The organism is Niallia yueguangensis, from assembly GCF_052663115.1.
Genome location: NZ_JBQTCX010000005.1, coordinates 1 through 225,422, shown reverse-complemented (window position 1 = coordinate 225,422; position 225,422 = coordinate 1). Strand labels below are relative to the sequence as shown.

Annotated in this window: 191 protein-coding genes, 15 pseudogenes and 5 riboswitches; of the genes and pseudogenes, 73 read left to right on the top strand and 133 right to left on the bottom strand. The window is 35.4% G+C overall.

The features are described from left to right. Window positions 1-215: 215 nt before the first annotated feature. The 12 genes from ilvD to ACTYA4_RS07160 all read right to left on the bottom strand — a co-directional run bounded on the left by ilvD (window position 216) and on the right by ACTYA4_RS07160 (window position 13,091). Window positions 216-1,892 carry a dihydroxy-acid dehydratase gene (ilvD, locus tag ACTYA4_RS07215; RefSeq protein WP_443480613.1) on the bottom strand — a complete coding sequence of 559 codons (1,677 nt, stop codon included), beginning with the start codon at window positions 1,890-1,892 and terminating at the stop codon, window positions 216-218. A 305-nt stretch (window positions 1,893-2,197) separates the two neighbouring features. Next, window positions 2,198-3,331 carry an alpha-hydroxy acid oxidase gene (locus ACTYA4_RS07210; protein WP_443480612.1) on the bottom strand — a complete coding sequence of 378 codons (1,134 nt, stop codon included), beginning with the start codon at window positions 3,329-3,331 and terminating at the stop codon, window positions 2,198-2,200. Between the two features lie 89 nt (window positions 3,332-3,420). Then, window positions 3,421-4,779, bottom strand: coding sequence for an MmgE/PrpD family protein (locus ACTYA4_RS07205; RefSeq protein ID WP_443480611.1), 1,359 nt, complete (start codon window positions 4,777-4,779; stop codon window positions 3,421-3,423). After that, on the bottom strand, window positions 4,770-5,921 hold the full coding sequence (locus ACTYA4_RS07200) for a M20 peptidase aminoacylase family protein (protein WP_443480610.1): 1,152 nt from the start codon (window positions 5,919-5,921) through the stop codon (window positions 4,770-4,772). Before ACTYA4_RS07200 ends, ACTYA4_RS07205 begins: the two co-directional genes overlap by 10 nt. Beyond that, window positions 5,902-6,687: an amino acid ABC transporter ATP-binding protein gene (locus tag ACTYA4_RS07195; RefSeq protein ID WP_443480609.1), complete on the bottom strand. Its 786-nt coding sequence runs from the start codon at window positions 6,685-6,687 to the stop codon at window positions 5,902-5,904. The genes ACTYA4_RS07200 and ACTYA4_RS07195 overlap by 20 nt, the downstream gene beginning before the upstream one ends. 12 nt (window positions 6,688-6,699) lie before the next feature. Further along, window positions 6,700-7,365: an amino acid ABC transporter permease gene (locus ACTYA4_RS07190; protein ID WP_443480608.1), complete on the bottom strand. Its 666-nt coding sequence runs from the start codon at window positions 7,363-7,365 to the stop codon at window positions 6,700-6,702. Between the two features lie 22 nt (window positions 7,366-7,387). After that, entirely contained in the window at window positions 7,388-8,173 is a 786-nt protein-coding gene (locus ACTYA4_RS07185) for an amino acid ABC transporter substrate-binding protein (RefSeq protein ID WP_443480607.1), read from the bottom strand. A 252-nt stretch (window positions 8,174-8,425) separates the two neighbouring features. Beyond that, window positions 8,426-8,911 (bottom strand): GNAT family N-acetyltransferase, encoded by a 486-nt coding sequence (locus tag ACTYA4_RS07180; RefSeq protein ID WP_443480606.1) that lies wholly within the window; start codon window positions 8,909-8,911, stop codon window positions 8,426-8,428. Window positions 8,912-8,935: 24 nt separating this feature from the next. Further along, window positions 8,936-10,297, bottom strand: coding sequence for an N-acetyl-S-(2-succino)cysteine lyase (locus ACTYA4_RS07175; RefSeq protein ID WP_443480605.1), 1,362 nt, complete (start codon window positions 10,295-10,297; stop codon window positions 8,936-8,938). An 87-nt stretch (window positions 10,298-10,384) separates the two neighbouring features. Beyond that, window positions 10,385-10,490: riboswitch (SAM riboswitch) on the bottom strand. 237 nt (window positions 10,491-10,727) lie between these two features. Continuing rightward, window positions 10,728-11,204: a molybdopterin-guanine dinucleotide biosynthesis protein B gene (gene mobB / locus ACTYA4_RS07170; protein WP_443480604.1), complete on the bottom strand. Its 477-nt coding sequence runs from the start codon at window positions 11,202-11,204 to the stop codon at window positions 10,728-10,730. Next, window positions 11,201-12,463, bottom strand: a complete 1,263-nt coding sequence (locus tag ACTYA4_RS07165; RefSeq protein WP_443480603.1) for a molybdopterin molybdotransferase MoeA — start codon at window positions 12,461-12,463, stop codon at window positions 11,201-11,203. Before ACTYA4_RS07165 ends, mobB begins: the two co-directional genes overlap by 4 nt. A gap of 43 nt (window positions 12,464-12,506) precedes the next feature. Beyond that, on the bottom strand, window positions 12,507-13,091 hold the full coding sequence (locus ACTYA4_RS07160) for a molybdenum cofactor guanylyltransferase (protein WP_443480602.1): 585 nt from the start codon (window positions 13,089-13,091) through the stop codon (window positions 12,507-12,509). A 610-nt stretch (window positions 13,092-13,701) separates the two neighbouring features. Between ACTYA4_RS07160 and ACTYA4_RS07155 the strand changes: the two genes are divergently transcribed. The 3 genes from ACTYA4_RS07155 (at window position 13,702) to ACTYA4_RS07145 (ending at window position 17,289) form a co-directional block, all read left to right on the top strand. Further along, a complete protein-coding gene (locus ACTYA4_RS07155; protein ID WP_443480601.1) occupies window positions 13,702-14,325 on the top strand; it encodes a VanZ family protein in 624 nt (207 codons plus the stop codon). 287 nt (window positions 14,326-14,612) lie between these two features. Further along, window positions 14,613-15,806: a glycosyltransferase gene (locus ACTYA4_RS07150; RefSeq protein WP_443480600.1), complete on the top strand. Its 1,194-nt coding sequence runs from the start codon at window positions 14,613-14,615 to the stop codon at window positions 15,804-15,806. A 49-nt stretch (window positions 15,807-15,855) separates the two neighbouring features. Then, window positions 15,856-17,289, top strand: a complete 1,434-nt coding sequence (locus tag ACTYA4_RS07145; RefSeq protein WP_443480599.1) for an oligosaccharide flippase family protein — start codon at window positions 15,856-15,858, stop codon at window positions 17,287-17,289. A 138-nt stretch (window positions 17,290-17,427) separates the two neighbouring features. Here the strand turns inward: ACTYA4_RS07145 and murB are convergent, their stop codons facing one another. The 16 genes and pseudogenes from murB to ACTYA4_RS07065 form a co-directional block, all read right to left on the bottom strand. Continuing rightward, window positions 17,428-18,339: a UDP-N-acetylmuramate dehydrogenase gene (murB, locus tag ACTYA4_RS07140; protein WP_443480626.1), complete on the bottom strand. Its 912-nt coding sequence runs from the start codon at window positions 18,337-18,339 to the stop codon at window positions 17,428-17,430. A gap of 1,017 nt (window positions 18,340-19,356) precedes the next feature. Further along, a pseudogene (locus ACTYA4_RS07135) lies at window positions 19,357-20,210 on the bottom strand (ABC transporter ATP-binding protein). A 68-nt stretch (window positions 20,211-20,278) separates the two neighbouring features. After that, a pseudogene (locus tag ACTYA4_RS07130) lies at window positions 20,279-20,905 on the bottom strand (LysE family translocator). Window positions 20,906-21,006: 101 nt separating this feature from the next. After that, complete coding sequence (locus tag ACTYA4_RS07125; protein ID WP_443480625.1) at window positions 21,007-21,357, bottom strand: histidine kinase N-terminal 7TM domain-containing protein; 351 nt, start codon at window positions 21,355-21,357, stop codon at window positions 21,007-21,009. A gap of 65 nt (window positions 21,358-21,422) precedes the next feature. Further along, window positions 21,423-22,820, bottom strand: coding sequence for a protoporphyrinogen oxidase (locus tag ACTYA4_RS07120; RefSeq protein WP_443480598.1), 1,398 nt, complete (start codon window positions 22,818-22,820; stop codon window positions 21,423-21,425). A 181-nt stretch (window positions 22,821-23,001) separates the two neighbouring features. Then, the gene (gene tuaH / locus ACTYA4_RS07115; protein ID WP_443480597.1) at window positions 23,002-24,165 is read right to left on the bottom strand and encodes a teichuronic acid biosynthesis protein TuaH; all 1,164 of its coding nucleotides are present in this window, start codon (window positions 24,163-24,165) and stop codon (window positions 23,002-23,004) included. Between the two features lie 22 nt (window positions 24,166-24,187). Beyond that, on the bottom strand, window positions 24,188-24,946 hold the full coding sequence (gene tuaG / locus ACTYA4_RS07110) for a teichuronic acid biosynthesis protein TuaG (protein WP_443480596.1): 759 nt from the start codon (window positions 24,944-24,946) through the stop codon (window positions 24,188-24,190). Between the two features lie 84 nt (window positions 24,947-25,030). Then, window positions 25,031-25,717 (bottom strand): hypothetical protein, encoded by a 687-nt coding sequence (locus ACTYA4_RS07105; protein WP_443480595.1) that lies wholly within the window; start codon window positions 25,715-25,717, stop codon window positions 25,031-25,033. Continuing rightward, the gene (gene tuaE, locus ACTYA4_RS07100; protein ID WP_443480594.1) at window positions 25,714-27,174 is read right to left on the bottom strand and encodes a teichuronic acid biosynthesis protein TuaE; all 1,461 of its coding nucleotides are present in this window, start codon (window positions 27,172-27,174) and stop codon (window positions 25,714-25,716) included. Before tuaE ends, ACTYA4_RS07105 begins: the two co-directional genes overlap by 4 nt. Window positions 27,175-27,197: 23 nt before the next feature. Further along, window positions 27,198-28,136 (bottom strand): NAD-dependent epimerase/dehydratase family protein, encoded by a 939-nt coding sequence (locus ACTYA4_RS07095; protein ID WP_443480593.1) that lies wholly within the window; start codon window positions 28,134-28,136, stop codon window positions 27,198-27,200. Between the two features lie 186 nt (window positions 28,137-28,322). Next, window positions 28,323-28,469 (bottom strand): annotated as a pseudogene (locus ACTYA4_RS07090) (glycosyltransferase); the annotation flags it as partial. 185 nt (window positions 28,470-28,654) lie between these two features. Next, window positions 28,655-29,095, bottom strand: coding sequence for an oligosaccharide flippase family protein (locus ACTYA4_RS07085; RefSeq protein WP_443480624.1), 441 nt, complete (start codon window positions 29,093-29,095; stop codon window positions 28,655-28,657). Window positions 29,096-29,116: 21 nt separating this feature from the next. After that, a complete protein-coding gene (locus ACTYA4_RS07080) occupies window positions 29,117-29,776 on the bottom strand; it encodes a sugar transferase (RefSeq protein ID WP_443480592.1) in 660 nt (219 codons plus the stop codon). A 468-nt stretch (window positions 29,777-30,244) separates the two neighbouring features. Further along, window positions 30,245-31,048 (bottom strand): DUF4097 family beta strand repeat-containing protein, encoded by an 804-nt coding sequence (locus ACTYA4_RS07075; protein WP_443480591.1) that lies wholly within the window; start codon window positions 31,046-31,048, stop codon window positions 30,245-30,247. Continuing rightward, window positions 31,045-31,602 carry an HAAS signaling domain-containing protein gene (locus ACTYA4_RS07070; protein ID WP_443480590.1) on the bottom strand — a complete coding sequence of 186 codons (558 nt, stop codon included), beginning with the start codon at window positions 31,600-31,602 and terminating at the stop codon, window positions 31,045-31,047. Before ACTYA4_RS07070 ends, ACTYA4_RS07075 begins: the two co-directional genes overlap by 4 nt. After that, entirely contained in the window at window positions 31,595-31,918 is a 324-nt protein-coding gene (locus tag ACTYA4_RS07065; RefSeq protein ID WP_443480589.1) for a PadR family transcriptional regulator, read from the bottom strand. Before ACTYA4_RS07065 ends, ACTYA4_RS07070 begins: the two co-directional genes overlap by 8 nt. A 563-nt stretch (window positions 31,919-32,481) precedes the next feature. Here ACTYA4_RS07065 and ACTYA4_RS07060 point away from each other — a divergent pair. The 3 genes from ACTYA4_RS07060 (at window position 32,482) to ACTYA4_RS07050 (ending at window position 34,583) form a co-directional block, all read left to right on the top strand. After that, window positions 32,482-33,363 carry a dihydrodipicolinate synthase family protein gene (locus tag ACTYA4_RS07060; protein ID WP_443480588.1) on the top strand — a complete coding sequence of 294 codons (882 nt, stop codon included), beginning with the start codon at window positions 32,482-32,484 and terminating at the stop codon, window positions 33,361-33,363. 149 nt (window positions 33,364-33,512) lie between these two features. Further along, complete coding sequence (locus ACTYA4_RS07055) at window positions 33,513-34,202, top strand: metal-dependent hydrolase (protein WP_443480587.1); 690 nt, start codon at window positions 33,513-33,515, stop codon at window positions 34,200-34,202. 135 nt (window positions 34,203-34,337) lie between these two features. Continuing rightward, window positions 34,338-34,583, top strand: coding sequence for a YkuS family protein (locus tag ACTYA4_RS07050; protein WP_443480586.1), 246 nt, complete (start codon window positions 34,338-34,340; stop codon window positions 34,581-34,583). 140 nt (window positions 34,584-34,723) lie between these two features. On the opposite strand, the gene ACTYA4_RS07045 is transcribed toward ACTYA4_RS07050, so the two are convergent. Next, window positions 34,724-35,395, bottom strand: a complete 672-nt coding sequence (locus tag ACTYA4_RS07045; protein ID WP_443480585.1) for a DUF975 family protein — start codon at window positions 35,393-35,395, stop codon at window positions 34,724-34,726. 227 nt (window positions 35,396-35,622) lie between these two features. Beyond that, window positions 35,623-36,549 carry a DMT family transporter gene (locus tag ACTYA4_RS07040; protein WP_443480584.1) on the bottom strand — a complete coding sequence of 309 codons (927 nt, stop codon included), beginning with the start codon at window positions 36,547-36,549 and terminating at the stop codon, window positions 35,623-35,625. A gap of 387 nt (window positions 36,550-36,936) precedes the next feature. Between ACTYA4_RS07040 and brnQ the strand changes: the two genes are divergently transcribed. Both brnQ and ACTYA4_RS07030 read left to right on the top strand, forming a co-directional pair. Beyond that, window positions 36,937-38,328: a branched-chain amino acid transport system II carrier protein gene (brnQ, locus tag ACTYA4_RS07035; protein ID WP_443480583.1), complete on the top strand. Its 1,392-nt coding sequence runs from the start codon at window positions 36,937-36,939 to the stop codon at window positions 38,326-38,328. 246 nt (window positions 38,329-38,574) lie between these two features. Beyond that, on the top strand, window positions 38,575-40,026 hold the full coding sequence (locus ACTYA4_RS07030; RefSeq protein WP_443480623.1) for a SulP family inorganic anion transporter: 1,452 nt from the start codon (window positions 38,575-38,577) through the stop codon (window positions 40,024-40,026). Window positions 40,027-40,188: 162 nt separating this feature from the next. On the opposite strand, the gene nifV is transcribed toward ACTYA4_RS07030, so the two are convergent. The 14 genes from nifV to modA all read right to left on the bottom strand — a co-directional run bounded on the left by nifV (window position 40,189) and on the right by modA (window position 54,160). After that, window positions 40,189-41,313: a homocitrate synthase gene (gene nifV, locus ACTYA4_RS07025; RefSeq protein WP_443480582.1), complete on the bottom strand. Its 1,125-nt coding sequence runs from the start codon at window positions 41,311-41,313 to the stop codon at window positions 40,189-40,191. Between the two features lie 32 nt (window positions 41,314-41,345). Further along, window positions 41,346-41,657, bottom strand: coding sequence for an iron-sulfur cluster biosynthesis family protein (locus ACTYA4_RS07020; RefSeq protein WP_443480581.1), 312 nt, complete (start codon window positions 41,655-41,657; stop codon window positions 41,346-41,348). After that, window positions 41,648-41,977 carry a nitrogenase-stabilizing/protective protein NifW gene (locus ACTYA4_RS07015; RefSeq protein ID WP_443480580.1) on the bottom strand — a complete coding sequence of 110 codons (330 nt, stop codon included), beginning with the start codon at window positions 41,975-41,977 and terminating at the stop codon, window positions 41,648-41,650. Before ACTYA4_RS07015 ends, ACTYA4_RS07020 begins: the two co-directional genes overlap by 10 nt. Next, window positions 41,974-42,747, bottom strand: coding sequence for a HesA/MoeB/ThiF family protein (locus tag ACTYA4_RS07010; RefSeq protein ID WP_443480579.1), 774 nt, complete (start codon window positions 42,745-42,747; stop codon window positions 41,974-41,976). Before ACTYA4_RS07010 ends, ACTYA4_RS07015 begins: the two co-directional genes overlap by 4 nt. A gap of 26 nt (window positions 42,748-42,773) precedes the next feature. Next, window positions 42,774-43,163, bottom strand: a complete 390-nt coding sequence (gene nifX / locus ACTYA4_RS07005) for a nitrogen fixation protein NifX (protein ID WP_443480578.1) — start codon at window positions 43,161-43,163, stop codon at window positions 42,774-42,776. 17 nt (window positions 43,164-43,180) lie between these two features. Continuing rightward, window positions 43,181-44,467: a nitrogenase iron-molybdenum cofactor biosynthesis protein NifN gene (gene nifN, locus ACTYA4_RS07000; protein ID WP_443480577.1), complete on the bottom strand. Its 1,287-nt coding sequence runs from the start codon at window positions 44,465-44,467 to the stop codon at window positions 43,181-43,183. 4 nt (window positions 44,468-44,471) lie between these two features. Next, entirely contained in the window at window positions 44,472-45,827 is a 1,356-nt protein-coding gene (nifE, locus tag ACTYA4_RS06995) for a nitrogenase iron-molybdenum cofactor biosynthesis protein NifE (protein WP_443480576.1), read from the bottom strand. Between the two features lie 105 nt (window positions 45,828-45,932). After that, entirely contained in the window at window positions 45,933-47,462 is a 1,530-nt protein-coding gene (gene nifK, locus ACTYA4_RS06990) for a nitrogenase molybdenum-iron protein subunit beta (protein ID WP_443480575.1), read from the bottom strand. Between the two features lie 20 nt (window positions 47,463-47,482). Beyond that, a complete protein-coding gene (gene nifD / locus ACTYA4_RS06985; RefSeq protein ID WP_443480574.1) occupies window positions 47,483-48,916 on the bottom strand; it encodes a nitrogenase molybdenum-iron protein alpha chain in 1,434 nt (477 codons plus the stop codon). Between the two features lie 31 nt (window positions 48,917-48,947). After that, window positions 48,948-49,823, bottom strand: a complete 876-nt coding sequence (nifH, locus tag ACTYA4_RS06980; protein ID WP_443480573.1) for a nitrogenase iron protein — start codon at window positions 49,821-49,823, stop codon at window positions 48,948-48,950. Window positions 49,824-49,863: 40 nt separating this feature from the next. Next, on the bottom strand, window positions 49,864-51,240 hold the full coding sequence (gene nifB / locus ACTYA4_RS06975; RefSeq protein ID WP_443480572.1) for a nitrogenase cofactor biosynthesis protein NifB: 1,377 nt from the start codon (window positions 51,238-51,240) through the stop codon (window positions 49,864-49,866). A 684-nt stretch (window positions 51,241-51,924) separates the two neighbouring features. Then, on the bottom strand, window positions 51,925-52,563 hold the full coding sequence (locus ACTYA4_RS06970; protein ID WP_443480571.1) for an ATP-binding cassette domain-containing protein: 639 nt from the start codon (window positions 52,561-52,563) through the stop codon (window positions 51,925-51,927). Window positions 52,564-52,583: 20 nt separating this feature from the next. After that, complete coding sequence (gene modB, locus ACTYA4_RS06965; protein ID WP_443480570.1) at window positions 52,584-53,261, bottom strand: molybdate ABC transporter permease subunit; 678 nt, start codon at window positions 53,259-53,261, stop codon at window positions 52,584-52,586. A 95-nt stretch (window positions 53,262-53,356) separates the two neighbouring features. Then, a complete protein-coding gene (gene modA, locus ACTYA4_RS06960) occupies window positions 53,357-54,160 on the bottom strand; it encodes a molybdate ABC transporter substrate-binding protein (protein ID WP_443480569.1) in 804 nt (267 codons plus the stop codon). Between the two features lie 194 nt (window positions 54,161-54,354). Here modA and ACTYA4_RS06955 point away from each other — a divergent pair, with 194 nt between their 5' ends. The 5 genes from ACTYA4_RS06955 (at window position 54,355) to ACTYA4_RS06935 (ending at window position 62,625) form a co-directional block, all read left to right on the top strand. Continuing rightward, window positions 54,355-55,308, top strand: coding sequence for a substrate-binding domain-containing protein (locus tag ACTYA4_RS06955; protein WP_443480568.1), 954 nt, complete (start codon window positions 54,355-54,357; stop codon window positions 55,306-55,308). 298 nt (window positions 55,309-55,606) lie between these two features. Further along, window positions 55,607-56,623, top strand: coding sequence for a 2-oxoacid:acceptor oxidoreductase family protein (locus ACTYA4_RS06950; RefSeq protein WP_443480567.1), 1,017 nt, complete (start codon window positions 55,607-55,609; stop codon window positions 56,621-56,623). Then, complete coding sequence (locus tag ACTYA4_RS06945) at window positions 56,624-58,918, top strand: thiamine pyrophosphate-dependent enzyme (RefSeq protein WP_443480566.1); 2,295 nt, start codon at window positions 56,624-56,626, stop codon at window positions 58,916-58,918. A gap of 271 nt (window positions 58,919-59,189) precedes the next feature. Beyond that, the gene (gene shc / locus ACTYA4_RS06940; protein ID WP_443480565.1) at window positions 59,190-61,073 is read left to right on the top strand and encodes a squalene--hopene cyclase; all 1,884 of its coding nucleotides are present in this window, start codon (window positions 59,190-59,192) and stop codon (window positions 61,071-61,073) included. A gap of 370 nt (window positions 61,074-61,443) precedes the next feature. Continuing rightward, window positions 61,444-62,625 carry a DHH family phosphoesterase gene (locus tag ACTYA4_RS06935; protein WP_443480564.1) on the top strand — a complete coding sequence of 394 codons (1,182 nt, stop codon included), beginning with the start codon at window positions 61,444-61,446 and terminating at the stop codon, window positions 62,623-62,625. A 78-nt stretch (window positions 62,626-62,703) separates the two neighbouring features. On the opposite strand, the gene ACTYA4_RS06930 is transcribed toward ACTYA4_RS06935, so the two are convergent. From ACTYA4_RS06930 to ACTYA4_RS06870, 13 genes are all read right to left on the bottom strand, one after another. Next, window positions 62,704-63,648, bottom strand: a complete 945-nt coding sequence (locus ACTYA4_RS06930; protein ID WP_443480563.1) for a sugar ABC transporter substrate-binding protein — start codon at window positions 63,646-63,648, stop codon at window positions 62,704-62,706. Between the two features lie 33 nt (window positions 63,649-63,681). Next, window positions 63,682-65,721, bottom strand: a complete 2,040-nt coding sequence (locus ACTYA4_RS06925) for a PAS domain S-box protein (RefSeq protein WP_445505584.1) — start codon at window positions 65,719-65,721, stop codon at window positions 63,682-63,684. Further along, window positions 65,684-66,547: a CheR family methyltransferase gene (locus ACTYA4_RS06920; RefSeq protein WP_443480561.1), complete on the bottom strand. Its 864-nt coding sequence runs from the start codon at window positions 66,545-66,547 to the stop codon at window positions 65,684-65,686. Before ACTYA4_RS06920 ends, ACTYA4_RS06925 begins: the two co-directional genes overlap by 38 nt. After that, complete coding sequence (locus ACTYA4_RS06915; RefSeq protein ID WP_443480560.1) at window positions 66,548-69,286, bottom strand: response regulator; 2,739 nt, start codon at window positions 69,284-69,286, stop codon at window positions 66,548-66,550. It abuts the gene before it with no gap. Window positions 69,287-69,828: 542 nt separating this feature from the next. Further along, window positions 69,829-70,434 carry an NAD(P)-binding protein gene (locus ACTYA4_RS06910; protein ID WP_443480559.1) on the bottom strand — a complete coding sequence of 202 codons (606 nt, stop codon included), beginning with the start codon at window positions 70,432-70,434 and terminating at the stop codon, window positions 69,829-69,831. Continuing rightward, on the bottom strand, window positions 70,415-71,173 hold the full coding sequence (locus tag ACTYA4_RS06905) for a sirohydrochlorin chelatase (protein ID WP_443480558.1): 759 nt from the start codon (window positions 71,171-71,173) through the stop codon (window positions 70,415-70,417). The genes ACTYA4_RS06910 and ACTYA4_RS06905 overlap by 20 nt, the downstream gene beginning before the upstream one ends. Further along, entirely contained in the window at window positions 71,173-71,949 is a 777-nt protein-coding gene (gene cobA / locus ACTYA4_RS06900) for a uroporphyrinogen-III C-methyltransferase (protein WP_443480622.1), read from the bottom strand. The genes ACTYA4_RS06905 and cobA overlap by 1 nt, the downstream gene beginning before the upstream one ends. A gap of 141 nt (window positions 71,950-72,090) precedes the next feature. Next, the gene (gene cysC, locus ACTYA4_RS06895) at window positions 72,091-72,693 is read right to left on the bottom strand and encodes an adenylyl-sulfate kinase (protein ID WP_443480557.1); all 603 of its coding nucleotides are present in this window, start codon (window positions 72,691-72,693) and stop codon (window positions 72,091-72,093) included. Window positions 72,694-72,711: 18 nt separating this feature from the next. Then, window positions 72,712-73,860 (bottom strand): sulfate adenylyltransferase, encoded by a 1,149-nt coding sequence (gene sat, locus ACTYA4_RS06890; protein ID WP_443480556.1) that lies wholly within the window; start codon window positions 73,858-73,860, stop codon window positions 72,712-72,714. Window positions 73,861-74,027: 167 nt separating this feature from the next. Next, complete coding sequence (gene cysP / locus ACTYA4_RS06885; RefSeq protein ID WP_443480555.1) at window positions 74,028-75,104, bottom strand: sulfate permease; 1,077 nt, start codon at window positions 75,102-75,104, stop codon at window positions 74,028-74,030. Between the two features lie 19 nt (window positions 75,105-75,123). Next, window positions 75,124-75,813 carry a phosphoadenylyl-sulfate reductase gene (locus tag ACTYA4_RS06880; RefSeq protein ID WP_443480621.1) on the bottom strand — a complete coding sequence of 230 codons (690 nt, stop codon included), beginning with the start codon at window positions 75,811-75,813 and terminating at the stop codon, window positions 75,124-75,126. A 118-nt stretch (window positions 75,814-75,931) separates the two neighbouring features. Beyond that, the gene (locus tag ACTYA4_RS06875; RefSeq protein WP_443480554.1) at window positions 75,932-76,078 is read right to left on the bottom strand and encodes a YezD family protein; all 147 of its coding nucleotides are present in this window, start codon (window positions 76,076-76,078) and stop codon (window positions 75,932-75,934) included. 90 nt (window positions 76,079-76,168) lie between these two features. Further along, a riboswitch (SAM riboswitch) is annotated at window positions 76,169-76,275 on the bottom strand. 252 nt (window positions 76,276-76,527) lie between these two features. Beyond that, entirely contained in the window at window positions 76,528-77,427 is a 900-nt protein-coding gene (locus ACTYA4_RS06870; RefSeq protein WP_443480553.1) for a LysR family transcriptional regulator, read from the bottom strand. Between the two features lie 295 nt (window positions 77,428-77,722). On the opposite strand from ACTYA4_RS06870, the gene ACTYA4_RS06865 reads away from it, so the two are divergent. Continuing rightward, window positions 77,723-79,525 carry an assimilatory sulfite reductase (NADPH) flavoprotein subunit gene (locus tag ACTYA4_RS06865; protein WP_443480620.1) on the top strand — a complete coding sequence of 601 codons (1,803 nt, stop codon included), beginning with the start codon at window positions 77,723-77,725 and terminating at the stop codon, window positions 79,523-79,525. Window positions 79,526-79,640: 115 nt separating this feature from the next. Next, entirely contained in the window at window positions 79,641-81,359 is a 1,719-nt protein-coding gene (cysI, locus tag ACTYA4_RS06860; RefSeq protein ID WP_443480552.1) for an assimilatory sulfite reductase (NADPH) hemoprotein subunit, read from the top strand. Window positions 81,360-81,659: 300 nt separating this feature from the next. Here the strand turns inward: cysI and mmuM are convergent, their stop codons facing one another. The 4 genes from mmuM to ACTYA4_RS06840 all read right to left on the bottom strand — a co-directional run bounded on the left by mmuM (window position 81,660) and on the right by ACTYA4_RS06840 (window position 85,552). After that, the gene (mmuM, locus tag ACTYA4_RS06855) at window positions 81,660-82,607 is read right to left on the bottom strand and encodes a homocysteine S-methyltransferase (RefSeq protein WP_443480551.1); all 948 of its coding nucleotides are present in this window, start codon (window positions 82,605-82,607) and stop codon (window positions 81,660-81,662) included. A gap of 37 nt (window positions 82,608-82,644) precedes the next feature. After that, window positions 82,645-83,286 (bottom strand): GntR family transcriptional regulator, encoded by a 642-nt coding sequence (locus ACTYA4_RS06850; RefSeq protein WP_443480619.1) that lies wholly within the window; start codon window positions 83,284-83,286, stop codon window positions 82,645-82,647. A gap of 105 nt (window positions 83,287-83,391) precedes the next feature. Further along, window positions 83,392-84,294 carry a DMT family transporter gene (locus tag ACTYA4_RS06845; protein ID WP_443480550.1) on the bottom strand — a complete coding sequence of 301 codons (903 nt, stop codon included), beginning with the start codon at window positions 84,292-84,294 and terminating at the stop codon, window positions 83,392-83,394. Between the two features lie 82 nt (window positions 84,295-84,376). Then, window positions 84,377-85,552 (bottom strand): trans-sulfuration enzyme family protein, encoded by a 1,176-nt coding sequence (locus tag ACTYA4_RS06840; protein ID WP_443480549.1) that lies wholly within the window; start codon window positions 85,550-85,552, stop codon window positions 84,377-84,379. Window positions 85,553-86,004: 452 nt separating this feature from the next. Between ACTYA4_RS06840 and ACTYA4_RS06835 the strand changes: the two genes are divergently transcribed. After that, on the top strand, window positions 86,005-87,426 hold the full coding sequence (locus ACTYA4_RS06835; protein ID WP_443480548.1) for an amino acid permease: 1,422 nt from the start codon (window positions 86,005-86,007) through the stop codon (window positions 87,424-87,426). Window positions 87,427-87,491: 65 nt separating this feature from the next. Here the strand turns inward: ACTYA4_RS06835 and ACTYA4_RS06830 are convergent, their stop codons facing one another. The 3 genes and pseudogenes from ACTYA4_RS06830 to ACTYA4_RS06820 form a co-directional block, all read right to left on the bottom strand. After that, on the bottom strand, window positions 87,492-88,337 hold the full coding sequence (locus tag ACTYA4_RS06830; RefSeq protein WP_443480547.1) for an Ig-like domain-containing protein: 846 nt from the start codon (window positions 88,335-88,337) through the stop codon (window positions 87,492-87,494). 86 nt (window positions 88,338-88,423) lie between these two features. Further along, window positions 88,424-91,355 (bottom strand): annotated as a pseudogene (locus ACTYA4_RS06825) (Tn3 family transposase). A 2-nt stretch (window positions 91,356-91,357) separates the two neighbouring features. Next, the gene (locus ACTYA4_RS06820) at window positions 91,358-91,915 is read right to left on the bottom strand and encodes a recombinase family protein (RefSeq protein WP_443480546.1); all 558 of its coding nucleotides are present in this window, start codon (window positions 91,913-91,915) and stop codon (window positions 91,358-91,360) included. A 239-nt stretch (window positions 91,916-92,154) separates the two neighbouring features. Here ACTYA4_RS06820 and ACTYA4_RS06815 point away from each other — a divergent pair, with 239 nt between their 5' ends. The 4 genes and pseudogenes from ACTYA4_RS06815 to ACTYA4_RS06800 form a co-directional block, all read left to right on the top strand. Continuing rightward, the gene (locus tag ACTYA4_RS06815; RefSeq protein ID WP_443480545.1) at window positions 92,155-92,727 is read left to right on the top strand and encodes a TetR/AcrR family transcriptional regulator; all 573 of its coding nucleotides are present in this window, start codon (window positions 92,155-92,157) and stop codon (window positions 92,725-92,727) included. Window positions 92,728-92,897: 170 nt separating this feature from the next. Then, window positions 92,898-94,031 (top strand): NADH-dependent flavin oxidoreductase, encoded by a 1,134-nt coding sequence (locus ACTYA4_RS06810; RefSeq protein ID WP_443480544.1) that lies wholly within the window; start codon window positions 92,898-92,900, stop codon window positions 94,029-94,031. Between the two features lie 84 nt (window positions 94,032-94,115). Further along, a complete protein-coding gene (locus ACTYA4_RS06805) occupies window positions 94,116-94,958 on the top strand; it encodes an SDR family NAD(P)-dependent oxidoreductase (protein WP_443480543.1) in 843 nt (280 codons plus the stop codon). A 30-nt stretch (window positions 94,959-94,988) separates the two neighbouring features. Next, window positions 94,989-95,135 (top strand): annotated as a pseudogene (locus tag ACTYA4_RS06800) (alcohol dehydrogenase); the annotation flags it as partial. On the opposite strand, the gene ACTYA4_RS06795 reads toward ACTYA4_RS06800, so the two are convergent. The 3 genes from ACTYA4_RS06795 to ACTYA4_RS06785 are packed head-to-tail and all read right to left on the bottom strand — an operon-like array spanning window position 95,124 to window position 97,463. Then, window positions 95,124-95,888, bottom strand: coding sequence for a hypothetical protein (locus ACTYA4_RS06795; RefSeq protein ID WP_445505583.1), 765 nt, complete (start codon window positions 95,886-95,888; stop codon window positions 95,124-95,126). The pseudogene ACTYA4_RS06800 and the gene ACTYA4_RS06795 overlap by 12 nt on opposite strands. After that, window positions 95,782-96,327: a transposase gene (locus tag ACTYA4_RS06790; protein WP_443480541.1), complete on the bottom strand. Its 546-nt coding sequence runs from the start codon at window positions 96,325-96,327 to the stop codon at window positions 95,782-95,784. Before ACTYA4_RS06790 ends, ACTYA4_RS06795 begins: the two co-directional genes overlap by 107 nt. After that, window positions 96,324-97,463: a tyrosine-type recombinase/integrase gene (locus tag ACTYA4_RS06785; protein WP_443480540.1), complete on the bottom strand. Its 1,140-nt coding sequence runs from the start codon at window positions 97,461-97,463 to the stop codon at window positions 96,324-96,326. Before ACTYA4_RS06785 ends, ACTYA4_RS06790 begins: the two co-directional genes overlap by 4 nt. Window positions 97,464-98,304: 841 nt before the next feature. Here ACTYA4_RS06785 and ACTYA4_RS06780 point away from each other — a divergent pair. The 4 genes from ACTYA4_RS06780 to ACTYA4_RS06765 all read left to right on the top strand — a co-directional run bounded on the left by ACTYA4_RS06780 (window position 98,305) and on the right by ACTYA4_RS06765 (window position 102,024). Further along, the gene (locus ACTYA4_RS06780) at window positions 98,305-98,751 is read left to right on the top strand and encodes a MarR family winged helix-turn-helix transcriptional regulator (RefSeq protein ID WP_258535796.1); all 447 of its coding nucleotides are present in this window, start codon (window positions 98,305-98,307) and stop codon (window positions 98,749-98,751) included. A 98-nt stretch (window positions 98,752-98,849) separates the two neighbouring features. Then, complete coding sequence (locus ACTYA4_RS06775) at window positions 98,850-99,896, top strand: saccharopine dehydrogenase family protein (RefSeq protein ID WP_443480539.1); 1,047 nt, start codon at window positions 98,850-98,852, stop codon at window positions 99,894-99,896. 4 nt (window positions 99,897-99,900) lie between these two features. After that, a complete protein-coding gene (locus ACTYA4_RS06770; protein ID WP_252204368.1) occupies window positions 99,901-101,283 on the top strand; it encodes a cytochrome P450 in 1,383 nt (460 codons plus the stop codon). A 375-nt stretch (window positions 101,284-101,658) separates the two neighbouring features. Then, a complete protein-coding gene (locus ACTYA4_RS06765) occupies window positions 101,659-102,024 on the top strand; it encodes a cupin domain-containing protein (protein ID WP_249598936.1) in 366 nt (121 codons plus the stop codon). Window positions 102,025-102,241: 217 nt separating this feature from the next. Here ACTYA4_RS06765 and ACTYA4_RS06760 read toward each other — a convergent pair whose 3' ends face one another. Further along, window positions 102,242-103,702, bottom strand: coding sequence for a glycoside hydrolase family 31 protein (locus ACTYA4_RS06760; protein ID WP_443480538.1), 1,461 nt, complete (start codon window positions 103,700-103,702; stop codon window positions 102,242-102,244). A 196-nt stretch (window positions 103,703-103,898) separates the two neighbouring features. Next, complete coding sequence (locus tag ACTYA4_RS06755) at window positions 103,899-106,934, bottom strand: TIM-barrel domain-containing protein (protein WP_443480537.1); 3,036 nt, start codon at window positions 106,932-106,934, stop codon at window positions 103,899-103,901. Between the two features lie 503 nt (window positions 106,935-107,437). Here ACTYA4_RS06755 and ACTYA4_RS06750 point away from each other — a divergent pair. Together ACTYA4_RS06750 and ACTYA4_RS06745 are read left to right on the top strand one after the other, a co-directional pair. Next, entirely contained in the window at window positions 107,438-108,760 is a 1,323-nt protein-coding gene (locus tag ACTYA4_RS06750) for an Ig-like domain-containing protein (RefSeq protein ID WP_443480536.1), read from the top strand. A 494-nt stretch (window positions 108,761-109,254) separates the two neighbouring features. After that, window positions 109,255-111,357, top strand: coding sequence for a glycoside hydrolase family 32 protein (locus tag ACTYA4_RS06745; protein ID WP_443480535.1), 2,103 nt, complete (start codon window positions 109,255-109,257; stop codon window positions 111,355-111,357). Between the two features lie 113 nt (window positions 111,358-111,470). On the opposite strand, the gene ACTYA4_RS06740 is transcribed toward ACTYA4_RS06745, so the two are convergent. After that, on the bottom strand, window positions 111,471-112,823 hold the full coding sequence (locus tag ACTYA4_RS06740) for a glycoside hydrolase family 68 protein (RefSeq protein WP_443480534.1): 1,353 nt from the start codon (window positions 112,821-112,823) through the stop codon (window positions 111,471-111,473). Window positions 112,824-113,393: 570 nt separating this feature from the next. Here ACTYA4_RS06740 and ACTYA4_RS06735 point away from each other — a divergent pair. Beyond that, complete coding sequence (locus ACTYA4_RS06735; RefSeq protein WP_443480533.1) at window positions 113,394-115,310, top strand: glycoside hydrolase family 68 protein; 1,917 nt, start codon at window positions 113,394-113,396, stop codon at window positions 115,308-115,310. Between the two features lie 482 nt (window positions 115,311-115,792). Here the strand turns inward: ACTYA4_RS06735 and ACTYA4_RS06730 are convergent, their stop codons facing one another. Both ACTYA4_RS06730 and sacB read right to left on the bottom strand, forming a co-directional pair. Then, window positions 115,793-117,550 (bottom strand): glycoside hydrolase family 68 protein, encoded by a 1,758-nt coding sequence (locus tag ACTYA4_RS06730; protein ID WP_443480532.1) that lies wholly within the window; start codon window positions 117,548-117,550, stop codon window positions 115,793-115,795. A 339-nt stretch (window positions 117,551-117,889) separates the two neighbouring features. Then, the gene (sacB, locus tag ACTYA4_RS06725) at window positions 117,890-119,392 is read right to left on the bottom strand and encodes a levansucrase (RefSeq protein WP_510186487.1); all 1,503 of its coding nucleotides are present in this window, start codon (window positions 119,390-119,392) and stop codon (window positions 117,890-117,892) included. A 1,226-nt stretch (window positions 119,393-120,618) separates the two neighbouring features. Here sacB and ACTYA4_RS06720 point away from each other — a divergent pair. From ACTYA4_RS06720 to ACTYA4_RS06710, 3 genes are read left to right on the top strand one after another with little or no spacing between them, the layout of a single operon-like run. Continuing rightward, window positions 120,619-121,401, top strand: coding sequence for an ABC transporter ATP-binding protein (locus tag ACTYA4_RS06720; RefSeq protein ID WP_443480531.1), 783 nt, complete (start codon window positions 120,619-120,621; stop codon window positions 121,399-121,401). A gap of 8 nt (window positions 121,402-121,409) precedes the next feature. Further along, complete coding sequence (locus ACTYA4_RS06715; RefSeq protein WP_443480530.1) at window positions 121,410-123,059, top strand: hypothetical protein; 1,650 nt, start codon at window positions 121,410-121,412, stop codon at window positions 123,057-123,059. 42 nt (window positions 123,060-123,101) lie between these two features. Further along, window positions 123,102-123,704, top strand: coding sequence for a DNA-3-methyladenine glycosylase (locus tag ACTYA4_RS06710; RefSeq protein WP_443480617.1), 603 nt, complete (start codon window positions 123,102-123,104; stop codon window positions 123,702-123,704). Window positions 123,705-124,077: 373 nt separating this feature from the next. Here ACTYA4_RS06710 and ACTYA4_RS06705 read toward each other — a convergent pair whose 3' ends face one another. Then, window positions 124,078-124,410, bottom strand: coding sequence for a zinc ribbon domain-containing protein YjdM (locus ACTYA4_RS06705; protein WP_443480529.1), 333 nt, complete (start codon window positions 124,408-124,410; stop codon window positions 124,078-124,080). Between the two features lie 169 nt (window positions 124,411-124,579). Here ACTYA4_RS06705 and ACTYA4_RS06700 point away from each other — a divergent pair, with 169 nt between their 5' ends. Next, the gene (locus tag ACTYA4_RS06700; RefSeq protein WP_443480528.1) at window positions 124,580-125,050 is read left to right on the top strand and encodes a GNAT family N-acetyltransferase; all 471 of its coding nucleotides are present in this window, start codon (window positions 124,580-124,582) and stop codon (window positions 125,048-125,050) included. 98 nt (window positions 125,051-125,148) lie between these two features. On the opposite strand, the gene ACTYA4_RS06695 is transcribed toward ACTYA4_RS06700, so the two are convergent. Then, window positions 125,149-126,360, bottom strand: coding sequence for a Bcr/CflA family multidrug efflux MFS transporter (locus ACTYA4_RS06695; protein WP_443480527.1), 1,212 nt, complete (start codon window positions 126,358-126,360; stop codon window positions 125,149-125,151). Between the two features lie 233 nt (window positions 126,361-126,593). On the opposite strand from ACTYA4_RS06695, the gene ACTYA4_RS06690 reads away from it, so the two are divergent. The 4 genes from ACTYA4_RS06690 to ACTYA4_RS06675 all read left to right on the top strand — a co-directional run bounded on the left by ACTYA4_RS06690 (window position 126,594) and on the right by ACTYA4_RS06675 (window position 129,165). Further along, window positions 126,594-126,998 carry a GNAT family N-acetyltransferase gene (locus tag ACTYA4_RS06690; protein WP_443480526.1) on the top strand — a complete coding sequence of 135 codons (405 nt, stop codon included), beginning with the start codon at window positions 126,594-126,596 and terminating at the stop codon, window positions 126,996-126,998. 99 nt (window positions 126,999-127,097) lie between these two features. Beyond that, window positions 127,098-127,436, top strand: coding sequence for a hypothetical protein (locus ACTYA4_RS06685; protein ID WP_445505582.1), 339 nt, complete (start codon window positions 127,098-127,100; stop codon window positions 127,434-127,436). Between the two features lie 114 nt (window positions 127,437-127,550). Beyond that, complete coding sequence (locus ACTYA4_RS06680; RefSeq protein WP_443480524.1) at window positions 127,551-127,847, top strand: hypothetical protein; 297 nt, start codon at window positions 127,551-127,553, stop codon at window positions 127,845-127,847. 226 nt (window positions 127,848-128,073) lie between these two features. Next, window positions 128,074-129,165: a M42 family metallopeptidase gene (locus tag ACTYA4_RS06675; RefSeq protein ID WP_443480523.1), complete on the top strand. Its 1,092-nt coding sequence runs from the start codon at window positions 128,074-128,076 to the stop codon at window positions 129,163-129,165. 184 nt (window positions 129,166-129,349) lie between these two features. On the opposite strand, the gene ACTYA4_RS06670 is transcribed toward ACTYA4_RS06675, so the two are convergent. Beyond that, window positions 129,350-129,724, bottom strand: coding sequence for a YmaF family protein (locus ACTYA4_RS06670; RefSeq protein WP_443480522.1), 375 nt, complete (start codon window positions 129,722-129,724; stop codon window positions 129,350-129,352). A gap of 201 nt (window positions 129,725-129,925) precedes the next feature. Between ACTYA4_RS06670 and ACTYA4_RS06665 the strand changes: the two genes are divergently transcribed. Beyond that, complete coding sequence (locus ACTYA4_RS06665) at window positions 129,926-130,822, top strand: DUF2935 domain-containing protein (RefSeq protein WP_443480521.1); 897 nt, start codon at window positions 129,926-129,928, stop codon at window positions 130,820-130,822. A gap of 86 nt (window positions 130,823-130,908) precedes the next feature. Here the strand turns inward: ACTYA4_RS06665 and kimA are convergent. The 7 genes and pseudogenes from kimA to ACTYA4_RS06630 form a co-directional block, all read right to left on the bottom strand. Next, window positions 130,909-132,722 (bottom strand): annotated as a pseudogene (kimA, locus tag ACTYA4_RS06660) (potassium transporter KimA). Window positions 132,723-133,021: 299 nt separating this feature from the next. Beyond that, a complete protein-coding gene (locus tag ACTYA4_RS06655; protein WP_443480520.1) occupies window positions 133,022-133,435 on the bottom strand; it encodes a CBS domain-containing protein in 414 nt (137 codons plus the stop codon). 207 nt (window positions 133,436-133,642) lie between these two features. Further along, window positions 133,643-133,795: riboswitch (cyclic di-AMP (ydaO/yuaA leader) on the bottom strand. Between the two features lie 274 nt (window positions 133,796-134,069). Continuing rightward, window positions 134,070-134,873, bottom strand: coding sequence for an undecaprenyl-diphosphate phosphatase (gene bacA / locus ACTYA4_RS06650; protein WP_443480519.1), 804 nt, complete (start codon window positions 134,871-134,873; stop codon window positions 134,070-134,072). Between the two features lie 216 nt (window positions 134,874-135,089). Further along, window positions 135,090-135,383: a putative quinol monooxygenase gene (locus ACTYA4_RS06645; protein ID WP_443480518.1), complete on the bottom strand. Its 294-nt coding sequence runs from the start codon at window positions 135,381-135,383 to the stop codon at window positions 135,090-135,092. Window positions 135,384-135,594: 211 nt separating this feature from the next. Further along, window positions 135,595-136,110: a tRNA (N6-threonylcarbamoyladenosine(37)-N6)-methyltransferase TrmO gene (tsaA, locus tag ACTYA4_RS06640; protein WP_443480517.1), complete on the bottom strand. Its 516-nt coding sequence runs from the start codon at window positions 136,108-136,110 to the stop codon at window positions 135,595-135,597. Window positions 136,111-136,176: 66 nt separating this feature from the next. Continuing rightward, window positions 136,177-137,523: an MFS transporter gene (locus tag ACTYA4_RS06635; protein WP_445505581.1), complete on the bottom strand. Its 1,347-nt coding sequence runs from the start codon at window positions 137,521-137,523 to the stop codon at window positions 136,177-136,179. Between the two features lie 170 nt (window positions 137,524-137,693). Further along, the gene (locus tag ACTYA4_RS06630) at window positions 137,694-138,536 is read right to left on the bottom strand and encodes a LysR family transcriptional regulator (RefSeq protein WP_443480515.1); all 843 of its coding nucleotides are present in this window, start codon (window positions 138,534-138,536) and stop codon (window positions 137,694-137,696) included. A gap of 121 nt (window positions 138,537-138,657) precedes the next feature. Here ACTYA4_RS06630 and ACTYA4_RS06625 point away from each other — a divergent pair, with 121 nt between their 5' ends. Both ACTYA4_RS06625 and ACTYA4_RS06620 read left to right on the top strand, forming a co-directional pair. After that, window positions 138,658-139,398 carry an SDR family NAD(P)-dependent oxidoreductase gene (locus ACTYA4_RS06625; protein WP_443480514.1) on the top strand — a complete coding sequence of 247 codons (741 nt, stop codon included), beginning with the start codon at window positions 138,658-138,660 and terminating at the stop codon, window positions 139,396-139,398. 299 nt (window positions 139,399-139,697) lie between these two features. After that, the gene (locus ACTYA4_RS06620; protein WP_443480513.1) at window positions 139,698-140,462 is read left to right on the top strand and encodes a SurA N-terminal domain-containing protein; all 765 of its coding nucleotides are present in this window, start codon (window positions 139,698-139,700) and stop codon (window positions 140,460-140,462) included. Window positions 140,463-140,857: 395 nt separating this feature from the next. Here ACTYA4_RS06620 and ACTYA4_RS06615 read toward each other — a convergent pair whose 3' ends face one another. From ACTYA4_RS06615 to ACTYA4_RS06605, 3 genes are all read right to left on the bottom strand, one after another. Beyond that, on the bottom strand, window positions 140,858-142,234 hold the full coding sequence (locus tag ACTYA4_RS06615) for an amino acid permease (protein ID WP_443480616.1): 1,377 nt from the start codon (window positions 142,232-142,234) through the stop codon (window positions 140,858-140,860). Between the two features lie 611 nt (window positions 142,235-142,845). Beyond that, window positions 142,846-143,778: a DMT family transporter gene (locus ACTYA4_RS06610; RefSeq protein ID WP_443480512.1), complete on the bottom strand. Its 933-nt coding sequence runs from the start codon at window positions 143,776-143,778 to the stop codon at window positions 142,846-142,848. A 74-nt stretch (window positions 143,779-143,852) separates the two neighbouring features. Beyond that, window positions 143,853-144,173, bottom strand: coding sequence for an ArsR/SmtB family transcription factor (locus tag ACTYA4_RS06605; protein WP_443480511.1), 321 nt, complete (start codon window positions 144,171-144,173; stop codon window positions 143,853-143,855). Window positions 144,174-144,588: 415 nt separating this feature from the next. Here ACTYA4_RS06605 and ACTYA4_RS06600 point away from each other — a divergent pair, with 415 nt between their 5' ends. Continuing rightward, window positions 144,589-145,344 (top strand): glycosyltransferase family 2 protein, encoded by a 756-nt coding sequence (locus tag ACTYA4_RS06600; RefSeq protein WP_443480510.1) that lies wholly within the window; start codon window positions 144,589-144,591, stop codon window positions 145,342-145,344. A gap of 176 nt (window positions 145,345-145,520) precedes the next feature. On the opposite strand, the gene ACTYA4_RS06595 is transcribed toward ACTYA4_RS06600, so the two are convergent. Continuing rightward, window positions 145,521-146,039 carry a YfiT family bacillithiol transferase gene (locus ACTYA4_RS06595; RefSeq protein WP_443480509.1) on the bottom strand — a complete coding sequence of 173 codons (519 nt, stop codon included), beginning with the start codon at window positions 146,037-146,039 and terminating at the stop codon, window positions 145,521-145,523. A gap of 227 nt (window positions 146,040-146,266) precedes the next feature. Here ACTYA4_RS06595 and ACTYA4_RS06590 point away from each other — a divergent pair, with 227 nt between their 5' ends. Next, window positions 146,267-147,535, top strand: a complete 1,269-nt coding sequence (locus ACTYA4_RS06590) for an MFS transporter (protein WP_443480508.1) — start codon at window positions 146,267-146,269, stop codon at window positions 147,533-147,535. Window positions 147,536-148,202: 667 nt separating this feature from the next. Here the strand turns inward: ACTYA4_RS06590 and ACTYA4_RS06585 are convergent. Further along, entirely contained in the window at window positions 148,203-148,718 is a 516-nt protein-coding gene (locus ACTYA4_RS06585) for a hypothetical protein (RefSeq protein WP_443480507.1), read from the bottom strand. Window positions 148,719-148,921: 203 nt separating this feature from the next. Continuing rightward, on the bottom strand, window positions 148,922-149,374 hold the full coding sequence (locus ACTYA4_RS06580; protein ID WP_443480506.1) for a MarR family winged helix-turn-helix transcriptional regulator: 453 nt from the start codon (window positions 149,372-149,374) through the stop codon (window positions 148,922-148,924). Between the two features lie 116 nt (window positions 149,375-149,490). Here ACTYA4_RS06580 and ACTYA4_RS06575 point away from each other — a divergent pair, with 116 nt between their 5' ends. Next, the gene (locus ACTYA4_RS06575; protein ID WP_443480505.1) at window positions 149,491-149,931 is read left to right on the top strand and encodes a GNAT family N-acetyltransferase; all 441 of its coding nucleotides are present in this window, start codon (window positions 149,491-149,493) and stop codon (window positions 149,929-149,931) included. Between the two features lie 294 nt (window positions 149,932-150,225). On the opposite strand, the gene ACTYA4_RS06570 is transcribed toward ACTYA4_RS06575, so the two are convergent. The 4 genes from ACTYA4_RS06570 to ACTYA4_RS06555 form a co-directional block, all read right to left on the bottom strand. After that, the gene (locus ACTYA4_RS06570) at window positions 150,226-150,924 is read right to left on the bottom strand and encodes an ABC transporter permease (protein ID WP_443480504.1); all 699 of its coding nucleotides are present in this window, start codon (window positions 150,922-150,924) and stop codon (window positions 150,226-150,228) included. A gap of 32 nt (window positions 150,925-150,956) precedes the next feature. Beyond that, window positions 150,957-151,880: an ABC transporter ATP-binding protein gene (locus ACTYA4_RS06565; RefSeq protein ID WP_443480503.1), complete on the bottom strand. Its 924-nt coding sequence runs from the start codon at window positions 151,878-151,880 to the stop codon at window positions 150,957-150,959. Between the two features lie 81 nt (window positions 151,881-151,961). Then, window positions 151,962-152,900: a sensor histidine kinase gene (locus ACTYA4_RS06560; RefSeq protein ID WP_443480502.1), complete on the bottom strand. Its 939-nt coding sequence runs from the start codon at window positions 152,898-152,900 to the stop codon at window positions 151,962-151,964. Further along, the gene (locus tag ACTYA4_RS06555) at window positions 152,897-153,595 is read right to left on the bottom strand and encodes a response regulator transcription factor (RefSeq protein ID WP_443480501.1); all 699 of its coding nucleotides are present in this window, start codon (window positions 153,593-153,595) and stop codon (window positions 152,897-152,899) included. Before ACTYA4_RS06555 ends, ACTYA4_RS06560 begins: the two co-directional genes overlap by 4 nt. A gap of 452 nt (window positions 153,596-154,047) precedes the next feature. On the opposite strand from ACTYA4_RS06555, the gene ACTYA4_RS06550 reads away from it, so the two are divergent. Continuing rightward, window positions 154,048-155,373: an NAD-dependent malic enzyme gene (locus tag ACTYA4_RS06550; protein ID WP_443480500.1), complete on the top strand. Its 1,326-nt coding sequence runs from the start codon at window positions 154,048-154,050 to the stop codon at window positions 155,371-155,373. Between the two features lie 256 nt (window positions 155,374-155,629). Here the strand turns inward: ACTYA4_RS06550 and ACTYA4_RS06545 are convergent, their stop codons facing one another. Continuing rightward, a complete protein-coding gene (locus ACTYA4_RS06545; RefSeq protein ID WP_443480499.1) occupies window positions 155,630-156,106 on the bottom strand; it encodes a DUF421 domain-containing protein in 477 nt (158 codons plus the stop codon). Window positions 156,107-156,317: 211 nt separating this feature from the next. On the opposite strand from ACTYA4_RS06545, the gene ACTYA4_RS06540 reads away from it, so the two are divergent. Next, window positions 156,318-157,409: a low temperature requirement protein A gene (locus tag ACTYA4_RS06540; RefSeq protein ID WP_443480498.1), complete on the top strand. Its 1,092-nt coding sequence runs from the start codon at window positions 156,318-156,320 to the stop codon at window positions 157,407-157,409. A gap of 437 nt (window positions 157,410-157,846) precedes the next feature. Here ACTYA4_RS06540 and ACTYA4_RS06535 read toward each other — a convergent pair whose 3' ends face one another. Beyond that, a complete protein-coding gene (locus tag ACTYA4_RS06535; RefSeq protein ID WP_443480497.1) occupies window positions 157,847-158,872 on the bottom strand; it encodes an aldo/keto reductase in 1,026 nt (341 codons plus the stop codon). Between the two features lie 199 nt (window positions 158,873-159,071). On the opposite strand from ACTYA4_RS06535, the gene sigZ reads away from it, so the two are divergent. Beyond that, on the top strand, window positions 159,072-159,596 hold the full coding sequence (sigZ, locus tag ACTYA4_RS06530) for an RNA polymerase sigma factor SigZ (protein ID WP_443480496.1): 525 nt from the start codon (window positions 159,072-159,074) through the stop codon (window positions 159,594-159,596). A 107-nt stretch (window positions 159,597-159,703) separates the two neighbouring features. Next, complete coding sequence (locus ACTYA4_RS06525; RefSeq protein WP_443480495.1) at window positions 159,704-160,369, top strand: fumarylacetoacetate hydrolase family protein; 666 nt, start codon at window positions 159,704-159,706, stop codon at window positions 160,367-160,369. 151 nt (window positions 160,370-160,520) lie between these two features. On the opposite strand, the gene ACTYA4_RS06520 is transcribed toward ACTYA4_RS06525, so the two are convergent. The 7 genes from ACTYA4_RS06520 to ACTYA4_RS06490 all read right to left on the bottom strand — a co-directional run bounded on the left by ACTYA4_RS06520 (window position 160,521) and on the right by ACTYA4_RS06490 (window position 170,324). Next, complete coding sequence (locus tag ACTYA4_RS06520) at window positions 160,521-161,687, bottom strand: MalY/PatB family protein (RefSeq protein ID WP_443480494.1); 1,167 nt, start codon at window positions 161,685-161,687, stop codon at window positions 160,521-160,523. A gap of 382 nt (window positions 161,688-162,069) precedes the next feature. Next, on the bottom strand, window positions 162,070-162,570 hold the full coding sequence (locus tag ACTYA4_RS06515; RefSeq protein ID WP_443480493.1) for a carbonic anhydrase: 501 nt from the start codon (window positions 162,568-162,570) through the stop codon (window positions 162,070-162,072). Window positions 162,571-162,685: 115 nt separating this feature from the next. Further along, window positions 162,686-163,051 carry a Na-translocating system protein MpsC family protein gene (locus ACTYA4_RS06510; RefSeq protein WP_443480492.1) on the bottom strand — a complete coding sequence of 122 codons (366 nt, stop codon included), beginning with the start codon at window positions 163,049-163,051 and terminating at the stop codon, window positions 162,686-162,688. 112 nt (window positions 163,052-163,163) lie between these two features. Further along, window positions 163,164-165,767, bottom strand: coding sequence for a DUF2309 domain-containing protein (locus ACTYA4_RS06505; protein ID WP_443480491.1), 2,604 nt, complete (start codon window positions 165,765-165,767; stop codon window positions 163,164-163,166). A 6-nt stretch (window positions 165,768-165,773) separates the two neighbouring features. After that, window positions 165,774-167,300, bottom strand: a complete 1,527-nt coding sequence (locus ACTYA4_RS06500) for an NADH dehydrogenase subunit 5 (protein ID WP_443480490.1) — start codon at window positions 167,298-167,300, stop codon at window positions 165,774-165,776. A gap of 663 nt (window positions 167,301-167,963) precedes the next feature. Continuing rightward, window positions 167,964-169,421: an alpha/beta hydrolase gene (locus ACTYA4_RS06495; RefSeq protein ID WP_443480489.1), complete on the bottom strand. Its 1,458-nt coding sequence runs from the start codon at window positions 169,419-169,421 to the stop codon at window positions 167,964-167,966. Window positions 169,422-169,889: 468 nt separating this feature from the next. Then, window positions 169,890-170,324: an Lrp/AsnC family transcriptional regulator gene (locus tag ACTYA4_RS06490; RefSeq protein WP_443480488.1), complete on the bottom strand. Its 435-nt coding sequence runs from the start codon at window positions 170,322-170,324 to the stop codon at window positions 169,890-169,892. 376 nt (window positions 170,325-170,700) lie between these two features. Here ACTYA4_RS06490 and ACTYA4_RS06485 point away from each other — a divergent pair, with 376 nt between their 5' ends. Beyond that, the gene (locus ACTYA4_RS06485) at window positions 170,701-171,174 is read left to right on the top strand and encodes a VOC family protein (RefSeq protein WP_443480487.1); all 474 of its coding nucleotides are present in this window, start codon (window positions 170,701-170,703) and stop codon (window positions 171,172-171,174) included. 26 nt (window positions 171,175-171,200) lie between these two features. Here ACTYA4_RS06485 and ACTYA4_RS06480 read toward each other — a convergent pair whose 3' ends face one another. From ACTYA4_RS06480 to ACTYA4_RS06460, 5 genes are all read right to left on the bottom strand, one after another. Beyond that, the gene (locus ACTYA4_RS06480) at window positions 171,201-171,578 is read right to left on the bottom strand and encodes a peptide-methionine (S)-S-oxide reductase (protein ID WP_443480486.1); all 378 of its coding nucleotides are present in this window, start codon (window positions 171,576-171,578) and stop codon (window positions 171,201-171,203) included. Window positions 171,579-171,667: 89 nt separating this feature from the next. Continuing rightward, window positions 171,668-171,783: riboswitch (SAM riboswitch) on the bottom strand. Between the two features lie 504 nt (window positions 171,784-172,287). Beyond that, a complete protein-coding gene (locus tag ACTYA4_RS06475; protein WP_443480485.1) occupies window positions 172,288-173,052 on the bottom strand; it encodes an SDR family oxidoreductase in 765 nt (254 codons plus the stop codon). Window positions 173,053-173,181: 129 nt separating this feature from the next. Further along, window positions 173,182-174,003 (bottom strand): MerR family transcriptional regulator, encoded by an 822-nt coding sequence (locus tag ACTYA4_RS06470; RefSeq protein WP_443480484.1) that lies wholly within the window; start codon window positions 174,001-174,003, stop codon window positions 173,182-173,184. A 215-nt stretch (window positions 174,004-174,218) separates the two neighbouring features. Then, window positions 174,219-174,533 (bottom strand): carboxymuconolactone decarboxylase family protein, encoded by a 315-nt coding sequence (locus ACTYA4_RS06465; RefSeq protein ID WP_443480483.1) that lies wholly within the window; start codon window positions 174,531-174,533, stop codon window positions 174,219-174,221. Further along, window positions 174,533-174,946 (bottom strand): tautomerase family protein, encoded by a 414-nt coding sequence (locus tag ACTYA4_RS06460; protein ID WP_443480482.1) that lies wholly within the window; start codon window positions 174,944-174,946, stop codon window positions 174,533-174,535. The genes ACTYA4_RS06465 and ACTYA4_RS06460 overlap by 1 nt, the downstream gene beginning before the upstream one ends. 109 nt (window positions 174,947-175,055) lie before the next feature. On the opposite strand from ACTYA4_RS06460, the gene ACTYA4_RS06455 reads away from it, so the two are divergent. Next, window positions 175,056-175,928 (top strand): LysR family transcriptional regulator, encoded by an 873-nt coding sequence (locus ACTYA4_RS06455; protein ID WP_443480481.1) that lies wholly within the window; start codon window positions 175,056-175,058, stop codon window positions 175,926-175,928. 430 nt (window positions 175,929-176,358) lie between these two features. On the opposite strand, the gene ACTYA4_RS06450 is transcribed toward ACTYA4_RS06455, so the two are convergent. The 3 genes from ACTYA4_RS06450 to ACTYA4_RS06440 are packed head-to-tail and all read right to left on the bottom strand — an operon-like array spanning window position 176,359 to window position 178,495. After that, window positions 176,359-176,769: a hypothetical protein gene (locus ACTYA4_RS06450; protein ID WP_443480480.1), complete on the bottom strand. Its 411-nt coding sequence runs from the start codon at window positions 176,767-176,769 to the stop codon at window positions 176,359-176,361. Window positions 176,770-176,810: 41 nt separating this feature from the next. Next, a complete protein-coding gene (locus tag ACTYA4_RS06445; RefSeq protein ID WP_443480479.1) occupies window positions 176,811-177,776 on the bottom strand; it encodes an FAD:protein FMN transferase in 966 nt (321 codons plus the stop codon). A 2-nt stretch (window positions 177,777-177,778) separates the two neighbouring features. Beyond that, complete coding sequence (locus ACTYA4_RS06440) at window positions 177,779-178,495, bottom strand: DUF2271 domain-containing protein (protein ID WP_443480478.1); 717 nt, start codon at window positions 178,493-178,495, stop codon at window positions 177,779-177,781. 154 nt (window positions 178,496-178,649) lie between these two features. Between ACTYA4_RS06440 and ACTYA4_RS06435 the strand changes: the two genes are divergently transcribed. Next, entirely contained in the window at window positions 178,650-178,778 is a 129-nt protein-coding gene (locus ACTYA4_RS06435) for a hypothetical protein (protein ID WP_443480477.1), read from the top strand. Window positions 178,779-178,907: 129 nt separating this feature from the next. Then, complete coding sequence (locus ACTYA4_RS06430; protein WP_443480476.1) at window positions 178,908-179,441, top strand: type 1 glutamine amidotransferase domain-containing protein; 534 nt, start codon at window positions 178,908-178,910, stop codon at window positions 179,439-179,441. A 413-nt stretch (window positions 179,442-179,854) separates the two neighbouring features. Here the strand turns inward: ACTYA4_RS06430 and ACTYA4_RS06425 are convergent, their stop codons facing one another. Continuing rightward, entirely contained in the window at window positions 179,855-181,783 is a 1,929-nt protein-coding gene (locus ACTYA4_RS06425; RefSeq protein WP_443480475.1) for a hypothetical protein, read from the bottom strand. A gap of 929 nt (window positions 181,784-182,712) precedes the next feature. Between ACTYA4_RS06425 and ACTYA4_RS06420 the strand changes: the two genes are divergently transcribed. Next, window positions 182,713-183,051 (top strand): winged helix-turn-helix transcriptional regulator, encoded by a 339-nt coding sequence (locus tag ACTYA4_RS06420; RefSeq protein WP_443480474.1) that lies wholly within the window; start codon window positions 182,713-182,715, stop codon window positions 183,049-183,051. A 238-nt stretch (window positions 183,052-183,289) separates the two neighbouring features. On the opposite strand, the gene ACTYA4_RS06415 is transcribed toward ACTYA4_RS06420, so the two are convergent. Continuing rightward, window positions 183,290-183,643: a winged helix-turn-helix transcriptional regulator gene (locus tag ACTYA4_RS06415; protein ID WP_443480473.1), complete on the bottom strand. Its 354-nt coding sequence runs from the start codon at window positions 183,641-183,643 to the stop codon at window positions 183,290-183,292. Window positions 183,644-183,792: 149 nt separating this feature from the next. Between ACTYA4_RS06415 and ACTYA4_RS06410 the strand changes: the two genes are divergently transcribed. Both ACTYA4_RS06410 and ACTYA4_RS06405 read left to right on the top strand, forming a co-directional pair. Further along, complete coding sequence (locus tag ACTYA4_RS06410) at window positions 183,793-184,812, top strand: zinc-binding alcohol dehydrogenase family protein (protein ID WP_443480472.1); 1,020 nt, start codon at window positions 183,793-183,795, stop codon at window positions 184,810-184,812. A gap of 307 nt (window positions 184,813-185,119) precedes the next feature. After that, the gene (locus ACTYA4_RS06405) at window positions 185,120-186,088 is read left to right on the top strand and encodes a DMT family transporter (protein ID WP_443480471.1); all 969 of its coding nucleotides are present in this window, start codon (window positions 185,120-185,122) and stop codon (window positions 186,086-186,088) included. Window positions 186,089-186,217: 129 nt separating this feature from the next. Here the strand turns inward: ACTYA4_RS06405 and ACTYA4_RS06400 are convergent, their stop codons facing one another. The 3 genes from ACTYA4_RS06400 to ACTYA4_RS06390 form a co-directional block, all read right to left on the bottom strand. Then, window positions 186,218-186,724 (bottom strand): dihydrofolate reductase family protein, encoded by a 507-nt coding sequence (locus ACTYA4_RS06400; RefSeq protein ID WP_443480470.1) that lies wholly within the window; start codon window positions 186,722-186,724, stop codon window positions 186,218-186,220. Window positions 186,725-186,811: 87 nt separating this feature from the next. Beyond that, window positions 186,812-187,693: an alpha/beta fold hydrolase gene (locus ACTYA4_RS06395; RefSeq protein WP_443480469.1), complete on the bottom strand. Its 882-nt coding sequence runs from the start codon at window positions 187,691-187,693 to the stop codon at window positions 186,812-186,814. Between the two features lie 155 nt (window positions 187,694-187,848). Next, window positions 187,849-188,325, bottom strand: coding sequence for a MarR family winged helix-turn-helix transcriptional regulator (locus tag ACTYA4_RS06390; protein WP_443480468.1), 477 nt, complete (start codon window positions 188,323-188,325; stop codon window positions 187,849-187,851). Between the two features lie 162 nt (window positions 188,326-188,487). Between ACTYA4_RS06390 and ACTYA4_RS06385 the strand changes: the two genes are divergently transcribed. Together ACTYA4_RS06385 and ACTYA4_RS06380 are read left to right on the top strand one after the other, a co-directional pair. Continuing rightward, window positions 188,488-188,937 (top strand): AraC family transcriptional regulator, encoded by a 450-nt coding sequence (locus ACTYA4_RS06385; protein ID WP_443480467.1) that lies wholly within the window; start codon window positions 188,488-188,490, stop codon window positions 188,935-188,937. 134 nt (window positions 188,938-189,071) lie between these two features. After that, window positions 189,072-189,638: an RBBP9/YdeN family alpha/beta hydrolase gene (locus ACTYA4_RS06380; protein WP_443480466.1), complete on the top strand. Its 567-nt coding sequence runs from the start codon at window positions 189,072-189,074 to the stop codon at window positions 189,636-189,638. A gap of 200 nt (window positions 189,639-189,838) precedes the next feature. On the opposite strand, the gene ACTYA4_RS06375 is transcribed toward ACTYA4_RS06380, so the two are convergent. From ACTYA4_RS06375 to ACTYA4_RS06325, 11 genes and pseudogenes are all read right to left on the bottom strand, one after another. After that, window positions 189,839-190,093 carry a hypothetical protein gene (locus ACTYA4_RS06375; RefSeq protein WP_443480465.1) on the bottom strand — a complete coding sequence of 85 codons (255 nt, stop codon included), beginning with the start codon at window positions 190,091-190,093 and terminating at the stop codon, window positions 189,839-189,841. 36 nt (window positions 190,094-190,129) lie between these two features. Beyond that, a complete protein-coding gene (locus ACTYA4_RS06370; RefSeq protein WP_445505580.1) occupies window positions 190,130-190,375 on the bottom strand; it encodes a hypothetical protein in 246 nt (81 codons plus the stop codon). Between the two features lie 347 nt (window positions 190,376-190,722). After that, window positions 190,723-191,632, bottom strand: a pseudogene (locus ACTYA4_RS06365) (alpha/beta fold hydrolase). A gap of 761 nt (window positions 191,633-192,393) precedes the next feature. Beyond that, window positions 192,394-192,897: a DinB family protein gene (locus ACTYA4_RS06360; RefSeq protein WP_443480463.1), complete on the bottom strand. Its 504-nt coding sequence runs from the start codon at window positions 192,895-192,897 to the stop codon at window positions 192,394-192,396. Window positions 192,898-193,389: 492 nt separating this feature from the next. Beyond that, complete coding sequence (locus ACTYA4_RS06355; protein ID WP_443480462.1) at window positions 193,390-194,556, bottom strand: phosphoribosylaminoimidazolecarboxamide formyltransferase; 1,167 nt, start codon at window positions 194,554-194,556, stop codon at window positions 193,390-193,392. A gap of 50 nt (window positions 194,557-194,606) precedes the next feature. Beyond that, window positions 194,607-194,688, bottom strand: a riboswitch (ZMP/ZTP riboswitch). Between the two features lie 1,091 nt (window positions 194,689-195,779). Further along, on the bottom strand, window positions 195,780-196,556 hold the full coding sequence (locus ACTYA4_RS06350) for an alpha/beta fold hydrolase (RefSeq protein WP_443480461.1): 777 nt from the start codon (window positions 196,554-196,556) through the stop codon (window positions 195,780-195,782). Window positions 196,557-196,647: 91 nt separating this feature from the next. Then, window positions 196,648-197,649: an NADP-dependent oxidoreductase gene (locus ACTYA4_RS06345; RefSeq protein ID WP_443480460.1), complete on the bottom strand. Its 1,002-nt coding sequence runs from the start codon at window positions 197,647-197,649 to the stop codon at window positions 196,648-196,650. 158 nt (window positions 197,650-197,807) lie between these two features. Further along, on the bottom strand, window positions 197,808-198,869 hold the full coding sequence (locus tag ACTYA4_RS06340) for an alkene reductase (RefSeq protein WP_443480459.1): 1,062 nt from the start codon (window positions 198,867-198,869) through the stop codon (window positions 197,808-197,810). Between the two features lie 33 nt (window positions 198,870-198,902). Then, window positions 198,903-199,751 carry an alpha/beta fold hydrolase gene (locus ACTYA4_RS06335; RefSeq protein WP_443480458.1) on the bottom strand — a complete coding sequence of 283 codons (849 nt, stop codon included), beginning with the start codon at window positions 199,749-199,751 and terminating at the stop codon, window positions 198,903-198,905. Between the two features lie 394 nt (window positions 199,752-200,145). After that, complete coding sequence (locus tag ACTYA4_RS06330; protein WP_443480457.1) at window positions 200,146-200,895, bottom strand: SDR family NAD(P)-dependent oxidoreductase; 750 nt, start codon at window positions 200,893-200,895, stop codon at window positions 200,146-200,148. Window positions 200,896-201,066: 171 nt separating this feature from the next. Next, window positions 201,067-201,642: a TetR/AcrR family transcriptional regulator gene (locus ACTYA4_RS06325; RefSeq protein WP_443480456.1), complete on the bottom strand. Its 576-nt coding sequence runs from the start codon at window positions 201,640-201,642 to the stop codon at window positions 201,067-201,069. Between the two features lie 1,147 nt (window positions 201,643-202,789). On the opposite strand from ACTYA4_RS06325, the gene ACTYA4_RS06320 reads away from it, so the two are divergent. The 10 genes and pseudogenes from ACTYA4_RS06320 to ACTYA4_RS06275 form a co-directional block, all read left to right on the top strand. Then, window positions 202,790-203,098, top strand: coding sequence for a winged helix-turn-helix transcriptional regulator (locus ACTYA4_RS06320; protein WP_443480615.1), 309 nt, complete (start codon window positions 202,790-202,792; stop codon window positions 203,096-203,098). A 67-nt stretch (window positions 203,099-203,165) separates the two neighbouring features. Then, a pseudogene (locus ACTYA4_RS06315) lies at window positions 203,166-203,429 on the top strand (transposase domain-containing protein); the annotation flags it as partial. A 177-nt stretch (window positions 203,430-203,606) separates the two neighbouring features. Then, a pseudogene (locus ACTYA4_RS06310) lies at window positions 203,607-204,232 on the top strand (GntR family transcriptional regulator). Further along, entirely contained in the window at window positions 204,219-205,211 is a 993-nt protein-coding gene (locus tag ACTYA4_RS06305) for a DMT family transporter (RefSeq protein WP_443480455.1), read from the top strand. The pseudogene ACTYA4_RS06310 and the gene ACTYA4_RS06305 overlap by 14 nt, the downstream one beginning before the upstream one ends. Window positions 205,212-205,669: 458 nt before the next feature. Continuing rightward, window positions 205,670-205,795, top strand: coding sequence for a hypothetical protein (locus ACTYA4_RS06300; RefSeq protein WP_443480454.1), 126 nt, complete (start codon window positions 205,670-205,672; stop codon window positions 205,793-205,795). Window positions 205,796-205,800: 5 nt separating this feature from the next. Beyond that, on the top strand, window positions 205,801-207,375 hold the full coding sequence (locus ACTYA4_RS06295) for a spore germination protein (RefSeq protein ID WP_443480614.1): 1,575 nt from the start codon (window positions 205,801-205,803) through the stop codon (window positions 207,373-207,375). Window positions 207,376-207,406: 31 nt separating this feature from the next. Then, a pseudogene (locus ACTYA4_RS06290) lies at window positions 207,407-208,491 on the top strand (spore germination protein). Next, window positions 208,481-209,674: a Ger(x)C family spore germination protein gene (locus tag ACTYA4_RS06285; RefSeq protein WP_443480453.1), complete on the top strand. Its 1,194-nt coding sequence runs from the start codon at window positions 208,481-208,483 to the stop codon at window positions 209,672-209,674. Before ACTYA4_RS06290 ends, ACTYA4_RS06285 begins: the two are co-directional and overlap by 11 nt. 69 nt (window positions 209,675-209,743) lie before the next feature. Further along, window positions 209,744-210,847, top strand: coding sequence for a spore germination protein (locus tag ACTYA4_RS06280; protein WP_443480452.1), 1,104 nt, complete (start codon window positions 209,744-209,746; stop codon window positions 210,845-210,847). A gap of 98 nt (window positions 210,848-210,945) precedes the next feature. Beyond that, a pseudogene (locus ACTYA4_RS06275) lies at window positions 210,946-211,128 on the top strand (IS3 family transposase); the annotation flags it as partial. 485 nt (window positions 211,129-211,613) lie between these two features. Here ACTYA4_RS06275 and glyA read toward each other — a convergent pair. Continuing rightward, window positions 211,614-212,957: a serine hydroxymethyltransferase gene (glyA, locus tag ACTYA4_RS06270; RefSeq protein WP_443480451.1), complete on the bottom strand. Its 1,344-nt coding sequence runs from the start codon at window positions 212,955-212,957 to the stop codon at window positions 211,614-211,616. Between the two features lie 167 nt (window positions 212,958-213,124). Next, window positions 213,125-213,775, bottom strand: a complete 651-nt coding sequence (locus ACTYA4_RS06265) for a GntR family transcriptional regulator (RefSeq protein WP_443480450.1) — start codon at window positions 213,773-213,775, stop codon at window positions 213,125-213,127. A gap of 471 nt (window positions 213,776-214,246) precedes the next feature. Between ACTYA4_RS06265 and pdxS the strand changes: the two genes are divergently transcribed. From pdxS to ACTYA4_RS06245, 4 genes and pseudogenes are all read left to right on the top strand, one after another. Beyond that, window positions 214,247-215,128, top strand: a complete 882-nt coding sequence (gene pdxS, locus ACTYA4_RS06260; RefSeq protein ID WP_443480449.1) for a pyridoxal 5'-phosphate synthase lyase subunit PdxS — start codon at window positions 214,247-214,249, stop codon at window positions 215,126-215,128. 156 nt (window positions 215,129-215,284) lie between these two features. Continuing rightward, window positions 215,285-215,964: pseudogene (locus tag ACTYA4_RS06255) on the top strand (Glu/Leu/Phe/Val dehydrogenase family protein); the annotation flags it as partial. A 287-nt stretch (window positions 215,965-216,251) separates the two neighbouring features. After that, complete coding sequence (gene bcaP / locus ACTYA4_RS06250; protein ID WP_443480448.1) at window positions 216,252-217,664, top strand: branched-chain amino acid transporter BcaP; 1,413 nt, start codon at window positions 216,252-216,254, stop codon at window positions 217,662-217,664. Window positions 217,665-217,711: 47 nt separating this feature from the next. Continuing rightward, window positions 217,712-217,905, top strand: a pseudogene (locus ACTYA4_RS06245) (DUF2268 domain-containing putative Zn-dependent protease); the annotation flags it as partial. A 174-nt stretch (window positions 217,906-218,079) separates the two neighbouring features. Here ACTYA4_RS06245 and ACTYA4_RS06240 read toward each other — a convergent pair. Continuing rightward, window positions 218,080-218,370: pseudogene (locus ACTYA4_RS06240) on the bottom strand (AraC family transcriptional regulator); the annotation flags it as partial. Window positions 218,371-218,433: 63 nt separating this feature from the next. Between ACTYA4_RS06240 and ACTYA4_RS06235 the strand changes: the two are divergent. Next, window positions 218,434-218,864: pseudogene (locus tag ACTYA4_RS06235) on the top strand (recombinase family protein); the annotation flags it as partial. Between the two features lie 34 nt (window positions 218,865-218,898). Beyond that, window positions 218,899-219,123, top strand: a complete 225-nt coding sequence (locus ACTYA4_RS06230) for a hypothetical protein (RefSeq protein WP_443480447.1) — start codon at window positions 218,899-218,901, stop codon at window positions 219,121-219,123. On the opposite strand, the gene ACTYA4_RS06225 is transcribed toward ACTYA4_RS06230, so the two are convergent. The 5 genes from ACTYA4_RS06225 to ACTYA4_RS06205 all read right to left on the bottom strand — a co-directional run bounded on the left by ACTYA4_RS06225 (window position 219,090) and on the right by ACTYA4_RS06205 (window position 221,723). Next, a complete protein-coding gene (locus ACTYA4_RS06225) occupies window positions 219,090-219,824 on the bottom strand; it encodes a Mu transposase C-terminal domain-containing protein (protein WP_443480446.1) in 735 nt (244 codons plus the stop codon). The genes ACTYA4_RS06230 and ACTYA4_RS06225 overlap by 34 nt on opposite strands. A gap of 188 nt (window positions 219,825-220,012) precedes the next feature. Next, window positions 220,013-220,198: a TnsA endonuclease N-terminal domain-containing protein gene (locus ACTYA4_RS06220; protein ID WP_443480445.1), complete on the bottom strand. Its 186-nt coding sequence runs from the start codon at window positions 220,196-220,198 to the stop codon at window positions 220,013-220,015. A 20-nt stretch (window positions 220,199-220,218) separates the two neighbouring features. Continuing rightward, window positions 220,219-220,395 carry a hypothetical protein gene (locus ACTYA4_RS06215; protein WP_443480444.1) on the bottom strand — a complete coding sequence of 59 codons (177 nt, stop codon included), beginning with the start codon at window positions 220,393-220,395 and terminating at the stop codon, window positions 220,219-220,221. Window positions 220,396-220,807: 412 nt separating this feature from the next. Continuing rightward, window positions 220,808-221,050: a hypothetical protein gene (locus ACTYA4_RS06210; RefSeq protein ID WP_443480443.1), complete on the bottom strand. Its 243-nt coding sequence runs from the start codon at window positions 221,048-221,050 to the stop codon at window positions 220,808-220,810. A 289-nt stretch (window positions 221,051-221,339) separates the two neighbouring features. Continuing rightward, window positions 221,340-221,723, bottom strand: a complete 384-nt coding sequence (locus ACTYA4_RS06205) for a hypothetical protein (protein ID WP_443480442.1) — start codon at window positions 221,721-221,723, stop codon at window positions 221,340-221,342. Between the two features lie 147 nt (window positions 221,724-221,870). Between ACTYA4_RS06205 and ACTYA4_RS06200 the strand changes: the two genes are divergently transcribed. From ACTYA4_RS06200 to ACTYA4_RS06190, 3 genes are read left to right on the top strand one after another with little or no spacing between them, the layout of a single operon-like run. Continuing rightward, complete coding sequence (locus tag ACTYA4_RS06200) at window positions 221,871-223,913, top strand: hypothetical protein (protein ID WP_443480441.1); 2,043 nt, start codon at window positions 221,871-221,873, stop codon at window positions 223,911-223,913. Continuing rightward, window positions 223,906-224,775, top strand: coding sequence for an ABC transporter ATP-binding protein (locus ACTYA4_RS06195; protein ID WP_445505579.1), 870 nt, complete (start codon window positions 223,906-223,908; stop codon window positions 224,773-224,775). The genes ACTYA4_RS06200 and ACTYA4_RS06195 overlap by 8 nt, the downstream gene beginning before the upstream one ends. Next, the gene (locus tag ACTYA4_RS06190; protein WP_443480439.1) at window positions 224,769-225,422 is read left to right on the top strand and encodes a hypothetical protein; all 654 of its coding nucleotides are present in this window, start codon (window positions 224,769-224,771) and stop codon (window positions 225,420-225,422) included. The genes ACTYA4_RS06195 and ACTYA4_RS06190 overlap by 7 nt, the downstream gene beginning before the upstream one ends.

The following is a 225,422-nucleotide window of genomic DNA, read 5'->3' as shown; positions in this document are numbered from 1 at the left end:
TCCAGAGTATACCCTTTTTTATTTATATGACTCTGTTAAACTTGCCTGTTGATTGCAGCTTTCCGCGGGCGGTCCGGGAGCCTCCTCGGCGCTGTGCGCCTGTGGGGTTCCCTCTGACTCGCTTTTCCCGCAGGAGTCTCTCGCTTGGAACGAAAATCAACATGGTGCCAAAATCAACAATTAGCTTTAACATTGCCATTTATATAAAAAACTTGTTAGATTTTCATTATTCCACCAGTGCTTGCAGATGTTACAAGTTTAGAATAACGAGCTAAATAGCCTGTTTTTACTTTTGGCTCAAAGCCTTTCCATTCTGCTTTTCTTTGTTCCCATTCTTCTTCTGGAACGATAGCATCCATTGTACGGTTTTCAATATCGATTACAATCTGATCGCCATCTTTTACAAATGCTAGCGGGCCGCCTTCTGCTGCTTCTGGAGATGTATGGCCAATGGATAAACCTCTTGATGCCCCGGAAAAACGACCGTCTGTTACTAAAGCAACCTTCGCTCCAAGACCCATTCCAACGATTTGAGAAGTTGGTGCTAACATTTCCGGCATTCCTGGTCCACCCTTTGGTCCTTCATAACGGATGATTACAACATGGCCTTCTTTTACTTTTCCTTTTGAAATTCCTTCTAATGCTTCTTCTTGCGATTCAAAAACAATAGCAGAACCTTCATGGCGTGTAATACCTTTCTGTACTCCACCCGTTTTAATAATAGCACCATCTGGAGCCAAGTTTCCGAATAATACCGCTAATCCGCCTTTTTCCGAATGAGGATCCGTAATTGGACGGATAACATTATGATCTTTCACTTCACAACCTGCAATATTTTCTCCTAATGTTTTAGCTGATACTGTTAATGTATCAAGATGCAAAGCGCCTTCTTTTTTCGATAATTCATTTAGGGCTGCTGATACTCCTCCTGCCTCATGCAAATCTTCAATATGCACATCAGATGCAGGTGCTAATTTTGAGATATGGGGTACTCTAGCAGCAACCTCGTTAATTCTTTCAAGTGGATATTCAACCCCAGCTTCGTTTGCTAAAGCAAGCGTATGAAGCACTGTATTTGTTGATCCACCTAACGCCATATCCAACGCAAATGCATTGTCAATTGCTTTTTCTGTTACAATGTCTCTTGGTTTAATATCCGCTTTGATTAAATTCATCAGCTGTTTAGCAGATTTTTTTACAAATTCTTTACGCTCAGGAGCAACAGCTAAGATTGTCCCATTTCCTGGCAAAGCAAGTCCAAGCGCTTCTGCCAAACAGTTCATAGAATTGGCTGTGAACATACCTGAACAAGATCCACAAGTCGGACAGCCAAATTGCTCTAATTCTTTCAGCCCTTTTTCATCAATTTTTCCGGATTGGTATGCTCCAACCCCTTCAAATACAGATGATAACGAGATTTTTTTGCCATCACTTGTTACGCCGGCTTTCATTGGTCCACCACTGACAAAGATAGTCGGAATATTTAAGCGCATCGATGCCATCATCATTCCTGGCGTGATTTTGTCACAGTTCGGAATACAAACCATTCCATCAAACCAATGTGCTGCTACAACCGTTTCAATGGAATCTGCAATAATTTCGCGGCTTGGCAATGAATAGCGCATTCCAATATGCCCCATTGCAATCCCGTCATCAACGCCGATTGTATTCATTTCGAACGGTACTCCGCCAGCTTCACGAATTGCTTCTTTGACAATTTTTCCGAACTCTTGTAAATGTACATGTCCTGGCACAATATCTATATATGAATTTACAACTGCAATAAATGGTTTTCCAAAGTCTTCTTCTTTTACCCCTGCTGCACGCAATAAGCTTCGATGCGGTGCACGGTCAAACCCCTTTTTTATCATGTCACTTCTTAATCCTGTCACTTCTACCCCTCCATATATGCAATAAAAACAAAAAATCAGTATATTTAAACTTTTGTATATTGTAACATTATTACTTCAAAAATGGTAATATTGTTTTTATTTTTTTCTCTTGGAGAATAATTTTTAGATGAATTTACAAAAAATTTTTTTGTCACATTTCCTAACATATCACATTAGAACAAACTTGTTAAGTGTAAGATTTTTCCCTAAATCATACATACTACTTTGTAATTATTCGATATTAATCTTTATACCATAAATTATTTTAATATAACTTTATTACGGAAAACCGATGAAAGTCAGTGTTACTTTATCCGATATAAATTATCCTTTGATAAATCACGCACCGATACCTCACCAGATAGTGCCAAAGCTAATTCAAATTCTTTTTTCAAATTTTCAATAATAGAGGTTACGCCTAATTCACCAGAAACACATAATCCATACATAAATGGACGTCCAATTGCAACCGCATCCGCTCCAAGGGCAATCGCTTTAAACATGTCGGCTCCATTGCGTATTCCGCCATCAACCATTATTGGTATTTGTTTATTTACTGCCTTCGCAACAAGTCGCAATGCATCTAAACTAGAGATTGCTCCATCAAGCTGACGTCCACCATGATTGGAAACAATGATACCATCAAACCCTAGTTTAACTGCTTTTTTTGCATCTTTTGGATGAAGAATTCCTTTTAAAATGATTGGTAATTTTGTATGTTTTCTTAAAAAAAGGACATCTTCCCAGTTTAAGTCTGGATGCAGAATATTTTTTAAGATAGTCTCCACTATATTTTCATTACTCCAGTTTGGTACACTTTTTTGAAATGCTGGATCATTCCGATAATTCGCGTCCCCTAAAGACTCCAGCAACGGAACAAAACCATTTTTATAATCACTTTTTCTCCATCCAAGTAAACCTGTATCCACTGTAACAACTATTGCCTGAAAACCAGCCTTTTCTGCTCTTTTCACCATGCTGGCAGACACTTCTTTATTCCGTGACCAGTATAACTGAAACCAATTGTTTCCGTTTGGAGCAGCTTCAGCTATTTCTTCTAGTGAATAAGTAGAAACAGTGCTTGCTATATAAGGTATCCCAGCACGGGCTGCTGCTCTTGCAGCCGCTTTCTCTCCTTCTTCATCTGCAAGCCCTTGATAGCCTACTGGCGATAATATTAACGGAAACGATAAGTCTTTTCCGAAAAGAGTGGTTGTTACAGCACTTAACGATACATCTCTCAAAACTCTTGGTAGTATCGACCATTTTTGAAAGGCGAGCCGATTTGCATTTAACGTCTCTTCATCACCAGACCCACTTCTTATATAATCAAAAGGGCCTTTTTCCAGTTTCGCTTTTGCTTTTTCTTCCCATTCTTCAATGAATATTGGCAAGTCTTTTGTTTCTTTATTAATCGTTGTAAATGATTGAGTACTCATCTTATCCCCCCTCAAGTTCATACCTTTAAGATTACTTTATTTTTACAAAAAAAGCACTTCTGGAAAAATAGAACAGAAGTGCTTTTTCATTATAAAATCGATAAAAATGTAGAAGCTTTATCTTTTGGAAGGTTATCTATTATCTGTTTTAAACAATAAGAAAGAGCTTGATCCTCTATACTGTTATCTAGTTTTTCCTTCAACTTATCAAGGGTTAATGGATTATTCGGAGATCCTTTCGGAGCATCCACCCGCTTACTTATAATCTCATTACTATTTGTTACAATCTGGACAATGGTAAATCTGCCTTTTGGCATACTATCAACCGCTGGATGAATACTTTCATCGTATTCTCTCTTGATTATTTTCATTAATTTTTTTATCTCAGCCTTAATTTCCACTGGCTGAAAATGTTCCAATGTTAAAGGAAACTGAAGCAATATCGAAGCGACAATATACTCAGCACTAAACCGCCCCTGTTCACCAGTGCGCGGGTTTTGCTCGACTAGTGCAGCATCTCCTCCAGGAGGATAAATAATGGTGATTTCTTTCATTTCTTCTATTTTAACGCTTGTTTCATTCATGAGCTCAAGTGCCGCATCTGCTGCATGGCAAGCTGCTGAACAAAACGGATATAATTTAAACCATAAACCCTCAATTTTCCACGATTTATTCCAATCGTTTAATAAAAAGGGGCTTGCAAAATCTGCTCCTTCTCCATACACAGAAAAAAATCCAACTCGGCCATCTAAACCTGTTAAAGAACCACTTAAACCGATCTCTATAAAATCAATTGACTGAAGCGCTGCCTGTGCAGCTAAACCAGCATGCAATGGTTTCGTTTCTGTGCCAAACTGGAAACGGAGACCACTTGCCTGAGTTGCTGCAAAACCAATGACTTTACATAACTCTTCTTCGTTAAATCCTAGCAAATAACCGCCTGAGACTGCTGCAGCTATTATCCCTAAAGTACCTGTATTATGCCAGCCTTTCACATAGTGATCCTTCCCAACAGCCTGACCAAATCGCGCCATTACTTCTACACCGATTATATAAGCAGCCAACAGTCTTGCTCCTTCTATTTTCGGGTTTTTTCCAGCTAAAGAAAAGAGCACAGGTAATATTACTGTACTCGGATGACCACGTACTTCAGCATGCACATCGTCATAATCCAGCGCATGACCAATAAAGCCATTGATAAGCGCTGCTTGTATAGGAGAGGCTTTTTTCGATTGACCAATAATCGGAGCTCCTCTTTTTTCATCTTCTAAATCTATTAATCTGCAAAGCTTCTTTACACTATAATCCTCTTTAGCTGCATAGCTGGAAGCAAGGTAATCAATAATGCCCATTTTTGCATATTGAATGACTCTTTTAGAAGCAAGTGGATCACTATTTAATATAGATTGAACAAACTTTGCTGTTAACGTTTCTTTATTTACTGCCATTCGTCCAACACTTTTACAGCAAGATGAGAGAAATAATTAGCTGCCACAATAAGCGCATCTTCATTTAATGAATATTCTGGATGATGCCATTCCTTCGGTCCATCTACACCAACCCATACAAAATGACCAGGGATGCTTTCTTGATAAAATGCAAAATCTTCTCCACCAGGGCTTTGAACAGCATCCACTACTTTATACCCTAAATCTTCCGCAGCATCTTGAACAACCTTCGTATATTTACTGCTGTTATTGACAACAGGCAAATACTCATTCCAGCGGAAATCAATGGTTGCCCCAAAACCTGCCGCTATTCCTTCTGCTGTACGCTTCATTAATTTAGGAATTTCTTTGCGTGCTTCGTCTTGAAACGTTCGGACAGTTCCTTCCATCTCTGCCTTCTCCGGTATAACATTCCACGTATTCCCTGATTGAAAACGTGTGACACTGATTACTGCGTTGTGGAATGGACTTAAACTTCTGCTCACAATCGATTGTAAACTAGAAACAATTTGTCCGCCTACAACAATTGGATCAATGCTGTTATTCGGAATGCCCGCATGACCGCCAACACCAATTACATCTAATTCAAACCGGTCTACACTTGCCATTAACGGACCTTCTTTAACGCCGATGGTCCCTACTGGAAGATCTGGTTTATTATGCATTCCAAAAATAGCTTGCACTCCTTCAAGAGCACCGGATTCTCCTATTACCTTTGCACCTTGGGCTATTTCTTCCGCTGGTTGAAAAATAAACCGCACAGCACCTCTTAATTCTGCTTTTTTTTCTTTTAAAAGAATGGCAGCACCAATAATGGATGATGTATGAAAATCATGTCCGCAAGCGTGCATGACACCATCTTTTTTCGATACAAAATCAACCTTTGTTTCTTCCTTAATCGGTAGCGCATCAATATCTGCACGTATTGCAATCGTCGGACCTGGCAGATCTCCTTTTATTTCAGCAATCACTCCTACTTCCAATGAATAGTCTAAAATAGTGATATCCGCTTCTGATAACCATTTTTTAATTCTATTCGTTGTCTCTACTTCTTGGAATGACAACTCTGGATTTTCATGCAGTTCACGTCGATATGCAATTAATTTCTGCTGTAATGTTGCTTCAACTTGAGATAGTGCCATTTAATAGTGCCTCCTCAGTGGAATCCCCATTTTCTCTGCTTGTTTGTTTCAGGAATTGTTTTGTTCTTGGATTAGTCGAGTTTACAAATACGTCTTGAGGTGTACCTTGCTCGACAATATTGCCATCTGCCATAAAAATAACTTTATCTGCCACTTCTTTCGCAAAGGCCATTTCGTGTGTCACAATAATCATTGTCGTATTCTTTTTGGCGATTGTGCGAATGACTTGCAGCACTTCTGATACAAGCTCCGGATCCAACGCCGATGTTGGCTCATCAAATAAAATCGCATGAGGATCAACAGCTAAAGCCCGGGCAATTCCAACGCGCTGCTGCTGTCCACCTGATAACGTAATCGGGTAGCTATCTTTCTTCTCAAAAAGACCCACTGAACGTAGAAGCTCAAACGCTTTTTCGTTTGCCTCTTGCTTCTTCATTTTTTTCGTTATTAGTAAAGATTCAGTAATATTTTGCAACACTGTTTTATTTTTAAATAAGTTGTAGTTCTGAAAAACCATGGCTGTTTGTTGTCTTAACTGATACGCTTCTTTTCTGGAAAACTTTTCTGCATTAATTTTCGCACTCCCTATTTCAATTTCTCCTTGATCAGGGGTTTCCAATAAGTTTAAACAACGCAAGAATGTAGATTTACCAGACCCAGAAGGACCAATAATTGCTACAACCTCACCTTGTTTCACTTCCATATCAATACCATTTAGGACAACTAAATCTCCAAATCGTTTATGCAAATTTTTAACGGAAATCATTTTGTCATCCTCCTACTGTTGATACGCTCTATTTAATCTTTTTTCTAATAATTTTTGCAAGAATGATACAACGATGACAATTCCCCAGTAAGTAAGCCCGATAGCTAAGTATGTTTCAAAAAATATAAAACTTTCCGCTGCCATCATTTTTGCTTGCGCAAACATTTCTACAACACCTAACGTAAAAGCAAGGGCTGTTTCTTTAATAAGGGTAATAAATGTGTTTCCAGATCCAGGAAGAGCATTTTTTGCCGCTTGTGGCAATATTACTCTTCGATAAGCTTGAAACTTTGTCATCCCGACAGATAAACATGCTTCCAACTGCCCTTTTTCAACAGAATTTAACGCTGCACGGAAAATTTCTGCTAAAAAGGCGGATTCTTTTAAGCTTAACCCAATAATAGCTGCGGTTACTGGCGACATATCATTTAATCCCGGAATAATCTGTGGAATTCCATAATAAAAAAGAAATAATTGCACTAGCATTGGAATGGCACGGAAAAAAGAAATATAAACAGCCGCTAGTTGTGTCAGTACAGGAAGGCGGCTTTTTCTAATTAATGCTAATATTAATCCAAATATACAAGCTATCATCATAGCAGAAACTGCCATGATGATCGTTTGTGGTGCGTATTTTATCACATTGGGAAAAACGGATAAAAAATATTCAATATTCATTCAGGTATACACCTCAAGTCTTTTATTCTATAGTTATATCTTCTCCATAATATTTTTCAGAGAGTTTTTTCAACGTGCCGTCTTCACGTAATTTTTTTAGTTCTTCATTAAACGCTTTTAAAAGCTTGTCGCCTTCTTCGTTTTTAGCAAATGGAAATGCTGTTACATCGTGGGAAATTGGCTCCCCAACTAATTTAAGTGGAAGCTTGCTCTTTTTAATTTCGGCTTTTAAAATCGCAGAACTGTTCACATATCCGTCTACTTTGCCTGTTACTGCTTCATGCATTGCACTTTCACGTGTTTCATATGGTTTTAATGTTGCTATTTTATTTTTATCCCATGCTTCAAAGTTCTTTCCTTGGTTAGAACCAATAACGGAAGAGATTGTTTTTCCTTTTAAATCATCCAATGTATTAATTTCATCGTTGTCTTCTCTTACAGCAACCTGTGTACCAGAAAATGTGTATCCATCTGTAAAATTATATTTTGCTTTTCTTTCTTCTGTTACTGCAACATTGTTTGCAACTGTATCAAGTTTACCAGCTTCTAACTGCCCCATTAAACCAGCAAAGTCCGTTAATGTCCACTTCACTTCATAGCCTAAATTTTTCGCAATTGCTTCTGTAAGCTCAACATCAAAGCCAGTTAATTTTTCTCCATCTTTAAAGGTATTTGGAAAACTTTGACCTGTTGCTCCGATTTTAATTACTTTTTCTTCTTTATCTGCACCAGATTTATTGCCATTGCCGCAAGCTGCTAATGCAACTACTAATAATCCAATTAATAATAAACTTAAAAACTTTTTCATTATTTGTTCTTCCTATCTGTATAATTATTTTTTCTTTTGGCTGTTTTCATATAGAATGTTGCTTTTAAACTCGCAGCCTGAATACACTTCGTCCGTTTAGCGAGCGTCGAGCCTCCTCGTCGCATTACGCTCCTGTGGGGTCTCGTCTTTCTCGCATTCCCACAGGAGTCTACGTGTATTCAGTCTGCTGAGTACTGCTTCTCCCATTTTTTTACGTAAAAAACAACTAACTTTGAGAAAACAGCCTTTCTTTTAGACAAGGTCTTTTTTATAAAAGACCGTTGTATGACCTCGTCCGAGATTTGTTGTTCCTATTTGATAATATCCTTTTTTCTCATACATTTGCGATAGCCACGGATGATTTTCCGCTGTGCCCAATGTTACAGCAGGACTTCTTAACTCTTTGGCTATCTTGTCTTCTATTAAGGACAATACTTTAGAGCCGATTCCTTTTTGTCCAATCGTAGGATCGACTGCAAACCAGCCAATATGCGGAAAACCAGCCGGACCTGGCTGCGCTCCCCAAGGAAGGCGAATGCCAATGGTAGCAATAATAGATTCATCTTGCTCAAGTACGTAGCATAAATTATTCGTAATATGCTTTTTCACCATTTCTATATCTGCATGTGCTGCCGCAAAATTTATTCCTAAATCTCTAATCGACTGATATGCTTTTAACGTAACATCTAATACCTTTTCAGCATCTTCCAGAACCGCCAGACGGAAATTTTCTTTCATGACTAACCCCCCGCTTTACTTTGATTAATCAAGCAACCCTGTTTTTTGTATGCTGTTAAGCACTTGCTCTACCTTTTCAACAGCAGATCCTAAATAGGTTTCTGGGTTTAAAAGATCCTTTATCTCGTCAGCAGTCAACACATTCGATACTTGCTCGTTTTCTAGCAAGACATGTTGAAAAGCTTGTCCTTCTTCAATAGCTTTCATGGATAGTTCATAAACTAATTCATGAGCCGTTTGTTTACCGTACTTTTCAGCAAGAGCAAACATAATGCGTTCTGATAAAAGTAAACCGCCTTGTAAGTTTAAGTTTCTTAACATATTTTCCGGTTTTACAATTAATCCTTTTAAAATATTTTTTGTAGAAGCAAGCTGTGCAGATAAATAGATGCAAATTTCCGGAAGGGCAATCCACTCCCCTCTCCACGACATAGCATCTCGTTCATGCTCTACAATTTGAGAATCTTGAATAAGGGAAACACTATGTAAAATAGGACGTGTTAAACTTACAACACCTTCCAACGCTGCCGGATTGCGCTTATGCGGCATGGTTGTACTTCCAATTTTCCCTTTGCTGAACGGCTCTTCCACCTCATCAATTTCAGAGCGCATCAAATTGTAAAATTCATTTGCCAGCTTACCTAAAGTTCCACTTATTAAACCAATGACACTTGCATATTCTGCCACTCTATCCCTTGAAGAATGCCAACAAATTTCTGGAACCAATAATCCGAGCTTTTCTAATGTTTTCGCTTCTATTTCCGGTCCTTTTTCTCCAAAAGAAGCATACGTACCGACAGCACCTGCCATTACTCCGGTAAAAGTGCGAGATTCTAATGACTTTAAACGTTCCAAATGTCTTGCTGCTTCACTTAACACAACAGATAGCTTAAACCCAAAGGTTGTTGGCAATCCTTGCATTCCGTGCGTTCGGCCTGAAATCGGTGTAGTTTTATATTCTGAAGCGAGTCGTGCAAGCTCTCTCGCTACTTCTTTTAACTCCGACACAATCAATTCATGTGCTTCTTTTAATTGCAGCATCGTTCCTGTATCAACAACATCTTGTGTTGTCGCCCCGAAATGCACAAATTCTCCGTCTTCTCCTGCAAGAGACTGCAGAGCTTTTATCGTAGCATTTAATGAATGTTTGGCTTTTGCTGATTCTTCGGCAATTTCATTAAAATCAACTAAATCTGCTTTTGCTTTACTTGCGATTGTTTCCGCTGCTTTTTTAGGAATAACACCTAATTCCCCCTCTGCCAAAGCAAGGGCAGCCTCTACATCAAAGTGTTTTTGTAATCGATTTTGCTCTGACCAAACTTGACGCATTTGTGGTGTTCCAAAATTATTTTGCAGCAATATCATATCAATAACATGAGATCCCATTTGTTTCGTCCTCTCTTGTCGTACTATTCGTTACTAAGCGTTCTAGCAAATTAAAAAACTCTTCTTGCTCATCCAGAAGAGTTTGAATACTCATCTTCCGAAACAATGTATGTTTCAGTGGAATTAGCACAGTGCTGTTAAGCCTGTTGCTGAAGCTTCATCGGGCCAATCCCTCCACTTCTCTGGATAAGTTTTATTTATACATTATTTATCATTTAATTCCAACTTAGCTTATAAGAATTATAATAACTGGTTACTAATATACCTTCCGTGATATTTAATGTCAATATTAATATTCGACAAATTTTTTATTATTTACTATCTCTTTTTTCATCACTAATATTCGTTTATTTTAACCATTGACATCAATTACACACAAGCGGGCTGTCTCATATACATATCTTTGAGCCGCTCTTTTTTAGGGAAGAATCTAGTTGTTTTTATTTATTTCATCCTCTATCCACTGTACAATTTTATGTAAATATCCTTGTTTTTCATCGAGTGTTTCACAATATGGAACGATATACTGAATATTTGCAAGTGAAGCAAACTCTTTTTTCTCTTCCTCTGAACGTAAAAAAACAACTTTAGGAAACCGCTCTTTTTTATATCCCTCCACCAACAGAACATCATAATCTAAAAAGGAAAGCAATTGTTGTACCTTTTCAAAGCTCCATTCCTGTTTAGCCATCTCTAATTGTAGAATACCTTCTCCTTCGACGACACTGGCAAGAGCTCCTGCCTTTCTATGCTTTGTCGAATCTTTTAAATACGAACTGGGTGTTCCACCATGCCCGTGGTGCTTTAGAGCAACTACTCGAATTCCTTTTTCTGTTAATGCCTGAATCGTCCACTCCATCGCAGTCGTTTTTCCGCTATTTTGATAACCTACGAATTGAACAATCAATAATTTTCCCTGCCTTCTTGATCTTCTAATAAAAGCACATCGACTTCCATTCCTTTTTGATAACCTCTTGTTCCTCCCGGCAAAACGAGCAAACAATCTGCAAACGCAAGAGAGTAGATCACACTTGATTTATCCCTCCCTACTGGTGTTACAAATATTCTAGCATCTTGAAAATGAAGTTTACTACGGACAAATCGAGGAAATGGATTCGCTTTTGGAAAATCGCTTGCCAAAATAGCTCTTACTCTTTTCGCAAATGGCTTCTTGCTTCCCAGCATATCTCGGATAATAGGGCGTACATAAAGCTCAAAACCAACATAACATGCTGAAGGATTTCCTGATAATCCATACAATAATTTACCATCTAATGCAGCGATAGTTGTTACACTTCCTGGCCTCATTCCAATTTTATTACAAAGAACTTCTGCTTCAAGCTTCTCGTATACTAAGGGCATGTAATCAAAATCACCAACAGAGACCCCTCCAGTAGTTATAAACACATCCACCTCATCTATTGATTTTTTAATGAATTCACAGATATCTTCAAATGAATCAGGAAATTTCCCATAATATTTAGCCACAGCCCCGCTTCGTTCAATCTGAGCACAAAGCATGTAGCTATTGCTGTCGCGGATCTTCCCTGAGACAAGAGGTTCATCCACATCCAGCAATTCATTGCCAGTAGCAAATACTCCGATAACAGGTTGACGCATAACTTTCACTTCACTATAACCAAAGGTTGCTAATAGAGACTGCACCCCAGGATTTATCTTCACTCCCTTTTCTAGTAATCTTGTACCTTTCTGAATATCTTCTCCTTGAAAAGAGATATTATCGCCTTTTTTCAGGCTTCTTTTTATTTGAATATATGGCTTCCCATTTTTCTTTATTTCCTTTACTAGCTCAAGCATCATGACAGCATCACAGCCTTCTGGTATTTGTGCACCTGTCATAATTCGCACTGCCTGAGATCGCTGAATCTTTTTAGCGCTTACCATCCCTGCTCCTATATAATCCACTACCTCCAGCTCTACAATATTTTCAGAAGTAGCCTCAAATGTATCCTCTGTCCGCAAGGCAAATCCATCATAAGGTGATTTATCAAACCTTGGTATATCTGTAGTAGCTATAATTGTTTCTCCTAAAAAATGCCCCATCGCTTTTTTAAGTTTAACTGTTTGCGTAGTCCCCCGCTGGCGGTACTTCCATACTTTTTCTATAGCTTCCTCCACTTGAATCGGTTTACGAAAAAGTGTCATCGACTCTTCCTCCCTACATTCATTACGTTATCGCTTTAATTCCTCACAATATATATTTTGTATAATCGCTTCGGTTATTAATATTAACGAATATCTCCTCGTTAAAGTCTTCTACAAACTTAACAGAAATATGTTCTAATAAACCGTTCACCGACAAAGCATTTTTTCTTAATGCTTGATGTATTTGTTCTTTCACCTTTCGATGGTAGACAGCAATCAGCGGCTGAGCTTTACCGTTTACTAAGGGAACCACAGCTTCCACTCCCTCTTGAATAGAATTTAGTAGTTTCTCAATCGTCTGTTTCGTAATAAACGGACTATCTATTGGTAAAACGAAATACCATTCTGCTTCTATTTCATCCATTACTGAGTAGATTCCTGCCAATGGACCATACCCTTGAAATGGTTTAAGATCTTCTATCACTTCCACTCCCTTATTACACTTAAATCGATTTTTGATATTCGGGTGGGCTACAAGATAGATTCTAGCCGCAACTGATACCAAAGCCTCTATGGAATATTGATAAAAAAATTTCCCCTCTCTTTTAGCAAACGCTTTTGGTTCACCATACCTTTTTGATTGCCCGCCAGCTAATATAATGCCAATTAATTCATCTACTTTAGCCATCTATACTATTCCTTTCTACAACAACGTTTTATTTAATTATCAAATAGATAGAATTAAAAATTATTTTGGCTGTTTTCTCAAAGTTTGTTGTTATTCACGTAAAAAAAAATGGGAGAAGAAGTACTCAGCAGACTGAATACACGTAGACTCCTGTGGGAATGCGAGAAAGACGAGACCCCACAGGAGCGTATGCGACGAGGAGGCTCGACGCTCGCCCACGGAAAGCGAAGTGTATTCGGGCTGCGGGGTTAAAAGCAACAATCTATACAAAAACAGCCATTTTTTTATGATGATAAAGCCTTAATACAAATATGATAAATACATCTTTTAGAAAGTATTTTACCACATTAGCCAGGATCTTATTATGAGAAAATTTCGACAATGTAGAGAAGAGACAGTGCTGTGTATGTTCAATTTTTCCAACAACGTAGAAATGTTTGACATTGATTAAGCCATCTTGATAGTATGGGCTCTGCAAGTACTTCTTTTCCAACAGAGGTTGTGAAGAGAACCTTATGATTATTTCCCAATAACAATTACTCTTCTACTTTTAAAACAACCTCCATATATATATAATAAAGATACTACTTGAAAGGATTTTAGATCAAAAGTGAACCTATTTAATAAGTTTTTTCTCCCAATATTAATTATATTCATCTTTTTCCTTATTTGGATTAAAAGCGATATACAGCTGTCTCTCAACTTTCCAATTATCCTATTTATGATTGTTCCCTTTTGGATTTATTATCGTTTTCATAGATATAAGCAGCATCGGAATTTTATATTCACGAGAGAAATATTAAAAAATATTTTCTTTCTTTACTTATTAATTGTTTTGTATGTTACGTTAAACCCATTTCACTTTTCGCCGCCAGGAAATCAAGGAAACTTAAACTTAGTTCCTTATGTACAAATTCTTTATCAGTATAAATATAAACCACCTATGTTCTGGATGCTCTATACGCTTGGCAATATTATTATGTTTGTTCCTTTCGGATTCCTTTTTCCAGCCATCTATAGAAGACGTTTTAAACTGATTGTTACTATTATGGTGGCTGCTTTATCTTCGTTAACAATTGAATTAACACAGTACTTCTTTACCATCGATCGTGCAGCAGATATAGATGACCTTATCTTGAATATGGCAGGAGCAATTATTGGGTATCTATTCTTCAGCTTAACAAAAAAAATAGTAGATAAAAGCAAAACGATTATTTTTTATTTTAATCAGTAAATAGGTAATCTGAAGAATATCAAAAACGATTTTCTTCCTGACCCCCCAATGCCTAAAAGCGTCTTCTTGTAGGAAGACGTTTCTTCTTTATTCATCTAGGGGAGTTTTGTAAAAAAGGTGCGAATTAGGTAAAGTTTATGTTAATTTTTTGGTCTTTCGTTGAAAATTGCTGATTATTTTATGGATAATATGTTTAGTCCTAGACTTCATTCAAGCTGATTTGAGAAAAGTTCATACAATATAGCATCACAAGTATAATACTAAATGTTAAATAAAAGAGGTCGCTAATGAAAATTTTATTTGTAGTTAATCGGTTTCCTAATCTTTCTCAAACCTTTGTTAGTAAACAGGTGGACGGCATGATTGCCCAGGGTCATGAAGTTAGTGTATTAGCTGGTTCGAGTGATGAAAAAACTGGATTTTCTTTTCTCCAACAAAATATCAAAAATATGATTTATTATAAAAATCCTAGCAAACATCTTTCAAAGATAACTAGATTTATGGCGCTGTTGCCAAAATGTTTTTTTAGAAGACCAATTCTTACATTAAAAGCTTTAAAGTATGGAAGTTTATCTTTTAAACTACTGTTTGCAATAGACGCTCTTAGTAAACAGAGTGGAAAATATGATATTCTTTATGCACATTTTGGGCCAAGTGGAAATTTTGCGTCTGCTCTTAAAAATTTAGGAGTATTGAATGGAAAATTAGTGACTGTTTTTCATGGATACGATATGTCAACTTACATTGATAAAGCAGGAAGCGATATTTATCGTGATTTATTTATATACGGAGACTTATTTTTGCCGATCAGCCATTATTGGAAAGGAAAGCTGGTGGGAATGGGATGTAGTGAAAATAAAATAAAGGTTCACTATATGGGAATCAATGTAGATGATTTTCAATTCAATCCAATCGTCCCGACAAAGCGGATAAAACTTTTAACAGTGGCAAGATTAACGGAAAAAAAAGGGACAATTTATGCAATTGAAGCTGTTCAAAAGCTGATAGAAAAAGGATATGATATCGAATTAAATATAATCGGAGATGGACCATTAAAGAGCCAACTTGCAGAAATAATTGGTAATCAGGATAACATTCATTTATTAGGGCCAAAACCGAATGAAGAAGTCAAAGCCTATTTACAAGACTGCACCATTTTTTTACTGCCAAGTGTGGTTGCTCAAAATGGCGATATGGAGGGAATTCCAGTTGCTTTAATGGAAGCCATGGCAATCGGGAAATTAGTCATTTCAACCTATCATAGTGGAATACCAGAGTTGATCCAAGATAATGAAAACGGCTGGTTAGTACCTGAAAGAGATAGTGCTGCATTGGCGGAAAAAATCGAGGAAGTTCTTTCCAATAAAGAAAAATGGGGCACTATTCAGCAAAATGCCAGAGCAAAGATTGTCCAAGATCATAATTTGCAGCCTTTAAATAAACAATTAGAAGACTATTTTTATGCTATTTTGGAAGAATAATACAAACAAAAAGGAGTAGACAATAGATACCGATCTATTGCAAAATTGTATGAACCAAGTTATAAAAAAATTCATTGGTTTTTCTGTGGGACCTGTTTTGGGTGCGTTTATTGCATTTATCACGATACCATTAACGACTCATTTTGTTCATCCGGATGAATATGGAAAAGCAAGTATGTTTTTATTGCTTCAAATGGTTTTAGCGTCCTTCTTGTACCTAGGATTAGATCAATCGTATACAAGGGAGTATCATTCATCCAAAAATAAATTGCACTTATTTCAACAGGCAATACTTATCCCATTGGCAATAGCCGTTTTAATACTTTTGATTTCCATTATATTTTCCAGACAAATATCCGTTTGGCTATTCAGCAGTCCAAATCATATCATCCCAGTGATACTTATTGGTGTCATGGTCGTATTTATGGTAATCGAAAGGTTTATTTTGCTATCTATTCGGATGGAAGAAAAAGCGTTAGAATATTCCTTGCTTAATATTTTTGTTAAACTTTTTATGTTGATATTGACTTTAATTTTTGTCTTGTTTATTAGAAGAGATTTTCTGGCTGTCGTCTACTCTACTATTTTTGGACAAATTTTAGGCGACTTGTATTTAGTAATTAGGTACAGATATCTCTTTTCATTCAACCATTTTTCCGTTGATAAAGATATGCTGCGAAAAATGGTGATATTTGGGCTGCCGCTCGTTGTGGCTACTTCTTTAACAGGCTTATTAAACTCGCTTGATAGAATCTTTTTAAGAATTTGGAGTGACTATTATAATATCGGGATATTTACGGCAACGCTGAAAATAGCGGGAACATTGGCCATTATTAAAACTAGTTTTACTAGTTATTGGGTTCCGATGGCGTATAGATGGCATGAAGAAGGAAAAGAGCTGAAATATTATAAATTAATGAGTGATTCCATTTTATTGTTCATGTCTATTGTGTTTTTTGGTATTTTAATTTTTAAGGATTTTATAGCAGCTATTCTTTCAAGCGGCTATTCAGATTCGAAGTATCTTATTGCGTTTTTATGTCTGCAGCCTATTATGTATACAGTAAGTGAAACTACTTGTTTAGGGATTGTATTCTCTAGAAAAAGCTATCTGAATATTTGGGTTAGTGTCGTTTCGGTCATCCCGAATTTAATACTTAATATTCTATTAGTCCCTAAATTCGGGGCAACAGGGGCAGCTATCGCGACATCTGTATCCTATCTGTGTTTCTTTATTGCCAGAACTTATTTTTCCAATAAAAATGGCATGAAATTTTCAACGGTTAAACATCATCTTGTATTCTGCATCTTGTTAGTAAGTGCTGTTTTAAATGTATTTCATCTAAATTATATTATTCTATTTACGATATTACTAATGGTGATTGCCTTGCTGATTCAAGCATCTACTATTAAAGAGTTATTAAAAGTAAAGAGTGGAGTAAGGGAGGCTGACCCAATAGCCATCAAGTTAGAGAAAAAATGACCAGAGAGGCGGATAGTCTCTCGGTCATTTTTTGTTATCCTTATCGTAATTTAAGAAATCTTCATTCGCATTTAAATCATTGTATAACATTAAAAAAGCCTACCTTCCTATAAAATGCAATAGAAAGAACGCTGAAACTTATTCTTCCCCAATAATTCTTACTTCCGTTTCTAAGTCTACATCAAAATTCTTTTTTACTGTTTTTTGGACATGCTGAATTAAAGAGAGGTAGTCATTTGCTGTTGCATTTTCAACATTTACGATAAAACCAGCATGCTTCGTTGATACTTGTGCACCGCCGATTTTTGTCCCCTGCAGCCCACTGTCTTGTATTAATTTTCCTGCAAAGTGATTTGGCGGTCTTTTAAAGACACTTCCACAAGAAGGATATTCAAGCGGCTGCTTGGATTCACGCAAAAAAGTCAACTCATCCATCTTTGCTTTAATCGCTGCATGAGTTCCTTCCGTTAAGCAAAATGTGGCTTCTAATACAATAAAACCATTTTTTTGAATGCTGCTCGTTCTATATCCTAATTCTAAATCGTCTTTTGTCAACACCATCACTTCACCGGATTTTGTCAACACCTTTGCACTTTCTAAAACATCAGCTACTTCTCCGCCATACGCACCAGCGTTCATATATAAAGCACCACCAACAGAACCGGGAATTCCACAAGCAAACTCTAATCCTGTTAACCTTTGCTCTAAAGCAAATCTTGATGTTTCAATAATTGCTGCACCACACTGTGCAATTATTTTATTATCCTCTAATGTAATATCTGTTAACTTAGTTAAATTAAAGACAACCCCTCTTATTCCCCCATCTCTAATTAACACATTGGATCCGTTTCCTAATATCGTGATAGGAAGACCTTGTTTTAATGCATATTGATACGCATCTTGTATTTGCTCATATGTTGTAGGGAATAACAGAAAATCAGCTTTTCCGCCAATTTTAGTGTACGTATATTTATTTAAAGGTTCATCTATTTTAACATTCTCTACCGATAAAATTTCCATAAAGTCAGTAATTATTTTATTTTTTTCCATCATATCAACCTTTACCTTCTCTACATATTTGCTTCTATTGTATACCATTATGATAAAAGCGTACGACAAATGTAATCAAATTTATCTGACACTCCCATCGCTTAAGCAATGGGGTTCTGAAAAACTCTTGCTTCTCTTAATTCATACATGTACAAGTACATTCACACACTCCACACTCTTACTAGTGGACGGCTTGGGAATTAAGCACTGACATTAATAAACATTATGTTTAAAGGTTTATTCAGAACTTTCACAGCCAAAGCAACCTCTGTTACCATTTGCGACTGCATCTATGGTCCTCACAGACTCGGTAGGTCACACCGCCATTTTTGTTTTTTAAACTACTGCTGCAGCTTTCTTGTTTTTTAATTGAATGCCGGAATTTAACACTATTATACCTTGTTTCTCTATTCGTTCTACTTCTTTATCATGTAAAGATTAAACATTTCAAACGTCTTTTCACAACGCTTTCACGTTTTAATAGTTCTCCAAGACACGACTTACTTCTAAATCACTCTCTATATCTTTTATAATAGAAGGATTTGTCCATAATTCCATCGTTAATACGTAGGAAGGCGTTGTCTCCTTTACCATTACAAAACCCCATATCGAACATTTGTTTGCACAATAATTATAACATATAAAACAGGACAATTGTATCTTTTAACAAAATGTTCAAAAAAGAAAATTACTCCCACACCTGAAGGAATGGGCTTCCTTTGCCTAAAATTCTGTGAACTTTTTATATATCTTACATAAGAAAAGCGCAGGCGCCTTGCTCAGCCCCGAAGAAAAATGTTCTCTTGACTCAAAAAGTAAAATACACTTTTTGAGTCAAGAGGTTATCTTTCACAGGAGCTAGGCGCTGGCCGGCTAAATACGCAAAAAAGGAAAATCGACTAAGTACGCCACGTCCTGTACGTCGAAGCTAGACAGTTATCTAAGTTAAAACTCTTATGCTTTCTTATCTTTAAATATATGTTTTCGAATCTATTTCATGTTAAAAATTTCTATTTTTCACACACTAGCTGTAGCTTGTTTCAAAGTCTTATCTGCATGTGCTTCTATTAAGTCATAAGACAAACATACCGGTTTATTTGTTTTCGGATCTTTTACAATAACTGCTTCGATATGAAAAACATCTTTTAATACTTCAGACGTCATCACTTCATCTGCAGTTCCTTCTTTCATTAATGTCCCTTTATTCATGGCCACCATTCGATCAGAAAAACGAGCAGCATGATTTAAATCATGGATAACCATTACAATCGTTCTATTTTCCTCTTTATTTAGTTTTTTTAACAGCTGCAATACCTCTAATTGATGAGCCATATCTAAATACGTTGTCGGTTCATCTAAAATTAATAAATCTGTTTCTTGAGCAATGGCCATCGCTATCCACGCTCTTTGTCTTTGTCCGCCAGACAATTTATCGACATCTTGGTCCATTAAATCTTTTAAACCTGTTACTTGCAGTGACCATTCAATCACTTCTTTATCTTTTTCACTTAAGCGAGCAAAACCTCGTTGATGAGGTGAACGACCGTATGAAACCAAATCAAAAACAGTCAAACCAGCAGGTGCATCTGGTGATTGCGGCAGAACGGCCATCTTTTGGGCAATTTGCTTTGTAGGAATTTTATGTATTTGTTTCCCATCTAAATACACAAATCCTGACTTCGCTTTATGTATTCTTGCCAATGTTTTTAATTATGTATTCTTGCCAATGTTTTTAAAATAGTCGATTTCCCACATCCGTTAGGGCCAATAATCGTTGTTATTTTTCCGGCTTGAATGTCAAAGCTTAAATCTTTCACAATGATTTTTTCTTCATAACCAATTTTTAAATGTTCAGTTGAAAGTATATTCAAGGTGATTGCTCCTTTATTACGTTTTCGACATTTAAAAAACAGGAACAGCAAATACTGCTCCTGCCTTTTTATAAATTCCGTTTTGCTAATGCTAATTTTAATCCAAATCCTATTAATACGACACCTGTAATTCTATCCATCGCTTTTTGCACCTTAGCGGATAATAGCCATTCCCGCATAAAATGAATAAAAAAAACATATACAAAAAACCAGCTGATGGATAATAGTGTATAAACGATGCCCATTGTTATAAGCTGCCATGTAGTGCTTGTTCCAGGCTGGACAAATTGTGGTAAAAATGTGATGAAAAACATCGCCACTTTTGGGTTAAGGATATTGGATAATGCCCCTTGTTTAAAAGCAGACACTTTAGAATAGGACTGTTTTTTCTGCTCCACCCCTGTATTTTTTTTACTTTTATGTGTTAAAAAAGAGGATACCCCCAAATAAATTAAATAAATAGCACCAACATATTTAACAATTTCAAAAGCAAGTGCAGACTGCATTAGAATAGCCGATAAACCAAATGCCGCAGCAAATGTATGAACTAATGATCCTGTTGTAATTTCTTATGCAATTTTAAATCCATCTTTTTTGCCGCCCGAAATGGTTCGTTTTGTAATAAGCGCTGTATCTACACCAGGACTCATCACAACAAATAGTGATAATACAATAAAAGTAAAAAAGTTATCCATCTTCCTCACTCCTTAACTATTCGTTCCATCTAAATATTGGCTATATTCTAACATATTGAAATAGTATTTAATACCTTTTCTTAACAATTATCATTATTTCATTAGAAATCACACTTGCTAGCGGCTACGATAACCCCATCCCTCATACTCTCAAAAATATAATCCTTTGCAATCGGATTAATTACTAGCCAATGAGTTGAAATGATTGCCCATAAATACATGCAGGAAGTAAAAAACATCACAAAGGGGACAGGATCTATTCCTTTTGGTGTGATGCCAATTAAATAAGAAAAGGAAGCTAATACTTGTAAGATGATCCCTAATAATAATATTAATATTTGTTTCCACTGCTTTGTCCTCGTTTTTATCCAATGCCGGATAAGAAGAAGACCCCAATCACATAAGTTCCAAACGTATAACTGCCGTGGACAACATGGAAAATAATTTTTCATCAACAAACAAAAAACTGGTGATAAAAGATTACAGCATCTTCTATCACCAGTTTTTTATTCATGGATTAAACCTTTTGCAATAAAGCGTTGGCAACTTTTTCAGCAGTAGCTTCTCCATTCGCAATACACGCCGCTATTCCTACTCCATAATAAGAGCATCCTGCCAATAATACATCAGGATAAAGGCTCGCCAATTTAGATGTTAAATTGTCGATTGCTTCTTTATGATGTAAAGAATAAACCGGCATCAAGTTATTCCATTTTGTAATCTCATAACTTGTTGGTTTTACTTTAATGCTAAGGCTTTTTTCAATATCCTTTACTGCTACGTTTACTAGTTCTTCCTCTGTTAATTCATTCAAATACTCATAAGCTGGATTAGATTTTTTATAAAATACTCTAAGGAGCAATTGATTGTTTTTCGATGTATGTTTCCATTTTCTGCTCGTCCAAGTGCATGCATTACATGTTAATTCGCTATCCTCTGCGACAATAAAACCCGTCCCATCTTTAGGAAGAACATCGTCTGAAACATTATATGCTAAATACATGGTAATATTAGATGAATTTTCCAACTTGTTAAAATCTGTATCCAATTCTTTATTCGCCAACAGCTGTTGAGACACATCTTGTGGTGTTGTTAATATAACGGAGTCTGCTTCTATGTCTTCGTGATTAGAAAAAGATAATCGATAGTTGCGATTATTTTTATTAATTTTCGTAGTTTGTACCCCTTTTAAAATCGTTACATCAGTTAGTACTTCTTCTAATCGATTAATAATGGTGGATAACCCATTTTTAAAGGAAATAAATTTTTTATTGGCAGCAGATTGAAAGCTATTTTTATTTTTTGCTAACCCTTGAATAATGCTTCCGTATTCATTTTTATAATCTAATAAATACGGAAGAGTAGACGCCATCGTTAAAGAATCTAAATTTCCAGAATAAACACCTGCCAACACAGGAGCGATTTGTTTCTCTACTAATTCTTTTCCAAAAAAATACTCTAAAAATTCGCCAATCGACGTTTCTTTTGTAAAATGTTTATTCCGTTTAAATAGATCTTTTAACGCTTCTAATTTTCCTCTTGCAGAAACAAGTTCACTTGAAAATAATGAATCCAAACTCATAGGAATGCCAAAAATAGAGTCTTTAGGTATTTCTAAAAGCTTATCTTTTGTGTGGATATACGAGATTCCTGTCGCATTATAAACAAGCTCGTCTTCTAATTGAAGCTCCTTTACAAAGGGGAGCACATTTTTATTTCTGGCAACAATCGAATCCGCTCCCGTCTCCATAATAAAATTATCTTTTTCGATAGAATGTATTTTTCCGCCCAACGTCTCTTTTTCTTCTACTAAAAGAAGCTGCACATTTAAATTATTTTTTTGTTTTATTTTTTGCAAATAATACATCGTAGATAATCCAGTTATGCCTCCACCTACAACGACGATTTTTTTCAAACGATTCACTCCTAATTCCATTTAGTTATACGGTCATTATCCCATGTTTTATATCGATGAACAGCTAATCTTTTGTGTCTATTTGTTAACAATTATCTGTGGTTATTATAACGTAATCCAGTTTAAAGACAAAAAGCATCACCTCATCCGTAAGATGAAGTGATGCCTCTTTCAAAAACCTCTATTTGCTCGAAGCTATCTTTAGCATTTCGGCAAAGATATTATTCCAGTCTTTCGTCTTTGCTAATTGAATTCTTCTGTTAATTAAGCCTTTATTGTCCAATTCCTTCTCCAGCTCTTCACAAGCCTCAATAAAAACTTGGCTGCTTGATGTGTCAATAGAACTGTAAACTCCAGCCTCTTTGTATTGGTTGGTGGATGGTAAATGGACGCCAACTGCCGCTTTTCCTGCTGCCAAGAATTCAAACAGCTTCAGTGGAAAAATAGCTTTATTATAAAGAGATTGTTTATATGGCATCATCCCTATATCAATTAGATTCATATATAACGGAACGGTTTGCGGCGGAACACTCCCTGTCCACACTACATTTTCCTCCGTTAATAATTGCTGAAAATCATGGCTATTATTGGTGCCGTCTGGGCCAACAAATAAGAAAAACCAGTCTTTTTTTTGTTGAGCGACTTTTTTTATTAAAGCAAAATCTAGTTTAGGTTTAATTCCACCAATATAACCAAACACCGTTCCAGTCGCACTTTCAGGAAGAACGTTCTCCGCTTTTTCAGCCATTTGGAAAGAAGAAAATTCTACGCCGTTCTCATATATAGAGACATTTTTGCTCACTGGCACTCGTTCTAGTATTTTATTGTATAAATAGATAGACGTACAGGTGATATGATCTGCCTTTTTAATTATCTTTTCTTCGCTGCGATAAATCAGTTTTTGCCGAACAGCTGATAAAAACGACGATGTTCCATTGATTGGCTGTGACCACAAATCACTGCAATCATATAGGATTTTATCCCATGGAAATAGATCAGAAAGGGCAGAGAATGCTGGATACGTATACCAAAGCGTTAGTTTACATTCCTTCTTCCTTTTATTTAAATAAGCTAAGAGAGACTCTAGTTTTTTTTGATAAAAAAAAGAAAGAAAACGACTGAAACGAAAAAGTTTATTTTCACCTGCATCTGCTATAGGCCATTGTGTAATACCATTTTGCAGCTTTATTTGAGACGATTTATTGTTAGAAGCAGGGCATAGCCAAATAACTTCCTCTGAATCTTCCTGTTGCTGCAAGTATTCTGCAAGACGATGCCTACGATAACGCAATAAGTCTCCTGTCCATTCTCCAGTTGCAACAACTACATGGATGTTTTTTATCATTATTCCCTACTGCTCCTTATCGTTATAGTCTTTTGCGGACGGCATGAAATGCATAGTGAGAAAAACACCAAGTTGCTTGTAAGAAATTCAACTTTTCGATCTGACGGTAGACATACCATGTTTTTTGAGCTGCCTTCCACTTGTTCCCGGAGATAGATAAATTCCCTACTCTGTATTCTGCCAGCACTTCATTGATTCCGTATGCTTTATGCCCTTTTTTTAATATGCTTAACCATGTTGCCAAGTCTTGCCGAGTTCGAATATTTGGCATTTGGATAGAACCCGTTTTCATACGGTCAATAACAACTGTTAAACAGCCGACAATTGTATTTTTTAACATATCATGATATGAGACTTCTTTTGGTGCCGATATTATTTTTCCTAAAAGAACGGCATCTTCCGACATATACTCATATGCTGTGAAAGTAAATGCATATTGATGCTGTTTCATAAATCCCAGCTGCACAGATAATTTATTTGGTTTCCACTTGTCATCACTATCTAAAAAAGCAACAAATCTTCCTTTTGCATGCTCGAGTGCTTTATTTCTTGCTACTGCTGCTCCCCCGTTTTCCTTCTCGTAAAAGACATGTATTCTTTCATCTTCTTTTTCTACCTTCCGCAGCAAGCTTTGCGTTCCATCTGTTGAACAGTCATCGACAATGATCAATTCCCAATTTTTATACGTTTGTTTTAAAACAGATTGAACACTTGCTTGAATATACTTCTTGCAATTGTATGAAGGCATAATAATAGAAACTAGTTCTTTTTCATACTTCATCTGAAGACACCTTTCTTTTAGAGGTTGTTCAAAAAGCCACTAAATGATAGCTGCTAATCTCTTCGTTTGCTTTCTTCTTATTTGTTACCTTTTTGAACTCTCGCTTTTCGGATATCTTGTCTGCCTTTCCGGTATGAGCACCCAAAAGAAACTGAAAGTGATTCCTAATAAAGCACCTAAAATCCCTCTATCTTTTGCCGATAATTGTCTACCTTTCTCTAGTAGCACAACATCTTTAACTATCGAAGCAGGCATCGTATCTAGCTCGCTCATCTGTAAATCATATAAAAAACGCTGTTTATCAACAGCCGTTTCCGGACTGGCTTTGATTTTTTCTAAAGCTGTAATATTTTCATCAATTATCGACTTTTTTACAGCATAATGTTCATTATCTACCTTTAAAAATGCGTTAATGATGCTTGTTAAGTGTGCTGTCGAATCTGCTTCGGAGTCGCTTGTATACGTAAAATGAAGGGTATTATTGGTAGAAGCAGTTACACTCAAAGATTGATCGAGAGTTTCATACCAACTTTTATCAATATATTGATCGTAAAACCCTTTATTCGTTATCATCTGTATTACTTGTACGGTATTATTAAAGGCAGGGTTATCATAGCTTCCTAACTTTACATCCGCTTCCGTTGTAAAGGTTTGCTTTTCCTTTCCAAAGGGTATCAGTGCACCAATCAGGCTGCACATAATAATCACGCCTAAACATAACCATATATATTTTTTCAAACGTTGAGCTACTCTAACAATAATTTCTTTCATTTCAAAACATACTCCCTCGTTCTTTTTTGTTTCCGCTTTTTTAAAACTGATATGGCAGCAAGAACAAATCCTAAAAACACCCAATGGAAATAAAGATTGCTAACCGAGCTTGGGCTGATGCTTGAAACAAGAAAAGCGATTTGAGCTGTTAAACATGCTTCTAATAACATCTTGTATGTTGGACTGTTAGATAACTCATATAGTTTATATAAAGAGAAACAGAGGTAGAAAATAATACTGATATAGCCTAACAAGATGAATATTCCGAAATTCCCAATAATCTCTGCTAACCAGTTATGAACTTGCCACACATTCCCAGTAGGGAAAATGGGGTATTTTTCTAAATAATAGGGTAGATTACCTGCACCTACGCCTATTCCATATGAATCGAGCACATAATAAAAAGTGTTTTTTAATAAATTAATTCTTGCTAAATTAGAAGGAAGCGGCTCTGTCCCCCCATAACTTGCTGAAAGCATCGTCCATTCTTCCATTTTATTGATGACTTTAGGAACAGCGATTAACATACCAGCTATAGCACCAAAAACGGCGGCACTGCCGATTATTTTTTTTATCTTTTTATTTAACAATAAAAAGAAATAAACACAAAGGCCAACGATAATCGCTAATAAACTAGCACGGGATTCTGTTAAGTAAATAACATAAGCCGAAACACATCCTAAAATTAAAGAAACGTTTCTGATCCATACACTGCTGCTGTTTCTTGCAGCAGCTATATAAAAAAAGAAAGAAATAGATAAAAAGGTGGCAAAATCGTTTTGATTAAAAAATACGGCCGTTGGGTAGGAAAGCTTATAGCTTGGTCCACCATAAAGACTAGAACTTGGGAGCTGAATTTGCATAAAATGATTGATTAACCCAAGTACCAACAGAACGGCCGTCATGCCCATCCATATTCCGTAAAAAACAAGCACTTGAGAAATTCTTGTAAATAGTATGTTGACTAAATACATAAACAAGATGCCGATTGTCAGCAGCATCATATATTTGACTGCATCCATTACAGATTTTGACCAAAGAATAGAAATGCTGCCGTAACAAAACCATATACATAAAAACAACCAGACACCCTTTAATGGGAGCTTCTCAAAATCTTTTACAAGCCGTTTTTCCTTGATGCTATATAAAAGATACATAACAACTGCTACAATCAACATAAATCGATAAAAAAACAAATTAAAAAAACCAATATTTATACTAAAAACTGACTGATTAAGAAAGGTGGCAGCAACTAATATATACATGACACCTCTCAACTGTTGCCCTGTTGTAAAAACTGAATGCATATAGGTAATTACTACAAATGCGATCCATACTGCTGAAAAAACAAACAGCCATTTTATTTCCAACTGAAAGAAGGTAACGAAAAAAGATACAATGACAAACAGAAGGATGGATGCACCTATTGTCTGGCGAACCGTTTGATTACTTTCCATGTACTTCATATCCTTCCATTTAATCACTTTAATTGCTGCAATAGTTGTTTAGAATACAACAATGTTTCTCTTAAACCAATATCCATGCTTGTTTTTGGAGCCCAGTCCAATACCTTTTTCGTTTCATTGTTACATAATAAGCTATGGCGAATATCCCCTGCTCTTTCTTGTTCATACTTTACTTGAACCTCTTCTACAAACGCAGCCTCTTTCATTTTTGTCCATAGTTCATTTACAGAAATGGCCGTATTGGAAGAAACATTCACACAAATGTTTCCAATTGTATTTAATGCTTTAACATTTGCAGCGGCCACATCTTTTACATAAATAAAATCCCTCGTTTGCTCTCCATCTCCGTATACGATCAGATCTTTGTTTTCGCTTAGTCTTTCTGCAAAAATGGAAACAACGCCGCCTTCCCCTTTGGCGTCCTGCCTTGGGCCATAGACATTGCTGTATCGAAGTATGCTGTATGGCAGTTGATAAAATTTATAAGCCATCTTTAAATATTTTTCTACTGTCAGTTTCGTTAACCCATATGGTGATTCTGGCACGGTCGGATGTTCTGTTGTTACTGGCAAATATAGCGGATTTCCATAAACCGCAGCTGATGATGCAAATACTAATTTTTGAACAGAAGCCTTTACAGCTGCTTTCATTACATGAAGAGATCCTTTAACATTCACGTTTTCATCATGTAATATATTGTGCACGGAATCTGCAACACTCACTTGTGCTGCTTGATGAATAATATAATTAGGTTCTAATGATGCAATAAAATCAATAATTTTCGGATTAGTAATATCATATTGGTAAATTTCAACAGGAAGATGTGCAATATTACTGTATGAACCTGTAGAAAAATTATCGATGACGATTACTTTATATCCCTTTTCCAGCAGTTCTTCTGCAATATGTGATCCTATAAAACCTGCTCCACCCGTTACAACCACTTTATTCATCCTTCATCCTCCTAAAATCTCCTGTTATGATTTCTTATCACACTTGTGAAATGAGTGTTCAGGCTGTCGACAAACGCTTTCGATCAGTCTGAACGTTTTGCAAATTGTAAATTGTCTACACTCTGACCACTTGTGAAATGAGTGTTCTATAGTAATACATGTTCAAACTGTCCAAAATTAATCAGGAACTCCTCCAACAAGTGTACAAACAACGGGTATTTTTAACGAAAGTGCCTCTATGACAACAGTTGGCATTCCTTCTGTATAGGAAGGCAAAGCAAAAATATCACTAGCAGACAAATACTCTGCTACCCTATCATTTTGAAGCTCTCCCAGGCTGTTGTTAATTAGGATACACACTTGTAATCCATAAAACTTTTATAACCATCTTCCCATCACAAAATTAATAAAGCTTATCGCGGTATAGGTTCACGCAACAACTTCTAATTGATTCGTTAATACAACTGCAAATAAGGTGATGCCGTATAAAAACATAACGGCAGTATCCCAATAAAACGCTATATTTTAGCAGTTTCTATTTTTCCTATTTTTTGAAAAAATAGGTCCTTCTGCAATAAATATAGTGCCTGCTGGCCAATTGGCGCCAATAAAAATAGAAGAGCAATTAGCCTGACATCAGGAGTTAATGCCTCTTCGTCAAAAAAGTTTACTAGAATTGGACTGCTCAGCTGCAAGCCTAAAAATAGAAAAATGCCGAGCACAATATTCAACCAAAACAACGTGGACAGCTGCTTGTGGGATGCTTGTTCTTTTTGAATAATGGCAGATCCTAGGCCAAGGTCCAATATTATTTGTGAAAACATAATAATCGTCGTAAGCATGCCGACCGTGCCAAATTCATGAACAGTTAAGGTATTTCCAAGCAGCCAAAATTGCATTATTTGTATTACTGTAATAATAATGGTGGAAAAACTAGTCCACTTCGCACCATTTGTTATTTATTTTTTTACAGAGAACAATTAACGAGCACCTTCTCCTGTTAAAATAACCTTTATTGTTTTAACTAAAATTTTCAGTTCTAATTTAAAGGTTAAATTACCTATATATTCCATATCATATTTTAGTTTTTCTTTTGGTGTGATATCGTAACCACCATTTACTTGCGCTAATCCGGTTAATCCAGGCTTTACAATAAGACGATTGGAAAACCCAGCAATTTCACTGTCGAACTTCGCTGTAAAATAAGGTCTCTCAGGCCTTGGGCCAATAAGGGACATATCTCCTTTTAATACAGATAGTAGTTGGGGCAATTCATCGATTCGCGTTTTTCGGATAAAAGCACCCACTTTTGTCACCCTTGGATCATTGGCTTCTGCCCATTTAGCGCCATCTTTCTCAGCATCATTTCTCATCGAACGAAGCTTGATTAAATTAAAATATTTGCCTCCTTTTCCTACTCTTTGCTGTACATAAAAAGGAGATCCTGGCGTTTCTATTACAATTAATACAGCAAATAACAGCAAGATTGGTAAGGAAACAACAATACCAATTGTGGCTAAAACGAAATCCAACGCTCTTTTCACATACAAATAATATTCCACTTGTTTAGGCAAGGATATTTTAGAAGCTTGGACGAACGAATAATCGTGAAAGACATTGAAACTCTTTTCTTCACGCATAATGCTTCACCTCATAGATTCAATTGATGTAATGGCAAACCTTTCTGTTAAGTATAGGCGGTGATTATGTAGGAATCGTTTAGGAAACATAAAAGAATGGTAAATGTTTGTAAACTTTTTTGAAGAATGTTACAGGCAGGTAACTTCCTTTCGATTTAAGGGGATAATAAAAAAAAGGCTGTTTTCGTATAGATTGTTGCTTTTAAACGCGCAGCCTGAATACACTTCGCTTTCCGTGGGCGAGCGTCGAGCCTCCTCGTCGCATACGCTCCTGTGGGGTCTCGTCTTTCTCGCATTCCCACAGGAGTCTACGTGTATTCAGTCTGCTGGATACTTTTCTCTCATTTTTTCACGTAAAAAACAACAAACATTTAGAAAACAGCCTAAAAAAAAGAGGCTTCTATTAGAGAAGACCCCGAGTGTACATATTGCTTATTTTTCATGTAGATAAAAAATACTTGTCAAAATCTATTCATGTGTTACTTCAATACTTCCATTACTTGTTTTTAACTTAATTAAATATTCTCCTTTTCCAACTACAGTATGATCATCATTCTTTCCAAAAACATCAACACTTCCATTATTTGTATCTATATCAAAAGTTGCATTTTTAGGCTCTTTTTCTGATTCAATTGTAATGCTTCCATTATAACTTCTGAGATTAACATCCCGGTCTAAATGATCTGTCAGCAATTCAATTCTTCCATTACTAGTTTCTCCGTTAACAGTTCCTGTCACATCATTTAATAAGATTCGTCCATTATTTGTTGTTGCTTCTACATCACTTGCTGCTATCTTTTTTAATTCTATTCTGCCGTTAGATGTATGAATATCTGCCTTGGTCACGCTAACATCCTCAACATCTACTCTTCCGTTTAAATTGGTAATATTCAGCTTATCGTATTGCTTTGTAGGAAGATATACTTTCATCTCCAATGTTTTATAGAAGAAATTAAACATAACTAGCTGCGGTTGACTATGCCTTAACTTGATGTTTAATCTTTTCCCTTCTATATTTGCAGTAAAGTTCAGCTTGCTGCTTTCTTGTTTTATTCCGTTCAGTTCTACCGTCGCTTTCATATCTTGTGTAGGGATAACCTCAACTTTTGCATCATCGGAATCTATATAGATTTCATTAAAATCAGTACGTTCTATTACTTTTGTTTCTGCTACTGTTTGTTTTGCCTTTTGCTGTTTAAAGGTACTTGCAGCACCTACTAAACCAACTATTAATAAACAAGCAGCAAAAAGACTTAATTTTTTTCTATTCATTTTCTCAACCCACCTTTTACTAGTGATGCATTAAACTTTAAATAACGGACAAATACTCGAATCAACACTTTTGTAATGATTTGCATTCCCATAAATAGAAATATTCCTAGACCACAATAGGCTAATGAAAGAAAAAATGAAAACCACTGAAGGGAAACGGAACTGACTATAATATTGACAAAAATAAGCAACGGTGCAAAAATTCCTATAATACTAACAAGCCACCCTGATAAAATAACAGAAACAAGTGCAATAAAAGGAGCCAATACAATCATCAAATTAAAGAAGCCTAAACCAATCACTGCCCATAATGCGCGCATAATATTTCCTAGTGATGCGGCATTTCCTACTTTTTCAATATGATAGTTCGCTAAAATTTCTTTTGCAATTGTTTTTGGCGACCCTAAAGTGGCGGCTATTTCTTCTTCTGTTTTCCCCTCTTCTTCTCCAAAACGAAAATGTTCTTCATAATCTTGTAAAATATCTTCTCGCTCCAATTTTTTCAAATTCTTTAACTGAGAAGATAATTCGTTTAGAAATTGTACTTTATTCATAATTAACTCCTTCTTTTATTAATGTATTAACCCCTTTTGAAAATTGGTTCCACTCTTCAAGAAGTTGATGCAGATACTTTCTGCCTTTATCTGTTAATGCATAATACTTTCGCGACGGACCTTCTGTTGATTCTTGTAAATAGGTTGTAAAATACTCTTCTTTTGTCAACCTTCTAAGAAGGGGATAAACGGAACCTTCTGATATCTCAATTTGATCAGAAATTTTTTGTACCAGTTCATACCCATAACGATCCTGTTTATCTAAAAGAACCAGTACGCATAACTCTAAAACACCTTTTTTAAATTGAACGTTCAAGAAACAGCCTCCTTCCTTGCTTTTATTTCGGTACTATATAATGTGTAGTACTGGTTTATACTAAATATTTCCTAATTTCAATATAACACCTACTATTGTTCAATGCAAGGTACTGAATAAAAAATAATTAATATATGGCATTAGCAGCTCCACCAAATCTCAAAAGAAGTCTCCTCTTTTTAATAAAAATTCCTTTCATTCTATCGTTCATTTTGTTCCATTAATAGCTGGGGTTTCAGCGTCCTCTTTTATTTTGGCTGTTTTCGTAAAGAATGTCGCTTTTAAACGCGCAGCCTGAATACACTTCGCTTTCCGTGGGCGAGCGTCGAGCCTTCTCGTCGCATACGCTCCTGTGGCGCCAGAGTCTTTCTCGCATTCCCACAGGAGTCTACGTGTATTCAGTCTGCTGAGTACTGCTTCTCCCATTTTTTTCCGTGAAAAACAACAAACTTTGAGAAAACAGCCTTTATTTTCAATCATTCAAATATCTAAATTATTTTATATCGATTTAAGAAATGTATTAATATAGGTACTATATACTTTTTTTGCAAGGAGGAAAAACCATGAAACATCCATTTATCCCTTTTAGCGTAGCAATGGTTACCCCGTTTTCTTCTAAAGGCGAACTTGATTTTGAAGGAATTTCATCGTTAATTGACTATTATAAAAAACAGGAAGTTCCAGCTTTGCTTATCAGCGGCTCAACAGGTGAACAACATTCGATGACGATCCAAGAACGATGCGATTTCTTTTCAGCAGTAAAACAAGAAGCAAAACAAGATTTGCTTCTGTACGGTGGAGTGGCAGCTGTGCAAACAAAAGATGCTGTCACACTTGCTCGTGCTGCTGATAAAGCCGAACTAGATGCGATTATGCTAGGTTTTCCGCCATATGTAAGAATCAGTCAGCAGGAAGCATTTCACTATGTAAAAGCTATTTGTGCCGCTACCTCCTTACCTATCATGCTTTATAATAACCCACCGCGAACAGGCTTTCATTTAGAAACAAATACAGTATTTAAGTTAGTAGAAGCATTTCCGCAAATTAAGGCATTAAAAGAAGCAGGTGATCCCACTACAGTAAAAACAGTAAAGAAGCAACTTGGCGAAGACTTTATGATCCTATCGGGAACTGATTTAGCACTAATAGAAAATGCTGAATTCGGATATGATGGCATCACCAGCATTATTGGCAATATTTTTCCGAAAGAAGTGCAACCAATAATTACAGCATTGCAAAAAAAAGATAAAGCAGAGGCGACTAAATTATTTACACCTATAAAACAAGCAGCATCTGATATTATCGATCTTGGAGCATTGCGCACCATTAAGTATTTATTAACCTTAAAAGGAGTACACGCAGGAATCTGCCGAGAGCCTTTATCTACTTTAAATGCAGAAGAAAAAGAATTAGCCGCTGCTAATTTGCAAAAAATAACAACATAAGAAGATGCAGACTAATATTATCTATTTAAGGGCATATCAATAAAGATGATACGTTTATACAATAAGCTGAGGGATATATTCGATTTTTTTCGATTCAATGCTAGTTGATTTTTAACATTCTAATTTCTGTATGAAGGAGATGTTCGTTTATGAAAATCACGTTTCATGGCCAGTCGACAATCGAAATTTTTACAAATGGAAAGTCCCTTATCATTGATCCATTTATAAGCGGGAACCCATCAGCAAAAACAAAAGTTGAAGACATCAAAACAAACGCCGTTCTTTTAACACATGCACATAAGGATCATATATTAGATGCTGCACCAATTGCTAAAGCAAATAATGCACCTGTTATTGCCAATCCTGAACTTGCTGCCTATATGTCATGGAAAGGTGTCAAAACGATCGGCATGAATATTGGTGGTACGTTTGATTTAGGATTTGCAACAGCAAAAATGACACATGCTTTTCATAGCTCTGGAATAGTTGATGAAGAAAATCACAACATTTTATACGGAGGTATGCCTAGTGGGTATATTATTAAAGCAGAAGGTTATACCATCCTTCATGCAGGTGATACCGGCCTTTTTAGGGATATGAAAACTATCGGGGATAGACATCCTATTGATATCGCCTTCCTCCCGATAGGTGATCACTACACAATGGGACCAGAAGACGCAATTCAAGCTGCTGAATGGTATAACGCAAAACTTGTTGTTCCTATTCATTACAATACGTTTCCTGTTATAAAACAAGATGGCGAAGCATTTGTGAAAAAACTAAAAGAACGCGGCTTAACAGGAAAAGTATTAAATATTGGAGAATCGATTGAATTATAAGCTTACGTTAATTTTCCGTTAAATTGAATAAAAAAACTAGGATTGTATCTAATTCTACATGTTCTCTTCTTCAGATTTTTTTAAGAATAATTTTCTTTCCAAATGGAAAAGTTAAATTTGGAGGAGGTGTTACATATGGCAAAAGTTGGAGTGGAGCAATCTCTATCGAATATTTCAGAAGCACTAAAGAATAAAGGCTATGATGTAGTAGAACTAAAACAGGAATCTGATGCAAATGGATGTGACTGCTGTGTCGTTTCAGGCGGTGATTCTAACGTGATGGGCATGCAGGATACCGAAATGCAAGGATCTGTTATTGAAGCAAGCGGGCTTTCTGCAGAAGAAGTTTGCTCACAGGTTGATCAAAGAATTGGTAAATAATCTTATTATGTTCGCAATCAAAAAGGGACTTCTAGGCAGTCGAAATAACCGGCTTAGAAAGTCCTTTTTCTATTTTTTCCTAAATATTTAAGGAAATGCAGCTTAAAACATCTGAGCGTATACTTAAGATATATCTAACATCATATTAATTCTGAATCTAGATTTTCTTTATCTGCTATTACCTCATCGTAAAAAGCTGCTAATGATGCACTAATATATGGAGCTAACCATAAAAAACCAATACCAATTGTTATTAAACATAATATCGCCCATCCGATAAAACTAAGATTTAAAAGAAAATATTTCCATTTATATCCTTTCATTCTTTTTCTGCTCTCTGTAATGGCCTGGGTAACTGTATATTCCGGATGATCTTTTAGCAGGAAAAACGTTTGAGAATACGCGAAACTTTTTATAATTCCAGGGATAATAAATAATAAGAACCATAAGAACAGAAATATTCCTTGTACGATAGATGCCCATATTAGTTTTAACGAGGTTTTTACATCTTTATAAACAATAAATACATCCGCTATTTGGGCAAAATCCTCTCTCATTATCCTTAAATAAAACCAAGTATAAGCTATGCCTAATGGAATTAGGATAATACTAATGACCGTACTAGCAATGCTTGCTCCAATTGGGATATCCTTTTGCAAAATCCAATTAGAAAAACCTCCACTTAACGGAGCCTCCACAATTGATGGCAATATGGCATTTATTAAAAAAACAATAACGGTTAATAAAACCCCTTTCCCCCAGTTTCCACTTAACGATGCTCTAGCTGTTCTTTTTAATTCTGAAATACTCAATCTTTAACTCCTCCTTTAAAGTTAATTCATACCATAACATAAAGGATTTTGTTTCTTAACGCAAAAAAATTCTCTTGTTAGGGTATGTCAAGATTGTCTCTGTTTTATTTTATTTTTATACCTCTATAATTATTCTAAAAATTAGGAAGTTACAATTTTGAAAAGAAGGTCCTGAAAAGGTTAAAAATATTCTTTTGAATACAATAAAAGCAGCGAACTAATGGCGTTCACTGCTCCAATGTATTACGTATTAACTTTTCAGGTTGACTACTTGCTGATTTTTTCCACTGTGTACCTTTCTTAAAAAAGGCAAATAAATAACATCCAGCTATAACAACGATGCTTCCAGCTCCTTGTATCCAAATCATTTTTTCTCCTAAAATTAAATAAGCAAGCATTGCTGTAAAGATTGGATTAAAATTCAAAAATAGTCCGCTTGTTGTAGCGCCAATTTTCTGTACCCCGATATTCCATAAAACCATACATATTACAGTAGACAAACCTGTAAACAACATGGCTAAAATAAAAGAACTATTTATGTTCTTTACAGTAAAAGTTAGTATATTAAATGGTAAAATAACGATTACACCAAATAAGCCTGAATAAAAGGTAGACATTAACGGACTAATATTTTTTGTCATTGCCCATTTGCTGCAAACAGAGTAAATTCCCCAAATACAAACCGCACAAATCATATACAGATCTCCTGTATTTAATTGAAAACTCACTAATAACTTCATATTTCCTTTTGTCAGCACTAAAATCACGCCTAAAAAAGACAATAACATCGCAAATATTTGCAAAATATTTATTTTTTCTTTTAAAAATAAAAAAGAACAAACGGCAATCGTCATCGTATTTAATGTAGAAATTAACCCAACATTTGTTGCTGAAGTTTTATGCAATGCCACAAATTGTAGTAAATTAAAAATGACAACACCTGTTAATCCCATCAAAAACAAAGGAAAAATAGCTCCTTTTGGAGGCAGTAGCCTTTTTTCTTTCCACCATACTAATGGCAACAGGCACAAAACGGCAATAATCCACCTTAAGCTAGTTAATGTCATCGGCGATGCGTGACCAACAAGTAACTTTCCAATTACAAAATTCCCTCCAAACAATAAACTCGTTATAAGCAAAAATAAATATGCCATATCCTTGTTCTCCTTTTTTCATACCTTATCAATGACATACATAATCACGAAATCATTACTAATATCTTACCACTTTCATCTACTAAACTATATAAAGTTTTATCTGTAAAATATGAAATTCAACAAACTAACAATATATTAGAAAAGTAAGAAAAAACACAATAAACTTTTAAATTGACGTGTATTTAAGAGCTTGTTACTATTTCTCCTAATAGATCGGTAAATAAAACGGATCGGTTAAAACTTTCAAAACACACATTAAAAATTCCTTAACTTTACTTTTTCGGAATAATTTCCATAAAAGTCTTTTGAATTGTTATACACCATAATTTCGCCGTTTATCAACGATAAGGGTGTACAGAATATCATCATATGTGGAGGTCAGCTATGAAAAAGAACTTATCCTTTTCATCGTATTTAGTTATCGGAACCATGTTATTCGGTTTATTTTTCGGTGCAGGAAACCTAATTTTCCCTGCGCAATTAGGTCAAGAGGCCGGAAGTCACGTTTGGATTGCCATTCTAGGATTTTTAGTTACTGGAATCGGACTTCCTTTTTTAGGAATTTTTGCGATGGGGATTTCAGGAAGCAACAAATTACAAGATTTAGCAAGTCGTGTTCATCCAGTGTATGGTCTTGTTTTTACGATAGCCTTATATTTAACCATTGGACCATTTTTCGCATTGCCGCGAACAGGGACCGTTTCTTATGAAATAGGGATTTCCCCATTTCTTGATCCGTCACATTACCAGATTGGATTAGCGGTTTTTACAACGCTTTACTTTTTAGCAGTACTTTGGTTTTCATTAAACCCAGCTAAAATAATCGTTTGGGTCGGAAAAGTTTTAACACCTGTTTTCTTAGTGTTTCTTGGTGCTTTAATCGTTACAGCAATTGCAAATCCTGTCGGTACAATCGGAGAACCGCATGGCGTTTATGCCCATCAAGCATTTTTTAAAGGATTTACAGAAGGCTACAATACAATGGATGCCCTAGCTTCACTAGCTTTTGGAATTATTGTCGTACAAGCTGTCAAAGGCTTCGGCGTAACAAAACCCGCACAGATTGTAGCTGCTACTGCTAAAGCAGGGTTAATCGGTGTACTGCTCATGGCTGTAATTTATGTAAGTGTGGCTTATATGGGAGCAACTACAACAGAAACTTTTGGATTATTTGATAATGGCGGACAAGTATTTTCTCAGTTATCGAAGCATTTCTTTGGCCCATTTGGCAGTATATTACTTGCAATCATCATTATTCTTGCATGTTTGAAAACAGGGATCGGTTTAACAACAGCTTGTGCTGAATGCTTTCATCAATTATTCCCTCGTATTTCTTATAAAATGTTTGTCATTTTATTCTGTGTCTTTTCAGGTGTGGTTGCCAACGTTGGATTAACAAATATAATTAAATTCGCTGTTCCTGTGTTGGTGATGCTCTATCCACTAGCCATTACATTAATGTTTCTCACCTTTTTATCGCCGCTGTTTAAACATCGTCGTGTCGTATATGTTATAACGACATTATTTACAGCTGTAATAAGTATCGTTGATGGCTTAAATGCAGCAGCTGTTAAATTAGAAACAGATGCATTGTCCTTAATTGACCCAATCACAGCTTTTTTTGCAAATAACTTGCCATTATACAGCGAGGGACTTGGCTGGGTAATGCTTAGCATGACAGGACTTGTACTTGGTTGGATTGTGAGTCTCATTACAAAAAGAAAAGCCAGTATACAGAGTAATAGTAATTTTTCACGAAAAGCGTCTACCAATTAAAGAGGTAGATGCTTTTTTGGAATAAAAAGAGTCGAAGTAATTATAGAAGCATTATCGTCCGTCACTCCTATTTCTCTTACTCATTGCGTCGCTACCAAAGTATACCACTTGTTTATTTTAATTGGTTACTATCCCCTGGCCAAAGATATTCCTTTTTAGAAAGATTCATGATAAACTTTTTTAATATTCATTGAACGTCTATTATTAGGTGTAAGATCTACACTACTTGTTTATGGGGTGACTAAATTGTTAGAAAAGATTAAAAAAGATTGGTTTTCCAACACCCGAGTAGATATTCTCGCGGGAATGGTCGTGTCACTTGCATTAATTCCCGAGGTTATCGCATTCTCCATTATTGCAGGGGTGGACCCAATCGTTGGTTTGTATACATCCTTTTGCATTGCGGTTATTATTTCATTTGCTGGCGGAAGGTCTGCCATGATTTCTGCTGCTGCTGGAGCAATGGCTTTAGTTCTAGGACCATTAGTCAAAGAGTATGGACTGCAATATTTATTTGCGGCAACAATTTTAACTGGAATTATTCAAGTTATTTTTGGTGTATGTAAAATTGCTAAATTAATGAAGTTTATTCCACGTCCTGTAATGATGGGATTTGTTAATGCACTTGCAATCCTAATATTTGCAGCACAAATTCCTAGCTTTTGGGGCATTTCCAATATTACCTACATATTTGTTGTTCTTACTCTATTAATCGTATATATATTGCCAAAATTTATAAAATCCGTTCCAGCACCATTAATTGCGATTATTATTTTAACAGCCGCAAGTATCTTTGGTGATATTAATATTGGTACAGTTGGAGATTTAGGAGCAATCACTCAAACATTGCCAACTTTTCTAATTCCCAACATCCCTTTTTCTCTTGAAACGCTTGCTATTATCTTTCCATACTCAATTGCACTTGCCCTTGTTGGCTTATTAGAGTCATTACTAACAGCAACGATTGTGGATGATGCAACAGGAACAGACAGCAATAAAAACAGAGAAGCACGTGGGCAAGGAATTGCCAATATCATTACTGGTTTCTTTGGCGGTATGGCTGGATGTGCGATGATCGGTCAAACTGCTATCAATATCAAGTCGGGGGGACGAACAAGACTCTCTACTTTGGTTTCCGGGCTATTTTTATTACTTTTAATCCTTGTATTAGGAGAATTAGTCGCGCAAATTCCAATGCCTGTACTTGCTGGAATTATGATTGTGGTTTCCATTAGTACATTTGATTGGTCTTCTTTTTCTTATTTAAAAAAAGCGCCCAAAACGGATGTACTTGTCATGTTAACAACTGTATGCATTATTGTTGCAACACACGATTTATCAAAGGGAGTTATTGCAGGTGTTATTTTAAGCGCTATATTCTTTGTAGCAAAAATCTCTAAAGTTCGAGTAAAGAAACAAAACAATCATACTTATGCTGTTGAAGGTCAGCTGTTTTTTGCATCAGTGGAAGATTTTATCTCTGCTTTTAACTTTCAAGTAGAACATAAAACGATTACCGTTGATTTTTCCAACGCACGCCTTTGGGATGATTCTGCGGTTGGAGCACTTGATAAGGTAGTGCTAAAATATCGAGAAAATCATAATAAAGTAAAGATACTCGGCCTTGATGCCGCAAGTCAAAAAATTGTTGATAAACTCGCAGTTTTTGATGATCCAAATTCTAAATTATCCTCTTAAAAGATTTATAAATAATAGAAGAAAAAAGATGAATCTTAGAGCTGATTCTTCTTTTTTCTTTCTCCAACTTCCCATTTGATGAAAATTAATTTTGCTTTTTTAAGCGATAACAAGCAAAAAAGGAATGATATCAGATCATTCCTTTCAATAATTTACTCTTCTCTATGTATTTAATTGATTAAAAAAAGTTTTTAGATCTGATACCTCAATCGCTTTTTTTGTTTCACTTGTCAGCATTCGAACATAATCTATTATATCTTGCCCTTGTTGTTTGTTAATATGAATTCCTTCTTTTTGTAAAAAGTAAACAATCGACGCCAAACCAGAATGCTTTCCTAAAATAAAATGATGTGTACGGCCTACCTCCATTGGATCAAATGTTTGATACGTATCGCTATGTTTTAACAGTCCATCCACATGTATTCCTGATTCATGAGTAAAAACCTTCGAACCAATAATTGGCTTATCATCAGATATCTCCCTGCCAGATGCTCGGCTTACTACTTCTGCCATTTTATGAAAATGAGTAGTATTTACATTTAATTTTCCATTATAAAGATGTCGCCAACCCATTGCCACCTCTTCTATAGGAGCATTCCCTGCCCGTTCTCCAATTCCGCAAATAGTAGTACTTGCCCACTTTGCACCTGCAAAAAGAGCAGAAAGAGTATTGGCAGTTGCTAAACCAAAATCATTATGACAGTGAATTTCCAGTTCGATATCAGCCCGACATTCCTTCATTATTTTTTGCACATTTATTTGGGTTGTGATTGGATTTAAAACCGATACTGTATCTGCATAACGGAATCTTGTTACCCCATCCTTATATAAGGTGTTTATTAGCTCAATTAAAAAAGAAAGACTTGCCCGTGAAGCATCTTCAAATCCGACTGACACACACAAATCAAAGGACTTTGCATAATCAACAGCACGTTGAATGAGCAGCGATATTTCCTGCCGGTTTAACCTTAATTTGTGATACATTTGAATATCAGAAGTTGGGATAGAAATATGAACCCAATTTACACCTGCTTGTCTAGAGGCATCAATATCTTGTTTCACTGCACGATTCCATGTGATTAATTGAATCGGCAAATTCATATCAACAATGGAATGGATAACCTCTTGCTCTTCTTTCCCCATCGCAGGTATTCCAACCTCTGCCTGCTCTACCCCAGATTCAGATAATAATTTTGCTATTTGTCTCTTTTCTTCAGCAGTAAAAACAACACCTGCCGCTTGCTCTCCATCTCTTAATGTTGTATCGCAAAATTGAATATACTCCACTTCTATTCCCCCTCTCTTTTTTATAATCGTTTTTAAAAACAAACGGTAGAACAACTAGAACAGTCTGAAATTGCATTCATGATAAACAACCCTTCTTTTCCATCCTGTACCGTATAAAAGATTGTCATTTCTTCTAATAGTTTACTAGAATCATCATCTAAAAATATTTTCAATCCTTCTTGTTGGATAATCTTATCAGAAGGCAATTCTTCACTTTCCCAATATAGTTGAAAATCTACTTTATCTTCTGCAGGCATCGCTTTAATACGCAGACCCATTTCCCTATTATCTTGCTGCTCCATCAGATCCAGTACTTTTTTTACTGCATCTTCCGTTATTTGCATGATTGATCAGCTCCTATTTTTTTTATTTGATCAAATGCATAAAATGTTCCGTTTTTTTGATAAAAAGTTGGGAAAAACTTCTGTCTCATCGGAGTTGGTTTTACAAATTCATTATAAGCTCTAATGAGTAGAGCCCTTTGTACATTCCAAACTTCTTTATCTGTGGAATCAGCCTCAAGATACCCTTCTTCCTGCAAATAATTTCGGAAAGTTTTAAGGATATGCATGCGAGATACATTTAGAATTTCCAGATGATATGGTACACGATAAAAATCAAAAAAATCTTCTGCATCATATAGTTCTTTTAATGGGTTTTTCATGCATTTACTTCCTCCTTTTTTGTAGCACAATGTTTACATGAAGGATTCCGTTTTAACGAAAAAATACTGGATTGAAACTGCAATGAGTCCAATCGAAATAGTTTATTATAATATGGCTCTCCAATCCCTGTTACTATTTTTGTTACCTCTATCGCAGCTAAACATCCTGCAATTCCAGACGTTGCACCTAATACTGGAAACCCCAACGGCTCCCAACTTTTATCTCTTTCTGGAAAAATACAAGCTAAGCAAGCTGTTTCATTCGGTTTAATTGTTGTAAGTGAGATTTCAAAACCAGACATTGCCGCTTCTACCATTGGTTTACCTATATCTACACACAACTGGTTTAAAGCATATCTTTCAGGAGGATCATAACGTGCATCCACAACAACATCTGCCGCCTCTACTAGTGAATAGGATGATTCATAGGTAATTTTATGAGAATACGCTTCAATTTCCACCTCTGGATTAATTCGTTTTAAGCTCTCGATTGCACATGGAATTCGTTCGGTTCCTAGCTTTTCACTGTCCATTAATATTTGTCGGTTTAAATCAGGCAGCACGATATTTCCTTCATGTGCGATTATTAGCTTTCCAACCCCTGCGGCTGCTAAATAAATGGCTGTTGTTCCTCCTAAACCACCGATTCCCGCTATAAATACTGTTGTATTTTTTAGTTTCTGCTGGCCTTCTTTTCCTAAGAGCTTTAATTGTCTGCTATAGCGATTTGATACATCCTGACTCCCACTTTGATAAAGCACCGAATTCATATCCACTCACCCCATTCTAATAACTATTAAAATGTACGTTCTTTTTCAACTTTACTATTCATTGCTTTTACTAACCATAATGGAGGATTTGTTTGTAACATTGTAAGTAACCGATCTAATTGTTCTTGGATAGATGTTCCTTCTTTTACTTTCACTGGCATAATTTTATTTCTTGTAACACGTGCCGCAGCTGTTGGACCTATTTGATTAATAAATAACAAAGTACAATCCATCACAATGTTTAGCCGTTCTTCGATTCGGTCACTTTCATTATTATCTTCCTTATACTTTATGACTCTTGTTGCCAACTTCTCGTATTTGTCTTTTGTCACTTCATAAACATCAAAGGCTTCAGAGTATCCGAAATGCGTATTCACATATATTCCATCTTCTGTAGCAAATGCCACTTTAATCATCTCTTTCACTTCCATTCCTATTTGATTAAATTCCCCAACTTAATAATTGTTTCTGTCGTCCCCCGATATCCGACACTTGTGATTAACGAACTGCCTATTTGGTGGAAAATTGGAAATCCCATTGGCATAAACGGAATATTCATTCGACTTGCTCCTTGCTCCCCATGAGAATTACTAATCCACAAGTCTGCTCCTATCGCCATTTTTTCTAAATCGTCCAAATCCCCTATTGTGATTTGCTCCTCTAGTTTAGACAACGAGTCTGTAGGAAATGTTGTCACTAATCCGGATAATGTTATTCCTAACTCCTTACATACGCTTATTACGGAATAAAGATGATCTGGCTCCAATGCAGCAACTATTTTTTTCCCTAAAAAATTAAAATGAGCATCTAATAAACAATCTACTAGATTATCTCTTTCCCACCGATAAAAGGGGGAAACAGGCTTTTCACTAAGTGTTTGTAAAAAGGAAAAAAATGCATCATTCGCTTCAAGTCCAGATAAACTAGTAAATACTCGATATGGAATACTAGCAGACTCTTCTAAAATCTGAGCAGCATTTTCCATACTTGCTCCAACTGCAATGGTAAATTCTGAAGAAAGCATTTGCTGTAGTTCTTTTACAGATATACCTCCTTGAGATAGAGGGGAATATCCTTTTGTAAGAGTTCCTGCAAGTGAAGTGGATAAATCCGGTGCTGTTATGACACTTAATCCAAAAGATGCAAGAATCCTTTTAATTTCCATCACATCTCCTGGCGTCAAATGTGCTCCAGGAATAAAGTTTATTTGATTTTTTATCTTTTTTACTGGATGACTATCTTTTGTATATATAATTAACTCCTTTAGCATTGCTTCTACCGTTAATCGATAACCGGACTCTAGTGATCCTTCAAAATCCGGCAAAGCAACTGGGAATACAAAGCAATTTGACGGATTGGTCTCTTTTACATAGTTTTTTATGTTTCCCTTTATGTCATCACCAGCGGTTTCCGTTAAACCTGTACTTAAAACCGCTATAATGGATGGTTGATGTTTTTCCATCACCACATCCAGTGCTTCTATCATGCTTTGTTCAGCGCCAAAAATAATGTTCATTTCTTGCAAAGCTGTTGTTTGTACAGAGATAGGTTCTCGATAATGCTGCGTCATTAATGCTTTAATAAAAGCCGCACAACCTTGTGACCCATGTACAATTGGAATTGCTCGGAAGAATCCTTGTAAAGCCAATACTCCACCTAAGGTTTGACTGACTTTTAAAGGGTTGATGGCTAATTTTTTTTCCTTTTTTAAAATAACCATACCTCTAAAGCTCCTTCCATGGCGGCTGAATTTGTATTTTCTCCCAAATCGGATTTTCTAGAGTATAAACAAGCTGTTCCGCTAACCTTTTTAATCCTACATATCCAGCATAGGCATGATGCCTTTCTTGATTGATATCGATAAATGGAATATGTTCCTTTAAAGCAACATACATATTACGTCCGCCCGCAATAATGATATCCGCATTCTCTTTACGGAATGTTTGCAATATTCTTTTCGCCCCACCGGACTCTATTAATTCCACATGATTTTCAACACGTTTTCTTATTCTTGCAATATCTTCTTTCGTACTTTTATTTGTACCAACACCTACTACGTCAATGCCAAGCTCTTGCAAAGCAGTAATAATAGACCAGCTCTTTACACCACCTGTATAAAGAATGGCTCGTTTCCCTTTTAATTTCTTTCTATAAAACAGCAGCTCTTTATCTAATTTTTCTTCTTCCTCTTTTGTAAAGTGATGCACACGAGTTATTAGATCTCTATCGTTTAATAAATAGGCAATCGTTTTTAATGACAATGTTGTTTCTGTTGCTCCATAAAAGGATCCTTCAAAATAAGGAATTTCATATTTTTCTTCCATTTTTCTTGCCATATTTATTAATGCCCGGCTGCATACCACCATATTAACCTTTGCTCTATGTGCCCAACGAATTTCATTAAACCTTCCGTCCCCTGTAATTCTTGATAAAATTTTAATGCCAACTTGATCAAATAAAGCTTTTATATCCCACATCTCACCGGCAATGTTGTATTCACCGATTAGATTAATATCCCATTTCGATTCCACAGGAGGCAACCCTGTCCCTATTACATAATCCAATAAAGCCTCACCCGCTAGTCTGTTTCCAAGATTTTTACTGCCGACAAATCCTGGACTATTAACGGGAATGACGGAAACGCCTAATTTTTCTGTTTCACTGCGGCAAATAGCATCTAAGTCGACTCCAATTAAAGCTGTAATACACGTTGAATAGACAAAAACAGCAGGAGGATTAAATCTTTTTACAATCTCTTGGATAGAGTCTCTTAATTTTTGTTCTCCTCCAAAAATAATATGTTGCTCATTTAAATCAGTCGTTAATCCGTATTGATAAAGATGAGAACCTGAGCTTAAGCTTCCTCTCGCTTCCCAGCTATTACCCCCACACGCAATCGGACCATGAACGAGATGCGCTGCATCAACAATCGGCAAAAGGGTAATTTGCGCTCCATCAAAAGAACATCCTCCAGCAGCTTCCCCTGGCTTAGGTCTTGCGCAGCCTTTATTACGATCGGTTTTAGACGCATTGTGTTCACATGCTGGTTCTTGTAATGCATCTACCACATAATTTTTCACATCTCCACCGCCCTTTGTAAACTAATAGTCAGTGAAGAGCTGCAACTCCCCACTGACTAACTATTTTTCTTTATTTCCTATAGAATTTGATAACGACAATCCCCATTATCTAACAGTATCAAAACTATGACCAGGTGCATTATCATCTAATTGCTGTAATAGAGTATTAACGATTAACGTTAGTAAATTTAATGTACCTTGGTATCCAATAATCGGATAACGGTGCATATGATGACGGTCAAAAATAGGGAAACCTACACGAACCAATGGAATGTCAGCATCTTTTGCACAATATTTCATATGTGTACTTCCAATCGCAAAGTCAACTGGTTCTGTTAATAATAAAGAACGCATATGCCATAAGTCTTTGCCGATATGAACTTTCCCTTCTATTCCATAAGGGCTTGCTTTTAAAAGGGCCTCTGCTTCTTCTAAAAATTTCTTATCTCCATTTGTACAAACAATATGCACTGGTTCAATTCCTACTTCTAAACAGAAGGAAATTAAACCTAATAATAAGTCAGGATCTCCAGCCATTGCCACTCGTTTTCCATGTAGATATGGATGAGAATCCGTTAAAGCATCTACTACACGTCCTCGTTCAATCTTCAATTCTTCTGGAATATCCTTTCCAGTTGCTTCTTTAATATTTTTTAGCAGCTGATCTGTATTTTTAATCCCAATTGGAGTAGACATTTCAACTGTATCCTGCTTCCACTTTTTACCAATATATTTAGCAACTTTTTTCGTAGAATATTTTTGCATAAGGAGAGTAGCATTAGCATTATGCGCTTGTGCCACATCTTCTAATTTTGTACCACCGTAATAATAGCTGTATTCTCCATTTGCAGGAGAATCTAAATTGCCACTATGATCTCCTAAAATGGTATAATCAACATCCATTAGACTAAGGATTCTTTTTAATTCTTCAAAGTTTCCTGTGTAAGTATCAAACCCTGGAATAATATTTAATTTTTCATTTGGTGCTTTATATGATAAATCCCCTTTTTTCTCTGAAAGATACTCTAATATAGAACGCATCATGGCATCATATCCAGTTAAATGTGATCCAACAAAACTTGGCGTATTTGCATATGGAACAGGAAACTCCTGATCAATTGCTCCTTCAATGCGAGCATTTTCAATAAAGGCGCCTAAGTCATCTCCAATAACTTCTGCCATACAAGTCGTACTCACCGCTACCATTTTTGGTTTGTACAACGTAGTACTATTTTGTAGTCCTTCTATTAAGTTTCTCATTCCTCCAAAAACTGCTCCATCTTCCGTCATAGATGATGATACAGCAGGTACCGGTTCTTTAAAGTGACGAGCAAAATGACTGCGGAAATATGCAACACACCCTTGTGAACCATGCACAAATGGAAGAGTTCCTTCAAAACCTAATCCAGCAAGTACAGCCCCTAACGGTTGGCATGCTTTAGCAGGATTTATCGTAGCTGCTTCCCGTCCGAAATTCTTTTCTTTATATTCTTCTGTTTTTAGAAAATCAATCGTTTCTTCTACCTCTTGTGCAGAACAGGCCGCCTCAAATACTTTTTTATTTTCTGCCTGCTTTACATATTTTTCTGATTGAAACAATGTATTATGGTCTTTAATTTCAATTTTTTTTGTCATCTTTTCCCCCCCTTTTCTGCTTAAAATGGTGCCTTTACTAAATCCCAAACTGGACTGTTAATAGCCGTATCCATATCTTGTGCAAAGACTTTAAAGCCATCAAAACCATGATATGGACCACTATAATCCCATGAATGCATTTGTCTAAATGGAACACCTAATTTATGGTACACATATTTCTCTTTAACACCTGCACCCATTAAATCAATATCCAATTTATCAGATAAAAATTCTACATCATATGCACCTGGATCATCATAAAGAATCGTACCTTCTTTTAACTCAGTAATTGTTTTTTCATAATCATCTTTATGAGCGAATTCATATCCAGTTGCCACAATTTCCATTCCAAGATCTTCATATGCGCCAATCGTATGTCTTGAACGTAATCCCCCAATGATGAGCATTACTTTTTTACCTTCTAAACGAGGGCGGTATTTCTGAATAATTTCTTCCGTCTCTGCTTGATATGCTGCGATTACTCTTTCAGCATTAGCCTGTATTGTTTCATCAAAATGAGCAGCAATAGCACGTAAGCTTTCAATTGTTTTAGTTGGTCCAAAGAAATTATATTCCATCCAAGGAATACCATATTCTTTTTCCATTGTTTTCGCCATATAGTTCATAGAACGATAACAGTGGATTAAATTCAGTTTGGACTTATGCGTAATTCCCAATTCATTAATGGAACCATCCCCGGACCATTGAGCAATTACTCTTAAACCAATTTCTTCTAACAAGATACGAGATGCCCATGCGTCTCCACCTATGTTATAGTCACCAATTATTGCTACATCATATGGTCCAGCTTCTTCAAGCTCACGAGTTCCCATAACATGGTCACGTATGGTATCATTAGCAATATGATGACCTAAAGACTGGCTCACTCCCCGGAATCCTTCGCAACGAACCGGTATAACAGGAATGTCAAGTTCTTTGGTCATTTTTTTGCCGACCGCTTCAATATCATCTCCAATTAGTCCTACAGGACATTCGGATTGAATGGAAATGCCTTTTGCTAATGGGAACATTTCTTTTACTTCTTTACATAATGCTTCTAGCTTTTTATCCCCACCGAAGACAATATCGCGCTCTTGGAAATCAGTTGTCACTTGCATAACAGTGAAATTATTAACGCCTAATGTGCCATTCGCATAGTTTCTTCTAGTTCCCCAACTATATTGTCCGCATCCTACCGGACCATGGCTTATGTGAATCATATCTTTAATTGGGCCCCAAACCACCCCTTTGGATCCTGCATAAGCACAACCACGAATAGTCATAACACCTGGGCGTGATTTAATATTAGACTTAACGGAACATTTTCCACTTTCAATACTTTCTTCATCTACTACTTGAAAATGTTTCTTTTTAAATTTCTTCGTTCTTTCCGGATAGACCTCAAGCAATTCCTCAATGATTTGCTGTTTATCAGTAATTTCTTTTGTACTCAATTCATATCACCTCCATTTTGGATAATATAATTTATTTTGCTGAAGCCTCTTTTTCTTCTAATTTTTTAATTTGAGTTTCGTCATCCTCGATAACACCATACTCCATTAATAATTCTTCTAATTCTTCCATTTCAATTGGAGTTGGGATATTTAACATTTTATTATCAAGAATTTTTTGTGCTAATATTTCATATTCTTTTGCTTGTGGATCTTCTGGTTTATATTGCGCAACCGTCTGTTTACGCAATTCAGCATGCTGTACTACGTTATTTCTTGGAACAAAGTGAATCATTTGTGTATTTAATCGGCGAGCAAGTTCTGAGATAAGCTCCGCTTCACGGTCTGTATTACGGCTGTTACAAATTAAGCCACCTAAACGTACTCCACCGCTATTTGCATATTTTAAAATTCCTCGGGCGATATTATTAGCAGCATACATTGCCATCATTTCTCCGGAACAGACAATGTAGATTTCTTGTGCTTTATTTTCACGAATCGGCATTGCAAATCCACCACATACAACATCCCCTAAAACGTCATACGATACAAAATCTAACCCTTCATATGCTCCTTCTTCTTCTAGGAAATTGATAGAAGTGATAATTCCACGACCAGCGCAACCAACACCTGGCTCTGGACCACCCGATTCTACGCATAAAATATCTCCAAATCCTGTATCTAATACATCATCTAATTCTAAATCTTCCACTGTACCCATCTGAGCAGCAAGCTCTAATACTGTACTTTGTGCTTTCGTATTTAAAATTAAACGAGTTGAATCCGCTTTTGGGTCACAACCTACAATCATAATTTTTTGACCGAATTTTGTAGCTAATTGAGCCAAAGTATTTTGAGAAGTTGTTGATTTTCCAATTCCACCTTTACCATAAAAAGCTATTTGACGCATTTGATTTTCCCCCTCAAGTTTTTTGAATTTTGAGATTTTTTTAACTAAAAATTGGTTCAGAACTATTCATATAGCGGTAAAATTTGCTGCTTTCATAAAGCAGTTCCTCTATATCACCAGATTTTACAAAAGGAACAATTCCTCTATCTAACAAATATTTTTTTGGTGTTTCACCAATCCCAGAACTTAATAACATCTGACAATCTTTTAAAATTTCTGCCGTTTCTGCTAAAATTGGACCTTTATTCGTCCCACAGTTCACTTTACCGACACAGTAAGATTGAACTTTTCTTACACCTACAAACTTTATGGAATCATTTTGAACATCAAATATTAAAAACTCTTTTGCGTGGCCAAAATGCAAGTTTACTCTTGCATTCCCACGAGTAGTGGCTGCAATTCTTACAGCAGGAGAAGGAGATGCTATTTCTTCTCTTATTTTAGCTGCTCTTTCCTGTTTCTTTTGTTTGTTTTGCTTTACTTTCATTTCAAGCTCATCTTGAAATTGCTTTCTAGCTTCAAGATCATAACGGACAGGATAGTCCATAATATTTTCCTTTGAAAACTCAGCACTTCTGTCTTCCCCTAGTAGACCAATAGCATCAGCACGACATTGTCTACAATGTTTCATCATTTTTAAACTTCCTGAACACTTTTCCTGAATTTGCTGTACTTCTTTAGCAGTCGGATTTCTAACTCCATTTTTTTCAAAAACAGTATCTGGAGTAACAATTAAAGGCATAATGTTATGAACAAAGGCACCTCTGTCCTTAACCGCCTTCGAAATTTCTTCCATATGATGGTCGTTTACACCTGGTATTAAAACAGAATTAACTTTACATAAGATTCCACGCTCTGTTAATGCTTCCAGTCCTTTTAACTGGTTATTAATTAAAATTTCTGCTGCCTCTAATCCTTTATATCGTTTACCTTCATAGAATATCCATGAATAAACATGCTGCCCGATTAATGGATTTACTGCATTAATTGTTATCGTTACATGATCGATATTCAATTCATGTATTGTATCCACAAATTCCAATAGCCGTAATCCATTTGTACTTAAACATAACTTTAAATCCGGAGCTTGTTCTGCAATGCCACGAAAAGTATCAAACGTTTTTTGTGGATTTGCTAAAGGATCTCCAGGACCAGCAATACCAATAACGGAAGTTTGCTGAATTTCACCTGCAACTATTAAAGCTTTTTTTACTGCCTCTTCTGGTTTTAATACTTCACTTACTACACCCGGTCTACTTTCGTTTGCACAATCAAATTTGCGGCTGCAATAATTGCATTGAATATTGCATGCCGGTGCTACAGGTACATGCATACGTGCAAAATAGTGATGAGCATCCTCACTATAGCAAGGGTGACGGGCAATTCGATCTTCTAGTTCTTGATTAATCGTCTTCACACTCTCTCCCTCCCTGAAAATATGTTTTTTTCTAAACACGAATGCACCTTTTAATGCTTTGCCACTATTTTCTTTTATCAATCACTCTCCCACTTTTAGGTTTTACTAGGAGGTTTCCAACATGCCAGTGTTATAAATGACATTAATTGGAATTCTCTGTTGTTATTTCGATAATATTTTTTGTGCATTTTTAAATCAATATAATTGTCAGATAATATGACACCCTTTTTTGTAAAAACGTTTCCATTATGCTGTTTTATTCAATAAATCGTAACAATTACAGATTTCTATAGGAAAATATATCCGTTTTTCACAAAAATTCAAAATGAAATATCGTTTATCGTCTACTTCTTCAGAAATTTTTTATTAAATTTGGCTGTGTTAAAGCTAATTGTTGATTTTGATACTTTGTTGATTAAAGCGGAAGGCGTGAGACTCCTGCGGGAAATGCGAGTCAAAAGGAGACCCCACAGGAGCATAGCGACGAGGAGGCCCGGCACTCGTCCGCGGAAAGCGAAGTGTATTCAGGCTACGGGTTACATAACAACAATCTATACGAAAAGAGCCTTATAAAAAAAGGGGATAAAATTCATAAGAATTGCCATTAGCTATATTCTGCTAATGGCAATCGATAAACAATTTCTATACTAATTATTCAGCTTGTCCAACCAATTATTACACGCATCAACTTACTGATAATTGCTCACTATCGACAATTTGTCCCTGTCTCATATGCAATATACGGCTTCCTAATTTTTTTGCTTCTTCATAATCATGTGTAACCATGATTATTGGTATTTTCCAAATATCATGAAGTCTTAAAAGTTCTAAATGACATTCATTTTTTGTTTGCTGATCCAGGCTTGAGAACGGTTCATCAAGCAACAGTATTTTTGGTTCCGTCGATAGCGCACGAGCTAATGCAACACGTTGTTTTTCGCCGCCTGAAATTTGTTTTGGATATTTTTTCAACAAATGTTCAATGCCAATTACATGAACTAGGCGATCCATAAGCTCTTGACTTTTCATGCCATATTGAATGTTTTTTTCCACCGTCATATGGGGAAATAACGCAAAATCCTGAAATAAATAACCAATATTTCGTTTTTGTATTTTTAAAGGCTTTTCATTTGTCTGATAAAAAACGCAATCGTTTAGTCGGATGATGCCTTCATCTGGATGATCCAAGCCGGCAATACAGTTTAACACCGTTGTTTTTCCGGAACCTGACTTGCCAAAAAGAATAATAATATTATTTTCTGCTACTAATTCCATATCCAAAGTAAAATGCGGAAGATGTTTTTTTATTTGTATGGCAAGCATGTGCTTATTCTCCTTTCTTCTCACTTTTCACTTTTATATTTCAACATATTGCGTTTACTCCACCAGTTCAGCCAAATAATAGCACAAAACCCAAGTATGATAAGGATTACTACCCAATAGTTTGCCATGTCTGCATTACCTGATTGAACAGCAAAATATATGGTAAGTGGAATAGTGTCGGTTTTACCAGGAATAAAGCCAGCAATCATTAATGTTGCTCCAAACTCACCTAATGATCTGGCAAAAGTTAACACAAGTCCTGCCAGAAGTCCTGGCCATGCTAGCGGAAAAGAAACAGTCCAAAACACTCTCCATCTAGTAGCCCCCATCGTTAATGCTGCATTTTCTAAGTTTTTTTCATAGTTTTGAAAAGCTGCTGAAGCACTTTGATACATTAAAGGAAACGCAACTACTATCGATGCAATAACGGCTCCAATCCATGTAAATACAATCTGAAAATCAAACCATTGCAGAAGTAGTTTCCCAACCAGTCCGTTTTTACCGAAAAAATAAAGAATCGAAAACCCAACTACGGTTGGCGGCAGTACCATTGGCAATAATATCACCGCTTCTACTACACTTTTCCCAAAAAAATCTCTACGCGCTATGAGTTTTGCTAAAACAACGCCTAATATAAAAACAATACAGGTAGCAATACTCGCAACTTTCAATGACAAAAATAGAGGTGTATAATCCATATATGTTAATAACTCCCTACTTGAAGTAAACTAAAAACTTTTTTAATATTCAGATTTCAAAAGGCGTTTGAATACTGAATCCTTATAAAGAAAAACTATTTTTTAAATCCGTATTTGCTTAAAATTTCTTGCGCCTCATCTGTTAATAAAAAGTTTACAAACTCTGTTGCTTCATCAGGATTTTTCGATTCATTTAAAACAGCTGCCGGATAAATAATTGGTTTATGCCATGCCGAATCTGCTTCTGCAAGGACTTTTACTTTATCTGATGTACTAGCATCACTAGAATACACAAAGCCAATATCTGTATTTCCTGATTCTACGTATGTTAAAGTTTGTACTACATCACTGCCAAACACAAAATGTTTTTCTAATTCTTTCCATTTGTTGATTTTTTCAAGGGCTTCTTTCGTATAAGTTCCTGCAGGTACGCTTTTTGGATCACCGATTGCAACTTGACCAATTGCATCTGCTTTTATATCGTTAAAGGACTTAATAGCAAGATCGCTATCTTTTTCAGTGATTAGAACAATTTTATTTCCTGAAAAGTCTTTTCTTGTATCATCTTTAATTAATTTGCCATCAGCCAACGTATTCATCCATTTTTGATCTGCTGACAGAAAAACATCCGCCGGTGCACCTTGTTGAATTTGTTGAGCTAAAGTTCCTGAGCTCCCAAAGTTATTGACAAACTTTACTTCTGAATGAGATTTTTGAAATGCTTTTTGCAAGTCTGCCATTGCACCTTTTAAACTAGCAGCAGCTGAAATATTTAATTCTACTGTTTCTTTTTGTGTTTCTTTTGGTGTGTCTTTGGTTGTTTTTTCATTTGCCCCACATGCTGCTAAAAGTAAAAGGGCAAAACTGAAAAAAAATGCTAATACGTGTTTTCTTTTCATCTCTTGTTTCCTCCTTATAATTATTAACTATAATTAAATATAACTAAACATCACAATAAATAAAAAACAATATTTCGATAAATATATTTAGTTATGTTTAAATATAATTAGTTATTTGTGATTATAAGTGTGATTTAAAAGTTAGTAAATGGTAAAATGAAAAAAATTTCAAAAAAATTTTTGGGGGATTAATGATGAATCATAATGAATCCTTTACAACTGAAGAGATTGCCGATATTTTAAAGGTTTCCAAATTAACTGTTTATGACCTTATAAAAAAAGGGAAAATTAAAGCCTATAGAGTTGGCAGGCAAATGCGAGTAGATGCTGAAGACTTAGAAATTTTTAAAAATAATGCGAAGGAGACACTGGTAGACCGCAAAGAGAAAGATACATCGCAAACAACTGTTGATATTGATCATTATTTTAATAATCCGTTGACAAACCATCGCTCCATTATTATTAGTGGACAAGATAGTTCTTTGGATATTTTAGCAAAACATTTTGAATTAAGGGGAAAAGCATATAGGCCTCTTCGCTCTTATATTGGCAGTTTAAATGGATTACTAGCCTTGTATAACGGAGAAGCGGATATTGTAAGTACACACTTATATGACGGGGAAACTAGTTCTTATAATATTCCTTATTTAAAAAAACTGCTTGTCAGTCATTCCTTTATCGTTATGAGGTATATTACAAGGAAAGCTGGCTTGTATATTGAACTTGGAAATCCAAAAAATATTAAAGGCTGGACCGATTTAAAACGTAATGATATTAAGATCCTTAATAGAGAAATAGGTTCGGGAGCCCGAATACTACTGGATGAACAATTAAAACTGCATCATATAAAAAAAGAAGAGGTAAATGGTTATCATCATGAATGTATGAGCCACTATAGTGTAGCCGCAGGCATTAACCAAGGAAAAGCAGACATCGGAATAGGAATTGAAAAAGCATCCTACACAGCAGGGATTGATTTTATCCCACTTATTACAGAAAGCTACGATTTAGTGATTCTTAAATCAGAAAAAAATAGAGAGCTCATTCAACTAATAAAAGAATTATTAACGTCAAAAGAGTTCAAAAACGAATTAAAAGCTGTTGGATATGATGCCGTGGAAACAGGAAAAATCATTTATGAACAATAAGAACTGGCTAGCGTCTTTACTAATGGCTCTGTTAAAAAAACAAGATGCCTCACTAATTTACATCGAAAATTAGTGAGGCATCTTGTTTTTGTTCAATTTTTCGTCACTTTTAAACGGAATTTTTAAGAACTCATCATATAGAATCTAGAAAGTTACGATAATTGTCACAGCTTAACAAAGATTTATCTATTAGAATAAAAGCTATACTCATTTTTTAAATTTTCTGTTTTTTTCTGAATATTTCTACTTTTCAACGCAGTTCAACGTATTCAAAATTATGCTATGAGGGGGGAGTTCAATGTCTATATTACCGACTAAAAATGAACTCGGTTTTTTTGAAATTCGATTAGAATCAATTGGTGGATTAGGTGCAAACCTTGCAGGAAAGATGCTAGCTGAATCTGGTGTACTTGGCCTCGGTTTAAACGGCGCAAATTTTTCCTCCTATGGATCCGAAAAAAAAGGATCTCCAGTAAAAAGTTTTATTCGTTTCTGTGATCCAGATACAGAAATCCGGGCACACAGCCCTATTGAAGAGCCTCATGTTATCGGTATATTCCATGAGGCATTATACAAATCTGTCAATGTTACAAGTGGTTTTAATCCAAATGGAATCATCTTGGTTAACTCAGCTAGAGACTTTGATGATGTAAAAAGAGATCTCAATCTGGAATATGGAAAACTTGCAATTGTTGATGCTCTTCAAATTGCTGTAAAAGAAAAAACAAGAGTTAACACTGCTATGCTTGGAGCCCTATTTCGCATTTGTGATTTTCTTGACCCTGATGCGATGCGAAATGTAATAAGAAAAACATTTGAAAAAAAATATCCTCATCTTGTGGAATCCAACATTCGAACATTTGATAGAGGGTATAACGAAGTAACTTTTAAAACTTATGAAACTCCTCAAGATGCTCACATAAAACCATTTTCACGACCACGTTCATCACTAGGATATGATAACCAGCTAATTGGTGGTGTTATTACTGCACAAGGAAATAGCCTTGTAAAAGATTTAGGTGGATCTCGCCAAGGGTTCTTACCGAAATTCGACAAAGAAAGCTGCATAAGCTGTGCTTCTTGTGATGCCGTTTGTCCAGACCTTTGCTTTGTTTGGGATAAAAAAGTAAACAAAAAAGGACGTACGATTATGTCTTTACAAGGAATTGATTACCAATATTGCAAAGGATGTTTAAAATGTCTTGAAGCATGCCCGACTAGTGCACTTAGCTCTGTTCGAGAAACAGAAGGATTTACGGAAACACATCAAGTAAAACAAGAGTTTCCTTATGTAACTACAGGGGGGAGTTTATAAATGTCAGTATTAGAGAATGATTTAATTATTCAAAATGCTCCGGTGCAAGTAACAACATTTGAATCTGGGAATGAAATGGCTGCAATGGCCGCTGCACAAATCAATTATCATGTTATGGGTTATTTCCCAATCACCCCATCAACAGAGGTAGCTCAATATTTGGACCAAATGAAAACTCGTGGAGAACATGATATTCAATTGATTCCAGCTGATGGAGAACATGGCTCTGCTGGAATATGCTACGGAGCTGCAGCTACAGGAGCTCGTGTTGTGAATGCAACAAGTGCTAATGGGTTTATGTATATGCTAGAACAAATGCCTGTTCAATCGGGAACACGCTTTCCGATGGTATTAAACCTTGTTACTCGTGCTATCAGCGGACCACTGGATATCCGCGGAGATCATTCTGATTTATATTTTGCTTTAAATACCGGTTGGGTTATTATAACTGCAAGAACACCACAAGCGGTTTATGACTTAAATATTATGGCCTTAAAAATTGCCGAACACGCAAAAGTTCGTTTGCCAGTAATTGTTGCTTACGACGGGTTCTTTACTTCCCATCAAAAAAGAAAAGTACAGTATTTTAAAGATAAAAAAGTAGTACAAGATTTTGTTGGTCCTTGTCCAACTGACTATCCAGCTATTCGAGATCCGAAGAAGCCAGTAACCATAGGAGCTCATATGAACGGAGATGATTTGCTGAATAACCATTATCAGCAGTCAGAAGCTATGTATCAGGCAAAAGATGTATTTGCTGAAATCTCCAAAGAATTTGAAAAAATGTCTGGCCGATCTTATCCAATTATAGACGTTTATATGATGGAAGATGCGGAAGTTGCTTTATTCCTTCTTAATTCAGCGGCTGAAACAGCTAAAGATGTAGTCGATCAGTTACGTAAAAAAGGAATTAAAGCAGGTGTTATTAGTCCAAATATTATCCGTCCATTCCCTGCAGCAGAAATTAGAGAAGCTTTAAAAAATGTAAAAGCTTTATTAGTCGGGGAACGTGCTGATTCATATGGTGGAAATGGACCAAACTTAACCCATGAAGTAAAATCTGCTATTCAAGAAGATAAAAACAATGAAACAATCGTTTTAAGCAGAGTGTTCGGATTAGGCGGAAAAGATTTTTATGCAGATGACGCAGAGCAATTTTTTCAAATGACACTTGATGCATTAGATAAGGGATATGCAGAGAAGCCATTTGATTATTACGGACATTATATTGGTAAACCGGAAAACGACTTAACTCCTGTCATTGAACCTCAGTATGGAGAAGCTTATAATACTGGATTAATACAAGTTACTCCGGACGAAGATAATAACCGCTTAAATGTAAAAGTACCGCCTTTACGCTCTCTTGCAGTTAAGCCAAAAAGATTGGCACCAGGACATGGTGCATGTCCTGGCTGTGGAATTTTATCTGGCTTAGAATTATTTTTTAAAGGAATTGAAGGAGATGTGGTTGTTCTATTTCATACAGGCTGTGCTTATGTTGTCACAACTGCATATCCACACACTTCACATAAACAAACAATGATGCATAACTTATTCCAAAATGGACCAGCTACCCTTTCCGGAACAGTGGAAGCCTTTTTAGAATTGCAGCGACGAGGAGAAATTGAAGTTCAAGAGAACACCACTTTTGTCATGATCACAGGCGATGGCGGAATGGATATTGGGATGGGTTCTGCAATTGGAACCGCTTTAAGAAATCATAACTTAATCATGCTAGAGTATGATAATGAAGGCTATATGAATACTGGCTCACAATTGTCTTATTCTACACCTATTGGTCATATGACCAGTACAAGTGGCGTAGGGCGTGCACAAAAAGGAAAATCATTTCACCATAAGGACACTGCTCAAATTATGGCTGCAACCAATATTCCTTATGTGTTTACCGCTTCGGAAGCTTTCCCACAAGATTTAATTAAAAAAGCTGCTAAAGCGCAATGGTATGCTCAAAATGTTGGAACCGTATATGGAAAACTACTTGTATCCTGTCCTTTAAATTGGAAAGCAGAAGATCAATTCGGAACAAAAATAGTAGAAGCTGCTGTAAATTCCTGCTTCTTTCCACTATATGAAGTGGAAAATGGAATTACTACAATTACTTATGATCCTGAAGCTAAGGATAAAAAAGTTCCTTTAACAGAGTGGTTAAAATTTATGGGAAAAACTAAACACTTGTTAAAAGAAGAGAATAAAGAAATGTTAAATGATTTTAATAAAGAGGTTGAAAAAAGATGGAGTAAGTTAAAAGTAAAACACGAAAATGCTTTATTATAAATTCTAACCATTCCATGTAAGGCAAGGGCTATCATCCCTTGCCTTTTCTCCTTTCATATTCTTCATAAAATTTGCATATATACATATATAATAGAAGAAACTCGGATTATTTTATAAATCATCAGTTACTATATTCCATTTTTCTCCTACATCATTGAAAGACTAAACCCATTTTTTCTATTCATGAATATACCGCCTATTTGCGTACGTATATAAAGAGGATCTTCATTCAGCCGGATGGTTTACTTAGGATTGTGAGGTGACAGTATGAATGCTAATGAAAAAAATAGAGAAAGAAATAGGGAAAAGAATCAATGAATTAACGGAACTACAACATATAGATGGTTCCTGGAGGTTTCGATTTCAAGGCAGCTTAATAACAGATGCCTTTTTTATTATTACTTGTCGAGCATTGGATTTCACGGACGAAGAAAAAAATATTCAATTGCTGGTTAAAAGTTTAAAAGCATCCCAACACGATAAAGGATTTTGGCAGGCTTATAATGACGAACATAACGGCAATTTGTCTGCGACTGTTATTGCCTATACAGCTCTTTTATATTCCGGATATGTTGATAAAAATGATGAAAAAATGCAAAATGCAAAAACTTTTATTCTTGCAAACAGGGGGTTGGCAAAAACCCACTTTATGATTCGCTGGATGTTATCGGTTAATGGCATGTATCCATGGTCCAATATGATTTACATACCAATGACATTTTTACTTCTTCCTACCTACCAACCGATTAATTTTTTTCAATTTAGCTCATATGCCCGAATACATTTTATTCCTATGTTAATTGCATCAAATAAAAAGTTTGCTGTTCTTTCTAAACATACACCTAATATGGATGATCTATTTGACAGAAATATACCACTCTACCCTTCCTATTCAGAATTAAACGATACACGTTCACCATTATCACCTATTTGGAAAGAAATAAAGAAAATAGGCAAGCTTCCTATCTATATGCATAATCTTGGATATATGTATGCTGAGAAATATATACTCGACCGTTTGGAGGAAGATGGAACACTTTATAGCTACGCAACTGCTACTTTTTTTATGATCTATGGGTTGCTTGCTCTAGGTTATAAAAAAGATTCCATTGTAATCCAAAAAGCAATGAAAGGCCTTTCTTCCCTTATACATAAAAAAGGAAAATATATTCATTTGGAAAATTCATCTTCAACTGTTTGGGATACTGGTTTAATTAGTTATTCTTTACAACAAGCTGGTCTATCGATCGATACACCAGCTATTCAACGGTCTATATCCTATCTATTAAAAAAGCAGCATTCAAAAAAAGGAGACTGGGCCATTCATAATCCACGCATCAAACCTGGGGGATGGGGGTTTTCTAATATTAATACAAATAATCCAGATAATGATGATACTGCCGTTGTATTGCGTGCCTTAACAAAAATAGCCACTGTTGATAATAGAAGCTATCAAGCTTATCAAAGGGGGTTAACGTTTTTATTATCCATGCAGAATAGGGATGGAGGATGGGGTGCTTTTGAGAAAAATACAAACTGGGAGCTACTACAACATATCCCCATTGAAAATGCAAGAGATGCAGCTGTTGATCCTTCCACAGCAGATTTAACAGGGCGGGTATTAGAATACTTAGGCAATTTTGCTGGTCTAAACAAATCACACACTCCTATCCAAACAAGCATCAATTGGCTGCTTGACCATCAGCAAAAAAATGGCTCATGGTATGGCCGTTGGGGCGTATGTTATATCTATGGCACTTGGGCAGCAATAACTGGACTTATTGCAGTTGGTGTACAAAAGACAGATCCTAGCATTGTAAGAGCTGTAAAGTGGTTAAAAAGGATACAAAGACAAGACGGCGGATGGGGAGAGTCTTGCCAAAGCTGTGAGAAAATGTACTATGTCCCTTTACCCTTTAGTACAGAATCGCAAACGGCATGGGCAATCGATGCTTTAATTGCTGCAGGAGAAGCAAAAAGTGAAACTGTTTCAAAAGGAATACCCTTTCTTTTACAAGAAGTCAAAAATTCTAATAGCGTCGATTATCCAACAGGCATTGGCCTACCTCGTCAATTTTATATTCACTATCAAAGCTACAATAAAATATTTCCTTTACTTGCCCTTGCACATTATGCAAAAGAGTTTCGTAAATAAACCTATCATCTATTTAAAAAGCTCATTCTGGGGACTATTCACAGTAGTTCCCTTTCTTTTAAAGTAAGTATAAAAATAAGGCTGTTTTCGTATAGACTGTTGCTTTTAAACTCGCAGCCTGAATACACTTCGCTTTCCGTGAACGAGCGTCGAGCGCCTCCTCGTCGCATACGCTCCTGTGGGGTCTCGTCTTTCTTGCATTCCCACAGGAGTCTACGTGTATGCAGGCTGCTGAGTACTTCTTCTCCTATTGTTTTACGTAAAAAACAACAAACTTTAAGAAAACAGCCAAAAATAATAAAAGAAAAATGTAACAAACGGTTCTATTTTTTCCATATTAGATTATACTATTGGGCAGAGGTGAAAAAAAATGTACAAATTGTTATCACATAATGATTTAGATGGTATCGGCTGTGGAATTTTAGCAAAGCTTGCTTTTGGAGAAAAGGTGGAAGTACGTTATAATTCTGTTTCCAGTTTAAATCAAGAAGTAGAGAAATTCCTGCAACAGGAAGAGAATCATCCTTTTCTATTCATAACCGATCTTTCTGTTAATGAAGAAAATACGAAAAGATTAGATGCATTTTATAAAAAAGGAGGAAAGGTGCAATTAATTGATCATCATAAAACAGCTTTACATTTAAATGATCATGAATGGGGATATGTATCAGTTGAAGATGCTGACGGAAATTTAACATCGGCTACTTCTTTATTATACGAATATCTTGTTCAGCATGATTATCTTACTCCATCCGATTGTATTACTGAGTTTGTTGAGCTTGTAAGACAATACGATACTTGGGATTGGGAGAAGAATGACAACCAGCAAGCGAAAAGATTAAATGCCCTGTTTTTCCTGATTTCAATGGGAGAATTCGAAGACAAAATGATGGCAAAACTTCAAGAAAGCGATCATTTCTTTTTTGATGATCTCGAAGAAAAGATTTTAGAGATGGAAGACAGTAAGATTGAACGATATATTCGCCGCAAAAGACGGGAGCTTGTTCAGACAGAAATAGACGGATACTTTGCTGGTGTTGTGTATGCAGAATCGTATCATTCAGAGCTTGGGAATGAACTCGGCAAAGAATATCCACATTTAGATTACATCGCCATTCTGAATATTGGCGGTAAAAGAATGGGTTTCCGAACGATTCATGATCATGTGGATGTTTCTAAAATCGCAGGACAATACGGTGGCGGTGGCCACGCAAAAGCTTCTGGCTGCACCTTAACAACAGACGCATACAAAAACTTTGTGACAGATACATTCCCGCTTGAACCGTTAAGAGAAGATGTCAGAAAAAATACCTTTAATATAAAAGAGTCTCCATTAGGCACGTTATACGAAAATAAGGCAGAAGAAACATTTTTTCTTTATCCTTTAACGAATAAAGAATGGGCCATTGACTATAAAAAACAACAGCTTCCAGAAAGATTTTCTTCCTTTATAGAAGGAGAAAGCTTTATTAAAAGAAATCATGCAGCATGGCTGGCAAAAGACTATAAATTTACAAGCTATTTAATCGCCTATGTAAAAAATAAAAAGTAAGCATACCAAAAAATAATGTGGCTGTCTAAAATCATTTAAGTACAGCCACATTACCTCTATTTCCTTAAAACCCCTGCATTATTCATTTTGAGTTATTTTTTCAATAAATGACATTTTACTTTTTGCATTATCTCTCGTAATGATATCGACATTACTATCTATTTCCTTATTCACTTTCTTCCCATCAATTGCCTTAAGAGCATTTTCTACACTAATATAACCCATATCATATGGATTTTGGGCAATAGTAGATTTTAAGGTGCCCTTTTCAATTAATTCAACCATTTTTATAATGCCATCCGCACCTACAACAGGAATCTCTAATTTTTTTTCTTGTAAAATCTTCATTACTTTAAGGGCTGTAATGTCATCTCCGGCAAATATTCCTTTTAGCTTAGGATTCGTTTGAAGAACTCTGGTAAGTATCTGTTCAATTTTTTCTCCATGTTCCGATTGATCCTCAATAATTGTATGAATGCCAGCATTATTTAAGGTTTCATTTGCTCCTTCAATCCGATCTCCAATGACAATATCATTAGATTTCCAACCCATAAGTAATATTTTATCATTCGGCTGGGCCATAGATGACAGTAGTTCACCTGCTTTTTTACCTAATGCAATATTATTTGTTCCGATAAATGAAGTTTTATCCAACCATTCTAAATTTGTATCAACAAGTAAAACGGGAATGTTATTTTTCTTATATTCCTTTAATATCGGTATAAAAGCCTTCGGATGATCAGGAGAAAATATTAATGCATCTGGTTTTTCCTCTAACACTTGTTTTAGGATGACTAGCTGCGTTTCGTTCGTATTGTCCATTGCCAGCACTTTTCCCTCTACTTCATAATTAGTAAAGGCATTTTCTAGACCAGCAATCATCATCCTCCAATAATCTGTTTTTGTTTCTTTTAAAACTACTACTATCTTAGGTTTTTTTTGATTCATTTCTTTTATTATATAACTTAATAATCCACCAAAAAAAACGATACATACTAATATGATAAACCATTTTTTTCGCAACTATTATTCTCCTATCTTAAGTTATAATTATGATCATACTGCTCTAAAATAAATGGAAAATGTAGTTCCTTTATTACTTGTATTAATTTTAATATTTGCATGATGACGATCTGCGATACTATAGCAAACAGCTAGTCCTAACCCTGTGCCATTTTCTTTTGTTGTGAAAAAAGGTGTTCCTAACTTATCTAGAATTTCTTCTTTTATTCCTTCGCCACTATCTATGACTTGTAAAACAACATGTTCTTTTTCAACAAATGTTTTAATCGTAAGAATTCCACCATAAGACATTGATTCAAGTCCATTTAATGCTAAATTCAACAAAAGCTGACGAATTTCTTTTTCATCCAGGTAAAGCATTGGACTTGTTTCTAAATGAAGCAATACCCTTTTCCCCGATAAGAGAGCTTCTGCATTTAGAAGTGGATAAATTATTTCAATAATGTCATTAAGCGATTGATATTTTTTATCACTTGTTTTATTTTTGGCTAAGGTTAAAAATTCTTTAATAATTTTATTTGCCCTGTCTAATTCATCTATCATTAAATCCATATGCTCTACCGATAATTGCTGATTATCTAGTTTTCCCATTTGTAAAAAACCATGAACAGTAGTCATTGGATTTCGAATTTCATGAGCAATCCCCGCAGCCATTTCCCCTACCAAATTCAATTGATCCAATTTATACATTTCTTTTTCCATTAATGTTCTTTCTGTAATATCATTTAATACGATTAAGACACAATTCCTATTTTCAATCATAATTGTTTCTGTTGACAATAAGGCTTCCCTTTTCATGCCAGATTTCGTATTATATGTAACTTTCCTATTGTTCATTGGTGTATTCCATTCACATTCAGAAATGCTTACATAATTCCCCTCTTCTTCTTCGAAAACTCCCCAATCACTATTATTGCTTTTCCATTCATCGGCATCGTAACCCGTATTGTTTATCCAGTTATTATTTACAGCAATAAATTTTCCTTCTTGTATAGAGCGTATCGCCATTAAGCAAGGGCTTGCCTCAAAAATCTGCTGAAAGCGTCCTTCTGATAATAAAAGGTCTTCAGCTACCTTATTTCTTTCCTCAATTTCTTGGATTAACTTTTGATTAACCAATAACAAATCTAACGTTCTCTCTTTCACTACTTGTTCTAATTTATCTATTTGTTCTTTCCTCATTTTTTCTATTTCTTTCCGCTCTGTAATATCACGAACAGTGCATACAAAGATATGGTCATTCTCTAACATTGCCTCACCAATTTGTATATCTGCCGGAAATGTACTTTTATCTTTTCTCTTTGCAACACCTTCAATAATCTTACCTATAGAATCAAACAAACAAGTTATCAAAGAGGAAGTTTTATCTTCTTCCTTTATTCCAATTGAACAAAGGAGAATAGATATATGTTTTCCAATTAATTCTGCAGGCTGGTAACCAAACATCTTTCCGCCTATTGGATTAACGGATAATATGAAGCCTTCTTCATTAAATGTAATGATTGTATCAAGCATTGTTTCTTGTATAACCTTTGATAAAGCCTCCTGTTTATGTAAATCTAATTTAGTAAGGTTTAGCTCTAAGTTTATCCTTTCCCTTTCAAGAGAGCGTTCGAGTTCCATTTCTCTTAAATTCTCCGTATGATGCTCATATATATTTACAAGTTGTTCAACCTTACTCTTTAATACATCAGGATTAAAAGGTTTTACAATATAATCAATCGCTCCTACTTCGTATCCTTTAATGATATGGTCTATCTCATTACTAATAGCTGTAATAAAAATAATGGGAATATCCATTGACCTTTTTCTCTTTTTTATTAAATTTGCTGTCTCAAAACCGTTTAGCCCGGGCATTTGTACATCAAGAAGGATTACCGCAAAGTCGTATTGCAAAATATATTTTAATGCCTCTACACCTGATTTCGCACTGACTAAATGATAATTAGGGGAGCTTAATACCGCTTCTAATGCAAGCAAGTTTTCCGAAAGGTCATCTACCATTAAAATGTTGACAGGTTCTGTTCTTTTCGGTTCATTTAATTTTACGGTATATTTTTTCTTCGGAAGCATATTCTTCGTAATGTCCTGCATAATCTGTAAACCGAACCTCCTCTCTTTTGCCTAATCCAAGAAAACCTGATGGAATGAGGCTATTATATAATAATTGATGTACTCGGTTCTGCAGCTTTTTATTGAAATAAATCATTACATTGCGGCATATAATGATATGAAAATCATTAAAAGATTGATCTGTAGCTAAATTATGTTGAGAAAATATAAAATTTTCTTTTAAAAAAGGATGAAATGCTGCTGCATTGCTTCTCACGGAGTAGTACTCTGAAAAAGCATTTTTCCCTCCTGCTTTCATATAATTTTTTGTGTATATTTGCATTTTTTCTAAAGGGAAATTTCCTCTTTTTGCTTTTTCTAAATTATTGTTATTCATATCCGTGGCATAGATCCTCGTTTTATTTAGCAGCCCTTCTTCGCTCAACATAATTGCCATCGAATACACTTCCTCACCGGAAGCACATCCAACATGCCATATACGAATAAAAGGAGCATCTCTTATTATTGGAATAACTTTTTTCCTTAACATCAAAAAAAAGAGAGGGTCACGAAACATTTCTGTTACAGAAATAGAAAAATCCAAAAGCAATTTCTTCATTATTAATGGGTTATGAAAAACCATATTTTGCAATTCTGATATACTAGTTAAATTTTCTGCTCCTACTCGATATAACACTCTTCTTTTGAGAAATGGGAAAGCATAATTTCGAAAATCATATCCATAATACCGATATATTCCTTCTAATAATAATTCGATTTCAATGTTCTCCAACTCACTATCTTTCAACTTTTTATTATTAAGATATCCGGAAATGATGATTCCCACCTAACTTCTATACAACCATACCTGAATTAATGAGTATAGTTGTTCTAAATTTATTGGTTTACTTATATAATCAGATGCACCAGCGTTTATACATTGTTCTCGATTATGTTTCATTGCTTTTGCGGTCAAAGCAATAATTGGCAGACTTTGAAACTTCGGCATACTTCTAATTTTAGACATGGCCTCAAATCCGTCCATTTCTGGCATCATTATATCCATTAAAATAAGATCGATATCCTTATTTTCTATTAAAACAGCAATTCCTTCTTTTCCATTTTCCGCAAAAAGCACTTCCATGTCATACTCTTCTAATACAGCAGCAAGTGAAAAAATGTTTCTCATATCGTCATCCACAATTAATATTTTCTTTCCTTTAAGTGAGGATTCACCTTTCACTTCCTTATTAAAAATAGCAGACTTGTTCTCTCCATTCATCATAGCTTCTATTTTCTCAATATCAGCTGCTGCTTCTTTTTCTATTAAGCTTGATTTTTGATTTTTTGTTCTTGGTTTATATGGTAAATAAAAAGTAAACGAACTTCCTATTCCTTCTTTGCTTCTCACCGTAAGTACGCCTCCAAGCAAACTAGATATTTCCTTACTTATAGAAAGGCCTAATCCAGTCCCCCCATATGTACGGCTAGTAGTTCCATCTGCTTGATGAAAGGCTTCAAATATAAGATTTTGTTTATCTTTTGCAATACCCACTCCTGTATCACTAACTGTAAATGTTATCGCCGAACCTGTTAGAGGTAGATCATTTACTTTAAATTTAGATTCTGAAACATGTTGTATGTATAATGTCACACTTCCTTTATTAGTAAATTTAAAGGCATTGGATAATAAATTTGTGAGAATTTGTTTTAAACGATGTTCATCCGTATAGATTGATACTGGTAGGTCTTCACTTGCAATCACTTTAAAATCTAATCCTTTTTTTTCAGCTAAGTGATAAAATTGTTTTTCCGCAAATACTTTAATATTTTCAAGCATCACATCCTCTTCAATGATGTCCATTTTCCCAGTTTCTATCTTAGCTAAATCTAGAATATCATTTATTAAATGCAGCAGGTCATTACCAGAAGAATTGATTGTCTGTAAATATTCTACTTGTCTCGATGATAAATTATCATTGTTTTTTTCCAATAACATTTGGGCAAGTATTAACATACTGTTAAGCGGTGTACGAAGTTCATGAGACATATTAGCGAGAAATTCTGATTTATACTGAGAACTAAGCACAAGCTGCTGTGCCTTTTCCTCTAAAATCACACTGAGCTTTTCCAGCTCCTCATTTTTTTGCTCAGAATATTTATATTGTGCTTCCAGTTCCTCATTTATTGCTATTAATTCTTGCTGCTGTGCTTGTAGTTCTTCTGATTGGTTCTGTAATTCTTCCGTTAAAGCTTGTGAATCTTCTAACAGTCTTTTAACCTGCATTCGGTTCTTAATACTATTAATTGTTACACCTAAATGCTCTATTACCTTCTTTAATAATTTTTGTTGCATAGGACTAAATAGTTTAACGGAAGCAAACTCAATTACTGCCAGTACTTCACCTTTATATTCGATAGGGAGAATAAGAATATGTTTAGGCGCCGCTTTTCCTATTCCAGATTCAATTTCTATATAATCATTTGGAATTTGCGTAATATTTATTGGTCTATTCTCTAAGGCACATTGCCCCACCAGCTTTTCTCCTAAAAGAAAGCTTTGTTTACCTTCATTGTTATTCACAAACCCGTAAGTTGCAATTATGTCTAAACACTGTCGTTCTCCTAATCCTTCTTTAATGTAGAATACCCCGTATTGAGCTTCTATCGCTGGTGTAATCTGGGAAATAAATAAATTGGCTAAAAATTTAAAGTCCTCAGCACGTGGATAAGTAGCCGTAATAGATGCAATTTGCGAATCAAGCCAGCTTTGTTCTTCTGCTTTTTTCTTTAGTTCTGTTTCATGTTTTGAGTGCTCTTCTAATGATGATGCCATTTCATTATAGGCTTCTGCAATTTTCCCCATCTCATCTTTTGTACTTACTTTAATTCGAGGGAATTGAGTTCCGTGATAATATGCAACACTAGACATGACAGAAGAAACACGATTAAGATTTTTAGTCATCCCTTTTATCATCCAAATCGCTAATGCTACACTAATGAAAACACCTATAAAAGCATAAATATAAATCATTTTAACGGCTAAATTATATGTTTCTTTTGTGCGAAAAAGTTCATCTTTCATTTCTTGTTCTTGCAAGGTATATAGTAAATTAACAATTTGGAGAAGGCGTTCCTTTTCTTGATTCGGGAATATCTCTGAAGAATCTGACTCACTATTCCTATCCCTTTGGTGTTTCATAATAATTTCTTGTCCACTTTCTTCATATGTCTTATAAATGGTAGAAAACTTCATAATCAATTCCTGAGACTGTTCCCTTTTATCCATTTCCTTTAATGTTGCAACGGATGTGTTAATATTTGTTTTAGAGTCTTCCCAATCATTCCCTATCTTTATTAGCGTTTCTTCCGAAGGGTTGGTTGAAATTTCAATGACTTCCCTGCTCATGTTATTTAATTCATTTTGAATAATAGCGGTACTTTTAATTCTCTCAGACAATTCATTAACAATAATATGCATGTTAACATTTTGTTGTTTTAGCATATTCAAAAGTACTGCTATAAGAATCGTTATTAAAATAATAATAATTCCAAGACCTCCATAAAGCTTTGTACTAAAATTCATTTAACCCCTTCCTTCCACTTTATTAAGATACTATTTAAGGAAGAATTAGCATCAATAAGTATTGTAATAGGTTAATAATGTACTTGATTCAAGACTCTAATTTTTCTAAAATTACCAATTGCAGGTTTCTTACCGAAATTATATTACAGGAAATATAAATCATTCAATATAATGTTAATGAACTTTTCAGGAATATTCTGTATTTTTTATTTAAAATATAAGTCACCTTAATTATAATATGTGTTGAAAAAGGGAACAAATTAGAAGCAATAAGAACGAGGCAGCGCAGCCCCCTGCAACTTGCTTCTACAGGATGTAGCGAGCACAGGCTTTAAACGTTTTTAGTTGAAGATTCTCTATCATTTAGAAACAGGAAGAGCGGATAAAGCTTTAGATTGGTGACTGCTTGAACATCCTATTAAAAGAAGATTCTTTTACTAACGCTCTTTTCGTATAAATTGTTGTGTTTATTATTTTATTCAAAAACAACAAACTTTTAGAAAACAGCCTTTACTAACAAAAAACTTCTAACTCAAAACGAATTAGAAGTTTTTCAGAAGGGTGTAAAAAGATTTTCGAAGGGTTGCCGAATTTTTATATTGTTCGTCAATAATTTCTTGCAACAGCTCTCTTTTATGTTGAGCTGACAAATGCAGCTGTTTTATTATTTCTCTTGCTTCATATAAAAAGTCAAGATATTGTTCAAAATTATCATCATAAACGGAGGACCATTCATCCCTAATTTTTTTGGCTAGCATGGGACTGGCACCACTAGTTGAAACAGTAAGAATTAGCTTTCCTTTTTGGAAGCTTGCAGGGACTTGGCAGTTGCCATCTAAAGTTGAAGAAGCAATATTAACGAGCTTTGTTTTCTCCAACTTCTTGGCTATTTGTTTGTTTACTTGTTCATCATTTGTTGCTGCCACCACATAAAAGGCAAACGTGAAGTCATCATCCACCGCTTGCCTTTTAATGATGGTAAGTTTCCCATCCGCTTCTAAATCCTCTAATTCTGGACAAACTTCAGGACTTATAATCGTTATATTTGCTTTCTCTTTTAAAAGGGTGGTAGTTTTTCGAAGTGCTACTTTCCCTCCACCTACAATGATGCATTCTTTGTTTTCCATCTTAACCATTAATGGATACATGTTTATTTTCCTCGGTTATTTCTGCTAGTCTTTCTTTTAAAATATCTGCAATATAAGGATGATAGCCTAAATAAGATGCAAGTTCATATTTTTTGCTTGCATCGGCGTATTCCTTAATTGCTTTTTTCATTGAATTCATTAATATTCCGGTAAACAACAAATAAGGAAGGACTAATACATTAGAATGAGAAGATGCATTAGCAATACCTAGACCATCGATAAAACTCGGGTTGGCAGCAGTTAAATAACAATCTTGTACACGGATGCCTGAAAGTTTACTTTCTATTAAAGCAGCTATCTCTCCTAAATCCTGTTTTACATCTGGATCACTGCTTCCTCTGCCTACAAGCAATACTAGTAAGTCCTTCGAATTGTACACAGAAGATTGCTTTATTTTTTCCACGACAATTTCAACCATTTTGTCATGAACTCCTATTGGACTGCCGTAGCGGATTTCCGTGTTGGGATATTCCTTTGCAAGCTTTTCTAATACTTCTGGAATATCTTTTTTTGCATGGGCAGCGGTTAATAATAAAACAGGCACTGCATGAATAGTGGTCGCTCCTTTTTCGATGCATCTTTGAAAGGCTTGTTCAATTGTTGGTTCAGCCAGTTCTAAAAATGAATATTCCTGTATGGGAAAGGATTGATTATCCATGCATTTTTTTATAAAGGAAACAGCCTGATCGCATGCCTCTTTTATTCTGCTTCCATGGCATATATATAAAACAGCTTGCATTATAAAACCACTCCTTCCGGTAATCTTTCAAGAAAAGCATCTTCAAACCAGCTGATTTTTTCTCTCATTTTCACTACCTCTCCTACTACAATCATACAAGGGTTTTCTATTTTTCCGTCTGCTGCGTCTTTTACTACATCTGCAAGATTTGTCACAACGGTTTTTTGTAAACTTGTTGTACCCCAATTAATTAATGCAATAGGTGTGGATTCTTTTTTACCGTGGAAAAGCAGTTTTTCTCGAATAGAAGGCAGGTTTTTTACGCCCATATAAATGGCGAGGGTATCAATCTGGCATAAAGCTTCCCATTTAATATGATCTTCTTGTCCATTTTTGATATGTCCTGTGACAAATGCAAAAGAAGAACCATAATCTCGGTGTGTAACAGGAATTCCTGCATAACTTGGTGCTGCAATTCCTGCTGTGATGCCAGGGACGATTTCAAAAGGAATATGGTTCTTTGCTAATTCTTCTGCTTCCTCTCCGCCTCGGCCAAACACAAATGGATCGCCGCCTTTTAATCTTGTAACAACCTTCCCTTTTTGAGCATGCTTCACAAGTAAATGATTAATCATTTCTTGTTTCATAATATGATGATTTGGAAACTTTCCACAAAAAATAAGCTCTGCCTTCGGTTTGGCATACTCTAATAATTCCTTGTTTACAAGGCGATCATATACTATAACATCCGCATTTTTTATACACTTTATACCTTTGACTGTTATTAAATCTGGATCTCCGGGACCGGCTCCAACCAAATAGACAATTCCCACTATTTTCACCTTCTCTCTTTCTCCTATTAAAGAAAGAGCTGTTTACTAGAGCAGACGTATTCCTCTCTCTATTGCCTTTGTAAACAGCTCTTTTTGTTCTCCTCTAATCAAAAAACAATCATCTTTACTGTTTTTGATTATTACCTATATATAATATTGTTGTCCTTGTAAATATTGAACAATCTGCTCTACACACTCTTTAATCGAGTATTTTTCTGTATCAATCGTTAATTCTGGATTTTTTGGCTCCTCGTAAGGAGAACTAATTCCAGTAAAATCTTTAATAATTCCTTGACGCGCTTTTTCATAAAGTCCTTTTGGATCTCTTTTTTCGCAAGCTTCAAGAGAGCATTTTACATATATTTCAATAAATTCATTATCTTCAAGTAATTTTCTTACATTATCTCTATCTTCTTGAAAAGGAGAGATAAATGCTGTTAAAACAACTTGTCCACTGTCTACAAACAGCTTGCTGACTTCTCCAATTCTTCTAATATTTTCTGTTCGATCTTCTTCAGAAAAGCCTAAATCTTTATTTATTCCGAAACGAATATTATCCCCATCCAAAACATAGCTACTTACTTGATCATCAAATAAACGTTTCGCCACCGCATTCGCAACCGTTGATTTGCCGGATCCAGACAAGCCTGTAAACCAAAGAACATAGCTGTGATGCTTATTCTTTTCTCTTCTTTGCTGCTTAGTCACTGCCTGGTCATGCCATGTAATATTTGTACTCTGACTCACTATTTTATCCCCCATTACTTAAGAATGAATCTGTTGTTTTTTTAGTCCGTTAATCAATACCTCAACCACTTCTTTTCTGCTGAATGTGCTTGGCGGTATTTCCCCGTCTCTTAGTAATTGGCGAACCTTCGTACCCGATAAAATTTCATGATGCTCTTTGCCATGCGGGCAAGTTTTTGTGGAAGCCATATTTTCACATTTTTTGCAGTAGAAGCTATGTTCAAAGAACAATAAATTGATACCTAATTCTTCTGCTGTAAAGTTCTCAAATATTTTTTGTGCATCGTATGTGCCATAATAGTCGCCTACTCCTGCATGGTCACGTCCAACAATAAAATGCGTACATCCATAGTTTTTTCTTACCATTGCATGGAAAATGGCTTCTCTTGGACCTGCATAACGCATTGCTGCAGGAAATACAGCTAAGAATACTCGATCTTCTGGATAATAATTTTTTAATAATACTTGATAACTTTCCATCCGTACATCTGCTGGAATATCATCGGATTTCGTTTCGCCCACAAGCGGGTTCAGAAATAATCCATCTACAATTTCCAATGCAGTTTTTTGGATGTATTCATGGGCTCTGTGAACAGGATTTCTAGTTTGGAAGCCTACTACTGTTTTCCAGCCTTTTTCTTGGAAAACAGCTCTTGTTTCTTGTGGATCTAAATAGAAATCAGTAAAGTCCGTCTTCTCGATTTTCTTTACAAGCTTAACAGCTCCCCCTAAATAAACATTTCCCCTTTCGTACATTTTTTTCACACCAGGATGTGCATCATCATCTGTACGATATACAGATTTCGCTTCGGTAATTTTATCTGGTACATAAATGTCTTCTACTTGCAATACACCGTATGTTTCACCATTAAAAATAAGCTTTACTGTATCTTTTACTCCAATGCCTTGAGCTTGTTCCTCTTTTATCGGCAATGTAATTGGAATACTCCAAACTGTTCCATTTGCTAAGCGCATATTTTCAACAACAGATTCATAATCTTTTCGTGTTAAAAATCCTGTTAATGGACTGTATGCACCATTTCCAATTAGCTCTAAATCACTAAGAGCAATTACGTCTATATCTAGTTCTTTTTCTGTTCCATCAAATTTGTAGTTAGGTTCCCATAAATTAATTAGTGTTCCGCCATGTGGTATACTTAAAGCCATTTTTTTGCACCTCATTATAATATTTTAAATATTTTTATTATTTTACTAATAATTATACAACTATCTTTCCCAAGTTTTAAGATATGATAGTATAAATTTTTTCAACTTAGATGAGTGTCTACGACGTAAAGAATGTACTAGTGCCGGTATCGACACTTGTGCTTTTCTTATATACCGCCACCATCTTCATATATTGTTCGGTTGTCTTCTCTAATTGTTTTTACTAAACTGATTAACCCAACTGTGGCAATACAAACACTTAGCAGAATAAGCACAGTATATAAATCAGACTCAATGAAAAGCTGCACTAATCCGTAAGAGATAACAAGTGACAGAACAGGAGACACAATCCAAACCTTTACAATCCGGTGAATAACTTGTTTCTTTAATATGCCAAATCCAGTTTTAGAAGCACCAATTCCAATAATAGCAGTACTCGTAACTTGTGTTAAAGGAACTGGCAATCCAAATATAGATGCAATAATAACAATTGTTGAACCGGTTCCTGAAATAAGACCGCCTTCTAATTTGCTAAAACGGACAATTTTTTTCCCATTTGTCTGCAGTACTCTTCCTCCTAGAAGAAAAGCACCTGCTGCTATAAAAAACCCTCCAACAATGATTCCTGTCTTAATAGAAATCAGCTGGGCTCCCACTAACGGCCCTATTGCATTGGCAACATTGTTCATTCCAGCAGAAAAAGCTTCCAAGAAACCAACAATAATTACAAAAATTGATAAATAACGCTGATTTTTTTCTTCTTGCAGCCAAGTATATTTCGGCTCTAGTTTTTGAATAAGCTTTCCTGCATAAAAAGCGATTGCAAAAGCAACAAACGGCACTAATATCCAGAAGAAAACAATCCATAAAATATGACCAACAAAAAGACTTTTATAAGCAACGCCTACTCCTACCACGCTTCCAACGGTTATTTCACTTGTTGAAAGAGGGATTCCCATTAAATTAGCAATAAATAAAGAAATAGCAGCAGAAGACAAGATAATCAACACAATTTTTGCATTTAGAATAGAGCTTGGAATAAGACCTTCTCCAATTGTTTTGACTACTTCGCTTCCTCCTATTATTGATCCTAAAAGGATAGCGACCGCACAAACAGACAACGCTATTCTTTTACTTTTAATGGCACCAGATCCGTACGCTACTCCAAGACTTGCTGCCGCCCCGCTTGCACCGATATTCATTGCAAAAAACAGGGACATAATACATGCTAGAATTAAAATCATTTTTCATTTCCTCGAATCATTATTGTAAGTGTAGTCCGCATTCTGTTTTCCCTTTCCCTGTCCATCTTCCTGATCGTAAGTCGTCCATATTAATGGCAGGCTGTGTACATGTTTTACATCCGATGCTTGGATATCCTCTATCATGCAAGACATTATAGTCTAATTGTTGTTTATGTGCATATCTCCATACATCTTTCCATGTCCAGTGAATAAGCGGACAAATTTTAACAGATTTAAACCGGTTATCTTTGTTGATAAATTCTGTGTTCTTTCTTGTTTCTGACTGCTCTCTTCTTAAACCGGAGATCCATGCAATTGAACCAGAAAGCACTTCATTTAACGGAATAATTTTACGGATTTCACAGCATTTATTCGGAGCTGTTTTCCAAAGCTCATCTCCATACTGTTCTGCTTGTTCTTCCAAGGTTAATGCAGGCTTCTTCATCTCAATTTGCAGTTCAGGATATTTCTTTTTTACTTTGTCAATTAACTCATATGTTTCCTGAAAATGAACATCTGTATCCAAGAAAACGATTTTTGCATTCTTTTTCACTTTAGAGATTAAATCGATCAGTATAATTCCTTCAATTCCAAAGCTGCAGGCATAAACAATGTCCTCACCATACGTTTCGTATGCCCACTTTAATACTTCTAATGCTCCTTTTGTGTCATTATCAATAGAAAAATCAATTCCTTGAAAACCATCTATATTTTCATAGGTTACTAAGTTTCTCAAACCATTACCTCTCCCATCTTTTTACGCTCATACAAAAAGGCAGCTTTAACTAACGTTGTTAAAACTGTCTCTTAGTTTTTTAGTCAGCGTTTTATTTTCCTAATCGAATTTTTTCATTTTTTTCTATTTGAATCACTTTACCATCTTGTACAACTAAGGTAACGGAGCCGAATTTCATTTTATTTAAAATTTGCTCTAGCTGGTCTCTTACTTTCTCAAGCTGATTTGCTTCCCCCATAAACAAATCCCTCCTTAAAAAGGAAACTTTTAACATTCATATTCGATAAAAAAATCCTTCCACACGGAAAGATAACAGGCAATTCGTATTACCTTATCTTCCAAAATGGAAACCATTTTGTTGGAGTTAGCACCTTGCTTTTTAAGCAGGTTGCCGGACATCTTTGGGCCAATTCCCTCCGTCTCTCTTGATAAGCGACGCATTTTTCTAAATTTTATCATAATTGATATTATTGTCAACTAGTTTTTCTAGTTGTTTAGTCGGATTAAAAATCATCAGCAATAAGGGCAAGAAAAACCTGCGATGGATAACTGCCTTATTTTTTATAGCTTATGAAACTTTTATAAAATTGTTCATTAGCTAGGGTTCAAACTGTGCAGCAGTTTTCCTGCTGCTCGAAAACTGCTGCTAACTTATCTGGTTTAAACAATTTATCTTCTAATTTGTTATCATCCATCAATTTGCTTAGAAAACTTTTTCGTTAAGGCATTCATAAAAATCTTCACATTTTTTTTATCACCCATGATAGGTGAATAAACATATGACAGTGTTCGAATAAAAGTTTGATTTTTCAATGGTATAATAGAAAGATTACCGTTTTTTACATCTCTTTCAATAACACTTTGAGATAAAAGCGACAGCCCGATTCCTCTAATTAATGTTTCTTTAATTCCTTGGTTGCTGCTAATGGTTAGAAATGATTTAGCTTTTAATCCATTAGAACGGATTACATGATTTAAATATTCCCTTGTACCAGAACCAACTTCTCTTGTAATCCACGTTTCGTTTTGCAAGTCAGTTATTGTGGCTTCTTCTAATGATGCCAGTTTGTGAGAATTAGAAGAAACAATAAACAATTCATCTTCCATAAAAGCATGTACAGCTACATCTTTTTCATTCGTTTGTCCCTCAATTAAGCCGATATCTACTTGGTAACGTCGAACGGATTGGACAATTTCCTCGGTATTGCCGATAATTACTTCCAGTTCAAGACTCGGATATTCTTTTTGCAAATCCAATAAAAGCGCAGGGAGAATATATTCACCGATTGTAAAACTTGCTCCGATTTTTAATTCCCCTTTTATCGCATGGTGGTGTTCTAATATATTTTGTCGAGTCTGCTCATAAATGGATATCATTTGTACAGCACAATCGTATAATATTTCACCGGTTGGTGTGATTTTTAAATATTTTGGGGAACGTTCGAATAATTTTGTTTGAAACTCTTTTTCTAAATTTTTTATATGCAAACTGACACTTGGTTGAGACATAAGCAGTAATTCTGCTGTTTTTGTAAAATTTTTCACTTCTACAAGGGTAACGAATGTTTTTAATGCATCATAATGCAAGCTAATCTCCCCTTTAATTATTAAAAATCCTAATAGTTATTATAAGTTATATGTATTTTACTAATTCTATAACTTCCAGTAAAGTACAACTATAAGACTAATTGTGGAATGGGAAGTACTCATTCTTTAGAGAAAAAAATTCGCGTCTAATTCCGATTTGTCTGATTGGATTAATAAAAAAAGTGTCAACATGATAAAAAATTGGACAATTCTCCTTTGTAATGCTTCCTATTATGCAGCATTACTGGTTAATATTATGTAGTACATGTTAAAATTTCTTAGTGAGGTGATTATGTTGCAACTAAAAGTAATAAACAGTCCGTTTAATCAAGAACAGGCAGATCTTCTTAACCAGCTTTTGCCTAGTTTAACGGAAACACAAAAAATTTGGTTAAGTGGTTATTTATTAGCAACTCAAACTAAAGATAATGCTGAACCTTCAGCACAACAGGAAAGCAGCCAAAGCTTAGTGTCTAAAGAAATTACAATCCTTTTTGGATCACAGACTGGAACTGCAGAAGGGCTGGCCAAAGGTAAAGGAAAGCAACTAACAGATCTAGGCTTTGATGTTACGGTTTCTTCTATGAATGATTTTAAACCGAATCAATTAAAAAAGGTTAAAAATCTACTAATTATCGTTAGCACACATGGCGAAGGCGAGCCGCCTGACAATGCTCTTTCTTTCCATGAGTTTCTTTATGGAAGACGAGCTCCGAAACTTGATGGTTTACATTTTTCTGTTTTATCTCTTGGCGACAGTTCATATGAATTTTTCTGTCAAACAGGAAAAGAATTCGATCAGCGTCTAGCAGAATTAGGAGGCACAAGATTATATCCTCGAGTTGATTGTGATCTTGATTATGAGAAACCAGCAGAAGAATGGCTTGCAGGCGTTTTATCACAACTAAATGAAGCAAAAAGCGAAACAGTGGTAGCTGCGTCAGCACCTTCAGCACCAGTTGCTGAAACAGAATATTCTCGAAAAAACCCATTCCATGCAGAAATTCTTGATGTCTTCAATTTAAATGGTCGAGGATCAAATAAAGAAACGATGCATATAGAATTTTCATTGGAAGGTTCTGGCCTTACATACGAACCAGGAGACTGCGTTGGTATTTACCCAACTAATGATCCTGTTCTTGTCGATATGCTTCTTGATGAAATGAAATGGAATCCAGAAGAAACTGTAACGGTTAATGATGAAGGGGATGTTCTGACACTAAAAGAAGCGTTAACTTCCTATTTTGAAATTACCGTTCTTACAAAAAAGCTCCTTGAACAAGCTGTTCAGTTTACAGGAAACGCTGCCTTGCAAGAGCTTTTAAATCCAGATAACAAAGAAAAATTAAAAGATTACACAAACGGACGAGATCTTTTGGATTTATGTCGTGATTTTGGACCGTGGGCTGCTTCGGCACAAACATTCGTTAGTATTTTACGAAAACTGCCTCCTCGTCTTTATTCGATTGCAAGCAGCTATAATGCTAATCCAGATGAAGTTCATTTAACGATAGGTGCGGTTCGATACGAGTCTCACGGAAGAGAAAGAAATGGCGTTTGTTCGATTCTTTGTGCAGAGCGTCTGAACCCAGGAGATACTTTGCCAATTTATATTCAGAAGAATAAACACTTTAAGTTGCCTGAAAATCCAGAAACACCAATTATTATGGTTGGACCAGGGACTGGCATCGCACCATTCCGCTCTTTTATGCAAGAAAGAGAAGAGGCAGGAGCTAGCGGTAAATCATGGCTATTCTTCGGAGATCAGCATTTTGTCACAGATTTCCTTTATCAAACAGAATGGCAAAATGTATTAAAAAATGGCGTCTTAACAAAAATGGATGTAGCTTTTTCTCGTGACAGCGAACAAAAAGTATATGTTCAACACCGTATGCTGGAGCAGAGCAAAGAGTTATTCAGCTGGATAAATGAAGGTGCTGTTATTTACATTTGCGGTGATAAAAAACATATGGCACATGATGTTCACCAAACTTTAATTGAGATTATTGAAAAAGAAGGCAACTTAAGCAAAGAGAAAGCAGAAGAATATCTTGCTACTATGAAGAAAGAAAAACGTTACTTGCGTGATGTTTATTAATATATGATGTTCAAAAAGGCATCAAATGATAAGCGGCGAATCTCTTCGTTGGCTTGCTTCTAATGTGTTACCTTTTTGAACACACACTATATACTTTCGAAAGGAGTTTTAAAAAATGGTTAACCCAATATTAAAAGCACCAGATGGACCGGCAAGTGATGTAGAACGTATTAAAGAAGAAAGCAATTATTTGCGCGGCACATTAAAAGAATCTATGCTTGAACCCATTAGCTCCGGTATTTCTGATGATGACAACCGTTTGATGAAATTCCACGGCAGCTATTTGCAGGATGATAGAGATTTACGAAACGAACGCCATAAACAAAAATTAGAGCCTGCCTATCAATTTATGCTGCGCGTTCGTACGCCAGGCGGTGTCGCAACACCAGAACAATGGCTCGTAATGGATGAACTTGCAGATAAATACGGCAATCATACATTAAAACTGACTACACGTCAGGCATTTCAAATGCACGGTATTCTGAAATGGAATATGAAAAAAACGATTCAAGAAATTCACGCTAGCCTTTTAGATACTATTGCTGCATGTGGTGATGTGAACCGGAACGTGATGTGCAATCCTAACCCATATCAATCAGAAGTACATGCAGAAGTATTTGAGTGGTCAAAGAAATTAAGCGACTATTTATTGCCGCGTACAAGAGCTTATCATGAATTATGGCTGGATGAAGAAAAGGTTGCGAGCACTCCAGAAATAGAAGAAGTAGAACCTATGTATGGCGCACTTTATTTGCCAAGGAAATTTAAGATCGGCATCGCTGTTCCTCCATCTAATGATATTGATGTCTATTCACAAGATTTAGGGTTTATTGCTATTATCGAAGAGGACAAACTTATTGGTTTTAATGTCGCTATCGGCGGCGGCATGGGAATGACTCATGGCGATAAGGCCACTTATCCGCAGCTTGCAAAAGTAATTGGCTTCTGTACACCTGACAAAATTCTTGATCTTGCAGAAAAAGTGATCACGATACAACGTGACTACGGAAACCGTTCAGTACGTAAAAATGCACGTTTTAAATATACGGTAGACCGCCTTGGATTAGAAAATGTCGTAGAAGAATTAGAAAACCGTCTCAGCTGGAAGCTGGAAGAAGCAAAATCATTCCATTTTGATCATAACTCAGACCGCTACGGCTGGGTAAAAGGCATCAACGGAAAATGGCATTTTACTTTATTTGTTGAAGGCGGACGTATAGCAGACTTTAAAGATTATAAACTAAAAACAGGTTTGCAAGAAATCGCTAAAATTCATACTGGTGATTTCCGTTTAACTGCGAATCAAAATTTAGTTATTGCGAATGTATCTAGTCAGAAAAAGAAAAAAGTACAAGCATTAATTGACCAATATGAATTACAGGATGGCAAACATCACTCTGCACTTCGCCGCAGTTCTATTGCTTGTGTGTCCCTGCCAACATGTGGTCTAGCAATGGCAGAAGCAGAAAGATATTTGCCAACATTAATCGATAAAATTGAAACAATCGTCAACGAAAACGGCTTGCGGGACGAAGAAATCACGATTCGTATGACAGGCTGTCCAAACGGCTGTGCTCGTCATGCGCTTGGCGAAATTGCTTTTATCGGCAAAGGACCTGGCAAGTACAATATGTATCTTGGGGCAGCTTTTGACGGCAGCCGCTTAAGCAAACTATACCGTGAAAATGTTGGAGAAGAAGACATACTGAACGAATTAGGTATACTCCTTCCGCGCTATGCTAAAGAACGAAACGATGGCGAGCATTTTGGCGACTTCGTTGTACGTAAAGAAGTCGTTAAAGCAGTAACAGATGGTACTAATTTCCACGATTAATATAGTAATAATTAAAGGAGCAGAATCATTCATTCTGCTCCTTACAGTGTCGAAAAAGTAAGACTACAAACTTTCAGGCTGATTGAAAACGTTTGTCTATCGAGGAACGACCCTTTTTGAGGAGCGGCGGGCAACAGGACGTTGGTCAGAACGACGTTGTCACAGGACGTGACGTACTTAGTCGTTCATCCTTTTTACCTAGTAATGAGCACCGCAAAAAACGGGGAGTGACGAAGAGAGCGAACGTTTTTCAACAGCCTGAGGAGCAGAATCATTCATTCTGCTCCTTAACTATTACTATTAACTACGTACCCAATCATTAATTTGTTGAATATGCTGCGGTGTTGTTCGGCAGCATCCGCCGATTAATCCCGCCCCATCATGATGCCATTTTTTTGTTATTTGACCGTAATGATCATCATCTTGTTCTGCAGTCCATGTTTTTGTTACTGCATCATAAGATCCACCTGCATTTGGATAAATGACAATCGGTTTAGATGTTGCTTCTTTTAGCGTCTTGATGACATCTGGAATATGTAACATAGATGTACAATTAACACCGATCGCACAAATATTGTCATACGAATTAAAATAAGAAACAGCTTCCTTTAAAGGGGTGCCATCACTTACATGCTTTTCATCTGCAATGCTAAAAGAGAGCCATGCATAATCATTTGGAAAATAAGACGTTAACATCTTGGCGAGCGCTTTGCTTTCTTTAAAATTCGGAATCGTTTCAAAGGCAAATAAATCAGCTTTGGCCTCTTTTATTAGCTGCATACGAGGCAAATGAAATTGCTCAAACTCTTCATCTGTTAAAGTATAGTCTCCTGTATATTCTGCCCCATTTGCCAAATAAGCTCCATAAGGGCCGATGCTGCCAGCAACAAGCGGAAATGATCTTGCCACTTTATCTTGTTCTAATGCATTCTCCCAAAAATCATCTCGTGCTTCTTTGGCTATGGAGACCGTTTTTTTGATTAGTTTTTCTGCCTCTTCCTTTGTCCAGCCATTCTTCCTAAATCCGTCAATACTTGCTTGATACGTATTTGTTGTCGCAATATCTGCTCCAGCTTTAAAATAATCCATATGCACTTGTTTAATGCTGTCAGGATTATCAATAACAGCTTTCGTAGACCATAATTCATTTTGAATATTAACGCCCTTTTTTTCTATTTCCGTTGCTATTGCGCCGTCTAAAATAACTACATTAAATTGGTCTAGTATTTTTTGAATTTGGTTATCCACACTGCGTTTCTCCTCTTGTCCAATGGATGTATTAAATCTAAATCATATCCGTATGTTCAATAATCCAATGTTTTTTAATAAGTTGTTCTAGTCTATCTTTCTCTTTATTTTTAAAACACTTTATTATTTCTTTATGATCTTCATTCATTTTTGTGGACGCATTAAAAAGCTTATCTATGTCATTGCTTAAATAAACTTGTCTTACAAAACTATTTTGCAGCGTCTTCAAAATACCTGTTAAAGTAGAGTTGTTGCACTTATCCATATAAACATCATGAAATTTCTTTTGATATTTTTGATAATCTTCATAGTTTTTTTCCAAAATCGAAAGATCAATTATCTTCACGTATTCTTCCATTTTTTCTATATCATCTTCTGTTATGTCTTCCAATGCCAGGGTGGCTGCTAATGCGTCCAGTACACTTACTACTTTAAACACATCAAGTTTTTTCTTCGTATCAACTTCTTTTACGATAAATCCTCTTCTTGGCAAATACTCCAAAAGATTCTCTGAAGCCAGCTGAATCAATGCCTCTCTAACAGGAGTTCTGCTTACTTCTAATTGCTTACTGAGCGCCACTTCATTGATTTTATGATTAGGCAACAGTATTCCCTTTTGAATTTCATTGGCTATATAATCATATACATGGTCTTTTAATGATTGATATCTCTTGCTAATAATGATTCCTCCTAAATTATATAAAATGATTGTTTATATTATACAATATATTATATTAAGGAACCAAACCATCCTAGCAAATAGATTCAACCTGCAAAGCAATTTTTACCCTACAACCTCCACATCCTTCTTCACTAAAGACTCCCCTTTTTTATTCGATAAATAAACGCCTATAAAAACAAATAAGCCGCCAACCATTTGAATCATCGAAATCGGGTTTCCTAAAAAAGCACTTATTATTGCTGTAAATACGGTAATTAAATTCAAATAAATGCCAGCTTTACTTGCATTCATTTTACTAATTGCCATATTCCAAAAAACAAAGGACCATACGGATGGAAAAAACCCAATATAAAGGAGGCCTATAACCGCATTCTTACTTTGCGGCAGACTAATTCCCGTATATAAGATAAATGGAAGCAATAGAATCAGTCCTAATAACACGGAGATTGCTGTTGCAGAAATCGGAGGAACTCCTTTCATTTTTCTGCTAAAAATAGAGTACAACGTCCATAATAGGATAACAAATAACATGATAAGTTCGCCCTTGTTATAATGAATCGAAAAAACTTGTTCTAAATGTCCTTTCGTTAATATAAGTAATACACCTACTAGCGAGATAAATATCCCACCTATACTTACTACCCCAAGACGTTCCTTCAAAAAAACAACCGAAAATAAAACGATTAACACTGGATTTAATGAATTGATAAGCGCAGCATCAATAGGCGTTGTATATTGTAATGCTGTATATAAGAAAAAGTTATATCCGATTACGCCAGTTGCAGCCATAGCTAATAAAATCTTCCAGTGTTTCCATACTTCTTTCCACTTTGGACGTTCAATTAATTGCGCAATCGGAAATAAAAAAATAACAGCTATTATCCATCTGGAAAATGTAATTTGCAGCGGATCCATATCAGCAACAACAAATTTCCCAAATACATAATGTCCTCCCCAAAATAAATTAGCTAAAATTAACAATATAATGACCCAATACTTTTTCATCTTTAAACAGGCTCCTTCATGTTAATATTATGAAACAGAATAGGGATTTCCTCTATCCACTTATGATTTTCTCTGGCATTATTTAGATCAACTCTAAAACCTTATTAAATTCATTCATTAAATCATCAATATTTTCCAGACCTGTAGATATACGAATAAAACCTTTAGATATACCTGATTCCTCCAATTCCGCATCATTTAAATTCCGATGAGAAGTAATCGCAGGTGCACAAACAGATGTCTTCACACCAGCTAAACTAGGCACAAACTTAATTCCTTCTAAATTATCTATAAAAATACGATAACTTTCTTCATCCCCTTTTAAATCAATCGTCAGCATCCCGCCAAACAATCCATTGTTAAAATGAGAACTTGCAATATGAAAATATGGAGAAGATTCCAAGCCAGGATAAAATACCTTATTGATTTTTGGATGCTTTTCAAAGAAGGCTGCTAATTTATATGCATTATTAGAATGTTCTTTCATGCGCAGTTCTAATGTTTTTAAGCTGCGGATTAAAATCCAAGCATCAAACGGGCTCATACAACCGCCATAAAGCGTTCCAACCTTGTCGATTGCTTTGATCGGTTCTTTATTAGACACAATTATGCCCCCTGTAACATCTCCGTGTCCGCATATATATTTAGTTGCACTATATATCACGATATCTGCTCCAAATTTTAATGGCTGGCAAACAATTGGGGTGGCAAATGTATTATCAATGACTAATTTCGCCTTATGCTTATGTGTGATGTTTGCTAATTCTTCTATATTCTCCACACCCATCAGTGGATTTGAAATTGTTTCTGTATAAACAAGTTTTGTATTCGGTCGAAAATACTGTTCAAAATCATCCTGAAGATCAATAAAAGAAACATCGATATTAAATTTTTTCAACTGATATTTTAAAAACTCATACGTTTCCCCATATAAAACTTGTGATGCGATAACATGATCCCCTGCTTCTAGGTATGTCATAAAGGTTGAAGTAATCGCAGACATCCCAGAAGAAAACACAAGTGCATCCTCTCCACCGTCAATAGAAAGCATCACCTCTTTTAACGCTTCATGAACAGGGTTTGTCATACGTGAATAAATAAAACCTTCCGCCTCGCCATTGTAAACTTTATTTAAAGTATCTACATCATCAAAAGCAAATACCGAACTCATCGTAAGCGGTATAGTTTCCGGAGTAGATAATGATTTAGGATTATGACTGCCTAATCTAGATAATAATGTATTAAAATTTTGATTCATGACGAATTCCTCCAATCTATCATTCAATAGGGTTATATAAAAATGCATTTATTGCATATTGTATATTGTATTATATAAATAATCAAACTTAATTTTTATTTTCCCCTTTCCCCTCAACAATAAAAATCGACTATAAATGGTAAAGGTTTTAGCTTTTTCATTATATATCTTCTTCTTAAAACAAAATAACACGTCATAATTTCTGACAATATAGTTGTATATTCTACAAATGAATGATACATTCTTAAAAAAATACAATATGCAATATACACACTTTCATCATACTATCCAGTTTAAAAAGGAGGTTAAAAAGGAGCTCCTTATCATTTCAGTAGATATTTTTAATTCAGAAAATTTAATCTTCTATTAATTTTTCTGAAAAGCTTGTATTTTATATATTTTTCAATAAAACTGTAATCTATAAGTAGATTGCTAATAAAGGAGACATTCATATGTTAGACACGAAAAACACAAAGGAAAATTCCTTGCACCGATCGATGAAAAGCAGGCATTTATTTATGATTTCGCTTGGCGGCGTTATTGGGACAGGTCTTTTTCTAAGCTCAGGCTACACTATTAACCAAGCTGGACCAATAGGAACCATTCTTGCTTATCTACTAGGATCCGTTATCGTCTATTTAGTCATGCTTTGTTTAGGAGAATTAACGGTTAAAATGCCTGTAACCGGTTCTTTCCATACTTATGCGACAAAATTTATTGGCCCTGGAACTGGATTTACGATGGCATGGCTCTATTGGTTAACTTGGACAGTCGCGCTCGGTTCTGAATTTACAGCTGCAGGTTTAATCATGGAAAGGTGGTTTCCTTCTATCCATGTTTCGATTTGGAGTGCATTCTTTATTGTATTGCTTTTTGCCATTAATGCTTTTTCTGTCCGCTTTTTTGCAGAAACAGAATTTTGGTTCTCTAGTATAAAAGTAATTGCTATCGTTTTGTTTATCCTTATTGGCGGGTTAGCGATATTTGGAGTCATTCCAATGGAAGGATATAATGAAGCCCCATTGTTCTCCAACCTTGTAAATGATGGTCTTTTTCCAAACGGATTTAGCGCTGTGTTTTTAACGATGTTGGCAGTTAACTTTGCTTTTTCCGGTACAGAACTAATTGGTGTTGCAGCTGGAGAAACAACTGAACCTGAAAAGGTTATTCCAAAAACAATTCACACTACACTTATAAGACTTATTATCTTTTTCATAGGGAGCATTACCGTTATTTCCGCTTTAATCCCTTGGAAGGAAGCTGGCGTAGATAAAAGTCCCTTTGTATTAGTTTTTGAAAGCATCGGTATTCCTTATGCCGGAACAATTATGAACTTTGTCGTTTTAACCGCTATTTTATCTTGTGCAAATTCTGGTTTATATGCAGCAACTCGTATGCTTTGGTCTTTATCAAATGAAAAAATGATTTCGAAATCCTTTAGTAAAGTGACTAAAAAAGGCGTTCCGATGAATGCTTTAATTCTGACTATGCTTGGTGGAATTTTATCACTTATCTCGAGTATCATCGAAGCTAAAACCGTTTATATTGTATTAGTATCCATTTCTGGATTAGCAGTGGTCATTGTGTGGATGGGAATCGCAGCTTCTCAATTTATGTTCCGTCGTTCCTATATAAAGGAAGGAAATGATATCAAGGATTTAAAATTCAAAACACCTTTGTATCCCATTGTCCCTATCGTAACATTTATTTTATGCTTACTATCTTGTGTTATGGTTGTATTTGACCCATCACAAAGAGTCGCATTATTTTACACCATTCCTTTTGTAGCTTTCTGTTATATTTTTTATTATGCAAAAGAGAGTATTCGGAAGAAGAAAATGTTGAAACAGCAGACAGGAGTAACAGAGTCGTAAATTTCTTTTGAAAAAGCAGGTGGGATGCCCCTCCTGCTTTTTTATTTTCATATAAATACATTCAACTAGTTAGATACTGTCAGTACTTTTGTTGCACTTGTTTTATTTTCTGAATCTGTTGCAGATACATAAATTTTCGTTCCAGCTTTTTGCTTAGGAATATTCACTTTAAATTTCCCTTTAGAATCTACAGTACCTTTATATAATTGTTTACCTATTTTAATGGTAATTTTAGCTTTTTTCTCTGCTGAACCAGTTACACTTGTGTTTGTTTTTTTCACTTTATTAACACTTGGCACATTTGGAGCAACACGTGTTACAGTGATTTCATTTGTAAGACTCTTGATTCCATTTTTATCATGGCTATATACAGAGATTTTTTTACCTGTATTTTGAACAGGCATGTTGATTTTGAAAGAACCATTTGAACTTGCTTTCGCCTTATAGCTTTTACCTGAGATAGTCGCTGTAACAGTAGAACCACCTTCAGTTTTTCCTGATATTGATGTTGAGTTATTATTAACGCCGTTTAATGTTAAAGGATTAGCCTCTTTAATCGTTACTTTTGAAGCTGTAGTTGGAATATGAACATATAAAGTTTGACTGCTGCTATCAAAATAGTACGAACGATTCGTTTTGTTCATATCATCCATTGTGTTGACTCTTGCATATTGACGAGTAGATTCAACTACTTCAGATGGTTCTTTTGCATTATTTATTTTTAAATTATACGCTTTGATTGTTGATTTGTACTTTGAAACTGCGCTGCTCTTAGTAAATTCAATTTTCTTGCCATTACGCTTCAAATTAAAGTTTGTTAAGTTATATTGGCCTTTTTTGTGATTTAGTGAATGTCCATCATCTTCATAAAAACTATAGCTTGCTTGATTATCAAGATACGTATCAAGCACTAAGGGGGCACGTCACGAAACGGAAAAAATCGTACGTTAAGCAGATACAGCCGACCTATCGTGTTTTTGGCCGACTGTATTTTTTATTAATAGTTATTATCTGAACGAAGGGGTCTGAATGCGCCACGTTCCACATAGGTGTTCTGTTGCCACGTGTAGTCACCTGTCAGATTGATGTGTCCCCAACCAAGTGGAGAAAGGTGCTGTAATAGATTGTCGTCAATCAATTGACCGCGTGATCTCAACTCTTGTACAGCTCGTTCCAAGTAGACCGTATTCCACAATATGATGGCTGCTACTACTAGATTAAGACCGGAAGCTCGATAGAGCTGATTTTCAAAGCTACGGTCACGTAATTCTCCCAGGCGGTTGAAGAATACAGCACGAGCTAGTGCATTTTTAGCCTCCCCTTTGTTCAATCCAACCTGTACTCTACGACGCAGCTCAACATTCTGTAGCCAGTCCAGCGTAAATAACGTACGTTCGATACGCCCTAATTCCCGAAGTGCCATAGCCAGCCCGTTCTGACGTGGATAGCTCCCTAATTTTCTCAACATAAGGGAGGCAGTTACGGTACCTTGTTTGATTGATGCTGCTAGTCGAAGAATTTCGTCCCACTCTTTTCGAATGTGTTTTAATTTGATGTTGCCACCGATCAAACTCGATAGTGTTGGATATGGCTTCGTATCACTTGTCACATAGAGTTTCTTGTCTTTGAGATCGCGTATGCGTGGTGCAAACCGAAAACCCAGTAAGTGCATTAAACCAAATAAATGGTCAGTAAAACCTGCCGTATCGGTGTAATGCTCCTTAATTTGTAACTCCGACTCATGGTACAGCAAACCGTCCAATACATGAGTTGCATCTCGTACGGCAGCATTGATGACCTTGGTATGAAAGGGTGCATACTGATCTGATATATGGATGTAGAATGTAACGCCTGGATCTTTCCCATATTTTGAGTTTAAGTGACCAATGGATTGACCGGTTCCACCAACTACGAACCACTGACCATCTGACGATGAAGTTGTTCCGTCCCCCCACCATGCGCTAAATGACTGTCGGGACTGTGCGTTTACTAGTTCAGCTAGTGCTGCCGAATAAGTTTCATCGCGAATATACCAAGCCTGTAACCAGGACAACTTTGCATATGTTGTCTCAGTGTAGGAAGAGGACTCCGCCATTTTAGTTAGTCCTAAATTAATTGCATCAGCTAAGATCACAGTCAGAAGGAGATTCTTGTCGGTGATCTGATCGTTGGTTTTAAGATGAGTAAAATGACTGGTAAAATTGGTCCAGCTATCCACTTCCAGCAGTAGATCGGTAATTTTCAGGCGAGGTAGTAAAGAATATGCTTGGCGCATCAGAAAGTCCGCTTCTTTTGGAACCGTATTGGAAAGTGGGGTGATTTTAAGTCCACTTTCTGTTATGATCGCATCCGGCAATTCGTTTTGCGAAGCAAGCCGTTCCGTTTTATCTAATTCGCATTCTAATACTGTCATCCGTTCTTCCAGGAATCGGTCACAGTCGGTTTCTACAGCCAGGCCAAGCTCTTGTCGATTATGCTGATCTATAAATCGCGATACAGGCAATAAATATTCCTCAAAGTCTTTAAACTGACGTGAACCTTGCACCCAGATGTCGCCGGAGCGAAGGGAGTTCTTCAGTTCTGATAACACACAGAGTTCATAAAAGCGCCGATCAAGTCCGTCCTCGTTCCGGACAACTGTTTCCCATCGTTTGCGAATAAAACTTGTCGGTGCATCCTCCGGTACTTTACGCGCCTGTCGTTGATTCATACCTTTAATCGTGTTTACTCCTTTTAAAATGTCTTCTGCTACTGGCGCTGCCTTCAGTTGAAGTGATTCTAGTAGCGAAGGGGTGTATCGACGAAGCTGTGGGAACCCGTCGCCGATTAGCGGAAGAAAGTCGAAATTGGCCGGTTGAGCCAACTTCTCCGTCTCTGTGACGCTTTCTGCGAATATCTCCCATGGCAAAATGGATTCGATGGCTATGTATGGATCACTTCCATTTTGTTTTGCTTCGACCAATGCACGACCAATACGGGAGTACAAGCGCAATTTATCGTTTATTGCTTTTCCCGACTGCTGAAAGCGATCAGAATGATGTCGCTTGGCTCGGTTATATAGCTTTCCAAGCATACGGTCATGCATATCAATGGTTTCGTCAATTAGCGTAGCGCGTGTATTGAGTACAACAGCCACCAGGGTGGCGTAGCGGCGAAATGATTCCAAATCGCGTAGATGCTGTGCAGTCATCTGCCCACCCTCACGGGCTATTTTTAATAGTCGGCTTTGGTGAACAGAACGTTCTAGTCCCTCCGGTAATGCCAAGTTTTCAATTGTACGTAGTCGCTCGATATGAGCAATAATATTCTTGGCATTTGGTACACCAGGTGACTGACGTAGCCAAGATAACCAACTTATCATGGTTCCTTCACGAATCGAAAGCAAGTCATCAAGCTTTTGCCGATGGTACTCTGACAAAGGCGCAATCAGTGCCTCATACAACTTTCGAGTTCCTCGGGTGAGAGCTTCTGTACACACTCGCTCAATCACATCGATTGAAGGAACAATAATATGCTGTTGTCGTAACATTCCCAGCAGAGCTGTTGCTAACGCTACTCCTCTGTCGGTCTGTTGTGCTAGTTCAGATAGATGGTGGACGAAATGGCGAGCATGAGACGTACCAAACGGTGTTAAACCAAGCCAAGTTTGTAACTCCAAGAAATGTTCTCGTCGTGTTTCAGGCCGTTTCGCGTACTGAGACCAGAGAGTGGGATCTAGATCTAATTGTCGTGCAACCATGGATAAAAGGGTCTCCGGAGGTTGAGCATCTGTTGGCAAAGCCAAGACGATTATGGCCACCCCTGTGCTGACGAATGACGGATAAGTCTTGTTCATTGAATGTGTAATGTTGAATGAGTTCTTCTTCAGCAGTTGGAAACTCTAAAAGAGAGGTTCGTTCAGTTGTGGTAAGGATGCTTCGGCGCGGCATATTCAGTCTCCCCGTAGGTATTGGTACACTGTTTCGCGACTGATGCCGTACTCACGGGCTAAATCAGATTTCTTTTCTCCAGCAATTGCACGTTGGCGTAATTGTGCCACTTGCTCAGGAAGCAATGATTTTTTTCGCCCCCGGTATACGCCACGTTGTTTAGCCAGGGCAATGCCTTCACGCTGTCGTTCACGAATCAAGGCCCGTTCAAATTCTGCAAAGGCCCCCATAACTGACAGCATTAAATTTGCCATTGGTGAATCCTCGCCAGTAAAGGTTAGATGTTCCTTAACAAATTCAATCCGTATGCCTCTTTTGGTCAAATCTTGAACAATTTTCCGAAGATCATCTAAATTGCGAGCGAGACGATCCATACTATGTACAACTACGGTATCTCCCTCGCGTACAAACGCAAGTAGTGATTCTAATTGCGGCCGTTGCGTATCTTTACCAGATGCTTTGTCCGTGAATAGTCGATCTACTTGAACATGTTCTAATTGGCGTTCTGGATTCTGATCGAAGCTACTTACACGGATATAACCAATGCGTTGACCGTGCATAAACTATTCCCCTTCCTTATTGTGTCAGGAATAAGTCTATGACCCTTCATTGAATATGTCAATAAATTAATTTCACAACCCTAAACTGACGATATTTGGAGCATCTCCCTGACGTCAGTTTAGGGTATAGTTTATTATGACAAACAGAAAGACTCAGATGGGGATTAAGCTACCGGGAAGATAGTTTATCCTTGAAGGATCTACTTGACTTTAATCGAACGGTCGTTTAACTTTGAACTATGAGACATAAAGATGAAAATAAAAGTGAGAGCATTTTTAAGGCAGCGATCCAGCTGATCAATGAAATTGGTTTATCGGATGCTTCAATGTCCAAGATTGCGAAGAAAGCAGGCGTATCTGCTTCGACGATTTACGTTTACTTTGAAAACAAGGAGGATATGCTGAATAAATTGTATTTGAGCATCAAAAAGAAGATGAGTCTAGAAGTGTTTTATAATTACGATGACTCCATCTCCATCCGAGCAGCATTTGATCATACCTTGAGACAGTTTATTAACTTTATTTTGACCAACAAAGATGAATTTTTATTTGTTGAGCAATTTTCAAACTCGCCTCTCCTTCATAAGCTATCCCTCAAAGAAGGAATAGATTTATTTGAGCCTATCTTTAACTTATTTGATAAAGGTAAGAGTCAGAAAGTTTTCAAACAGGTTGATACGAGTCTGCTCCATATGTTCATGTTTAATCCAGCCATGCAATATGCTAAAGGATATTTTGGTGGACAAATGGAGTTGAAAGAGGAAAGCGTGACCGAATTGATTCAAATGTGCTGGGATGCTGTAAAAGCATAGTTCGATACTTTCAGAGGGGCAAGTCCCTCTGATTAAAAACCATTTGATTTTAATCGAATGATCGTTTATTATAAAATAGATCAACCGGGAGATCATAAGGTAAGCCAGAATTTTTTTGTTTTGACAATAAACGAACGTTCGATCAATATGTTATGAAAAGAGGACAAAAAGTGAATACTAAATATAATCAACTGTTCCAACCTTTCACCTTCAATAACGGCATCACGATCAAGAATCGCGTCGTTATGGCACCAATGACAACCTGGGCAAGCAACGATGATCTAACCATCTCCGACGAGGAAGTCAGCTATTACCGCAAAAGAGTAAAAGGGGTTGGACTTGTTATAACCGGCTGTACGCATGTGCAACCAAACGGTATAGGTTTTACTAATGAATTCGCAGCTTATGACGATTCCTTTACTCCAAGCCTACGTAAATTAGCTGATGCTGCGAAAAGCGGTGGAGCTACTGCGTTACTTCAGATTTTTCATGCAGGTAACAAAGCCCTACCGGCTTTAACTCCAAATGGTGAAGTGGTTAGTTCCAGTGCTGTAGAGACTGAAGCTACTGCATTTGCTCCGTCAGTATTACCTAGAGAACTTTCACATGATGAAATAATAGAAGTGATTCATGCGTTTGGAGAAACCACAAGACGAGCCATTGAAGCTGGTTTTGATGGTGTTGAAGTTCATGGTGCACACGGATTTTTACTTCAAAACTTCTTCTCTCCTTTCTTCAATAGACGTGACGATAAATGGGGGGGCTCTCTAGAAAATCGCTTACGTTTCCCATTGGCAGTCGTTCAGGAAATGAAAAAAGTGATTAAGAAGCATGCAACAAAACCGTTTATTTTAGGGTACAGAATTTCTCCTGAAGAATCAGAAGAAGGTGGTCTGAGAATGAGGGATACCTATGCATTGATTGAACGTCTGATTGAAGAGGACGTTGATTATGTGCATGCTTCATTGGCTGATGCTCTTTCTTCAAAGCCAGTCGACAGTCAAGATGAAAAAACGTATCTTGAGTTACTTGTTGAACATGTACAAGGCAGAGTTCCTGTGTTGGCTGCCGGTTCTATGACTACTGCTGATGATGTGGCAAAAGGAATAGATAAAGGTCTTACCCTAGCTGCGATTGGCCACGCGTTAGTCATGAATCCAGACTGGGTTGAAAAGGTACAAAATGGACAAGAGTCTGAAATCCAAACAGTGATTAAGACTTCACAGGTTAGTGAGCTTGAGCTTCCGGAAAAACTTTGGGGCGTAATTCAAGCTTCAGCCCCATGGTTTAAAATCGAAGAATAACAGCGTAATAGAGAGAAGTTAACTGTTTTGTATCGCATAGTAATCCTTTCATCAATAATGAAACCACATTTAGGGGGAAACAAGATGTCTGAGAATAAAGTTTGGTTGATCACGGGCGCAGGACGCGGTATGGGCGCGGACATCGTGCGGGCCGCGCTGGCTTCCGGTCACAAGGTTGTCGCTACGGGAAGAAATCCAGACGCAGTAGCTAAAGCGATCGGCGCAGCGGAGAACCTGTTCGTCGTTAAACTGGACGTAACCAACCCAGAAGATGCAGAGGCTGCGGTTAAGGCTGCGGTGGAGCGATTCGGAACGATCGACGTACTGGTCAATAACGCCGCCAGCTGCTATGTCGGTTTCTTCGAGGAGCTGACCCAAGAGCAGATCGAACGTCAAATCGCGACCAATCTCTATGGTCCGATGAACGTCACCCGTGCCGTGTTGCCTGTGATGCGAAAGGCTCGTTCCGGTCACATTATTTCGATTTCTTCCCTGGCAGGCCTCGCCGGATTTGAATTTAACGCCGCTTACGCTGCTTCGAAGTTTGGTCTTGAGGGTTGGATGGAATCGTTGCGTTATGATGTTTCTCCATTCGGCATCAAAACAACCATCGTCGAACCGGGCTTCTTCCGTACCGAACTTTTAGAACCGGAATCAACTTTCTGGGCCGAGCGATCTATCGATGACTACGCTGCGCGTAATCCTCAATTCCGGGCGTTCTTTAAAGAAAAGAATGGCAAACAGGAAGGCGACCCGGCAAAGCTTGCGAAGGCGTTAATCACCATCGCGAATCAGGAGGAACCACCGTTTCGCTGGATCGCGGGTAGCGATGCGATCGCTGGTGCAGAGCAGAAAGTCGCTGAACTTGAACAACAGATCAACGCCTACCGTTCCCTTTCGACCTCCCTTGCTTACGAGGATGCTTAAGCTATTTCTTGTCCCACAAAACCAATAATTCTAGCTGTGAAGTCCACTTGGGCCATGGGGGCGGAGGTTGCTGTTCTTTCGCAATCATTCGACAAGAAAGAAGACGGATTGCGAATGGGTGCGGAACATTATCATGCCACAAGCGATCCAGACACGTTTAAGAAACTACCGGATTCCCTTTAAGGGTCCGGTTTTTTTCATGCAACGCGTGCTTAGCGTACGATTATTTCCGTTTCGTGAGGTGACCCCAAGATAATTAATTTTTTGAAACAGTTGCTCCAGCACATAATCCGGAATATAGTCAACATGATCGTAACTCTTTTTTCGTCGTTTCGGAATGTCCTCAGAGAAAATAAGCACCCTTGCACTCTTTTTAGGGGCAATACTATATTCATAGGTTTGAAGATCTTCTAAAAAGTTCCGAATGATAACCAAGGTGGTTCCTATATGATGTTCTGGGTGCGAGTTCTTTCCTTTTAAATTTACCTTCGCATGGTAATGCACTTGTTCTATATATCTCAATACGTGTTCTCTAGATAATTCAGTTAAGTCGTTCCATTCAGGTTCAAGACTGCAAATAAAATTGATAAACTTTGGAATGAATCCCATGTAGTTCATTGCTGTTGCCCATGAAAAACCCCGATGTCCTAATAGGCGCTGCTTAAAATATCCTTTCACTTCATCGCGAATATATACATTTTCTATTTTTAAGAAGTTGATATAATGTCTAGGAACAGATTGGTTAAATTCAATGCCGTACAATTGATTTAACACTCTCACATCCCATCTTTCCTTATCCCACTCATCGCGTGAATCCGCCAACTTACATACGAAAAGAATATATGATTCTAAGAAAGTTAACTTCAGCTGTATAAACAATAGACTCCCCGTATAGCTTTTTATTTGTTTTTTTTGTTGTCTTAATCCCATTTTCATTCAGCCACCAAAACCATCTCTTTTGAGCTTTTTCTAAATTTAATTCTAAAAGTGAGTCCATATTAGGATAAACTTCATTTAAAAATTGGGCCAACCTCTTTAACAAAGTTCTTTGACCACCAAATATGCTTGTCAGTGCCCATTCTTGACTAAATAATTTTTTGTAAAAAACGTATTTTAATTCTAAGTTAATAGAGAAATTATGTGCTAAAAAATATAAACTCTTGCTTCTAAAGTTTTTCTGTTTATACCGAACGAAATCTTCCATTTCAATTATAATATCTAGGTTCCAGACATCATTTACTAAAAAATAAGAGTTAGGAACGGAGCTGTAATGCCCAACCTTTGATGCTATACTAGTAGCGAGCTCATTCTGAATTTTTTGGTGAAACTTTTGCTGTTCCAAAATAGACTTAACATCTGGTTTAATCATTTTTTTACTCCCTTATTACAATCTTTGCTAACCTGGAAAGCTGATTGTGCCTTCTCCCAATTCTCACGAATTTCTTCACCGGAAGGATGGACGTACATGTTCATTGTGGTCTGAATATTGGCATGGCCTAGACGTTCTTGAACCTGTTTAATATCTTTTGTTTCACGATAGAACAGGGTGGCGTGAGTATGACGCAATAGATGGGGATGTACCTCTACTCCTGTTTTTTCTCGTAGACGTTTGAAGAGTGCATGAACATCCCAATCTGTCATTGGAAACCCTTTATTTTGACCATGTAGTTTTACAAATAGAAAGTTTGTATCAATTTCCATCTCATCAATAACCTCGTAGAGGTAGTCATCAAACAAATCCATAAGCCCTTGTGACACGTAAATTTCTCGTTCTCCTGTTTTCAACTTAGCACCGTTGGATAATTCCCCCCGATCACGTAATCGTATGCGATGTCCATGCTTATGATCAAAGATGAAATCTTCTATAAATAGTGCCAAAGCCTCACCAATCCTCAGCCCCGTCTCAAAGAGAAGGGAAAGAAGAAAGCGATCCCGTATATTACTAGTTGATGCATATAATACTTCTACTTCTTCTTTTTCTAAAACTTTCACCTTGCGACGAGGCTCTTTCAGTTTCAGAATGTTTTTGTTTACAGGCTTACCTGCATTTACATGGTGGAGGAAGCTCTTGTACCGTCTCCATCCCCCAGTAAATACTTCTTTTATAAGCCTGTCACGAACGTCCTGTTCTAACTCTCCATTACGGTACAGGTAATCATAAAAAGCTGTAACTACTGTAACCGTAAGGTTAACTGTTCTCTCTGTCTTCTTTGACCTCATCTCTTTAAAAGGAGTAACTTTATGGCTGCTATATGGATTCCGCAACCATCCGATAAACTCTGCTAGGTCCTGTAAGATGATCTCCATATAATCCTTGTCAATTTCCCCTAAGTAATCAAAATACTGTTTCAAAGCATAACAGTACGTCTTTTGAGTATTGCTACTCTTTCCAGTATTATCTAAATATTTGAGGTATTTTGCCACTGGCATCACAGGAATACCATCCGAGTCGAGTAATAAATATCTCCTTTTGTTTCCATCCAACTTCACTTCTTGAACCTTCATTTGTCCTCCTCCAATAGCTTAAACATATGATTATATTAAACTTATTAAATAAGATTTAAAAGGTCTTGTTTATCTTTCTGATTTATAGAAAAAGAGAGGATATTCGCTCATATATTGAACGAATTATCCTCTCTTTATGATAGTCTAATTAACGTATGTTTTCCGCGTTTTGTTGGTAGGACCCCTTATAGAAAGTGGTAAAGTTCATAAACCAACGATAGAATCGATTTATGGATGATCGATGTTGATTAATGGTAGAGTGGCTTATCCTTTTTGACCAGGTAGTCATAACTCCTTCATTTTCCATTCATTTGATTATGACTAGAATTCCATGAGTTAATCACCCAAAATACCATAATTCATCATAATCTTTAATAGAATACGACAAGTCCATTTAAAATCGTTGGTAACTATTTTTAACTTGACTCCAGAAAGTTTATTATCTAAACTAAAAATGCGCTTAGACGAATGACAGGGCTAAATTTTTTTGGTTATTTAGTTTAGTTATTAAACAAAATGGAGATGGGGAAATGAAGATACCATCTAGAAATTTGACCAGAATGATTCTGTATTCCGTTATGTAAATGATTCTATCAGCTATTCATCATTACTGTGCGCCCACTATTTATCAATCACCTTGGAGACTTCATGTTGTTCAAGTGAGTATCGTCGTGATTATTTATAGCTTGTGGTACTTGTTGTTTGCCGCAAATGGCAAAATACTTTATTTACAAAAATTGATTTCCATCTTTTTGGTCGTTAGTTTCAGGATTGGCATTTTTGAAGGTGGTTACAATTATTTTGTCAAAAACATTGTTTTTTTGATTGGAGTGTCCGAAATATGAAACAGAAAAAAGTAGATCGTACAAAGTCAGGTAGCCAGCATCTAGGCCAATTAATTATGCTGCTCCAACGTTTAGAAAAACATCCACATACGTTTGGAGAGGCGGGTCCTTTGACACCGACTGAGATTCATACTATTGATGCGATTGGCGTGGAAAGAGGTGTGCTAATGAGTGAACTCGCCAATCGCCTTCAGGTAACCAAGGGAGCCGTTACGCAAATTATTATCCGTTTGGAAGACAAGAACTTAGTGGAACGAACTCCAAATCCAACCGATTCAAGAAGTGTGATTGTATCTTTGACCAAAAAAGGCAAAAGTGCCTTTCGAGCCCATGAAGAGGTGCACTTACATTTCTATCGAGAGTTACGTTCGCAATTAAATGATCAGGAGATTGAGATTTTTGAGAAGTGCATAGAGAAGCTGTGTACCCATTTACGAAAGTAATTTTTTTACCTTTTTAGTTTAGTTTCTAAATAAATTAGCGATGTAAAGATAGGTACTAATAGAAGTTAGGTGGGATTTGATTGAGAGAAAAAATCATTGTGGTCGGTGGGTATGGTCAGGTTGGCAAAGTGATCTGCGATGAATTAGGAAAGATTTATCCATATAAGGTGTACGCTGCTGGACGTAACTTCCAGAAGGCAGAACAGTTCTCGATTCATACAGGGAGGAAAGTTTTACCTCTACAACTTGACGTGAATGAACCGATAGCTGGCGATTTTTTCCGTGATGTTTCCATGGTTGTCATGTGCTTGGACTTACAAAATACCAACTTTGTTCAAGCGTGTGTTAAGCATCAGGTTGATTATATTGATATTACGGCTGATTATTCTGTGATGTCAAAAATTCAAGAGATTCGTCCTACGGAATCGACAGTTGTCCTAAGTGTCGGGTTGGCACCTGGAATAACCAACATGCTAGTGAAACAAGGAAAGAATCAATTGGATCAGGTCGATTCTGCAGATATTTATATTTTGTTAGGTTTAGGGGAGGTACATGGACGTGCAGCGATTGAATGGACAGTGGATAATCTGAGTGCTGATTATTCTGTCATCCACCAAGGAAGCAGAAAACAAGTGACCAGTTTCTCTGATGGAAAGAAGATGAATTTTCCAGCGAGATTAGGACAAAAAACAGCTTATCGGTTCAACTTTTCTGACCAACACGTTTTACCTCAGACGTTGGGTATTCCCTCTGTTTCCACTCGTCTATGTTTTGATTCAGCGATGATGACAAGTTTAATAGTGAGTTTAAAACGTACAGGGATTGTACGGTGGCTAGAGCAGCCCTTGATCCGAGAAAAGGTAGTGGATCTCTTTGAAAAATCGCAATGGGGATCACAAGTATATGTAGCAAAGGTAGATGTTACAGGGCAGTTGAACGGTCAGAATGTACGCTATCAAGGTTCGATTCACGGAGAAAATGAGTTTGTTGCAACAGGAAAAGTTGCGGTCTATGTGGCGAAAAATATCTATGCAGGGCAACATCCACCTGGTGTATTTCATATGGAAGAGCTGTTCCAACCTACTGATTTATTTACTGATTTAAGAGACATGGTCACATTGGATGAAAAAATACTGGAGGTATAGACAAATGGAGATGAGAAAAATGGGGAAAACAGTCCCTGGACCTAAAGAGATCCCTTTTATCGGTAATCTGCTGGAAGTAGGTTCAAAGCCGCATGAATTTTTTAAAACTTGTGTAGAAAAGTATGGTCCGGTTGTTCGCGTACGGTTGGAAAAAGACCGCGATACGTATCTGTTAAGTCGTCCACAGGATATTCAGTATGTCCTTAAAAATTCACAGAAGTTATTTGCAAAAGGGTATCACCGGGATCGGATTCTTAGTATGGTGCTAGGCAATGGTCTGGTCACGAGCGAAGGAGATTTCTGGCTCAGACAACGGAGATTATCGCAGCCAGCGTTTCATAAACATCGTATTGAGAAATATGCGGACACTATGACTCACTATGCTAGCCGAATGCTTCGTAACTGGGAAAATGGCCAAATGCTTGATCTTCATAAAGAGATGATGCAATGTACCATGGAAATTGTTGCTAAAACACTTTTTGATATAGATCTGCAAGAAGCCGAGCATCAGGGGTCAAATCAAGTTGGTAAAGCGCTTGATCAAGTTTTTCACGAATATGTTAATCAGTATACAAGCATTACTCGTATGTTGCTTGAAATGCTCCCTTTTTCTCTGCCTACTCCTGGAAATAAACGACTGAAGGAAGGTATTCGCCAATTGGATCAGGTAATCTATGAGATCATTGAGCACCGAAAAAAAGAGAATCGGGATCGGGGTGATCTTCTTTCTATGCTGATTGCAGCACAAGATGATGATGGAAAAGGGATGACTTCTACACAATTAAGGGATGAAGTGATGACGTTATTTCTTGCTGGTCATGAAACAACGGCTAATGTTTTATCGTGGACTATCTATCTACTTGCTCAACATGCAGATGCGGAAGAAAAGTTAGTTACAGAGTTAAAAAATGTGCTACAAGGAAGACTTCCTTCTTTATCCGATATTCCACATCTCCCCTATACGCAAGCAATCATCAATGAATCGATGCGTCTCTATCCGCCCGTTTGGTTTATTTCTCGTGAACCACTTGAGGATATATGGATCGATGAATATTGTTTACCAGCAGGATGTGAAGTTGCCGTTAGTCAGTGGGTGATGCATCGGCACCCGGATTATTTTTCAAAACCCGATTCTTTTGTTCCCGAACGTTGGTTCCGTGAATTTGAAAAAAGCTTACCTTCCTATGTCTATTTTCCGTTTGGCGCAGGGCCACGTGTCTGTATTGGAAATAATTTCGCGATCATGGAGGCCACTTTATTGCTCGCTTCGATTATGCAAATGATTCATATGGAACTCGATCATCAACATGATGTGGTTCCAGAACCTTCGATCACGCTACGACCAAAAAATGGGATTCGGGTACGTGTCGAAAAGAGAAACAACTAATAGTTTAACCTTACTACCCGGTTTCTTAGTTTCATGATCGAGCAAAACGGTGCAACTTTATTAAAACGGTATAACTTTATTTTAAACGGTACGACTTTATTTCAAATCCACAATGGAAACAAAGAAAGTAAATAAAGAGATAACAATATACCCCCAAAATCCTTTTTTGTCTTTTTAAAGTTCGGCTAATCCTGTCACCAACATAAGTGCCCCCAAGAACAACATAGAATATGGCATCAACTCAAAATTTTCAGTAATTAGCTGATAGGCTGATAAAGTAAGAACAATTATTTCCTAGGTTGGTTACTTTTGCTTTTTTTATTCACAATGCTTATAATGATAATTTAGAACGTTACTAGTTTGGGAGGGATAACAGTGATTGAAAAAGTAAATCTTATGTCTAAGTTTGAATTGATTCATGAGTATTATCAGCCCAAAAGTATTGCAAATGTAAATGATTCAGCGTTTAAAATAGTAAAATTGAAAGGTGATTTCATATGGCATCACCATGATAAATCTGATGAATTATTCTTGGTTATTAAAGGACAAATGAAAATAAAAGTAAAGGATCAAGATGATATACATTTGAATGAGGGCGAATTAGTTGTTATCCCTAAGGGTGTAGAACATATGCCGGTAGTTGAAGAAGAAGCTTATGTTGCTCTGATTGAACCTTATGAGTTGATTAATACAGGAAACGTACAAAGTGAACGTACTGTACACAATGTTGAAAAAATATAAAATGCTATCTGATTCCAACTTGTGTGGATTCTATGTCCCGTCAGTACTTAGTTTAAGATAAAGGATAGTTAAGCCTTATTTCAATTAGAAATAGGGCTCTTCATTTTTTATTTCTCAAACGGTGTTAATTGTACTTTTAACACCAAAATTTAACAACTACTTTATTTGTTTTTAAACGAATTTATTGTAAATGGGGTAGCGTCAGGAAAATGCGGATTTACAACGATTCATTCGAATTGTTTATTCTCCAAGCATTGTACGTTGCTTCATTTTCCAAATGGCCATAAATATTATGGAACTCTTTAGAAAGAACAGTATTATCGTTATCGTCTTTCCCATAAGCATCTAATGGAAGCGTAAAATAAGTTTCTGCAGCACCTAACAGCGAAGGTTCATTCATATCATTCCATATCCCATCAGCACCATCATTAAGAATAGGTCCTAAACTGGTTGCCCACCAGTTTCTCACGTCACTTTTTAAAAAGTTAGGAAAAGCCGAATCACCAGGCCAAACAGGGCCAATAAAATCACTTCCATCAGCATTTTTCACCCAATATCCTTTTGCTGTTCCTTCTTGATAAATCAAATAGTTTTCATCTTGTTTAACACCAGGATCATTAATTAAAACCGCATGAAAACCACCTAATGCTTTTAATTGTTGTAAGGCTTGTTTATATTGTTCATTCCATGTAAATATACGGTAACCGTTCATATAGTCAATATCAAAGTGCATCGTATCAAGTGGTATTTGCTTTTCGCGATAGGTTTTAGCTATATCAATGATCTCAGTTGGTGAGTATCCAAATTTGCTTTGATTTAATCCTAGAGACCATTCAGGTGGAAGATCCATCTTTCCAGTTAAGTCAGTGTATTGCTCAAGTACATGAGAAATCTCAGGTCCGTACATAAAATAATATGTTAGTGGTCCACCGTTGGCATAAAAATAGTAATAATTATCCGAATCACTTGCCATATTGTAGTAAGATCGGTATGTATTATCAAACAAAAGCCCATAAGCTTTTCCGTTTTTTAAACCGATAAAGAATGGAATGGAGGCATAAAGATATTTTGCCTCTGGTCCATATGCGTATGCATCTGTGTTCCACATACCCATGTTTTTTCCACGCTTATTAAGCGTTAAACCGGATTGTTCACCAAATCCGTAAAAATTTTCATTGCTGTCCGTTTTTTTGAAAACATATGGTTTACTATTTTCATAACCAGATGATGTACCATTTTTCATATAATCTTCATTAATAACATGCCCTTTTTTATCTAGAATTTTAATTCCAAATGGCTTTTCTTTAACAATGATATTAAGCTCACTAGTCTTAATCAAATATTGATTATTCATTTGTTTTGTAGTAAACGATGGTGTTTCCCAGTTTTTCTTTTGTATAGCAGGAGAATCCTGTTCTGTTTTATCTTTAGGAAGTATTGAGATTTTTACCATATCCTTGGATAAAAGATGTATGTTACCGTTATAATCACCTAAATCAAATGAAACACTATCATTTGTTTTATTTTTACTTTGAACAGAAAGTTTTTGTAGGTTGTTAGTATCTAATAACGTATCTGGATCAGGTTCAACTGCTAAAACAGTTTGAAATGTAGTTGAAAATAGAATGACTATAGTAACAAAAAAAATACTAATACCTTTTAGCCTAAAAATAGACATTTTTCCACCTCAAGAGTAATTATTTTAACGCAGGAAGAATATTCCGAAAATATCAGCTCCTAATAAGAAAAGCGCAGGCGTCGGAGCTAGACACTCATCTAAGTTGAAATTTTTATACTTTCTTATCTAATAAAAAGAAACCCCAAAGAAAGATCTTAAGCATCTTTTTTAGGGGTATAGAAAGGAAATTATTTAATTAATTAGATACTGTCACTACTTTTGTTACACTTGTTTTATTTTCTGAATCTGTTGCAAATACATAAATTTTCGTTCCAGTTTTTTGCTTAGGAATTTTCACTTTGAATTTTCCTTTAGAATCTACAGTACCTTTATATGATTTTTTGCCGATTTTAATGGTAATTTTCGCTTTTTTCTCTGCTGAACCAGTTACACTAGTGCTTGTTTTTTTCACTTTACTAACACTTGGCATATTTGGAGCGTAACGTGCTACAGTGATTGTTTGTGTAAGACTCTTGATTCCGTTTTTATCTTGGCTGTATACAGAGATTTTTTTACCTGTATTTTGAACAGGAATGTTGATTTTAAAAGAACCATCTGAACTTGCTTTCGTTTTATAGCTTTTACCTGAAATAGTTGCTGTAACAGTAGAACCACCTTCAGTTTTTCCTGATATTGATGTTGATTTATTATGGACACCGTTTGCTGTTAATGGGTTAGCATCGTTAATCGTTACTTTTGAAGCAGAAGTTGGAAAATGAACATATAAAGTTTGACTGCTGCTATCAAAATAGTACGAACGATTCGTTTTGTTCATATCATCCATTGTGTTGACTCTTGCATATTGACGAGTAGATTCAACTACTTCAGATGGTTCTTTTACATTATTTATTTTTAAAGTATACGCTTTGATTGTTGATTTGTATTTTGAAACTGCGCTGCTCTTAGTAAATTCAATTTTCTTGCCATTACGCTTCAAATTAAAGTTTGTTAAGTTATATTGGCCTTTTTTGTGATTTAGTGAATGTCCATCATCTTCATAAAAACTATAGCTTGCTTGATTATCAAGATACGTATCAAGCACTAAGTTCGTTAATGGCTTTTCTCCAGTATGTTGTTGGACATCACGAGTAGGAATAATTGAATTCTTTTTCACGAATAGCGGCAAATAGTCTAATGGTGCATCGACCGTAATCGTTTGTCCACCTTTGTATTCCTTTTTATCCCAATAATTCACCCATGTATTTCCTTCAGGTAAATAAACTTCACGCGTTGTTTGTCCTGGATTAACGATTGGAGCAAGCATCAATGAATCTCCGAACATATATTGATCACTGATATTATATGTTTTTGCATCTTTTTGATATTGATAAACAAGTGGCTGCTGTACAGGTTTTCCTGTTTTAGCTGCATCGTTAAATGCGTTATATATATAAGGAAGAAGTTGATAGCGCATTTCAATATACTTTTTACTGATTGCTTCTACTTCTGGGCCAAATGACCAAGGCTCTTGATGATATTGTGAATCACTCCACCCATCATAATGAATACGTGCGTAAGGCAAGAATGCCCCTACTTGAATCCAACGGGCAAATAGTTCTGGTGTCGCTTGACCACCAAATCCACCAATATCATTTCCAACAAATGGTGCACCGGATAAACCAAGATTCATATTTAATGGAAGAGACATTTGCAGATGTTCCCAAGTGCTTAGACTATCCCCTGTCCAAACTGCTGCATAACGCTGCGTCCCAGCAAACATGTCCCGTGTTAAAATAAAAGGTCTTTCATTTGAGTTAATCTTTTTCCAAGCATCATAGGTCGCCTCATTTTCTAAGTGACCAAAGATATTATGAAATTCTTCATGTGTAACTTTATTATTATTGTCATCTTCTCCGTATGCATCTAGCGGCAAGGTATGATTATATCCAGGACCATCAATAAATACTGCCGGTTCATTCATATCATTCCAAATGCCATCGAAGCCAGCATTAAGAAGTGTAGATCCAGTACTTTCTGCCCACCAGTTACGTACATCTTTCTTTAAAAAATTAGGGAAAGCAGAATTTCCTGCCCAAACAGGACCATGAAAGATATTACCGTCCGCTTGTTTAAACCAGTAGTCCTTAGCGGTTCCTTCTTTGTAAACGGAATAATTATCATCTTGTTTAACGCCAGGATCATTAATTACGACAGAGTGGAATCCACCCATTCCTTTTAATGTTTGTAGTGCTTGCTTAAATTTATCGTTGAAAGTAAATACTCTGTACCCATCCATATAATCAATATCAAAATGCAATGTATCAAGTGGAATTTGTTTCTCTCGATACGTACGTGCAACACTTGTAATAGAATGGTCTGTACTATCTTCTTCTGTTGCTTTATAACCCCAGCTGCTTTGGTGAAGCCCTAATGTCCATTCAGGCGGCAAATCAATTTTCCCAGTCAATTGGGTATATTGATCAAGAACATGTTGAATATCCGGTCCATACATGAAATAGTACGATAATGGCCCACCATTAGCATAAAAGTAGTAATAATTATCCGATTCACTTGCCATTTCGTAATAGGAACGATAAGTATTATCAAATAAGATACCATATGCCTTTCCGTTATTTAATCCAATAAAGAACGGAACTGCGGTATAAACATACTTTGTATTGCTATCATAACCATAGGCATCGGTATTCCACATACCTAGACTTTTACCGCGTTTGTTTAACTGCAGTCCAGCTTGTTCTCCGAAACCATAAAAATTTTCACTGCTGGATGTTTTTTTGAATACATATGGTTTTCCGTCTTCATAGCCAGAAGATACACCGTTTTTCATATAATCTTCATTAATGACACGACCTTTTTTATCAAGGACTTTAATCCCAAACAATTTTTTGTTGACAACTACACTAATTTCACTAGTTTTTAAAATATATTGGTCGTTCACTTCTTTTGTGATAAACGAAGGCGCTGACCATTTTGTTTGAGCAATGGCTGGCGAATTCTTCTCTTGTTGACCATTTGGAAGAATAGATACTTTGATCATATCTTTAGATAACAAATGGATATATCCTGTATATTCACCTAAATCAAATTTAGCACCGTCAGCTGTTTTTATTACTTTATTAACGGATAGTTTTTGCAATTGGTTTTTATTTAAAGGCGTATCGGCCTCAGGTTGAGTTGCAGCAAATGCAGAAGAAATAGCTGTTGAAAAAAACATGACAAAAGCAATTGCTAAAATACTAATAACTTTAAATCTTTGCTTATATATAGACATATTACACCTCAATCAAGTTTTGAAAACTAATTTATTCCATTTGAACAATGGTAAATATTCGGATGTTTCACCTCCTTTATAATGTAAGCGCTTTCTAATGATCGCATTTTCCAAAAGAATACGTAGATTAATAGAATAAAAACATAAATAATCATTACGCATTTATGTCAAAATAGTGAAGTTCACTTATAAATTTGCATATATTTAACATTTTAAAAGTTTGGGCAAAATATGTCTACCGTATTTTTTTTATATAAAACCTTAAAAAAATACGGTTGATTAGTCGACTTTCTATTCGTTATCATAAATAGAAGGATTGAAAATAATTCCTATTTTCGCTAAAAAAAACATTTCCAAAGCTAACTTTCTATTATTCACTAACAAAACATTAGCAATTTTCTAAAAAATTATAAATATATCATTAAAATGATAATAGAGTTTATTTAGAGTTCTATTTGAAAGGTTATTTTAATGGTAATGAATACCAGGGAGGAACAAATGTTTTGAAGAAGTTATTATCAATTGCAATATGTTCACTTATTGCTATAAGTTTATTTAATGGTGCAAATCAAGCATTCGCAGAACCATTAACTACTGATAAGGATGTGACAGCACCTGCGCCACCACAAGTCAATAAAACGACTAATAAGTCAACTGAAGTTACAGGACAGACTGAGGCTGGTTCTACTATCGTTATAAAAAATGACCAAAACGAACAATTAGGTACAGATACAGCAAAAAATACAGGTGAATTTTCAGTAGCTATTCCAAAGCTTAAACCAGGTACAAAAATTATCGTTACAGCAACAGATTCAGCTAACAATACGAGTTATCCAACAATAAGCTACATTTTTCCTACTACATTGAATTTCAATACAATAACGGATCAAACGACAATAATGCAAGGAACAACAACTCCTAATACGTTTGTGATAGTAAGCAGTGATGACAATCAATGGATAGGAAGATCAAAAGATGATGGTTCTTATATCGTAACATTACCTCTTTTTAAAGCAGATACAAAACTCAATATCTCGTCTCTAGATATTGATAGTGGATTAAGAAGTGATGTTATATCAGTTACGGTACAAGATGTGACACCTCCAGAAATGCCAAAGGTAGACGCAGTAACAGATCATTCAAAAGTAATAAAAGGTAAAACAGAACCTGGGGCACAGGTTTATCTCGTAACTGCAGATGACTTTTTTAGTGTAACTGCTGGGCACGATGGTAAGTTCAGTGTTGACATTCCTGTTCAAAAATTAGGTAGTTTTATTTATGTAAATGCAACGGATACAGTTGGCAATCAATCTGACAGCATTGAGGTAAAAGTTACAGAAGCAGTTCCAGTGAAAATAAACAGCGTAACAAATAAAGAAACATCTCTAACAGGAAAAACAGTCAAAGGTGCTACAGTAACTGTTTCTATCTCAGGTAAGAATTATACTGCTAAAGCGAATCCAAAAGATGGTTCATTTAGTGTTAAAATACCTGTACAAAACGCTGGTAAAAAAATCTCTGTATACGCTAAAGATAAAGCAAACATTAAAAGTCTTACTAAAACAACAACTGTAAAACGTACAGCTCCTAATATGCCAAGTGTTAATAAAGTAAAAAACACATCAACAAGTGTAAGTGGAGCAGCTGAGAAAAAAGCCAAAATTACCATTAAAATTGGTAAAAAGTCATATAAAGGTACTGTCGATTCGAAAGGGAAATTCAAAGTGAAGATTCCTAAGCAAAAAACTGGAACAAAAATTTATGTTTCAGCAGCAGATTCAAAAAACAAAACAAGTGTTGCCAAAACGGTGACTGTTGTTAAATAAATCTATTAATCAAATGCAAGTGATAATTATTTCAAGGGGCTGTTCAATAAGTCGATTTTTCGACTTTTGGAAGCCCCTTTTCATATTCGAGAATGTTGATATACCAACATTCTTAAATTTTGAATTTATCGGATTTGCTCTGTTCGGACAGCCTCTCTTAATTGCATAAAAAATGAGATTAACCCAGGTGAATAACTTTGTGGAGTCAGCTTTTATCTTTTCCTTCACTCTATTATTTATGCTTAAAAATAATTCTATTAGATTATTGACTTTATACACCTTCTTCTAATATAAATATATTGGAATTTCATACAAAAAACATTAACATAGTATTATAATAGTTACTTTGTATTTATGAATAAAAAACACCAAAAGTCTTTTCATTTTATCACACACTGGATTATGATAAAATGAGGTTTTAAGAATCAGGATGATAGGAATAATGTATCATTCCTATCATCCTGATTCTTTAAATACAATTATAAGGAGAAAAGATGACAAAAAAAAGAAAACTACTTACCACTATAATTACTTTTTGTATTTTTATTGCAGGGTTTTTCACTCTTTATTTTTACATAAAAGAAAAGCCAGCATCCAATGAACACCACGCAAATAACAAAACATCATCACCTGCTACCACCATGAATTCTGATGGATATTACGACGAACCATTTCGACCACAATTTCATTATTCACCTGAAGCTAATTGGATGAACGATCCAAATGGAATGGTTTATTATAAAGGAAAATATCATTTGTTCTATCAATATTATCCTTATGGTACTCAATGGGGGCCTATGCACTGGGGGCATGCTACAAGCAAAGATTTAGTTCACTGGGAGCATCTTCCGGTTGCTTTAGCACCTGATAGCAACGGTCAAATTTTTTCAGGCAGCATTGTGGTTGATTATGATAATACTAGTGGTTTTGGAGTTGAAAATAATCCACCACTAGTAGCAATCTATACACAAAATAACAATGGTCAACAAAACCAAAGCATCGCCTATAGTATAGATGAAGGAAACACCTGGACAAAGTATGAAGGTAATCCTATTATGAAAGATTTTCCTAAACCGGACTGGCGTGATCCAAAAGTATTCTGGCATGAAGAAACCAATTCATGGATTATGCCTTTGGCTGCAAAAGACCAGATTATGTTCTATACCTCACCCAACCTTAAAGATTGGGAGTTTGCTAGTGAGTTTAAGCCTCAAAATGCAACAGATCAAACATTATTCGAATGTCCTGAAATATTCCCATTGCCTGTAGATGGTAATAAAAACAATCAAAAATGGGTATTAGCAACGAGTCTAGGTGATGGGGCAATTGCAGGAGGATCTGGTATGGAATACTATATTGGATCATTTGATGGAAAAAAATTTACACCAGATACTCCAGATGCTTATTGGCTTGACTACGGTCCAGATTTTTATGCAGGGGTAACTTGGGAGAATGCGCCGAATAATGATGAATACCGTACAATGATTGCCTGGATGAGTAATTGGAAATATGCAAACAACACGCCAACTTCTACTTGGCGCAGTGCAAATACCATTCCAAGAAAGCTAGAACTAAAAACGGTAGATAACGGTGAAATTAAATTAATCCAAACTCCAGTTAGCCAATTAGAAAATTTACGTCATAACAGCAAATCTTATAAACAGCAAACAATTAGCGAAAATAATAATTTACTTTCTAATATTAGCAGTGATACGCTTGAATTAGTAGCTGATTTTAAGGTGGATAACACAACTTCTGCGAGCACTTTTGGATTCAAGGTTAGAAAAGGAAATAGCCAATTTACAACGATAGGCTATGACAAGAACAAGAAAACCATTTATGTTGATCGCACGAATTCTGGAGACTCCGGATTTTATGACCAATTTGCAAAATTACATGAAGCACCTCTAGCAACTACCAACGGTCATATTAAAATGCATATCTTTATTGATCGATCATCTGTTGAATTATTTGCAAATGACGGACAAGTTACCATCACAGACCAAATATTTCCAGATCCTTCAAGCAATTCTATTGAGTTATTTGCAAATGATGGTGAAGTTACACTTGATTCCCTGCAAGTATATTCACTTAACGATATTTGGGGCAAAAGCCCGCTCCATTCAGATATTACCGATTGGCATAATATTAATGGTCTATGGGCCGATACATACGCTGGCAAACAAGGAAGCGATATGGAGGATGCCTTTACACTCGGTAAACAAATGAGCAAAGACTTTCACTATGAGGCTAATATTAAAATCGGCAACCAAGGAGCTGGTGGATTAGTTTTCCGCTCCGATGACAATGCAGATAATGCGTATATTGCCAATTTAGATTTAAATGGACAATTAGTAAAGTTATGGAAAAGAGAAAGCGGACAAGCTATCATTCTAGCTACCGTTCCGTATAAAATAGATCCGGAAACCATTTACCATATGAAAATTGAAGCACATGATAATCAAATAAAGTTGTCCATTAATAATGAATTGCTACTAACGGAACAAGACGACTCCTTTACTGAAGGTAAATTAGGATTAAATGTATGGAATGGCACATCCTCCTTCCAAAATGTAAAGCTTAAAAATATAGATTAATAGTAAGAAAGGGCATGCCAAGCAATTCTTTTGGCACGCCCTTTCTTCTTTATAAGCTATCAAAATAATGGTTATAGCTTTTATTTGTAATTGTGCACTCTTTACAATTCTATTTAACGAATAGCACCGTAAGGAAGGACACCAGTAATTTTTGATGTATCTTTATCTAAAGAAATATTCAAAGTAGGAGCAAAAGTACCTCCTAAAATTGTATTATCATTATTTTCATGATCTTTTACTTCATTAATAAAACTTAATACGGTCAAATTATCCATTACCAGCCATGAATATGTTTGAACATCATTATCTTTAGGATTTGCAATTACTAAACCATTTTTATTCAATGGTTTATAATTTTTTTGTAAAGACGAGCTCACAAACCCATACAAACCATCTGGTCCTTGTAACCTAGGTGCATATGTAAATGCATGGCTTATTGTAAATAAATAGTACTTACTATTTTTCACAACAATATGAGGTCGCTCTAGCTGTTGATTAACACCAGTTGCATCAAGCAATGGTGGTAAAAGTTTTAAATCTGTATAACTTTTACCCTTTAATTCCGCAATCCCTATATTTCCATTATACTTTTCCGCACCTTCTGGAACAGGGTTGTTTTTTCGATACTCCCAATTACCAATATTCTGTTTCTGAACTACTGGATTATCTCCTCCTGTATTCCCTTCAAAGATAATGTATTTCTTCCCTGTTTTCGGATCTTTAAAGAAAGATGGATCGCGGAAAGAATAAACAATTGGGGCATTTAATGCTAGGGATTGTTCTTTCGTTTGATAATACTTTCCATCTGGCTGTAATATAACTTTATGTTTCGACCAATTAGATAACTTTAAGCTCTTTTTCTTCTTATCTTCTTTTATATCAAAACTTGTTTCTACAATCCTCTGCTCTAAATTGTAATAATTCTCAGGTCTAGGGTCATTCTTTGCACCTGATCGCCCAGTAGCCGTATAGTATAGATGAACCTTATTATCTTTCGTAATAATCGAAGATCCAGCCCATTGCATTTGACCTAGCGCATCTTCATTTTTATATGCTAATCCACCCATTTTCCAAGATACTCCATCCTTTGAATAAAAATAGCGAATAGCTGCCTCAAAGTGACGATCATTCCACCCGATAGATCTAGGTGCAGTAAGGGCAAAAATAACTTTATAACCATTTACTTTAGCAATTTTTCCTTCTTCAGTTGTAAGAGGCCAAGTATCCCAAATCCAAAGGTTGTTAACAGCTAAAGGAAAATACTTGTCTATCTCTGGAGAAGTATTTTTACTAGATAGTTTAAAGTTTTGTGCTTGTTGGCGAGTCCAATATGAAACTTTAGGTTCTTCATTAACAGTAGTAGTTTTAGCTTCAGCTACTTGTGGTAGATTAAAAGCAAATAATATACTAGCCAGCATTCCTCCTATAACTGTATATTTAATAGCTTTTAATAACTGTTTTTTCAAAAAATTTCCTCCGTTCATTATTCTATTATCCTAGTAAAAAACCCTTTATTACACTAGTCGAAATGTATAGAATAGCTTTAATTGTTTACTTTTGTAAAATCCTTGTATATAGTATCATATTTTGTTATAATTTCCAACACTAAATTCCTATTACAATATACATGACCTTATTTCTTAATTTTATATGGTATAGTGAGTGGGAAAATTGATTTAAGTAGTTGTTTCGATACATATTTTCCCTTTACCATATTTTTTATTTTTATTAAAATAACGGAAATTTATTAGTAAAAAAGATTGACTAATAATATTTTTCGTGTAATCTTTTCCATAAGTATGATTATTTTTAGTAGAAGAATAAAATTAGGCTGCCACACACCTATCTCTTTTCCTTAAAATCAATAGGTTATTTAAAAATGGACAACAATTGCCCTCCATTTCTTATTCAGAGCCCTACTACTCTCACTTAAGAATTCTATTAAAAATATAAAATAATACTTATTTAAGTATTAAACTGAATCATTCCTTTTCCACCTACTATTTTAATTAATTTTTTATTAAGGAGATGTTTTAATGCCAAAACCAAGTAAACTTTTAGTAACACTAATTTTTGTTTTGGGCTTATTTCTTCTAACGCCTAAAACTCTAATACTAGCAAATGAAATAAAACGTTCTAATACTAATGCAAACTTTGCAACGAAAAATTTAATAACAGTATATACATCCCGAAATACAAACTTAAAAAGTGATCCAAGAATAAATTCAAAAACAATAAAGAAATTAAATAAACAAACTACTTTAAAGCTAGTATCTAATAAGTCAAGTAAAGGTTTTAAAGAAGTAGTCTATAATAATACGAAAGGTTATATAGAAAGCAAACATATAAGCGACTATAAAGTTGAAAAAGTTACTAAGAATCAGCCTATAAAATATAAATCAATTATTAAATATGACTCACAGATGCCAACAACCTATAAAGAGAACACACAAAAAGGTTCCAATGGAATAAAAGAAATTACATATGAAAATAAGTATAAAAATGGCAAAGAATTATATAAATTAAAATATATAAGTGAAAAGACGATAAGACAAAAAATTAACAAAATAACAGTCGTTGGTAAGAAACCGGTTCCTCTATATGTGAACAACTTGCAAAGTTATATAACAAGAGATCATGTTGCTAACTATAAATATAATACTGATAATATAGTGCCTTCACATAATGGTAGTGATTTAAAAAATTTCCCGAAGGATAATAACGGTGTTGCTTTACATGTATGGGATAGTTGGCCGTTAATGACTGAAGATGGAAAAGTTGCTTCAATCGGTAAATCTAAATGGAAAGTCATATTTGGTTTAACAACACCGTATAATGACCGAACTGGAGCTTCTAAAATTGCTTATTATTATACTAATTCTGATAGTGACTTTAGTACTTGGAAGTTTGGTGGGTATGTTATTCCAGAAGATAAAAGAATTATTGATTCAACTAAAGGAATTGGTTCTGGCAGTAGGGAATGGTCTGGTTCATCTATAATTGACCAAAAAGGTAATTTACATTTATTCTATACGGTTTCGGATAGAGGACAAGATATAGCTACTGCTATTATGCCTATAAAAGATACTGGAGACAAATTAGTTATTGCCCCTCCAACTTTTAATGAAATAATCATGTCCCCTGACGGATATTATTATCAAACTCAAGAACAAGCAAATGAAAGAGCATCGGAAACAAATGCACCACAAAATTTCACGTTTAGGGATCCTCACTTCTTTCAAGATCCAAAGACAAAGAAAAATTATTTGGTTTTCGAAGGTAATACAGGAAATGGAAATGATGATAGAGAAGGACTTGTGTTTAGAGATTATTATGGTGAACAAAAGTTATACGAAAAAGATTATAAACAATTATCTAACATGGAAAAAAACACAAACGGTGCTCTAGGGATTGTAGAATTAACAAATAAAGAATATACAAAAGTTAAATACATGGAGCCATTATTAACCTCTAATCTAATTACCGATGAAATTGAAAGAGCAAATATTATTTACAATAATGGACGATATTATCTTTTTACAACAACCCATGGAGCTAATATGTTCATTGGTACTGGAAGAGATGGCGATTTAATTAACGATACCTTGTTTAATAATGAATTTAAATCAAAAATGGATTTGTCTGGCCGTGAGTTTATGTTAGGATATACAGCTACATCTCTTTTCGGAGAATATGAACCTTTAAATGGAAATGGGCTTGTGTTGACTACCAAAGTTAACGACTCAATTAACTATTCTTATTCATGGCTTGTTTTACCAAACTTAAATGTAATTTCATATGCAAGATTTTCAGTACCAACTGATGACCCAAACAGCCCTCATTTGGCTACTGCTGCACCATCGCTCAAACTCCATATTAATGGAAAAAGAACTAAAGTAGATCCTAAATTACTAGACCAATCTCAACTTATTGATGATACTATAAAAAAATAAATTATTATAGACTATTAGGTGATCAATCAAGATTCACATAATAGTCTATTTTTTTACAAGGCTGTTTTCTAAAAGTTTGTTGTTTTTGAATAAAACAATAAACATGGTTGAAGCACTGAGCAGCCTGAATACACGTAGACTCCTGCGGGAAAAGCGAGAAAGACGAGACCCCACAGGAGCATAGCATTGATGCGGCTCGGCACTCGTCCGCGGAAAGCGAAGTGTATTTGTATTCAGGCTGCGGGGTAAATAACAACACTCTATACGCAAAGAGCCTTTTACAAAAAGTGCAAAAAAATAAGAAGCTATTGCTTCAAAATTAATTCTCCTTCATTAGAGTTAATAAATCTTCACTACATTAGTGAAATTTAATCATATATTTATAAATGAAAGAACCCTTTAGCACCTCCAAAATAAAATACATGGATGGATAAAAGGTCCTTTATGTTACATGATATACTTTTTACTCATCATACTTACGTCTATTCAACTACTTGTGCAGGCTTTAATTTAGTCTTCATCAATGTTACACTATCTTCGTTAAACTTTAACTTTAAAGAAGGTGCAGCATCTCTTTTTGCAACAATTTGATTATCAATTGTTGAATTATCAGCAAAACTTAATACAAGCCCATTTTTTTGTACTCCCCATGCATAAGTATAATTTAAATCTCCACCAGTACTAGTCCCAGCTAGTACTACACCATCATCATTTACTGGAGAATATGGACCAAATAAATTTTGAGATGTGAAGCCATGCAAAGAATCATAACTATGCATATTATTGTTAAAATCTTGATTAAGCCACCCGTGTGAAGTAGTAAATAAATAGTATCTTCCATTTTTATATACCATACTTGGTCTTTCTGTTTCATCAGTAACCAAATTAGATGCTAACAATGGTGGGAGTAATTTTGCTTTAGTAAAATCATCATTCAACTCCAAAATACCTATACTTGCGTTAGCAGATTCAGCATTATTTGGTAAAATATCATGCTTATGGTTTTCATAATAGAACTTATTTCCAAAATATTTCTGCTGTACTAATTCCCCAGCACTTTCTCCAGTATTCCCCTCAAAAATTAAATATTTTTTACCTGTTTTAGGATCCGAAAAGAAAAACGGATCACGAAAAGCATACTTTTGTGGGATTCCATGTGTGTTTTGGTAATCTAGAGATTGGTATACCGTTTCATATAGCTTGCCATCCGCTTTAGCCAAAAGAGTCTGCTTAGCTTTTCCATCGCTATTAAATTTCACACCACTGCCATTAACTTCAATATTCATTACAGTTGTTACAATATTTTGATCATATAAACCTGGATATACAAAACTTGATGATGTATAAAATAAATGTAGTTTATTATCAGAACCTACAATTGCACTTCCTGACCATTCTTGTTTAGTATGATCAAAAGTTTCTGGGGTTACAGTTCCGCCTTCTATCCAATTATCTTTTCCGTTTTTAGAATAAAAATAATAAATTCTAGCAGATTCACCAGGTCCGTCATTTCTTTCTCCTAGTACAAAATATACGTACCAGCCACCTACTTTTGCTACATCTCCACTTTCTGTAAGCAATGACCAGTTATCCCATAGTCTATATTTGCTAGATAAAGCTTTCCCATTACTAAAATCTGGCTTAGGAACTAACCTATTAGGGTTATTATAAGTAATCCTAGCAGCTTGCTCTCTTGTCCAATTAGTTGTTTGATCATAATTATAATTCACAATGTTTTGATTTTGATTCGGAACCTTCACCTTTGAATTACTAAGGTTTTTCGCAGCTATATAGCCTGTGATTCTTTTTTTATTTTTATCTGTATATGTTACTAAAAAATATGTATCTGATTGAGGACTAATTGTACTAACCTTTGTATTTACTGGTACATTTATATTTAACGGCTTATCATTCAACCTTGGATACAGTATCGTATTCTCTTTTGTATATTTCGTTACTTGAACAGGATTTTTTGATACTCTTGAAGCATATATATAGCCTTCTTGTCCCTTGTAACTAACTTTAAACATTTTTTTAGACTTATTAGTTGAACTTTGTAACTTAGTATTAATTGGAATAGATACCAATTTCTTTTTGCTACTTGTCGAATCACTATATAAAATAGAAGTTTGCTGTACATAGTAGGTATTTTTAGTACTAGCTTGAACATTCAAACTTAAACTATTTATTAGCACTAAAAATACCACTGACATTACTGTAAATATACTTATCCTTTTCAATATTTTACCTCCTGTATAGTTATAATTACCCTTAACATAATACTATATTAATAGTCAATTGTCTATTTGCTCTTCCATTAGTGGAATTATCATCTATTAAAAAGTAATATTATCCACTAATCATCGAACTAAATTCATATATTATAAATGTAGAATCCTTGTCTGAATGTGAAGAAAGAAAGGTATCCTTTCCAAATAATTTCGCCTTTAATTGTTTTAACATATGGATACTAAATAAAAGGAAATCCTTCTACTTTACAACTTTTAAGTAAAGCTATTATAAAAAACGACTAGAAAGTTTATCCCTTCTAGTCGTTTTTACTTATTACTTAATATATTTTACTTTGTATAAGAAGAAGTACCTTCTTCCAATGTTATTTGCCCCTGTTCAAGAATATTGTTTTTCACAACAGAAGATGTAGATCCTTGTATGTTGACTAAAAAGCTTGGAGCAAATGTAGAACGGCGATTTATAAATTGTCCTCTATTTGTCATATAACTTGTAATTACGACATTATTGCCTTCTTTTTGCGGAATAGCATAATGAGCGTATGTGAACGTAACATCATCTTTTGGAAGATTCATATAAAGAACAAGTCCAGTTCCATTTAATGGTTTAAATTCTCCAGTTAATGAATCTGATACATACCCTAGCATATAAATATCGTTATTGGTTACACCATCAACTGCCATTTTAGAGCCCCTTGAACTTGTAAACAAATACCATTTCCCATTTAATTCAAAAACATTAGCACGTTCAATTTCATCTGTTACCGTGTTAGATGCAATTAATGGCTGCATCACTTTTTTTAACGTATAATCGTCATTTATCTCAATAATGCCTATTGCACCGTTTGCTAAAGAAGCTATTTTTTTCTTGCCATTATTAAATAGTTTAGCTTGAGTTTCTATATAGTAGTTATCATCTCCACCATAATAAGCCTTATTATAGAGAGAGTTATCTCCATGATAGCCGGTTTCTGTTCCCGTATTCCCTTCAAACACAAGGAACTTACGACCATTTTCTTCTATATAATGAGGATCTCTTAACGTATGGTTATCCTTTGTGCTAAATGCACCCTCATTAATAAACTGTTGTACATTTTGATAGATTTTTCCATCTCCATCAAAAATAGATTTATGATCTTCTACACCTTCTATTTTAATTGTTTCATTATCTGGTTGTGAAACATTAATTTGGGCTGTAGTTAAAGTTTGCTTGCTATATCCAGTTCCCCCATCCTCAGGTGATCCAGAGAAATCTGTATAGAATAAGCGAATTTTCCCATCAGATGTTAAGGTAGCAGACCCTGACCATTCTTGCGTTTGATACTTTAGATAAGGGTCATTTGGTACAAATTTATCACTATCTCCAAACACTCTCCCAGCGTTTTTCCAGCTGTCAAGTGATGTCTCACCTGCTTTTTGATAGAACATATAAACGAAGGTATCCTCACTGTCAATCGGATTCCCAGCTAAGCCAAAAACAATATTGTATCCATTATACGTTGCTACTTGTCCGTTTCCATCTTGCAATGGCCAAGTATCCCACACGTCTAAATTAATTAAGTTGCCAAACTTATCATACCCTTTTGCAGAAGGGATGTTTCTTATTTTAGTTCCATCAAATGCTGGAACTTTAAATTCTTCACTGTTTTGTTGTTGTACAATTTGCTCCATCTGATATTGAGTAATATGGGAGATGCCATAACTATTATTATTAGAATAAGGTTTTGCAGACGTATCCGAAGAACGTACATATGCTATTTGACCATTGTAAAGAACTTCATATGTTTTTTCTGATAAAACACTAGTTGTTACTAGCTTAGTATTAGTAGGCACTTGTGCAAGCAACACATTGTTCTTACCATAAACCGGCACAGAAACAGGTGCTTTTGAAGAATCCAACTTAGATGCATACACAGTAAATTGTTTGCCTTTTGTTGCTAAACGGTTTGTATAAACATAACCTTTTTTGCCATTGTATGTTACTTCTACCATTTTATCTGATAGTAAACTTGCTGTTGTCACTTTTGCATTAATTTCTAAGTTTGCGATTTTTTTCTTTTTGCTGCTGTCATATAAATTAGTTTTTTCTGTAATAAAGTAAGTTACTGGTACTGGCTTGCTTGAAAGACGGCTTATATAGATATAGCCTTTTTTCCCTTTGTATGTTACCTCTACCATTTTATCTGATAGCGGGCTTGTTGTTGTCACTTTTGTATTAATTTCGAGTGTTGCGATTTTTTTCTTTTTTGTTTTGTCGTATAAATTTGACTTTTCGTCGACATATTTCGTTACTGTTACTGGTTTTGTTGAAAGACGACTTGCATATACATAGCCTTTTTTCCCTTTGTATGTTACTTCGTACATTTTACTATATTTAGATGTTTTAGTCGTCAATTTATTATTAATATCCACTACGTCAATTTGTTTCTTTTTACTTGATGTACCATTATAAAGATTTGCTGTTTTTGCAACATAATATGTTGTACTTTTACTGCTTGCTTGAACATCTTGCTGAAAATTTCCGATTACGAAAAAACTTAATATGATCATGCAAGCAACTTTAAACCAATGTCTCATTATTCTCCTCCTTACAATTATTACATAAACAATATAACTTAAATCGACAAATTACACTAGATTTATATTATTTCATTTTATTTACAACTTTATTAAATATATTATACTTGTATTAATAATCATTGAAATAATAGGCTTTCTTTTTACTATTAAGATCGCCTAGAGTACATTTGGTGTTTTACTGGAAATTCAGGAAACGATAAAAATATCGTGGATTTGTCGAATTATGAAAAGCAAAAAAATCAGTCCATCATACCTTCTATAAAACGATAATCGGGGTGATTTTCGACAGTGTATAAAATTTTTAAGCTTCTTTCCTCAAAACTTCTTCCATTTTCTCATAAAGATTCTTTACTTCGCTAAATGGTTTCTTCGTTACTATACTTTATAAAAATACCAAAATGTTCAATAAAACTACCTTCTGCAATTCCCATAATATGTTAACATAGAATAAGCACATAACATGGGAGATGATATAAAAAATGTTTAACGAAACCATTTTATCTATTCAAGATTTACGAAAGAATTATGGATCAAAAGAAGTGTTAAAAGGCGTTTCACTCGAAGTAAAAAAAGGAGAAATTATAGGTTATATCGGTCCAAACGGGGCTGGAAAAAGCACGACCGTGAAAATACTGCTTGGCCTGGAAGAGGAATTTGCTGGTGAAGTGAAGATCTTTGGAAAGGACATTGCAGACGGTGACATAGCATACAAACAAAGAATTGGCTATGTTCCAGAAATAGCGGAGGTATATGATAACTTAACTGCTTATGAATATTTAACCTTCATCGGCGAGCTATATGGATTATCCTTTGATCTTGTCGAATATAAAGCAAAAACATTAATGGAATTATTCGGAATTGGCGAAGTTTTTCATACTAGAATCTCTTCTTATTCAAAAGGAATGAGGCAAAAATTGCTCATTATTTCTAGTTTATTGCATAATCCTGAATTATTGTTTTTTGATGAACCTATTAATGGGCTGGATGCAAATAGTGTGATGATTTTTAAAGAAATACTTACGCAAATGGCTTCTAATGGAAAAACCATATTCTACTCATCTCATATTATGGATGTTGTCGAGAAAATCAGCAGCAGAATCATCCTTCTTTATGATGGAAAAATTGCTGCAGATGGAACGTTTGAACAATTAAAGCAGCAAAACACAGAGGGATCGCTCGAATCCATTTTTAATCAATTAACAGGCTTTAGCGAGCATAAGGAAATCGGTGCTAGATTCATTTCCGTTATGGAAGAGGTGTAAAAATAGAGATGAAAGATTTTTTTACCCTTAAACTATTAGATCGATTCGAGCCTTTATTTAACCGCTTCGGAGTAAATTACGAGTTAATGAGAAAGATTCTGCAAATTAAGCTTACAATGGATCAACGCAGAGTGCCGACTATTTTTAATCAACAAAGATCAAAACAGAAAAATAAAAAAGACAGTAATGGCTACATAAAATCTTTATGGATTTACATACTTTTCGGGCTTTTTATCATTCCATTCATCATCATAGGAGATAATTATCTTTTTCAAATGAGCATTGCATTCGGCATCCTCATGTTTTTAGTGATGACCTCAATGATTTCCGATTTTTCATCCGTCCTTTTGGATATTAGAGACCAAAATATTTTATTCACAAAACCAATTAATAAAAAAACGATCCACGCTGCAAAAGCAGTTCATATTTTTATCTATTTAACCTTGCTCACGCTCTCCATCATTGGCATTCCGTTAATAGTTGGATTAGTAAAAGTCGGTGTTCTCTTTTTCCTCACCATGATTGTTTGTGTTATTTTAATTAATATATTTATTGTCGTGATAACGGCATTATTGTATTTATTCGTTTTACAATTTTTTGATGGCGAAAAGCTGAAAGACATCATTAATTATGTGCAAATTGCATTATCCTTATCTGTAATGATTGGCTACCAAGTGCTTGTTCGATCTTTTGAATTAGTTCATATACAATATGTTTTCGATCCACAATGGTGGCATGTGTTTATTTCTCCTATTTGGTTTGCAGCAATAATTGAACTAGCGATGAAAGGGGAGTTTACACCGTTTTATGCTGTTTTGGCACTTTGCGGCATCGTTATTCCGATCCTTGCATTTGCTGTTTATATTCGCCTCATGCCGTTATTTGAAAAAAACTTGCAAAAGCTTGCAAAAACAATAGCGGGTAAACAAAAAAGACGCAGCAAAGTAAGAGAGTTGCTGTTAAAATGTATTTGTTTTACAAAAGAAGAACGAACATTCTTTCGATTTGCTGGCTTGATGATGAAAAACGAACGTGATTTCAAACTGAAAGTATATCCATCATTAGGGTTTTCCCTTGTCATCCCTTTTATCTTTTTACTAACCAACTTTCAATCAGACGAAGGGATTCATTTTTCCACCAGTAAATCCTACTTTACGATTTACTTTAGTTTAATTATCATTCCAACGGTTCTTTATATGGTAAGATTTTCGGGAAAATACCGTGGTGCCTGGATTTATTCTATCACGCCTTTAAAAGGGCTCTACCCTGTCTTCAGCGGGACAATAAAAGCTTTTATCGTGAAACTTTTTTTACCATTGTATTTGCTTCTAAGTGTTATTTTTGCCCTTTTATTCGGGATACGAATATGGCCTGATCTTCTTGCTGTCTTCGTTAATGGCTGCATCTATGCTGTTATTTGTTTTTTATGTATGGAAAAAGCACTGCCGTTCTCAGAATCATTTGATTCGATAAACCAAAACAACAATTGGCAGATCTTTGTCTTAATATTAATTGTTCCGCTGCTGGCCGGCTTGCATTATTTTATTAGTAAAATATTGTTTGGCACCTATATTTACTTAGCTGTGGTAATACTTGCATTAGCTGTTTTATGGAAAATAGCCTTTTCTGTTTCCTGGAGAAAAATGAGGGAAGCTTAAGAAAAGCGGTTATAAGGAAGAAATGGAGAATAACTTAGCATGATTGATTTTATAAACCTTTCTACGGAAGAAATTGCCCAGCAGCTTTTAGGCAAGTTGCTAATTCATAAAACGCCGTCTTGTTTATTTAGTGGCTTTATCGTGGAAACGGAAGCTTATGTTGGAGAAATAGATATTGCTTGCCACAGTTATGCTGGAAAACGTACTGCTAGGCTTGAATCTATGTATCAACAAGGTGGAACGATTTATATTTATATGATGCACACACATCATATGTTAAACATCGTCACAAAAAAGGCCGGCGACCCTCAAGCCGTGCTTATTCGGGCTATAGAGCCTGTTGCAGGGATAGAACAGATGGAGTTAAACCGGAATAATACTGGAATTCTCGTCAGCAATGGGCCTGGAAAATTAACAAAAGCAATGGCGATTACAAAAGCTTTAGATGGCAGCACCTTAAATGAAAAGCATTTATTTATTGACGAAGCCAACAGCAAAATCCCGAAAGAGATGATCACAACACCTCGCATCGGAATACCTAATAAAGAAGAATGGACATTAGCACCGTTACGTTATTATGTAAAAGGAAACCCTTATGTTTCGGGTATTCGTAAAAAAGATTGGGTATTGGATTGTTGGAATTAAGCATAATTAAGTGTTTATTAGACAAAACTAAGGAAAAGCTCCTCTTTTTGTCTAATAGACACCTTATCAAAGACAAAACTACCAAAAAAGCTCCTCATTTTGTCTAATAGACGCATTATCAAAGACAAAACTACCAAAAAAACTCCTCATTTTGTCTAATAGACGCATTATCAAAGACAAAACTACCAAAAAAACTCCTCATTTTGTCTAATAAACACCTTATCAAAGACAAAACTACCAAAAAAGCTCCTCATTTTGTCTAATAGACGTATTATCAAAGACAAAACTACCAAAAAACTCCTCATTTTGTCTAATAGACGCCTCATTCAACTATAGATTATCTTTAGTGTGGAGACTTACTGTATAAAAGGGATTAGATCTTTTTAACAAATTCTGACTTTAGCTTCATAGCACCGAATCCATCAATTTTACATTCAATATCATGATCCCCATCAACCAAACGGATATTTTTTACTTTTGTTCCTATTTTCAAAACGGATGAGCTGCCTTTTACTTTAAGATCTTTAATAATGGATATAGAATCACCATCGTTTAAGACATTCCCATTTGCATCTTTAATTACTTTCACATCGTCGGCTTCTGTTTCTAACGTCCACTCATGTGCACACTCTGGACAAACGAATAGACTTCCATCTTCATACGTATATTCTGAACTACATTTTGGACAATTTGGCAAATCAAGCATTAATTGTTTTCCTCCATACATTATTATTCATTTCAACTTCTTATTTTATCGTAAAAATAGCAATTATGTACTTAAAATTTTCAAAGCATAAAGAACATCTTTTGTAATAAAAACCAAGGTATGATAAAAGTAGTTCAATATAGATAAGACAACAAAGGGGAAATTTATTATGCAAATTATTAACGTTAGAGAACATCCAGAATATAAAGCAAAAGCGATTAAATATTTTCAAAGCAAGTGGGCAAACGAAAACAATATGAAAGTTTATGAGGACTGTATTACACACAGCATAACAACAGATAGTCCCCTCCCTATTTGGTATTTGATGGTGGATTCAGGTAACATTATTGGCTGTGCAGGGCTTATCAGCAATGATTTTATTAGTCGTATGGATTTATGGCCTTGGTTCTGTTCACTTTATATTGAAAAAAGCTATCGTGGTAGATCTTTAGGTAAAGAGCTGCTTTTACGTGCTAAAGCTGATGCCTATAAAGCAGGATTCAATAAAGTTTTCCTCTGTACTGACCATATTGGATACTATGAAAAATATGGATTCACTTATATAGGTGACGGATACCACTCTTGGGGAGGTAGTTCAAGAATTTATGAGAGCAATAGCCAAGAATCATTTTTCAGTTAGCGATTTCTTATTCAAGAAATGACCATTTAATTTAATAAAAGGAGAATACATATTAGTCATGACAATATGTATTCTCCTTTTGAACCGCTCACTAATAACTATTTTAAAGTTTGTACCGCACTATGACCTTTTCTAACAAGTCCATAATAGGATAGCAAGGCTATAAAGCTAGCTGAAAAAATAATAATCCCCATAGGGACAGCTGTATTTTCTCCGCTTATTCCAACAAGGGGTGCCGTTAATGAGCCAAGAATAAAAGGCAATAAACCTAAAAGTGCAGAGGCGCTTCCTGCAATATGGCCTTGTGACTCCATTGCTAAGGAAAAGGAAGTTGTTGCAATAATTCCAATGGAAGAGACAATAAAGAAAATCGGAATGACGACTGCCAATAGTGGTGCATGCAATAGAATAGCCACAAGCAACACAGCACCCGATAAAGTAGACAAAAATAAACCTATTTGCAAGAAAGTTTTCTCTGAAATAACATCGGTAAATCGACCGACTAGCTGGCTTCCAATCATTAAAGCAATTCCATTCATGCCAAATAATAAACTGAATACTTGAGGAGATACCCCATACACATTTTGATAAACAAAAGGTGTACCAGATACATATGCAAATACTCCAGCAATGATAAATCCTTGTGTTAGAACATAACCTGCAAACTGGCGATCTTTTAACAAAGAAATAAAATTCTTTAACACTTGTGAAAAGTTGCTTGACACACGGTTTTCTTCAGGCAAGGTTTCTTCTAGTTTCCATGAGACGGTTAAAAATAATACTATGCCAACACAAGCCAACATAATAAAAACCCCAGTCCAATTTGTAAAAGTGAGGATACTCCCTCCAGTTACAGGAGCAATAATTGGACCAAGATTGTTTACGAGCATCAATAAGGCAAAAAATTTGGTCAGTTCTTTCCCGCTATAAACATCACGAACAATCGCCCTAGAAATAACGAGGCCACTAGCTGCTGCAAACCCTTGAATAAAACGAGCACCGATAAAAAAATAAATATTCGGTGAAAACGCACATGCAAGAGAAGATAATAAATACAAAATTAGGAAGGTTAGCAATGGTTTGCGGCGGCCTTGAACATCACTCATTGGACCAATGATCAACTGCCCAATACCTAAACCTAAAAGACATGTTGTTAAACTAATTTGTACTAAAGATGCATTTGTCTTATAATCTTCCACGATAGTTGGGAATGAGGGCAAATACATATCGATTGAAAAAGGACCTAAAAGTGCAAGTGATCCAAGTAATAAAGCAAGCCGTAATCGTTTATTTTCTTTTAATTTGTTCAAGTTTTTCACACCTTTCCTCACGTCCATTTTATACTATAATATAGAACAATTCAGCTTCATCTACAAAATGTATGCACACGCATATAAACTAGCATGGAATAATCACTTCGTCAAGTTTCAAATCTTCTTGAAAAGAAATGAATTTATCTACAACTTAATTGACCATTTCGACATATTTTACTAGATTTAATTCATAAAGATTAGAAGAGTACTAAACAATCGGAGGATAAAAAATGGAAATCAAACGCATCAGTAAAGAACAAACTTGGGAACTGAGACATAAAGTAATGTGGCCAAATAAAGATATAGAATATATTAAATTAGCTAATGACGAGGAAAGCGTTCATTTTGGCTTGTTCCAAAGTGATAGACTGGTATCTATTATTACCCTATTTATCGAGCAGGATCATGCTCAATTTAGAAAGTTTGCAACTCTAGAAGAAGAGCAAGGAAAAGGGATTGGCAGCAAATTGCTGAATCATGTCATTACAGAAGCAAAAAAGCTAGGAGTTAAAAGACTTTGGTGCAACGCCCGCCAAAATAAAACCAGCTTCTATCAAAAGTTCGGCTTAAAAGAGACAGATCAAGTATTTGAAAAAGGTGGGATTAGTTATGTGATTATGGAAATGTATTTGTAGAGTGATTTATATTTCAAATAAACGGAGGGTCCTCCTATGCTAAAACCAGCCACAAATTTCAAAATTATAAAGGTTTCAAGAGATGAGCTAGGGAGTTTTATGAAGGTTACATTACCTCTAATTGAAGGTGATTTTATCATTCGTTGGGCATTAGATGAATTTACATATCTTCAAATGAAACAAATAGTCTCTACTAAATATTTTGATTCTCTTGCAAAAGGATACCAATTTGAGCTCGTTCCACATTATAGCCACCATCTCGAAAAAGCAGATGATGAAACAATTTACAAATGTTCTATACGCTGTGTCCTGCCTGATCGAGGAAAAAATATACCATTTGTCTGCTCACCACAATTTGCTGGGAATATGAAATGGTTAACTCATGTAGTGAAAAGCCGTCATGAAATAGAGCACTTAGATTGGGAAAATTTCAAGTAAAGAGAGTCATTGATTATCTGGTAATAAATATCCTACTAGGCATCTGTCTAGTCCATGGGACATTCATGGAGCATATTATATTACGAAATAATCGCAATAAGAAAGGAGAAAAAAATGAATCATTCATATCCTTATCATCAACCGCAACACGTTAGACAGTTTCCGCAATACCCACAATCTGAAATATGGGCACAGCAACAAATAAAACAGCCTTTATCCCCTCATTTAAAAGCACAAACATTAAACAGCATTGACCCTTTTGTTCAATATGGCTTAAAAGAATCAAAAGCAACTTCATATAAACATGCATTACAAGAAGTTGCAGCAATGGCTTATTTGCTGGGTAAAGGCATGGATGCGCATACTGCCTATTTAACTGTTGAATCTTGGGAAAAGAATGAAACTTTTTAAATAATTTTAAGGAACACCTCTCAGACATCAGTCAATTGTAGTCGAAAAGAGGTGTTTGTGTATATTTCCAGTAATTAAAAATTTCTATTAATCTTATTTTCAATGTCATTGACTTCCAAAGTTTTAAAAATCTATAATAAACAATATACAAAATAGATAGAATTTTCAAACAATAATACATAATACGTTATCCAATTTTATTCTTTACAACATTGGGAGGGTCTTTATGAAAGAAAACATAAAAAAATATTTTAAGGAATTATCTGGAATGGTTGGGGTTTCTGGTTTTGAGCAAGAAGTAGTAAGCTATTTGAAAGAATATTTGTCCTTAGTAGCAGATGAAGTAAATGTAGATAATAACGGAAACATTATAGCTGTGAAACATGGTAAAGCCAGTGGACCAAAGCTAATGTTCTCTGCCCACTCTGATGAAATAGGTTTTTGTGTAAAGAATATCTCAGATGATGGCTTCATTTCGTTTGATAAGATAGGAGGCGCTTCTGATCAATTGCTTCTCGGAAGAAAAGTATGGATAACTAGCAGAAAAATCCCTGGCATCATCGGGATAAAAGCTGGTCATTTACAAACACCTGAAGAAAGTAGAAAGGTAAAGACGGTACGTGAATGTTATATTGATTTAGGGCTGACTTCAAAAGAAAAAGTAGAAAGTATAGGAATCGAGATTGGAGACCCTATCGTATTCCAAAGTGATTTTACAGAAATGTGTGATCCAGATTTAATCTCTACAAAGTCTGTAGATAATAGAATTCATTGTGCCATCCTAATTGAATTACTCCATCAACTAAAAGACAAAGATTTTGCAGGAACTTTATATATTGCGATTAATGTTCAAGAAGAAGTTAGTCTTCGTGGCATCTCTGCGGTCGTAGATAAGATAAAACCTGATTATGCCATTGTTTTAGATACCATTCCATCTGGGGACACACCAGATATCGACACAAAGAATGTACTTCCAGTGTACCTCGGCAACGGTCCTGTCTGTCCTATTTCGTACGGTTCTAGAGAAAGAAGTTTACACTCTGTTATTCACCCGAAAGTAAAAGAATTAATTAAAGAGCAATCTGAAAAAGTAAATGTACCGATACAATATATTACATTAGTAGGGGAAAACTATCTGACAGATGCAGCAAATCCATCTTTTATAAGTAATGGAGTTGCGGTTGCAACATTGGCTACTCCGCGTAGATACTCTCACTCACCTGTAGAGTTAGTTAATTTAAACGATGCAGAAGGTTTACTAAAAATTATAAAAAGCATCGTTATGGACAATGGAAATAAAGATTTAAGTTTCATTTAAAAAGATGACAAGCCTCCCTCGCTTGTACCTCACTGGGGGTCTTGCCAGCACGTTTTTCTGCAGGAGTCTCACAGATTCCCTTCCTATAAACAACATGATCGTTTAACAGAGCCTAATAATAAAATAACTTTAAAAACCTAATCTCTCTGCTACGAATGAGAGATTAGGTTTTTTTGTCAAAAAATTATTCTCTTGTTCTACCACTATACCTATGTCTATGGGGATTTGCTCCATTTACAGTCGTACTGCCACGAAATTCATGATAATGTCCACCGTTAGGAAGGGAAATTGCAGGTCCAGTTACCCCTCTAATCTCATGCTTGTGCCCATCATCAAAAGAAGTGAATGTAAAGTATCGATGAGTATGTGGAACACCACTTGGAGCAGGTTCCGTTGTACCAGCATATTGGTGTCTGTGACCATTATCAAATGAAGTAACGCCTGAAAATTTATGAACGTGTACTGGTCTTCCATTCCAACTTGTTATATAGAGATTGTGTGCATGCAGGGAATTCGCTCCGTCTAAATCAATCATGAAACCCGATATAGATACGTTCATCAGCAAAACTCCTTTTTTCTTTTTTCCATAATAATGTATTAAGAGGAAATCAAAAAAAGAATATAACTTCGTCTGCATTGGAGTCTAATTCAAAAATAACCATTCTAATGAACCGCTATGTTATTTTTTAGCACCCATACATTTATGAAGTTATTTCTACATATATATAGTTGAACTTAAATTATAGTGGGAGGAGTTAGAATGCAAAATCATCCTCAGATTCCTGGTCATGTAAGCACAGACCAATACAACAAAATGCTGCTGCCACCTGAATCGTTTGCCGCAAAGCCAGAATCGCTGACTGAACAATTGTTTGTAGAACGTTCTTTAACGGAAAATAAATTTTGGTTGAGGATTATGAAAGAACATGCCTTGTTTCTTGGGGAAGGATTTAACAAAAAAGATACTAAGCATATTGAACAAGCAGATCGCTTTTATCATTTCTTTGAGCAACAGGAAAAACGTGCCTATCAGACACCTCAAAACGTTGGTTTAGTAAGGAAATTAAATGAGGATTCCATAGACTTGGTAGCTGGTTTCCGCAATTTTAAAAGAAATCTCCTTATTCTTATTATTAACTGTAAAATTAGTGGATTTAACTTCCCCTTACTCGTTGATCATATCGCACGGGAAGCAGAATACTTTATACGAACCTTAAAAAAATTCAATAAAGGAATTATGGATCCCGTTCAAGATGCCATCATTAGCGAAAACGTTTTTTGGCTGCGGATCATGATGGAGCACTCCCGATTCATTGCTTCTCTGTTAGATCAGTCCGAACGTAATTTAATTAACACAGCAAGAAAATTTGGGGACGATTTTGAAACACTTTTAAATCAAGCAAGAGATGTTGAATCAATGCTGTATCATAAAAAGCCTACCTATCCTATTATTGGTAAAATGAATAAGGATAGTGAAAATGCCGCAACAGAACTGAGAAATTTCAAAAAAGCTGGATTAGACCTTATTAAAAGTTGCCAAATTAAAAGTGTAATAAATCCCCTGCTTGCTGATCATGTCGTTCGGGAAGCTGACCATTTCCTATTTATGATCCATGCACTTGAACAACGGTTAAAAACTAAACAAACGATTGATTAATAAGAAAATGCCAGGTATTTGAATCTGGCATTTCCTTGTTAGATGGTGGAAACTAGGCACAAGTCTCCATAGGAATTTTGTATGAATTATTCTTTTAAATGATATGGTACTGTTGCAACTACAACATTTCGTCTATATAAAAGGTATGTTTTTATACGTAAACTCGATTGGTTATGAAGAATATTATGCCAACCTTTTCTTACAATAAACTGTGGTATTATCACAGTTACCCGATAATTTGATTCCGTTGCTTTATGTTCAACTGTATCTATAAATTTTGTTAAAAGTTGAATAATACTTCGATAATGAGAATGTAAGGTTACAAGACGTACATTAGGCTGCCATGCATTCCATTTTTCTTCAAATTTCTTTTCTTCTTCTCGATTAAACGCAACATATACAGCAATAATTTTTTTAGGATTTAAGGCTTTTGCATAAGCTAAAGAATTGTTAACCACTTGGGTCATTCCTGCCACTGGTACAACAATAACATTTCCCGAGATTAGTTCACTTTTAATAACACGTAATTGCTCTCCTACTGAATCATAGTGCCTTTTTATTCTATAAAATAAAAACACAATGATAGGGATAAAAATTAAAACTGGCCATACTTGTACAAATTTTGTAAGAAAGAACATAATGGTTACGACAAAACTTATGAGAGCACCAATTGTGTTGATTGTTAATTTAAATTTCCAACCAGCAGGCTTCTCACGCAGCCATTTAAAAATCATTCCTGTTTGAGATAGTGTAAAAGGAATAAAAACACCTACTGCATATAATGGGATTAATTGTTCTGTTTTTCCTTTAAACGCTATGATTAGAATGATAGACAACAGTCCCAAAATAATTATCCCATTAGAGTATCCTAGGCGATCTCCCCTTGCTGTAAACATTCTTGGGATGAATTTATCTTTGGCTAGGTTTACTGCTAATAATGGAAAGGCAGTATATCCAGTATTAGCTGCTAAAATAAGAATTAAAGCAGTCGTTCCTTGGATAAAAAAATACATAAAGTTTCTGCCAAATATATTTTCTGCTATTTGAGATACTACTGTGACCTCTTCCTTAGGGGAAACCCCATAAAAATAGGCTAAACATACAATTCCTGTGAATAATATGGCAAGTAAAATTCCCATTGCAATTAACGTCTTCGCAGCGTTATTAGGAGCGGGATCCTTAAAATTAGGTATAGCATTGGATATAGCCTCTACGCCAGTTAAGGCTGAACTCCCAGAAGCAAACGCTCTTAGAAGGAGAAACAAAGTGATTCCACCTACAGGCGTACCAATTGGTGCAGACAAATCTGCAGAAACATTGCCTGTTACAACTTGAAACATTCCTACACCAATCATGATAAATAAGGCTAGTACAAATAAATACACTGGGTAAGCCAAGATGGAAGCGGATTCCGTTACACCTCTTAAATTTAAAACGGTAATAAAAATAACGAAGAAAATAGATATAATAATGTTATATGGATGCAAAGCAGGAAATGCTGAGGTAATGGCATCTGTTCCCGCAGAAACACTTACCGCTACCGTTAAAATATAATCAACTAATAAAGAACTTCCTGCAATTAAACCAGAATTAATACCTAAATTATTTTTTGAAACAACATATGCTCCACCACCATGGGGATACGCAAAAATAATTTGACGATAAGATAATATTAACGCTATTAATAAAACTAACACACCAACAGCAATAGGCAGCGAATACCAATAAGCAGTTGTCCCTACCGTTATAAGCACTAATAAAATTTGCTCTGGTCCATATGCAACAGAGGATAAAGCATCCGATGACAAAATCGCCAAAGCTTTTGTTTTATTAATTTTTTGTTCTCCTAATTCATTGGATTTAGGGGCCTGCCAATTAACAACCTTTTAAACGAAATCATTTTAACACCACCAACCATCATAAGTTACTAATATATTTCCCAAATAAAACAAAAAAACACGAAAAATCGAAAATTCACATGAAGCCTCGCTCTTTGTTCACCAACTAACAAGGAAAAGTCAGATTCTAACCTAATAAAGGCGGCGCGAGCAAAGCCACTCCAACCTTAATAAGGATTAAACACAAACTATAGAGCACCATCATTCGTATTTTTCCATTAAAGTAAGCGCAGCTCCGTACCCTTTTCCAAAAAGAAAAGCCTACATGTCATTTCGACCTGTAGACTCCATCTAAAAAACTTTATTTCATATCAACTTTGTATAAATTTTGCAAAGACTCAATAATCTCTCTTCTTCTAATAATACCGATAAAAATGTTGTAATCATCTACAACAGGAACAAAGTTTTGATTGAGCGACATTTTCATAATATCTTCTATCTGACTGTTTATGGAGATAGGTTCATATGATACATGCTTTTCAATTTCGCTCAATTTTATTTTTTCTGTCTGTTGAAGATCGAGGTTCTTTGAATTCTTTAATTTCCATAACAGGTCTCCCTCTGTAATCGTTCCAACATAATGACCATCTTTATTCAAAATTGGAACCGCACTATATCGATGATATTCCATTTTCTCCATTACTTGTCTCATTGTCCATTCATCATATACATAAACAACTTCACTTTTTGGAATAAGAAAGAATGCAATATTCACTGTAAATCATACTCCTTTAAAGGTTTGATATCTGTAGGCGATATAAATTTCCTTTTTTTCATTAAATGTATTTTTAGATCGCTATTTTAAACTAATAATTCTTTTTAGATTATATTTAAGCAATCAATTTTTTACCATTAAAAACATGCAAAATAGACCACAGAGGAATCCCTCGTGGTCTATAAGATTCATCGATCACCAGTTGCACCGTCCTCTCCCTTAACGCTTACGAGGTTAGCTGTCGGATTCGGGTTATGAAAGTAACCCTACTTTCTGAAATACTTCAGAAAGACTCACCCCAAGTGGAATTCTCCACAGTTTGGTTCCCCCGCTCCTAAATGGACTCAGCGATTTAGAACAATATTAATTTTATGAGATTATACTACTCCTGAAATTTCAACTTGTAAAGAAAAGTGCTAAAATCCGTTAATATTTACTGAATATGTTCAAATAAGTTTAAAAACTTGAAATATTTATTCTCTCACGACATTTTTCATTCATTCTCTTTCATTTTCATTAGTTTACTAAAATAATCAAGAGCGAATGCTAATAATCGTCTATATGATGTACCACTTATGGAGATAATCTATAAAAAAGCTGTCGGAATGAAATAACTAAATATGTTTTACCAAATTTAAAGAATAAACACCCAAAACAAAATCGCTAATACAAACCGATATAATGCAAAAGGAACCAATTTTATCTTATTAATTAAGCTTAAGAAAAACTTAATAGCCATTAAAGCTACTATAAATGCAGTTAAAAAACCTATAATAAATAATGGTAGATCACTAACATGCAGACTGTTCCAGTTTTCTAATAAATCTTTACCAGATGCTGCAACCATAATAGGAACCGCCATAATAAAGCTAAATTCCGAAGCGTTTTTATGATTCATACCTATTAATAGACCGCCAGACAGGGTTGCTCCCATTCTAGAGAACCCAGGAACTAAAGCTAAACATTGGAACAAGCCCATTCCTAATGCTTGTTTATATGTAACTTGGTCTAATGTCGTTGCAGTTGGATTTTGTTTTCGGAAACCTTCAGCGACTAACATGAGAATTCCACCTGCTATAAGCGAAATAACAACAGTTTGTGGAGTAAATAAGGTTTTAATCAAGTCATAAAAGACTGTACCAAGAATAAAGAAAGGAAGAATCCCGATTAAAATATGTGTATATCTTAACTTTCCTAAATCCTGATCATTTGTTTCGATTTCATATAATCCTAGAATGCTTAAAATACGTTTCCAAAAAACAACAACTACTGCAAGAATAGAGCCTAACTGAACAATAACCTCAAAAGTTGTTGCTCTGGTCGTCTCTTCAAACCCTAATAAATGACCTACTAAGATCATATGTCCAGTTGAAGATACTGGAGCAAATTCTGTTAACCCTTCTACTATCCCCATAATTATTCCAATTATAATATCCATTTAATTTCTCCTGTATGCTTTTACTTTCTTAAAAGACTATACTGAAATCCATAAAATGTAAACCAAAAACTATTTTCTAAAATATCAAATTTAAACTTATAGACATTATCATATGAAAAAAAGAGCTGTGCCATAAGTCAACCATGATGACTTATGGCACAGCCCTTTATCAAAGTTATTTATCATTACCAACTACTAAAATCAATTACTTTTAGTTTATAATTTTTCCGCAGAATAATTTGTTACTTCAAGCGGTGCTATTAAAAATTCCTCCGCTTTCACTACAAAATTCGTAAAGTGAGGCTGCTGATTATGTATTTTGACAGCTTGTTCATCCTTCCAACTCTCTACCATAATAAAGGTATTGGCTGAATCTACTTCTTCATAAAGCTGATAACTAATATTCCCAGCTTCTGCTTGCGAACCAGTAATTAATGGCTTTATTTCAGCTAGAAAACCATCCCTTTTTTCTGGATTCACTTTAAATACAGCATGTATAATAATCATCATTTATCACTCCTTGAACTTATCTTTTATACCTAAAAAATACCATTAATTAGAAAGGATTGTCCAGTAAAGTAACTTAAATCATTTGCAAGGAGTAAAATAATTTTCAGTCTACCCTAAAACAATCCTTTTCCCTCGTTCAAGTATATCAAAGGAAATACCGACCACATATTGACAACTTCATGTCTTTTCATCATCAGATAATGTTATTAAACTAGCAATCGTCACACTTTTTCCTTACAAATCGGTTATCGGCCCGCTTATGAATGGCTTTCTCCGATATGTTATCCATCCAACCGGTGGCCACCGTGTTTTGAGGAACGTCAAACTTCGGCACAAACGGTTTAATATCCAAAAGCGGAGTCCCATCGAGGACATCGACATTTTTCAAAAACAAATTACAACTATCAATACGTTCCACTTCGACGACAGAAAGACCTAATGAATTAGGTCGAACCGGCGCTCTTGTAGCAAACACACCATGCTCTTGATCGTCTAGAAATGCATGGACCTTAAGGCACGACGGACCGGCAAGATGGAAATAGTAGATTAAAATAACATGGGAAAATCCGTCTAAGCCTTCTAACCCTTCTACATACTGCGGCAGTACTTGTACGTGACCAGCAGTTGCCAGCTCTCCAGTGGGTTGAATGGGCATCTCACCCGGCGATGTAAACGGGCTGTGAATAATACCTATTGGTGTCAGCGAAATATTCTGCAATGGATTCATTAGATCTACACCTCTAATCTAAAATATAGAAAATCTATTGTTAACGAATTGCTTGTCTTTATAAATTTATGACACAACCGTTTTCTTATATTTCTTAAGTAAAAATAATGAAATAATAGGTAATACACAAAAGCCGACGTAAATATTTTGAAATACACTTGCCAAGTCTGTTCCTTTTTGTAAAACAATTAACATACCTGTTACGCCTACACCAAAGGCACCTCCAAAGAAGCTGATTAATTGATTCATGCCCAATCCTGCCCCTAAGTGTTCTTTAGATAAATACTGAGAAATTTCATTAGAATTACTGGCAGCTAGGCTGGAAAATCCGAGACTCATAAAAATATAACTAATCAGAACACCATAAATAGAGTGACTTGCTATGGATGCAAAAAGGACGACTGAAAGAAATTGAAAAACTATCCCCCATCGTAAGACAAGCGTATTTCCTAATCGATCAATAATATTCCCTATTTTCTTTGAGGCAAACGCAGTAATAATCGCACCAGGAAAAATAATCAATCCTATTTCCATTGGACTACGGTGAAAAACTTGCGCCAACATAATAGGTACACAAAACAATGTTGCAAAATTGATAAAATACGCGGCAAAACTAATCGTAATTAGGGATGTGAAACCTTTCTTCTGAAGCAATTTCGGATGGATAAATGGCGAATGTATACGATTGATATGCCACCAGAGCACTCCAAAAGAAACGATACTAATACCAAGCGACCATATAGCGAAAGTCGTCACAAACAGCAAAAGACCTGTGATCCCAACCCCTACCAAAATACTTCCGATAATATCAAAATGGATGGACTTTGTTTCTTCCTGCGGTACATGTCTATTAAAGATTGGAATGGTCAACATAACTGCCCCTGTTAGGACAAAAAGGAAATGCCATCCTATAAATTGTGTTAGAATCCCCCCGATCACTGGACCAAGTCCAAATCCAAGTGATGTACATGAAGCGATAATAGACATGGCACTACCTCTACGCTCTTTCGGGATATACCGGGAAAATAGCACATAACCTAACCCCGGAAATGCAGCTGCCCCCATTGCCTGAAGAATCCGTGCAATCAACAATAGAATAAAATGATGTGCGAAGTAGCCTATTAATGAAGAAATCCCTAATAGAACGGCACCAAACAGAACCATTTTACGGATAGGTAGATAATCGGTCAGCCGACTATAAGTAATTGTTGAAATCCCAAAAATGATGGAGTATGCAGTCACAATCCATGAAGCAGCAGTAGGTGTTAAAGAAAAATCGCTTGCTACTCTTGGTAGAGCGACGTTAAACATTGTTGTATTCATAACAACCAAGAGCGCTGCCAAGCTCCAAATTGGGATAATTACTTTTTCGTTAAATGTCTCTTGTGCATTAATTTTAGATATGGTTTCCATAGTACCTCCAGTCTATTAAATTAAGTAAAATAATAAAATAGATGACTTTGCAGTAAGTATACTCCACATAAGTCATCCTATCCATTCTTCTGTCTTGTAACTCATTATCTTAGAAATATCGAAACATGCTCAACAAACAATTCAGGGTATTGAATCACAACTAATTTCCATTATAGATTCTGCAAAAAGCGAATAAATTTAGTTAGACTTTGTGGTTGATGTTGTCTTTGTTTAATGACAAAATCTATCTTGATCGTTTCTGATAGTTCTTTATATTGAACGGTTTGGATATTCTTTCGACTATTTGCAACATCTGCAGGTATTACACTGATGCCAAGCCCATCATGAACAGCTTGTAAAATAGACTCCAGTGAATCCAATTCTATGATGTTTGTACTTTTATCATTCGTTTTGTTTGTAAACTCTAAGAGTATTTTTCTATAGATGCAATCAGGGTCGCTATTAACGAGCAAAGTTTGATCCTGTTTCTTTTTAAACGGAGTCTGCTGAGGTGAAATGAGCATAACTTTTTCATAATAACTATAAACGCTTACAAACTGGGAGTTATTATACGTACCATTGATAAAAACACCATCAAGTTCCCCATAATAAAGCATTTCTTGCAGCTTCTGCTTATCCATTGTCCTTACTTTTACATCCATATTTTTATTTTTCGTTAAAAAAGAAGACAATAGCTGAGGTATTTTAACTGCAGAAATTGTTTGGGGTGCTCCAATTAGTAGGGATTCTCTCCACTTAGAAGGATTAATCTTTGATTTGGCTTCATCCATTAAAAATAAAATCTGATTTGTGTACTCTAATAAACTTCTTCCTTCACCGGTTAATGCTACTCCCCTATTATTCCGTGAAAATAATTGGACGCCTAACTCCTCTTCTAAACTTTTAATTCTCTGACTAACATTAGGTTGAACATATCCTAATTTTTCAGCAGCTTGAGATATCGATTGCATTTCAGCAACTTGTTTAAAGACTCGTAAATCATGACTTTCCATGAAACATTCCTCCATTGGTATCATTTAAAATGATACCTATCTCATTATCTACTATTATACCGTTCACTTGGTTGAATATATAATAAATCATGTTCAATCAAACAAAAAAGGATGATGTAGAATGGAATTACGAGATAAAGTATTCATCATTACTGGCGGGGGCACTGGTGTTGGAAAGGCAACAGCATTAAAATTATCACATGCGGGAGCAAAGGTTGTAGTTAATTATAGCCGCTCAGAAAAGGAAGCGGCAGAAGTTGTCCATGAAATAACAAAACGAGGTGGTACAGCATTTGCTTTTAAAGCAGATGTAGCAATTGAACAAGAAATACATGAGATGGTATCTCAAACTGTCGCCACATTTGGTACGATAGATGGTTTAGTGAATAACGCAAGCATTACTGCTCAAATAGCAATGGATGACTTAGACTCCGCAACAGATGAAGTATGGGATTCCCTTTTCAACGTAAATGTAAAAGGAATGTTTCATTGTGTAAAAGCTGTTGCTCCTTATATGAAAAAGAAAAAATCAGGAGTTATTATAAATATTGGAAGTGTGGCAGGTATAAATGGAATTGGCTCATCCATACCATATGCAGCAACTAAATCTGCTATCCACACAATGACGCAATCATTAGCGATTGCATTAGCTCCTGACATTAGAGTGAATTGTATCGCCCCCGGAGCCGTTGATACAAGATGGTGGGCTGGCAACAAAGAAAAAATGTATCAGCTTGCCGGCAACTTACCGCTTAAAAGAATTTCCACTCCTGATGATATTGCAGAGACAATTCTTTTTCAAATAACTCAAGAATCTATCACTGGACAAGTATTTATAGTTGATAATGGACAAACACTTTAAGATCGGATTCCCCTTTTTATCGGTAAGTCGAGAAAAAAAGGGGGGAGATTCTCCTTTCAAAATGTTGTCTGCAAGCAGTGATTCGCAGGCAACCCTATTACTTTTTAACGATAATCAGAATACCTTTAACATTTCGTAAACAACTCGCCATTAGTTTTACAAAAACCTTTCAATCCTTTTACAGATTTGGAAAATAAGCAGAAATAGTTTCTTTTTATGTTATTATCCTATACAATGCACAATAGATGATTTTCTTACAACAGGAAATTATACTTCTTGGCTACGAAGGGAGAAAAATCATGAAAAAGTTGATATTTCTATTATTTATAGGACTGCTGTCTTTTATGTTAACTGCATGTTCATCAAATAGCGAAGGCGATAAAACAAAAGAGAACAAAGAGACAAAAACCTCTCAAAAAGAGATGCAGGATCAAGCAAAACAAATGGAAGAAATGCAAAAGAAACTCAACAAGCAAAAAATAGACGAAAACAAAACTGTTGCTATTGTGAATGACAAGAAGCTTTTGGGCAGTGACTATAATAGCGTATTATCATCAACACAAATGCAGCTTCAACAAATGGGACAAGACCCAACATCAAAAGAAGCAGCAAAGCAAATTAAAGAACAAACTATTGACAGTTTAGTAGGACAAACACTTCTTATCCAAGATGCTGATAAAAAAGGCTATAAAGCATCAGAAGACGAAATTAACAAACAATTTGACGAAAGCAAGAAACCCTATAAAAGTGAAAAGGAATTTAACGAAGCGTTAAAACAAGCAGGTTTAGATATAAAGGAACTTAAATCACAAATTGCTGAGGGTATTAAATTCACAGCTTACGTTGATAAAGAAGTTCAAGTAGATAAAGTGACAGACAAAGAAATTCAAGAGTACTATAATCAAATTTCCCAGCAAGGAAGCAATACAGAACAAAAACCTCCGAAGTTAGAGGAAATAAAACCTCAAATTAAGCAGCAGCTGGAGCAGCAAAAGAAACAAGAAAAACTTGTAAAAAAAGTGGACGAGCTTAAGAAACAGGCGAAACTTGATATAAAAATTTAAATGAACGAGCGCCCTTGAGAATAAGGGCGCTTTATCGTAAATATAAGTATATATTGTTTGGTGTTGAAGCAAGCGCATTTTATTTTACTTATTATAAGGCTGTTTTCTCAAAGTTTGTTGTTTTTAACATGAAAAATGGGAGAAGAAGTCTCAGCAGACGGAATACACGTAGACTCCTGTGGGAATGCGAGAAAGACGAGACCCCACAGGAGCGTATGCGACGAGGAGGCTCGACGCTCGCCCACGGAAAGCGAAGTGTATTCCGTCTGCGAGTTATACGAATAAAGCCTATTATAAAGAGGCACTCTATACTTTTAGAGAGCCTCTTTTTATATTCATCTTGATAGCCTTTTACATACATTATGATTAATCAAACAAACTAAACTATCGTTTTGTCACTTCTCATCTGTTTGATCTATTGGCACACGCCTGCCGATACCAAATAAGTAATAACTAATAATAACAAGACATAAGAAAATAATCCCAACAATCAGTGATAAACGTGTATCATTATTAAACCACATACCGACTAATACCATCATTAAGAAGGCAATCGTCAAATAGTTGGTAAAAGGGGCAAAAGGCATTTTGAATGGATGTTTTGCCATTTCAGCTCCTTTTGCTTTTCTAAATCGAATTTGACTAATAAGAATGATAAACCATGGTATCATACCTGGAAGCACACTTGCACTGTACACGTACACAAATATCTTTGGCGGTGCAATATAATTTAAAACAACACCAATTGCTAAACCGATAAGTACAGCAATCGTACCGAATAATGGTACACCATTACGAGAGATTTTCATAAAGAATTTTGGAGCTTGTCCATTTACTCCCAATGTATAAAGCATACGCCCCGCACTGAAAATGCCACTATTACAGCCAGACATTGCTGCTGTAATGACAACAAAGTTAATAATACCAGCAGCTGCTGTTATCCCCACTTTTGCAAAAGTTGAAACAAACGGGCTTCCAAGCGAATCAAGTTGATTCCAAGGATAAACCGTTACAATAACAAAAATAGCACCAATATAGAAGATTAAAATACGCCAAATAATACTTTGAATCGCGCTCGTTATCGTTTTTTGTGGATTTTTCGCTTCTCCAGCTGTAATTCCAATTAGTTCAACCCCTTGATAAGCTGCAATAACAAGAGATAGAGCAAAGAAAAATCCTGACAAGCCACCTGTAAAGAAGCCGCCATGTGCCCAAAGGTTAGATAATCCGATCGGGTCTCCATCGTTGCCAAATCCGAAGAAAATAAGACCAATCCCTGCAATAATCATCAACACAATGGTAACGATTTTAATCATCGCAAACCAAAATTCAAATTCACCAAATGATTTAACGGAAATTAAGTTGGCTGCACCAAGAATCACCATTGCGATGAAACCTGGTATCCATGCAGGCAGATCTGGGAACCAATACCTCATATACTCCCCAACGACTATAATTTCAGACATCCCAACGATCACCCACTGGAACCAGTTGCTCCACGCAGTCATATAACCTGCTAATGGATGTATGTACTTATGGCCAAATGTTGCAAATGAACCTGTAGTTGGCTCTAAGTACAACATTTCTCCCATTGCACGCATAATAAAAAAGATAAATATTCCGCAGATTACATAAGCAAGCAAGACAGACGGACCTGTCCACCCGATTGTGCTGGCTGAACCCTTAAATAAGCCAACACCAATTGTACCACCTAAAGCAATCATCTGAATATGGCGTGCTCCTAATCCCCTCTTCAATTCTTTATTTGCCACTTTATTTCCTCCTATTACACGATTAATAGCCTGAATTTCAAGCAAACATACCTTTAATACGATCTCAGGTCGGTATTGAAATAATGAATCAGACGCCACTTTTTTCAATCTAACTTAAAAGCTTCCTCCTAAAATTATTTATCCCATCTTAATAAAATATTAGAAATATTCTTCATCTTCCTCCAGTATTTTAGCCAAACATCTACGGAATAATAATAAACTCTACTAAAATATACACTTTTTTTTGTGAAATACTTATCAATCATTGGTACGAGGAATGAAATTGACGAATCAGTTCATTTATTAGACAATCAAATATAAGTCTGAAAATGTGTCCAATACCATTTTTTCTTAGTCTGAGAGAATAATTAATAGTCGAAGGATGAAAGCAATATTTTATGGACGCATTATTAAATCAACATTTAAAGTAGGAGATCCCATTTCATATGTTGAACCTGGAATCGAAGGAAGATGAAACGGTTCATATTTATGGGAGGTGCTTAGATTTTTTATAACTTAAAGAGAGCACTTTGGTTGCTAGCGCGACCAATGAGCTGCTCTCTTTTTTTTAATTCTCTTCCTTTCCTCGATGTTTTCTTTTTCGAAGTTATTCATTTTTCATTTACCTGTGCAAGTGATGCTTTACGATCACTAGTTTTGGTAGTAGCAACATAGACACCTATCAGCACCATTACCATCCCCACGATTTGTATCAAAGTAATGGAACTACCATATGCAATAACTGCAAGTAATGTAGCTACAATAGGAGTTAAATTTAAATACATGCTTGCTTTACTGCCTCCTAATAATTCTACACCTTTGTTAAAAATAACATAACCGATCAATGTTCCACATACAACCATGTAGGCCATTTCAATCCAGCTCTGCATCGACATATTTGATACTTTATCCCAGCCACCTTCAAATACAGTACTGACCGCCAGAAAAATGGATCCTGATAACATCATAATGGTATTTGATAACATTGCCGGTGCTCCTTGAACAATAGATTTACCTGTTAGTCCGTAAATAACTCCACATAAAAGAGCTGCAACAAAAAGCAAGTCTCCTAAGTTAAATGAGAGAGAGAATAAAGCGGAAAGTGAACCCTTAATAATGACAATAATGACCCCTATCAGTGATAAAGCTAAACCCATACCAGATTTATTGCTCCAATTTTCTTTGCAAAACAAGACAGAACCTAACATGGTGAATACAGGCATAGCAGCTATAATTAATGCACCGTTTGTTGCAGAAGTATATTTCAATGCCGTAAAAAAGAGAGCATTGTAGCCGAAAACCCCAATGAGGCCAATAAATAATAAACCTTTCCAGCGTTTTCTGATCTCTTTCCAATGCCATTCTTTCTGAAATGTCACGATTATCACTAGTATAATCCCTGTTATACCAAAACGAAGTGTTGCAGCAATAAGCGATGGAATTTCCGTGATAACATGCTTTGCCGTTGCAAACGCCCCTCCCCAAAACAAAGGAACAAGCAGCATTAAAAAATAAATACTCTTCGATTGATTCTTATTCTCCATTTTTTCATCCTTCCAATTTTTTAAATAATGTTCATATGTTTAAAAGTTTAAACCTTGATTTTAAAAAGAACAAATCAATAGCTTTGTTCAATTGTTTGAATCAGTTCTTTGATTTGTTTTAGAAACTCTTTAGAACTCAATGAATAAAATTTTTCATTTCCATTCCTGTTAAAAGCAATCAAACTTGCTTGCCTCAATATTTTCAAATGATGAGAAACTGCTGGCCTTGAAAGCTTCATTCTCTCCGTTATTTGATTAACATTCAGACTATCTTGCTCAAGTAAAAGCATAATAATTTGTTGACGATTAACATCTCCTAAAGCTTGGAATATAGGAGTTGTTAATTTAAATTTTTCTAAAACTCGTTCTTTGTTATTACATTCATAGTTTTCCATACTCTTCATCCTTATATGTTTAAACTTTTAAACATACTTATTATGTGATAATAGTAATTATTTGTCAAATTCATTCAGGAAACATGTCGACCATTACTGCATCTTCTAAATAAAGTTTGATCAAAATTGTTCAACCAGCCCCCACCCTTTAACTGGATGAAAGTGGTAAAATAGTTAGTGAGAGGAGTGATTTTATAAGTTGGATAAATTGATAAAATTGATATGATTGGATTTCACCGACGAATTTGTTCGCTAATTTATTTTTCGGAATGATTTTTACTCGAAGTGTTGCATCTAGAATATGGTTCAGCACCAAAGAGAAAAAATTGTCTTCATTATCTGATCCTTTAACCTCAATTATTATTTTAAATGACATTGGTTTTTATTGAACAAAGCATTAAGGGAGAGAAATTGTATGAATGAAAGGTACCACTTTTTAGAAGATAAGATGAAAGAAAATATTAAGTTTTCCATTATTATACCTGCCCATAATGAAGAAAAGTACATTGAAAGATGCCTAAACTCGATTGCCGCAGCGTCAAAATCATATAAAAATCAGGTTGAAGTCATTGTTGTGTTAAATCGTTGTACGGATAGAACAGAGGAAATCGCAAAATCATACAATTGTATCACTTTAAAGAATACTGACAAAAACCTAATTAGAAATACTGGTGCTGAGTTAGCAAGAGGTGACATAATCGTTACGATAGATGCAGATAATTTAATGACAGAGAATATGTTGTCCGATGTTGAAAAGTACTTAACAACGGAGAAATACATAGGCGGTGGGGTTACCGGGAAATTTGAAAGAATGTCCATAGGTATAATAGTGTCTGTTCTATTACTAATAGTCCCATTACTCTTTAAGTATGGAGCGATATCTGTAGGGATCTTTTGGTGCTACAAAAAAGATTTTCAGTCAATCAAAGGATTTAATGAAAAGATGCTGATGGCGGAAGATGCTGACTTTGCAAAACGTTTAAAAGAGTGGGGAAAGAAAAACGGAAAAAAATACGGTACAATTAAAAACGGAATGATCACTTCATGCAGAAGGTTTGATAAATATGGAGACTGGGCTTTACTTAAACGTCCGCAAATGATATTAGCCTACCTTAAAGGAACGGACAAGAAATATGCGGATGAAGCATATTATGAAAATCAACAGAGATAACTACAGCCATTTGATTGGAAAATTATTAAAGTATACCCTGTACACGTTGTACAACTCCCATGAAAAATAAAAAGAATCCATTTTGGATAAAAGTTGATCAAATGGATTCTTATCTTTTTAATGAAATGAATTTTTTCATCATATAACGGATCTGTTCCTAGAATAACTTTTATAATTTACCAGCCCTTACTATTTAGTAACGAAGTAATATGTGCAAGATGATGGCGGCCATGCCAAGCGTAAATACCTATATTTTTACCTACAGAAACTTCGCCTGAATCAGGATGTATAAATGTCTTTTCCAAATCAGCAGGACTTAAACTTCGTAAAAGCTCGACCCAACGAATGTGCAGTGCTTCAAGCAACGATAGTGAAATAGGAACTGACAATTTATAATCAGGAAGCTCTGCCCATTTTCCTTCTTCATAAGTCTTGATTGTAGGATTTTCTTCCGTAAGTGCCAATTTAAAACGAACGTAGGCATTCATATGACTATCCGCAAGATGATGCACTACTTGACGAACCGTCCATCCGCCTGAACGATATGGTGTATCAAGCTGTTCATCATTCAAATCTTTGACAGCACCTCTTACTAAACTAGGCAACTCTTCAATCTCCTTTATCCAGCCCTCTATCAAACTCTCCGTAATCTCACCATTAAACTGAAATTCTCCAATCGGATATCTCTCATCCATCTACTATTCCTCCTTTATTTGGCAGTTTCCCCTAAAATTTATTTTAAAATATACTTAGATTTTAAGATACTTTTTATAGGACAAATCTAACACAAAATCTATATTTTTTAGAAAATTCCTCCTTGCCTTATAGTGCACTCTAATCGATATACTCTTACTATAAACATAATCCTCAAGACTAGAAATAAATATAAAAAAGCTTATTTCGATAAAGAGGAGTGAAAGAAGTGAATAAGTTGGAAGTCTGGAAAAAGAATATGTATGTTTTGAGCGTTGCACAATTTTTAGTCATGTCTGCATTTAGCATAATCATACCGTTTATCCCAATCTATCTTAAAAATGATTTAGGTGTTCATAATCAAACAGATATTCAGCTTTGGACAGGAATGATTTTTGGTGCTACTTTTTTATCGGCTTTTCTATTTCAGCCGATATGGGGAAAAATTGCAGATAGAACGAGTAGAAAAACCATTCTTATTCGTTCTGCCTTTGGCATGGCGCTTGCAACGGTCTTTATGACTTTTAGTTCTTCCGCTTGGCATTTATTAATTCTCCGATTTATTTTAGGGATATTTGGTGGATTTATTCCTGCTTCATCTCCATTTATTACTATGAATACGCCAAAAGAAAAAATCGGCTATGCACTGGGCGGTGCTCAGTCTGGTGCATACGCAGGCAATATTTTTGGACCTTTAATAGGTGGAATTTTAGGAGAGTGGATAGGATTTTATAAGATTCTTTACGTATCTAGCTCCATGCTGCTTATTGCAGGAGCTCTTATCTTCTTTTTTTTAACAGAACTTAATAAGCCTGAACCAACTAACTTGAAAGATGAAATGACCAAACAAAAACGATTAAACTTTCTTTTGGAATTACAAGAAATCATTAAAAAACCTCTAATTGGACCTTTATTTATCGTCGGATTTCTGATTCAATTCTCCACGATGAGCACTTCTCCATTTTTAGCCTCGTATGTGGAAAGCATGTGGAGTAAAGAGGCTTTTTTGACAACGATGGTGGGGTTATCTGTTTCTATCTCAGGGTTTTCTATTATGATATTTTCCCCTATTTTAGGAAAAAAAGCAGATCAAGTTGGACCGGAAATGATTCTTCTAATTTGCTTGTTAGGAAATTTTATTTGCTATGTTTCTCAAGCATTGTTTTCTTCTATCTGGCTTTTTCTTTTCGCTAGATTTTTGATGGGTATATTCGTAGGCGGCCTGCTTCCTTCCGTGATCAGTTTAATACGAATCCATGCACCTCAAAAAATGGAAAGCTTAACATTTGGTTATTATCACAGTGCTCTTTTCTTAGGAAACCTGATTGGTCCTTTATTAGGAGGCTATTTAAGCGGCATTATTCACATTAAAGGCGTTATTTTATTGGCTGGTCTACTATTTTTAATTAACAGCTTCACCTTAAAATTTTACTTATTTAGGCAAGAATCTTATGCTTCTTTGTTGATGAAAATAAAAAAGAGTGAGGGGAAAATGTAGGCTTATTTGAATAGTAAAAATGGATTTGTTCCTGTTGAAAGAGGGCATGTTTTCATTAATCAAAACATGCTCTTAAATGAAATTCTATTTGTTTTTTTATGTTAGCTTTCAAGAACAAAGGATAAAAAACTATAAGTCAATCATTATAACTAACGGGACAATCCTTTAGATACTTTCCTTTTTTTCTTTCCATACAGATAGGTCACACCAAACCCGACCAGTATCAGTAAAGTCACGAGGAATCCACCCTCTAGTCCAAAAGTTCCACCAGTTAAAAGATCGTTCCCGCCTGAAGTCCGGCGGGTTTATGCTCTCGCCCAGCGAGGTTCACCCTTCTTCCGGCAATGGCAACGCCAGCACTAGTACATCCTTTACGACGGAACTGGATAAAAAGACTAAACCGCTTTAATTATTCCGTTTATAATTTCCTAAAATAATAAAAAACCGACTGATGATAGAACGAGTCTATCTTCAGTCGGCTTATTCATAGAAGGTGTTATCTTAAAGATTGGTACTCGACCACCATTGCTATAATTGGTGACAGATAAAGAGTAACTATGTAATGGGTAATGGATTATTGGTTGTTCCTTTGCCATTTTCAATATACACTTTTGTACTATGGGGGTTTCCTTCTATGCCTTGAATAAGACTCTCACCTATTCAAGGATTAAAAATATTTATCTGCATCAAAATCTAATTCTATTTGATAGTTTTTACTATTTATTAAATTGGATAAACGGTTTGCTTGACGCTCACATTCCATGCTTTTCATTCGATAATCTTCTGGTTCGAATGTAGCGAGTTTCATTAACACTACATTTTCGCCAATAGAATACAAATGCTCTTCCTTTTCTGCAGCAGCATATTGTTTAAATTTTTTAGCTTTGGCTCTTAATTGTGTAGCTAGCTCAATAGCCTCAACTATACTGATATTTTTATTGCCAAAGTTAATTTCATGATCAATATTAGCTCGATACATGAGAGAATCTAATAAGCAATAATCAGCTCGAACCTCTTCTATTTCTTTTTCTACATCTGTCATCGTTCTTTTTTGATTAGGGATTTTCTTTCCAGCCTCTATTTGGACGAACGCAACACGATCCATTTCTTCTTCTAGCTCGTGAATTCGTTTAGACAACACACTTTTAAGTTTTACTGCTTCTGCTTGTGTTATTTTATTCATGTAGAACCCCCGGTTTCTTATATTTATATGTTCTCTTAAACTTTTATCCTAGTATTTTCGGACGACAATCCTATGAATATTTATTATTATGTTGATTTTATGTAAATAATTAATAAAGAGCCTTATCTCTAAATACTATAATTTATACCAATTAATTTCAAATGATAAGATGACACAATGAGTAATGCCACTCTTCAGCAATCTCAATACTCCCTCTTATTCCCTTTTTTCACAAACTCCCAATCTACCTCAATACTCTTCCTAACCCTTTTTAGAAGGTTATAGATTGTGTCTATTTCTTCTTGTGAAAATCCAGATAGGGCAACTTTATTAGAATGTTCACCTTCTCTGTTTAAAAATGGATAAATTTCCTTTCCCTTTTCGGTTGGGTATAAGCATTTAATTTTTTTATTATCTGAGTCATTTCTTTTTTCAATTAGTCCTTGTTCTTCAAGCTTTTTAATGGCACGAGAAGCTGTCGTACGGTCAACCTTTATCATTTCTGCTAATTTATCTGGGATAATTCCATGATTTTCGCATATCCGAACAAGATATAAATATTGACCTTTTGAAAGTCCCATTTCTTTAAATTCTATGTTGCTTATAGATTCCAAGCATCTAGCAATCATCCCAATTTCACGAAGAATTTCCTTCATTATTATAACTCCTCATTTGTTTTTTGTTGCATTTACAACAATATTAAATATATACTATGTATGATGTTTTAAGTATGACTCGTTTATTTAAATAAATCCAGAGAGGTATGAGGATATTGGAAGCAAAAAGAATAACAAATGAAACTGAATTAAAAAAGGCTTTTTATATTAGAGAAGAAGTTTTTGTTAAAGAACAAGGTGTTCCATTACAAGATGAATTCGACCAATATGATGAAATGAATGCTCCATCTGAACATGTTTTAGTATATTATCAAAATCAGCCAGTCGGCACTGGGCGAATAAGATTTGTTAATGGAGAAGGCAAATTAGAAAGAATCTGTATCCTGCAGCCATTTCGCAGCTTGGGGATTGGAAAAGTCATTATTAACACGTTAGAGGAAATCGCCCGCCAAGAAGGTGTTTCACAAGTTAAGCTGCATGGTCAAACACATGCAGAAGGGTTTTATCACAAATTAGGCTATCAAACTTCATTAGATGAATTTATGGAAGATGGCATTCCACATTACCTTATGTTAAAAGATTTATCTGATAAATAGGATGAAGGACATTTTGGTTGGTTTTCGATCCAATTTTGTCCTTCATAACCCGGATGAAGGACATTTCGTTTGCTTCTTAACCCAATTTTGTCCTTCATAACTCGGATGAAGGACGTTTCATTTGCTTCTTGATTCAATTTTGTCCTTCATAACCCGGATGAAGGACGTTTCGCTTGCTTCTTGACTCAATTTTGTCCTTCATAACCTGGATGAAGGACGTTTCGCTTGCTTCTTGACTCAATTTTGTCCTTCATCATAGCCTAGTTCACGGTCATTATTTTTTTGCTAAATCTTTCAACCTAAATCAATACGGTCGATTTTCCGAATTGCCATCGCAACAATTCCAAGAGCAATTAATGCTAAGCCTAGCGGAATATAAATGATACTGGCTAATGAAAAATTGGGACCTATCGATTGACACGATACACTAACGATTACTAGTGAGGAAATTATTGTTGCTGGTGTAGAATATTTTCTCATCCCGAAATATAACGGTACAAGTGCCGCCCCTGCACTTGCCAGACTAAACATCATTAAGTTTAATATTTCCGAAAAAAAATCGTCTAAAGTTAAACTTATTACAGAAGTTAAATGAAAGAGCTGATTTAATCCAATGAAACCAATAATTACTACTATATTAGAGATTGCCATCGTTATGAATGTCATCCAAAAGATAAGAATCAATTTTGCACTAAGAATTTTTTTTCGATTAATTGGATAGGAAAACGTGACAAGAATCGTTCGATTTTTAAACTCATCAATAATCATTTTTGAAATGAGTACAGCGGCAAATACAATAAAAACGCCCCTAACAAATGCTCCACTTATCGTAAAAAAATCCGTAGAATTTTTGATTATTATCTCGCCTTCGCTCTTTTCAATTACAGGAAACATACATAAAATACCTAGAATGATTATATTAGCAAGTACAGCACCTTTAATAAACCATCCTAATTTATTCTTTTTTTGTTCGAGTCTTATTATATGAAGCAAAGCGATCCCTCCTTGATTAAAATACCCAAACATTAACTCACAGGCTGAGCTAATTCCACTTTTTTAATAAAATACTCTTCAAGTGTTGTCCGTTTTTTATCAATGGACTCGATATTGATATCTTCCAAAATTAATGTCTTAGAAATAGCCGCTTGAGGCACTTCTGTGGCGTAGATTCGAATGACTTGATCATCCATCACCTTAAAGTTATTAATGCCTAATTTATCGTGCAGAACCATGGCTGCTTTTCTCTGATTGCTTGTTACTAGCTCAATATATTCTGTATTTCTTGCCCTAATCGTATCTATTGATGCTTCTTCAATCAGTTTGCCGCTTTTAATGACGCCGATTGTGGCTGCAATCTGCTCAATTTCACCTATAATGTGGCTGGAAATTAAAAGAGTGATTCCGTATTCTTGATTAAGCATTTTAAATAACTTTCTCATCGCCTTAATTCCAGCTGGATCCAGTCCGTTAATCGGTTCATCTAAAATTAAAAGTTCCGGTTTTGTAATGATTGCTCTTGCGACACACAGACGCTGTCTCATCCCTAATGAAAAATTTTTCGGCAGCTTATTTTCTACATTTTCAAGACCAACCATCTCCAAAGCATCGTAAATAGCCTGTTTGTTATGATATCCCATGTAGGCACAATGTAGTTCTAAATTTTCTAACGCCGTCATTTTTTCATAAAAAACGGGATATTCAATCATACTGCCTATTCTCTTTAAATAATCGAATGAATCGTGCTTTAGCGGTTTCCCGAAAATGGTAATATCTCCATATGACGGCTTCATCATATTTGTCAGCATTTTCATAATAGTTGACTTGCCCGCACCATTTGCTCCAAGAAACCCGTATATTTCCCCTTTTTTTATGTTCATATTTACATTGGAAACAACATCTTGCGCTTGAAATGTTTTTGTCAGATTGTTCGTCTGGACAACATAGCTCATGATAATCCTCCTCGTCATTTTAACTGCTTTTATTCTACCTGAAGCCCCTTGCTTTTTTCTGTCTTAATTCTTACAAAAATCTTAAGAAAATAGATAGCGTTTCAATGAAAAAATAAAGGACGTTTTTTCAAATGCTTTTGATTGTACAGAAATGTCTCCTCCCATCTCTTCAATCAGTCTTTTTGTGATGGTCAATCCTAGACCACTGCCTTGGAATGCCTTATTTCTGGATTCTTCAAGTGTAAACATACGTTCAAATACACTTTCCTGCTCCGTTTCATTCATTCCTTTTCCTCTATCAAATATTTCAACATATACGTGCGTTTCATCACAAAATATCTTTAAACCGATCATCTTCCCATCTGCACCATAGCGAATAGCATTTGAAATCAAGTTATTTAATACACGATTTAATGCTTCCTCATTTCCTAGCGCAAAAATGGGCTTATCCGGTATCTCGATGATAACTTCTAGTCCTTTTGTTTGGATCCATTCATAGAATAATAGAATATTATTTTTACAAATCTCAGTTAAATTCACTTTTTCAAGCGGAACATCTTTATCACCGGACTCTAATTTAGCTAAATCAAAAAAAGTATTCATTAATGTAATGAGTTCTAAAGATTTAGTATGTACTTGTTTTAGTAGCCTTGCTCTTTCTTGGTCATTAATAGGAGGTTCGTTTTGAAACATTTCAAGATAACCCGCAATCACGGTAAGTGGTGTTTTAAGATCATGAGATACATTGGCTAACATGCGTTTCATAGAGGTCTCCATTTTTTTAAACTGACGCGAATTTTCTATACTATCATCTATTAGTTGATTTAGATGAACAAGCAGCCCAACTAGTTGTTTATCACCTGATACAACCAAAATCCGTTCCCTTGATTGAGACTTTGTCATGAGCTCAAGTTTATTTGTTATATAAAGGAGATCTTTATCTCTTGCTTTCTTTAATTGGTATTGATAAAGAACACAGATCAAAAGGGCAATCACGACACAGCTTAATACAGCAATCATTTAAACTCTCCCAGTTTGTACCCAATTCCCCATAAGGTTTTAATATAGGCTGGTTTAGATGGGGAATCTTCAATTTTTTCTCTTAGGCGGCTCATGTGAACGTTTATAATATTTTCGTCTCCATAGTAATCATCGCCCCAAACGGAGCGATAAATTTGTTCTTTTGTAAATACCTTCTTCTGATTTTCAAAAAACAAGTGAAGAATCTTCCATTCCTTAGATGTTAAATGGATCTCTACCCCTTTCTTTATGACACGATGATTATCCGTATCCAGTTCAATCTCATGCACTTTAATTATTTTACTTATCTCTGTCTGACTGACTATGTACTGTGTTGATCTTCTGATGGCCGCTTTCACTCTTGCCGCAAGCTCGACCATCGAAAATGGTTTCGTGATATAGTCATCCGCTCCAAAACCAAGTCCTAACGCTTTATCCACATCACTATCTTTTGCTGACATAATAATGACGGGAATGTAGCTCTTAGTTCGCACCATTTGCAGAAAGTCCATCCCATTTAACTTTGGCATCATTAAGTCTAACAAGACCAAATCATAATGCGTATCCTTAAAGGAACTTGCTGCCTCCTCGCCATCAAAGACACATTCAACATGAAAGGATTCATTATTTAAATATCTTTTTACCATATCACTAATAGCTGGATCATCTTCTACAAGTAAAATAGTTTTCTGCATCGAAAAACACCGCCTGTAATACTTTTATATGATCGATTGTCCAATTCAATCAACGAATGATAGTTTCATTTAATACTAGATTAAAATCCATGTTGACAATCAAATTTTTCCAATTCCATTATACAATAACTCCAACCTCAAAGTCGTTAAAGCCTATTTCCTATTACCGCACTCTTGTTGCTATAAATGAACGCTAATAACCTAGATAGAAGAGCATCAGCTAACCTTTAAATCAAGAGCCTAAGGTCATCTAAATGAAGAATTTAAACTTGATTGATATAGAGAAATCTGACAGTTTCGTTAAATAAAGTGGCATGCTCTTCTATGTAAAAAAGATTAAAGCTATAATTGAGTAGTTAAGATTAGCATCGGCCATCTTCATTGTTTTACGGACAAGATCGTAAGCTGTTTCGGTTTGTAGAGGGCTAAATTTTATTTGGGGGTTTTATACAATGGAAGATAATAAATTAGTTCGAACGTTAATGATTGAAATTCCTTCGGTTCCGGGAAGTCTTGGTAAAGTGGCCTCAACAATTGGCCTGAATGGTGGCGATATCGGGGATGTTGAAACCTTAAAAGTAGGGCCTACATATACCCAACGAAACATTACCGTTCAATTTGAAAAAGAGGAACAACTTTCAGCGATTATTGAAGCGATCAATAGCTTAGATGATTTTCATGTCCAAACCGTATCAGACGAAGTTCTGCGTGCACACGAAGGCGGCAAGGTGCAGATGAAAAGTAAACTGCAGATTCAAACACTTGCAGATTTGCGTAAGGTTTATACACCAGGGGTGGCAGAAGTATGTAAAGTGATACAAGCAGAGCCTGAAAAAGCAAAGTTTTACACAAATATCGGAAACAGCGTGGCCGTTGTTACGGATGGAACAGCGATTTTAGGTCTTGGGGATATTGGGCCTGTTGCCGGAATGCCAGTAATGGAAGGAAAGGCTGCACTTTTTGAACAGCTTGTAAATATTAATGCGATTCCGATTTTGTTGGATACGAAAAATCCAGACGAAATCGTGGAAACGGTAAAGCATATCTCTCCTAGCTTCAGTGGGATTCTCCTTGAAGATATTGGTTCACCCCACTGCTTTGAAGTAGAGGATCGTCTAAAAAAAGAATTATCTATTCCCGTTATGCATGATGACCAGCATGGAACGGCTGTTGTCACACTCGCTGCGGTTATTTCAGCATGTAAAAATGTCGATGTTAATATCAAAGAGGCAGTTGTAGGACAAATTGGACTGGGCGCGGCAGGTTTAGCGATTTGCCGGATGCTGATGGCATACGGAGCAAAATCAGTGCTTGGTACGGATCTATCACAAGAAGCAAAAGTGCGTCTTGAAAACTATGGAGGTACGTCAGTTGATCAACTGGAAGAACTAATGGAACGCTGTGACATTATTATTGCAACCACAGGTGTCCAAGGGTTGATAAAAAAAGAATGGGTACGCAAAGGGCAGATTATTTTGGCACTTTCCAATCCAAATCCGGAAATTACTTCAGCGGACGCAATTGAAGCAGGCGCTGCATATGCGGCGGATGGGCGTTCTGTCAATAATGTCCTTGGATTTCCGGGCATTTTCAGAGGTGTTTTGAATGCACAGGCGAACGATGTAACCCACCCTATGTTGGTCGCAGCAGCCGAAGCAATTGCTTCCTGCACACAACCAGGAGATCTTGTTCCTCATCCATTAGATCTTAATGTACATGAACAAGTTGCGAAAGCAGTTGAACAAGTTATTATGGATGCTGGACCTGTACAAAAATAATATAAAAGAAGCATATGTTTTCCAAGTGTGCTTGTAACTTATGTTGCAAGCACACACAATAGATTAAGATTATTACTTAAAAAGAATCATATTTTCTACAACCTTTTTTCAGCTTTTCTTTGATAATGTTGACCCGAAGATTATCGATATCTATTTTTTAAATCATGATTGTATATCAACAGGAGAAGATATTTTATCGTATATAAATCAAAAACTAATTGATTATTTGTCCCTTTAACTGCATAAAAAACATCTGTTACAGACAATTTTCTTTTGGTAATGCAAGGATAGCTAAATCCTTTTTCGTTACATTTTGATAGGGTGTTTTTTTTAAAACTGATATATGCCCATCTGACTCCATAATAGCGAATTCAACCTCTTCAATGTTAAATACATCTTTCTCTCTAAGAACCTGATTTAAAGAATCCATTGTATATTTTAGATTCTTAAGATTTCTCTCGAGTATTTTTCCATTTTCTATGATTACTGTAGGATCACCAGAAATCGACTTTCTCGCATCTCTGTTTTTTAAAGTCAACAATGTTGCAAGTAATGTAATGAAACTAAATACAATTATGCAGGTAGTGATAGACCAAAACTTTATTTGAATATTAAAAGCCATATTGGCTGCAATAGAGCCTAATGTAATGGCAGCAATAAAATCATGATAGGTCATTTGCGAAATCATCTGTTGAATCAGGCATTTTCTTGAACTCCATGGAATTATTTTCATATTATTATCTCCACTGCTATTTGCAATTAAACATACAGGCAGCTTATATATTTTGCTAATGCTTGTGCTATAATTCGATTATAAGAACCTTTTCTTAAGCTTCAGCAAATTAGACCGATGTTTTGGTCATATCAATTCCCCCTTTCTTTTAATTCACTTTCGTACTACCATTTACTAGAGTAGAGGATAGAAAGGAGTACAAAAATAAAAAATGGAAGAAAAAAAAGTTACTTGGTTAGAACTTTTTTATGATTTACTCTTCGTGGCAGCTATTGCAACTGCGACTCATGTTTTAATTCATGTTGAAGAGGGATATATCCATTCAGAATATTTATTAAAGTTTGTGCTAATCTTTATTCCTATCTGGTGGGCTTGGGTAGGGCAAACCATGTTTATTAACCGGTTTGGACAAGATTTATTTCATCAACGACTATTTTTGATACTTCAAATGTTTTTTGTCCTTATTATGACATCAAGCTTATCAGTAGATTTTGATCCTTACTATCTTTCTTTTTTAATTGGTTATATTGGCTTAAGAGCAGTAACTGCGACCCAATATCTTGTTGTCCAGCGTATAGAAAAGGGATTTCGAAAAAAAGTAGCACTATATTTAGGAAGGTATTTTTGGATTGGAATCATTATTTCGTTATTCTCCGTCCTTTTTGATTCTTGGGTTCGATATGCTGTGTTATATATGGGTATCACTATCGATATTATGGTCCCAATGATTGGACGAAAGTATTTAGCAAAGGTGCCTACCAATACGGCTCATTTATTAGAGCGATTTGGTCTATTCACCATTATTCTCTTTGGTGAAGCTCTTGTCAGTACACTTGCCGTGATTCAACCTCAAGAAGGAAACTGGAATTCAATCGGCTTTTCGATCATTTCATTTATCCTAATTATATCGATGTGGTGGCAGTATTTCGATAATGTAGAAAAGAAAGTGGACAAGTCGATCCAAACAGCAGGTCAAACCATTATCTATGGTCATCTGTTTATTTTAATGACTTTAAGCATGATTGCTGCATCCATCAAGCTGTTATTTTTACATGAGGTGCATTATTCATTTATCTTATATTTTGTATTTGGTTCTGTATTGCTCTATTTCATTGCAACTTCTATTGTTTTTCATCAATACAGATATAAACAACACCGTTTGAAATTTTATCATTTAGGGTTATTTTTAGGAATTTTAGCAACCTTTTTTATTATAAATTTAATAGTAGTGGTCCCAAACATTGTCATAATGGGGGAGTTAGCCGTGTTTTATATTATCTATGCTAAAATAACGACCACTTGAAGAAAATCTGAAGTTTAATTAGATTCATCAGGTAAATAATAATTTACAATGCTATTTTTTTCACAAGAAATTAAGGGTATAAAAACCAGTATTAAACTATAAATACTGGTTTCTTTTTTAAAATTATGGCTACCCTGAAAGTAAGAGGGGTTTTCCGAAGCTTATCGCTCGCTTTCCGCGGGGCGAGCGCCAAGCCTCCTCGTAACGACGCTCCTGCGGGGGTCTCGCCTTTATCGCTAATCCCGCAGGAGTCGAGCGAACGCTTCTCCAAACCAACATATGCAAAAGCTCAATTCATTAATTTAGAATTGCGCCTGATATTTGCTGCTCTTATATACTCTATTATTTGCCCCTTTAATAGAAATGAATCTATTTTGAAAAAGATTGATCAAAATGGACTTCTTTTTAAAGTAATCCTAACAAATCTGATCAGCCTACTATCTCTCTGGATGTTTTCTTACTATATTCTCATCATTTTCCATAAAAGACCATCCTGGATACTCTTCTGGCAGTCGGCTGACTTCATCAAGTCTGTTTAACTCGTCTTCATTTAAAGTGATGCCGCTCGCCTCAAGATTCATCTGTAGTTGATCTGGACGTTTGGCCCCAACTATCACACTGGTGACCGCTTTCTGGTTAAGCACCCAAGCTAAAGCAATAGTGGCAACCGATGTTTCACGCACTCCTGCAATTTCTTGCAACACATCGATGATTGCATAACTTTTTTCTTTATCCACCGGTGGAAAGACAAACTTGGTATGCCGGTCATCAGCACTTCCTTGATTATCGCGAGTATATTTGCCTGACAGAAACCCTCCAGCTAATGGACTCCATATGAGCAGCCCCATATTTTGATCCTTTACAACTGGAATAACTTCCCGTTCAATCTCTCGTCCTGCCAATGAATAATAGGATTGACTGCTTTTAAAAGCATGAAGGCCATTTAATTGGGAAACCCCTCTTACTTTCATCATTTCCCATCCCCTCATATTGGAGCAGCCAATGTAACGTATTTTCCCGCTGCGAACAAGGTCATCTAAAGCACGCAAGGTTTCTTCCCAGTCTGTTATTTGATCGGGATTATGAATTTGATAAAGGTCAATATAGTCAGTACCAAGTCGCTTAAGACTTGCTTCCACTTGTTCGATGATATGCAGCCGTGATAAACCGATCTCGTTTGGTCCGGTACCAGTACGTCCTCTCACCTTCGTAGCAATGATCGCCTGATGACGTTTGGACTTCAAAACTTTTCCGAGAATCTCCTCTGACCGTCCATCAGCATATATATCAGCTGTATCGAAGAGATTAACACCGGCATCCAGCGCCTGATCGACGAGTCGGCCTGCTTCTTTTTCATCAAGTGAACCAAATATACCCCAAGTTTTTCCGCCGCCAAATGTCATTGCGCCAAGAGCGATTTCCGAAATAAGTACTCCTGTATTGCCAAGCAGATTGTATTTCATACTCTTCTCTCCCTCGTATTATTATTTTTTAAATTCAGCAACAATCCAGAAACACTTTGGAAAGCGTTAAAATTGCATCCATGCTCCCCCTTTTTGTAAAATTTAATTATTAAAATTATTCATTACACTATAAAAGACGCCATTAAAATTAAATAGACGCAAAGTTTGTTAAAAAACTTTTCAAAGGAGTGAGCTTCCAATGGATATTCAGTTAGTTTGGAGCGAATATCAAGAGCCAATAAAGCGTTTTGTGGCAAAAAGAACGGATAATCATGATGATGTGGAAGATATTGTACAGAATGTGTTCATGAAGATAAATGGTCATCTTTCCGATTTAAGGGATGAGAAAAAAATGCAGCCTTGGATTTATCAAATTGCTAGAAATAGTATCGCGGATTACTACCGCAGAGGGAAAAAATCCGAGGAATTTACGGACCATCTTAAGATCATCGATGAAAATGAAGAAGAGGACTATTCCAAAGAAGTCATTTCTTGCTTTAAAGACGTGATTCAGCAATTACCTGAAAAATATAGAGAAGCTCTCGAACTTTCGGAGTTTAAAGGCATGTCCCAAAAACAATTAAGCCAGCATCTCGGCATTTCTTATTCCGGTGCCAAATCAAGAGTACAACGCGGAAGGGAAATGCTTAAAAATTCACTACAAGGCTGCTGCCATATTGAATCGGACAAATATGGCAATATTGTTGATTTCTATATTAAATAAAGATAAGGTACAATCACAACTAGCACTTTATAAATATTCAATTATTTGATGCGTAATTCAGTTTTATTTCATAAACAACATGTTTTACTAATTAGGAGGTAGCTAAAATGGAAACTATCAAAAATATTTATTGTATTGGTCGAAACTATGCTCTTCATGCACTAGAATTAAAGAATGAAATTCCCACATCACCAATGGTCTTTTCAAAACCAACGCATGCCATCGCTTATGCAAATGGAAATGCGATTAATTTGCCAGCCTATCGAGGAATCATCCATTTTGAGACTGAACTAGTTATACATATTGGGAAAGATTATTATAAAGGAGCAAAAGCAGACGATCTTATCGACAAAATGGCATTAGGCATTGATTTTACATTAAGAGATGTGCAAACTACATTAAAAGAAAAAAGACATCCATGGCTTGCAGCTAAAGGGTTCCCTCAATCTGCTGTTCTCACCGATTTCATCCCTTTCCCAGGCGTTGAAGCAGCTAAAGAAAAAAACTTTTCACTTGAAATTAATGGGGAAGTTGTCCAAGTAGGAAATATTAGCGATGTCATTTTTAATTTCCAGACCATCATTGATTTTTGTGCGTCGAATTTTGGGATTGGTAAAGGAGATATCATTTTCACTGGTACGCCAAGTGGTGTCGGAGAAGCCATTGATGGAGATAAATTTTCCTTAAAATGGGGAGATGAGGTTTTAGGTACATGTCAAATAGTTAAAAGTAATGAACCACCACAATTGAGTCTTTCCCCGAAGCCATTATAGAATATGTTAAAGTTTAAGAAAGTGTCGAAAAAATGGGACACTCTCTTAAACTTCAATAACATGTACCGTTCTATAAGGAAGCCTCTAGGATTCATTGATCCTGATTCCTCCATTATTCTGAATAAGGATTATTTAATGAAATCCCTTTTTCTTAGGTTAAAGCCCGTTTTAATCGCTCTAACCCCTCTAGTAAAACTTCTTGAGAACAGCCGATGTTCATACGAACAAACCCTTCTCCTCCTGATCCATATTTGGCTCCTGGTTCTAATCCAAGCTTTCCTTTTTCAATTAAAGCTTTATTTAATTCTTCATCGCTCATATTCAAGTTACGGCAATCCATCCAAAGAAGATATGTTCCTTCCGGCTCCATCAATCGTATAGACGGAATATTTTCTTCGATAAATTCTTTCGCAATTGCAACATTCTGCTTCAAGTAGCCTAATAACTCTTCCAGCCAGTTCTCTCCATATCGATAGGCTGCTTCCATTGCAATGATTCCAAAGGTATTAAGGGTATGATACCCTGTTCTTCGCTGAAAATTTTCATATCTGCTTTTTAATTCTTCATTTGGAATAATGCAAGCAGAAGCTTGAAGTCCGGCAATATTAAATGTTTTGCTTGGAGCGATGCATGTTAACAAAATCTCGTCATATTTTTTATCTAACGCTGCAAGAGGATAATGTACATTTGGCTCGTACACGTGATCCGCATGAATTTCATCAGATAGGATCAAGCAATTGTAGTGCAAGCATAAATCTCCTACCCTTTGCAACTCCTCTTTTGTCCAAACCCTTCCTCCTGGATTATGCGGGCTGCACAACACAAAAAGTTTTACACCCATTTGCAATTTCTTTTCCAAATCTTCAAAATCCATTTCATACCGATTATTCACAAGCTTCAATGGAGAGTTAAGCACAACTCGTTCGTTCTTTTCAATCATTTCAAAAAATGGCGCATAAACCGGAGATTGCAGCAAAACATATTCACCAGGATCTGTAAAAGCTTGGATTGCCGTACTAATCGCAGGAACAACTCCTGAATGATAAACAATCCACGATTGATCAATTTGCCAATTATGTCTATTCATAAACCAATTAATCATCGCATCAGCAGCAGAATTCGGTACGTATGTATAACCGTAAATCCCATGTTCAAGTCGTTTTTGTATTTCTGCAGCTACTTCTGCTGGCGGCTGAAAATCCATATCTGCGACCCACATCGGGAGAACATCATCTGTTCCAAAAACAAATTTATTATACCCCCATTTATATGACGCTGTATCCTTCCTATCAATTACCCTGTCAAAAATACTATTCATCAAAATCCCCACCTATAAGTAGTTTTTCTTTCGGAAAAAAATGTAGGGTATTCCCCTGCAGTCTATTGATAAATATTTTACCATAAACTTCAACTTCAGGTGTTCCTAATCTTTCGGACATAAAAACAGCCCTTTAGTTAATTTCATCCAAAGGGGTAAAGCTTCTCAACTTTTTTATCATCATCTTGGTTGGCGAGTCTTGTAGGTCTATGGAATATAGAGATCGCTGCAATTCTTCTGAAGGCTAGGGGTTCTCAAAAAAACATCATCCTTTCGAGTACTCAACTAAAAGAAAAATGTTTTTTCATGTTGGAGGAAATTTGTTTTGTTAGATTTGAACTGTATGTGGAACTACCCCTTTCAGATCTAAAGCAAGGATTTCTCAAAAAGTGTCAATTTCTGATAGTATATCGTTTTCTTTGTTGATAATTAATCCTTGAACCTTTACATGAGAAGGCATCAACGGATGACGACGAATGATATTAACACTATTTTGTACACCATCAGTTACAGTTTTGCTACCCTCTAACCATTCCATTATACTACCTTCAGGAAATTCTGGCGTGCAATATTTAGAAAGATAATCTAATGTTTGTATTTTTTCCTGCAATCCTTTGTTTTCGGATATTATGTTAAATATATCCTCTGTATTCCTCTGATCATCTTTTGCAGCAACCACAAATATTTTCTCAACTTTTTCTTGATAAACAGCAACAATAATATCTCTCATTATATCGCCAAAAGATTGGGAAATTACTGGATTATAACTTTGTAAGATAATGATATTTTCTGGATTAATATTGGTCTCCAGCTTCATTAGATGGTCCAAATTGTGCTCTATTCCAATCAAATATAGAACTTTTTTCTTTTTATCAATATGCATCAAAGTCACCCCATTAATAATTTGAATTTCGCTTCAGTCGATAATTTAAAATGATTAAGCAGCAAAACTTGAATGATATAGTAAAATAATCATTGTTTTAAACGTATCTAACGATTTATGACAATTGGTCTTGTAAGTCACCCGAAAGCTTAAAGATCATAATTCGTTCTCCAGTTTGTGTACTAAGATCGGTAAAAAAACTCACTACTTCTTGACCTGTTAACGTTAATATAATTTCCTTTAATTCTTCTAGACCTGATTCCACCAAACTATTTCGATTCTTTTTTACGGAAAGTAATCCTTCTTTATCTTTACATAGTGAATATTCAGCAGGGGTTAATATACCACGTAATGTAACAATAATCATATCTCGTAAAATATCTGATTTAACAGATATAGAGCCACGTCCAAGATAATTTTTCTCCCAATAAGTTAATGCTTTACTTATATCAGCTTCAATAGTTCCTTTTGATTTATCCATAATAAGTCCCTTTCCTTCCCCCTTTCTTTATTAAAAGTTACATATATGAATATTTGTTTCGTTTTATATCACTGGGTTCTCACTAGGCTTTTATATCAAACTGGGAAAGTAATTAAGACCAACTTTCCCAGTTTCCTTCTGGATCAAAGGACGCAAGTCGAATCCAGCCATTTTGAATTTTTTGATAAAAAGTAGGATTATGATCAAAGAGCCGTTCCACATACTCCTTCGGTGCTTGGATTACCACCAACAAGCGCAGGGGAGCATGATAAGCCTCTTGATCCGATTGCATCACGGACTGCCAAGGAAGTCCAGTTAATAAGTCACTGGCATTCCCTTGCATTACGCCAATACCAGATGTCACTGTTTGGGTCGTTTTATTTCCACTGCCATAATAATGAGGGGCAACAGTAGATGCGTAATATTGCAGGTTAATCCATTGGGCAACCGTTGCCGGACCAGCAATAATGTTTGCAAGTAAATCACCGTTCTTATCTTTTTTCCAATTATAGTTTTGGAGAAAAGCTCTCCCATTCAAATTGCACTCTTTCGTAAGCTCCCGATCCCCAATGATAAACGCGGCGTTGCGCGCCAGTCCCCATTCAGGACGCACCTCACTCCAATCTTCTGCAAAGCGCTGCGCCTCAGCCTTTGGATTTTTGTGATAAGAGTAGATATTTGGCAGTTTTGATAGTCGCTCGGCATTTGCTTCATCACTAACTTTTGGCAATGCATCTTGGATACGTTCAAATGCTTCCACCGCTGCATCTGAAAGTTCAGGAACATAAATCCAATGTAGTTCATCAAGTGATGTGATATGCTCAGCAGCCGCGAAAACTGTATCTTTCGGAATTGAAATCCCTTCTTCTGCAAGGGTTTCCCTCACTGCCTGCAAATTACACAAGGTAGCGAGTACACGTGCATTGAATCTACTTGATGCTCCTCCGCATGCACCGCAGTCCAGTGCAGAAGCATATGGATTGTTCGTGCTGTGACTTCCATGACCACAAATAACCACTAAAGGAGCGAAATGATCGGTGAGCCCCATCATTTTTAGCGCTTGCCGTACATACTGCACTTTTTGTTCTTCAGAAAACCCAACCGGCAACTCCGCATCTATGATGTGTTCATGGTCAAGCGAAAGTTCAGTAGAAGGTTTGCGCAGCCACGTTTTTCGAATTTTACGGAAAGCATAACCGGCAGTTCGTGGAACAAAGCTGCGAGCCAACGTATGCAAGCTAAGCCAAGGGCCGCTTACTTCCGGAAGCACCAGACTAGCAAGCAGGTTATTTTTCATGTTCTTAAAAGTTGAGCTGAGTGAATAGGCTGTATGCTTACGCTCTTTATATTGTTTTAATTCATGTTCAGGTGAAGATTCTTTTACTTTGAATTGCGGCTTTAGTATAACAGGCAAGGAGTTATGGCTATGCTTGCTGCCAAGCTTACTTGTTTCAATTGGCAATCCAAAAAAGCCAGCTGTTCCAAAAGTTTCAAAAGGACCTGATTTTTCAAGTTTGCGGCGAAAATGCTCTGAACGCACATCAATACAAAATGCAAATTGTGCCAATACAGTATCATTTTCCGCTGCCGCAGCCTGTTTCAATGTGATCATGTTCATCAATTGATCTTCGTATGTTTTTTCCCAAGCTTCCAACCAAAGCTGATTGTGGACAATTTTATCAAAATGATAAGCAAGCTTCAAACGTGCTGTTTGCTCCGCGGAAGATAACTGTATCCATTCATTGATTGACAGGTCACCAAAGTAGACCCAAGATGCAATCAACGATTCTAATAGCGCTTTATCCCCCTCTTTTTTTTCATCCAAGGGAAGATGAGGTTTGATTAAGGCCAACTCCATGGAAACTCGAACAGCCAAATATTCAGTTAACAATGAATGTTCTTGAGCTCGATGCTCCGAACGCCACAGCAGCATTCCTGCCCAACCTGGCAAGGAAAGTAAATGCGCTTCAAGATAACCTTGGATCTCTGAATATGGGATTTTAAGCAGCAGCAATGCCTCCTTTAAAGCACTGCCAGCATCTTTTGGCCATTTATTGAACTGCTGACGTATCGTATTGCTTAGTGCTGGATCATAAAGAACCAGTCTCCGCCACGCATGATAGAAACCTTCTTCACGATTTGGCATGGACCAAACAGCTTGAGACTCATCCAAAAACAATTTACACCATTTAATTAAATGACGGTTGAGATCATGAGCCACCTTCTCACCGCCTAGCTGTTCTAAGCGCTGACTATAGGTTTGCACCGAATGCTCTTCAGTTATCTCGAATTTATAGCTAGTTAGATTTTTTGCCAAGCTCTTTAATTCAGGATCTTCTAATAGATTGGAAGGCGGCTTATCCTGTGTAAGAGCAGACCAGCAGAACTGCTCGGCAACGTTCTGTGGCAGTTCTAAAGACTGTAAATCAAGCCAGTGTTTTAGCCTGCTTTCTAGAAAATCTTGATTAATCTCGCCACGATTTCGTGCAGACTGCAACAACGAATCATTGGGATATATATCTACATCACAAGTATCTTTCATCTTGCATGCAACTTGTTCAAATGACTGATCTTCCAAACCCGTCCAGGGGTTACGTGCTGCAAATGTGTTAATAGGACCAAGCGGTGCAATAACTTTGCTTGCTGCTTTCACTAAATCGTTCATATTAAGATCAAAACAATCAAGTTCTTTTTCCCGATTTAATGTTGTATTCATCGTACATTACCTCCTCGACAGTAATTGTGCCAAATATTTCGGATGACTTTCGACCAAATCATTTTTAGGTTCACCCAATTGTATAAGCCAAAGATAGATAACAGCAAAGAAAGCCGATGAACGATTACGTACTAACCATGCAGCAAAAACATTTCCGGCAAGCAAAATAAATAGAAGTAAAATAGCTGCTGATGCAGGCGGCTCTATACCTTGATAAACTGATTCATGCAACAGCCTATCAAAGGCGGTATGAATGATGCTAAACACGATCGCAGCACCGGCAAACAGCGAAAATCCTGTAATGCGGCTAATAGCACCGTACCCAAAAGCCATAAGTTGCGTCCAGGCAATTGATATAGACCAGCCTAAGGTTAGAGCACTTATTAATTGATACACTTCTCCATGTGAAGTTAGCCAATAGCCAACCCCCACTAGCGTACCTAAAATGCCTCCAGAGATGACCCATAAAAATGTTGATGATTGGGGCGCCTCCTTAGATTTTGATACATTGTTACTTACCACAGAACCAGCCTGTAAAAAAAGGGTTGATTTAAATAGACCATGCAGCACAGCGTGAGTAATGGCTGCTATATAAGCACCTAATGCGCATTGAATCAGCATAAACCCCATCTGCGCAATCGTAGAGCCTACCAGCTGTCGTTTATAATCAGTTTGAACCAACATAATACCGGTTCCAATCAAGACGGAAATACTAGACAGAACGAGCAGAATAATCTGGGCTGCATCGCCGCTAAAAAGAGGTGCAAAACAAGTCAATATAATTCCACCGGCATTCACTATACCTGCATGCATAACTGCAGAAACTGGTGTTGGAGCAACTACCGAATCTAACAGCCAGCGGTGAAAAGGCCATTGTGCGGCTGGAATTATTACAGCAATAATCAGCAATACATTTATACAAGTTCTCTCCCATGAAGCTAGTTGCGCAAGATTGTTTTCAGTAAGTATGAGCGACAACTGCCAGTGTCCCGCACTCTGTGTAAGCCAGATAATTGCAAACAACAAAATAAGCCAACTAAGTGCGAACAAACGACCAGATAGCGCAGCTGCATTTCTCGCCACTTGCCACTCCTTTTTTAATCTAAGGAGCAATGTCAGCCCCAGAAGTGTAGCTCCCCAGGAAATCAATAACCAACGAAGATCATCACTAAGCCAAGCAACTGCATCAAAAACAGTAGTAAGAGTCAGCAGCGTAAAATATTTTCGATAAGAACGGTCGCCGAGTAAATAGCGAACAGAGTAGCGCTGCACAATGAAGCCCATTGTAAGGACAAACAATGCCAGCAGCCATGATAAGGAATCAAGATGCCAAGGGCCAATAATCAAACTCTTTTTGTTAGAAATAAGGGCCAACAGAGCGGCGATTGGGGGTAATGAAATGATGCCCACATGAATGCGAACAAAATTCAAGGGAACCCTTGGGTATAACAAAAATAATGCACTAAGCACAGAAATCGCAAGCAATATAAAAAATACGATTGGCAGTGAAATAAAATCCAAGTAAACTAACATCCAGCTCCCCCCTTTTGAATGAATAGATAGAAGCAACCAAAATTTCGAAAACATCTATCTTAGCAATTTGCTTCATTTTGTAACTTTCCTTTCTATTGAATAACATTTAAGAAAAACACAAGACTCCAAAATCCAGTTCTAACCTAAGTGTTGAAAATACTATGCTTTTTTATCTTTAAAACAAAAAAACCGACAATTTCATCATTTTAATGGCATAATAAATCCATTAAACTCTGAAAATTGTCGGTTTACTATTAACTAGCCCAAATGCGGTTTTTTAAATAGTCTACCTTTTATACAACACTTCCTTCATTGATAGTAAGGAAGTTATATTTTCCGTTCACCTTGTTTTTTAACCTCTACTTTAATAGATTTACTTTTTCATAAAGTCAAAATTAAATTTTTAACTGTATGCTAAAGTGAGCTATATTTTTATAGAAGTTGTTTGAACATTTATTTTATAAAATGATACTATTTATTAAATAATCTGTCAAGTCAAGGATCTCTAACAACATAGAAAACTATCATAATTTCGCTAATCAATTAGTTGACCCCTAATGCTGAAGTGGTTTAGTATCAAGTGGATTGGTCAGGTTCAAAAAAACGACCACGCATTTGTAAATTAAACCGACTGATTTCTAGCTCAAGGGCGGTTTATTTCTTTTATTCCTGGAAAATTACCTTCACTTCAGGATAGGGGGAGGACGGTCTGTCAAATAGGGTGTCTGTTTTTCCTTTTAAATGTTTGTCGAAAAAAGCTAGTGTGTAGTCATTGATGATACTATGTGCCTGACGCGGAGGCATTTGATGATTCCATGAAAAAAATGGCGACAGTAAATACAAATCTGTAAAACTCAGATGATCTATCTTGTCTATCATCACACTGTAACCATCGTTTTTGAGTAGATTGTTTTTGCGCATCGGAATTTCTTTAGCTATAAAGTCATAATCCTCACGGGTCATCCCTATCCTTAGCAACTCCTCTTCGTTCGGTTCATCGGCGCTGTTAACTTCTGGTGTTTTCACGTTCATCATTAAAAACGGCTGTTTAAGTCCGTCTTTCAAATCCCCTTTTCCGAACAGCGTTCCATCCATATTCATCCCCGCCTTAAACCGCGGATCCGCTAGCAGCGTTTGTGCTGCAGCCGCACCGCCGAAAGAGTGCCCAAACATCCCCACACTTTTAAGATTGATTTTCCCCTTCAAAATGCCGTTTGGATCTTTGGTGTTTAGCTGTTCTATTTGATCCAGCACAAATTTTGAATCTGGAACCCAAGTATCGGTGACTATTTGATCCCAACTATCCCAATCATTCATCTCAGGTAGATTGTCGCTTAATAAAACAAGCTTTCCATCAGGAAACACAGTCTCTATAGAGTGATAGGTGTAGTCGATACATGCGACGATATAACCGTGACTGACCAACTCCTCCACTTGCGACGTATTCGTATAGCGAGTTCCCGGAAAACCATGTGCAAACAGCAGCAGCGGATAGTTCTGCTGAGCATTGGAAATTTTCGCTTTAATGCTGGCGTGAGTGTTTACGTTGCGAAGGTAGTCTAGGAAGAAACCAGGTACCCCGTACTTTTGTTGAACAGCCATCTTCAAACCGGACAAGTCTGGAATGTAGGGAGCAATCTTTTCATCTCCGGACGTTTCTGCTGGATACCAAATTTGCACCATCAGCTGTCTTTTGTCTACAGGATCTTTAGTCAGCTTTTCCTCCCTTTTAACATCTATCCAATGATAAGTGGCTGTTCCGATCGCGTAGGGACCGCTTGGCTTAGCTGTTTCAAAAACAGGCAGCAACACCGGAAGTCCAACCGTAATAACGACGTATAACGCTCCAAAAATAGCAGCGGTAACCTTTAAGGCACGATGGCGCAACCTGTATGTATGACTACGCAACTGCATGGCAGACCATAAAAGCAAAAGAAACGTTAGCACATAAGCAGGCACTATCTGCCATCGGAAATGCTCAACGGCAAACTGCAGAACTAAGAGAATTAGAGCTACTCCGCTTAACGCAACGAGCAACTTTTTTGCTTTTCCCCTTTTCCATAGGAGTATGACCAGTGTCAGTACATTGAGGCTGAGCAATAAGATTTCAAAGATTCTCATTGGACTTAGAGCACTCTCCTTATACTTCTGATTGTTTGGAACACAGTTTCTCTGCCACATACATTTGCAAATTTGGCTTCGAGAGATGGCTCGTTGCTTTATGTTGTGAAGATCTTGCTATAGCAGTATCTTTAGTAAAAAAAGTCCTTTTAAAACTGCACAACATTTTCAATATATTACCTAAATATTGACTATGAATGACATTATTTTAAAAAGAGTGTAAATTTTACATGTATAGCTAAATTTTCAACTGTGTGAAGCTACAAATACGCCATTAAAGACTGACTTAAAAGGTCCTTGAAAACGACTTTTTGAGCCATCCTCTACACAAATATAGTTATTTTGAACTAAATCTTACCATAGATTTTGAATTAAATTACTTCTCCTTTGTCAATAAAAAAACCGAAATCCCAACCTTTTCGTTTTGAAGGACGATCAATTTCTTAACTTGATAACGATATGGCAGCTTCAGAGTAAAACCCTGTTTTCCAATATATTTTTTAAACAAATATGTGACTTTGAATGCCCCAGCTGCACAAGCGAATCTTGAAAAGCTGCAAGCTCCTCTACCGATGCAGTTTGTACCTTTAGGAGATAATTAAATTCTCCACTTATACGAAATAAATCGGTTACTTCCCTTGCCTCTTTACAAAAATCAACTAATGCTTGACAATGTTCAGTCTTTAATAGAATAAAAGAGGTCGTACCTCGGTTTAGCTCGCGCAAATTAAATACTGTACTATATTCGGAAATAATCTTTTTATCTTCCAGCTTTAAAATCCTTTCTTTAACGGAAGGTTGAGACATAGAGATTTGTTTACTTATTTCCGAAATAGGCATTCGCGCATTATGCTGAAGTAATTCCATAATCTTTTTATCAATGTCATCGATTTGATTAATCATATTCAGTATCCTCCCAAGTTCTATAAAAATAGGCTTTTTTCGTATAGATTGTTGTTATGTAACCCGCAGCCTGAATCCACTTCGCTTTCCGCGGACGAGTGCCGAGCCTCCTCGTCGCTATGCTCCTGTGGGGTCTCGTCTTTCTCGCTTTTCCCGCAGGAGTCTACGTGTATTCAGTCTGCTCAGTGCTTCAACCATGTTTATTGTTTTATTCAAAAACAACAAACTTTTAGAAAACAACCAAAAAATAAGATAATTATGATAAATAAACTTATATTTAATAAGTATTTTATCATTATCTCCTCATATTTCGTATGTATTTCGCTGATTAATATTACTATAATGAAAACAACTTATTTATAAGGGGAGAATCTATATGAGTGTAAACGGACTTGCCCATATTGCTATCCAAGCGAAAAATTACAAAACAACTATCGATTTTTATACTAAAGCCTTAGGATTTAAAGTAGGTCATCATTGGAGTCTACCTTCCTTTCAGATCAAAGAGGCTGCCATGCTTGTTTCACCTGACCAAAGAAGCTGCATTGAAATATTTGACAGCGAAGCGGTTATCCCTGCTCAAGGAAAAAAAGCCTTATCGGAAGAAGATATTGCTTACGGAGCGTTATTACATGTCGCATTTTATGTGGATAATGCAGAGGAAATGTATCAAAAAGCCCTTGCTCATGGAGCAAAGGCATATATTGAACCGAATCAACTTTCCCTTGGCGAACCACCTCTTGTGGTAAAAAATGCTTTAGTGTACAGTCCTAATGGAGAAGTTATCGAATTTATGGAAGATATCGATTTTAATATGCTATTTAATAAACATAAATGGAAACAATCATAAATGGCCAAAATAATGTGACACTTTTATTAAGAAAGCAATTTTATCTCTTCTAGGCCATTAATATGTTCACATGCTGGAGTAATTTTTGTAATAATTTTATCTTTAAAAATATGTTTTAGCTCGCATTTCTTTTGTTTAGCTAATGTTAATTGATTTTTATCAGAGAAGAAAATCAATGATTGATTTTTAAATTGCTGACCTTTTCTAGTTGTTGGGTCATGTAAGTCAAAAAATAATTCTAATAATTCATTATAGGATACTTTCCAGGGATTAAACCATATTTCTACTACATCTAGATTTGTCCCGCTTAGATGTCCTATTCGAACATTTTCAATACCACGAGAACCTGTAATAAAAGCTTTTTGACTAAAAAACTCGCTTGCACCAAACACTGCTCTTTCCATATAATTTCGCTCCTCCTGAGCGATAAGCCTCTATCCATTTAAAAAACCTCTCTTTGTTTAAAGAGAGGTTCGTATTATTACATACTTTCCTCTCATCTTTCAAAGGTTAACACCTTTGCAGGAATTAGCACCGTTCAAGACAATATTTTGACTTGATGGTTGCCGGGTTTCATAGGGCCTGTCCCTCTACCACTCTGGATAAGAAGTTATCGCTATTTATTTTTGTTTAATTACTTTATTGTTACTGATACTATCATTCTATTATCTAAAATTCAAGTATTATTTTGAAAATAATTGAATTTATCTATTATTCTTTTTCAACAATTCTTACTTCCGAATATGGCAATTTAGTAAAATAACAATAATTTCACTGTAAATGTAACAACTTTATTAATTTATCTTTTATATGAACATTGAAACCTAAGAGAACCGATTCTCATAGCGTAAGGCTGTTTTCGTATAGATTGTTGCTTTTAGTCTCACAGCCTGAATACACTTCGTCCGTTTAGCGAGCGTCGAGCCTCCTCGTCGCATACGCTCCTGTGGGTCTCGTCTTTCTTGCATTCCCACAGGAGTCTACGTGTATTCCGTCTGCTGAGTACTTCGTCTCCAATTTTTCATGTGAAAAACAACAAACTTTGAGAAAACAGCCTAGCGTAAAAACAAATGAAAAATCGGATTTTCGTCTTACTTAAACAGAATTTCCAGATTATAAATGAGATCCGCCTGTAGCGTCGAGCATTTGTGCTGTAACCCATCGACCATCAGAGGATGCAAGAAACGCAACAATGTCTGCAATATCTGAGGGTTCCCCAACTCGTCCTAGTGCAGATATTTCCGTTGCATGTTTTTGTCCTTCAGGAGTATAGAGCCATGAAGCGTTGACGTCTGTATCGACGATGCCAGGAAGAACTGCATTCACGGTAATCCCTCTTGGTCCAAGCAGCTTTGCAAGATGGAGAGTGAACGTATTGATTGCTCCTTTTGTAAGGTTATAAACCATAATATGTGGATAGGCAATCCGCGTCACACCAGACGATATATTGATAATCCGTCCCTCATCGCGTAGACGGGATAATGATTTCTGAACAAGAAAAAACGGTGCTTTCACATTGACAGCAAATATCTCGTCAAAAGAATCCTCTGTTGTTTCTTCCAACGTTTTTGAAGTACCGATTCCAGCATTGTTAATCAAAATATCAAATTGGTTGCTGCCAGTTCGTTGATTGAGTTGCTTATCCAGCGATTGAATCAATTCTTCAACACTTGCAATCGAGTTAAGACTTGCACCTATAGCAAATGCTTGACCCCCATTTGCTTTAATTGTACTAACAACTTCCTCCGCTGCGGCAAAGCGACTACCATAATGGACCGCAATCAGCGCTCCTTCTTCCGCCAATCGTAATGCAATTCCTCGACCGATTCCTCGACTTCCACCTGTCACTAATGCAATTTTTCCTACTAAACGATTCATTTTTTTCACTCCTTGTTGATTGATTGATTTGACTTTACACCTTCAACCATAGGGGAGAGTCAACATACATAACAAAAAAATCTTTCATTATCCCATTCGAAATGGAATGATGAAAGATTTTTTTGTTTTTTAAATATTTTCAACAGGGATAAGCAATTCAGCCATTCGAAGTTTCCCATACAGATCTTTATCCACTGTTAGATAAATTTCTCGGATTGGTTCCGTATTGCTGGGTCGAAATCCATTAGATGATATCCATGCTGCCAACTCAGATAAGGCTGGACAAGAAGAATGATACGGATCACAATGGTGCACAAGTGAGGCAGCTTTTTTTAACTCAGGCCAGACGTGAATTTTCACTCGATTACTACTTGGAATTTCTTTTGTAATGGGTAAAGCGACCTCTACATCGATCGCATCATCTTCGAGTTCACTATTATGCCATTGAATACTCAATGGCCGATTTTCGTCCTCACCATGCAGACGTACATATTGTCTGATTTCGTCCAATAGCAGACATAGGTGTGTACGTGGGATAATATCTCGAATCGAAGCAACAAATTGAGACTTTACATCCCGTAGAACGATTGAATAAGTCGAAGATAAATTGTTCAAATCTCCAACACGCTCTAGTCCTGAATTAATTTCCTTTAACTGACGCTGTGCTTCCTCAATTGTATGTTGAAGCTCCAATTGTTTTATGATCAAAGATTTTTTAACATCCTCAGGCAATGCATCTTCCGCTAATAATAACTTGATCTCCTCTAGTGTAAATCCCTGTTTTTTTAAAGCGATGATACGTTGTATGGTCAACAGTTGTTCCGCCGAATAATATCGATAACCAGAAAATTTATCAGTTGTAGATGGTTTTAACAAACCTCGTTTATCATAATAACGCAGTGTTTTGATTGACACTTTACTTAGTTTAGAAAATTCGCCGATTTTAAACATTCTTCAAAGCCCCCTCTAATACCAGTGCTCACCCTTTTTTAATCTATTTCTCAACTTCAAATCTTCTTCTTTTGAACATAAAAACACCCTTTTAGATAATCATACCTAAAAGGGTGAAACATGGCGACTTTCTTTAAAGCTGCTTCTCTTTTTTATAAACGTATTAACTTTATCTCTATTATTATGAAATGTATACGTTAACAGATACTATACCTTCATTTTTCATTCAGTATTATGTTTAGCGCTGCAGCCGCTTTAGGCCATCCAACGTAAAAGGCCATATGTGTGATCAAAGCAATTATTTCCTTTTCGTTCAGTCCATTCTTTTCAGCCAATTGCAGATGAAATGGTAGTTGCTCCGTATTGCCAATACTAATTAGAGCAGAAAGTGTAATTAAACTTCTTTCTTTTGATGTTAAAGTAGGCTCTCTCCATACTTTTTCGAATAATATATTTTCACTATAATCAACAAAATCGGTAGCATTATCTCTCATTTTCTTTGGTATATTTAATTCAATACGATCATTCACTATTCTTTTTCCTCCTTCTTATTAACCATTTGTGCTATTCCTTGACCAAATGACCAGTTTTCAGCAGATGTCTCGTTTAATGTAATAAAAATATCAGTTGTAGAGATGTTTAAATGATGATAAAAAGCTTTCGCGATGGATTGATACAAGTTCCTCTTCTGAATTATTGTTCTTCCAGGTGCACATGTAATGGAAACATGTATCAAATGATCTGTTCTTTTTTTCTCTCCTTCTAACAGATAATGCGGGTCGTAAAAAAATTGATTAGATGGGTAGGGTAAACACATGTGAAAGTAATCGTTTTCTGGAATGTGAAAATGTTCAATTAATGAATGATGAATACTATTGCTTATTATTTTTAACCCTTCTTTATTCCATTGCCTTTCTGGATAATAAACATGAACAAACGGCATCTATTCACTCCCTTTCTTATAACTTTATTGTACTTCCGTGATTTTGATTTGTATAATTGAAAAAATATTATATAATTATCAAAAAAACCGATAGAGATTAGGTGTAAAAATGGAAATAAAAGAGTTAAATACTTTTAAAATGATTGTAGAAGAAGGTACTTTTTCACTTGCGGCAAAAAAATTAAACTATGCTCAGTCAACCGTAACTACACATATAAAAAAACTAGAAAATGAACTTGGTTTTCTTTTGTTTGAACGAGGGTGGGATGCCAGGTTAACAGATGAAGGTACTTTATTTGCAGAGGAAGTAGATAATTTGTTAATGCATTGGGATTATTCAATATCTCAAGCGCAGCGTATAAGCAATGAGGAGAAAGGAACATTAAGAATAGGACTAACAGAATCTGTTGCAGAAAAATTAATTCCGTCTATATTAAACTTTTTAAACAATGAGAAGCCTTATATACATTGTGATTTTGTTGTTGGAAACACAGCCCTTTTATCACAAATATTAGATCAAAATAAACTTGATTTTGCTGTTTGTGGAAACAACAAAAATAGTTCTAATGTTAAATTTACTACCCTTTTCAAAGAACAAATCGAATTTATCGTCAATAATCCTCATCATCCAATTTTGAAAAAGGAGTCAGTTGAAATATCTGATATTATTGATTACCCCATTTTGATTGGAGAGAATAGTTGTTATTATAATCAATCTGTGAATGCTTTCTTATCAGAAAACAATTTATCCTTTAAAAGAGTCTACAATTGTAGTGCACTCCATCTTATTCCACAAATGGTTTTTGAGAATGCAATAGGCATCATCCCTAAGGGAACTAACTTAAAACAAAGTAATATATCATTTAAGGTTAAGGGATTTAATCCCGAAATACCTATAGGATTATTAATTTCTTCTAAAAAAAGAAACTATTTAAGCCAGACAAAACAACAGCTTATGAAATTGATTGAATCGTTGTTATAATTTTTCGATTTCTATTTATCAAAATAAATAAGATCAAAAGTCTTTATAAATAAGATTAATAAAAAGAAATAGTTAATCTATTATTAGCAATGAACAAAAAACCTCTATTTTGAAATAAGCGTTTTTTATTGAATATATCTCTGGGTAAGGATCGATATTATCAGTTGAATACTTAATGAGGATCTATAAATTAGCGATCGAGCACAAAGGCAATTATAATCCGGTATCGATTCTACGACTGCGAACTGCTCTTTTTTTCAGTTTATTGACCATGGACACCTGGATAACCATCATCGCAAGTACTGTGAAAAAGGTTACAATGTACATGGAAAAAATCCAGATATTTTTCGTGTCTGTGCCGCCCATCATTCCATGGGAAAACGCAAGCAGGTAAAGAATATAAGCCGAAAGATGAAAGGTGCGCCAAAGTTTAACAGACATTTTTTTCTTCAGATCGGTCGTAATTAACAAACAGCAGTCCGTAGAGTGTAATGGTGCCGAGCCCGTAAAGAAACGGTTCTTTCGGAGCAGTAAACGGAATAAGCAGCTGTGTCCAGGAAAAAGTTACATAGGCATCAATAACAAGCAGCATCGGGTGAAGTGCCCCTATAAAAACACCGCACGTATTAGCGAAAAAATGGAGGGACATAATATGGGAACGTTGCTTTTGTTTCCCCTTCCAGATGGGCATTCCATAAAATATCCCGAGACAAATGCCGAAAAAAAGCAGGAGATACGCAGTAATTCCAAGCGTTCTCGTAATCAGCCATGTCGGAACGGCTGCAAGCGGTGATCCAGACCGGCGAATCACTTCAATAAAAGCAGCATAAATGAGAATCAAAACGATGCCAATGACCCATTTTAACCGTTTATGTTTTTGCTCTATAATGAAACACCCCTTTCATCTAATGGTATGGTAATTTGTTCTACCAACTCTGCTTTATGGCAAAATTGATCAAGGTTTGCAGATGCAAATACTCGCCCCTGTCTATTAACAAAAATATAAGCAAGATCCGGTCTGTGTGAGGTTAACCAGTCAGGCCCATTTTTGCAGCCAATGATGATAAAGCACTTGGCATAAATCTCACAAGGAAGAAGTGTCCGGCCAATTACCGTCACCTGCAGACAATCCGATTGTACAGGAAGACCGGTACGCGGATCGATAATATGATGCATGTTGTGGCCATTTAGTTTCCAGCTTCGTTTTATGATGCTGCTTGTCGCAGCACAAGTCCAGTCATTCAGCCATAGTTTTGCAATGTTTTCATTATCCGAAAAAGGATGTGAGACACCGATCAGCCAAGGTTCTCCGGATGACTGCCATGACATAAGGTCACCCCCAGCATCAATTAGTCCCTTTGCTCGTCCTCTTTTTATCAACGATTCGGCAATTTGCTGTACACTCCAACCTTTGGCAATCCCTCCGAAATCAAGTAAATTAGCCGGATTGATTTTTACTGTGCGGTGATCAAGATCAAACACGATTGGATGTTTCGTATCAGTGGAGGGAAACGGTTGATTATGCGGCTCGACATTATCCCGGTTTATTTTTTCAAAGGATTCCCGGTAGCCTGATTGTTCGAGTTCATTTCTCAGAAAAGGTGTGAAAATGCCGCCTGTTTCATTAAAATAATAGAGCGATTCATAGAAAAGCTGGGCGAAAAGCTGCGATACCTTCGTTTCTTTATCTGCATTCCTGTTAACTAGACAAAGCTCACTTCCAGGTAGAAAGCGCGAAAATTTTTCTTCGACGGTTGTGAGCCATTGAAACACTTCTTGTGCATCGGCAGCACTGAGTCCCGCTGTAAGAATATCCGTATTCATCGCTTTGCTTTTATAAATTTCCATTTTTACGACCCTCTAGTATTGGTGATGGTTTCCTGTTCGACAGATGCAATACTTTTTCCAGGTGCAAATCCGGCACTTACACTTTCAAGAAGCGTGCCTTCAGATTTAGCATTTTCCGGTATGTATTCAGCAGTGGCATCCTTCTGGTTTTGCTCACTTCCAACAGAAATTTCACCGCTATAAATGACACGGTTCTCCCAAAGAATATTTCCTTCTATTTTATACACATAAGTTCCCGGCTGAACAGGCTGACCGGAAGCATCCGTACAGTCCCAATAAACGACATGCATACCTGTCTCCTGCTCTGGAAGACTGACCCTCTGTATTTCTTCTTCTGATGCATTCTCCAAATTAGCGGCCTCGCGCCATTCCGGGTGGCTCTCTGGTCTTTTTTTATAGCCGCCGTTCGCAGTAAAACTTGATGCTCGCAAAGTTTTAATATAGTTTCCATTATTGTCTTCAATCCATATCGCGATCTGGTTGCTGGCAAGTCTGTTAAGATGATAGAGTTGGTAGTGGATATCAACAAGGCCTAGTGTAGTTACTTCCGGATTGATTGATACTCCGGAAGAAGCGGTATTAGAAGCGGTGCTAGAATTAGGTTGGGAAGCAGAAAAAGGATTATCTGCTTGGGCAAAATGGGACATACCTGAAATGATGATAACACCTGTACCGAGCGTTCCGACAACAGGTATTAATACTTTTTTAATATCTTTCATAAGTATCACTCCAACCAATGCTTTAAGAAAGCAATTTTTATAGGAAGATGTGAAAATAAATATTGTGCTTCATTCATTATACTGCTAGCGTAAATTTTTTTCAAAAGAAAAACTGAATTGCGCAAATTTTCTTATCATGTGGGAAAATAGCATTTTGGCGAATTATCATCATCCTTTTCCAACACATGCAATCATTAATGTATCAGGCTTTCCCTTGCATTTAATCAATCGTTTGTTTAAACAACATGCCAACGATTCGCCTAATAGGCAGACACCATTTTAAAGTATTGAATAACTAATCGTATAAAAAGTGTTACTATCCTACATTAATGTGCGTACTTTTAAAATTACTTCCAAATGTATAAGATTTATTTGTAACATTTTATTCTATAAAAATACGAGGTGAAAATGGATGAAAAAGGTAGCAATACTAGTGGGAGAAATGTATCATCAAGAAGAACTGCAGGTTCCTGCTGCAGCTATGCAAGAAATTGGATACGAGACAGTATTAATAGGAACGGAAGCAAACATAACTCTGCAAGGGGTTTATGGAGGCAGCATTAAAACGGATGTAGGAATTGATGAAGCAAATCCAGATGATTTTAATGCCCTTTTTATTCCTGGAGGATTCTCACCAGATATTTTGAGAGCTGATAATAGATTTGTGTCATTCGTTAAGAAAATTTCGTATTCAAACAAACCAATATTCGCCATTTGCCACGGACCACAACTGTTGATTACTGCTGAGGTTTTGCAAGGCAAAAACATTACAGGATATAAATCCATCCAGGTAGATTTACGTAATGCTGGTGCTACTGTTTTTGATGAACCTGCAGTAATCTGGAATGACTTGCTTGTTACAAGCAGAACGCCAGATGATCTACCTCAATTTACACAAGCTATTCTAAAAGTATTAAAAAAACAAACGGAGCTACAATTATCATAGTTTTTTCATTCAGATTATAAAAAGGATGTTTACAACCTATCGTAAACATCCTTTGTTTTTTCAATGGTTTCTTTTATTTAGGCTGTTTTCTAAATGTTTGTTGTTTTTTACGTAAAAAAATGAGAGAAAAGTATCCAGCAGACTGAATACACGTAGACTCCTGTGGGAATGCGAGAAAGACGAGACCCCACAGGAGCGTATGCGACGAGGAGGCTCGACGCTCGCTAAACGGACGAAGTGTATTCAGGCTGCGAGTTTAAAAGCAACAAACTATACGAAAACAGCCTTTATTTAATAATCTCCAATAGGAATACTTAAAAACTTTACAAAAGAGAAGGACATATTTCTATGAACGATAAATCCCTCTCTTTTTACATTTATATTTATACCGTTACAAGATCACGCTTTAAGGATTAAATAGCTTTTTGGATAGACAAAAGATGTTCAGATAACTTTTCATAATCTTGATTATTTATTGCTTTTTGTAAGCTAATAGCAGCCTCTTTCCATTTGTTCTTATCTTTCAATTTTTGAGCAGCAATGCAAGCAGTATCAGCAGAAAGCAGACGCTGAGCCCATCCAACTAGGGGGTGAGAACGATCAATAGGCATAACAGCAATATGATCTAATTCTTGAATAGTATTAGCTAATTCATCTACTTTATCGTCTCTTAATTGTGTAAAGAGTAAATTACGCTTCTCATTATCTTCAGGTGTTATACTCGTTTCAAAGTACATGCGATCTAATCTACTTAACAGCATAGAGGCTTGTCCTTTCACGCTGTTCATCGCCTCTTCTCTAATTTCTATTATCTCAGAAATATTTTCTTCCTTAAAAGGACCATGATATCCAGTATCTTTATCCATGTATCGAAGAATTTGCGCTCCGCCTAATCCTATACCATCAGTACCTGTATAAATAACCTGCGGCAAGTGATGAAATCTAAAACCTGCGGAGAAATAGGTGAGCAATCCTTTTTCATGCGCCTTATGAACTAATGTCAAGGCTTCAGAAAAAGTCAGTTGTTCAATGACACATTTACTTGGATAAGTATTCGCTGTACCATCCCAGGTCACTTTATCAAATCCGCCTTCTTTAACTAATTCAATTCCTAACAATCCAATCTCAAAGCGATCTGTAATCAACTTTGGCTTACCATTATTCTCTTTCAGTGTTTTCTCACGATCGTCTAAAATAGGTGTATTAATATTGAAGGCAGCTGCAAGTGCCTGGGTATGTTGATTTCTCCGAATATTTCCTGCCATATATTTCATAAATTTAATCGCTTCAACTGCTGTCATACGTTCTATGGCCAATTTACACTCCGTTAAACCATCCATAAAAATAGCTGAGCATGCTGCAGCCCAAGTATGAATCGTTTTTACTGCAGATGGTTTAAAATCACTTTCAAAGATCGGCCTGCCTACATATGAGGAAGAGGGAGCATCTTTTCCAACACCCAATTTTACTTTTCCTATTATGTTAAAGTTAGGGATGCGATATGGCTCTACTGCTTCACGATCTTGATCGCTTCCTCTTTCAAGATGTTCAATATGAACAATAACACCTTTTAAAAACTTGTTGGATTTCAGCGTTCCATATAAGTGCCCAATTCCAGGATCTGTAATAGAAGCGTATGTTTGAATATCGCGGAAACCTGAGTTCCCCCACGGAATGATTGATCCATCGTATCGATGGCCTTTCGATAATAATTCATAAGCTAAACGAATCGCAATTCTTTCCTCACAAGTCGGCAATCGTTCTTGCTTTCTTAAATCTGCTAAAAGCTCACTAATTACATTTAAATAATCAGACTTTGTTAATTTTTCTGTTTCAGTGAAATCAGAATTTTCGCCTTGTAATTGTAATTGTATACGCAGATAATAAACATCATCTTCTACATATAACTTACAAGTGTTATATGCACTATCCTCCCATGATCCTAAATAAAGGTTTACTATCGAAAAAATTTGATTGTAATGATCTAATAACTGATTAGAAGCTGTTGTTAATTCTAATAATTTATTTAATTCAGGAATAAGGAGCGTTTTAAATCCTTTTAAATCTGGGAATTCCTGAACTAATAACTCAAGTTCACTTTGAATCCGTTCAAATAATTCATTAAGATTATAAAATTCACCAATATCATAAGGTATAGTTTTTACAAATTCGTCATCTGTTGGAGATTGCTCTTTTATTTTTTTTATTCTAAGTTCTTCCATAGCATCCAATAGTTCAGTAAAAATAGCTCGTTTAAAGGTGCCCTCATGAAAGCCTAAATACCCATGTTTTAAAGAAGAAATACTTAATATAGGGTTGAGAATAGTTTTTGTTGTAGCCATAAATCCAACCTCCAGATTTTTGAATTATTTAAATATTCAGGTGTTTAGTGAAACAAAAATCTTGCAACAGCGTATTGAAAGTAATAAAATAAAACTAACACAATAAAAGAAAACGCTTCCATTTGTCGTTGTCTCTCATGCGGCCAAACATTCAGAGATAACGGCATAACCAACTATTCTTTCATTAAACCTCTAAAAAATTTTATCCCTCCTTATTATATTTTTCGCCTTCCTTGCATTACCTAATTGGAATTTTTTATTTAATCAGGTAATGTATACCTATTATATTATTATTAAATTTTTTTGAGAAGTAGTTACATTCTCTTATGATAACCACATGCATTATACATAGTTACCTATTAGTAAGTTGGAAACAGTAGAAAGATGGATACGTCAATTAATCGCTTCCTGCTCATCTATATATTATACTTTTACATGAAGTGCTTATTTAACATTAAACAAAATTATAGGCTGTTTTCTCAAAGTTTGTTGTTTTTTACATAAAATTATATTTGGAAAAGCGTTTCTTAGCAGCCAGAATACACGTAGACTCCTGTGGGAATGCGAGAAAGACGAGACCCCGCAGGAGCGTATGCGACGAGCGACGAGGAGGCTCGACGCTCGCCCACGGAAAGCGAAGTGTATTCTGGCTGCGGGTTAAATAACAACAATCTATACGAAAACAGCCAAATTATATTACGTAGTTTTTAAAAAGCTGCCGTAATTGAATGCTAATTAATAGAGTATTCGTTAATAAGAAACGAATACTCTATTAAAGCTCTCCCATTTTTTGTTTAAAGATGTAAAGACTAGTAACTTTATTTAGTTTTCCAAATGCATATAAATTCTTTTTATGAAAAATTCTTCAAGATAAATTCAAGAATATAATTTTAGGATTTTTTTGTTGTTTTGTTAATAGGAGGGATTTTATGGACGATGAGAAAAAAAGCATTGATTTACTAAGTGTAGAAAATAAGTGCCCAATCAACAGTGTATTAGAAGTAATTGGAGGGAAATGGAATTATAAGGTTATTTTATGTTTAAGTAATGGATGCAAGAGATTCAATGAATTATTAAGATGTCTTGATGGTATAAGTGCGAAGACATTAACTTGTTGTTTAAAAAGATTAGAAAAAAAGAACATCATTAAGAAAACTATTTACCCTGTTGTACCTATGCATGTGGAATATAAATTAACTAAAAAAGGTAATGAATTGCAAAAAATTTTTGAAGAGATGCGAAAATTAGGAAAAGAATGGGACGATTAATCACTAATTATATAGTTATCATGTACCAATACAATAGCTTAAATTTCGACATAGAGGTTAAACAAGTATGAGAGTACCTACAAGACAACAGCTTATCCTCTATGTCCATTTGAAATGAAAATGCTAAAAATACATGGGGTGCATACACCATTGTCTATCATTATAAAAAAGAACTATATGATCATAATATAACTATCTCTTAATCTTTTAATAGGATGTTACTAAACGACGTTTCTTATTATTTTGCTTCCATTTTTTTAACTGATTTTTTATAATTTTCCCCCCAATCTCTCATTAACAAAATAATAGGCTCCAGAGTTTTTCCAAACTCGGTTAGTGAATATTCAACTTTAGGTGGAACTTCGGGATATACTTTTCGTTGAATAACACCGTCTTTTTCTAGCTCCCTTAATTGAAGTGTCAACATTCTTTGTGTAACACCCGGCATTAAATTTCTCAACTCATTAAATCTCTTTTTGCCTTCGATAAGGTAAAACAAAATGACCCCTTTCCATTTGCCGCCTATGACATCTAGAGTTGATTCTACTGGGCAGCCTTCTGGACAGCCATATCCACTTTTCCTGTTTCTCATCGTTTAGTACACCTCACTATAAAGATTGTTATTCCCTAAAATATAAATAACATAAATGGTACCATAATACAATAATGTGCCTACTTACCAGTTCTTTTATCCCTCTCTATAATAATAACTGTAACTCAATTATTAGGAGGAAGATAAAAATGAAAGCGATAGGATTATACAAATATTTACCAATCAATCATAAGGAAAGCCTTCTTGATGTAGATTTGGAGAAACCAGTACCTACCCAAAGTGATTTACTTGTTAAAATTAAAGCTATTTCCATTAATCCTGTTGACGTTAAGGTTCGTGCACCAAAAGATAAACAGGAAGAGACACCTAAAATTCTTGGATGGGATGCTTGTGGTGTAGTGGAAGCGGTAGGACCAGACTGCACTTTATTTAAAGTTGGAGATGAAGTTTATTATGCAGGGAGTATTACAAGACCTGGTACATATAGCGAATACCATTTAGTAAACGAAAAAATTGTCGGTAAAAAACCTCAATCATTAAATGATGCCGAGGCAGCTGCACTGCCACTAACTGCTATCACAGCATGGGAAGGACTATTTGATCGCCTAGAAATTGATTTTAGTAATATAGAAGAAAATAAAAAGAAAACCATTCTTATTATTGGGGGAGCAGGTGGAGTCGGATCGATCGCTATTCAATTAGCCAAATTAGCAGGTCTAACTGTTATTGCAACTGCTTCTAGGGAAGAAAGCATAAAATGGGTAGAAGAGCTTGGAGCAGATTATGTAGTAAATCACCACCAACCATTCCTTCCACAATTACAATTAATTAATTTTAATGATGTAGATTATATTTTCTGCCTTAATAATACTGATCAACATTGGAATAGCATGGGGGAAATCATTGTTCCACAAGGAAAAATTTGCTCTATAGTAGAAAATAGTGAACCTCTTGATCTCAATGTTTTAAAAAGTAAAAGCGCTACATTTGTGTGGGAATTTATGTTTACTCGTTCCATGTATCATACTTCCGATATGATTAAGCAGCATGAACTTTTAGAAAAGGTTGGCAAATTAATTGATGAAGGTAAAGTTCGTACCACTTTAAAAGAGGTTTTATCCCCTATTAATACAGATAACTTAAGAAAAGCACATGAGATGGTAGAAACAGGGAACATGATTGGCAAGATTGTATTAGAAAAATTCTAGTTTTCTAAGTTCTTTTTAAACATAGTGCCATCTCTAATTCTAGCATCTTAAATATAAGCTATTCTTAGTATCAAGATATTAGCCAATTAAAATGTATTTGTTATGCTAAAGAGGAAAAGTCTATTGAAATACACAAGCAACTCATTCAAATCAATTTTTAGATAATGAATCAAAAGCTTTAATAGAGCCTATACACATTGAGAAGTATTTCAGCTAAACCCGTGTATATCAGCCTTGAAAAGCCACAGTCAAAAATTTTGCAGCTGTGGCTTTCTTAATCATTGTATTTGTTAGGAGAGAATTGATTTTGGATAAAAGACAGATTATTACAGGAACTATACTGTGTTTCATTACTGTTCTTTCTTGGGGAGGACAGTTTCCTATTATGCGAAATGCACTCGAACAAATTGATCCATTTTCTTTTACTGCTATGCGATATACATTAGCTTCCATCATTTTTGTGCTGCTCCTTGTCCTTATTGAAGGAAAACAAACATTAAATTTTGATGGGAAACTTAAAACTTTATGGATTTATGGTACGATCGGCTTTGTTGGTTTTAATTTCTTAATGTTTTCAGGTCAACAATTAGCAGGCAGTTCTGGCGCTTTATTAGCGTCTATTATTTTAGGATTGATGCCAATCATTAGTATATTTGTTATCTGGATTATGGAGAAAAAACGACCGCCTTTCTTTGTCATCGGGGTTGTCTTATTTTCATTATTTGGTACTCTGCTAGTCATTACAAAAGGAGACTTTAAAGCATTCTCTTCAAAAGGTAGTAGCTTATTACCCATTTTCTGTATGTTAATAGGGGTTACTTGTTGGGTTGTGTACACAATGGGAGCGAGAAAGTTTAATGATTGGTCTCCTTTACGTTATACAGCGTTAAGTTGTATTTTGGGTACATTTTCAATAAATATTATTGTAGCTTTTTTGTATATAATCGGATCCTTAACAGTGCCAGAGCTTTCTATCATTAAAAGCATTACTTTAGAATTAGGATATATGATTGTATTTGCTGGAGTTTTAGCTGTTTTTTGCTGGAATGCCGGCAATAAAGCACTAACACCTGCAAACGGAGTACTTTTTATTAATCTTGTTCCAATCACTACTATTGTCATTTCTGTTTTTCAAGGCTATCAAATAACAGGATTAGAACTATTAGGAACACTTATTATTATTAGTTCGCTTATCATGAACAATTTCTATCAAAGAAAAATTGTCCAAAAACCATTCGTAAAGCTTGATAGCCATCCATATAAACAATTAAAGTAAAAACATAGTAAAACAAATATATATACGCAAAAATGAAATGATCATTATTTATAGCTAAACGTTTTTTACCGTTAATTCTGTTTTACTAAAATTAATAACTTTAATTCTTTTAAATAATGAATGGCTATATTATTTACCTACCGCGTAGTGCAACTGAACGACACCACTGCCAAGGGGCTTGCAATCTAACAACTGGACATCCTTGTATTGGTAGTTGGATGTGTCAAGCAAAAGGTTGAGCCCCTTACCCTCCAATACAGGTACAACATTGAATATAATCTCGTCAACAAGTGCTTGCTCTAAAAATGCATTATGCAGATCGGCACCGCCTGAAAGGAGTACTGTTTTATAGCCTTTTTCCTGCAAGTAATTTAGGGCTTCTTGAGGCGATCCTACAATCTTAATGCCAGGAATTTTTTTAACACTCTTAGAAACTACAACTATATCAATATCGGTAAAATTGCCACTGCCACTTGCCTGAAATCCCTCAAATGTTTTACGTCCTACTATAAAGTTGCCTGCAGCTTTTGCATGTGCAGCAAAGTCGGCTAGTGCTTCTTTTTTAGGCGGGTGCTCAGCGCTTGACTGTGCATAGTTGCCATTTCCAGTCAATGTTGCCCAAAGAATTGTTTTCATCAATAACTCCTCCTAATTTACTTATATGGTTATAATAAATACACGTTGATCTTACAGAAAAACACTCTTTTTTAAGCATAACTTCCTTTATTTCTGAGAGGTTCTTTCAAAAATTCTTCGAATGGCTGCTGCAACTCGATCCGGCCGATCCTCTTGAACATAGTGGGAGGCATCACTTAAGGGCTCTGTTTCATTCAATTTAAGGTAGCTCTGCCATTTTTCCATTTCTTCATACGGAAAGCCTGCGCTATCTTTCGTTCCCCAAAGTATTTGCGCGGGTAAATCAGATAGCACTAGCAGTTTCGATTCAATTTCCGCGAGCCACGATCGCGCCTTCAGAATCTGTCTAGGGAAAATCCATGTCGGTATTCTTGATTTTGGTGTTGGAAACGGGTCGATATAGGCCTTTCTCAAGCTTTTCGTGACTTTTTCAGAATGGTAAATTCCGTGTGGAACAATGTTTTTGGCGAAGAAATTGCGCTGTGTCTGAAGCCAGTATCCGAGAGGCCATCCCCCCATTGCCAAAGAAAAGAGCTTCATTGGAAGAAGAGTCGCTGGCCATGCCCAGGTGTTCATAATGACAATGCCGCGTAAGTTTTCTCGATGCCGAACTGCGTAATTTACTCCGATGGGTCCGCCCCAATCCTGGACCACTAAAACAAAATCCTTTAGTTCCAAGCGATGGATTAAATCTGCGACCACATCCGATTGCTCTTGTGGCGTAAAACCATAGTGAGAAGGCGCTTTTGACATACCAAATCCAGGGTAATCCAAAGCAATAAGACGATAGTCGCTATGAAGCTCCTTAATGACATTTCGATAGAGGTACGACCACGTGGGATTCCCGTGAAGGAGAAGAACCGTCGGCCCTTGCCCTTCATCAATGTAGTGAATATATCCGTCACGATAAGGAAGCCAATGGTCCTTAAATGGATACTCCGATAAATCCACTTCAAATGGTCTTTTCATTTCCTCCTCCAAGTTTTTCACTCTCCTTTATTATTGATAAATATTTCCGTTTTTCAGCTAGATTTTGGTGCACTTACCTCTATCAAACTGAAAATAGTAATCCAACAGACATAACAGCAAATTTCCCACCTATTGATTCTGTTGATGGTGCTGAATCACAGCTTCTTCTCTCTTTGGCGAACCTGTTCGTTCATGTTGTACAGCATCTTTTTTAGCAGGGTAAGCATAAGCTCATATTCCTCGTCATCTATACCAACCCGGCTTTTTCGACTGATATCGTGCAATACTGCCGCTACTTTCGGCAAAACTTCTCTGCCTAATTCCGTCAAATAAAGTAGATGATAGCGGTTATCAGCAGGATTTGTTTCCCTTCGCACATACCCTTCTGCTTCCAGTTTTTTGATCGCCTTCGTCGTCGTTGTCTTGTCAATCAAAAGCTCCTCGCTTAACGCTTTTTGCGAAATCCCTTCTTTTTTCGCAATCGTCAACAAAAAGATATACTGCCCACTTCCAATTCGGAACGGCTGAAGCTGAGCTGTTATAAGGATTTGCAGATGACGGTATATAGCTGAAATATATTTCCCAGGCGGCGCCCCAGTGCCCATAGAGGGCCTATTCATATCGTTTTCCATAAAAACATCAACTCCAAATAAGATGTTATTGCAACTATTTATAGAATAATCCATATAGGATGCTATTGCAACTATTTATTTTAAAAAAACAAATGATTATATTTTTATATCATGATAGCATTCGGAATGTAGTAAAGATTAATACAGAAAGGAAAAAGAAAAATGAATATTAAGATTGAAGTTCTTCCAAAATATCGTATCGCATACGTGCAACAAGTTGGTCCATACGGTCCTGCCAACGTTCAACTAATGCAAAAGTTGAAGAAATGGGCTGCGGCAAAAAATCTACTCTCCAAAACATCAATAATCCTTGGAATTTCACATGACAACCCTGAAACAACTCTGCCTAATAACTGCCGCTATGATGCCGGCATCGTCATTTCAAACGATTATCAAATTGACGATTTCGTTGGCGAAAGCGAAATTTCCGGCGGAAAATATGCCATTTTCAAAGTCAAACACACAGCGGAAGACATTCAAAAAGCGTGGAGCGAAATTTTTTATACGCTGTCAAACTGTGGTTATCAGATTGACAGCCGGCCAATTTTTGAAAGATACATTAAAGAGATGGTTTCCAATCATTATTGCGAAATCTGCGTGCCCATAAAATAATTTTTTATTATTTGAATTATTTTCCAACTTATTAACCTTTGATTGAGCCTCAAAGCAAGAGCAATCTACTTCCATATAGGTTTGGATAAGTAATATACTGTTTTTGTATCGATAAAAAGAAAGGGAGAGTAGCAATGGGAAAACAAGTATATATTATCCATGGATACGGAGCTTCACCAGCCAATCATTGGTTCCCATGGTTAAAAGAAAAATTAATAGCAGATGATTATCAAGTTTTGGTTCTTCACATGCCAAATTCGTCTGACCCCAAGAAAGAAGAATGGTTGGAAACATTAGCTAATAAAATAAAAAATTTAGATAACAACACTTATTTTGTAACACATAGCTTAGGGTCTATCACACTATTGAACTATCTAGATCAATTAAATCCGCTACCTAGCTTTGGAGGCTTTATTCTTGTTTCTGGCTTTTCTGAACCATTATCATTCTTACCTTCTATAGATCCTTTTACAGTTAAAAAAGTGGATGATAAAAAAATAATTTCTGCAGCTAATTCACGTGCTGTTATTGCTGCAAAAGATGACGGTATTGTTCCTTTTCAATTAAGTCAAAATTTATCAAAACAATTGGATGCATCATTTTATCCTGTTGAAAAGGGCGGTCATTTTTTAGAAGATGATGGTTTCAATACTTTCCCATTGGTTTATGATATTTTAAAAAATATGATGAAAACTGTATAAATAATGAAGGTGTCACCTTTTTGTGACACCTTAAAACTAAAAATGTTCCTTAAACAATCTGGCCCGTTTGCAAGAAAAACTCTGCATTTCATACAGGATTTTTGATCAAACTTTTTTTAAAACGGCTCAACTTTTTATCAGTTCTAAATCCTCTTTTGATGTTATTCACCTTAAAAAGCGGATATAAGACTTTTGAACATTTAGTTTGACTGATTGAAATATGCAGCGGGATTGAATATTGAACTGGTGATCATTTGTTCTGGATCTTGAATATGCTGCCCATCGGTATATGACAATATTTCCTTGTCTATTTTTCTTAAGTCTTCCTCTATTAATTGGTATGATTGATTGTTCTGTTGTAGTTCCTGTAATTTACTTTGGAGCATCTGCCTAGTCTCCATTAATATATATAAATTTTCAACCTTTTCAATATAGGTTAATGGCTTTTGTTTCATTGAATTAACCTCCACAGTCAAACATTATAATCCAGCTCAATGGTTATTCGATTGTTTTTCTATCATTTCGTTCCTTTCTCCTCCATCTGAAAGCTCCTCAGAAAACTCATGATTTCTTTGTTTTTTTATATCTGGATTGTTGCTTTCATTTTCATTTAAATAGCTATTTTCACCTGGTGCGTATGAAATATTTTGAAGACTGAATTCATCCTGTCCTGAATATTTCATTTGATCCTCTTTTTTTATTTCTCTTTTATTTTTTCCGCTTTTGTTTTCTTTCATTTCATTTACACTCCTGCCAAATATAAATACTTTCCTTATTAATTTGTTCTTTCTTTTTCATCATATTCACAATGAGTTATATTTTAACTTAAAAATGAACCAAGAAAGTTCACCATATTTTTGAGCTAATTAAAATGATTAATGTGGAGAATAAAGTGACCCCCATTTCTTATGAAGTAAATGAGGATTATTATTGAATATTATCTCTTTTTTTAAAACGACTTTATTGTACTTAACAACGCAATGCAGTTGTTGTTGGATAAAAAAGACTCTTCCTACTAGAAGAACCATCTATTTTCTTATTTAATATTTCTAGGTAGTTATTACAATTATTTGCTACTTTCAACTTAGTTGTCCTTAGAATGTTTTTCTACAAAATCCAAGATTCTAGCATTAACTTCGTTAGAGAATTCACCGTTGATCGCGTGAGATGCATTTTTCCAGTTAACGATATCGATATCTTTAACATATTTTTCCCCAGTTTCAACTGCTTTTGCTGCATCGTGCATTGTACTTTTTTCAGCAATTAATGCAAGTACTGGAACATTGATATTTTTTAGTTCCTCTTTAGTAAATAAATCAGGAGCTGGTGTTTTAAGTTTATAATTACTCATACCCGACTCGATTAATTTAGAAATAGGCTCATCGTCATTTGCTTCTGCTTCTCCAGAGACATAACTTAACATTTTTTCTCTTATAAACTTAGGTACAATAGGGACCGATGCTGGAATAGATGCTAGAATCATCTTTACGGGCATTTGCGCAAAAACAAAGACAGGGTCCAATAAACTAGCCGAAGCAATATGCTCAGGATTATATCTGGCTAAATTCATTGTTGTCCAACCACCAACTGAGACACCTACGATGTGTACTTTTTCTAAACCTAATCCTTCAATCACTTCATTTAACCATTCTGCTTGTTGCTTTTGGTTTTCAATCATCTTTGTTTGTACACTCATTCCAGGTTCACCAAGTAAATCTATCGTATAGACAGGTCTTTCCTCTCTTAGTCCTTCTAAATTTGGTACCCACATTGGAGTAGATGCACCACGTCCAGGTAAGTAAGAGTATTGGTTCCTTATGTTTGTTTTCTTCTTTAGTAAAGTAATAAGCACGAACTGTGCCATATTTAGTTTTAATATCTTTGGTATCATTAGGCTTTGGAAGAAGTGCCATTGATTCATCGTAGGCAATTTGAAAGTCTTCCTTGCCTTTTTTAGATGTAAAGTGACCAAGCTTGTTATCATCCCTAAAAATAAGGAAATCTCCACTACATATTACAAAAATTGATAAAATAATTATCATAATTCTCTTCCTTCTCTTCATTTTAATTCCTCCTCTTATTGAAAAAAATATTGATGAGCTTTATCAATATAATCATCACAATAATTTATTAATAAATTATCTTCAGCATTTCATTTTGTTGATCAAAATACTTTCACTTTAATTTAGTAAATTATTACAATCTTTCCTTTTAGTACAAGTAATCCAATCCAGTCAAATTATGTCCTATAGTGGCCCCAGTAATATTGCCAATAAACTTACTAAGAAGTAAGTTTATTTCAATTACTCACCTCCTAAATTGATTAAATCACACGACGTAACGTCACGTGCAAGGGTAAATTATATTTCTATTTTTATCCATCTCCTTACTCCATCTCTTACCCCATATTCTTAAAAGCTGGAAAAGTAATCATCTTTTGTTGAAACTATTATGGAGCTGCTACACAAAAAAAAAGCGTTCCTTCATATTGAAGAACGCTCAAATTCACAATTAGTGTAATAAAGACTTCAACTGAGACTTTAATTAAACATTGCGTTAGTAGAATAAGAGAATGATTTTTTACGCAAAATAAAAACCCCTAATACTTAATAGCATTAGAGGTTACCTTATAGTCTTAGTAAAGAACTTTTTTATCCATTTACTGTTTAATGACAATCTTTTGTAGCTTTAAAATAAAGTTTGATCATTTTCTACCTTTGATCTTAAACAATATCTGCGGAAGACTTCCTTATTTTTATTTAGCGAATTCCTTTTCAGGCAACCCCAATATGTCTGTATTTTTAGGTATATAGCCAAGTAGACGTAGCATTGCTACAATTTGCCCTTTATGATGCGATTCATGAGTAATTGAATGGATTAGTAATTGATGTGGCGTTTTTCTTACAAACCCACTGCCTGCTTTCCAAGAAGGCTCTTTTTCGATAAACTCATCAAATTTGTTTTTGAATTGTTCAAGTACACTCTCTACATATACATCAGCTTGTTGAAAATAGCGTTGAATATCATCTATCTTCATATTATTAATTACTTCCTTCGTAAATAATGGTGATGATGTTTCTGAAAGTACAAAAGAGCCTAGCCAAGCATGATAGCAACCTGCCACAAGAACTAAAGAATCTCTAATACTCAGAAAACCAAATTCAAACTCTTTAGTAAAGTCATCTTCATTCAATTCTCTACACTGGTCTAATAAAATCTGACGTGTTTGTTTTACCCATTCATATTCTAGCTTTTCCATAGCATCCTCCCACCCCTTAGATATAAAGGGAAATTTTTCTTTTTACTATACACCAAGTTACAATTTCATTTTACCTAATTAGTTTTTTTATTGAGCTACCCTAAAGGTTAATAACACTCCTTCACAATCCCTTCCTACTTTAGCAAAATATTCTTCATTCGTTATGCTACAATCTGGCCCGTTTACTGAAAAAAAATTCCTGCATATCAATACAGGAATTTTAACCAAACTTTATTATAAATTATCGAACTTTTTTACAAATTATCAGACTTTATTTTAAATTAACAAAATTTGTCGTTTGGAATAAAGTTTGATCAAAAATGTTCGACAAACCCATATCTTGCGGAAAAATAAAAAAATCCATTTTGAAAAAAGATTGATCAAAATGGATTCTTATCCAGTAGATTTAAGTTTAGTTTTTATAAAAAAGTTTGATCATTTCTGTGATCCTTCCTCCATTAAAGCGCCCGATTGTTGAAAGATTAAAATCATTTAATGATGGAATAAACGGACTCCTGAGAAGGCCATTACTATACCATATTCGTTTGCCGCATCAATTACTTCCTTATCACGGAATGATCCGCCAGTTTGTGAGATATATTTGACGCCTACTTGTACAGCACAATCAATATTATCTCTGAAAGGTAAAAACGCATCAGAAGAAAAAGATACATTTTTAAGTCCATTTAGGTATTCTCGTTTTTCATCTCGAGTAAGCCTATGTGGAATTTCCTCAAAACACTCTTCCCAAGCTTTCCTTTCTGGCATTGTGAGATCATCCGTAAGCCACATATCGATTGCATTATTTTGTACAGTACGTGAAATACTGTCACGGAATTTCATCGTCAGAGCTATTGGGTGCTGCCTTAAGTACCAGTTTTCTGCTTTTGTTGCAGCTAGTCTCGTACAATGAATGCGAGATTGTTGTCCTGCTCCTACCCCAATCGTCTGTCCATCTTTTGCAAAACATACAGAATTGGAGTGCGTATACTTTAGTGTTATTGCAGAAACTAATAGATCCCTCTTTGCTGAATTGGGCAAAAATTTGTTTTCAGTCACTATATTGTTTAATATCTTTTCAGTTATTAGCACATTGTTTCTTTCCTGAACAAGGTTAACCCCAAATAAAGTTCTTTCCTCTAATGGCTCAGGCTCATAATCCGGATCAATCTCAATAATTAGATACTTTCCATTTTTCTTGGACTTTAGCATTTCCAAGGCATCCTCATCATATCCTGGTGCTACAACCATATCAGAGACTTCTCTTTTTAAAATTTTTGAAACAGAAAGATCCACGTTATCACTCAGAGCAGCACAATCACCAAATGAAGACATTCGATCTGTTCCTCTTGCCCTGGCATAAGCAATAGCAAGTGGAGATAATTCCAAATCATCTACAAAATAAGACCTAGCCAGTTCATTACTTAATGGATTATACACTGCTGCCCCCGAAGGACTTACGTGTTTAAAAGAAGCAGCTGCTGGTTCTCCTATTGCTAACTTAAGTTCTCTTACAAGTTGATAAGAGTTAAAAGCATCAAGTAAGTTGATATAGCTTGGCTCTCCATTAAGAATTTTAAAAGGTAATTTTTCAAAGGATTTAACCTTGGCATTTCCTTGATGAGGATTAATGCCATACCGTATTGTTACTTCTTCCATCTACACATTCACCCTTCCATATAAATAAAAAAAGCGTTTGATTCATTCAAACACTTTGCCCAGGCGAACGGCTTATATACCAATGTGTTCCCTCGTGGTTATCCACGTTTAATCGCCAGTACACATTGTAATGTTACTCATGTAAATTTTACCAAAACACCCTTCTACCTACAAGAAAATAATGCTTTTACTTCAAGTTTCGAGAGGTTTAAATTAATAACCTTATCGAATTTAATAATCTCTTAGCTATAGTAAAAACCCTCACAATATACCGATTTTCTTTAAATGTGTTATTCCAGAAAATGGCCCGTTTGCTGAATAAAAAAAATCCTGCAATACAGGATTTTTGATCAAACATTTACAGGTTTATAATCCGAGCTTATCCCAGCCCCTCGTCCCTCTTTAATCCATTTATCAACTTTAGATTTTCTCGTTCTTTTGGACATAAAAACACCCCTTTAGACAATCATATCCAAAGGGGTGAAACGGTTTAACTTTTTTATAAACGGTTCAACTTTATTTCAAATCTAAAAAATTGTAGCTTTATAAATAAGATTGATCAAAAATAATCTATAAACGTTGATTTATTAACCTTCATAATATTAGTTTTTGAAAAAAAGATTGATCAAAACTTTAGGTTAGCTATATTTTAGAACACGCATTTTAAAATAAAGTTTGATCAAAAATGTTATAGAAACCTTGATTTATCAATATCCTCATAAAAAAAAGATTGTATTTTAATCAAACTTTTTTACAAACGGTTAAACTTTATTTCAAATCAACAATCTTATTCAACAAACGCCCCCTTTACTTTAAGTGCATTTTTTCACAAATTAGTACCTTTTTGTAGTAGTTCTTTTATTAAAGGAATGCTGAAGCGTTTGTCACATACAAAGACAGTTACCTTATTGGCAACTGCTTTGTAAGGAAAGCATATTAATGTGTAAAAAAGAGTTTTTCCGCTCACTTAAATTCTAGATTCGAAAGCTAATATAACTTTACCTTGTGAGTGTCCTGAAGATACTTTTTTAACGCTTCGTTAATATCAGTAAATTTATATATTGAGTCTATAAAAGACTTAATATTTTCTTTTTCAATAAGTGTTGTGATTTTTTGTAATTGGCTGCCAATACTTTACACAAATAAAAAATGATATTCCTTTATAATATTTTCGTACTAAGAAATCCACACGAGCACCAACTAATCCAAATAATAAAACTTTATCAACTTAAGAATGTTATTACAATTTCGACAAACTCTTTTGGATATTGAAATAAGGACCCATGTCCTGCATGGTCAAATATTTTCAACTTACTATCAGGGATTCTATTTGCCAAGTCATATGAATTTTCTATTGGAACCATGCGATCATGATTTCCGTTTATTATTAGTGTTGGCTGAACGATTTTGGATAGATCCGAAGGCTTCTCTTTTCCCCATTTAATGATTGCATCTAATTGCATTCTATACGCTCTTAAACTGATTGTTTTATCTCGATGTTTTTTCCTTTTTTTTATTTGAATTAGAAATTCTTTAGCCTTTTTCTTACCATTCTCTGTGTTTGGAAAAAAAAGATAGGTCTTGACGTCTTTGAAAGTCAAAGTTGCACGGACAAGATCAAGATTAGTAATATGCATGACATTGGAAATACCTTTTCCTCCTCGAGGTCCCGTACCAACTAATACCAGCTTTCTAACTAAGCTTGGTTCCTTTAAGATTAATTCTTGAGCAATCATTCCTCCCATTGACAAAGCTATCAAATCAATCTTTAAAAATCCTAATAGTTTAATAAATGTGATTGCATCATTTGCCATTTGAGGGATGTTATTTGGTACTTTACCATTGGATAGTCCTACCCCTATGTTATCAAATGCGATGACCCAATGGCTTTTAGCAAGACCATCGATAATCCTAGGATCCCAATTATCAAGATTAGCTGAAAGATGTGTCAATAAAATAATAGGGATTCCTTTTTTTTTCTCCCAATTCTCTATAAGCATACCGTTTACCATTCTGATGCTGAATGAATAAGTTAGGTGCGTCAATGTAAGAATAATGAATTGACATTGCTACTTCCACTCCTACTTTCCTTTAAAATTTAATAACTACTTTTCCTTTTGTCTTTCCTTTTACTACTAAATTTAATGCATCATTAATGTCATAAATTGTAAAGTTGGTAGGGTCAATAGCTGGAACAATATTGTTTTCTTCAATGATTTTTGTAATTTTTTCTAATTGTTTTCCATCAGCTCTTACGAAAATGAAGCGATATTGAACGCCTTTTTTCTTTGCTTTCTTATCAAATTTCGAGCCAACTATTCCAAAAATAATTTGCTTCCATTTAGGAAGACCTTGATCTATTGCAAACTGTTTATTTGGTGCAGTACGAAGACTTAGTAACCGACCGCCTGGTTTTATAATGGATAACTCCCGTTCGAATTCATCAGCACCTAGAGTATCGATTACAAAATCAACTTCGTCTAGTATTTCCCAATAATTTTCCTTTGTATAATCAATATATTGATCTGCACCAGCATTCAACGTTCTCTCTTTAGCGGAAGGACTACCAGAAACAATAACCTTTAATCCCATTGCTTTAGCTATAGGAACAGCCATTTGGCCAAAACTTCCTGATCCTCCTGGAATAAACACTGTTTGTCCCTTTTTTGCTTCTAACTCTTCTATTAAGCCTTGATATGCCGTCAAACCAGTTAAAGGTGCACCAGCTCCAGTAACGAAATCTAAATTTTTCGGCAAATGCCATATGGATTTAGCATCAACTGCAACATATTCTGCAAATGCCCCAATTTTTTCAATAGGGAGTCTTGTATAAATAGGATCTCCAACCTTAAAACCATATACATGATTACCCACTTTTTCGACAATCCCTGTTAGTTCATTTCCTAATACAAGAGGCATATCATAGTCTTGTATTAATTTTACACTTCCTGTAATATTTAATATTTCAAGTGGATTTATTGCAGCAACTTTTACCTTTACCAGTACTTCATTATCTTTAATACTTGGTATAGGGATATCAACAATCTGCGCTTCAATGTTTTTCGAGTATTTTTGTATTTGAGCAGCTTTCATATTCTTAATCTCCTTCTAAAAAACCACCAATTCTTACATTGATGGTTTTTTATCATTCGTTTATTTCATTCATTGATAGTCTAGTCTGTGTATCCTAAAGCACCATTATTAACCTAAAATGTTTTGTCGATTCCGTTAACTGTTAAACCTTGCCTGTTTTATTCTTTTAAGAACGGATAGTCTGTATACCCTTCCGCTCCTCCTGCATAAATCGTATTTCTATCCGGAGTATTTAGTGGGGCATCCAATTTCAATCGCTCGACAAAATCTGGGTTGGCTATCATCCAAGTCCCTACAGTTATAACGTCCGCAAGTTCATTATCCAAGTCTACAGTAAGTTGGTCTAAAGTACGTCCTGCTCGGTTAATAAGAAGTGCTTGTGACCAAAGTTGACGGATATCTTGTAATAATGATTCGTTTCCGAAGTGCATGATGTGTAGATATGCAAGGTTGAGCTTATCTAACTCGCTGATTAAATAGCGGTACATTTCACTACTTGATTCTCCCTCTTCTATTCCATTTAGTGTTCCTTGAGGAGAGAAGCGTATGCCTGTTCGTTCTGGACCAATCTCATCAACAACTGCTTTTGCTACTTCAATGGCAAATCGCGAGCGATTTTCAATCGTTCCACCGTACGCATCCTGACGTTGATTAGCATTTTCACTTAAGAACTGTTGAATAATGTAACCATTTGCTCCGTGGATTTCAACCCCATCTGCACCAGCTTCTACCGCTGCTCGTGCTGCTAAGCGAAACTCATTTATAACGTCCTTTATTTCTCCTTCACTCAACGCTCTAGGTGTAGGAATCTCCTTCATCCCTTGTGCTGTAAATATTTCTGTATTAGGCGCAATAGCAGAAGGCGCAACAGCTTGACGGTGATGAGGCGTATTGTCAGGATGTGATACACGGCCTACATGCATAAGTTGAACAAAGATTCTTCCTCCTTCGTTATGCACTTTTGATGTAACCTTTTTCCACCCCTCAATGTGTGATTCTGTATAAATACCAGGTGTATTAGAATACCCCTGACCATCATCTGAGGGTTGAGTGCCTTCACTTATTATTAAACCAACAGATGCACGTTGGCCGTAATACTCTGCTGCCAAATCACTAGGTGTGCCATCTGGCAGTGCTCTACTCCTTGTCATTGGTGCCATACCTAAACGGTTTTTTAGCTCTATGTTTCCAATTTTGACTGATTCAAATAACTTGCTCATATAACTTCCTCCTTTTTAATCGTTATCAATTTTTTATAGAGATGTTGAATTCAGGAACGAATTGACGTTCTCAGCAAATAGTTCTGGAAATTGGAATAGGTGTCCGTGACCAGAATCAGGATATATAATGAGTTGTGCTTTTGGTAAGCGCTCAGCTAAAATATAACTATTTTTGGTTGGAACCATAACATCGTTATCACCATTTGTCACAAGCACAGGGTGTTTAATGTTCTGTAACCAATTGTAATCATTATTGGATTTTGGTTGAGACCACTTTGCCAAAGCCTTTAATTGGGCATGTTGTACTTGGTCAGAACTTTCAACCTTTTTCTGATTGATAATTCTTTGTAAAGATGCCATTCCAGCAGATTTACTTGTTTCAGTTGAACGGTAGAAGAAAAACATGAAGTCATCTAAAGCATTCTCTGCATTCCCACCGTGTCGATTCATCCTTTCAAATATTTCCATATCAGGATTAATTCCAGATTCTGGTCCAGTACCTGCCATGATGATTCGTCTAATTAAATTCCCTTCTTGTAATGCCAATTCTTGTGCAACCATTCCACCAATTGAAAAACCGAGAATATCGACTTGATTTAAACCAAGTGCTTTAATAAATTTCCCTGCATCTTGTGCCATCTCAGCTATCGTAGCAGGTGTTTGCCCATTCGTCTCACCAACCCCTTTGTTATCAAATAGGATAACTGGACGTTCCTTCGCTATTGGACCAACCATATTAGGATCCCAATTTTCCATCGTTCCTCTAAAGTGAACTAGAAATACGACAGGTACTCCCGTTTTTTCACCAAACCTTCTATAAGCATAACTAGTACCTTCAACTTCAATAAATTCTGATTGAGATGGTATGGTAAATGTTGTCATTTAAGTTGCTTCTCCTTCGAACATTGAGTTCTAAATTTTTTAATATAAATTAGCTGAATGACATACCTTTTTTAGAATGAACATTCTAAAAATTCATGTGGAAAGAAAGCTAACACAGCATTTAAAGGGTCAGATTATAACCCTTTCTATTTTTGTAGTTATAAGGAGTCTTTACTAAGACCCTCAAACCTACAAGGATGTTTTGAAGATAAAGGGAGCAAACCCAAGGTTATGTTCATTCGAGATTTCAAGTTTATACTGTCCTTGTTATTAGTAGATTAAACTAAAAGATTATCTGTACTGCTGAAATATATTTGTGATTATTTGGGCAACAACGGCTAAGTTAACAGTCAGACACCCTTCCAAATATTAGAATCTAAAGGTTATTAAAAACTTAACCTCCAATTATTGGATAAATTTGATTTCTTATTTTAAATTCATAATTTTGGTCTACAATACCTACGACCGCATTACTATCATATATTTCCATCATAAATCCAGCTACTTGCTTAGCTGTGTGGTACATAGGCAAATTTTCTTTGTAATTGAAATTATCCAAATTAGTTGCATTTTTAGCAAATTCTGTTTCCGTCATAGCTGGTGCTATAACTTTTGCTTTTAATTTTGCACCTTTCAATTCTAGTTCTTTTGCAAGACCTTCAGTGAAGGCACTAACATAATATTTAGATGCAGAATAAGTTATAGTCCCAACAGCAATTGCATATCCGAGTGCCGATGATACGTTAATTAACTGAGTTCCCTCTTTCTCTGCATAATCTCGAACAAATAATGTAGAAAGGATTGTCAAAGATTCTATGTTAACCCGTAACAGTGTTTCAACTTTGCTTAAATTTTGATCTGCTACAAATGCGGATTCACCAAGACCAGCATTATTAATCCAAGTCTCAATTTCATACCCTTTTAATTTGTTGTACAGGTTATATGCCTGATCTGTTACAGATAAGTCAATTGAGCAAATAATAACATCTAATTCAGGATTTATATTATGAATTGTGGATTTTAGTTCCTCTAATTTATCTAATCTTCTAGCAACTATAATTAAGTTTTTCCCCCGAGCAGCAAATGCTAATGCTGTCTCATATCCTATACCTGAGCTTGCTCCTGTAATAACTGTGTATTTCATATTATCTCTCCTTAAATTAAAGTAATTTGAATTATCATTTAGTTTTTTTCTGTTTTATTGAATTTTTGAATAAATATCAAGGCAAGCTTTGCTTGATAGCTGACAAGTGAAGTTCAGCTAGATTGATTACTAACTTTTTCGGGAATGAACGTTCTTAAAAGGGTAAAAAAATTAATCTAATACAGAGAGTGTTATATCAATAATATTATTTAATTTTTCTATATCATCGGTAGTTTTGGTCATAACACGTAGTCCTACTAAGGAATTATGAAGAAATTCCGATATTTTTTTTGCATCATGATGTCTAGATATTTCTCCAGATTTTTGACCACTCAACACTAGATTGTTTAGCAGTAATTCGGTCTTAGAAAAACTCTCCACAACCTTTTCTGCTGCTTGATCATCATGTAAAGACAACTCAACTGCCGTATTTACCGTCAAACATCCAATAAGTTGTTGTTTATCCCTGACAATTACCATTTCAAATAATTGCCTGATAGCATCCTTTACCGATTCCAGCTGGTTTACTTCATTCTCTATTCTAGTTCTTATTATTTCATTATAATGATCCAACGCTTTTATAAACAAAGTATGTTTGTCGCCAAACGTATCATATAAGCTACGACGATGGATACCCATATACTTCACTAAATCTTGCATGGAGGTTTTTTCATAGCCTTGTATCCAAAAAAGTTCCATAGCTTTTCGTAATACTTCATTTTCATCAAATTCTTTATTTCTAGCCATACTATCATTTCCTTTGAGTAATCTTAGAGTAACCAGAAAATCTTAATGATAACTTCAAAGATATCCATCATTCAACAAGGTGAAGAATATTGATTTTCTCGTTCCTCGCCAATAATATCATTTTAAGAATGAACAGTAAATATCAGCTTAAAGAGTTACTACCAATTTTACCGATTGTGTGTATGAACCATACGTTTTAACAGCTTCAGCTCCTTTAAAAAAGAATTTTCAATATGTTTCTGTAAACTTAAGATAGTGCTAAGTGATGTTTTTAGAATGAACATTCTCATTATGACAAAAATTAGCTAATAACCTTACAAATCTATAGTATCATTTCGAGAACGATTGGTAAAGAAAAAGTTTTGGATTTTTTTTAACATTAGGCGAGATAAAAGTGCATAATTTTAAATTCTATATTACGGTTTAATAATTCATTCTATAACATGTGAACAATAAACCTTTTTATTTTTAATTTGAAAGAATAGTTTAAATCCTTATTCAACAAACCTGCCCTGATAGTTCCAGAAGAAACCCGCGAATCCTTCTTGAATCAAAGCTCCCGTTAGTGGAATAAGAACCTTTCAAAAATAATAAAAGACTACCCAGTTATGAGCAGTCCTTTTCAATATTTGTATATGTTTAACAAGGCACATGCAGCATTAGTAACGATGTTTGAAGAACTCGAATCTTAAATTTTGTTTATTGGCAGGGCTAGCCCTACCAATAAATAAAATCAATCCTTCGAGCACAGTTATTATTATACCAAAGGTGACATTCTATCTAAACAGGTTGAAAAGTCATTTACACAAAAATATTGACAGTACCATTTTTTAACTCTAGGTCACAGTGACGCCCCGAAATATGGCAATTAATCGCTTCCTGGTCATCTATATATTATACTTTTACATGAAGTGCTGATTATTTAACATTAGACAAAATTATCTTATGTATGAAATATTACGGAGTTTTTAAAAAAGCTGCCGTAATTGAATGCTAATCAATAGAGTATTCATTAATAAAAAACGAATACTCTATTTAAGCTCTCCTTTTTTTGTTTAAAGATGTAAAGACTAGTAACTTTTATGAAAAATTCTCCAAGATAAATTCAAGAATATAATTTTAGGATTTTTTTAATTGTTTTGTTACAATAGGAGGGATTTTATGGGCGAAGAGAAAAAAAAGCTTTGATTTACTAAGTGTAGAAAATAAGTGCCCAATTAACAGTGTATTAGAAGCAATTGGAGGAAAATGGAATTACAAGATTATTTTATGTTTAAGTAATGGATGCATGAGATTCAATGAATTATTAAAATGTCTTGACGGTATAAGTGCGAAGACATTAACTTGTTGTTTAAAAAAATTAGAAAAAAAGAACATCATTAAGAAAACTATTTACCCTGTTGTACCTATACATGTGGAATATAAATGTAAGCGTCAAATTTCTCCCACATATTAATCAACAATAGATTATGAGATAATCTCTTCAAATAAAAGTTTGAGGAGGTTTAGTTTGAAAGAGTGGTGAACTTTCCATCAAACCCGTTGTAATAGGAAGGAAAAATTGGTTATTTAGTAATACACCAAGAGGTGCGCAAGCTAGCGCAATTCTTTATAGTATCGTGGAAACAGCAAAGGCTAATGGATTAAATCCCTATTACTATCTTCGTTATCTATTAGAGCAGCTTCCCAATTTGGATAGGACAGATGAAAATGCCATTGATCAATTACTTCCTTGGTCAACGACTCTTCCTGTCACTTGCATCGTATTTAACAAGTTATCTAAATAATACGCCAATTCCCCGCCAGAATACAGGTGGGGACTATTTACCGCTTACGTTCCATAAACGGTCGTTTTTAGAACTTGTTAATTGAATATATTTTATTGAAAAATTACAGTTGACTATAAAACCAATATCCGATATATTGGTTTTACGGAAAAGGATGTTATTAAACCCATTATACGTATGTCATTTAGAGATGAAGTATATCTAACTTTGAAAAAAGCAATTGTTACATTAGAGCTACAACCAGAGCTACGCTTAAATGACAAAGAGTTAGCAGAAGAATTGGGAATTAGCCGTACTCCGGTTAGAGAGGCGTTGAAACGTCTTGAAGATGAAGGACTAGTTGAATCTATTCCTGGCTCAGTTACACGCGTTGCACCATTAAACCTTGAGGAGGCGAAACACGCATTTACCGTGATAGCAGTTTTACATTCGTTAGCTGCTCGATTAGCAGTGCCATTATTAAAAGAGTCGGTTATTCAAGAATTAGAGTTCAGTAATAAAGCCTTACTATTATCTATTGAAAAAAAAGATATTATAAAAGCAATTGAAGCCGATGAGTTATTCCACAATGTTTTTTTAGATGTGGCAGGAAATCCTGAAATTATTCGTGCGTTAGAACAAAGTATATCTAAGATTCAACGTCTCGAAATTTCTTAGTTCACTTCTATAAATGGTTTAAAATCAGTAGAACAACATCAGCAAATTATAGAGGCGTGCAAAAATAAAGATAAAGAAACAACAGCACATCTTGTAGACAAAACTGGTTAAGTCTGGGGAATTTGCTGACTTATGAGACAGATTGAGGTGAGGAATTTGCGCCCTATTTTTTTAGGTATATGTGCTGCTTTCTTTTTTGCTTTCACGTTTATATTGAATCGAGCAATGGAATTATCAGGTGGTAGCTGGATATGGAGTGCCTCACTAAGGTTTATTTTCATGCTTCCATTCCTTTTACTTCTTGTTATGAGTCGAAAAAAATTAAAAGTATTATTACAAGTTATGAGAGAGGATTTAAGAACATGGTTTTTATGGAGCTTTGTAGGATTTGGTCTATTTTACGCTCCATTATGCTTTGCCGCTGCACATGCACCAGGATGGATAATTGCTGGGACATGGCAAATTACTATTATATCAGGATCTTTGTTAGCTCCTCTTTTTATTCAAACCGTTCAAATACCAAATGGAATTCTTAAGAAAAGAGGAAAAATCCCAATGAAGGGTATGGGTATGTCATTGATTATTCTTCTTGGTATTTTCCTTATGCAAATGGAACAAGCAAAATCGCTTGCTGTAAAGGATATTTTGTTAGGTATTATCCCTGTTATTGTAGCTTCTTTTGCTTACCCGCTTGGGAATCGTAAGATGATGGAGGTTTGTGGAGATCGTCTAGATGCTTATCAACGTGTCCTTGGAATGACATTAGCTAGCTTACCATTTTGGTTTTTACTATCCTTGTACGGTCTTTTTACAGCAGGAGTGCCTAGTAAAGAACAAACTATGCAATCTATTTTAGTTGCTATTTGTTCGGGTGTAATTGCAACTATCTTATTTTTTAAAGCGACTGATATGGTTAAAGGAGATATGCAGAAACTTGCAACTGTTGAAGCAACACAATCCATGGAGGTTCTTTTTGCTGTTATCGGAGAACTAATTTTATTACATTCTTCATTCCCCTCTATTTTATCTTGGTGTGGTATGTTTGTAATAATGTTAGGAATGATAGCACATAGTTATGTTTCTCATAAAGGTGAAACAGCGCATAACCAAAATATTAGTGCTTAATTGGTATTTTAAAATGTACAGTATGAACCCTTTTCTAGTTAATATAGGTAATTTTATTACTTTTTTTAAAATGTATTATTATAAGTTTCATGTCAGAAATTGATTAAGTAAAAGAATATGAACAAAAGCCGATGCCCTTAATATATAGGGAAATCGGCTTTTTCTTTATAAAATTTTGCTTAGTATACGAAATTCGCGTTTTGTTGATGCTCCCCCATATACCCTGTCTAATAGATCGTAGAATTTTAGATATCAAGCACTTTCACATAAAAACTTTTGATCCTTTTCTTTATCATTTTCATGAAGGATCATCAATGGATTCATTTTCCATATATATACCAGATAATTACGGCTAATAATAATGATTGATCATTACATTTCCCAAGAAAAAACCGGTACTTTACTCTTAGAATTATGGTAAATGGTGATCAGACAATTTGCACTTAAAGGATGGTTTTATGTGGAAAACAATCATTTCCTATCTTCCAGACTGGGAAATCTTCATTCAAGGTTTGATTGTATTATTCGTCCCGTTAGCCATTTCAAGATTTTTTAATTGGTTCCGTACATTTGAGGAAGAGTGATGAGAATGAAATGGATGAAATCAAACTGGAAAAAACAGTTTTCAACCACTCAAGGTGAAAACAAGCAAGATTTTTCATATGATCAAGCAACAATAGGTCAACAAATAACAGGGAATTTAGACAGAGATTTGAAACATATTAAGCAAGTAATCGGCCATAATTCAGATGTCCATTTTCGGGAGTTTCACATAGGCTTTACAGGCGTCAGAGCTACTATTATTTTTGTTGAAGGATTATCCGATAAAGATTTCATCAACAAACAGATTATGAAACCGTTGATGTCAGAACTAGCAAAAGAGTATAATCAGGAGCAAACTTTTGTAAAAGGAAACTTATCAAAAGAGTTTTTAAAAAATCATATTTTTTCAATAAGTGACTTAAAAGAAGTACACAGCATAAACAATGTAGTGTCAGAGGTATTGATTGGATCGACTGCACTAATGATCAATGGAACACTTGATGTCTTCATTTTTGATACCACAAACGTAAAAGCGCGGAATTTTGAAGAACCAGTATCAGAGGCATTAGTAAGAGGTCCACGGATTGGCTTTAACGAAAAGTTAAGCGATAATACCGCCCTTTTACGAAGCCTTGGCAAAAATGAGAGTTTATCAATCATTAATTTCCAAGTAGGAAGCCGGGCAAAAAAAGAGCTGGTCATTGTCTATATGGATGGGATCGCAGATCCGGATTTGATGGAAGAGGTAAAGAAACGAATCAAGAAAATTGAGATGGATAATTTGGCTGATTCAGGTTACATAGAGCAGTTTATTGAAGATAATTACCTTAGTCCTTTTCCGCAAGTGCAGAGTACAGAGCGCCCAGATCGCGTAATAAGTGCCCTGATGGAGGGACGAGTGGCTATTTTGTTGGACGGAACACCATTTGCTTTGATTGTTCCGGTTACATTTAGCATGATGCTACAATCACCCGAAGATTATTATGAACGTTGGATTCCCGGAACACTCATCCGTCAATTGCGTTTTGGAGCAGCCCTTATTTCTTTATTGGGGCCTTCCTTGTTTATTTCGTTTATTTCGTTTCATCCCGGATTGATCCCAACCAAGCTAGCCATTTCAATTATTGGTACGAGGGAAGGCGTTCCATTTCCTGCACTTATTGAAGCGCTTTTTATGGAAGTAGCTATTGAAATCATGCGGGAAGCAGGACTTCGACTGCCTAAACCGATTGGTCCAGCAATTGGGATTGTCGGAGGACTGATCATTGGAGAAGCTGCTGTACAAGCAGGGATTGTAAGCCCCATCATGGTAATCGTCGTGGCCATTACCGCTATATCCTCCTTTGCAATTCCACAGTACAGTGCAGGGATTTCATTACGCTTCCTTCGTTTTGGTGCCATGTTTTGCGCAGCTGTATTTGGATTGTACGGGGTCCTTTTGTTTTTTCTCTTGCTTTGTAGTCATTTGGTAAGACTTAAAAGCTTTGGTATACCTTATGTCAGTCCGGCAGTTTCATATCGCTTAAGTGACTGGAAAGATTTTATTGTACGCATGCCGTTCCAGATGATGAAACGCCGTCCAAAAATGCTGCATCCAACAGATTCCCTGCGCAAAAAATAGTATTAGACGAAAGGATATGAACCAGCGGGCGATGATCGGGCCAAAAGAACAAATTACCACACAGCAAGTTGCTGTCATCCTCATTAATACTTTACTTGCTGTAGGAATCCTCACTCTGCCTAGAACTTCTGTTGAGAAGGTAAAAACACCAGATGTGTGGATATCCGTCATATTGGGCGGATTAATAACGATACTGGCAGGAATCGTCATGGTGAAGTTAAGTCAGCAATTCCCCAAAAAAACTGTTTATCAATATAGTGAAGACATCGTCGGAAAATGGGTAGGTAGGTTGGTTAGTCTTGTAATGGATATTTACTTTTTTACGGTTTCTGCATTTGAAGTCAGAACACTTGCAGAAGTAACCGGCTTCTTGTTGCTGGAAGGCACTCCTTCATGGGCTGTTATCATGCCATTCATATGGGGCGGTCTCTATCTCATCATAGGCGGCATTAATCCGATGGCCCAGTTGTTTGAAATGATACTACCTGTTACTGTTATCCTTTTTTTGCTGATTGCGATGATGAGCTTCAAACTTTTTGAAATTGATCATTTACGCCCTGTATTAGGAGCAGGAATTATCTCTGTACTAAAAGGCGTAAAGACAACTACACTTGCATTTACCGGACTAGAATAAATGCTCTTCCTTGTGGCGTTTATGCAAAAGCCGGACAAGGCCGTAAAAGTAATGTTAGTTGGCATTGCAATTCCCATGTTCTTTTATGTAATAACCGTAGTGATGGTCATTGGAGCATTTTCTATCGACGGAATGGTCTCTAGAACATGGCCTACTATTGATCTCATGAGGAGTTTTGAAATTCCGGGACTGATCTTTGAGAGGTTTGAGTCGTTACTGCTCGTGATCTGGATTATGCAGATTTTTACTTCCTTTACATTTGTCTTTTATGTTGCTGTTTAGGACTTGCTCAACTTTTTAAGAAGAGCATTAATCCTTTTATATATGGTTTAATTCCGGTTATCTACATCATTTCCGCAATTCCAAGAAGTATCGATGAGTTATTTAAATTAGGCGATATCATCGGCAATGCTGCATTGTACTTATTTGGTCTGATTCTTCTCATTATTTCAAAATGGAGGGGTAGAAAGCATGAAGCATAATAAAAAGGTTCGTTTCATTTTAAGCACTCTATATGTTTTTTCCTTCCTTACACTAACTGGATGCTGGAGCAGCCATGAACTTGAAGAAGTCGGCTTAAGTGTGGGCTTGGCATTAGATCAAGGAAAGGAATCCTCTTTTGAGAAAAAGCTCAAGGAACAGGAAGGATTATACCCCAAAAGGGATATTCTAACCTTGACCTATCAATTTGTTAATCCTCTTGGAACGGGATCAAATAGTGAAGGGAAAGGTCAGCAAAAAGCATTTATTAATATTTCTGAAACTGGTGATTCCGTTCATCAAATGACTCGGGAATTTTCATTAAGAAGCCAGCTTCCGGTTTTTAGCCCGCATCTTAAAGTCATTGTCATAAGTGAGAACCTAGCACGAAAATATCGTTTAGAACAATTACTTGATCAGTTTCTCCGTAATAATGAGATTAGGCCCAGCTGTTTATTGGTCATAAGTAAAGGCCAGGCCAGCGATACACTGGAATCAAAAGATGCCAAAGAAATTCCAGCGTTTCGACTCATTGGTATTTCTGATAATGAATATCGAACAACAAGGATTTTAGCTCCGGTAACACTTGCAAAATTAATGGGAAAACTGCAATCAGATTCCAGCTTTCTGGTGCAAAATGTGATTTCAGCAAACGGAGAGGTGAAATTTTCAGGAGCAGCAGTGATTGAAGCAAAAAGCAGCAAGCTTCGAGGGTTTTTGAATGAAGAGGAATTGGAGGGCTTAACATGGATTACTGGCAAAGGCAAAGGCGGTCTAGTAAAAACCTATGATAAAGAGACTGATCAGCAAATCATCTATGAAGTAAAAACGATGAAAAGTAAAATCACCCCCCATATTAAAGGCAACACCATCTCTTTTGATGTGAACATAGAATCTGAGGGGCGCATATCTGAAAATTGGACAGTTTCTGAAAAAACGTCTTTAAAAACTGCTGAAAAAGCAGTCGAAGAAGAGGTGAATAGATTGGTAGACCATGTATTAAAACTTATGCAAGAAGATTACAAAGTTGATGTTGCCGGGTTTGGAAATGAGTTGAGAATACATAATCCCAAGATGTGGGAGAAAGTCAAAAAAGATTGGGAGCAAACCTTTAGAGAGGCATCAATCAAGTATAATGTGCAATTAACGATAACAGATTATGGATCTTCAGAATTTAGCAAATAAATACCGGGCTAAACGCCCGGTCAGATTGAAAGTAGTAATCCTGAATTGTGAATAAGGAAGTGACCATCAATGATTACCAGTTCAAAAGACCGAATTACGACCGGGCAGGCAACTGTTATCGTGATCAATAGTATATTCGGAGTAGGAATCCTCACTTTGCCCAGAACAGCGGTAGAGAAGGTGAAAACTCCAGATATATGGATCACCGTTATTTTAGGCGGTCTGATCACGATGATCGCAGGAGTGTTCATTGTTAAATTAAGCCAACAGTTTCCCGGAAAAACCTTTTATGAATACAGTCAAGAAATTGTTGGTAAATGGGTTGGAGGGTTACTTAGTCTGCTTATTGTATGTTATTTTTTTACAGCTTGTGGGTTTCAAGTCCGAGCGCTAGCAGAAGTATTGACATTTTTTTTGTTGGAAGGCACCCCTACCTGGGCAATCATCATGACATTTATGTGGGTAGGTCTGTATCTGATAATTGGCGGAATAAATCCGATCGCCCGAATGTTTGAAATTATCTTGCCTATTACCGTCATCTTTTTTATAATTGTTGCCTTTATGAGCTTCAAACTATTTGAAATTGATAATCTACGCCCGGTACTAGGGCTGGGAGTGATACCGGTACTAAAAGGAGTAAAGACAACTGGTCTATCATACACTGGTTTTGAAACCATTTTGTTCCTTTTGCCATTTATGAAAGAACCAATGAAAGCAGTAAAAGCCGTTCTAATTGGAATTGCTTTTCCGTTGATTTTTTATTTGATAACGGTCGTAATGGTTATCGGAGCATTATCTGTTGATGGAGTGGTCACGAGAACATGGCCGACACTTGATCTTATACGAAGTTTTGAAGTCACCGGTTTGATCTTTGAACGATATGAGTCTTTGTTGCTCGTAATATGGATTATGCAAATGTTTTCTTCCTTTACGATCTTCTACTATGGTGGTGCTTTAGGACTGGCTCAACTCTTCAAAAAGAGCATTCGTCCATTTATGTATGGCTTGCTTCCGGTTATCTACATCATTGCCATGATTCCGAAAAATATCAATGACATGTTTAAATTAGGGGTTTTACAGGGCAATGTCGCGTTGTATTTATTCGGTTTACTGCCACTGGTGCTTCTAATGGTCTCGCGATGGAAGGTTAGAAAACATGAAGAAAAGTCATAACAATTTACGGTTTCTTTTGGTTTCGCTGTTGGTTCTTTTGCTTTAAGAAAAAGGGATCTTCACGTATCCTTCATTCGCCCATAAGCTAAAACTGGGGTGATGCCACATTTAAAAGTATCAAGACAGAATTTATAAAAGGAATGTATTTTGATAGTTTGGAACAGTTGAAATTAGAATTAGATGATTACGTTCATTGGTTTAATCACATCAGAATTCATGGAACACTCGGGTATTTAAGCCCAATTGAATACAAAAAAGAACACCTTAAAAAAATTGTCTAGTTTAGTGTTGACATACCAGTTCCAGAATGTGGAATATTAATTAAGATATTTTTTCCTTTTAAATCCCCTTTTAATAATTTCAATACAGCTACAGCATTTGCTACTTAATTGAGGCTGGAGAACATTTAAATGATCATATGATGAAGGGTTCATTTCCAAGAGTCTAGCGCTAAATTGAAGGAACCGAAGTTCTGGGTATTTTAATGGAATAAAGGATTGAGTTAAATGCCGATCTTTGAATAGGGAGCGATTGCAGAAAAAGTAGTAAACAAGTGATACATATTATACATGACTAATATGTATCACTCCTTATTTTTTATGACTTTTTATGAATTAGATCTTGGTAAATTTTAAATCTATAACAAAACATAATGCAGTATCCTTTAACTCCAAAAAATTTATGCTTACTTCTCTTTTTAAAAAAATCTGAACTCCAAAAGGTCGTTTTAAACTCCTTTTTAGTCAGCTTCTTATTTCTTTTTATATTAATCAAAGCAATAATGTATCTTCTGGTAAGCTTTACGGAAATCAATAATTTCTTTGCGAACTTCTTCAGTTGATTTTTTGTTTTTCAAGACATCTAGAATAAAGTCTGCTATAATTTCCATTTGTTCTTCCTTCATACCTAATCTTGTTACCTCTGTTGTTCCGATGCGCAATCCACTTGGATAATCCCAATCTTCTGGTTTATCACTTGGAATAAGGTTCTTGTTGGTTATAATGTTTGCCCGACCTAATTTTTTGGCTATTTGAAGTCCATTGCCAAATGCACGGACATCAGCAATCACTTGGTGTGTTCGGGTAAAACCTTTATGAGCACCAAGCATTGTTAAACCTCTTTCTTGAAGAGCTTTACCTAATGCCTGAGCGTTCTTTACGATTTGCGCCATATATTCTTGACCAAACGCAAGAAACTCTGCACAAGCTGCAGCAAGTGCCGCAACACGATTAACTTGGTGAGTAGCTGCAAGCGCAGGAAAGATTGCATCTGTTACTGATTTATTGATTTCAGGATCATTCCATACAATGATACCACTTTGCGGACCGCTAAAAGTTTTTCCGGCAGAACCTGTCATAATGCAAGCTCCTTCACGAAGGGGATCTTGAAATTGTCCTCCACCAATTAATCCAAGCTGATGAGCACCATCAAAGAAAATTTTTCCTCCCCATTCTTGTACGATTGCGGTCATTTCTTTTAGTGGAAAAGGGAATAAAGTCATTGATGCCCCAAGAGCTACAAGGCGTGGTTTAATTTCACGGGCTGTCTTAGCAAAGGCATCTAAATCCACAGTCAATTCTTTTGCATCCATCGGTACATCAAATATATTTAAGCCTCTGATTCCTGCTGGTCCATCATAACGATTGCTAGAGTGTCCGCCTGTTGGTTGAGGAATGGTCATAATGTTATCACCAGGTTTTGTCAGAGCTGAATACACAGTGAGGTTACCAACCATACTCGCTATCAAGCGGTGATCGGCATAATTAGACTTGAATACTTTTTTTAGAAGCTCTACACATAGTGATTCAATCTCATCTATATAAGTAGTTCCAGCAAACCATCTTTGCGTAGGGCCAATATGTCCTTCTGCAGCTCTTGTTCCAACTTCAGAAGCTAAAAGATTTCTAACAGTCGGGCTTGTTGGCGCCTCTGGAGCTAATAGATTAAGGCATTCTTTACCTCTCCATACGTCATTTCTCTTAACAGCATTAATAACTTCTTGTTGCATCATCCGTGGTGATGAGCATTTATCAATTAATTCGCGTGCTGTGCGTAAAACATCTGGATCGTGAACTTCATGCTTTGTAATCTCTTCTGAAACATTAACCATTAAACTTTCCCCTCTCTTAAGAAAAAATTAAAAATCAATAACCAATATATCGGTTTTAAAAAAGAAGTATATCAACTTCTTTTTTACCATATCATGAGCAAATTGGTTATACAACTATATTGTTAGAATATATGACAGTTATTTTTCGAAAAGGAGGTTACTTTGTCTTACGAGTCTTCTGTAAGAAGTTGAGAGAGACTTAACCAGTTTTCTTCTAAGAGGTCGGCTAATTCTTTTTTATCTTGTTGACCTATACATTCAATTATTCTCTGATGTTGTTTTACAGAAGTTATTCCATCAACTGAGTTAAATTTAAATAACTCAAGTCGTCTAATCTTTGGCATAAGTCTCTCCAACGCTACAGAGATCTCTGGGTTTCCAGATGCTTTCAAAATTACCTCATGAAACTCATTATCTTTTTTGATAGCTTCTTTTGCATTCCTTTGCTTAATTGCTATCTCAAATTCAGAATTAATTCTTTCCATTTCATGGCAATTTTCTGTTTTTAAATGAGGAATCGCTAGTCTAGCTGCAAGAGAATGAAGCGATGCTACTACAGTAAAGGCATTTTTCGCTTGATGGGTATCGATTAAACTAACCTTTGTCTCAGAACCAGGAGAAGATACAATTAAGTTTTCATCTTCTAACCTTTTAAGGGCTTCTCTCACAGGAGTTCTGCTGACACCAAATTCTTCAGCTAAGAGTTTATCATTAATTCGTTGATTAGGCTCTAATTCTAGATTTATAATGGCAGATTTTAATCTTTTATATACCTGATCTCTCAAAGAAGAACGATTGATTTGACTAATATTTTTCATGTAAATCTTCACTACCTTTCAGCTAGAGTTTGTTTTCTACTTTCATTAGTTAATTTTTAATCGCTTAATCATACGTTAACCTAGATAAATAAAATCTACAAGAATCTTTTAATCAATTACAAACTATTTACATCAAGATTTTGCAGACCTAACCTTTTGTTACTATTTAGGACTAAAACTTAAATTTATGTAGAACTTTAAATTAGGAAGAGAATATAACGATGTGATAACTCATTCCTTTCCTAAAAAATAGTTATTAGTCTTTCACAATTTTTTAGGACTGTAATACAAATGATGTTTATATATTTATAATATTTTCTTCAAAAATTAAATGTCATATTTTCTAACAAATTATTTGTATAAGAGATTTACTCATGATAATATCAAACAAAGCTGATATATTGGTTTTTGTATTTAGTATTTATATTATGGTGAATCTATTTAGATATTGCGATGTTTGGAGGAAACACAATGAAAACGGGTACAGATCGAGTTAAACGCGGAATGGCCGAGATGCAAAAAGGCGGCGTTATTATGGACGTTGTCAATGCAGAGCAGGCCAAAATTGCAGAAGAAGCAGGAGCAGTTGCTGTTATGGCTCTAGAAAGAGTACCATCAGATATTCGTGCAGCTGGCGGAGTAGCAAGAATGGCTGATCCACGTATTGTTGAAGAAGTATTAAATGCTGTAACGATTCCTGTTATGGCTAAAGCAAGAATCGGTCATATTGTAGAAGCTCGTGTATTGGAAGCGATGGGAGTAGACTACATTGATGAAAGTGAAGTATTAACTCCTGCTGATGAAGAGTACCATTTACTTAAAAAAGAATTTACCGTTCCATTTGTTTGCGGCTGCCGTGATCTTGGTGAAGCAGCTCGCCGCATTGGAGAAGGTTCAGCAATGCTTCGTACAAAAGGGGAGCCGGGTACAGGAAACATTGTTGAAGCTGTAAGACATATTCGTAAAGTAAATGCTCAAGTGCGCAAAGTCGTACATATGAATGAAGATGAGTTAATGACTGAAGCTAAGCTTCTTGGTGCTCCTTATGAAGTTCTTCTTGAAATTAAAAAATTAGGTCGTCTTCCAGTTGTAAACTTTGCTGCAGGCGGAGTAGCAACTCCTGCTGATGCTGCTTTAATGATGCAGCTTGGAGCAGATGGTGTATTTGTTGGATCTGGTATTTTTAAATCTGAGAATCCAGCAAAATATGCAAGAGCGATTGTAGAAGCAACAACTCATTATCAAGACTACAAGCTTATTGCTGAATTATCAAAAGATCTTGGAACAGCGATGAAGGGAATTGAAATTTCTTCTTTATCTCCTGAAGCTCGTATGCAAGATCGCGGATGGTAATTAAGAGAAACAATAGTTGAAAAAGACGTAGTACTTTAGGGAAGGAGATATATGGATTTCTAGTTTGAATAAATACTAAATATAAATTAGGAATCTTATTATCTTCTTTCATTTAGTTTCATTATATCCTCATCTATACTGACCTTCGGAGTTTAACAATCCTCCTTTATCGTTACTAGAGTTTCACCTGAATTAGGAGGATATGGAAACCCATCACCTTTAACGGCATATGGAGTATACAAAAGGGTAAAAGCTGCAGCTCTAAAAGCTTTTGGTTCAGAAGATTTAACTGGTAAAGTGATTGCAGTCCAAGGAGTAGGCAGTCTAGCCTACAATTTATGTCGTCACCTGCATGAAGAAGGATCTAATTTAATTGTTACTGATATTAACGCTGAAAATGTAAAAAAGCTGTAAATGAATTTGGAGCTAAAGAAGTAGCTGTTGATGAAATTTATGATGTAGAATGCTATATCTTCTCTCCTTGTGCAATAGGGGCTATTATTAATGATGACACCATCAATCGTCTAAAAACACGTGTAATAGCAGGTGCAGCAAATAATCAGCTAAAGGAAGAATACCACGGAGATATGCTAAAAGAGAAAGGGATTATATATGCACCTGATTATGTAATTAATGCTGGTGGATTAATTGCTGGAGAAGATGGACTTCACGGTTTTAATCGTGAACGTACTATCAATAAGATTGATGCTATATACACTAATCTCCAAAAAATATTTAAAATTGCTGAACTTGAAAATATATCGACTCATCGTGCTGCAGATAAACTTGCTGAAAAAAGATTGTTGGATAGGAAAAATTCTAACATGCGGTATTAATCAGTAAAAATAATTTTTTGAGTGAAAACTTTATAATAGATATTCATACTAGATTCGAAAAATCCCTCCTTGGCACACATCACTTCTACATTTCCAAGGGGGCAACAAAAAAATTTTTTATCATTTATATTCTGAAAATTTATACAAAAACAATAGAATTATTTTTATCCTATCTAAGCAGAAATTACAAAATATATGGTATTTGATGGATATCCAATGTAAGCGGAATATCTTCATTATTGATATCCATCATCTAACATATAAATAATATTAATGGAGAAATGTACATGAATTTTTTTCGAAAGAAGTCAATTAATTTATTATTATCTCAATCAGACAACAAGAAGCTTCAGCTAAAAAAAGACTTGGGTGCATTTGATTTAACCATGCTCGGAATCGGTGCCATTATTGGAACAGGCATCTTCGTTTTAACAGGAGTAGCAGCCGCTGAACATGCAGGTCCTGCCTTAATTATTTCGTTTATTTTATCCGGTTTAGCGTGTATTTTTGCTGCACTTTGTTATGCGGAATTTGCTTCAAGTGTACCTGTCTCGGGAAGCGCCTATACGTATAGCTATGCAACGTTTGGAGAATTAATTGCCTGGATTTTAGGCTGGGATTTAATATTAGAATACGGACTTGCCTCATCAGCTGTTGCAAGTGGATGGTCTGGGTACTTTCAAGGTTTATTAGCGGGATTGGGGATTCATTTTCCGACAGCTTTAACAAGCGCATACGACCCAGCTAAGGGAACGTATATTGATGTACCTGCTATTATGATTGTTTTTCTCCTTACATTTCTATTAACCCAAGGTGTAAAAAAATCAGCTCGCTTTAATGCAGTGCTAGTTATTATAAAAATTGCTGTTGTTTTATTATTTATTGGTGTAGGCGTATGGTACGTAAAACCAGAAAATTGGACTCCGTTTATGCCGTTTGGTTTTTCTGGTGTTGCAACTGGTGCAGCAACGGTATTCTTTGCTTATATTGGTTTTGATGCAGTAGCAACAGCTGCTGAGGAGGTACGTAATCCACAAAAAAATATGCCGATCGGTATTATTGCTTCTTTATTTGTATGTACAGCATTGTATATTATCGTTTCGCTTATTTTAACAGGAATTGTACCTTATGATCAGTTAAATGTAAAAAATCCAGTAGCATTTGCATTAAATTACATTAACCAGGACTGGGCGGCTGGATTTATTTCTCTAGGTGCAATTGGAGGGATTACAACAGTATTACTCGTTATGATATATGGACAAACTCGTTTATTTTATGCCATTAGTCGAGATGGCTTATTACCAAAAGTATTTTCAAAAGTTAATAAAAAGAAACAAACACCTGTTTTGAATTCTTGGATTACATGTGTATTAGTTTCAATCTTTGCAGGTTTCATTCCATTAGGTAGATTAGCTGAATTAACGAATATCGGAACATTATTTGCGTTCATGACGGTTTCAATTGGAATTTTATTTTTACGTAAATCTAAAATAGCAAATACAGCTGGTTTCCGCGTTCCATTTGTACCAATAATACCAATTTTAGCATGTGTATTTTGTTTATATTTAGCTCTTCAATTGCCAGGTTTAACTTGGATTAGTTTTGCTGTCTGGCTTGTAATAGGATTAATTATTTATTTTATATATGGATATAAACATAGCAAATTGGCAAGATCAGATAAAAACAATCACGTAGCATAAATAATATAAAATTTGATGAATATTCATTTTGATGTGTTTAATTTGTATTATCATTAAAAGGATTTGCTGAGGTAAGTAGTTATATGTTTGGTGATGAGATTGCCAAACAAGAAGGATACCAACCTGTAGGTCTTTCTTTTTGTGCTGGATATGCAGTAGGTTATGAGGTTGTTCAATCTTTCATGAAAAGCATAATAAAACGATATATGAAACAACGTTAATTTCTAGTGATGATAATTAATGGATCTAGCTTATTTTCTTCTTGATGGAGTGAATACTTAGTTGAATAAGAAATGAAGAAAAATTCACCATTAATAGAATAAGAGCATGTTTTTAATACACTTCTTTAAAACATGCTCTTTAAGTTTGTTCGCTGTTAATAATTTTTTGATGTTCTACAGCAACAGCCGATAAGTCATGATTTTATGGGCACGCAGATTTCACAATAAGGATTGTTAATCATATCACCAGTGTATTTTTCCAAAATAGGTTTATTATCAATTTGATATCCATTACTTTGTAGAGATGAAAAAATATCAGCATATGCTATTTGAATATCTTCTGCCGTATGTTTGACTTCGTAAATAAGGTATTTTCCACCAGAGAGTTTACCTTCATAAATTGAATCATCCATTTGATAATCCTTTGAAATCACAATACAAGCATCAAATCTACAATTTTCAGGCAGTGTTGTCTCAGGGTTATCTTAACACGTGCATATCCTACCTTCATTTATTTCATCCTTTGTTTTTTAATTTTTCTGTTTTATCGTGATAAAAGACAAGAATTGGAAGAAGACCTTAGATTTGTACGCTCTGGTGACACGATAGTAGTATGGCGGCGCTTAGGTCGTTTAGGAAGAAATATGCAACATTTAATAAAAATAGTGAATGACCTTAACGATTGTGGTATTAGCTTCCATAGCTTACAGGAAAACATCACCATGGACAAAGCCAGTGCAACGGGACAACTTATGTTCCATCTTTTTGCTGCATTTGAGCGTAATCTTATCCAAGAGCGTTTAGCAGCTGGTCGTGCTGCAGCAAGAGCCAGAGGATGATTAGGAGGAAGACCGGAGAAATTAGATAAAAAAGAATTGAAATGTTGAAAACATTGGTGGCAAATGGGACGTCCATTACGGATATCGCTCAAAGGTGGGGTGTGTCCCGGACAACTGTTTATCGATATCTGGAAAAATAGAAATAATCTATGTTTTTGAAGGGATGGTGGAAATATGGTATCAAGAGGGAAAGAATTACTAACAAAAGACCAAAGAGCTGAATTTGTACGAATTCCAGCTAATATAACCGAACGTTCTGCTTTACTACTTTCAGAAGAAGTTTGCTTTTTCTCTTTAACTGCTTGTTTAATAATGGAGTCAATCGCTGCATCTGCATTAAGTGTATTTTCTTTTTGCTTAGTACTTTATCGTAATTTTATTTCTTGTAAGAGCTGCTGATAAAATTCAATTTCTTCTAAAGAGTTATTTTTATATTGATGACTGCTATCTAAGAGATAACATATATCGAAATTACGACCATCAGAATGTGGGATATATATTTGGTTCATTTCTCGTGGATCAAAAACTACCTCAATACTTTTATTTTTCATCTTTAAATACCACTGCTCATTTATAGCCTTTTCCGAGCCATAAGACAATCCTTTAAATTTAATGCCTGCTCTTGTGATACGAGCTTTACCTTTAGGTAGTAAATTCAACCTCAATATATTTTTATCGCTAATTGTCTGTAATCTACCTTTTTTATTTTCAATTCCCCAAGTCCATAAATTAATTGGGGTATCCGCTAATCCTGCGGTTATCATTTCTTTTTCTAATGGATATTTATTAATAATTTTTTTATTATGATGCAGGACAAGATGAATCACGATTTTAGTAAATTCTTCTAGATTCAAACTGGCATCTAGTCGATAATCCCGGTCTCCTCTTTCACGATACTCTTTTGCATATGGATCTGGGATAGGAAGTAAAATATCATTTTGTATTTCATTCTCCATATCTGAAAGTAAAATTTTTTTAGGCATCGAAGTATCTCCATGAAGATCAACCAAGTATGCTGCATTATCATTTATTTCAATAACACGAATACGATTCTCTTCTTCTCTATCAGTATATTGATAGACTTGGTTATAAAAGATCATATCGCTCTCACCTTCTCTGAAAAATCTTTTCTGACTTTATTAACGTGTAAAATCTCGTTAATCTTTTAGAAACCTCTAACTCTGTAACAATTCCCCAATCTATATTCTGCCGTTCCCAATAGATACGCTCTATTTCAAACTACTCTAACACTCTTTTATTCATAAGTTCATCTTTATATTTCAAAGTTCTAGCTCTGATACTGCTGATTTTTACTTACCGTTACTAAAAAGTCTGTTGTCATTACTACTGGTTCGCCTGTATTAGGATCTGTGGGGTGTTTAATCCCTAATTCTTCTGCGATGATAATTGTTTCTTCAATTGGTAATAAAGGAAACTGTTCACGAATATCCACAATAAAACCTGAATATTCCAATAAATAAAAGTAGTTTCGTTTTAATCTGAGAGAAATTCAAACTGTCTTTTTACTTTTATCCCTTTTAATCGAGTTGAACGTCCTAAAGATGGTACATCTTGAATAGTAACCCATGGTTTGTAATCAATGCCCATTCCTTGCCCAAAACCATCTTTTAATTTTTTGTCAATTGATACTGAACGTTTGCGTTTAGACATAAATTCACCTCTTTTTTATTTAGAAACACAAAAATAGCCTCTTACGGATATCAAACCCGAAGAGGCTATTTTTTATCAAATTTTATTATAAATGATCAATCTTTTTTAGAAATAATCAATCTTTGTTACAAATGATCAAACTTTATTATAAATCCACAAAAATTTGTAGCTTTGAAATAAAGTTTGATCAAAAGTGAGCTGCAAACGTTGATTTTATAATAGAAGAAACCCACTCATTTTGAAAAAAGATTGATCAAAATGTATGAGATCGGTTTTAATGTACAGTTAGTTTTTATAAAAAAGTTTGATCAAAAGTTACAATTCTAAATAGCTATTTCAACTTCACCGGACATCAAACGTTGTACAATACTGTTATGGATAATTCCTACAAATGTCTTTACTGTATTTGGCGTTACATTAATTGTTTTGTTTGTATCATCAAAAGTAACTCTAATTGACGAGTCCAGTTTATTAACAGCTTCTTTAATTTGTTCAATAGAATAGTTTGTTTCCCGTAATGTGTAAAACCTAGTAAGTATATCGTTTCTAATTTCTTCCTTTTTTTCTGTGCATGTTTACTGGTAAAACGATCAGACTCTACTAACCTAGTCTTATTAGGCTCAAGCTCTAATGAAAATTTCCTTAATCTTTTCATAAGGACTTTCTCAAACCTTATTGCATATGATGTAGATTTAAAATAAAGTTTAACCAAAAACGTTCCGAACAGGCACAACTAATTTATTGTACTTGCTATCATATGTAAAAAAGCCCCTATGTTGTTAAAAACATAAGAGCAAAAAGAAATGTTATTTACTAGACACTATTCACATATAAAGAAGAAAGCTATCTCATAAGTAATATGACTTATGAAACAGCCCCCTATACAGTATTATTCTTAAAACTATTATGTTAGAAATCTATCTTTAAAAGTTAAATTAATTTCCCTATTTACTTTCCATTCCAGCTGCCCCTTGCAAATAATAAAGACCAGCTTCACCAGTCCATTTTGCTCTTACATAATAATCATCTTTATCTACTATCCAAATATTAGATTCATAAATTTCTTGATTATCACCAACTGTTCGAGTATGAACTGATTTATTAGGACCTGTTATTTCTTGCATAATATAAGCGTAATAATCTATACTACTATCGTTATTTGCCCAGAATGAATCCATCACATGATCACCACAGTAGACTTGTGAACCAGAAGCGTCTGGATTACTACTATCTATTTGGGCAAAAGAACTTGATGCATAAGCATTAAAGCCAAATAACATTAACACTCCAAAAGTTAAAATTCCTCCTAAAGCTTTTTTAATTTTCATTTTTTCCCCTCCACAAATTAATTCAACAAGTCAATATTACCATATTTACCTATAAAAAAGTTAAAATTTTTCATTTTTATTATTTTATTTCCTTTTTTGTAGTAAAATAATATCATATATTATTTATTTCTAAGTGAGGGGAAAATATTGCATATTATAATTAACAGTATAGTTTTATTATGGTTACAGTTTAAAAGACAGCTATTATTTTGGTTGCTTTTACTAGGGTTCTTTAGCTATGAAATACTTGCCTTGTATGACATACAATCACCTGGACAAATGTTAACCTCTACAAGTTTTCTAGTTCAAGGAGGTATTTTAGCTTTTTTGCTATTTGGCGTCATGGTAATGCGTTCAGAGGACAAGCATCAATTAACTGATTTATTCTTAACCATCAAAGATGCATTATTATATAAAATAATTTCTAATATCTTATATGGTGCAATTGTTGCTTTTGGTTTAAGTATATTATCGTACCTTCTTTTTTTAAGTTATTACTTTTTAAAAGGATGGCCAGTTACGCATTTTTATTTAAGTGCGTTTCTCTATTTTTTGCTCTATTTTTGTATACCTTTTTTTATTAGCTACTGTATTGGCTATCTATTAGCAATCATTATTAAAAGTAAACTCATTTTCCCATTAACTTTAATTATTTGGGCGTTAATAGGGCCAATGAATACAGCTTTTATTGGAACACAATGGAAACAAGTTACAAGGTGGTTAAATTTAGGAGATCCAAATCCTTATGGAGTATATAATAGTCATTATGGATTTTCCATAGATATCTTCTATTGGTTAACCCATCTATTGTGGATAATAATTTTAGTTGTTACGTATACCCTTTATTTATATAAAGGTAAAAATTTACTAGAAAAAAAATTTGCTTGGTTAATTTTATCTATTTCATCTCTATTAATAATGACAATTGCTTATCCTCTAAGTTTAAAATGGCAGTTATATGTAAGTGGAGACGAGAGTAAAAAATCCAGAGAATTTTATGATATTTCTTATTATGAAAAAAAATCTAACTATATAGAGAATAATAACTTAACAATTTTATCCTATGATATTGATTTAGATATTGATAGACTATTAAAGTCTCGTGTAAAAATGGTTTTGATGAATGATAGTAATAAAGACTTAAAAGATTTTACTCTTTCTTTATACCATGATTTAAAAATAAAAAGTATTAGGGTTGGAAATGAAGAATTAAAGTTTAAGCAAGATCAAGATTCTATTCAAATCTTTTTAAAAAAAGTATGGAAATCTAAAACAAAGTGGTCTCTTGAATTAGAATATGAGGGTAGTAGCTCCCCTTTATTTTATGCCAATCAGAGAGCTATCTACCTCCCTTTTTACTTTAACTGGCTTCCATCGGTTGATAATAAACCATCCTTTATTATCAATAAATATGGACAATTAGTAAGAACAAACCATCAAGTAAACAACTTTGTATCATATAAACTTAAATATAGTGGAAAAAAACCGTTATACACAAACTTAGAAAAAGAAGGAGAAAACAAATGGGAAGGTACTTCCTCTTTTGGCTTAACATTAACAACCGGAGAATTGCAAAGTAAAAAGAATGGAAAATCATTGCTAGTTTTCCCTGGTGATATAAAAGGACTTAAATATAATGAATTTGAATTTGCAACTAAATCATTGATGGATAAAATTTCAAAAGATTTTAATTTATCTCTACCTTATCCTTCAAAAGTTATGATGGTTCCAACATTATCTATTTCAGATAATTCTCTACAATATCAGTTTGTTTGGTATTCACCAGAGATCTTGTTGTTAAATTATTCTGATGATTCTTGGCTAATTGATATTCCTTATATATATACATATTGGCTTGTTCCCGCACTAACTTGGAAGTATCTAGATATAGTGGTGGAAGACCCTGACTTTTTGCAAGCTTTTGAAATTATGTATGGATATATATATAATAAGCAAAATAATATTATTGATGAGGGAAATAAAATAGAATGGTATAATTCGGTACCTAGCACTGGGACTAAAAAGAAAGTATTAATGACATTATCCGATTGGCTAAAAGAAGAAAGTAATCTCGACAAGAAAAATAAGTTTTGTATCGAATGGTTTACTATGATAAGAAGTGGAAAAGTGTCATGGGAAGATGTTCAAATTTTATTAAAGAAATATAGGGTAGGTGAAAATGTTGAGTAATTTAGTATTAAATAATATAAATAAAAGCTTTAGAGGAAAGCAAGTCTTAAACAATGTTTCTCTCCAAATAAAAGGATCATTTGGTCTTCTTGGACCAAATGGTGCCGGAAAAACTACGCTGATGCGAATTATTGCAACACTTGAAAAACAAGATAACGGAAGTATACATTTAGAGGATATTTCATGGGAAAATGTAAAAAAAGTGAGAAACCATATTGGTTACCTGCCACAACATTTTTCTATTTATAAAAACTTAACTATTAAAGAGGTCATGAATCATTTCGCAATCTTAAAAGGTTTAACAATAAAAACAAATAGAAACACTACTATAGATAACATTCTTTCTGCGGTCAATTTAATGAATGAAAGAGAAAAGAAAATAAAAAATCTCTCAGGTGGTATGTTAAGACGTCTGGGAATAGCACAAGCTTTATTGGGAAATCCAAAAATTATTATTGTAGATGAACCTACAGCTGGTTTAGATATTGAAGAACGCGTACGCTTTAGACAACTCTTAAGAAAATTATCAGAAGACCGAATAATCATTATTTCAAGTCATATTGTGGAAGACTTAGAATCTACTTGTAATAATATTGCTATTATGAAACAAGGAAAGGTCTTACAAACTGGAAGTAGAAAAGAATTAATAGAAATAACTACGGGGATGGTATGGGAAATAGAAATCCCTATTGAAAAAAAATTAGCAATAAACGAAGAAGATATTATTTCAACAAAACAATTAAGCGATTCTTATTTAGTTAGATTTTTCTCAGAATCCTATATTCCTAATGCAAAATTGGTAGAAACAACGTTAGAAGATACCTATTTATATTTGACGAAAAGGGTAAATGTAGTATGTTAAAAAAACTAAACCTTCCTTTTGAAATAAAAGCTCTAGGATATTCCTTTTATTTACCTATTCTACTTCAAATCATTTTTCTTTTTCAAATGGTATTATTGGATAACAAGCTTAATTTTATTCTTTTAAAAGAAATGGAATTTTTAGTTGTTCCTTTTTCAGCATGGTGGATAATATTTCTTTATTATGATTATTTTGAAGAGGATGGAAATACTGTTCTGTTTACCTATCCTCTTACCATTTTTCAGCATGGTATACTAAGAGTTAGTATTTTTACATTATTATATGAAATACTTCTTATTATTGATTGTTTAATATTGAATTTAATACATTATAAAAATTATTTTTTTAATTTATTGCTGCCATATTTATTTCAGTCTCTTTTATATATAGCTATTGCCTTTTTTATAGTACTTTTTTCAAAAAAAGTAATGGTTCCTATTATAGTCATTGGAGGTTATGTATCAACGGAATATTTAACAGGTGGTAATATAATACCATTTTTTCATATTATTACGTTTAATATTGAACCTATTACTTTTAGAGAATCAGAATACGGCCTAATTCTTAATTTCTCTTTATCTTTTTTTCTTTTTTTTATAAGTCATATACTCTTAAAATGGACGATTAATAAGCGTTTATTAAAGTAG

Coding starts and splice junctions, on each gene's coding strand:
- ACTYA4_RS06760 (WP_443480538.1), bottom strand. CDS start 103,702: ATGTCTATTTTTAGGCTAAAAGGTATTAGTATTTTTTTTGTTACTATA.
- ACTYA4_RS06580 (WP_443480506.1), bottom strand. CDS start 149,374: ATGAAGGAAATTCTTCGTGAAATTGGGATGATTGCTAGATGCTTGGAA.
- ACTYA4_RS06225 (WP_443480446.1), bottom strand. CDS start 219,824: ATGATCTTTTATAACCAAGTCTATCAATATACTGATAGAGAAGAAGAG.
- ACTYA4_RS06700 (WP_443480528.1), top strand. CDS start 124,580: ATGCAAATTATTAACGTTAGAGAACATCCAGAATATAAAGCAAAAGCG.
- ACTYA4_RS07070 (WP_443480590.1), bottom strand. CDS start 31,602: ATGAATAAAGTACAATTTCTAAACGAATTATCTTCTCAGTTAAAGAAT.
- ACTYA4_RS07060 (WP_443480588.1), top strand. CDS start 32,482: ATGAAACATCCATTTATCCCTTTTAGCGTAGCAATGGTTACCCCGTTT.
- ACTYA4_RS06675 (WP_443480523.1), top strand. CDS start 128,074: ATGAAAGAAAACATAAAAAAATATTTTAAGGAATTATCTGGAATGGTT.
- ACTYA4_RS06410 (WP_443480472.1), top strand. CDS start 183,793: ATGAAAGCGATAGGATTATACAAATATTTACCAATCAATCATAAGGAA.
- ACTYA4_RS06840 (WP_443480549.1), bottom strand. CDS start 85,552: ATGAATCAAAATTTTAATACATTATTATCTAGATTAGGCAGTCATAAT.
- bacA (WP_443480519.1), bottom strand. CDS start 134,873: ATGGATATTATAATTGGAATAATTATGGGGATAGTAGAAGGGTTAACA.
- ACTYA4_RS06910 (WP_443480559.1), bottom strand. CDS start 70,434: ATGTATCCATTAATGGTTAAGATGGAAAACAAAGAATGCATCATTGTA.
- ACTYA4_RS06835 (WP_443480548.1), top strand. CDS start 86,005: ATGTTAGACACGAAAAACACAAAGGAAAATTCCTTGCACCGATCGATG.
- pdxS (WP_443480449.1), top strand. CDS start 214,247: ATGAAAACGGGTACAGATCGAGTTAAACGCGGAATGGCCGAGATGCAA.
- ACTYA4_RS06770 (WP_252204368.1), top strand. CDS start 99,901: ATGGAGATGAGAAAAATGGGGAAAACAGTCCCTGGACCTAAAGAGATC.
- ACTYA4_RS06925 (WP_445505584.1), bottom strand. CDS start 65,721: ATGCTTCCGAAGAAAAAATATACCGTAAAATTAAATGAACCGAAAAGA.
- ACTYA4_RS06875 (WP_443480554.1), bottom strand. CDS start 76,078: ATGGGGGAAGCAAATCAGCTTGAGAAAGTAAGAGACCAGCTAGAGCAA.
- ACTYA4_RS06600 (WP_443480510.1), top strand. CDS start 144,589: ATGAATGAAAGGTACCACTTTTTAGAAGATAAGATGAAAGAAAATATT.
- ACTYA4_RS07195 (WP_443480609.1), bottom strand. CDS start 6,687: ATGATTTCCGTTAAAAATTTGCATAAACGATTTGGAGATTTAGTTGTC.
- ACTYA4_RS06520 (WP_443480494.1), bottom strand. CDS start 161,687: ATGAATAGTATTTTTGACAGGGTAATTGATAGGAAGGATACAGCGTCA.
- ACTYA4_RS07040 (WP_443480584.1), bottom strand. CDS start 36,549: ATGGCATATTTATTTTTGCTTATAACGAGTTTATTGTTTGGAGGGAAT.
- ACTYA4_RS06345 (WP_443480460.1), bottom strand. CDS start 197,649: ATGAAAGCTGCTCAAATACAAAAATACTCGAAAAACATTGAAGCGCAG.
- ACTYA4_RS06685 (WP_445505582.1), top strand. CDS start 127,098: ATGAAGGTTACATTACCTCTAATTGAAGGTGATTTTATCATTCGTTGG.
- ACTYA4_RS06630 (WP_443480515.1), bottom strand. CDS start 138,536: ATGGAAAGTCATGATTTACGAGTCTTTAAACAAGTTGCTGAAATGCAA.
- ACTYA4_RS06210 (WP_443480443.1), bottom strand. CDS start 221,050: ATGAAAAGATTAAGGAAATTTTCATTAGAGCTTGAGCCTAATAAGACT.
- ACTYA4_RS06330 (WP_443480457.1), bottom strand. CDS start 200,895: ATGAAATACACAGTTATTACAGGAGCAAGCTCAGGTATAGGATATGAG.
- ACTYA4_RS06565 (WP_443480503.1), bottom strand. CDS start 151,880: ATGAGCTATGTTGTCCAGACGAACAATCTGACAAAAACATTTCAAGCG.
- ACTYA4_RS06595 (WP_443480509.1), bottom strand. CDS start 146,039: ATGGATGAGAGATATCCGATTGGAGAATTTCAGTTTAATGGTGAGATT.
- ACTYA4_RS07160 (WP_443480602.1), bottom strand. CDS start 13,091: ATGGCTAAAGTAGATGAATTAATTGGCATTATATTAGCTGGCGGGCAA.
- ACTYA4_RS06395 (WP_443480469.1), bottom strand. CDS start 187,693: ATGAAAAGACCATTTGAAGTGGATTTATCGGAGTATCCATTTAAGGAC.
- ACTYA4_RS06430 (WP_443480476.1), top strand. CDS start 178,908: ATGAAAAAGGTAGCAATACTAGTGGGAGAAATGTATCATCAAGAAGAA.
- ACTYA4_RS06550 (WP_443480500.1), top strand. CDS start 154,048: ATGGAAGATAATAAATTAGTTCGAACGTTAATGATTGAAATTCCTTCG.
- sat (WP_443480556.1), bottom strand. CDS start 73,860: ATGGCTTTAAGTATACCACATGGCGGAACACTAATTAATTTATGGGAA.
- ACTYA4_RS06955 (WP_443480568.1), top strand. CDS start 54,355: ATGAATCATAATGAATCCTTTACAACTGAAGAGATTGCCGATATTTTA.
- ACTYA4_RS06230 (WP_443480447.1), top strand. CDS start 218,899: ATGGTATCAAGAGGGAAAGAATTACTAACAAAAGACCAAAGAGCTGAA.
- ACTYA4_RS06560 (WP_443480502.1), bottom strand. CDS start 152,900: ATGATTGCTGTATTAAGCTGTGTCGTGATTGCCCTTTTGATCTGTGTT.
- nifK (WP_443480575.1), bottom strand. CDS start 47,462: ATGACAAAAAAAATTGAAATTAAAGACCATAATACATTGTTTCAATCA.
- ACTYA4_RS06680 (WP_443480524.1), top strand. CDS start 127,551: ATGAATCATTCATATCCTTATCATCAACCGCAACACGTTAGACAGTTT.
- bcaP (WP_443480448.1), top strand. CDS start 216,252: ATGAATTTTTTTCGAAAGAAGTCAATTAATTTATTATTATCTCAATCA.
- ACTYA4_RS06500 (WP_443480490.1), bottom strand. CDS start 167,300: ATGTTAGTTTACTTGGATTTTATTTCACTGCCAATCGTATTTTTTATA.
- ACTYA4_RS07080 (WP_443480592.1), bottom strand. CDS start 29,776: ATGCGTGAAGAAAAGAGTTTCAATGTCTTTCACGATTATTCGTTCGTC.
- ACTYA4_RS06400 (WP_443480470.1), bottom strand. CDS start 186,724: ATGAAAACAATTCTTTGGGCAACATTGACTGGAAATGGCAACTATGCA.
- ACTYA4_RS06690 (WP_443480526.1), top strand. CDS start 126,594: ATGGAAATCAAACGCATCAGTAAAGAACAAACTTGGGAACTGAGACAT.
- ACTYA4_RS06915 (WP_443480560.1), bottom strand. CDS start 69,286: ATGAATTTTAGTACAAAGCTTTATGGAGGTCTTGGAATTATTATTATT.
- sigZ (WP_443480496.1), top strand. CDS start 159,072: ATGGATATTCAGTTAGTTTGGAGCGAATATCAAGAGCCAATAAAGCGT.
- glyA (WP_443480451.1), bottom strand. CDS start 212,957: ATGGTTAATGTTTCAGAAGAGATTACAAAGCATGAAGTTCACGATCCA.
- ACTYA4_RS06745 (WP_443480535.1), top strand. CDS start 109,255: ATGACAAAAAAAAGAAAACTACTTACCACTATAATTACTTTTTGTATT.
- ACTYA4_RS07050 (WP_443480586.1), top strand. CDS start 34,338: ATGGCAAAAGTTGGAGTGGAGCAATCTCTATCGAATATTTCAGAAGCA.
- ACTYA4_RS06280 (WP_443480452.1), top strand. CDS start 209,744: ATGATTACCAGTTCAAAAGACCGAATTACGACCGGGCAGGCAACTGTT.
- nifH (WP_443480573.1), bottom strand. CDS start 49,823: ATGCGTCAAATAGCTTTTTATGGTAAAGGTGGAATTGGAAAATCAACA.
- ACTYA4_RS06285 (WP_443480453.1), top strand. CDS start 208,481: ATGAAGCATAATAAAAAGGTTCGTTTCATTTTAAGCACTCTATATGTT.
- ACTYA4_RS06360 (WP_443480463.1), bottom strand. CDS start 192,897: ATGGAAAAGCTAGAATATGAATGGGTAAAACAAACACGTCAGATTTTA.
- ACTYA4_RS06490 (WP_443480488.1), bottom strand. CDS start 170,324: ATGATTAATCAAATCGATGACATTGATAAAAAGATTATGGAATTACTT.
- ACTYA4_RS07210 (WP_443480612.1), bottom strand. CDS start 3,331: ATGAGTACTCAATCATTTACAACGATTAATAAAGAAACAAAAGACTTG.
- ACTYA4_RS07010 (WP_443480579.1), bottom strand. CDS start 42,747: ATGAATTCGGTGCTTTATCAAAGTGGGAGTCAGGATGTATCAAATCGC.
- ACTYA4_RS06425 (WP_443480475.1), bottom strand. CDS start 181,783: ATGGCTACAACAAAAACTATTCTCAACCCTATATTAAGTATTTCTTCT.
- ACTYA4_RS07200 (WP_443480610.1), bottom strand. CDS start 5,921: ATGGCACTATCTCAAGTTGAAGCAACATTACAGCAGAAATTAATTGCA.
- ACTYA4_RS06455 (WP_443480481.1), top strand. CDS start 175,056: ATGGAAATAAAAGAGTTAAATACTTTTAAAATGATTGTAGAAGAAGGT.
- nifX (WP_443480578.1), bottom strand. CDS start 43,163: ATGATTAAAGTGGCATTTGCTACAGAAGATGGAATATATGTGAATACG.
- ACTYA4_RS06625 (WP_443480514.1), top strand. CDS start 138,658: ATGGAATTACGAGATAAAGTATTCATCATTACTGGCGGGGGCACTGGT.
- modA (WP_443480569.1), bottom strand. CDS start 54,160: ATGAAAAGAAAACACGTATTAGCATTTTTTTTCAGTTTTGCCCTTTTA.
- ACTYA4_RS07015 (WP_443480580.1), bottom strand. CDS start 41,977: ATGAAAAACCCATTAAAAGAACTATATGATGCAGAAGATTTTTTTGAT.
- ACTYA4_RS07095 (WP_443480593.1), bottom strand. CDS start 28,136: ATGAATAAAGTGGTTGTAACGGGTGGAGCAGGTTTTATAGGATCACAT.
- ACTYA4_RS06970 (WP_443480571.1), bottom strand. CDS start 52,563: ATGCTTGCCATACAAATAAAAAAACATCTTCCGCATTTTACTTTGGAT.
- ACTYA4_RS06190 (WP_443480439.1), top strand. CDS start 224,769: ATGTTAAAAAAACTAAACCTTCCTTTTGAAATAAAAGCTCTAGGATAT.
- ACTYA4_RS06635 (WP_445505581.1), bottom strand. CDS start 137,523: ATGGAAACCATATCTAAAATTAATGCACAAGAGACATTTAACGAAAAA.
- ACTYA4_RS07020 (WP_443480581.1), bottom strand. CDS start 41,657: ATGCAAATAACGGAAGATGCAGTAAAAAAAGTACTGGATCTGATGGAG.
- ACTYA4_RS06215 (WP_443480444.1), bottom strand. CDS start 220,395: ATGTCTAAACGCAAACGTTCAGTATCAATTGACAAAAAATTAAAAGAT.
- ACTYA4_RS06735 (WP_443480533.1), top strand. CDS start 113,394: ATGCCAAAACCAAGTAAACTTTTAGTAACACTAATTTTTGTTTTGGGC.
- ACTYA4_RS06790 (WP_443480541.1), bottom strand. CDS start 96,327: ATGATTAAACCAGATGTTAAGTCTATTTTGGAACAGCAAAAGTTTCAC.
- ACTYA4_RS06935 (WP_443480564.1), top strand. CDS start 61,444: ATGTACAAATTGTTATCACATAATGATTTAGATGGTATCGGCTGTGGA.
- ACTYA4_RS06705 (WP_443480529.1), bottom strand. CDS start 124,410: ATGCTTGATTTGCCAAATTGTCCAAAATGTAGTTCAGAATATACGTAT.
- ACTYA4_RS06475 (WP_443480485.1), bottom strand. CDS start 173,052: ATGAATCGTTTAGTAGGAAAAATTGCATTAGTGACAGGTGGAAGTCGA.
- ACTYA4_RS07205 (WP_443480611.1), bottom strand. CDS start 4,779: ATGGCAGTAAATAAAGAAACGTTAACAGCAAAGTTTGTTCAATCTATA.
- ACTYA4_RS06720 (WP_443480531.1), top strand. CDS start 120,619: ATGTTTAACGAAACCATTTTATCTATTCAAGATTTACGAAAGAATTAT.
- ACTYA4_RS06485 (WP_443480487.1), top strand. CDS start 170,701: ATGAGTGTAAACGGACTTGCCCATATTGCTATCCAAGCGAAAAATTAC.
- ACTYA4_RS07075 (WP_443480591.1), bottom strand. CDS start 31,048: ATGAATAGAAAAAAATTAAGTCTTTTTGCTGCTTGTTTATTAATAGTT.
- ACTYA4_RS06820 (WP_443480546.1), bottom strand. CDS start 91,915: ATGCACGGTCAACGCATTGGTTATATCCGTGTAAGTAGCTTCGATCAG.
- ACTYA4_RS06715 (WP_443480530.1), top strand. CDS start 121,410: ATGAAAGATTTTTTTACCCTTAAACTATTAGATCGATTCGAGCCTTTA.
- shc (WP_443480565.1), top strand. CDS start 59,190: ATGCTAATGAAAAAAATAGAGAAAGAAATAGGGAAAAGAATCAATGAA.
- ACTYA4_RS06470 (WP_443480484.1), bottom strand. CDS start 174,003: ATGTTTAAAATCGGCGAATTTTCTAAACTAAGTAAAGTGTCAATCAAA.
- ACTYA4_RS06495 (WP_443480489.1), bottom strand. CDS start 169,421: ATGAGAATCTTTGAAATCTTATTGCTCAGCCTCAATGTACTGACACTG.
- tuaE (WP_443480594.1), bottom strand. CDS start 27,174: ATGGAAAGTAATCAAACGGTTCGCCAGACAATAGGTGCATCCATCCTT.
- nifN (WP_443480577.1), bottom strand. CDS start 44,467: ATGGTTATTTTAAAAAAGGAAAAAAAATTAGCCATCAACCCTTTAAAA.
- ACTYA4_RS06380 (WP_443480466.1), top strand. CDS start 189,072: ATGGGAAAACAAGTATATATTATCCATGGATACGGAGCTTCACCAGCC.
- ACTYA4_RS06515 (WP_443480493.1), bottom strand. CDS start 162,570: ATGCATATTGATAAAAAGAAAAAAGTTCTATATTTGATTGGAATAGAG.
- ACTYA4_RS06525 (WP_443480495.1), top strand. CDS start 159,704: ATGGAAACTATCAAAAATATTTATTGTATTGGTCGAAACTATGCTCTT.
- ACTYA4_RS07125 (WP_443480625.1), bottom strand. CDS start 21,357: ATGAAAAATTATTTTCCATGTTGTCCACGGCAGTTATACGTTTGGAAC.
- ACTYA4_RS06620 (WP_443480513.1), top strand. CDS start 139,698: ATGAAAAAGTTGATATTTCTATTATTTATAGGACTGCTGTCTTTTATG.
- ACTYA4_RS06535 (WP_443480497.1), bottom strand. CDS start 158,872: ATGAAATACAATCTGCTTGGCAATACAGGAGTACTTATTTCGGAAATC.
- ACTYA4_RS06325 (WP_443480456.1), bottom strand. CDS start 201,642: ATGGCTAGAAATAAAGAATTTGATGAAAATGAAGTATTACGAAAAGCT.
- tuaH (WP_443480597.1), bottom strand. CDS start 24,165: ATGATAAAAAACATCCATGTAGTTGTTGCAACTGGAGAATGGACAGGA.
- ACTYA4_RS06340 (WP_443480459.1), bottom strand. CDS start 198,869: ATGAGCAAGTTATTTGAATCAGTCAAAATTGGAAACATAGAGCTAAAA.
- ACTYA4_RS07150 (WP_443480600.1), top strand. CDS start 14,613: ATGAAAATTTTATTTGTAGTTAATCGGTTTCCTAATCTTTCTCAAACC.
- tsaA (WP_443480517.1), bottom strand. CDS start 136,110: ATGAATCCATTGCAGAATATTTCGCTGACACCAATAGGTATTATTCAC.
- ACTYA4_RS06390 (WP_443480468.1), bottom strand. CDS start 188,325: ATGGAAAACGATATGAATAGGCCCTCTATGGGCACTGGGGCGCCGCCT.
- ACTYA4_RS06460 (WP_443480482.1), bottom strand. CDS start 174,946: ATGCCGTTTGTTCATGTTTATTATCCAGAAAGGCAATGGAATAAAGAA.
- murB (WP_443480626.1), bottom strand. CDS start 18,339: ATGGAAAAAAATAAAATAATTACTGACTTTATGGAAATTTTATCGGTA.
- ACTYA4_RS06305 (WP_443480455.1), top strand. CDS start 204,219: ATGAGACAGATTGAGGTGAGGAATTTGCGCCCTATTTTTTTAGGTATA.
- ACTYA4_RS07055 (WP_443480587.1), top strand. CDS start 33,513: ATGAAAATCACGTTTCATGGCCAGTCGACAATCGAAATTTTTACAAAT.
- ACTYA4_RS06480 (WP_443480486.1), bottom strand. CDS start 171,578: ATGGAAAGAGCAGTGTTTGGTGCAAGCGAGTTTTTTAGTCAAAAAGCT.
- ACTYA4_RS06795 (WP_445505583.1), bottom strand. CDS start 95,888: ATGGGATTAAGACAACAAAAAAAACAAATAAAAAGCTATACGGGGAGT.
- ACTYA4_RS06335 (WP_443480458.1), bottom strand. CDS start 199,751: ATGACAACATTTACCATACCATCTCAATCAGAATTTATTGAAGTTGAA.
- brnQ (WP_443480583.1), top strand. CDS start 36,937: ATGAAAAAGAACTTATCCTTTTCATCGTATTTAGTTATCGGAACCATG.
- ACTYA4_RS06375 (WP_443480465.1), bottom strand. CDS start 190,093: ATGAAACAAAAGCCATTAACCTATATTGAAAAGGTTGAAAATTTATAT.
- ACTYA4_RS06950 (WP_443480567.1), top strand. CDS start 55,607: ATGTCTATATTACCGACTAAAAATGAACTCGGTTTTTTTGAAATTCGA.
- ACTYA4_RS07175 (WP_443480605.1), bottom strand. CDS start 10,297: ATGGGATCTCATGTTATTGATATGATATTGCTGCAAAATAATTTTGGA.
- ACTYA4_RS06300 (WP_443480454.1), top strand. CDS start 205,670: ATGTGGAAAACAATCATTTCCTATCTTCCAGACTGGGAAATCTTCATT.
- ACTYA4_RS06545 (WP_443480499.1), bottom strand. CDS start 156,106: ATGAAAATAATTCCATGGAGTTCAAGAAAATGCCTGATTCAACAGATG.
- ACTYA4_RS06205 (WP_443480442.1), bottom strand. CDS start 221,723: ATGAAAATTAAAAAAGCTTTAGGAGGAATTTTAACTTTTGGAGTGTTA.
- ACTYA4_RS06445 (WP_443480479.1), bottom strand. CDS start 177,776: ATGGAAATTTATAAAAGCAAAGCGATGAATACGGATATTCTTACAGCG.
- ACTYA4_RS06415 (WP_443480473.1), bottom strand. CDS start 183,643: ATGAGAAACAGGAAAAGTGGATATGGCTGTCCAGAAGGCTGCCCAGTA.
- ACTYA4_RS06945 (WP_443480566.1), top strand. CDS start 56,624: ATGTCAGTATTAGAGAATGATTTAATTATTCAAAATGCTCCGGTGCAA.
- ACTYA4_RS06605 (WP_443480511.1), bottom strand. CDS start 144,173: ATGGAAAACTATGAATGTAATAACAAAGAACGAGTTTTAGAAAAATTT.
- ACTYA4_RS06815 (WP_443480545.1), top strand. CDS start 92,155: ATGAGACATAAAGATGAAAATAAAAGTGAGAGCATTTTTAAGGCAGCG.
- ACTYA4_RS07190 (WP_443480608.1), bottom strand. CDS start 7,365: ATGAATATTGAATATTTTTTATCCGTTTTTCCCAATGTGATAAAATAC.
- ACTYA4_RS07185 (WP_443480607.1), bottom strand. CDS start 8,173: ATGAAAAAGTTTTTAAGTTTATTATTAATTGGATTATTAGTAGTTGCA.
- ACTYA4_RS06350 (WP_443480461.1), bottom strand. CDS start 196,556: ATGCTTATAGAGAATTGGGAGAAAAAAAAAGGAATCCCTATTATTTTA.
- ACTYA4_RS07145 (WP_443480599.1), top strand. CDS start 15,856: ATGAACCAAGTTATAAAAAAATTCATTGGTTTTTCTGTGGGACCTGTT.
- ACTYA4_RS06755 (WP_443480537.1), bottom strand. CDS start 106,934: ATGTCTATATATAAGCAAAGATTTAAAGTTATTAGTATTTTAGCAATT.
- ACTYA4_RS06540 (WP_443480498.1), top strand. CDS start 156,318: ATGGAAGAAAAAAAAGTTACTTGGTTAGAACTTTTTTATGATTTACTC.
- ACTYA4_RS07165 (WP_443480603.1), bottom strand. CDS start 12,463: ATGACACTTTTTCGTAAACCGATTCAAGTGGAGGAAGCTATAGAAAAA.
- cysP (WP_443480555.1), bottom strand. CDS start 75,104: ATGATTTTAATTCTAGCATGTATTATGTCCCTGTTTTTTGCAATGAAT.
- ACTYA4_RS06295 (WP_443480614.1), top strand. CDS start 205,801: ATGAAATGGATGAAATCAAACTGGAAAAAACAGTTTTCAACCACTCAA.
- cysI (WP_443480552.1), top strand. CDS start 79,641: ATGGTTAACCCAATATTAAAAGCACCAGATGGACCGGCAAGTGATGTA.
- tuaG (WP_443480596.1), bottom strand. CDS start 24,946: ATGAAGTATGAAAAAGAACTAGTTTCTATTATTATGCCTTCATACAAT.
- ACTYA4_RS06510 (WP_443480492.1), bottom strand. CDS start 163,051: ATGGATAAATCAAAAGGAACTATTGAAGCTGATATAAGTAAAGCATTA.
- ACTYA4_RS06440 (WP_443480478.1), bottom strand. CDS start 178,495: ATGAAAGATATTAAAAAAGTATTAATACCTGTTGTCGGAACGCTCGGT.
- ACTYA4_RS06505 (WP_443480491.1), bottom strand. CDS start 165,767: ATGAATACAACATTAAATCGGGAAAAAGAACTTGATTGTTTTGATCTT.
- ACTYA4_RS07180 (WP_443480606.1), bottom strand. CDS start 8,911: ATGAAAGAAAATTTCCGTCTGGCGGTTCTGGAAGATGCTGAAAAGGTA.
- ACTYA4_RS06645 (WP_443480518.1), bottom strand. CDS start 135,383: ATGATGATTATTATACATGCTGTATTTAAAGTGAATCCAGAAAAAAGG.
- ACTYA4_RS06610 (WP_443480512.1), bottom strand. CDS start 143,778: ATGGAGAATAAGAATCAATCGAAGAGTATTTATTTTTTAATGCTGCTT.
- ACTYA4_RS06265 (WP_443480450.1), bottom strand. CDS start 213,775: ATGAAAAATATTAGTCAAATCAATCGTTCTTCTTTGAGAGATCAGGTA.
- ACTYA4_RS06780 (WP_258535796.1), top strand. CDS start 98,305: ATGAAACAGAAAAAAGTAGATCGTACAAAGTCAGGTAGCCAGCATCTA.
- ACTYA4_RS06785 (WP_443480540.1), bottom strand. CDS start 97,463: ATGAAGGTTCAAGAAGTGAAGTTGGATGGAAACAAAAGGAGATATTTA.
- modB (WP_443480570.1), bottom strand. CDS start 53,261: ATGGATTATACACCTCTATTTTTGTCATTGAAAGTTGCGAGTATTGCT.
- ACTYA4_RS06420 (WP_443480474.1), top strand. CDS start 182,713: ATGGACGATGAGAAAAAAAGCATTGATTTACTAAGTGTAGAAAATAAG.
- ACTYA4_RS07105 (WP_443480595.1), bottom strand. CDS start 25,717: ATGAAAGAAATTATTGTTAGAGTAGCTCAACGTTTGAAAAAATATATA.
- ACTYA4_RS06805 (WP_443480543.1), top strand. CDS start 94,116: ATGTCTGAGAATAAAGTTTGGTTGATCACGGGCGCAGGACGCGGTATG.
- ACTYA4_RS06905 (WP_443480558.1), bottom strand. CDS start 71,173: ATGCAAGCTGTTTTATATATATGCCATGGAAGCAGAATAAAAGAGGCA.
- ACTYA4_RS06370 (WP_445505580.1), bottom strand. CDS start 190,375: ATGAAAGAAAACAAAAGCGGAAAAAATAAAAGAGAAATAAAAAAAGAG.
- ACTYA4_RS06665 (WP_443480521.1), top strand. CDS start 129,926: ATGCAAAATCATCCTCAGATTCCTGGTCATGTAAGCACAGACCAATAC.
- ACTYA4_RS06385 (WP_443480467.1), top strand. CDS start 188,488: ATGAATATTAAGATTGAAGTTCTTCCAAAATATCGTATCGCATACGTG.
- ACTYA4_RS06670 (WP_443480522.1), bottom strand. CDS start 129,724: ATGAACGTATCTATATCGGGTTTCATGATTGATTTAGACGGAGCGAAT.
- ACTYA4_RS06845 (WP_443480550.1), bottom strand. CDS start 84,294: ATGAAAAAGTATTGGGTCATTATATTGTTAATTTTAGCTAATTTATTT.
- ACTYA4_RS06555 (WP_443480501.1), bottom strand. CDS start 153,595: ATGCAGAAAACTATTTTACTTGTAGAAGATGATCCAGCTATTAGTGAT.
- ACTYA4_RS06355 (WP_443480462.1), bottom strand. CDS start 194,556: ATGGAAGAAGTAACAATACGGTATGGCATTAATCCTCATCAAGGAAAT.
- ACTYA4_RS06585 (WP_443480507.1), bottom strand. CDS start 148,718: ATGAATAAAATAACACAAGCAGAAGCAGTAAAACTTAAAAGTGTGTTG.